Genomic DNA, 230,686 nt, shown 5'->3' on the forward strand with positions numbered 1-230,686 from the left:
TTCTGGTTATCGCTGTAGTAGTGCAATTTACTGAAATGGTGGTGCATAAAACCAGCCCGACGCTGTATCGGTTGCTGGGCATTTTTCTGCCCCTTATCACGACAAACTGTGCCGTATTGGGTGTTGCACTGTTGAACGTAAACGCCCGGCACAACTTTGTAAATTCGGTAGTGTATGGTTTTGGTGCTGCTGTTGGCTTCTCTTTGGTGCTGATCCTGTTTGCTGCCATGCGTGAAAGATTGGCGGCTGCTGATGTACCGGTACCTTTTAAAGGTGCGGCCATTGCCATGGTAACAGCTGGCCTGATGTCATTGGCCTTTATGGGCTTTACCGGATTGGTGAAAGCCTGATGACATTGCTTACTGCTCTCATTGCTATAGGTCTACTAGCACTGCTGTTTGGTGCTGTGCTCGGGTACGCGGCTATCCGCTTTAAAGTAGACAGCGATCCTTTGGTTGACCAGATAGATGACATACTGCCTCAGACACAGTGTGGCCAGTGCGGCTATCCGGGATGCAAACCCTATGCTCAGGCTATTGCTGACGGCGATGACATTAATAAGTGCCCGCCAGGTGGCGAAGCGACCATCCGTAAACTGGCCGATTTACTCGGCGTTGAAGCCAAACCACTTAACGCCGCCCAAACCGAAAACGTAAAGCGCGTAGCCTATATCCGCGAAGATGAATGTATAGGTTGCACTAAATGTATTCAGGCCTGTCCGGTCGATGCCATAGTGGGCGCATCCAAACTAATGCACACGGTATTGGTCGACGAATGCACCGGCTGCGATCTCTGTGTCGAGCCTTGCCCGGTAGATTGTATTGATATGATCCCACTCGCCAGTACACCAGAGCGTTGGAAATGGGATTTAGCAGCCATTCCGGTTCGGATGGTGGAGTAACGCCATGCCCAGTTTATTTAAGCAAATTCAGGCGGGTACCATCTGGGATTTCCACGGTGGCATACACCCGCCATCACGTAAGCAAAGCACCAGCCAAAAACCCGCTGCAGTGATGCCACTGCCCGACAGATTATATATTCCGTTACGCCAGCATATCGGCGTCGCCGGCCAGTTATTAGTAAAAACCGGTGAGCGGGTGTTAAAAGGTCAGCCATTAACCAGCGCTGATAACTCTATGACGGTGCCGGTACATGCCCCAACGTCGGGTACCGTACTGCAAATCACACCGCATACCAGCCCTCACCCATCCGCGTTACCTGAACTAACGTTGGTGCTTGAGCCAGACGGCCTGGATGAGTGGCGTGAGCGTGAGCCGCTGAACTTTGCCAGTAGCGACAAAATGCAATTGTTGAACCGGATCCAGGAAAGCGGTATCGCCGGTATGGGCGGCGCTGGCTTTCCTACCCACTTAAAAACCGGCGTTAACCAGCCGGTAGACTATCTGATCATCAATGCCGTTGAGTGCGAGCCCTATATTACCGCAGATGACTTACTGATCCAGGAAGCCGCTACCACTATCGTCAAAGGTATTGATATCCTGTGCCGCCTGCTCAATCCCAAAGCGGTGCTGATTGGTATTGAAGATGATAAGCCTATCGCAGCAGCGGCTATGATGGCCGCCTGCAGTCAGCGCGAACATTATTATGTTCGCGAGGTACCAACCAAATACCCGTCAGGCGGTGAGAAACAACTGATCCAGCTGCTGACCAATAAAGAAGTACCCAATGGCCGCCGTCCACTCGATATCGGTATTGTGATGCAAAACGTCGGCACGGCGTTTGCCATTGCGCAGGCGGTTCTGGATGACCATCCTCTGATTTCACGCATTGTTACAGTAACCGGAGACACGCTAAGCCAGCCGCAAAACGTTATAGCGTTGCTTGGCACGCCGGTATCAGATTTATTGCAGTACTGTGGCTTCCAGCCCGAGCCGGTGCAACGGGTTATCATGGGTGGCCCGATGATGGGTTTTACACTGCCGGATTTAAGTGTGCCGGTCGTTAAAACCACCAACTGTATACTGGCGCCAACGGCAAAAGAGATGCCAGCCCCCGCGCAAGAGATGGACTGCATACGCTGCAGTGCCTGCGCAGATGCCTGCCCTGCCAGCCTGCTACCACAGCAGTTACTCTGGTACAGCAAAGCCAAAGATACTGACAAGTTAAAAGAATATAATCTGGCAGACTGCATTGAATGTGGTGCCTGCGCCTACGTCTGCCCCAGTGAAATACCGCTGGTGCAATATTACCGTGTTGCCAAGGCCGAACTTCGCGAGCAGCAGCGCGAAGCGTTAAAAGCAGAACAAGCCAAAGCCAGATTTGAAGCGCGTAATGCCCGGCTGGAACGTGAAAAACAAGAGCGGTTAGAGCGTAACCAGCAACTTGCAGCAGCACGCCAGCAACAACAGCAAGCATCAGGCGCTAATACAGCTGTTGTGGATGCGCTGGCCCGTATTAAAGCAAAACAAACACAAGCAGCAGCGTCGGAAGACGAGCGAAGCAAAGCTCAGCTGCAAGCCGAGCGCGAGCTGAAAAAACAGCAAGCACGCGAGTACCAGCAACAAAAGGCAAAGGCAGCCCAGCAACAAGCTGATGCTGAGCCATCATCTGTACAACAGCCCTCTGCTACTGCAGCTGTATCGGATAAAGCCTCTGCTGTGGCAGCAGCCATAGCACGCGCTAAAGCGAAAAAGGCAGCGCAGCAGACTGAGCCAGCGGATACTGATAACACTGCTGCGAAAAGCACTGACAATGCGGATGCGCAACACCAGACCGATCCGCGTAAAGCGGCCATTGCAGCCGCCATCGCCCGGGCAAAAGCCAAACAGCAGACACAACAAGTGCAGGACGCCACTGCTGATAACAACGCTGAACCGGCTGGCGAGGTTGCTTCACCACCGCCGGCTACTGAATCCGACCCGCGTAAAGCGGCCGTTGCGGCAGCACTGGCCCGGGCCAAAGCTAAGAAAGCTCAGGATAGCGCAAAGGGTAATGAGCAGACTGAACAAGTTACCTCAGCGCAACCAGCCGAGCCCGATGAAGCTGGCAAGAGTATTACCGGTGCATCTGAGCCGACAGATAAAGATACAGATCCACGTAAAGCCGCGATAGCTGCGGCTATTGCACGGGCTAAAGCCCGTAAACAAGCCGACAGTGAGAAGTCATGAGTTTTAAAATAGCCAGTTCACCGCACCAGCACAGTCAGCGCAGCACATCGCAGCTTATGCGTTTGGTTGTACTGGCCTGCATACCGGGCATAGCCGTGCAGGCGGTGCTATTTGGTTACGGTGTGTTAATTCAGCTATTACTTGCGGTGATCACAGCCTGGCTCAGTGAAGCTTTAGTGTTAATGCTACGCCGTAAAGCCGTATTTATCAGGTTAAAGGACAACAGTGCCATGCTGACTGCGGTGCTGCTGGCTGTGGCTATTCCACCTTATGCGCCCTGGTGGATAATTGTCATCGGTACGGCTTTTGCCATCATTATGGTAAAGCAGCTATATGGCGGCCTGGGTAACAACCTGTTTAACCCGGCGATGGCGGCCTATGTGCTGCTATTGGTGTCTTTTCCGCTGCAAATGACGCAGTGGTTACCCCCGCTTTCATTACAGAGCGTGACGCTAACGCCACTTGATGCCGTGTGCAGTATTTTTACGCAGTACAGTTGCAGCGGTTTTAGCCTTGCACAACTGCAAGCCAACGTTGATGGCGTAACGATGGCGACACCACTGGATACTTTAAGAACCGGGCTCAGCCGAGGCCTGACACTGGACGAAAGCCTGCAAAACCCGGTGTTCTTCGCCTTTGCCGGTGCAGGCTGGCTGTGGGTGAATCTGGCCTATCTGGTCGGTGGTTTAGTCTTAATTCAGCAAAAAGCTATTGGTTGGCGTATTCCTGTCGCGGTTCTGGCCAGTTTGTTTGTGTTATCGGCTGTTGCAAGCCTTGCAGCCCCCGACAGCATCGCAGGGCCAATGTTTCACTTATTCAGTGGCGGCACCATGCTGGCGGCCTTTTTTATCGCGACCGATCCGGTATCCGCTTCAACCACTAACAAGGGCCGGCTGATATACGGCGCGCTGATTGGTTTATTAGTGTTTCTTATCCGCAGTTTTGGTGGTTATCCGGATGCGTATGCCTTTGCAGTATTGCTGGCCAACATGACGGTACCATTGATTGACTACTATACCCGGCCACGAACCTACGGCCATAGGCAAAGGAGCGAGCTGAAATGATAAAGGCAATCAGCAAAAACGCTCTGGCGCTGGCTGGTGCAGCAGCATTTTGTGTCGCGATACTGGGCATGGTAAACCAGCAAACCGCCCCGCGTATTGAAGAGCAGCGTCAGGCCAGCAAAATGGCAATACTGACTGAAGTGCTGCCAGGCATTAAAGTGACCTCTTCGCTGTTGCAGGACTGCGTGCTGGTGCAGGATGAACAGCTTTTAGGTCGGCCTGGTACGCAGCAGCTATATCGCTGGCGTGACGGTAACGAACTGCACGCCTACATTATTGAAACCACTGCGCCCGATGGCTACAGCGGCAATATCGATTTAATTGTCGCGCTTCAGCCTGATGGCACGGTATTGGGCACCCGGGTGCTAAACCATCAGGAAACACCGGGGCTGGGTGATAAAATTGAAGCGCGTCGCTCGCCATGGATTTTTAGTTTTAGCGGCAAAGTAGTAACAGCAGACAACGCCGGCAAATGGGCAGTACGCAAAGACGGCGGTGACTTTGACCAGTTCACCGGCGCCACCATTACCCCGCGAGCCGTTGTTAAAGCCGTGCGCAATGCCGTACTCTATGTGCAGCAACATGCCGAGCTGGCCACTCAGGCTGCCAACTGTTCGCAATAACAAGGTAGAGTAACAATATGAGTCAATTTAAAGAGCTGACAATACAAGGGCTGTGGAAAAACAACCCCGGCCTCGTTCAGCTACTGGGTCTGTGTCCTCTGCTGGCCGTAACGGCGACCGTAACCAATGCACTGGGTTTGGGCGTCGCAACCTTGCTGGTGCTGGTTGGCTCAAACGTCACGGTATCGCTGGTACGCAATCATGTTGCCAGCGAGATCCGCATTCCGGTGTTTGTACTGATTATCGCCAGCTTAGTGACGGTGGTACAGCTGTTGATGAATGCTTATACCTTTGGCTTGTATCAGTCGCTGGGCATTTTTATCCCATTAATCGTCACTAACTGCGCCATTATTGGACGGGCTGAAGCTTTTGCATCAAAAAATGCTCCGCTCCCCTCGGCGTTAGACGGTTTTATGATGGGTCTGGGCTTTATGCTGGTACTGCTGGTACTCGGAGCTATGCGCGAACTGCTTGGCCAGGGCACCTTATTCGATGGTGCCGATTTATTGCTTGGTGATTGGGCTAAAATGCTTCGCATCGAGGTTTTTGCAGTCGACAGTCATTTTCTATTAGCCATGCTGCCACCCGGTGCCTTTCTGGGCATGGGCTTATTAATCGCGCTGAAAAACGTTATTGATAATAAACTTAAGCAAAAACAAACCATTGAAAAAGGCAGCATTGCCCGCGCCCGTGTAACCGGCGCTGCGCAGTAAACTGCCGGATAAAAAATGAACAAACAAAAACGTATAGAAATATTAAGCCGGCTGCGCGAAGCAAACCCGGAGCCTACGACAGAGCTTGAATACAGCTCGCCTTTTGAATTGCTGATTGCGGTTTTACTGTCAGCACAAGCCACAGATGTCGGAGTCAATAAAGCCACCAGACACCTGTTTCCGGCAGCCAGAACGCCACAGGCTATGCTGGATTTAGGCGTGGACGGCGTTAAACATTATATTAAAACCATTGGCTTATTTAATACCAAAGCCGAAAACGTCATTAAAACCTGCCGTATTCTGGTAGAGCAGCATGGTGGTGAGGTTCCCGAGAACCGCGAAGCTTTAGAGGCCCTACCGGGCGTTGGCCGTAAAACGGCTAACGTGGTGCTCAATACCGCGTTTCGCTGGCCTACCATAGCAGTCGATACACACATTTTCCGTGTATCTAACCGCACCAAACTGGCACCGGGCAAAAACGTCGATGAAGTCGAGCAGAAGTTGCTTAAAGTGGTACCAAGTGAGTTTAAACTCGACGTTCACCACTGGCTTATACTGCACGGCCGCTATACCTGCGTGGCACGCAAGCCACGCTGCGGCAGCTGTATTATTGAAGACTTGTGTGAGTTTAAAGAAAAGACTGAAGACTAAAGACTAATGGCAGAAATGGACTTAAATGTTGCTGATGAAAGCTCATTACTAAAAGAAACGAAAAGCTTGTTACGCTCATTTCGATCCCCTTTATTTATATCCGGTGTGATTTTGGGCGCTGGATCCACATGGAGCATAACTCATTTAATTATGAACATACTCCATGAAGCTTCGCTTTCTGAATTCAGAACAAAATACGAGATTTCAATGTCAGAATTTAACGTAGAGGTCATGAGTAAAGACGAGGAGCTAAAAAGACAAAAATGGGAATACTCCAAACTCACATCAGATTTCGAAGGGTTGAATAAGTCTTTCAATGAGCTTAGCAACAAATACAAAAGCGCTCTGGATTTTCATTACAACTACTGTAAAGAACAAGTAAGAAGCGTTAAGCTTTCACACTCTGCATATCAGAGCATGAAGCAAGCTATTCAATTTGACACACCTCAATCGCCGATTGAACATGCTCTTTACAATGTTTATACCTTAGCTGAAAAATGTGTGAACCGATTCGAAAATTAATACTTTGATACTTGCCCACCAAAGTATTAATTTAACCACATTGTATGCATCCCTTATAAGATTCCTTAACCATCGTACGCTAATGAATTGGTCCTGCTAGAACATCAAACAGAGAGTGAACCACCGGTCTTACAAAGTCGGATACTGCATCATATGCACTGGCCGGAATAACATTAGTAATGTTCCTCTCGTTAAGTAAATGCTGGCAGAGTTTCTGTGTTTGTTCATCAAGTTTACCGGTAGATGCTAAATAGCGGGAGAAACTCGAAATCTCACTTTCAGTCGGGTTTGATGCTAAACACATTCTAATCAGATCGACAAAATCTCCGTCACTCCCGAGTCGAGATTTGAGGGCAAAGTTAATCCTATCCTGAAAATCCCACAACGAATGACTGGAACGATTTATCATTTTTCTAACAAGAACTTCTAACTCACTGCTATCAAAGCGCGATGCAGCTAGAATAATAGACGGAGCATAATTTTCCGATGTGTTCGCTTCGCTTAGAATCTGTTCGACGACTTTATCCAGACATGCATTTTGCGGATCATAGACTGCCATTGCCACAACACCATGTCGGAAATTACTATCCTTTAGCACCTTCTGAAGCTTATTTGATAACTCCACATCACCGCCGAATTGCTCGCTTAAAATATAAGATGCTTCAAAATAGCTTTGATAGGCTGATAATGAGCCACGGCTCCGTTGATCCTCAAAGTTAGTGACACCTAATAAGCAATGCTGTAAGAGCAAATCACTTTTTGGAAGTTCTTTGGCAAGTGCTTTCAACTCTTGCATTTCTAGGCATCTCGTAGTGCTTGCACAGTTTTCAATAAATCTGTTTCGTAATGAAGGACTAACGGAAATATATGGAGATACCTTGGCCCAGAAATTAGTGTCTGAATCCAAATGATTTAATCTGGAAATGAGTTGCCCATCAAAGTTTTTATCAAGCTCTTCCCAGTGCTCAACCACCAGCCTAAGCAGAGCTTGAGAAGTTCGATCATAACCTCCTAAGGAAATATTTAAAGGCTTATTATTCCATTCAAGAGGCACGAATTGTTTTGTAGCACCATAAGTTATCAACCCCGCAAAAGCTGCAGCTCGGCGTTCTTGATTATCATGCCCTACTGCATTTGCATCTAGAAGTAATTCATTTATCACTTTTTCACGTTCATTATCAGTAGGATATAGTGCCTGATAATTTTTTATAGCACCTTGAACTTTTAGTGGACCATCAACTTCATTATCATATCTTCCTAGAATTTCCTTCGCTGTATCATTTCGATCAAACTCATTTGATGCAGCATCAATGATTTGCTGCCGCATAGTTGCTGTTAGTGAACCAACTTGTTCAGCAATTTTGCTCAGGATATTTTGGTCATCGCGATATACAGAGGCTATTAAAGCAAGAGGTGGATTGCGTTTGGCGAGCTTAGACAAAGCATAATCTTTTATTAAAGGCTCATCAGGGCTTAGTGTAATCAGGCCATTCGAGCCAGAGAATCCACTCTCTGTTTCAGAAAGCACTTTATCTAGTAACACACCAACAATGCTTTTGTCTGCGATGATGTTCAACTGGGCGAATGCGGAGATCAGAAGATCGTTTCTGACTTTTATATTGTCTTTTATTATAGTCTGAAGTTCCTCAATACATTCTTCAGGGCCAAGCATTTTAGGGTACAGGCTAACTAAATGTTGCTTTCGTTCATTAGGCCATTTAAGAACCTCTTGAACTAGCTCGCTTACCTCTGGATCACCAGTCGTCCAACTGTTTAGCAATGGTGCTAAGCACCAGAAACTCGTAAAATCTTTGGAATTCCTCACTTTATCGAGAAGATGCTGTTTGATGCGAGGATCTTTGATTTTACTGTAGACAGATTGCAATAAATATTCATAGTGATCCATCTTACCCGATATCAAAGTGAGAATAATTTTCTCACGAACTTCTTTGTTAACTTCAGCAAATTTTAACAACCATTCCCAATGCATTCCAAACATCATGATGAATGGATAATCTGACTCGAACTCCCGTAAAATCCAATCAAAGAAAACAGGATTGTTAATATCACTATTTATCAAATAATTAATGGCGACTGCCTCTTCAATTTGGTCGTCATCAGCAACAGTTTTATTTAAAACATCAAGACATTTATTTATGATATAAGCATTATTCTTCCATCCCTGCACAAAGCACTCACTAAGCAAATCTCTCAGTTTGTAATTTACTCCGCTATGCCTACTCGCAAATCTGAGCAGAGTTTCCAGATCTGTATCTAAGTGAAGGCCTAGTTGTACCTTGCACCAAATACTGCTTAACTGAATTGCTTTGTCCTTTGAAGCTAAAGCACTGTTTATAAAATCTACTAATAAGGGATTATTCGACCAACCGACTGTCAGTGTCTCTAAAGTTATGCCAACAACAAGCAAATCCGAATCACCTCGAAGTAAAGATATCAACCATCTTTCAACTCCAGGATCTCCTTTGTACACAATCGCGAGAGTGCGAGCAGCAGCACGAGAGTTAAGAACATTATCATCCTTCATACCATGCTTTAAAATATTGAGCAGTATTTCTGAACGAGACCAATTCGATAACGCTCTATAAAAGTCCTGTAAGTATTCTGCACTTCTAATTCCCCAGCGACTGATATTATCGGACGTCTTATTTCTGAGGGTAGGATTATAAACCCCTTCCAGAGCCGCAGCTAAGTGTGCATTTCGTTCACCAATCCAGCCAGCACCGGCAATTATTTCAAAACTACGTTCAGCAAGTTTACTGGCTGTCGGTTTATTTATTTCAGCGCCACTAAACACCACATCCGCTAGAAGTAAACGCCTCTGCAGAGCTCCAACAGCGTCAGTTTCTGGCTCGTCAATAACTCTAACAATTTGTTCGGCTTCGGACCTTCTATTATTTCTAGCAATCAAATCTCCGAATACACTTCTCCAACGATGGTTGCTCGCATTTGTTCGCACAAACTCTAAAATACGCTCTAACGGCCAGCCATGAATATGAACCGAAGCCAAATATTCTTCCAGACTTGCATGCACAAACCCTATCTCTTCGCGTCCTTTCTCTACAAGTAACCCCATCGTCTCTGAATTAACGGCGAGAATTTCGTTAGCTACTTCAGCTGCTTCCCTAGGGGTGTAGCAGAACCCCTCCGGATCAGTGAGAAAAGACTTTATACATTTCCGGGCTGATTGGATGGGATATCCTGCATCAGCCCCTTTGGTGCGGATCTCATAAGCAAGCGCCGCCAGCGCTTCACGGCGAACATCAGTTGACGCTGCTGAAGAAAATCGAGGGACCACATCGCCAGCTGCAGTTGCCCTGCTAGAAGGATGAAGTTCTAACAAAAGCTCCGTTAATTGGCTCAGAGCTTGTACTTTATTTATTGGCAAAACTAGCTGACGGACAGCTAGTGCAATCAGCCCTAATAACAAAAGCGGCGTTTCCGCTAATGTTGCCAACCCCCTTCCTTTATTCAGCTCTTGAAAAAATCGATTTGTCTGCCAGAGCACAGAATCTTCATGAGCAGCCAGATCATTGTGTCGACCAACATTTCGCGAGAACCAAATGGTTGCTATTTCTCTTTGCTGCATTTTCGATAAAGGAGCTAATTGACCCACTACCCAATCGTCAGGGATACCTCCGATTTTCGCAAGTCCACCAGGGCGAGCACTAACAACAACTGGAATACTATGTGCAGATACTATAGTCAACATTGTCTGCAAAGTGGTTCGCGCCGCCTGTTCATTAGCCCACTCGTCAAGCCCATCAACAAACAGTACCACACGTGACTCATCAATAGCTTGATCTATCAAAGTTACCAAATCTGTAGTTAGCTGCTGCTGCCATGTCGCTCGAAGTAAATCTTTAATGCCTACCGCTTCTGCACTGGCCTCAGTAAGCCGTACCCATTTGGCAAATGAGATAAATAAAGGTAAGTGACGGCCCCATTTTTTGGCAACGTCAGTAAACCGCTGCTGTTGACCCAGTAGATCAAGCGCCAGGCACCTGAGTACGGTGCTTTTGCCAGTCCCAGCATGACCAATTACTGCAATTTGATCAGATTCAGCTAGCCAGTTTAAGATCGAGGTTCGGCGATACTGCTCAGTTTGGCGACTTTCTTCATTTTTAATCTGTGAGAGTATTTCGGCCCGTTGAGGTTCATGCGTAGATGCACTTAACCCAATTTCTTGTTTTTTCGTTAGATGATTTACTACGCTTTCTTTCAGCAAAACATCTGGAGCAGAAAAACGCTTTAACAGAGAAATAGGCTCATGACGCTGATCGGAAAATGGTGTTGGCGCGTTTACGGGCATTTTATCAAGAAGTTCAAATCCAGCTTGATAAACTCGTTGCAACTGCGCTCTAACCTTTTGGAACTCGGCTCCATCCAATTTTAGAAGAAGGTCTTTACTTACCGTATCCCCAAAAAACTGTTGCGCACATTCTCGTCCAAAAAATTCTAAAACAATGTCAGGATGACTGCGCAAGACAGTGCATAAATCATGGCCTCCAAGTACCCTTAGAACTAGGCCTTGGGCCCTAAAAACCTTTGCTTGCTCTTCAATTTCATTCTGTAAGTGGACATCATCTACAGGACATTGCACTACAATGAAAAACTCGTCTGTTTTATGTACCCACTCCCCTAATAGAAAAGTCGAGCAAGCTTTTTTCAGGTCAGTTTCGGAGTACTTTTTATAACACTTCGCTTGCCAAGTGTTGTACCTGCTGTTGCGCTTTCTAGCAAAAATATCTATTCCCTGTTGAGCTTGCCCGGATCTGCCATACAAACTATGGAATTCAACATCAGCATCTTTGCCAGCTATTCGATAACACAGTTTTTCAAAGTTCTCCCAGCGCAACTCATGGAAAGGCAATGACTGCAAAACTGTTTGAACCGGGACGAAAGGTGGTACATGATTTACTGGCGAAGTAATCGCTGTTTCTATCGTATTTACCGAATCCATAATTGGGTGTAGCTCCTGTTACAACGATTCATCATTCGAGTAGTCCAAGGGGGCAATGCCATTTTGTGATAATACAATAGCGAATTTGAATCGCCTCTGCTATTACAAACATATTTGGCAACATTTGGAGCAATTACAGGGTTGAATTATGAACGCCCGCTATAGTGGTTAAAAGCCGTCTTTCTGGCGCAACATATGTTAACACCTGCTACCGCACTGCGATATTTTGGGGCCCACTATTACTGTGGATACGCAGATCTTTAGCGTGTCAAACCGTACCAAACTGGCACCGGGTAAAAACGTTGATGAAGTCGAGCAAAAGCTGCTAAAAGTGGTCCCAAGCGAGTTTAAACTCGACGTACATCACTGGCTGATACTGCACGGCCGCTATACCTGCGTGGCACGTAAGCCCAAATGCGGCTCTTGTATTATTGAAGATCTGTGCGAGTTTAAAGACAAAACTGAATAGCCTGTCAACTTAGCGCCTTAAACAGGCGCTAAGTGCAGATAATAGCTAATGGTTGCGCCAGCGAAGCACCAACGCCGCTAATGCCACAATAATCATACCGGCAACCAAACCGGTAATACCGTCAACCAGCAACGATGTGATCACTGCAAAAGCCGGAGCCGCCTGTTGCACCATCAACGACAGATGATGAAGCACATCAATGTTGTGCGACAGTATACCGCCGCCAACCAAAAACATGGCAATGGTGCCGATAACCCCAAGCGCTTTCATTAATATAGGCGCCGCGATTAACAACCCGCGTCCCAAAGCACGTTGCAGATTATTCCACTTACCGCTGACTGCTTTTCTAAGCATATATAAGCCGGCGTCATCCATTTTTACGATTGCCGCCACCAGGCCATAAACCCCGATGGTAATAGCAATACAAACTACGCTTAACACACCCAGTTGCGTAATTAAATCAGCCGCTTTTACGCTACCAAGTACTATCACCACTATTTCTGCGGAAAGAATAAAGTCAGTTCGGATAGCGCCTTTTATTTTCTTTTTCTCTAATGCCACTATATCAACGCTGTCATCTGCCAACGCCTTTAGCCTGGCTTGCCGCTCAGCTGGCGGCGCGTGCAGAAAAAAGCGATGTACAACTTTCTCTGCGCCCTCATAACACAGATATAAACCGCCCAGAATAAGTAACAGTGTAATGAGCACCGGTATAAAAGCACTGATTAACAATGCGGCAGGAATTAAAATGAGTTTATTGACAAAGGAGCCTTTTGCTACCGCCCAAACCACCGGAATTTCCCGTTCTGGTTTAACACCCGTTACCTGATCAGCATTGAGTGCCAGATCATCACCCAGCACACCTGCTGTTTTCTTCACTGCGACCTTCGACAACACAGCAACATCATCAAGCAAGGTGGCGATATCATCAATAAGGGCCAGTAGATTAGCTGCAGCCACAAACCATCCTTTCGTTATTTATAAAAATCTCAGCATACTGGTGTCAGATAAATTTGTACATGCCGTGCATGCACTGTTGCAATTCCGCGCCTGCAACCCGGTTATCTTGTTTAAGCATGTCATATGTTAAGCGACAGAAAACGGCCTGATATGGTAACATCTGCCGCTGTACTGCCAATGCTGGCCAGGCAACAAAGCTATTAAGGCCGGCATTTTGGTATCTAATTGCTTTGCAAGTCCCGCAACAAAACTGACGAGGAGCACGTTATGAGAATGCTGCACACTATGCTGCGCGTAGGTGATCTGGACAAATCTATTGCTTTTTACACTGAAGTGCTGGGTATGAAACTACTGCGTCAGTCTGAAAACACTGAATACAAATATACGCTAGCTTTCGTAGGTTACGGCGACGAGAGCGAGAATACTGTACTGGAGCTGACGTACAACTGGGGCACCGACAGCTACGACTTAGGTAATGCTTTTGGCCATATTGCACTGGAAGTTGAAAACGTTTACGACGCTTGCGATAAGATACGTGCCAAAGGTGGTGTAATAAGCCGTGAACCTGGCCCGGTAAAAGGCGGTACTACAGAAATAGCCTTTGTGCGTGATCCTGATAACTATGCGATAGAGCTGATCCAGAAAAAAGACCGTTACGACACATTGTAATGTTAAATGAGCCTGCATATGCACTACAGCAGGCTCAGCTTTTATCGCTGCCTTTCAGCAAAACGTCAGCGCTTTACCGCAGCAGCAAATTGTTCTAAACGGCTAATCAGCGCATCGCTGTACACAGGCTGATATAAGCTACGCATAGTGCCATCAAGATAACTCTGCTCCAATGCCTGTTGCCAGCTGGCAATGCGCTCATCTTCAACATCTGTGCTAAATGCGAGGTATCGCTTACGTTTTGTTAAAACTTTAAGCTCTACCAGTTCGTAGCCCGCAGCCGCAACCCTTTGACGAAACTCGGGCAGTGCATACTCGGTAACTGCAATCAGATCGATCCGCTCAAACAGTAACATGTCCAGACAATCACCCGATTTGCTGGTAAGCAGCAAGTTCTTACCATCTTTAAAGCCAAGCTCGGCCAGGTTCTGCGCTGTTATCGAGTTGACATAGTTACAGGCGATATATTTTCCGGGTAACGCCCAGTCTGCAGGATCGTCACCTATCCTATGCTTTAAACCATACAACGAAATGTTGTACAGCATTACCGGACCAACCCACTTAAACCAGGCTTCACGTTCTGGCGTGCGCACTGTTTCAAACAGCATGATGCTATTGCCAGTACGTGCAATGTTAAGGGCCCGCCCCCAGGGCATCAGTTCAATATCGGCCGGCTCATTTAACCGTTTCTGCAACAACCTTACCAGCTCAACGGTTACGCCTGTCACCCTGCCAGTATCATCCACATATTCCGCTGGCGGATTGTGTTCTGTCAAAATACGCAGTGGTTCAACTGATTTTGCAGCTACCTGCAAACTGAACAAGACGACACCTAACACCAACCATTTTTGCAGCACAGGTGGCATAACTGCATTACCCATATAAAAAACTGTTCTTCATCCCAAGGTTAATAACATGGTAAAACAGAGAATAAAACAACAGTTTATATCTATGTTCAATCTAATGTAATTATCACTTTTTCATTAAGTGACATCGCCAGGTTGTTGTCATAATACGCCGCTTCGTTGATAAAGGTCGGGTACACCGTCACGTCGCCGTCATAATAAATTTCTGTACCGTCAAACAATGTGAAAATAGGATCGCCGGGATTGATCGGCTGATAGTCGTTATCCTGCACATTCTTATGCACCATGCCAATACGCTCGCCCTTGTCATTCATCGGCAGCTTAAGACTGTGCAAATAGCGAAAGGCTTCGGTTTGTTTAGGCAGCTCAGGTAATTTGTCGTTGTTGTATAACTCAACAAAATCGAGAATATGGCCGGTCATGGTATCCATCAGCTCCAGTACATCCTGACGTAGCACTGATTGAGGCTGCGGGCCAACCTCCACCAATACACCGTAACGGCCAAGGGTGCACATCAATGCATGGTCTTGCGCAGCGAAATGATCTTCATCACGCGAAATTATTGCTTCCGGCATCACCATTTTAACGTAAGCCGCAAGCTGGTTATAAAACGGCCCGGCCTGAGTCAGAATTAAACAAGCGCCCATATTGCTGGTGGTGTTATGTAAATCAATTAACAGATCAGTTCTGGCATTACCCTTGGGGCCCAGCTGAGCATTTAGCACCTTCGCCCTGCTTTGCTCGTAGTTGCTAAGTTCTGGGTTCGCCAGATCGGTATTTTTAAACTGTCGGTTCAGATCACTGTGTAAATAACGCTTATTAGCATAATGCGCTTCGGGGTTTGCCCACACCAGCTCAGTACTAAAGCTGGGGCGAGTTACCTGCTCTGGTTTGGCCTGATACTGTCTGACCAAATAAATACCGGAGAATTCGTTACCGTGTACACCGCCGACAATGGCGACTTGTTTAATGTGATCCATAAATACGCTCGTCAATGCTGTAATACAGGCTTAGCCTAATGCAAGAGCGATATTATGACCAGAACAGAAAGGAAAAAGAATAGATTAAGAATTTAAATTCTTTAAATATGAATATAAATTCAAATTACGCAGCTGGTTGTGCCAAATCCATTGCGCTATCAGAAATACGCACTAACTCATTATGCAATATTTGTTGTGCCTGGCAGGTGCATTTACCACACTGACTACCCACACCGGTACACATTTTCAGTTCACGCATCGTTGATACCCCTTCAGCCACTTTCTGCTTAATGGTTTTATCAGTCACTGCTTTACATAAACATACGTACATCTGGGCACCTCTGGGCTAAGACAAAGGCATTTTAATATTATTAAGAACTATTATCAATAGTATTTGCGCGCCAGCCAAACGAAAATACGCCAGCAGCTAGCCGGCGTATTGAGCGTTAAACATTGCCCCTGGGCTTAGCGGAATAACACCTTTTCCTGCTGGAACCAATGCACACAAAAGCCAATCGCAGCGGCGGCCAGCAGCAGTGTTGAGCCAAAAATCAGGGCTAACATCATATAATCGGCCGTGCCCTTTATCAGCTCTTTTATCGCCAGCGCCACATTCATTACCGGTACTAAAGCCGTTTTCGCATTTAGCTCAACACCCGGCATCATAGCAGCCACTAAGGGTACAAAGATCAACACTGATAACGGACTGATATAGTTTTGTGCCTCTTTGAAGGTTCTGGCATAAATAGATATTGCCAGCAGCAGTGCAGCAAAAACCGCGGATATTGGCAATAACAGCGAGAAAATCAGGATAAGCTCTGTGATAGCTATAGCTGACATCGCCTCTTGCACCACAGCCATACCGGCGAAAGAGCCGATAATAGCGCCCCAGATGCCAAAGCTGCCCACCGTAATCATCGCGCCCACAAGACCGGTCGTCAGCACAGTTAAAAATTTCCCCAGCACGATGCTGATGCGGCTGATTGGGCATATTAATAATGTCTCAAGTGTACCCCGTTCTTTCTCACCAGCTCCCATGTCAATGGCGGGATAAGAAGCGCCGAGCAGGCAAAGCGGCACCAGAATATAGGCAATCACTGCACCAAATTTTTCACCGATATTTTCACGTTTATCTGCGGTATCTACTTTTTTCGCATCCACTGGCTTGATAATGGCCGCCAGCTTTTGTGGGTCGACATTCAGCTGATTAAGTGTCTCGCGTTGCAGCTGTTCATTGTAGGTTGCCAGCATGTCGGTAAAGTAGCGATACATAAAATCAAATTGTGATGACTGGTTATAAATAATCTGCCATTGCACCTGCTCCACGGCCTGACGTTTTACTGAAAAATCTGCCGGGATAATAATTGCCACATCAAACTCATCATTACGAATAGCCGCTACAAGATCAGCTTCTGCGGTTTTCTCTGTTTGCACCTGTTTAAAGTTTTTATGGTAGAACATGGCATCACGAAACTCAGGCGCTTGTTCAGCATTGACAATCACGTAACGGTGCTCTTCCTGCATCGCTTTACTGGTGGTACTCGATAACACCAGCCCCATCACGCCAAAAATAACCGGAAAGATAAAAATCGGCAGCAAAATAACAAAAATCAGTGTCTTCCTGTCCCGCATCAGCTCAGTCAGCTCTTTAAAATAGACCTGCCACATTTATGCCACTCCTTGCTGTTGTGTACCGGCACTGCCCTGCAATACCGACAAAAATGCTTCACGTAAATCGCCCTCAGCCGATAGGGCTTTAAACTGGGTAATGTCACCGGAAAAAGCACTGACGCCCTTATCAATTACCACAACGCGGTCGCATAGCGTTGCTACTTCATCTAAATGGTGGGTAGAAAAAATAACCGGCGTACCGGCAGCTTTTAAGCTCTTAATAAAATCCAGTACTGTCTGTACGGTCATAATATCAAGCCCCGTTGTGGGTTCATCCAGAATAACGACCTTAGGGCTATGTACCACTGCACGTGCTATAGCGGTTTTCTGTTTCATACCGGTAGACATGTTATCAGCACGGCGGTTAGCAAAATCGTGCATATTCAGCAACGTAAATAACTCATCGATACGCTGCTTTAATGCCTTTTCATCCATACCATGTAAACGGCCGAAATAGGCAACGTTTTCATACGCTGTCAGCTTGCCGTACAGGCCCGTATCTGCCGACAAAAAGCCGATCTGCTGCCGGGCTTTTACCGGTTGTTTTAACACATCAACACCATTTAGCAGCACAGTACCACTGTCAGGCTTTAACGCCGTGGATAGCATGCGTAGGGTAGTTGTTTTACCGGCACCGTTTGGGCCAAGTAACCCCAATACTTCGCCACTGCCGCAGTTAAAACTGACCTTTCTTACTGAGTGAAACGCCTCTTTGCTGTATCGCACATCCTGCTTTTCAGTGTCAGATAGCTTGTTGTTTTTCCCAAGCGCAAACGCTTTTGCTAATTCCTGAATATCTATCATGCAACCATCCTGATTGTTGTACCGCTAACGCTGTCGCTGCGGTCGGAAATAGTCTGTGTTGTCGTAAAACCCGGGGTTATTATTTTCGTCGTGCCAACCGGGTACACCCAGCACAGGCAAAGGTGTTAGCTGTTGATTATCAAGAAGTACTGCGCCGTTAGCAATTTGTTCATGTAGTTTACGGTCAAGAAAACTGTAAGCAGCTGTTAAAGGCCATTGGCTAAACCCAACCGGCACCTCCACAAATAGCGTTTTTGCCGTTAAACCAATAAAAGGCGCTGTGGCCATTTCATAAATAGCATGGCCAAAAATGACCGGCCTCAGTTGTTGCCACCATTCAGCGCGCTGCTGCACGAAGCTATGCTGCCATTGATGGGCTCGCAGCCAGTCCAGATGATGTTGTGCAGCCGGCTCAACACAGAGTATTAGGCCGCACTCATCGAACAACGTCAGCTTGTTGCGCAGCTTACTGCGCTGTTTCTGTCCATGCAGATTAATTTCAGCGATGTGCAAACGGTTAAGTAGCTTTTTGGTATGAGGGAATAAACACCAAATCATCGCGCCAAATAAATCGTGCCAGTTTTCACCGCGCGTCGGGATCTGGGCTGTGGCATAAATAAACTCTTCATAGTATCTGCCATCCTGCTCCAGCACTGCATTGTCAACAAAGCTGAATGTCTTATCACTGCGACAGTTATTTAGTGCAGACACTGAAGGCCAGTCGCTGAATCGGCCTGGATCAAAGCGCTGGCACAGATCTGAGAATATCGGGTGAGCAGTCAGTATATGGCTCTGCCATTCTGCCGGTGCTGAGAAACGGTTTTTACCTGGGATTCTTTGCATAACATCAAATTCTGTTGCCGTAGCTGAAATTAGCCACCGTTAATTACTTTTTAAAAGCGATAAAAAGCGCTTGCTTTTTTGCCGTGGCATGGCACATTCAGGTAGTGCGTTTAGACGTACATACTGCCAAACAATGTGTTTAAACCTTAGGGTTTATCCGAAATTAATTAATAGAGGTTATCATGTGTTCGATATTCGGGGTGCTTGACATCAAAACTGATGTTAAAGCTTTGCGCCAGCAGGCGCTACAGTTATCCAAGTTATTACGTCATCGCGGGCCAGACTGGTCTGGCGTATGGAATAACGACAATGCCATTTTAGTGCACGAGCGCCTGGCGATTGTAGATACTGAAAACGGCGCCCAGCCCCTGATTAATGATAATCGAAATCACATTCTGGCAGTGAATGGTGAGATCTATAATCATAAACAGCTCGAAAAAGAGCTGGCGGCACCTTATCCATTCAAAACCAAGTCAGACTGTGAAGTGATATTACCGTTATATCTGGAGCATGGCACTGAATTTATTGACAAATTACAGGGCATGTTTGCCTTTATTTTGTACGATGCAGAGCAAAACCGTTACCTTATCGCCCGCGATCACATTGGCATTATTCCACTGTATTACGGTTACGATGAGCACGGCCAGTTGTTCGTCGCATCAGAGTTAAAAGCGCTGGTACCGGTGTGCAAGCAGATTAAAGAGTTCCCGCCGGGACACTACTTTGACAGTAAAATAGGTGAGCTGCGAAAGTACTACAAGCGTGACTGGATGAGCTACGATGCAGTGAAAGACAACCCGGCCAGCCTGACAGAACTTAAAGCGGCGCTGGAGCATAGCGTAAAAAGCCATTTAATGTCGGATGTGCCTTATGGCGTATTGTTATCTGGCGGTCTGGATTCATCACTAACATCGGTTATTGCGCAGCAGTTTGCCAAACGTCGGGTTGAAGATAATGACCAAAGCGAGGCCTGGTGGCCACGTCTGCACTCTTTCGCTGTCGGCCTTGCAGGTTCGCCGGATCTGGTTGCAGCACAGAAAGTCGCTGACGCTATTGGCACCGTGCACCATACCGTGCATTTTACCGTGCAAGAAGGCTTGGACTCGCTGCGCGATGTTATCTATTTTCTGGAAACCTATGATGTCACGACTATCAGGGCCTCAACACCAATGTACCTGATGGCGCGTAAAATTAAAGCCATGGGCATCAAGATGGTGCTGTCTGGTGAAGGCTCTGATGAGTTGTTCGGTGGCTACCTGTATTTCCACAAAGCGCCAAATGCGAAGGAGTTTCATGAAGAAACGCTGCGCAAACTTGACCGTCTGCATATGTTTGACTGTAACCGTGCCAACAAAGCGATGTCAGCCTGGGGTATTGAAGCGCGGGTGCCTTTCCTCGATAAAGAGTTTATGGATGTGGCGATGCGCTTAAACCCACAAGCTAAGATGTGTGGTGGCGGGAAAATGGAAAAGCATATTCTGCGTCAGGCGTTTGATGGCGTGTTGCCGGATGAGATCTTGTGGCGGCAGAAAGAGCAGTTCTCAGACGGTGTTGGCTACAGCTGGATTGACAGCTTAAAAGCCCATGCTGAAAAAGAAGTGACAGATCAACAAATGGCGACAGCCAGCTTCCGCTTTCCGGTCAACACCCCTGATAGCAAAGAAGCCTATTACTATCGGGTTATTTTTGAAGAGCACTTCCCACATGCCGGCGCCATCGCCTGTGTACCGGGTGGCAAATCTGTTGCCTGCTCTACACCTGAAGCCTTAGCCTGGGATGCCAAAATGGCACAGCTGACCGACCCGTCCGGCCGTGCCGTTCGCGATGTGCATACGCAAGGCTACTAAAACACACCGACAAAAAAAGGCCACGCATTTGCGTGGCCTTTTGCTTTAACAAAGTCTTACTCCGATACTACTTTACCGATCCGGGTATCCTGTTTGTTCTGCTTACTGCGGAACAGGTTTTTCACATCTTCCAGTATCACGTACAGCGCAGGTATCAGTACCAGCGTAATAATAGTGGCGAACAGGATACCAAATGCCAGTGATACCGCCATCGGCACGACAATTTTAGCCTGCAGGCTGCGCTCCAGCACGATAGGTGCAAGCCCTACGAAGGTCGTCAGAGAAGTCAGTAATATAGCCCTGAAGCGCTGTGCGCCGGCCTGAGATACGGCGTCACGTACTGATAAGCCCTCCTCCCGCGCCCGGTTAACAAAATCAACCATGACCAGTGAATCGTTTACCACTACCCCTGCCAGTGCGACCAGGCCAAATATCGACATAATACTCATACTCAGCCCCAGCACCATATGGCCCACGACGGCACCAACCAGACCAAACGGGATCACGCTCATGATAATCAGTGGCTGGCTGTACGAGCGCAGTGGAACAGCCATCAGCGCATAAATACAGAACAGCGCAAACACCCCGGCTTTCATCAGGTCTACCTGAGCATCCATTTCATCCTGGCTGGCTCCATCAAGCTCCCCGGTTACGCCTTCGTATTTATCGGTGATTTCTTTTATCACCGTATTTCTCATCTCCCCAACAACCTTGCCAGGTTCCACCGTGGCTTTATCAGCCGCAGCAGTAATGGTCACTGCCCGCTCACCATTCACACGGTTGATAGCACTGAAGCTTGGCTGCAGCGTATACGTAGCGACCTGAGCAAACGGAATTTCACCACCATCTGCGGTGCGGATACGCATATTCTCCAAACTGCCTATGGAGCTACGCTCGTCTCTGGGGTAACGTACCATCACTTTGACTTCTTCACCATCACGCTGCACCCGCTGCGCTTCTGCACCATAAAAGCCATAACGTACCTGGCGCGCAACATCAGCCAGTGTCAGTCCCAAAATATAGGCTTCTGGCTTAAGTTGCAGTACTATCTCATCATTACCACCAAGCAGGTTGTCTTCGATGTCGTAGACACCGGCATACTCTGCCAGACGGCTTTTCAGCTCTTCGGTTGCCAGTTTCAGGTTATCAAGGTTAGTCCCCCGCAGCTGCAGCGCGATGTCTGCACCGCCGCCACCGCCGGTCGAAGCATTAATTTTGAAGGCTTTTAAGCCCGGGATCTCTGGCATTTCTTCACGCCAGCGGTTAGCTATCTCAAAACCATCGATCTCACGGCCTTCACTTTTTTCCAGCTCTACCACCAATTGGCCGCCAGTATCGCTCTCAAGGAACATCAGCCGGTGTTTGACGATATCTTCATTGTATTCAGCATTGAGCTTGTCATTGGCACGCACCAGTGCAGCTTCAGCTTCGCGCAGTGCATTAACCGTGGCCTGATTAGATGAGCCTTCCTGCATGGTCAGATTGGCATTGATAAAGTCGCTTGGAATATTCGGAAAGAACACCCAGCGCACCAAACCACCACCTAACACACCAAACATCAGGATCAACATCGCCAAAAAGCCCGCCATAGTGACATAACGGTGTTTGATACAACGCTCAACGAAAGGCTGATAAGTGTTGTCAACAAAGCGGTTCATTGCAGACGCAACGCTCAGACGCACCGCTTTTAAAACGTTACTGCAAGCCCGGCCAATACCATAAAAAATACCTTTGCGATCAGGATCCCATGGCTTGGTGTCCATTTTGACGATATGTGCCGGCAGAATCATTTTTGATTCCACCAGCGAGAAGATCAGACATAACACTACAACCCAGGCGATAGAGCCCCAAATAGGCGCCTGGGCACCGCCTACCATCAGCATTGGCGCAAAGGCCGCAATAGTTGTCAGAACGCCGAACGTAGCTGGCATTGCGACTTTTTTCGCGCCGGCGATGACCGCTTCAGCAGATTTGCCCCGCTTTTCTATCTCGCTGTAGGCGCTTTCACCTATGATAATCGCATCATCTACCACTATGCCCAGCACCAGAATAAAACCAAATAAACTGATCATATTGATAGAAACATCAAACAGCGGCAGAGGTAACATTGCCATGGCGCCGAGGAAACACACCGGTATCCCCACCATAACCCAAAACGCAATGCGGAACTCCAGGAACAACGTCAATGCCAGCAGCACCAGAAAGGCCCCCATCACCAGGTTATTGCTCATCAGATCTAACCGGCCTTGCAGGTAATAACTGGAGTCGCCCCAGTGCGCTATCGATACGGACGATGGCAGCTCTCTTTGCTTACGCTCAACATAGTTTTTAACCGTTTCAGCGATTTTCAGCGTATTATCATCGCCCACCGCGCCAACACGGATAGATACCGAATTTTTGCCATCAAAGGTTGATAAGTCTTCTCGCTCAATAAAGCCATCATTAATGGTTGCGATATCTTTTAGTGCCAGGCGGGTACCGTCAGCAAACTTCAGCAATACGATATCTTCAAAATCCTGCGCGAAATAAGCCTGACCTTTGGTACGCAGTAAAATATTACCGCTTTCAGATTTTATCGAGCCGCCGGGTAAATCGACCGAACTACCACGAATAGCATTAACAACCTGCTCAAAGGTTAAGCCGTATTCTTTTAGTTTCAGCTCAGACAGCTCTATGGCGACTTCGTACTCACGATCACCGACAACATCAACCTTGCTGATACCTGGCAACTTTTTCAGCTCATCACGCACGTCTTTCGCCAGCTCTTTTAGCGTACGCTCAGTCGCATCACCGTATAAAGACAGCCACATCACGTCTGCCTGAAACCGAACCCGATACACTACCGGCTTTTCAGTTTGCTCAGGCAATGATGAAATAGCTGACACCTGAGTCTTTATTTCATCCATCACTTCCTGAATGTCGTAGTTGTTGGCAATCTCGGCGCGAACCGTAGCCAGCCCCTCTACGGCTGTAGAGCGGATGCGCTTAATGCCGTTAACACCACGCAGACTTTCTTCAATTTTTTCAATAACGCCACTTTCGACTTCTTGTGGCGCGGCGCCAAGATAAGGCACACGAATATTGACCTGCTCCAGTACAATTTCAGGAAAAATCTGCTTTTTTATGGTAAACAGTGAAAACACGCCAGCAACCAGAATAATTGCCATCAGTAGATTGGCCGCAACACTGTTGCGGGCGAACCAGGCTATTAACCCCTTGTTGGTATCCATTGGCTTACTCCTGCACCTGAGACGTCAGTGCCGATTTATCATCAGCGCCGCTCTTGTCGGCGACCTGCTCCGTTTGCTCTGATGCTACCCGCACTAAAGTACCTGCCAATGGGTTAGCAATCGCCGATGTTGCCAGACGATCCCCGTCAGCAAAACCGCTGCGGACATAAGCAAAGCGGTCATCTGTGCGCTCAAGTTGCACAGTACGAAATTGCAGCTGGTTATCTTTATCTACTACCAGAATTTGCTGCTGAGCCAGCAATAGATGCCGAGGTACAACAACCACCTGAGACGTTGCATCGCCCAGAACTTCAGCCTGAACGAAACGACCGAAGCGCAACGGAGCTTTATCGCTATTACCGTCGCGCTGATAGGGGTCAACAATCTGTGCCACGGCATAAATGACCCGGCTTCGCTCATCCAGCACACCTTCCGTACGTACCAGTTTTGCCGGCCATTGCATGACTTCACCACCTACAACCGCTGTCAGCACCACTTCAGGTTTGATGTCATCATCGGTAAAGTCAGGCAGCTGAACAAAAGCGGAATCGTTGTCTGTAATTGGCAGCCTGACCTCAGCGATATCGGTTCCATAGATCGTGCCAATTTGGTTACCACGGCTGATAAACTGCCCCAGATTAACTGAACGGCTTTTTACCATACCGGCAAAAGGCGCCCGAATTTCAGTCCTTTTCAGGTCTCTTTGTGCCCGTTCCAGCTCAGCCTCAGCTGAACGCACATTCGCCAGCGCACCTGCTAGCTGAGGACGGCGCAAACCAAGCTCCGGCGCTTTACCATCGGTAAAAGAGCGCCACTCTTCTTCTGCGACACGGCCACGGGCTTTTTCTTCTTCCAATGCTGACTGCGCATTTGCCAGACTGGCCTCAGCCGCTTTTACGTTAGTTTGATAATCAGCCTGCTCTACCCGAACCAACAGATCACCTTTATTGAAAAAACCGCCTTCAATAAAATTATCCGCCACTTCGACAATACGGCCATTAACTTCAGAGCTTAAATTCGTCTCCAACTTAGGTTTAACGGTGCCCTGAGAGCGGATACGATAAACCAGATCCTCTGCCTGCACCGGCTGAGCCGTAATGAGCACAGCAGGACGTTGTTCATCCTTTTTCTCAGGTGGCTTGCGCATACTCATTAACCCACCCGCCAGAACGACGGCCACGGCAATAACACCGACCGGAATCAAAACTTTTATAATTTTTGCTGCCATGTTGATTTCCACAATGCTGTTTTACTGACGCTATACTAAAACGCCACGCCGAGATTGTAACGCTGTGAATGTTACGCTTTGTATCAGTGTAGGTGTGGCAGACAATAATAGCGTTATTGGATAGCGAAAAAGGCAACATCAGGCCTTGCTAATAAACTGCGTATTTAACTGCTTGAGCACACTTTCGTGCTCAATGCTGATTACCACTAGTCGTCTTCAGCACCTGTATTAACAACTAATATTTGTAATATCCTGTTACAACTAAACTTTATCAGCCAGACAGCCAATCGTTGCTATTTTGTTATATCGACCTTGAAAACGGTTATTTGCGTAGCGAAATAAAATTTCTTAAGGTGTTGAAGACAGCGGTGTGTTCATAATTACATCATATAAAGGCCGCACTATATTTATGACAGGTATTTAATGACGTATTCGACTTAAATCAATGTATTGAGGGAACCGCTATGAGTATCAGTAAACAATATCTGAAAACAAAACCACTGTGTAAAGTTACCTTCACTTTGCCGGCAAACAGCCTGGACAGTATTGAACAGGCCGCACTGCTGGGCGAGTTTAATGATTGGGATCCGGTGGCGTTACCGATGAAAAAAAGCAAAAGTGGTGACTTTACTGCCACATTGAATCTGGAAAAAGACAAAGAATACCAGTTTCGCTATCTGGTTAACGGCGGTACCTGGCTAAATGATGAAGCCGCAGACAGCTATCAACCCTCGCCAGTGTCCTATGATCATAATTCAGTAATTAGGGTATAGCGTAAAAAAAACAGGGCTTAGTAGCCCTGTTTTTCGTTCCATTCCATCCTTTAGCATTTTTGCAGCACTAAACAACCCACTGAATAACCGGCTCCGAATGAGCATAAAATTGCATGGTCACCAGATTGCAACCCTTGCTTATATTTATGAAATGCAATGACGGAGCCTGCGGAGGCGGTATTCGCATAAGAATCCAGCACCAACGGTGCTTCTTCCGGTAAAGGGTCGCGGCCAAGTATTTTCTTCGCAGCAAAGATATTCATATTGATGTTTGCCTGATGCAGCCACAGCCGCTTCAGTTGCTCGGGCGCAACCTGCTGCACCGCCATCTCAGTTAAAATCACATCGGCAACGATCGGCAGCAGTTCCTTAAACACCTTGCGGCCCTGCTGTTTGAAAAACGGCACTAACGGGTCTGGTGTCAGGCAATGCTCGGTGTAGCCTACATCGCAGCGGATATTGTTAGAGAATTCCGTTTTCAACCGCATACCGTTAATACGCCAGGCATTGTCACTGCTACATGTATCTTCTGCCTCGATAATAGTTGCAGTACATACGTCGCCAAAAATAAAGTGGCTATCACGGCTACGATAATTCACTTGCGGCGACGCAAATTCAGGATTCACCACCAACACTACCCGGGCCGTACCACCTCTGATTGCATTCACTGCATTGCTGATAGCAAAAGTGGCAGATGAGCAGGCAACGTTCATGTCAAAAGCATAACCGTGGGCGCCCAATTGTTGCTGCAGTTCAATAGATAGTGCCGGGTAAGGCCGTTGCATATTCGACGCCGCGCAAATAATTAAGTCTATATCGGCTGCGGTTTTACCGGCCTGTGTCATTGCTTCGCGGGCGGCACTGAGCGCCATTTCAACCATTTCCGGCATCTGCTCTTCTGATCTGCGCTCAAACACCGGGCGCATAATGGCCGGGTCCAAAATGCCTTTTTTATACAGCACATGTCTGGATTTTATGCCCGATGCTTTTTCAATAAACTCACAGCTTGAATGTTCCAGCTTATCCACAGTACCTGCAGCTATCGCATCGGCATGCTCAGCATTGAAGTTGTCTACATACTGGTTATAGCTGGCCACCAGCTCTTCATTGCTGATTGTTTCTTCAGGCGTAAACAGACCTGAGCCGCTTATCACAACATTTTTCATTTCTATGCCTTGTCCTGCAATGGTTTTGCCACCACCTGTTTAGTGTGGCCAGTATAACTGAATTTCCTCCATGATATAAATGCGTATGCCTTGATTTGCATTGCTGTTCAGGGCCGATTTATGCTGGCCGGTGTACAGTAGCATGTGGTCTGAGCCATAATAGAGCCGTTTTCTAATTTCTTATTTCGTTTTGTCAGGACACCGCATTACTCATGTCTATCCCCCGGCTGCTCAACAGCTTGGCACTGTTTGCCATGTTAACAACCAGTTTTACGCTTTGTGCGCAATCAAAGCTAAAGTTACAGGTGACTGGGGTTAAAGGTGCCTTAAAAGACAACGTAGACATTTACCTGCAAAAGTTTCGTGAAGATGACGCCATACCAGGCCTGAGCTTTCATTCTGAGCTGGAGCGTGAAGTAAGGACTGCCCTTGAAGCCCTAGGCTACTACCACAGTGAAGTTCTGATAGAGGCCTCAGCCGACCAACCGCACACTATTACGCTGCATGTAAATGCGGGCGAACCGGTCAGAATTGACACCGCAGATATTCAGCTGCTGGGTGATGCCGCAAATGATGAAGAGTTCCTGGCACTGCGGCAACAGCAAGCACCCGCTGTCGGAAAAGTTCTGCATCAGGGCCAGTATGATGGCTTCAAACAGGCGCTGCGTCACCTTGCTCTGCGTAAAGGCTATTTTGACGCCCGCTTTACTGAAAGCCGTCTTGAAGTTGCTGCTGAATTAAATAAGGCGTTCGTTCATCTGCATTTTGATAGCGGCACACGTTATAAGTTTGGCGAGGTCAGTTTTCACGGTAATCAGATAGAAACTGAACGGCTTTACTCCATGCTGCCCTTTGCCCCAGAGGATCCCTATCATGTGAATAAACTGGGCGAGTTAAACCAGACGCTGGCCGCAAGTGGCTGGTTCAGTTCGATACTGGTAGAGGGCGACGTTGAAAACATCAACCAGTACCACTTACCGATAGAGGTAAACCTTGAGCCTGAACGACGCAATATTATTGAGACCGGTATCGGCTACTCAACGGATATCGGCCCACGGTTAAAATTGAATTGGCACAAACCGTGGCTGAATAAAGCAGGCCACAGTTTGCGCTCTGATATGGCAATATCCGAAATTGAGCAAAGTGTTGAAGCGGCATACAAGTTACCGCTGACGACTGCAGCGACTGATTTTTATCAGGTGCAGCTTGGTTTTCGTAACCGCGATAATGAAGACACTGCCAGCCGTGAATCTAACTTATTACTTGAGCGTTACTGGCTGTTAAGCGATGAATGGTACCGCACTGTCTCGGTGCGCTGGCTGTATGAGGACTTCGTGCAGGCAGATCAGCGCGACAACATCAGCCTGATTATGCCGGGGGTCAGCTACAACCGTACCAGACAAAAAGGCGGCACCATGCCCTACTGGGCTAACCGCCTATCGCTAAGAGTTGAAGTATCGGATGAAGCCTGGGGCTCTGATGCCAGTTTTGTCAGACTGCGCGGCAGAGCTGGCTGGATTGGCAGCGCCGGCGATAATCACCGTTTTGTGACCCGGGTAGACGGCGGCGCCATTTTGATGGAAACATTACGTAGCTTGCCGCCTTCTTTGCGGTTTTTTGCCGGAGGTGACAATAGTATCCGTGGTTACAGTTATGAAACCGTTGGCCCCCGTAACGATGACGGAGAACTCACCGGCGGGCGCTATATGCTAACCGGCAGCCTTGAATACCAATATCGTGTCAGTGGCAACTGGTGGCTGGCAACCTTTACTGACTACGGCAGCGCCTGGGACGATACACCCGACTGGGTACAGGGCGTTGGCGTGGGGGTGCGCTGGGCATCACCGGTAGGCCCGGTGCGGCTAGACTTTGCCTTTGGTTTGGATCAACCCGGCGGCGGCAGTGGCTTCCAGTTGCATTTTTCATTGGGGCCTGAACTATGAGCTGGCACCGCAGCAAACGTATCGCAAAACACAGCCTGAAATGGTTGAACCTGACAATACTATTGCCGTCAGTTTGCCTGATACTGGCAATAGTGATGTTACTGTACACAGCGCCGGGGCTGCATTTGTCGCTGTGGCTGGCACAGAAATCGTTACCTGGCTTACAGATAACACATAGCCAAGGTAGTGTGCTGGGCGGAAACTCTCTGCACGGTATTAGTTATCAACAGGGAAATGTGCAGCTCAGCGTTAAGCAGGCAGAGCTGCAAGTCAATAATAATTGTTTTTTTAACCTGAGTGTCTGTGCCGACAAGCTATTGTTACAGGGCGTAACGCTTGAACTGTCTCAATCGGATGCGGCCAGCGGTGACACAAATAATACCAGTGCGGCGCCAATCTGGCTGCCATTTCCCCTAACGGTCAGCCAGTTGGCAATTAACGATGCCACCGTGAGTGTCGCCGGTACAAAGCTGGAGTGGGAAAGTTTTAGCACCGGTGTTGAAGCCTGGGGCAGTAAAGTACAGCTGAACGAGCCAACCTGGCAGCAGGTTACCCTGCTGATGCCAGATAACAACGAGGCTGCTGCACCTGTAGCCGGGGCGGCCTTTAGCTATCAGCCCCCTGAGCTTACCGATTTCAGTTTCCCCCTTAGCCTGTTTGTTGACCGTTTTACACTGACTGATTTTACGCTGAAGCAACAAGACACCGAACAGCAGTTAAATGCATTGCATTTCTCACTGCAGTGGCAAAAGCAGCAACTTGAAATACTTCAACTTGAAGCCAACCATTCACAGCTTAGCGTGCAAGGCAGTGCTCAGCTCACCACCGGGCATGCATATCCGCTGCAGGCCGAATTGCAGATACAACTGACAGATGGCGAGTTTAGCGGACAACACCTGCAGCTAAACGTGTCAGGCGATTTGTCGGCTATACAGTTACAGGCCGATGCATCAGGCCAGGTAAACGCATCACTTAACGCGGCCGCAAATCTGTTACAGCCTGCTCTGCCACACCGGTTGCAACTACAAAGCGAACAGCTGCAGTGGCCAGCGACAACAGAGCAGCCGCGACTGCGGCTGTCCCGCACTAATTTGGTACTCGAAGGCGATCTGGCGCGCAGCCATTTCAACGGCCATACCAGTATCAAAGCCACCGATATGCCTGATACCGCCGCAGAGTTCAGTGGCACTGTTGGTCTGAGCGGTGCAGTACTGGAACGCTTGCTATTGGATACGCTGGGTGGTCAGCTGGCTCTTCATGCCGCGCTGGACTGGCAAGATACATTTAACTGGAGCGGACAGATAAAGCTGCGTGATATTCAGCCTGGTACTTTCTGGCCTGAATACAGCGGCAAACTAAACGGTGTGCTGCAACACCAAGGGCAGATGAGCGCAGAGCAAGGCTGGCTGGTTGATATAACTGACATAGCGCTACAGGGAAGCTTACGTGACTACGCGCTGGATATTAATGGCGCGCTAACCCTTGCGGACAAGACCGGTGATGGTGATTACCGGATCAGCACAGAAAACCTGAGCATCAAACATGCGGATAATTCGGTGTCAGTGAAAGGTTCGCTGCAGCAAGACTGGAACCTGACATTAGCGGCAGACATTCCTGCACTGGCACAATCGGTGCCGGGCGCTAAAGGCAGCATGAAAGGTGAATTTCGTATTACCGGCTCACAACAGCAACCTGAACTGAAAGGCGATATCAGCGCGACGAAGATTCGCTGGCAGGACCTGCGACTTGAACAGCTAACAGCCAAAACTGCGGCTTGGCTGGATAGCAAACAGGTACTCAATGCCAGTGTCGGAATTGAAGCCAGCAACATTATTTACCAGAAGCAGCAGCTGCAAAAAGTGCAGATTAATCTTGACGGTAATGAACAACAGCACCAACTGCGGCTAAGCCTCGACAGTAAGCAACATCAGGCTGAGCTGCAACTGAGTGGAGCTCTGTCGCAGCAGCGACAACTGTGGCAAGGAGAGATACAAAAAGCACAGCTAAGCAGTGTGCTCGGCAGCTGGCAATTGCGCCAGAGTGTTAATATGCAGTTTAAACCCGCTGCCAAACAATTTGACATGGCAGCACACTGCTGGCAACAACAGGCCAGTAGTATTTGCTTTAACAAACCACTACAGCTGAGCAATAACAAGCTTAGTGCCGCCCTGCAAATTGAGCAGTTTGATTTGGCAGCCCTTACACCGTTGATGCCAAATCAACTTGTCCTATCAGGCATGGCTAACGCCCAGTTAAACGCTGACTGGCAGAAAGGACAACTACCTCAGGCGAAGCTAAGTATTAGCAGCGATAACGGTGAGCTTACACAACAAACTGAACTGCCGCTCGCTGTGACCTGGCAGCAACTTAACCTCAACAGCACTCTTGCTGACGACACATTGCAAAGCAATTTGACCTTAGCACTGACTGATGAAACCCGCTTAGATGCGACTGCCAATATCCGTCAGCTGCAAAGTGATAACAGGTTACTTGAGGGTAATATCAAATTGACCCGCTTTGCTCTGAGCTTACTGCAGCCTTTACTGGGTGAGTTCAGTGAGTTGCAGGGAGAACTGTCAAGCGAGCTGGATCTCGCCGGCAGTCTTGATCAGCCATTGCTGAATGGCCAGATTGATATCAGCAATATCAGAGTAAAAGGTAAGCAAGCACCGGTTGATATAGACGACGCAGATATTAAGCTGAGCTTGTCTGGTCAGCAAGCCAGTTTACAAGGGCTGGTCACCACAACCCGGGGTGAGATAAAACTGTCCGGGGATGCCAGCTGGCAACAACTTTCTGACTGGCAGGCCCAGGTTAATATTACCGGCGATGAGCTGCGGCTGCAGGTACCGCAAGCACGCTTGCTGGTTGCTCCGGATCTGGTCCTTAAAGCCACGCCGGCACTTACCCGCTTAAGTGGCACTGTCACGATCCCACAGGCCAATATCAATATCGACAGCCTGCCGCAAAATGCGATCGAGCTATCTAACGATTTGATATTACTGGACGAGAAACTACAACCTATTCCGCAACAGGAAAAATCAGTATTTATTTTTGAAACAGATATCAATGTTCTATTGGGTAACCGGGTGCGGTTATCAGCCTTCGGCCTGAAAACGCTGCTGAATGGTAAACTGCGGGTACGTCAGCAACCGGGTCGTCCGCTGCTGTTGAATGGCGATGTCAGTCTGCGGGATGGGACTTTCCGCGCCTATGGCCAGGACTTACTGATCCGTAAAGGCAAAATGAACTTCAATGGCCCTGCCGATCAGCCATTTTTGAATATCGAAGCGATACGCAATCCGGACAATATGGAAGATGATGTTATTGCCGGGATCCGGGTAACCGGCCCGGCAGATGAGCCACAAGTCAGTATTTTCTCTGAACCGGCAAAAGCACAGGCCAATGCCTTGTCTTATCTGATTATGGGACGCGATTTAGACAGCGGCAGTGGCAACACCGGTAATGCGGTAACCACCAGCTTACTTGGCATGACATTGGCTTCCAGCAGTAAGGCTGTTGGTGAAATCGGCGAAGCCTTTGGTTTACAAGACCTGACACTGGATACCGCCGGCAGCGGTGATAACTCTCAGGTGACAGTCAGTGGCTACCTGTCACGTGATCTGCAGCTAAAATACGGCTACGGAATTTTCAATGCGGTTGGCGAATTTACGCTGCGTTACCGCCTGATGCGCCGTTTGTATCTGGAAGCCGTTTCCGGATTGGATAACGCGGTAGACCTGCTTTACAAATTTGAGTTTGATTAAGCATCAACCATAAGTAATAAGTGCTGATACCGTCCTAGCGATGCATAAGGCTCCATGCGGTTATATTGCAGCTCAAGCGCCAGTAACTGGTCAAAATGGCTTTGTTGCAACGCTCTGTCGCGCAGATAATCATGAAAACAACGAACGCCGGTTTTTTGCAACAGTCTAAAACTGGCCTGTTTACACCACTTTTCGACATCCGTCGGAACGAGTGGCTGTTGCGGATTCAGACTGACTTTCTTTTTAACCTGGAAATCGGCTGCGACATAATCAAAGTTACCAAACAAAATATTACCAAAGCGTTTGGCGTCTTTGTTATAGAACATCAGTGATAATATCCCACCAGGTGCCAGCAACCGTTTTAGTTGCAAAATGGCCTGCTCTGGCTCTGCCAGCCACTCCAACATGGCATGGCACAGTATCAGTGGATAACGCTTTTGGTGTGAGCTGGAAAGCTCAGCCAGGCCAATCTGCTCAAAACTAACATTAGCCAACTGTTGCTGCTGTGCTTGCTGCTGGGCTATCTGCAACATATCGGCGGAAATATCAGTCAGATGCACACTGTGGCCCTGTGCAGCCAGTGCCAGCGACAGCTGCCCCTGCCCCGCGCCGACATCCAGTATCTGTGTTGGTTGGCGTAAAATATCTAATTCAGCCAAATCACGCAGCAGTACGGCTTGCCTCACTTTACCTTTGGTACTGTTATAAATATTGTGCTGAAACTTTGCCGCTATGCCGTCGAAACTGCGATCTGATTTTGTTTTCATGCCGGGTTATCAATATCTATAAATTGGACATCTACATCAAAGTTGCTGGCGATATACTCGCCCAGCGCTTTCACGCCATAGCGCTCCGTCGCGTGATGGCCGGCTGCGATAAAATGAATACCAAGCTCGCGCGACAAATGGATAGTTTGCTCTGACACCTCACCACTGATAAACAGCTGAGCGCCGGCTTCAGCTGCCTGCTCAATGTACCCCTGACCGCCGCCGGTACACCAGGCCACAGTAGTAACATCGCCGACTGCTGCATCATGCACCAGCACATCACGACCCAGCGTCTGTTTTAATTTAACGGCAATATCGTCAAGTGAAATAGGCTGTTTAAACTGCCCCTGCATCAGTATCCCCAGCGGTTCGGCCGAGGGTACGGCAGAGATATTCTCAGCACCCAGCAAAGCGCCAAGGCGGGCGTTATTGCCTAGTCTGGGGTGTACATCCAAGGGTAAATGGTACGCCAGCAGGTTGATATCGTTGCGTAGCAAAGTTTGTAGCCGTGCTTTTTTAATCCCGGTTATCGATGCTGGTTCGTTTTTCCAGAAATAACCATGATGCACTAACACTGTGTCGGCGCCTGCTGCAACAGCGGCATCGAGCAAAGCCTGGCTGGCTGTTACCCCGGTAACGATTTTATGGACAGTGTTTGTTCCTTCGACCTGCAACCCGTTCGGGCAATAGTCACGAATTTTATCACTCTGGAGCTCTGCATTGAGAAAACTGACTAACTGCGAGCGTTCGATCATTCTTCTGTATTCCTGTTAGCGTTATTGCCGGTTATTGTACTGCAACAGACAAAAAAACAAGCATATTTGTCTAATCACGGCAAAATGTTGTATAAATAGCGAGCTACATGCACAAATAATGTCTGTTAAGGATCCGTATGACTAAATTGGATAAAGATCAGGTTGTTGCCGATTTTACAGCAGCCTACAAAGCCGCTTTTGGCAAGGCACCGCAACTGGAGCAAAAACCAGGCTGGTTCAGCGTAGACGGCGGTAAAAATATCCGCCTGGCGGAATTAGCAGAACTGGGCGCCAGTTACAGTACCGACAAAGCTAAACCTGCTGCTGAGAAGAAAGCTGCCGCCCCTAAAGCACCAGCCAAAACGGCAGAAAAGCCAGCTGCCAAACCGGCTAAGAAGACCAAAAAAGCCGCATCTGGCAGTGGTCAGTCAGCTGCAGCCCTTTGGAACCAGCGTATCGGTGCAGGCCAGCGCCCACCAAGAGGCACTCGCTGATAAAACGTCAGTCTGGCTGTGTTAACGCAGCCAGACGCGTTTTTGCCTCAATCCACTGCCCCATAAACTTGGTACTGCGAAAAGCATGATGTTTTAACATCAAGCCGGTGAAGTTATGCTGCCGGTGCTCAGCTAACCCCTGCTTAATACTGCTCAGCTGTTGCCATATTCTCGTTTCATGCGTTGTCAGACTAAACCTGGCATCAAGCGTAGTATAACCAAGCTGTTGCGCCAGCTGCCAGCATTCAGGCTGTTGGTATAGCGCTACCGCTGCCTCTGCGATGGCTTCACTGTTGTTGGCTATCATTCCCGGCCAACCATTCTGTGTCGCCATCCCTTCTGCACCAATATCAGTAGTCACACTGGGCGTGCCAAAGCGCATGGCATCCAAAAGCTTGCCTTTCAAGCCGGCACCAAAAGCCAATGGTGCCAAACACACTCTGGCCTGTTGCATCACATCAGCAACATCTGCCGCCCAGCCTTTAATCAAAAATCCTTGCCGGGTATTGTGCAATGCTGTTGCTTTGGGCGGCGGATAAGCACCATAAATATGCAGCTCAGCATCCGGTAGTTTGTGCCGGATCTTTGGCCAGATATCCTGTTGCAGCCACAATACTGCATGCCAGTTTGGCGCATGGCGAAAGTTGCCAATGGTAATAAAATGCTGACGCTGATTAAAATCCGGCGAAGTGCCAGGCTGGGTGTCTGACAATAAAAACGGGCAGTAGCAGAGCAACATGGCCGGTACGGCATAATGCTGTTGCAACAGCTGCATTTCATATTCAGAGATAACAAAAGTAAGATCGCAGCGGTAAATCGCGGCGACTTCCCGCACGGCCAGCGCTGAATTTAAGGCCTGAGCATCGACAGCAACACCGCGCTGAAAACTGCTTTGACGTGCCTCACGCAGCGCATGGCAATCCTCCATGTCCAAAATACGTAAGGCTGCAGGGCATGCCTGCTCTACCCGCCAACCAAACTGCTCTTCCAACATAAAGCGATCAAATATAACTGCGTCAGGGGCCTGCTCTGAAATCCACTGGTCAAAGCTACTGTCATTCAGACTGATAAGGTGTTCGCCCACCCCTATGGTACTTAGCATAAAACGGTGCGGACTAAGCTCTGCCGCGCTGGCAAAGATCACCTGCCAGCCCTTTGCAATAAAAAGCTGAATTAAACTCAACATACGATAACCGGCGGCAGATGAGTTTGGCTCAGGCCACACATAACCGACAATGATAAGCAGCGGTTGTTTGGATGACGACATATCAACTCCGGAAAAAAGTGCATTCTAACCACTAATTGCCTGTAGTGACAGCTTGGTAATTCAGCCTGCCATGCTAAGATAACCGCTACACAGACTCTGACGGAACGATAATGACTGCGACACCTTACTCACCGCTCGAAGAACTTTGTCATGCTTTAAGTCACGGTATCGGTGCCATTCTGAGTGTTGTCGGCCTTATCCTGATGTTACAGCTGGCGCTGCCCAGTGATGACAGCAGGTATTTCATCAGTAGTCTTGTTTACGGCTGTAGCCTGATCCTGCTCTATAGCAGCTCGACTCTTTATCATGCGGTTTCGCATCTTGGCGTCAAACATAAACTGCGACAGTTAGATCACGCGGCGATCTTCATTCTTATAGCAGGTACTTATACCCCTTTTACCTTGATTAACTTACGTGATAGCTGGGGTTTACCATTATTTATTCTGATTTGGACTATTGCTCTGACAGGGGTATTTATCGAACTGGCGACGAACCTGAAACATAAAAAGTTATCGCTGGCGTTATATCTGGGCATGGGCTGGCTGGTGATAGTCGCTATTCAACCTATGTTAAATAACGTGGCAACCGGTGGCTTATTATTGTTACTCGCAGGCGGGTTAAGCTACTCTTTCGGCGTGATTTTTTATATCTGGAAACGATTATTCCTGCATCATGCTATCTGGCATCTGTTTGTACTGGCAGGCAGTATATGCCATTTTCTTTCTGTGTATTTTTACGTGCTCAGTTAATAAAAAGGCCGGACAATGCCGGCCTTCTCAGTTAGTACTGATAACTGAACGTTACACCGCTGAACGCGGAATATGCACGGATACCAACATGCCAGGTTCCCGATTGCGGATTATTAATAGTACACACCTCGTTATTACCTTCCAGGTATGGCCGGCAATCATAAGCAGTGGTACTTGGCTGACTGCCATAGCGGACATATAAATCTGCGTCACCGGAGCCGCCTGAGATCTGGAATGTTACTGACGATACACCTGATGGGATCTGATAGCTGCCTCTTAACCACTGGCCAGTGCTTGCTGACAGATTAGGGAAAGATGCACCACCGTCTGGGGGAGTACCACCGTCCCCGCCAGAGCCATCGCAACCATTGTTGGTTAAATAATCATGAGCCGCTTTAGCTTTAACAATACCCCAGCCATATGACGTATCACGGCCTGCAGAACCACGATCTTCTGCCGTTGCATTTAATGCACTGCGGATTTGGGCAGCTGTACACTGTGGGTGATTACTCCATACCAAAGCTGCAACGCCCGCGACATGAGGTGATGCCATCGAGGTACCACTGATACTGTTATAGCCACCGTTATTCCAGGTAGAGTTGACACTGACACCCGGTCCTGCAATTTCAACCTGTGAGTTACGCTGCGAAAAGCTGGCTAAAGAGCCGCTTGAATTCACTGCTGCAACGGAAACCACCGAATTATATGACGCTGGATAGGAGAAGCTAGTGTTGCCGTCATTACCCGCGGCCGCAACCAACAGCATGCCACCATTATAAAAGTTAGTCATCGCATTGTTTTCTGTCTGGTTAGACGACCCACCACCGAGACTCATATTAACGACTTTAGCACCGGCATCTTTACATGACTGAATTGCCGTAATTAAATTAGATGCAGTGGTCCAGTTACCTGAGTTGTTGAAGATTTTAACAATATGCACGCCTGCCTGGCCTGAACCGATAACACCGACCACACCGGTATTATTGTTTAACGCCACCATAGTACCGGCAACATGAGTACCATGACCATTACCATCTGTATACCAGGTTCCATGGCCGGAGAATGCGTAGCCGGTGACACCTGAGCCTTGTAAATCCTCATGATCGGCATCAAAACCGGTATCAATTACACACACTTTTGTGTTGCCCGCACTGCTGTCACTAACCTGATCAGCCTGAACCATGCTAATACCATAAGGTGTTGTCTGAGCCATTGGCGTAATAACATCCATGATATAACGTTTAGAATCTTCTTCTACATAAGCAACCGTAGGGTCGCTTTCCAGCGCTTTGCGCTGTTTAGGTGTTAACTCCGCCACACTGGCGTTGATAAAGTCCAGATGAGACAAAGCGGTAACATTGGCTTTTTGTAATGCTTGCTGCGCCCGGGCAACTGAAAAAGCAGCGACAACAGCGCTATTACTGTCTGCAGACAAGGCAACCTGATCTTTATATTTAATGATGTAACGGTTGGTTGTATCGTCAGACAACGCAGATAAACTCTGCGCGGGTTCTGCTTTTTGTATTCCTGCCGCTACAGCAACTGAAGTAAGGCTTAACGTAAAACAACCCACAGACAGAGCTGTCAGCATCTTTGTAGTAGTGATTTTTTTCATCATAGTACCCTTGGTTAATTATTTAGGTCCCTGTTGTACATGACGCATCCTGGCGCCGAAAAAATAACCAACCGCAGAGCATACATCCATTACAAATATATTATAAATGCGTTACAAATGTATGAGATTGTCAAAAGCTGATAATTAAATATAACTATCAGAAACAAAATAGGTTTTTCAGGTACAAGGCAAAGTGAAGGTAACGAATAATTACTGGTGTTAATATGTGAAATGCTAACTGTCAGGCACGTTGCAGTTTGAACCAAAAAGTAGTGCCCTGTCCCACAGCTGAGGTAAAACCGATATCGCCATAATGATTTTCAATAATTTTTTTGCAGATTGCCAACCCCAACCCCGTCCCCTCCCGGGTTCTGCTATCTGAACTATCTGCCTGGGAAAATTTTTCGAAGATATGAGACTGAAACAACTCAGGAATACCACAACCATGATCTTCGACCTCAAGCAGCACGTCTTTATCTGTAGTGCTTAAACGGACAATCACCATAGCCCCTGCAGGTGAGAACTTGATTGCGTTAGAAACCAGATTATCGATAACCTGCCGTAAGCGTAACGCATCAGCGTTTACGCTATAACTTTCGGGGCTGACGGCATCCAGAGTCAATTCGACCTGAAACCGCTTGGCATAAGGCTGCATCACCTGAACTGCCTGATGTGCCAACTCCAATAAATCCAACTTATTCATGCTTAAAGTAAAAGTACCGGCAGCAAATTTCTGCAGATCGAGCAAATCATTAATCAGATGCGCCAATCTTTCACTGTTTGCCTGAGCAGTATGCAGCATTTCGCTATACACCGGATTACCCGGCGTCACTACGTTTTGTGCCAATAAGCCTACCGCACCCCGAATAGCCGTCAAAGGCGTTCTGAGTTCATGGCTTACCGTTGCAATGAATTCGTCTTTTAGTTTATCCAGACGCTTTAACTCTTTGTTAACCCGGGCTTGCTCTTCGAGACTACGCTCTAATTGCTTGGTGCGCAGAGACAATGTCACGGAGCTCTCCTCCAACGCCCGGGTGCGCTCGGCAACACGAGTTTCCAAAACCAGTTGAGCTTTAGCTTTGCTGTCGACCGCAGACTGCAGCAGGCGGTTAACCTGCCTGATATGCCTCAGCCGGTAGATATGCATCAACCACAAAAATAAACTGGCAATAGCAATAGCTGAGTACTGTACCCAACTCTGTTGCCACCAATGCGGCAATATCTGCAGTGTAGCAACAACCCGGGGCTCACTGAAAACACCATGATTGTTAGATGCCTTCAGCAATAGCGGATAACTGCCAACCGGTAAATTCGCATAGAATGCGCTGTTTCTGGCTCCAGCGAGCACCCATTCTGAGTTGATACCTTCCAATTTATAATGAAACTGATTGCGCTGCGGATCCTGATAATCCAAAGCACTGAATTCGAAATTAACAGTATGGTTCTCAGGTGACAACTTAATCACGCCCCAAGGCTGACCATGTGGTTTAAGTTGCTGTTCCTTATGATCAATAACAACTGCAGACAAGGTTGGTCCCGGTATATAAACGTTTGCTTTTAATAATTCAGGTTCAACAACAACCAGCCCCCCCATGGAGCCAAAGAGTATTTGATTGTCGTCTGCATAAACCGAATTGGTATTAAGTTCGGTGCTGACCATACCATCCCGGCTATTATAGTTAGAAAAGCGTTGCTGCTCAGATAGCCGGTGCGCCAGCCCTTTTGCCGTCATAACCCAGAGTTGCTGTTTTTGCTGCAAAACCCCCAGCACTATTTCAGAAGGCAACCCGTTTTCACGTCCCAGCAGTTTCTGTTCGGTAGTAATGCGATTATAGAGTATCAGGCCGTCTCTGCTGCAGATCGCAAGTATGCCAGCCTGTTCACTGACACATTGCACATTATTGTGTTGCAGCGTTATTGCCGAGTTTGCTGCTGTGCTGTATTGCTGTATTTTTCCGCTGGGTAGGTCAATTTGAAATAAACCGCTGTAACGGGTTGCAACCCATAGCTGGCGATCAGTGCCGACAAACACTTGCTGTACCGCATTACCGACCGACGTCTGTGACAACTCTGCTAACCAATGCTGCACCCGATGTTCTGTTGGCTGCCAGGCTATAACACCTTCGCCCCACATTCCCAGATATAAAGTGTCTGTTGCATCGATATATAAATCACGTACATTTCGGTTTGATACATTCGTCAGATCAAAAGGCATGTCTATTTTTTCTGTAGTGCCGTCGGTAAAACGATACAAGCCTGTATCTGTTGCAATATAAACCTGACCACTTTTATCGGCAGCTATAGCATTAACCCGGGTATTAAGGGCCTGCCGTGTAAATTGACCATCGCTGAGCTGTATACGATAAAGTGCATCAGTACTGCCCAGCCACACTGTATCTTGTCGCTTTAAAATTGCTGTTACGGAGAAAGGTTCTTGTTCAGACAGCCCGGGAGAGATACTGCCGATATCAGAAAAAGCCTCGCTGGAGACAACATTACGATACAGTCCGCTCTCGCGTGAACCGAGCCACAATACGCCTGACCGGTCCCGCATTATGCTTCTTACGTTAACATGTGACAGCTGTTGCTTGACATCAATCATATCCACAGAGGCAGGTATTAGCCTGTGTAAACCATTGTAACTGCCGATCAGTAACTGATGCTCACTGTTGTCGGCAAATAACACATTAACAAGCGGTTCAGCCTGAGCAAGCGGCTGGGCGATAAATTGCTGCTCTTCGGGTTCATAACGAAACAGACCTTGCCGGCTGCCGACCCAGAGCTTATTCTGCCAAACGGCCAAAGCCCTGATCTCATTCTTTCTGCTCAGGCTGTCTGCGTCGTTTACCAGCTCAATAACCGGGCCTAAACCACGATCTTCACGCCAACTGTGTAACCCGGCCGATGTTCCAATCCAAACGGTGCCATCGTCTGTCTGCGCCAGGCTCCAGATCCGCTGATCGGCAAGAGCAGTCTGTTCAGTGCCACTACCAACATTATCAATACTATCATCAGCATTAATCCGGCTTAAACCGGAAGTGGTTCCGACCCACAAACGATGCTGAGCGTCCAGCATCAAGGCCTGAATTTGATTACCGGCCAGGCCATGGGCTTCAGTATATCGATGCAAAGTTTGCGTTCCGGCATCGAGCCTTGATAGACCCAGCCCCCAGGTACCCGCCCAAATATTGTCATGCTTATCAATCAGCACCGCTCCGACATCAGGTGTCTGATTCTGCTGCAACTCTGCTGCGGTTAATACCGCAAATTCGTCAAAACGATAACCATCAAATCGCAACAAACCTGAGTTGGTTGACCCCAGCCATAAATACCCTGATTTGTCCTGCTGAACACTGTAAATGGTAGCGTTTGGCAGACCGTCGTCAACGCCAAGGCGGTTAAAACGTTCTTCAGCGCTAACACAGGTGCAAAACACCAGTAAAAGAATAAAGCGTACCGTGAAAACCATCCTTATCTTCAGGTAGAGCAAAACAACCTCGTCATAAAAAAGTCGTTGGAATTGAGTAATATCTGACTATGCCTAGCTGCCTAAACATAGCATAGCCATTATCGCTTTACAGCCGCTAAAGCATTAAATATACCGCGGTACTTTCGCTTAGGGTTGCATTCTTTTAGAATCGTCGCCATTACCCGGTTTAATTAAGTTGTTTTCGGAGAAATTCATGTCTGATGTCAAACACAGCCGCCTGCTTATTCTAGGTTCAGGTCCGGCTGGTTATACTGCGGCAGTTTATGCTGCACGCGCCAACCTGAATCCAGTACTTATTACTGGTATGCAACAAGGTGGTCAGTTGACAACCACAACTGAAGTCGAGAACTGGCCGGGTGATGCGCATGGATTAACCGGGCCAGCGTTGATGGATCGCATGCGTGAACATGCAGAAACATTTAATACCGAAATTGTATTTGACCATATCCATACGGTAGATCTTAAACAAAAACCCTTCACTCTAACAGGTGACAATGGCACCTATACCTGTGATGCGCTGATTATTTGTACCGGCGCGTCAGCAAAATATCTCGGTTTACCATCTGAGCAGGCATACAGCGGCCGCGGTGTATCTGCCTGTGCCACCTGTGACGGATTTTTTTACCGCAACCAGAAAGTCGCTGTTGTCGGTGGTGGTAATACCGCAGTAGAAGAAGCCTTGTACCTATCCAATATTGCTGCAGAGGTGCACCTGGTTCATCGCCGTGACAGCTTTAAAGCGGAAAAAATACTGGTTGATCGCCTGATGGCTAAAGTAACAAACGGCAACATCGTATTACATACGCACCGTGAGCTGGATGAAGTGTTTGGTGACGAAATGGGCGTTACCGGTGTCCGCCTTAAATCAACCAAAGGTGAAGCCGAAGAACAACTTGCGCTGCAAGGCGTATTCATCGCTATCGGTCATCAACCTAATACCGATATCTTTAAAGGCCAGCTGGATATGAACGGTGGTTACCTGAAAGTGCACAGTGGAACTGAAGGTAACGCAACCCAAACCAGCATACCGGGTGTGTTCGCTGCCGGGGATGTGTCAGACCATATATATCGCCAGGCTATTACGTCAGCAGGGACAGGCTGTATGGCCGCACTTGACGCTGAACGTTATCTGGACGCTTTAAACAAGTAACCATTTTGACCATATACCTGCCAGAGTTAGATGCGCATGATGTCAGCTTTCCTGAGTTGCATCATGCCCTGACTGAGCCGGATGGTTTATTGGCAATGGGCGGAGACTTATCAACCGCCCGTCTTATCAGCGCATATTCAAACGGTATTTTCCCCTGGTTTAGTGAAGGCGACCCCATGCTATGGTGGAGCCCATCTGTACGAGCTGTTTTTCCACCGGATACGCTAACTTTAAACCGTACACTTAGAAAGCAGATAAGACGCTACAAGCTGCACTTCAGCGTCAATACTGCTTTTGCGGAAGTGACAAGGCATTGTGCCGCACCCAGAGCCAGGCAACCGGGTACCTGGATACTGCCTCAGATGCAGCAGGCCTATTTGCAACTGCACCATCTTGGTTTTGCTCACAGTATTGAGGTCTGGCAGCATAACAAGCTGGTCGGCGGTTTATATGGTGTGATGATTGGCCAGCTGTTTTGTGGCGAGTCTATGTTTAATTTTTTACCGGATGCAGCAAAAATCGCCTTAGTCGTGCTGCAACAGCATTTAAAAGCAGTAGCTGAAGGCTGGATAGATTGTCAGCTGCCAAACCCATTTCTGCAGCAGATGGGCGTACAATCCATCCCCCGCGAAGAATATATCAGCTTGCTAAAACAGTTAAAGGATAAAACTGTTGTCAAATCACACTGGCAAGCAGGCACCATCGCGCAGGATATAGCTGATGCATGAACTGAAATTTGGTCTTACAGCTGCTTCCCAATGCAGTTATCTGCCAAAGCAACAGGAGCAATTGGTATTTTTATTGCCAGAACAACCTGTCGATGCCGTTTTATATCAGCAGTTGTTGCAACTGAATTTTCGCCGTAGCGGCGATCAGGTCTACACACCTTATTGTGCTGCATGCAAAGCTTGTCAGTCAGTTCGCATTAACCCTGCCGCAGTTAAATACAGCCGCAGCCAACGCCGTATACTTAACAGGGCCAACAACAAAGAGTGGCGTTATCAACTGACTGCGGCTCCATCCGTTGATTATTTTCCATTATTTTCTGATTACATTAATCACAAGCATCGTGATGGCAGTATGTACCCGCCTTCCCGGGATCAGTTAAATGCGATGATGCAGTGTTCGTGGTTAAAAGTTCACTTTCTGGAGCAGTATTACCAGCAACAGCTGGTTGCAGTGACAGTTGTAGATGAAACAAAAGATGCCTATTCGGCTGTTTACACATTTTTTCACCGCAGTGCAGGTAGCTTTTCTCCGGGGATCCTGGCAATTCTGTACCTTCTGCAATGTGCTGCACGCGACAACAAGCAATGGCTGTATCTGGGATATCAAATTGATCGCTGCCAGAAGATGGCTTATAAAGCCGGTTTTTTACCGCAACAACGTTTTATCAACGGAGAATGGTGCTCATTTGGCTAAAAAAGCGCTTGTCGCTTTACTTATGCCGGCGATTTCGGCACAATCTGCGCAGTTTTTTATGGTTCACCCAATTTTAAGAGGCAAGTACGCTGAATGGCGAAGGAAGACGTAATTGAAATGCAAGGTACCATTTTGGATACCCTGCCAAATACCATGTTCAAAGTTGAACTGGAAAACGGCCATGTCGTTATCGCTCATATTTCAGGTAAAATGCGTAAAAACTATATCCGTATTTTAACCGGCGACAAGGTAACCGTAGAGCTAACGCCATACGACTTAACAAAAGGTCGTATTGTGTTCCGTCAGCGCTAAGTAAAGATTTAGGATCTGACGCTAAACCCGGCTAAATTGCCGGGTTTAATGCTTTAATAGCGGCCTGTTAATCTGTCAGTGCAGCTTCAGCCTGAGTATGATAGTCAAATTGCAATTGGTCATTTACAAGTTCCACTTTGACATCGCCACCCTGTAGCAGGCGGCCAAACAATATTTCATTAGCCAGTGGTTTCTTCAGCTGCTCCTGGATCACCCGCGCCATTGGCCGAGCCCCCATTGCATGATCATACCCTTTTTGCGCCAGCCACTGCCGAGCAGCAGAACTTAGTTCCATAGATACCTGTTTCTTATCCAGCTGCACTTGCAGATCACAGATAAATTTGTCGACTATCTGCAGAATAATGTCAGATTCAAGGTGCTTGAACCATATAATACCATCAAGCCGGTTTCTGAATTCAGGGCTGAAGGTGCGATTTATTTCCGATAATGCATCATGGCTATGATCCTGCTGTTTGAAGCCGATTGACTTACGAATCGTCTCCTGTACACCAGCATTTGTGGTCATAACCAATACCACATTGCGAAAATCAATCTTGCGGCCATTATTATCGGTTAGAGTGCCGTGATCCATAACCTGCAACAGAATGTTATAGATGTCGCTGTGGGCTTTTTCTATTTCATCCAGTAATACCACTGAGTACGGATGTTTAGACACAGCATCGGTTAATAATCCGCCCTGCTCAAAACCAACATAACCCGGCGGCGCACCGATTAAACGGCTGATCGCATGGCGTTCCATATATTCAGACATATCAAAACGCAACAACTCTACACCCAGCGCTTTCGCCAGTTGCTTAGTTACTTCTGTTTTGCCCACGCCGGTCGGACCTGCAAACAAGAAATTACCTATCGGCTTTTCTTCATTCCCCAATCCTGAACGTGACAGACGGATAGCGGCAGTAAGCACTTCGATAGGTTCGTCCTGACCGAACACAACCAACTTCAGGTTACGGTCAAGGTTTGCTAATACATCTTTGTCGGACGCCGACACTGACTTTTCCGGGATCCGGGCCATTTTTGCAATCACATGTTCTATCTCTGGCACATTAATAACCTTGCGCCGCTTCGAAGATGGCAGCAATCGCTGACTGGCTCCGGCCTCATCGATGACATCTATTGCTTTGTCAGGCAAGTGTCGCTCATTAATATATTTGGCAGACAATTCAGCAGCGGCACGAATTGCCTTCTGGGTATAACGGACATTATGATGCTGTTCGTAGCGCTCCTTTAATCCCAGCAGTATGCGGGTAGTGTCATCTACGCTGGGCTCAGCAACATCGATTTTCTGAAAACGTCGCACAAGCGCAGTATCTTTTTCAAAAATGCTCTTAAATTCCTGGTAAGTGGTAGACCCCATACACCGTAAACGTCCACTGGATAGTAGCGGTTTTATCAGGTTGCTGGCATCCATCACGCCACCAGACGCTGCTCCGGCACCTATTACAGTGTGTATTTCATCGATAAATAAGATAGCGTCTTTTTCACGCTCTAATTCTTTAAGCAATGATTTCAGCCGCTTTTCAAAATCTCCACGATATTTCGTACCAGCCAGTAAAGCGCCCATGTCCAGAGAGTAAATGGTCGCATCGGCAATAACCTCAGGAACGGCTTTGTGCACGATACGATACGCTAAGCCTTCGGCAATAGCTGTTTTCCCTACGCCAGCTTCACCTACCAACAGAGGATTATTCTTTTTGCGCCGGCATAGTACCTGAATCGCCCTCTCAACCTCGTGCTCACGACCAATCAAAGGGTCAATCTGGCCATTTTTAGCCTGCACGTTAAGATTGGCAGTAAAATTCTCCAGGTATTTGCTGTCATCCGTTACCTGTTCAGCACCGTCCTCCTGCACATGCTCGTCATGCTGTTCCAGCTTTTCAGTTTTAGTGACGCCGTGAGAAATAAAATTAACAACATCCAGACGGGTAATATCGATTTTCTTCAACAAATAAACGGCCTGGGATTCCTGCTCGCTAAAAATAGCAACCAGCACATTTGCACCCGTTACTTCAGCTTTACCCGACGACTGCACATGAAATACGGCCCGTTGCAATACGCGCTGGAAACCAAGTGTTGGCTGAGTATCCCGCTCCATTTCACCGTCAGGTAATACGGGCGTAGTAGAATCAATAAAACTGGAAAGCTCCTGGCGCAACTTCTCGATATTAGCACCGCAAGAGCGCAAGGCCTCACCTGCTGCAGGATTATCCAGCAATGCTAACAACAAATGTTCCACCGTCATGTATTCGTGACGACGTTCACGCGCAAACCTGAAAGCCAAATTCAGAGTTAACTCAAGATCTTTATTCAACATATACCACTCCTAATCCACCTGAGTAACGACACCAGAATCATGCAAAGGCTTACCTTATGCGCGTTCCATAGTGCATAGCAGCGGGTGCTGGTGCTCTTTTGCATACTGCATCACCTGTTGCACCTTAGTTTCTGCTATTTCTGCTGTAAAAATTCCACAGATCCCCTTTCCTTCATAATGCACTTTTAACATTACTTCTGTCGCCTGCTCATACTGCATGTTAAAAAAACGGCTCAAAACATCGATGACAAAGTCCATTGGAGTGTAATCATCGTTATGCAGTACCACTTTATACATCGGAGGCGGAGCAACCCGTTGCCGGGTTAACTCTTCTAAATCACCGAACTGTTCGTTACTATCTTTATTGCCGCTCATAAACTATAGCCACGCCTGTGTATTCCATCAAAGGGTTAAAAGTTAATTTTTGGTAAATTTTTAGTTTAATTTTGCAAATAACTTGACTGTCTGCTCAAATTATCTACATTAGTTGTTGGGATCAACAACAATCCCGCTATTGAGACTAGAATACAGAATTTAGCTAACTTAGAGAAGGAAGTAAGTTGTATGGCTACCGGTAAAGTAAAATGGTTCAATAATGCCAAAGGATTTGGATTTATTCGTGAAGATGGCCGTGATGAAGATATCTTTGCTCATTATTCAACCATTAGCATGGATGGCTACCGTACGCTAAAAGCCGGACAAGATGTGGAATTTGACTTGTCTGAGGGCCCCAAAGGCTTACACGCTGTGAATATTAAAGTGCCAGGTGATTTGACAGAGTAAAATATTCGCTGAGCGTAATGCAGGCTTAGTGTTACCAGGAACGACGGCAAAAAAAGCAGGCTATAAGCCTGCTTTTTCTTTACGCTTTATTTCGCTATGCGTTAGCCAATGCCTGATTGAACGTTTGGCTAGGCCGCATCGCTTTGGAGGCAAGTTCAGGATTCGGACGGTAGTATCCGCCAATATCAACCGCCTTACCCTGAGCGCCATTCAGCTCAGAAACGATAGTGCTTTCCTGTTGCTGCAGCACAGCTGACAGTTTCGCAAAGCGGGCTTGTAATTCTGTATCACTCGTCTGAGCAGCTAATGCTTCGGCCCAATACAGAGCCAGGTAGAAATGGCTACCACGGTTATCCAGTTCGCCCAGCTTACGGCGCGGTGATTTATCGTTATCCAGGAACTTCGCTGTGGCTGCATCCAGCGCGTCAGCAAGCACTTTCGCTTTATCATTACCCGTTACCTGACTTAAATGCTCCAATGATGCAGCAAGAGCCAGGAATTCACCCAGCGAATCCCAGCGCAGGTAATTTTCTTCAATAAATTGTTCTACATGCTTTGGTGCAGAACCGCCGGCTCCGGTTTCAAATAAACCGCCGCCATTCATCAGTGGAACGATGGATAACATCTTCGCGCTGGTACCCAGCTCCAAAATTGGAAACAAATCTGTCAGGTAATCACGCAGTACGTTACCGGTGACCGATATAGTGTCCAGCCCGTCTTTCATACGTTGTAACGTCAGGCGTGTTGCTTCAACCGGGGCAAGAACCTGAATATCAAGCCCGTCAGTATCGTGTTCTTTTAAGTACGTTTGTACCTTAGCGATAAGCTGTGAATCATGCGCCCTGGCACTGTCCAGCCAGAAAACTGCTGGTGTGTTGCTTAAACGCGCACGGTTAACAGCCAGTTTTACCCAGTCACGGATTGGCGCATCTTTGACCTGACACATTCGCCAGATATCACCTTGCTCAACCACATGCTCAAATACAACCTCACCTTTGCTGTTCAGAACCTGAACCTTGCCATCAGCTGCAATTTCAAATGTCTTGTCGTGTGAACCATACTCTTCTGCTTTTTGTGCCATAAGGCCAACGTTAGGCACTGAGCCCATAGTGCGCGGGTCAAAAGCACCATTTTTCTTACAGAAGTCGATTGTTTCCTGATACACACCGGCATAGCAGCGATCAGGGATCATCGCCTTGGTATCTTTTAACTTGCCATCAGGTCCCCACATTTGGCCTGAACTTCTGATCATAGCCGGCATAGACGCATCAATAATAACGTCGCTTGGCACATGAAGGTTAGTGATACCTTTATCAGAATTGACCATCGCCAGAGCAGGCCGTGCCGCATAGCACGCTTTGATATCTGCCAGAACAGCATCCTGTTTAGCTTGCGGTAATGTCGCTACTTTGGCAAACATATCACCGGCGCCATTGTTAACGTCAACACCCAACTCAGCAAACAACGCTGCATGTTTTTCAAACACTGGTTGGAAAAACTCCAGCACAGCATGACCAAACATAATAGGGTCAGACACTTTCATCATTGTCGCTTTTAAATGTAAAGACAGTAATACATCTTGCTGATTAGCGTCGGCTATTTCATGCTGATAAAAGGCGCGCAATGCTTTTTTACTCATGGTGGCGGCATCAACAACTTCACCTTCGAGCACTGCCACCTTGTCTTTCAACACTTTTACCGAGCCATCAGTGTTCAAGTGTTGAATTTTCAGGCTATCTGCCGCGGCAAAGGTAGCTGACTGCTCACTGCCATAAAAGTCACCACTTTGCATATGCGCAACATGGGATTTAGAACTGGCAGACCAGGCTCCCATGCTGTGGGGATTCTTCTTCGCATATTGTTTAACAGACGCCGGTGCGCGGCGATCTGAGTTACCTTCACGCAGTACCGGGTTGACCGCACTGCCTTTAATTTTGTCGTAGCGAGCTTTGATATCGCGCTCTTTATCATCTTTTGGCTCAGCAGGATATTCTGGCAGTGCGTAACCCTGTTGCTGTAATTCTTTAATCGCCGCTTTTAACTGAGGAATAGATGCGCTGATATTAGGCAGCTTAATGATGTTTGCATCAGGACGACTGGCCATTTCACCCAGTTCAGCCAGTGCATCAGCGATACGCTGCTCGGCAGTTAAAAATTCAGGGAAAAGCGCAATAATCCGACCAGAGAGCGATATGTCACGCGTTTCAACTGCTATACCTGCGGCGGCTGAGAAAGCCTGAACGATAGGCAATAAAGAATATGTAGCCAGCGCTGGCGCTTCATCGGTTTCGGTGTAAATGATTTTTGCAATATCTTTTGACATGTTAGTTCCTGTAATGTGTTCGCGATCAGCTGGCTTAAACGGGCCAGTTCGCACCTTCATCCGGGCGATGTTGATGTTTTAAACGCATTTGTTGCAAAGCGGCGGTAGTATAGCAGCATGACATTCAATAAAATAGGCAGCTGCCTGCTCCAGCGTGTTGCATGCGTTACGGTAAATAACGTCTTTTCAGGCTGACCTTTTAACCTGGCTTAACAGCTCGAAATATGACCCGATGCTATGAATTTCAAAGACAAAAAGACAGTTAAACCTGCAAAGAGCAGACAGAAAGTGCAAAATAATCCATATGCGAAAAAACGCAATGCGACCAAGGTCGACAATCCAACATTAGTGTTGTTCAACAAACCCTACGATGTATTGTGTCAGTTTACTGATAACAGCACTCCCGCACGTGCTACCTTAGCCGATTACCTGCCTATAGCCGACGTCTACGCGGCAGGCAGACTTGACCGGGACAGCGAAGGTTTACTCCTACTGACCAACTGTGGCAAAACACAGCACCTGATAAGCGACCCTAAACATAAAATGAGCAAAACATACTGGGTTCAGGTGGAAGGGCTGATAAGCGACACAGCGCTTGCGCAATTGACGAAGGGGGTTGAATTAAAGGATGGCTTGACATTGCCAGCCCGGGCTGAACATCTTGCCGAGCCAGATATCTGGCCGCGTACCCCGCCTATCAGACAGCGTGTGGATATCCCGACCAGTTGGATCAGTCTAACCATAACAGAAGGCCGTAACCGTCAGGTAAGACGGATGACGGCCGCAGTTGGTTACCCTACGTTGCGGCTGATCAGGGTACAAATCGGTAATTGGGCACTGGGCGACCTGCGTCCCGGGCAATATCAGGTTCACCCACTGACATAAGGATGTACAGACAAATGAGCCGGGAGCAGTTGCACTTAACAGTGGCAGCAATAGTACACTTTGAGCAGAAATTTTTACTGGTTGAAGAAATTGATAAACAAACTGGTAGGCGGGTATTAAACCAGCCCGCCGGCCATGTAGAGCAGGATGAAGACTTACTCAGCGCAGTAAAAAGAGAGCTGTATGAAGAAACCGGATTGCAGCTTGAGCCCAGCGCGTGGTTAGGTATCTCGCAGTTAAAAGCCGCTAACGGTCATCGTTACGTGCGGCTGAACTTTATATTCGAGCCAGACAAACTTCCCTCTTACTATCAGCCACAGGATAGCGATATTCTGGCCCTGCACTGGTACGATAGCCATCAGTTATCTGCTACTACGCTACCACTTCGCAGCCAGCTTGTAAGTGATGCGATATCAGCTTACCGCCAGGGCGTGCGGATACCGCTAACGCTAATCCAACCAACGCGATAACATGCGCAGCAAACAAATTTGATGTATAATCCGCGCCTTGATTTTTTGCTCCTTCTAAAGCGCGGGTGTTATGCCAGATAATCTGTCTGCCAACAGCAGTAAAAAAGTCATCGTCGGTATGTCCGGTGGTGTTGATTCGTCAGTGTCAGCCTACCTGTTATTACAACAGGGATATCAGGTTGAAGGCCTTTTCATGAAAAACTGGGAAGAAGATGACAATGACGAATATTGTGCCGCAGCTGAAGACATGCGTGATGCCCAGGCAGTATGCGACAAACTAGGCATAGTGCTACACAAAGTAAATTTCGCCGCAGAATACTGGGATAATGTATTTGAATATTTTCTGGCAGAGTACAAAGCTGGCCGTACTCCAAACCCGGATATTATGTGCAATAAAGAAATTAAGTTTAAAGCATTTCTTGAGTTCGCAGCAGAAGCACTAGGTGCAGATTACATCGCGACCGGACATTATGTCCGCCGCCGTTACCAAGATGGCCACTGGCAGCTACTGCGTGGTTTGGACAACAATAAAGACCAAAGTTATTTTCTGTATACCATTGGCGAAGAACACGTTGCCCAAACACTGTTTCCCGTAGGTGAGCTGGAAAAACCGGCTGTACGCGCGATTGCCGAGCAGCAAGGCCTTATTACCCACGATAAGAAAGACAGTACCGGCATCTGTTTTATCGGCGAGCGCAAATTTAAAGACTTTTTACAGCAGTATCTGCCTGCTCAGCCAGGAGATATCGTCACAGTAGATGGCGATATTATTGGCCGCCATGAGGGCCTGATGTACCACACTCTTGGGCAGCGTAAAGGCCTTGGTATTGGCGGCTTACGTGATGGCGGTGACGAACCCTGGTACGTGGTAGGTAAAAATCTGACCGATAACCAGCTCATCGTAGCACAGGGCCATGACCATCCGAGTTTGCTATCGCGTGGGCTCATTGCCAATCAGTTACATTGGACTGACAGAGTTGGGCCTCAAACCACGCTGCGCTGCTCGGTTAAAACCCGCTACCGTCAGACAGACATACCCTGCACATTACATATTAACGCAGACAGTAGTGTTGAAGTTATTTTTGATACACCGCAAAAAGCCGTAACGCCGGGGCAATCTGCAGTATTTTATCTGGATGAAGTCTGCCTTGGTGGTGGAATTATCGATGTGGCACTGAACTGATTATGCAAGAATCTTTATCCACACAAATTATTGCGCTTGCAGGCTTGTGCCAGGCGTTAAAACTGGTACAACAGGTCGCCCGCAGCACCGAGCAGGACAAAGCAGCGTTGCAGGTCATGTTGAATAGTGTAGCGGTTATTGATGCTGAACAGCCGTTATCGATATATGGCGACGATACGGCAAACCTGGCCACAGGTTTAAAGCTAATAGTAGACCAACTTGGCGACAAACCACAGAAAGATGTTGAGCTTACCCGTTATATCGTGGGCGTTCTGGCACTTGAGCGGCGGCTGCATAAAAGCGCGGGCAATTTGAAACAGCTTGGCGACAAACTGCAACATCTGCAACGTCAGCTGCAACACTTTGCGGTTACCGACGACAATATGCTGGCAAGTCTGGCAGACATCTATTCGACCTGTATCAGCAGCCTTGGCGGTCGGATCCAGATATATGGTCAACCTGAATTATTAAAGCAACAGTCCGTACAACATAAAGTACGGGCGCTGTTGCTTGCTGCAATCCGCTCTGCTGTGCTATGGCGTCAGGCCGGAGGCAGTCGCCTTAACTTTATTTTTAAACGTCGTAAGTTGGTGGCACAGGCAAAACAAATGCTTGCGCAACTACCCTCATCAAGTTTATAGGAGCCTGTATGCAACTGAACGCCCTAACCGCTATATCCCCCGTTGACGGACGTTATGGCAGCAAAACTGTGGATTTACGGAATTATTTCAGTGAGTTCGGTTTAATTAAATACCGGGTGATGGTAGAAGTTCGCTGGTTGCAAACGCTGGCAGCAACCACAGGCATTGCTGAAGTGCCGCCATTATCAGTACAAGCTAACCAGATACTTGATGATATTGTCGACAATTTTAGTTTAGCTGACGCCGAGCGGGTTAAAGAAATTGAACGCACCACCAATCACGATGTTAAAGCCGTAGAATACCTGCTGAAAGAAAAGGTAGCAGCAAATAGCGAGCTATCTGCAATCAGCGAGTTTATTCACTTTGCCTGCACTTCAGAAGATATCAATAACCTTTCTCATGGCCTGATGCTATCGGAAGCGCGCGAAAAAGTATTACTGCCACAATGTGATGCGTTGCTAGATGCAATAAAACAGTTGGCCAACGAGCACCGCACTGTGCCAATGATGGCACGTACGCATGGCCAACCAGCCTCTCCTACCACTATGGGCAAGGAAATGGCTAACGTATATATTCGTTTAAAACGTCAGCGCGATCAGATCGCAGCGGTAAATATTCTGGGCAAATTAAACGGTGCCGTAGGTAACTACAATGCACATTTGTCAGCCTACCCACAACTTAACTGGCATCAGTTATCGGAGCAGTTTGTCACCAGTCTGGGGCTGAGTTGGAACGCTTTCACAACTCAAATTGAACCGCACGACTATATTGCTGAGCTGTTCGACGCTGTCGCCCGCTTCAACACAGTGCTGCTCGATTTTGACCGTGATATCTGGGGTTATATTGCGCTTGGCCATTTTAAACAACGCACTATCGCAGGTGAAATCGGCTCTTCAACAATGCCGCACAAAGTTAACCCGATAGATTTTGAAAACTCTGAAGGTAACCTGGGTATTGCTAACGCCTTGTTTAACCACTTATCCGCAAAGCTACCGGTTTCGCGTTGGCAGCGTGACTTAACAGATTCAACAGTACTGCGTAATTTAGGCATGGGCTTTGGTTATACACTTATCGCTTACCAAGCGACGCTCAAAGGTATCAGTAAACTGGAAGTAAATGAGGCTAACCTGCGCGCTGAACTGGATGCCAACTGGGAATTACTGGCAGAGCCGGTACAAACCGTTATGCGCAAATACGGTATAGAACAACCCTATGAAAAACTGAAAGAACTTACCCGCGGCAAGCGGATTAATCAGGCCGATTTACACCTGTTTATCGATAAACTGGAATTACCAGCCGACGTCAAAGTACAGCTTAAACAGCTGACACCAGCAAGCTACATTGGCGCGGCAATAGAAATTACTGACTCCTTACAGTAGCTGACAAAACATAAGGCGCTGACATCAGCGCCTTTTTTCTCAGGAAAGACATATGTATCAATTGAATCTGGCTGAACTTAGTGTATCTGACTTTCTTAACAACTATTGGCAGAAAGTACCGCTACTGATCAAAAACGGTTTTAAAAACTTCGCCGATCCGTTAAGTGCAGATGAACTGGCCGGGCTGGCACAGGACGAAGAAATTGAATCACGGATTGTCAGTTGCGAAGGGCAGCAATGGGACATGCAAACCGGCCCATTCGATGATTTTAGCCAGCTAGGAGAGAAAAACTGGACCCTGCTGGTGCAAGCCGTTGACCACTGGCACCCAATGGCAGCCAGGCTAATAGATCCGTTTCGATTTATTCCAAACTGGCGTATAGATGACCTGATGGTAAGCTTTTCTACCCCGGGCGGCGGCGTGGGGCCACATCTTGATCAATATGATGTTTTTATTATTCAGGGTGAAGGCAGGCGGCATTGGCGAGTCGGCATGCCAGATCCCTCTTTACAACAACTCTGCCCTCACCCGCGGCTGTTACAGGTTAGCCCTTTTAACGCCTGCATTGACGTTATTACCGAACCTGGTGACATACTGTATATTCCGCCGGGATGTCCGCATGACGGCATTAGCCTGGAAAACAGCCTGAATTATTCAGTGGGTTTCAGAGCGCCGGCACAGAAAGACTTGCTGACCGGTCTGGCAGACTATCTTATCGACCATGATGTCACCGGCAAACGTTTTACGGACCCGGCCCGTCAGGCGTCTGTCTCTGTAGGTGCAATAGAGAAAACAGATCTGCAGAAAGTACGTCAACTGATGCAAGAACTGGTTGAAGATGATTCCATGCTGCCAAACTGGTTTGGTAGCCTTATAACACGGGCTAAACATGAGTTGGATTTAAATGAACCCGACCCACATTACTCAGCAGAAGAGATAGCCGAATATATTGAAGAAGGTTCTGTGTTAAGCCGCACCGGAGGACTGCGTTGCTGTTATTTCCAGGACAATGCCGCCGCTAACATCGCACTTTTTATTAATGGCGATCAGATCACCTTACCGCCTGACGAACTGGCAACCGCAAAGCTATTGTGTGATTACACAGAATTGGCATCAGAGCACAACCTGCACTTTTGCCAAAGTGTAGAGCGGACTATGCTGCTTACTAATCTTATTAATCAAGGCTATTGGTATTTCAGCGAATAAAATGACCAAAAAAACCGCACTCTGTGCGGTTTTTTGTTTTATGTAAACGAAAAATTACACCTCACCGGCTGATTCCATCTGCCAAAGCTCATCTTTATTAAACATGTCGTACAAATTATGTGCCCGCTTTACCAGTAAATTAGCAAAGTCGTGCTGTGTTTTATCCTGCAAGCCGGAATCTGCGATCTGTTGTGCTTTTAATTGCCAATGCAGTGAAAATGCCCGTACGGCTTCGCGCGCATTACTCGCAGCAGAAACAGCAATATGATCTGTTGGCAAATCACCACTGATTACCCAATATGATTGTTTTTCTTTAGTATTTAATTTCCAGACAGCAAAGTAAGGCGGTAAATACCGGCTCTCAGACACGGCAACATTGTCCGGCAATATTCCTTTACCTGCCAAATACTGATTTGCTTTTTGAAACTGTTCGCGTACCCATTCTGTGCGTGCTTTTTCTGCCTGGGCAATTTGTTCCTGAGTCCACTGCTCACTCATGTCGTTATTTCCTGCGTAAATTTTCGCAATACTCTAGGGGACTCGTCGGCAACAATCAAGTGTTGCGCTAAATTGTCGACAATCCACTGGACAGACCAGGGTAATTTTATTCAGTCTTCTGGTGTAATGCAGTCTGAAATGCTACATTTCGCCGCGCAAAATTGCTGCCTTTTACTGGCAGTCAACCCGATCACCTGCTGCAATTACCAGCAGTATTTAAACGGAGAAATCAGTCGTGGCCGTATTTAATCATTCTGAGTTCGATAGTCATGAGCAAGTTGTGTTCTGCGCAGACGCTGAAACAGGCTTAAAAGCCATTATCGCAGTTCACAGCACTGCGCTTGGCCCTGCGGTAGGAGGTTGCAGATTATGGGATTATGCTTCAGATGAAGCCGCGCTAAACGATGTCCTTCGGCTGTCCCGCGGAATGACCTATAAAAATGCTATGGCAGGTTTACCTTTGGGTGGTGGTAAATCGGTTATTATCGGTGACGCCAAGAAAATAAAATCAGAAGCCTTATTCCGTGCTTTTGGCCGCATGGTTCATCGTTTGTCTGGCAGCTACTACAGCGCAGAAGATGTAAATATCACGACCGGCGACATTATGATTGTCAACAAAGAAACGTCTTTTGTAGCAGGTTTGGAAGGTAAAAGCGGCAACCCAGCCCCTTTCACAGCTCTTGGCACTTACCGGGGTATAAAAGCTGCGGCTAAGCATAAATTCGGTTCAGATAGTCTGGAAGGCAAAACTATTGCCGTTCAGGGCCTGGGGAGTGTTGGTTTCTATTTGTGTGAACACTTGCATAAAGAAGGCGCCAGACTGGTTGTAACCGACATTAATAAGGAAGCCGTACAACGAGCTGTAACACTATTTGGCGCCACAGCGGTAGAACTGGATGCCATTTATGCAGTAGATGCTGACGTATATGCACCATGCGCACTGGGCGCCACTTTAAGTGATGAAACGATTCCTCAGCTAAAAGCACGCATCGTCGCTGGTTGTGCTAATAACCAGTTACAGCAAGCACGACATGGTGAGATCCTGCGTCAGAAAGGCATTCTGTATGCCCCAGATTATGTTATCAATGCCGGTGGCATTATAAACGTTGCATTCGAAATGCGCCCTGAAGGCTACTCTGAACAAGAGTCTACAGCCAAGGTAATGGCTATCTATGACACTCTGATTAATATTTTTGAGCGTGCAGACGCGGATAATCAACCAACCAGTGTTGTAGCAGATCTGATGGCACAGGAAATAATCCGTCGCGGTAAAACACAATAGTTCAGCAGGACAAAGCCACTAGTTGCTGTGGCTTTGTCCGTTTTCTTTAAAAAACTCAGCTAGCTTCATTGGTACTATGGCTATGGCAGTTTCATAGCCTATATTGTATAGCTGCTGCTTCTGCAGCGTGCTCAACGCAAAATCGACTGATGACACCTCTCCGGTATTTACCACGACTGTATTGTGCCAGTATTCCGCGTGTACGTACTCTCGTGAAACAGCACTCATAAAGGTTCTAATCAACATATAAATGTATGAAAGTAAGGGAAAATAGCGCGCAGGCTGCAAGGGCTTTGCTTCGCTGTCGCTTTTTAAACGGAAACATATCAAAGGCAAGCCAAGCCCCGACCAGTCATGGTGCAGCGCATCCTCGGACAGAATAACGCCGTCTGTCATAATATGATTCTCAAACTCCTGGAATGAAAAAAACAATGGTATCGACATGGAAAAGCGCACAGCTTTTGATACTTTAAGCCGCGGGGTCAAAGTACGGTTAAACACGACAGGTCCCCCACCATTTATATCTGTTGCCAGCACATGTAAGTCATAATCCAATTGCGCAAAAGTAATACCTTTTAATTGCTTGTCTAACCAACTCTCTAGTTTATTGCCGTTGCACAATCCCCCGCTTCGCAACAAAGATGTCATCGAAAAACTCCAGAACTGCCTGAAGTCTGTGCTTAGTGCTATGGCTTTAATTTCAGCCAGGCTCCAGCCAGATGCATAGAGCGCAGCCACTATACTACCGCCGGAAACACCGACCAGATGACGAAAAGAAAACCCCATATCAATCAAAGCCTGCAAAATTCCTATGTAACAGCTGAGCCGGGTTCCGCCTCCGGAAAAGATGGGTACTATCGCGGTATTGCTTTTGGCTTGCATTCCAGCTTTATCCTTAAACTGATAAATTCTTTGTTAGTATGGGATAAATTCTGCCGTATACCAGACAAGTTAATGGCTAATTGACTACCCTTAGCTGTACGCTTCTATTAAACTATTCAGTTCGAAGTAGGATTGACAAGGATCGTTAGATGAAGACTATATTAATCATAGAAGATGATATCGGCATTCAGAAACAGCTTAAATGGAGCCTGTCTGATTACGAACTCGTCTTCGCACAAGACAGAGCGTCCGCGCTAACTCAGCTGCGCCGCTATGAACCAGAAGTTGTTACCCTTGATTTAGGGCTGCCGCCAGATCCGGCTAATGCCAGCGAAGGCCTCGCCTGCCTGAATGATATACTGGCGTTAAAACCCAACTGCAAAATCATTGTTATCACAGGCAATACTGATACAGAACATGCATTAAAGGCCATCGCACTTGGCGCATACGATTACTACCAAAAACCGGTAGATCCAGAAGTACTCAGTATCATTCTTGCCCGTGCATTTAAAATAAGCGAGCTTGAAACTGAAAACCGTGCGCTCAAAAGCGCCAATCTTGGCAACAATGATATTATCGGCAACAGTGAGGCGATTTTAAAAGCATGCCGTACCGTTGAGAAAATTGCCCCAACTGAAATCACCACCTTGTTGTTAGGCGAAAGTGGTACAGGTAAAGAAGTGTTTGCCCGCGCAATTCACCGCCAAAGTCCAAGAGTCAATAAACCATTTGTCGCTATAAACTGCGCATCTATTCCGGAAAACCTGCTGGAAAGCGAACTGTTCGGCTACGAAAAAGGGGCATTCACCGGAGCCAATAAAACTACGCTTGGTAAAATAGAATGTGCAAATGGTGGTACTTTACTGCTGGATGAAATTGGCGATATGCCGCTTAGCTTGCAAGCAAAAATGCTACGATTTTTACAAGAACGGGTAATAGAACGTGTCGGTGGCAGACAGGAAATCGAAGTAGATGTTCGGGTTATCTGTGCAACTCACCGTAACCTGGCCGAAATGGTAGCAGAACAGAGCTTCAGGGAAGATTTATACTACAGAATAAGCGAAATAACGCTGCTGATCCCACCGTTGCGCCAGCGTGGTCACGACATTGTTGTGATAGCTAAAGCGCTGTTGAATAAATTTAACCTGGAGTTTAATACTCAGGTGCAGGGCTTTACCGAGTCTGCGATGCAAGCGATGTTGCAATATGCCTGGCCTGGTAACATTCGCGAACTGCAAAACAAACTTAAATCGGCAGTGATCCTGGCAGACAGTAAATATATCACTGTAGAAGATCTGGCTCTTGCGGTACAACACACCAAAATTGATACCTTACGCAAGGTAAGAGAGCTGGCAGAGACGCAGGCTATTAGGCATGCTTACACATTGGCAGCGGGAAATTTATCTAAAACTGCAGACACTTTAGGTATAACACGACCCACGCTGTATGCGCTAATTGATAAATACCGCTTACACGACTTACGTAATACCGAGACTGAAAGCTAACTTTGCTTTGCTGTGCAAAAGCAGTTTTAAACTGGCAATATAAAAAAACCCACCGAAGTGGGTTTTTTTATTACAGGCTAACGCCTTTCTGCTTGGCTTTGTCTTTGATGTAAGACTCCCAACTACGCACCTGACGTGACATAGCAGGATCCTTTTTAGCATTCATCAACGCAGCATAGGCTTCTTTATACTTCTTCTGATAGAAATACGCATCTACCAGACTCATATAAACACCTGAAGGCTTATCAACATTCATTGACAATGCTTTATCAAATGCAGCAATGGCTTCGTTGTAACGCTGAATAGCGAGGTAAGAAGAACCCTGACGACGATAAGCATCAGCGTCGTTTGTCATCTTAGCTAACTCACCGTAGTACTCTGCAGCTTTTAAGAACTCACGCGCAGTTTGATAGTTAGAGGCAATGAAGTTCAGATTGTTTTTGTCTTTTTTGACCAATCCGCTCTTCATGTGCTTTTCCATCGTCGTCGCTGCTTTGTAAGGAATGTTATTATTGGCATACATCTGTGCCAACATCCTTACTTCAGAGTCTTTCTCCAGATAGCCTTGCGAGTATGCCAGCTGTAACGTAGACAATGACTTGGAATACTCTTCCGTCAGTGTATAGAAGTTACCCAGGTATACCCAGAACTGCTTATTCTCTGGGAATAACTGCACCATGGTTTCAACCACAGCAACCAGATCTTTGTAACGCTTCAGCTCATACAGTGCAGCCATTTTCAGCTGATAAGGCCCTTCCGTCGGCTTAGGCGAAAAACGAATTGCATCGTCAGCCGGCGCGATAACCTTATCATGCTGATTCATCAGGTAATACGCATTAGCTATACGCATATAGGCGTCTGAATTTTGTTCACCAGTGAACATAATCCAGTCTTCATACGCTTTAATGGCTTTTTGGTATTGTTTATCCTGCAGCAGCATATCTGCCAGCAACTTCATAGACAGCGCCTGATCATTAAATGTCAGCACGTCCGGCTTAACAGCCAGCGTCAGATATTTAATAGCCTGCTTTTCGTCTTTAGTTGCGTACAGGTTACCTAGAAAGCGGTTAAGCGTGGCTGTATCAAACTCGTTGTTTGAGTTTACATCCAGTAAAACTGCAATGGCTTCATCAAGCTTCTCTTCGTTGTACAAATCGAAAGCTTTAACCAGCGTTTTACCTACACGTTCACCCACTATCTGGGTTTTACGCGCTTTACGCTCTTCAACTTTAGCCATATTAGGTTGTACAGCTGCAGTCACAGAGGTTGCTGTCACAGTAAGCGCAGTTGCAATTACCAATGCCGAGGTAAGTTTTTTAAGCTTCAACATCTTAACCTCCAGCCATATCTAAAGTGAAATCAAGTTGAACCTGCTGGCCTGTCTGCTTCATTGGTTTGCCGTCAACCACTTTAGGGCTGTACTTCCAACGGCGCAGAGCACGAATAGCTTCACGGTCGAACACGCGACGAGGTTCAGCTTCAATCACCTCAACTTCGTCAACGCTACCATCTTCCATAATACTAAAACGCAGTTTAACCCAACCTTGTAAGCCATCACGTGCTGCCTGAACCGGATAGCGTGGCTCAATCCGAACGATTGGCGTTGCATCACCATCACGCATCATGCTTGATGGATCACCCAAACCAGCACCACTCGAACCTAAGTTCAACCCTGGCATATTAAAGCCAATGGCACCTGCAGCATTAGCTGTATCAGGTTCAGGCTGCGGCGCTTTAGGCGGCTGAGCCGGTGGCGGCGGTGGTGGCGGTGGTGGTGGCCGCCGCGTCTGTGTTTCTGAGTCTGGCGGCGTAGTGTTAATTTCAATAACAATACGCTCTTGCTCTTTTACCTCGCGCTTTCCACTGGATTGCAGCAAAGTAGCCATCATTAAAAACAACAGAAACGTTACCACCCCACCGATTATTAACGATGTCAGGAAACGTACCATAATTACTTAGTCTCCCCGGCTATACTAATCACCAGTGAAGGGTCAGCCGCTTTAATCTGATCCATTACTTCCATCACAATACCGTGCTTCGCTTCTTTATCAGCCTGCACAATAATGGTGTCCGTCGGTGACTCAGCTCTAAGCCGTTCAATGTTAGCCGAAACCCGCTCAACATCAACCGGGCGCTTGTCCATCCAAATCTCACCGTTAGCACGGATAGCGATAAAGATAGTGGCGCTTGGTTTCTTTTGAGCCTGAGCAGCTTCAGGTTTATTTACATCGATACCGGCTTCCTTTACGAAAGATGTGGTTACGATAAAGAAGATCAGCATGATGAATACGATATCCATCATTGGCGTGATATCAATCTCCGCCGTTTCAGCTTCGCGAATACGTTTGCGTGCCATAAAAAACTCTCTTTAATGATGCGGTAAACTATCGGCTAAAGCAGCTTTTTCCCGCTTAACCTGTACGTCTAACCGCGCACTGAAAAATACACCTGATATCGCTGCAACCAAACCTGACATTGTCGGGATAGTCGCCATAGAGATACCTGTTGCCATGGTTCTTGGGTTGCCGGTACCCTGTGTCGCCATAATGTCAAACACAGCTATCATACCGGTTACCGTTCCCAACAATCCAACCAGTGGACACAGTGCAACCAAGGTTTTAATAAGCAGCATACGCTGGTCTAATTTATCTGAAGCCTCGGAAATCCAGCAATCACGGATCTTATGTGCATACCATGATGTGGTATCAGCTCTGGCATCCCAACGGGCGATAATATCTCGTTTTAACTTTGGATATTCTGCCTTAAGAAACCAAAACCGCTCTATCATCAGAAACCACATGATGAAGAGTACCAGGGCGACAACGTAAAGTACGTTGCCACCGGTATGGATAAAATCCTGAACAGATTCCCACAGCTCTACTAGCTGGAGTATCATTAGGCTTTCTCCTGCTCCGCGTGCGCAGCGATAATGCCGGCAGCCTGTTCATCTAATACGTGTAAAATAGATTTCGCTTTTGATGAAACAATTGAGTGAACAAACAGTAATGGAATCGCCGCAACCAGACCCTGAGCAGTTGTTACCAACGCCAGAGAGATTGAGCCTGCCATCAGTTTCGGGTCACCTGTTCCGTATAAAGTAATTTGCTGGAATGTCAGGATCATACCGATAACAGTACCTAACAGACCCAGTAACGGAGCAACCGCTGAGAACAGTTTGATCAGGCCAACACCACGTTCAACTTTTGGCGTTTCACGCAGAATCGCTTCGTCCAGTTTCAGTTCAAGGTTTTCTGCATCAGCAGTTTTGTTCTCATGGTAAACGCGTAAGATACGGCCCAGTGGGTTGTTATCAGACGGGTTCGCCAGGTTTTTCAGCTGAGCACGGATCTTAGCACCAACAGCAGACAGAACGATGATACGCTCAAGTGCAATCAGCAAACCAATAAAGAACACCGCAGTGATGATATAACCTACTTCACCACCAGCCTGATAGTATTCAAACAGAGTTGAACGCTGCTGGTTCAGACGCAGTAAGCTGTTGCCTTTAGTCGGGTCAACATAAATACCGGTAATTTCACCTTTGCTGGCGTTATGGTATGCCGCTACAGAATCATGAATTTTAGACTGTGGCTGACGACCCAGAGGTTGGATCTGATCAGTATCACGGTTCAGAACCAGGTATTCAGTATCAGTTGTCAGGTGGAAAGAACCAAAACGTGTTACGCGTTTAGTTTCAACACCGCCATCCAGCTTAACGACTTCAGCGTCAAACTGAGCAACTTTGCCTGACTCAGTCATTTCAGTCAGCAACGCCATCCACAACTCTTCCATTTCTGCCAGAGTTGGTAATTCAGTTGCTGATGCAACTGAACGCAGTGGTACGTCACGGCCCGGATATTGAGCACTGATGATAGAACCAGTGATATCACCGATTGACTGGTTAGCTGCCTGGCGAACAACACCGAACAGCTCGCCCATAGTACCTAAAGCACTTTCCAGTTCCTGCTGCTTCTGACCGATCAGAATATCGTTATCAGCATATTCTTTCTGTAAACGCTTGCCACGGTTCTCTTCATCAGTGAACTGCTTCTTAGCGGTGTTTAACAGCGCTTGCTTGTCAGCACGCTCTGCCAGAAACGCACGCTCACGCTCTTGGTTAGCACGGCCTTCAATTGTACGTTCTTTTTTCAGTTGTTCTAACAACTGATCCAGCTTCTGAGTGTCAGCAGCTGCGTTAAAAGCAACACCAGCGGACAGAGTTACCGCTGCGGCAATTAACATTGTCTTAAATGTCTTTTTCATGTGTTCTTACTCCGCTGCGATAAGTGGTACGCGATCCATTTCAAGCGTGGCTTCACGACGAGCCATCTTGATAAACTGAGAGACTGATGTCAGGTATGAACCTGGCAACTCTTCCCAGCTTGAGGTCTCTTTGTTCCACACCCAGCCAGAGTTTCCATCCAGTGACAGTGCCATTAACGCCAGACGGCCAACATGTACGAAATCTACTGTGATTTCCTGACCGTTTAACTGCAGTGTGCCTTGGAATGCATCTACTACTGAGCCGTAATCGACTTCGATGCTGTAAGCTTCCAGGATTTGACGGTATTGCTCAGATAACTGAACATCTGAACGGCCCATCAGTTCACGCAGTTTTTCTACGCGTTCCAGACGACGCTCGGTACGCAAAGGAATATCAGCTTTTACAAACTGCTCCAGCGCGTCGATCATACGGAACATCAGTGGTACTGTACCTTTACGGGTATCTTCCAGACCATTGATTTGACGCTGAATTGAATTGATTTGACGCTGTTGATCAGCAACCAGAGTGGCTAAGAAATCATTATAAACTTTTAAGTTTTCAGTCTGGTCTACCACCTGACGATATTCGCCCAGCAGCTCCTGAGACTGTTCATAAATGTTGTTAATCTTCTCCTGAGACTGCACTGCTGCGCGTTGAATTTGACTGCCTTCCTGATGCAAAGCTTTTAAGTCTGTTGCCAGAACATTCGCCGACAGGGCGAAAGTACCGGCCAGAGCTGTTGCAACAAGACTCTTGCGAATTTTATTGTTAAACATAGTTCCCAACCAATTATTGCTGATTAACGTAACCTGAAGTTGTAAGGGCCAAGCTGTTCTTACAGACAGGAAAGGCCCTCGGTTAGAGGGTAAACCGTCCGCATCATTACAGGTAAAAACGCCCTTGTCAAGATAACGCAGGCGTCCAGAGGTCTGTTCTGATCCGGCTGTTAAACCGGCTTATCACCCAATTTATGCACTATTAAACAAATGAAAATTAATTTGTTATAGTTCATTAAATTTTCTGCTTATTTTATATTCGGCGTCAGTTTCCCGGCCGTATATAAAGCAACCATGTCATCAAGTGAAATGGCTTTGATTTTGCTACCGTGTCCGGCGGCATTAAAGGCTTCATAGCGGGCGATACAAATTTCTGTCATTGCCTTTACTGAAGCCTGTAAATATTTGCGAGGATCAAATTCTGCCGGATGCTGCGCCATGTAACGGCGGATAGCACCGGTAGACGCCAAACGCAAGTCGGTATCAATGTTAACTTTACGCACACCGTATTTAATGCCCTGCTGGATCTGCTCTACCGGAACACCATAGGTCTCAGGTATCTGGCCACCGTTCTCATTAATAATCTGCAGCCATTCCTGCGGTACCGAAGATGAGCCATGCATGACTAAATGTGTATCAGGAATACGTTCATGGATCGCTTTAATACGGTCAATCGCCAGAATATCACCTGTTGGTGGGCGGCTGAACTTATAGGCACCATGAGATGTGCCACAAGCAATCGCCAGCGCATCAACCTGTGTTTCACGGACGAACTGTGCAGCTTCTTCGGGGTCTGTCAGCATTTGATCATGGCTTAAGATGCAGTCTGCACCTATACCATCTTCTTCACCCGCAGCGCCGGTTTCCAGTGAGCCTAAACACCCTAACTCGCCCTCAACCGATACACCACAGGCATGCGCTATTTCAACAACTTTGCGCGTTACATCTGCATTGTATGCGTAGTCCATGGGTGTTTTGCCATCTTCACCCAGGGAGCCATCCATCATGACAGATGAAAACCCTAACTGAATTGAACGTTGACAAACAGCCAGCGAGGTACCGTGGTCCTGATGCATCACTACCGGGATATGCGGAAACTCTTCCGTCGCCGCCAGAATGAGATGACGCAGAAACGGCGCGCCGGCATATTTTCTGGCACCGGCTGATGCCTGAACTATTACCGGACTATCTGTTTTATCAGCAGCCAGCATAATAGCGCGCATTTGCTCCAGATTGTTTACGTTAAAGGCTGGTATGCCGTAACCGTATTCGGCGGCATGATCCAGCATTTGACGCAATGAAATAAGGGCCATGAAATCCTCTCTATAATCTTTTAGGGTACAGTTTTAATATGACACTTTTATTATTTTTATTTACGCTTTAGCGCGTTGTTCCAGTATAGCTACTGCTGGCAGAGTTTTACCTTCTAAAAACTCAAGGAAAGCGCCACCACCAGTAGATACATAGGATACTTTGTCTGCGATGTTATATTTATCGATTGCCGCCAGAGTGTCGCCACCACCAGCTATCGAAAACGCGTCGCTATCTGCAATCGCATGAGCAATTGCTTTAGTGCCGGCAGCAAACTGGTCAAACTCGAATACCCCTACAGGGCCGTTCCAGACAATGGTGCCTGCTGACTTCAGGATATCTACCAGCTCCGCCGTTGTATCAGGGCCGATGTCAAAAATCATATCTGCATCATCAACCGCAGCAACCGGCTTTAACGTTGCTACCGTCGTTTCACTGAATGCGCCGCCTACGACAACGTCTGTCGGCACCGGGATATTGCCGCCGCGCGCTGTAGCCTGGGCCATCAGCCGCTGAGCTTCAGGGATAAGATCAGCTTCGTATAATGATTTGCCGACATTATTACCATTTGCTGCGATAAAGGTATTGGCAATACCACCGCCAACTATCAACTGATCAACAATACCTGATAACGACTCAAGTACAGTCAGTTTGGTTGACACTTTAGAGCCGCCTACTATTGCTACTAAAGGCCGCTTTGGATTTTTCAGTGCAGCCGCTAACGCATCAAGCTCAGCAACCAGCAGTGGGCCGGCACAGGCAACAGGAGCAAATTTCGCCACACCATGCGTTGAAGCCTGGGCTCGGTGTGCAGTGCCAAACGCATCCATCACGAATACATCGCACAGCGCCGCCAGCTTCTGCGCCAGCGCATCATCATTTTTCCCTTCGCCTTTATTAAAACGCACGTTTTCAAATACCACCACTTCACCGGCGGCTACATCGATGCCGGCGAGGTAATCGGAAGCCAGACGAACTGGCGCCGATAATACCTGCGCCAGATAATCAACCACCGGCTGCATCGATGATTCCTGGTCAAACACGCCCTCTTCCGGCCGGCCAAGATGTGACATCACCATCACCTTCGCACCTTGTTTAAGGGCAAGTTCTATAGTGGGTATCGCCGCTTTTAAGCGTGCATCCGACGTCACTTTGCCGTTTTTAACCGGTACATTCAAATCCTCGCGGATCAGCACACGTTTGCCGTTAAGATCCAAATCGCTCATGCGAATAACAGACATTTCAAGCTCCTTGTTTTAAATTCGTTTGCATCATCGCCCATGCGGTATCCAGCATCCTGTTGGCAAAGCCCCATTCGTTGTCACACCATACCAGACATTTTACCAGCCGTTTGTGACTAACCCGGGTTTGCGAACCATCAACAATGCAGGAATGGGCATCATGATTAAAATCAACCGAAACCAGTGGTTCTTCGGTGTAATCCAAAATACCGTCTAACTCTCCGTAACGTGCCTGCGCCAGTACGTTGTTCACATCATTGATACTGGCATCCCGCAATAAACTGACACTTAAATCCATTGCAGTTACGTTTACAGTAGGCACCCGTACAGCTATCGCTTCAAAGCGGCCAGCGAATTTTGGTAAGATCCGCTCGATTCCCAGCGCCAACTTAGTGTCTACCGGAATAATAGACTGGCTGGCAGCACGGGTGCGGCGCAAATCCGGATGATAGGCGTCAATAACCTGCTGGTCATGCATAGACGCATGAATTGTCGTAATAGTGCCGCTCTCGACACCAAAATGCTGATCCAGTACCTGGATCACCGGCACGATACAGTTGGTCGTGCAGGAGCCGGCCGATACTATATTCATCGCGGCAGTTAAACTGTCATGGTTAATACCGTAAATAATAGTGGCATCAATATCTGCATCGGCAGGATGAGAAAACAACACTTTTTTAGCACCAGCGGTTAAGTGCCACTGTGCATGTTCGCGGCTATGAAATACGCCGGTACACTCTAAAACAACGTCGATATCCAGCTCACGCCACGGCAAAGCGAGGGGATCCGCTTCACAAAACAGCGCTATATCGTCCTCAGCTACACGGATACCGCCGTCAAACGAGCTGACGCTGTACCCGAAGCGGCCATGTGAGGTATCGTATTTCAATAAATGGGCAACGCCTTTGGCATCGGCCAGTTCGTTAATCGCGACCACTTGCAGCTCATGCTGCAAACCTTTTTCGTAAATAGCCCGCAGCATATTGCGGCCTATACGGCCAAAGCCGTTAATTGCCAATCTGATTGCCATAACACCACATAAAAAAATGGGACCAGAATTGATCCCATTGTATTAAATATTACGCCAGCAACTGCTGCGCCGCTTCGAGTACTTTTTCGGTGGTAATGCCGAAGTATTCAAATAACTGCTCGGCAGGTGCTGATTCGCCAAAACCGGTCATGCCGATAACTTTGCCGTTTAGCCCAACATACTTATACCAGCTGTCAGTAATGCCCGCTTCAACTGCGATGCGCTTTGTTACAGCAGCAGGTAATACAGCTTCACGGTATGTGGCATCTTGCATTTCAAACGCATCGGTTGACGGCATCGATACCACCCTTACAGCCTTGCCTTGTTCTGTCAGCGTTTTTGCGGCCTGTACAGCCAATTCCACCTCAGAACCGGTGGCAATAATAATCAGCTCTGGCGTACCTTTACAATCACACAGGATGTAACCGCCGCGTCGTACATCTGCAAGTTGCTGCGCGCTGCGCTCTTGCTGTACCAGATTTTGCCGGGTAAAAATTAACGTTGACGGGCCGTCGGTACGCTCAATGGCCGCCTGCCAGGCAACCGCAGACTCAACCTGATCACAAGGCCGCCAGTTCACCAGATTGGGCGTCGCACGTAATGCAGCCAGCTGTTCAACTGGTTGATGTGTCGGGCCATCTTCACCCAAGCCGATAGAATCGTGAGTGTAGACAAATATTACCCGCTGTTTCATCAATGCTGCCATACGCACAGCATTACGGGCATATTCCATAAACATTAAAAAGGTAGCGCCGTAAGGCACAAAACCGCCGTGCAGTGCGATGCCGTTCATAATGGCTGACATACCAAATTCACGCACGCCGTAATAAATGTAGTTTCCGCTGGCGTCTTCACCGGTCAGAGGTTTACTGCCACTCCAGATGGTCAGGTTAGAACCGGCCAAATCAGCAGAACCACCCATAAACTCTGGCAGCAAGGGGCCAAATGCGTTCAGTGCGTTCTGTGATGCTTTACGGGTAGCGATAGTGGCTGGGTTTGCCTGTAGTTTCTCAATATACGCTTTTGATTGCTGTGCCCAATCGGTGGGTAATTGCCCGGCAACACGACGGCTGAACTCAGCTGCCAGTTCAGGATGAGCCGCGCTGTAGCGGGCAAACAGCTGCTGCCAGCTTTGTTGCTCGGCAGCGCCTTTGGCTTTGGCGTCCCAATCTGCATAAATATCGGCTGGGATCTCAAAAGGTGCATGCGGCCATTGTAGAAAATCGCGTGCCGCTGCTATTTCGGCATCACCCAAAGGTGCGCCGTGGCAATCGTGGCTACCACCTTTATTAGGTGAACCGTAACCTATTACAGTGCGACAGCAGATTAAGGTCGGCTTTGACGTTTCGGCTTTGGCCTGCGTAATGGCCGCTTCTACTGCTGCTGAATCATGGCCATCAACATTACTGATCACATGCCAGCCATAAGCTTCAAACCGCGCAGGCGTGTTATCCGTGAACCAGCCTTCAACATGGCCATCGATAGAGATACCATTGTCATCCCAAAACGCAATCAATTTGCCCAGCCCCAGCGTACCCGCCAATGAACAGGCTTCGTGAGAAATACCCTCCATCAGGCAGCCATCACCTAAAAAGGTGTAGGTGTAGTGGTCAACAATGTCGAAACCAGGTTGGTTGAACTGCGCTGCCAGTGCTTTTTCCGCAATCGCCATGCCAACGGCATTAGTAATGCCCTGCCCCAAAGGACCAGTTGTTGTCTCGACACCTGGCGCATAGCCATATTCAGGGTGGCCAGGCGTGCGTGAATGTAACTGACGGAACTGTTTTAAATCTTCAATACCCAGATCATAACCAGTCAGGTGCAACAGCGAATACAACAACATAGAACCATGGCCGTTGGACAAAACGAAACGATCGCGGTTGGGCCAGCTAGGGTCTTGCGGATTATGTTTAAGAAAATCGCGCCATAACACTTCGGCAATGTCCGCCATACCCATGGGGGCACCCGGGTGGCCTGATTTAGCTTTTTGCACCGCATCCATGCTAAGCGCACGGATCGCATTGGCGAGTTGTTTACGAGATGGCATGTTCACTCCTGACATTGCGCGGCTTCTGTTTGACGAAGCAAGTTATTATTAAGCTGAAATGTTAAGGCGTTAAGTGGCACTATTTTCCCAGAGCCCCCGCCCGATGGCAAATTTAAATCAACCCGCATGCTGAAATTTCATGCTTACCGATCCAAATAACCAATGCTACGTATTTAGCTTCGTAAAATAGCATTAAAGACGTCTGGGTGGCAGATTTTTCTGGCAAACACTTTACAGTTTCTCTAGAATACCCGCCTATTTTTTGGGTTCGGCTATGCTGTTAACGATAACCGAAACTGACTGCATTAACTTATTTGTGGAATACAACCGATGGCACAACATATTTTTACGTCTGAATCAGTATCTGAAGGACATCCGGATAAAATTGCTGATCAGATATCCGACGCCGTTTTGGATGCAATCCTGGAACAAGATCCTAAAGCCCGTGTCGCCTGCGAAACATTCGTTAAAACCGGCATGGTGTTAGTTGGTGGTGAAATCACTACCAGCGCCTGGGTAGACATTGAAGAGCTGACGCGCAAAACAGTGCGTGAAATTGGTTACACTCACTCTGATATGGGCTTTGATGCCGACTCTTGTGCCGTATTAAACGCCATCGGTAAACAATCACCCGATATTAACCAGGGGGTTGACCGCGCCGATCCGAAAGAGCAAGGCGCTGGCGATCAGGGATTAATGTTTGGTTATGCCAGTAACGAAACCGATGTATTAATGCCTGCGCCTATTACTTACTCTCACCGCCTGGTGCAGCGTCAGGCTGAAGTGCGTAAAAACGGCACTCTGCCATGGTTACGTCCGGACGCAAAATCACAGCTGAGCTTTATTTATGAAGACGGTAAGCCGGTGGGCATTGACGCCGTGGTGTTGTCAACCCAGCACTGTGACAGCGTCAGCACATCCGATCTACGTGAAGCTGTGATGGAAACCATTATCAAGCCGGTGTTACCTGCTGAATGGTTAAACAGCAAAACTAAGTTCTTCATCAACCCAACGGGTCGCTTCGTGATTGGCGGCCCTATGGGCGACTGCGGCTTAACCGGCCGTAAAATTATTGTTGACTCATACGGCGGTATGGCCCGTCATGGTGGTGGTGCTTTCTCTGGTAAAGACCCATCCAAAGTTGACCGCTCTGCTGCCTACGCTGCACGCTATGTGGCAAAAAACATAGTGGCGGCAGGCTTAGCTGAACGTTGTGAGCTGCAAGTGTCTTATGCCATCGGTGTTGCTGAGCCAACATCTATCAGCCTGGAAACCTTTGGTACCAGCAAGCTGGACGAAGCAGAACTGATTAAGCTGGTACGTGAACATTTCGACCTGCGCCCATATGGCCTTATCGAAATGCTGAAACTGGAGCGCCCGATTTACCGGCCAACAGCCGCTTACGGTCACTTTGGCCGCGACGAGTTCCCGTGGGAGCAAACTGACAAAGCTGAGCTGCTGCGCCAATACGCGAAATAAATCTTCGCTAAAAAGCGTTAAAGTAAGTTAAAGGAGAGCCCTGCTCTCCTTTTTCATAACCGGTATTTAAGATACGATTTTTACATTCCCCCAACGCGCACTCTCAGCTTATCATCTGCAGCTTTTTGTGTATGATAAGTGCGCGATAACACAGGGTCCTCTGTTACCTCACAGAGCGAATACAAAACTATAAGAAAGGAACCACTATGTCTGAACAAACTGCCAATGCTGCCAAAAGTGGCTGGCTAAACCGCGCCCTCAATGCCATTGAGGTGATTGGCAACAAGCTGCCGGATCCGGCGGTACTGTTTGCCCTGTTAATGATTGTTGTCTGGCTAAGCTCATGGCTGTTATCAGGCATGACATTTGCCGAAGTTGACCCACGCACCGGCGATGCCATTAAAATTAATAACCTGCTGGAACCTACTTCGCTTACCGCCTTTATGGCTAAAATGGTCGCGACTTTCGTCAGTTTCCCACCACTTGGTGTCGTACTGGTTGCAATGATGGGGCTAGGCGTGGCCGAATATACCGGCTATATCAACGCCGGCCTGCGCTCTATTTTATCTGTTACGCCTAAAATGTTACTAACGCCGGTATTAATTGCTGTCGGTGTACTAAGCCACGTTGCGGTGGATGCAGGTTACGTGTTGGTTATTCCGCTGGGCGCGGTAATTTTTTACGCGGCTGGCCGCCACCCGCTGGCAGGTATTGCAGCCGCTTTTGCCGGTGTATCCGGTGGCTTTTCGGCCACTTTCTTTGTTCCGTCCAGCTTAGATCCGTTACTGGCCGGCTTAACCCAAGCCTCTGCCCGGCTGTCTGCCGACCCGGCGGCTGCACAACTGGTGATCAATCCGCTTAACAACTACTTCTTCACTACTGCGTCTACGTTTTTAATTGTCATCATCGGCTGGGTTCTGACAGATAAGTTTATTGAACCACGGCTGAAAAACACTGCTATAGACGGCGATCCGGCAGACCTGCCAAAAATGGATGCACTGCAACCACACGAGCGCAAAGGCCTGCGCTGGGCAACATTTGCCATGGTATTAAGCGGTGTGCTGCTGATGGTGTCGGCAATGCCTGAAACATCAGCCTGGCGTTCACCGCTAAATGGTGAACTGACCCACTCTTCTGCACCGTTAATGCAGTCTATTGTTGGCATTATTTTTGTGTTCTTTTTAATCCCGGGTGTCGTTTATGGCTATGTGGCCGGCACAGCCAATAACCACCGCGAGATCATTAAAGGCATGAGCAAAGCGATGAGCGGCATGGGCTACTATATCGTTATGGCATTTTTCTGTGCCCAATTTATTTATGCCTTTGGTCAGTCTAACCTGGGGGCGTTAATTGCCATTAAAGGCGCAAACTGGCTGCAGCAAATGTCATTCCCTATGGGGGTTACACTGGTTGGTATTGTATTTTTATCCGGCTTTATTAACCTGTTGGTGGGCTCTGCATCTGCGAAATGGGCATTGATTGGTGCAGTGATGGTACCTATGCTGATGGAGCTTGGCGTATCACCGGATTTAACACAGGCAGCATATCGCGTTGGCGACTCATCAACCAATATTATTACCCCGCTGATGCCTTACTTCCCGCTGATTGTGGTGTTTTGTCAGAAGTATGTTAAATCAACCGGTATCGGCACCCTGATAGCGCTGATGTTGCCGTTCTCAATCAGTATGTTACTGCTGTGGACCTGTTTCCTGCTCGGTTTCTGGGCACTGGATATCCCGCTTGGCGTAGGCGCAAGCTACACCTACCCTGTTGCTGGCTAAACTGCCGATTTAAAACCAACAAACCCTGCCAGTGCAGGGTTTGTTTTTACTGTTAACACTGGCGCCGGCCTGCTACCATTTCACTATATTTTTCTAAAGTGTATTTCTATGCGTATTCCCCGTATTTATCACAGCAGTGTTATAGCGCTGCACCACGAATTTGCCCTCGATGAAGATGCAGCCAATCACGTTGGCCGTGTATTGCGCATGCCGGTCGGCAGTGAACTGCTGCTATTTAACGGCGATGGTTTTAATTACCCCGCACACATCAGTAACGCCGATAAAAAACGGGTAATGGTAACGGCAACATCGCAACTGACTAACCCGGTTGAGTCGCCGATCAGTATTCATCTTGGTCAGGGTATATCACGCGGCGACAGAATGGATTTTGCTATTCAAAAGGCGGTTGAGCTGGGTGTTACCGAAATTACCCCACTGTTTACCGAGCGCTGCGGCGTTAAACTTGACGGTGAGCGCTTGCAAAAACGTAACGAGCAGTGGCAAAAAATCGCTATCAGCGCCTGCGAGCAAAGCGGGCGCAGCATAGTGCCAAAGGTATACCCGGCCATCAGTCTGCAGCAATGGCTGAGCCAACAAACAAAAGAATTGAAGCTGACCTTGCATCCACGCGCCACCGACACCATTAAGACCCTAACAGCCAGCTGTCATATCCGTCTGGTTATAGGGCCTGAAGGTGGCTTTACCGACCTGGAAATGGCACAAACCAGTGATGCCGGCTTTACCGGTATACAGCTAGGCCCGCGAGTACTTCGTACAGAAACAGCCGCATTAACCGCCATCAGTGCCTTGCAGCTGCAGTTTGGTGATTTAGCATAAGGAACTTAACATGAGCAACGCGATAAAGCTGGGTATCGTTATGGACCCAATCAGCGCCATTAACATAAAAAAAGACTCCAGTTTTGCCATGTTATTGCAGGCGCAGCAGCGCGGCTATGAAGTTCACTATATGGAAATGGCCGACTTATACCTGCTGGAAGGCGAGGCCCGTGCCAGCACGAAATTACTCAGTGTTGAACAAAACCCGGACAAATGGTTCAGTTTCTCCAGCCAGCAGGATATTGCCCTGAACGAGCTTGATGTCATCCTGATGCGCAAAGACCCACCGTTTGACACCGAGTATATTTACGCTACCTATATTCTGGAACGGGCAGAAGATAAAGGCACATTGATCGTAAACAAACCGCAAAGCCTGCGCGATGCCAATGAAAAGCTCTATACCAGCTGGTTTAGCCAGTTCACGCCTAAAACCCTGGTCAGCCGCGATGCGAAGCGCTTAAAAGCGTTTTACCAGAGTGAACAGGATATTATCTTAAAACCGCTGGATGGCATGGGTGGCGCTTCTATTTTCCGTTTAAAGCCTAATGATGCCAATGTCAGTGTGATCATCGAAACCCTGACCGAACATGGCCAGCGCTATGCGATGGCGCAGCGTTATATTCCGCAAATTACCGATGGTGACAAGCGGATTTTAGTCGTTAATGGCAAACCCGTGCCATACTGTCTGGCACGGATCCCTGCCAGCGGCGAAACCCGGGGTAATCTGGCAGCCGGTGGCCGCGGCGAAGCCAGGCCGCTATCAGAATCAGACTGGCAGATAGCCAATGCCATAGGCCCAACCCTGAAAGCTAAAGGGCTTATTTTTGTCGGACTGGACGTTATCGGCGATAAACTGACCGAAATCAACGTCACCAGCCCTACCTGTATCCGCGAAATTGAAGCGGCGTTTCCGGTTAGTATTACCGCGATGTTATTTGATGAAATTGAACAGCTGCTGGCCAGCCGCCAGTGACAACAAGTTGTAGTGAGGTCACGATGCAGAATTTTCAGAACCATTTTTTAATAGCGATGCCAGCTCTGGATGATCCGCTGTTTAAACGCAGCGTGACCTATATTTGTGAACACAATGACGAGGGCGCTATGGGCATCGTGATTAATCATCCGCTCGATGTCAAAGTCGCCGATTTGCTGCAACAGTTGCAAATTGAGTACGACAGCAAAAGCCCGGCAGCGACAGCACATGTCTGTGCCGGTGGCCCGGTACAGCACGACCGAGGCTTTGTGTTGCACACAGCTAAAGAAGGTTACGGTAGCAGTATGCGCCTTAGCGACGAGCTGATGGTCACTACCTCCAAAGATATTCTGTTCGATTTAACGACAGCACAGGCGCCGGATAAGTTTATTCTGGCATTGGGTTATGCGGGCTGGACAGCCGGCCAGCTGGAACAGGAAATTGCTGACAATGCCTGGCTGGTGATCCCGGCTGACAGCGCTATTATCTTCGACTTAACCCACGCCGAGAAATGGCAATCAGCGACTGCGAAAATAGGCATTAAACCTTGGCAGCTTACCAACGAAGCCGGGCATGCCTGATGAGCCGCACTGTACTTACTTTTGACTATGGCACTAAAAGTATTGGCGTTGCCGTAGGCCAGGAATTAACCGGCACAGCATCGCTGCTCAGCGCGTTAAAAGCGCAGGATGGCACCCCAGACTGGAACCTGCTGGAGAAACTGATCACAGACTGGCAACCGCAGTTACTGCTTGTAGGCTTACCGCTGAATATGGACGGTACAGAGCAGCCTTTTACCGCCAGAACACGTAAATTTGCTAACCGGCTGCACGGCCGTTTTGGTTTGCCGGTAGAGTTACATGACGAACGGCTAACCACCACAGAAGCGCGCAGCCAGCTGTTTGCCGAAGGCGGCTACAAGAAGCTAACCAAAGACAAAGTAGACAGCCTGTCAGCGAAAATCATCTTCGAGAGCTGGTATGAACAACAATATTGAACCGCCACTAAAACCCGGCTATTACCAGCACTACAAAGGGGCTTATTATCAGGTTATAGATGTAGCACGCCACAGTGAAACTGAAGAGTGGCTGGTTATTTACCGTGCCCTGTATGGCGACTTTGGCCTGTGGGCCAGGCCACTTAGCATGTTTACCGAAAACGTCGAAATCGCTGGCGAACTGCTGCCCCGCTTTCAGTATGTCGGTGACGAAAACCCGTTGACGGCCGTGGATTAAACCACCGGACAGGCTTAACCGGCCTTTTGTCAGTCTCTGGCGCCGTTTATCACTTAAGCCACCATTTGTATTTGCGCTCGCAGTAATCTTGTTATTGCCAACTAACAAGAGGACAGCAACATGTTTGAACAAACCGAATTTTTTCATCAGTTAGGCCAAATCAACCCAATACTGTGGGCCGTATTTATTCCGCTCTTTCTGGCAATTTACTTTTTGCCCACTGTTGTCGCAATGTTTCGCAACCGTCAGCATCTGGGTAAGATTTTTTTAGCCAATATCCCGGCAGGTTTTTCGTGGATAGCCTGGATGGCACTGATTATCTGGGCCTTTACCGGAAAACAGAAAAAACCAGCTGAACAGACAGCCTGATCAATAGTAGACTGTATTTACTCAGCTTTTTTGCGACCTGATATGGCCTTACTTGACAGCTTTAAACAACATATTCCAACCAGGCACTGCAGCCGCGCCTACCTGTGGGCGCAATTGGCTACTATAGGGGTATATACCAGCTATTTTATGGCGTATACCCTGCCTTTGCTGGATAACAAGCAGCTTAATCTGCACTTTCTGTTTTTGCTGAAATACATCATAGAAAGCGCAAGCTTTGCACTTTTTGCTCATTGTTTTCTGCGTCCGGTGCTTAAAACCCAATCGCAGCAGGCGGGACAACGGTGGCTGCTGGTTATCTTATTTTTGATCGTTGCAGCTGCGCTGCAAACCGCTGTCTCGTTCTTTTTATCGGAGCTAGAGCTGCTAAAAGCTACCGATATGAGCCAGGTAACCTTGTTATCGGAAAAGCACAACTCGCCGCTGCAAATGACCTTCAGCAAAGGCTTTATGCTGATGGCATTGATAACATCGTTTAGCATTATGTACGCTTTGTGGGTCGCAGCTTATGTTACCTGGCAAAACTGGCAACACCGTAAAACCTTACAACAGCAGATGCAGCAGGCACAGCTGCAACAACTGACTAATCAGCTTAGCCCGCATTTTTTATTTAACGCTTTTAACAGTATCAGAGCGCTGATTTTTGAAGATCAGCATAAAGCCGCAGATACAGTAACCCGGTTGTCTGAGCTGTTTCGCTTTCACCTGCAAGCGCATCTGCAACCTTCGGCAACACTGGAGCAAGAGTGGCAACTGTGTGAGCAATATCTGGCTATTGAACAGGTACGGCTGGAGCAACGGCTGCAATTTAGCTACGATATAGACGCCGGATTGTGGCAGCAGAAGCTGCCTACACTCAGCCTGCTCACTTTAGTTGAAAATGCCATTAAACACGGTATTGCACCTAACTCCGGCAACGGCCTGCTGCATATTGCCGCGTCAACGCTGCCCCAAGGCTGGCAGTTACAGGTTAGCAACAGCGTACAAAACGGCACCGAACAAGCCGGAACCGGCACCGGCCTGACTAATCTGCGCCATCGCTTACAACTGATGTATGCAGGTAAAGCCAAATTCAGCGTGACACCACAGCAAAACAGCTACTGCGTAAAACTGGAGTTTGCTGATGTATAACTGTTTACTGGTTGACGATGAGCGCCTGGCCCGCGCCGAGCTAAAGCGGCTACTGAGTGCCCATCCGGAATGCGTCATTGTTGCCGAAGCCGCAAACGCCAGCGAAGCTTTGACCTGCCTGACAACGCAAAGTATTGACCTGGTATTTCTTGATATTCAGATGCCGGGTATCACTGGCCTGCAGCTGGCACAGCAAATACAGGCATCAACCCAGTTTATTTTTTGCACTGCCTATAACAGCTTTGCGCTTAATGCTTTTGAATTAAATGCTGTCGATTACCTGCTCAAACCAATAGCGCCAGAGCGGCTGGCCAAAGCTTTACAAAAGCTGCGCCCCACCAGCAACAGCGCTGCAGCGCATTATCTGGCAGAGCAACACGGTATTTTGCTCAAATTCGGCGACAGCCAGCGGGTGGTAAAGCTAAGTGAAATCAGTCGGTTTGAAAGCATCGGCAACCATGCTGCGGTATATACCCCTTATGGTAAAAGCTTTATACACAGCTCGCTGTCGAAAATAGAGCAAAAGCTAGACCCGGCACTGTTTTTTAAAGCCAGCCGGGCAGACATAGTGCGGATAAGTGCAATCAGCCAGATAGAACCCGCTATTGCAGAAGGCAGCTTAATTGCGGTTTTGGATGACGGCCAGCGGGTCGATGTCAGCCGTCGCCAGGCGCAGCTGCTAAAACAGCAGTTCAGCGCCTTCTGATGTAAAGCAGCTTACAGCTGCTGCCGGTACCACTCCCCCAGGATCAGACTGGCTGCAACACTGACATTCAGTGATTCAACCTTACCCGAGCCCGGGATTTGCAGCGCAATGTCGGCGCTTTGCGCGACGTTTTTCGACACGCCAAACATCTCCTCACCAAACACAATAACCACTTTGGCAGGCAGTGTGCTCTGATACAGTGAGGTGCCACCGTGGCTGGAAGTGGTAATCAGCGTATAACCGGCTTCTTTGCATAATTTCAGCGCCAGTGGCAGGTTGTCACAGGCCAGGCCGTCGACAAACTCGCCTCCGCCTTCAGCGGTACGCAGTGCAGCGCCCGATTGCAGTAATTCAGGCTGTTTGATGATAATGCCGCCAACACCGAAATGCGCACAGCTGCGGGTAATTGCACCTAAATTGTGTGCATTGCCTACGCCGTCCAGTGCCAGCAGACAATCTTGCCGCTTACGGCTGTTGCTCTGTAAATACTGCGCCAAAGTGACGGTGGGCTTGCGTTTAACCAGCATCACAACACCACCATGGTGGCCACTGCCGGCCACTTTTTCCAGCTCGGCATCATCGACTATGTGATACGCCTTTTTCGTTGCTGCCAGATATTTCATCACATCAGCGAACTTCGGTGCTATTTTTTCCGATACATAAAGCCGGATCACAGATTCAGGCCGCTGCTGAAACAGTACCCGGCAAGCGTTAGCACTGTATACCTTGGTCTCGTTGTCCTGCACCGACTTTGTTACTTTTACAGTTTGTTGCCTGGCTGGCGAGCTATTGCGGTTAGGCTTGGCAGATGCTGATTTATCGGTTTTGGTCCAAGGCTTTTGTAATGGGTTGGCAACTTTGCCGTTTTTAGCTCGGTGTTGAGACATCAGTATTCCTGCGAAGGCCGGCGGCCGATAATCATTAATGCGGCGAATTTTACCAGCAGAATGCTAACAATACTTGTGTTTTCTGTGCTGCGCAGTATGCTGTCGGCCTTTATTTTCACCGGTTGGGCTTTAGTATGCTGAGTTATCGTCACAGTTATCATGCTGGCAATCACGCTGATGTGGTTAAACATCTGGTACAGGTTGCCATACTGCAGTACCTGCTGAAAAAAGATAAACCGTTCTGTTACCACGACAGCCATGCTGGTGCTGGTTTATACAGTTTGCTGGCAGAACAGGCGCAAAAAACCGGTGAATACCAGGGCGGCATTGGCAAGCTGTGGCAGTATCAGGCGAAAAGCCCGGCACTGGCGGGCTATATTGATGTGATTAAACAACTGAACCCGGACGGTGACCTGGCATTTTACCCGGGTTCACCGAAGATCGCAGCGATGCTGGCACGCAGTACCGACAGCATTCAGGCAACAGAGCTACACCCGACAGACTACCCGGTACTGGCCAGCCAGTTTGCCCGCCGCCGTCATAGCCGTATCGAAAACATGGACGCCTGGGCTGGCTTTAAAGCTATGCTACCCCCTTTACACAAGCGCGGGCTGATACTGATTGACCCACCGTACGAGTTGAAAACCGAGTATCAGGATGTTGTAACCGGTTTACAGCTGGCTTACAGCCGTTTCCCTCAGGCAACTTATGCAATCTGGTATCCGGTGATAGAGCGCGCAGCCGTAGAGGCCTTTATCGGCGCGATAGTGGCCACCGGAATAAAAGATCAGTTACGTATTGAGCTGTGCCCTCAAAGCGATAGCTGCGGCTTCGGTATGACTGGCAGTGGTATGCTGGTGATAAACCCGCCTTATACACTGGCAGACGATATGCGCCATGCCCTGGCGGAAGTATCACCTTTTATCAGCGAAGCATGCGAGTTTCAGGTTCATCAACTAGTTGCAGAGTAAATAATATGCGTTTTTTCTGGGCCGTCGTTTTACTGCTCATTAGCAGTCCGCTGTATGCTTTTAGCCAGATGGGGCATCAGCTGGTATGTGAAATAGCTTACCAACAGGTAAGCGACACTACCCGCCAGCAACTGGATATGATGATCAGCAAAAGCCCCTATTCCCATTTCACTAAAGGCTGTAGCTGGGCAGATGAAGTTCGTAACCAGCCTCAGTTTAGCTTCGCGTCAGCACTGCATTACGTTAATTTCCCGCGCTCACATACGCAGGTAACCCAGGCTGACTGCCCACAACAAGGTTGTATTTTGTCAGCCATCAGCCATATGCAGCTAAAGCTGAAGCAAAACCGTGATGACTGGCAGGCACTTTTGTTTCTGGTGCATTTTATTGGTGATTTGCATCAGCCGCTGCATGTAAGTTATGCCGATGATTTAGGTGGCAACCGCACCGCTGTGTATTTTTATGGTTTGCCAAATAACCTGCATGGGGTGTGGGACTTTGCGCTGTTAAAACAATTAGGCTACGAAACAAATAACGCTAAAGCCGATGCACTTAAAAGAGCGTTAAATCGCAGCGAAATACAACAGTGGCAGCAAGGCGATGTGCTCAGCTGGGCGAATGAATCTGCTGCTTTGACACAGCAGATTTATCAACAATATAAGCCAGGCATGTTGCTGGATGACGCTTATGTCAGCCAGTACAGCAGCACCGTCGAGCAAAGGCTGAAACAAGCAGGTGTGCGCCTGGCAATGGTATTAGATCAATTATTTTCCGCCAACTGAGTACGCAGCCACTTATACACCTGTTGCTGCTGCTCAGCGTTAAACTCATGCCCAAGTTCAGGATACACTGTGGTGCTGAGCTTATCTGCCGCACCATAAGCCTGCCACACCTGTTGCATCTTACGATAAGAAGCCTCTACGCCAGCCAGTGGCATTAGCGTGTCTTTACCGCCATTGATAAATAACATTGCTTTAGGCGCTGCCAGGCTGGCGATATCCGGAATATCCATTTTGTCTGCAATACCCGGATGTAACATATAAAACGCTGACTGGCCTCGTAAAATATTATTCCCCGGCTGCATTAAATGCTGATAGTCATTCATCCACGACACCGCTACGGCAGCCTTGATATCATCCGTCAGCGCCGCCAGCTGCCAGGCTTTATAAGCCCCCATCGAGAACCCCAGTACCGCCAGACGCGAGTTATCTGTGTCAGGTAGCTGCTTTGCAAACTGTACCAGACGTAAATCTTCATATGCTGCCATACCGGCAAGTGAGCGACCAAGCAAAAACATATTGCTGGCAAGGGCCTGTTGTGCAGAAAACTCTATCGGGCCACGCTCACTCCAGCCAAAGGTGTCGGCGGCGATAACCAGATAGCCCTGCTTTGCCAGAGCATCACCGACAAAATGACCACTGAAATACTTATCGGCCCATTGCTGAGCAGAGGGTAAACGGCTATCGCCGGCAAAAGGTTTAATCCATTTTTCTTTACCGATATCAAACCGGGCACCGTGATCATGCAGCAACAACACTGCAGGAGCAGGCTTAGTAGTATCAGGCTTTAACACCAGTATCGAAACACGGCTTTGCGCTGTCAGCTGAATTGACCAAAGCTGTGCAGTGTAACCATCACGCGCTTCTGTTTTCAGCAATTGCGGGGAAAATTCAACCGGCTCGTCCGGCCACAGCAACGCCTGACGCAATGTTTGCCTTGCATTACTGCGCCAGGTAGCGATATCGGTAAAGTTACCGCTTTGCCAGCTAAGCGGGTAAGTTTCCAGTTTAAGCTGCTGATAAAAATCAGGCAGTTGCTGATCAATCAGCGAATCGGCTTTAGCCGGCAAGGCTAACAAGAATAATAACAAGTACCAACGCATCAACGGATCCACCCCTTACTGATCTGACGAAAGGTATCAGTGCCACAGCACTGCAGCCATTCAAACGCCAGCATTTCCTTACTGATAATCTGTGCCCCGGCCTGCTGCATCCGGCTAAGGGCCAGTTGCTTGTTTTGCTCTGTACGCGACCCTACGGCCTCAATAACGACAAACACCTGATAGCCTAAATCCAATAAATCGAATACCGATTGCAGCACGCACACATGGGTTTCTGTGCCCAGCACCACGACTTGCTTACGCTCGGCGCAGGCTAAACTGCTGGCAATATGTGGCTCTTTAAGCGCACTAAAATGCATTTTTTGCAGCATTTGTGCCGGCTGAACCAGTTCAGCTAACGCAGGTACCGTCGTGCCAAGCCCTTGTGGGTATTGTTCAGTTGCCCATACCGGCACGTCCAGCTGTATTGCCACCTGCAACACCCAGGCGGCTGCCTGTTCCACTTCTTTATGCTCAAAAATTGCCGGTGATAGCTTCTGCTGCATATCAATCAGCAACACCAGTGAGTGTTCAGCCTTTAGCAACATAAAGGGTCCTGTTAATGAAAATCGCGGGAAGAGGTACTAAGTTCAGCCAAAAGTGCTGATAAGTCAACCAGCTTACCGGCGATAACATGGGTAACCTCGCCTTCGCGCTCTAAAATACCGTCTACCTGTAAAATGCGGGCGGTTAAAAAACTCTTTTGCTGGGCCTGCGCGGTGGCAAGCCACACCAGTACATTAGTAGTGCCGGTTTCATCCTCCAGTGACATAAAAGTTACCCCGGCTGCGGTACCGGGCCTTTGCCGCAATGTGACCAGCCCACTGACCCTTACCGGGCTTTTATGCCGCACCTTGCCAAGCTCTGCCGCCGGCACACTGCGTACCAGCTTACCGGCCTGGCGCAGCAGTGCTACCGGGTGTTGCAACAGGCTAAGTCCGGTGGCTGCATAATCTTCCAGTACATTCTGCACCGGCCCTGGGGGTAATAAATAGGCAGAAGTACTTTCAGCCACCTCTGATCCGGCGCTAAACAACGGCAAACTGTACTGGGTATCCTGCAGTTGCCAGCGGCTGTTATAGCGATCGCCACTGATACTGCTAAGAGCATTGGCACTGGCCAGCGCCTGTAAGTCAGAGCGGCTAAGCCCTAACTGGCGCAGTTGCTGAATATGCCGATAGCCAGCCGCTGGGCGTAGCTTAACCAGCTGCAAAGCACCGGCTTCACTTAAGCCTTTTACCTGCCTGAGCCCAAGCCGGATAGCCTTACCTTGCTGCTGTAGCGTAAAATCCCAGTCTGAGGCATTTATACATACCGGTAATACCGTCACGCCGTGGCGACGGATATCCTGCAGCAGCTGCGACGGGCTGTAAAACCCCATCGGGTAGCTATTAAGCAGTGCGGCACAAAATGCAGCCGGATAATAATACTTCAGCCAGGCTGACACATAAGCCAGCACCGCAAAACTGGCTGAATGCGACTCGGGAAAACCATACTCACCAAAACCGCAAATTTGCTGATAAATGCGCTCGGCATACTCTTTGGCGTAACCACGGCTTTGCATGCCATCGATCAGCTTGTGCTTAAACTGCAACAGCTCACCGGTCTTTTTCCAGCTCGCCATCGCCCGGCGTAACTGGTCAGCTTCGCCACCACTGAACCCGGCGGCGACCATCGCCAGCTGAATCACCTGCTCCTGAAAAATCGGTACCCCCAGTGTGCGGCTAAGTACACCCTTGACCTCTTCTGACGGATACTCAACCGCTTCCTCGCCATGTCTTCGTTTAAGGTACGGGTGCACCATGTCGCCCTGAATAGGCCCCGGCCGCACTATTGCGATCTGGATCACTAAATCATAGTAATTCCTCGGCCGTAACCTTGGCAGCATGCTCATTTGGGCCCGCGACTCAATCTGAAACAAACCAACGGTATCAGCATGCTGAATCATCTGATACACCGCCGGGTCATCACCCAAAACACTGATGCCGGCGATACTCAAGTCATGCTGAAAATGCTGCTTTACCAGCGCAAAACATTTACGGATAGCGGTCAACATGCCCAGTGCCAGCACATCTACTTTGAGCAGCTTCATCGTTTCCAGATCGTCTTTATCCCACTGGATCACGGTTCTGTCGGCCATAGCGGCATTTTCTACCGGCACTAGCTCATACAAAGGCCCCTGCGAAATCACGAAGCCGCCAACATGCTGCGACAAATGCCGCGGAAAGCCGCGCAACTGTTCAACCAGCTGTACCAATTGCTGTGTGGTCTCGCTGTCTGTATCAAGCCCCAGTGTGGTCAGCTGCTGCTGCCAACTCAGCGCTGGGTCACGCCGCTGAATATTTTTTACCAGAAAATCCAGCTGGCTAACCGGTAAGCCCAGGGCTTTACCAACGTCACGTAGCGCACTTTTAAAGCGGTAGCTGATGACTGTTGCGGCCAGTGCTGCCCGCTCACGGCCATACTTGCTGTAAAGATACTGAATAACCTCTTCGCGCCTTTCATGTTCAAAATCGACATCAATATCTGGCGGTTCATCACGCTCTTTTGACAAGAAACGCTCAAACAGCACCTGGATTTTTGCCGGGTCAACCGCGGTTATCTGCAAGCAATAACACACAACCGAGTTGGCCGCCGAGCCCCGGCCCTGATATAAAATGTGCTGCTTGCGGGCAAACTGCACCAGATCATAAATAGTTAAAAAGAAATACTCGTACTTAAGCTCAGTAATAAGTGCCATTTCTTTATCGATAATGGCCTGTATCCGTTCAGGCACCCCATCAGGGAATCTGAGCTTTGCCCCGCTACTGACCAGCTTTGCCAGATAACTGCTGGCGGTTTCGCCTTCAGGCACCAGTTCACTGGGGTACTGGTATTTCAGCTCATCGAGGGAAAAACTGCAGCGGTTGGCAATCAGGCAGCTTTGCTCCAGCCAGTCTGCAGCAAACAATTTTTGCAGCTTACTAATGCTTCGCAAGGCCCGTTCGGTATTACTGAGTAAATGCCGCCCCAGCTCAGCGATAGGCTTGCCGGCTTTAATCGCGCTTAGGCAGTGCTGCAATGCCAGCCGCTCTGGCGTATGCATCAGCACAGCACCGCAGCACATCTGTGGCAGCTGACATTGCTGCGCCAGTTGCTGGCAGTAAGCATGAAAGGCGGCTTCGTTGTGGTTAAGCTCACGCCGCATTGCCAGCCATAAACGCCCTGTATGATATTTCTGCAGCCAGTTGGCCCAGTGTGCATCGCTATCGGCATCGCCATCCGGCAACCACAGCAGTAAACAATGCCGGATTGACATTAAATCCCACTCGGTCAGCTGATAGTTGCCTTTGCTGCTGCGCCGGCGGGCATTAGTGATGACCCGGCACAATTCACTGTAGGCTTGTTTATCCGGGCACAGCAGTACCAGTTGCAGTTTATCCAGCCGCAAATAACTGCCAATAATCAGTTTAATCGCCAGTTGCTGCTCATTGATATGGCGATAAGCCCTCACCACACCGGCAACAGAACACTCGTCTGTCAGCGCCAGCGCGCTATAACCCAGTTCAGCTGCCTGCTGTACCAGCTCTTGCGGGCTGGACGCGCCTTGCAAAAAACTAAAGTGGCTCTGACAAAACAACTCCGCGTAGTTCATATTACCCCGTCAGGAAAACATGCCCTGCACAAACCAGCGCTGCTCTGCTGTGCGGTATAACCATAGCCATTGCCCCTGGCGGTTACGGCCAATAAAGTAATCCCGCTGTAGCTGTGGTTGCCAGCGATTGATGCAAAACCGCTCCGGGCCGCTGTTCAGTTCAACCTGTTCGGTCAATGCGATGGCAGACTGAAATAAAAACGCTGGCCTGACAGCCAGAGCGGGCACCTCATTGTTCACAGTGCTAAAAGGCAGGGGCCGGCCACTGGCCTGCTCGGGTAAATGCTGATTTTGCAACGACAAACCACTGACAGCAGCACGGCCCAGCCGGGCCTGCAGCACAGAGGTAAGCTGCAAGGCAGACATAGCGCCCTGTACCGGTTGAAACAAGGTATTACTATCCGGGCGCTGCGGTGCAAAGCGCGGTACGTCAAGCTTTATGCCGGACGCGGGCTCAGTCAGGCGCACAGTTTCCAGCTTAAGTTGGCACAACCGCAGCCACTGCGCAGCCCGGTATTCCCCCTGCACCGAGCTGATGATTACCGTCAACGCTTTCTGAGTACGAAAGCGTATTTCCAGCAGCAACTGATGGCATAGAGCATCAGCGCGCTTAAGCTGCTGCTCAAGCTGCTGCAGCAGTAACTTAAGCGGTGTAGTAAGCACAGCGGTGTCAATGATGTCATAAAGCAGCTCAAGTGTGCTGCTAAAGCCCTGCTGCGGCTGAATATAGTCTAAGGCATGATAAAACTCGCCGCGCAGCCGGCCAAGATAACTGAGCAAACCATGCTCAAAGCGCCGGGCAAGCTCTGCTTGTGACAACGCCATCACCTGCCCCAATTGCTGTAATCCCAAGCGCTGCAGTTGCTGTTGTATGTCAGGGCTTAAATCTGTAAATCTGAGCGGGCTGCGCTGTAATTGTGCCAGCAGAGCTTCGCCATCGCTGCTGATAAGATTCAGCTGTTGCCGGGCCAGACATTTAGCCGCCAAAGGTGTGTTGCCGGTTGCATAAAAGTAACGGTAAGGCATTGCAGACAACGCCGTCTGTATCCTTTGCCAGTAACTGTCCAGCCCTTGATACAGCCGGAGGATTTGGCATAACCTCAGGTACAGGCCATCAGGCGGATCCAGCGCAATATCAGGGCTTAGTTGATACAGTTGCTGTGCTACAGCGTCTAACAACTCCAGTTGCCGGGTATGCTGATACGGAATAAGCTGCAGATTATGGCACAGCGCCGCTGCGCTACCCAGAGTCATACCAAACTTAATACCCCGCTCGGCACAGAGGCTGTCAAGCTGGATGATACGGTGCTGTTCATCCACCACCGCCAGTGGCAAAGCCGAAGTTGCCGCTATGCTGACGTTATCCAGTTGTAACGCTGGAAACTGCAGGTACAAATATAGCGCCATCTCAGCCAGCCTTGCGCTGTGCCTGCTTTAGCCCGTCATAGCGATAACTGAGCGCCGGCCAGCGGCTTTGCATATCAACCAGAAAAGGGCCGGCAGGCCAGCCGCCTTTGCGTTTATTCACATTCAGTAATACGCCATATGGATGCGCAGCCAGTGTCAGGCTTAAATTCACCGGCAAGCTTAATGCTGCCTGGGGCCGGCGTAATAAGATCAGACTGGCATTGCCTTGCTCAGCTGCCAGTTGCAAGCGCCGGGCCTGTGCCAGCCGCAACAATACCTGCCACAGCAACACAGCGGCCACACAGCCGCTTTGTAAGCATTGCTCTGCCGCCCATAGCGCTTCCTTGTTGTTTTTAACACTAATAACCAACAACTGGGCCAGATTAATCCCCGCGCCCGCCAGCATATCGGCGCAGGGATCAGCCGGGGGAGAAATCATCACCAGCAAACGCCCATCCTGGTGTTGCTGCTGTAAATAGGGTAGCAACAACCGCAGTTCACCTATGCCCTGCTCGGTCTGAATTTCAATCAGGCCGTTTGCCGGTAAGCCACCCGCCAATTGCTTATCTAATTCCGCATAACCGGATGCTACCGCCTGATACGCGGCCTGCTGGCTGTTGCCATGCCACAGCAACTGGCGCCGGGTTAATTGCTCAAGTAATGCAGACATACCCACCTCAAATACTGTACATTGATACAGTATATAGCAACAATTTCCGGATGCAAGGCAAAGCCTGTCCGGCCAGTTAAGCTGCAGTTAAGCTGCAACTGTTACAACTTAGCTATGCACACAAAAAGGTAAACGATATGAACAAGATATTAGTAACCTGTAGCCTTGTTTTACTTATCAGTCAGCCGCTGATGGCCGCACCGGATAAAGACAAACCTTTACCGCCGGGGTTAGCAAAAAAAGTGGCACAGGGTAAGCCGCTGCCTCCGGGTTGGCAGAAAAAACTGGCACCCGGCCAGTTTTTACCGGATGACTACTATCGTCGTGGCGTTGTGTTGGGCAGACCCAATTCCGACGGTATTATCAGTATTCAGATAGAAGGCACTGTAGTGGAGCTGTTTGAACACAGCCGGGAAATTGTGCGTATTCTTGAAGGCAGGCGCTAAGCCTGTTTCGCCAACAGAGTCAGTACTTCATAGTGGCTACTGTGAGCAAACATATCAAATAGCTGTACTTTTATTAACCGGTATTGGGAAAGCCTGGCTAAATCCTGCGCCAGGCTGTCAGCGTTGCAGCTGGAATACAACAACCACTCAGGTGCCAGCCGCTGTATATCCTGGCACAATCCAAGCCCCAAACCGCGTCTTGGCGGGTTTACCACCAGTAAATCCGGCGGTGTTGCTGCCGCCTGCGCAAAAGCGGCAGAATCCAGAGCCTGAAATTTCACATCAGTAAACCCCAGTTCTGCTGCTGATCTGGTCGCACTGGCAATGGCAGCTGGTGCAATCTCAATACCCGTCAGCTGCTGTGCAGGATTTGCCACATGCAAACCAAAGCCACCGACGCCACAAAATAAATCCCAAATTGCGGCAAAGCGGCCATGCTGCAGCTGTAGTTTTGCTGCCCAGTCTGCCGCGGTTTGGTAAAGGCTGGCCGCCATCACCGGCTGGGTTTGAAAAAAGCTTTGTGGCTGTAAATACAATGGCACGGCGTTTAATTGCTCAGCCAGAACACTGTGCTCTGTCAGTACAAATTCTTCCTCCCCTTCCAGTATTGCTGCAGGTTTGGGTTGCAGATTAACGGAGCACACTTCCAGCTCTGGTAGCTGCTGTAATAACCAGGGTAAATGCTTTTGTATTGACGCCAGGCAATTTTTAGAACGCAGTACAAAACGCAGCATAAAGCGGCCACTGTGCAGGCTTTGGCTTAGCAAAATAAACTTCAGCTCACCACGGCGGCTTTCGATGTGATACGGCGTTAAACCAGCACGACTGATAAAGGCTTTACACAGGTTAAAAACCCGCTGAAAAGCTGCCGGATACAGCGGACAGTCAGATAAATCAACGGTTTCGCCCTGACTGTTGATAATTCCCAGCACGGGTTTTGCTAATGAACCAAGCGCAACCATTTTGGCTTTATGGCGAAAGCCCTGCTCACTGCTTGCCACTGCCGGTAACACCTCAAGCGGGGCAAAAGGTGCAAGTAGAGCCGTCAGTTGCTGCTGTTTTAACAGCAACTGCTCAGGGTAAGGTCTATCCAACCAGTGACAGGAAACACAGCGCTTAGCATCAAAATGGGTGCAGTACATAGATTACTCTGTTTATAAACAGAGGCCATTATACTGCATCCGGCTATTTACTAAATGTGCTGCGTTATTACTTTTTCAGATGCTGCTGTAAAAATGCCAGCAGCTGGCGATAGTATAGCTCGCGGTTCTGCGGTGAATAAAAACCATGTGTTTCATCATCAAACTCCAACCACTGGTACGGTTTACCCGCTTCATCCATCGCTTTTTTTAACCGCAGTGCATGCTCAATCGGCGCCCTGTCATCAAGCTTACCGTGAGCAATCAGCACAGCAGCTTTGAGCTTGCCCACCTGGTTCACCGGCGAATATAAATCAAGCTGCGCGTTATCAGTGCCAAGCACATGATCAAGAAAAGCAATACCAAAAGACTTCAGCGGCACATCGCCTTCAGACTTCATAATATTCAAATCATATACCCCGGCTACGCCAACAGCACAGCGGAATAAGTCTGGCGCCAGCGTGGCCGATTGCAGCGCTGAGTAGCCGCCAAAGCTTGTGCCGATAATGCAAATATTGTCAGCGTCAGCCATACCAGATGAAATGGCCCACTCTGTGCCAGCGATAATATCGCGTTGTATTGCATCTCCCCATTGTTGGTAACCAGCCTGTAAAAAAACCTCACCATAACCAGGAGAGCCACGGTAGTTTATCTGTAAAACAGAATAACCCGCATTAGCTAATAACTGGACTTCCGGATCAAATCCCCAGGTGTCCCGGATAATATGAGGGCCGCCATGCACGTTGACCACCAGCGGTTTTTTGCTGCCTGACGTTTTAGCTGGCGTAAAGTAACCGTGAATCATCTGCTTATCAAAAGACGGGAAAGAGACAGGCTGGGTCGATGCCAGCTTTACATCAGCTAAATCCGGCATCTGCTCGAACAAACGGGTAATGGCTTTTTTATTAGCATCATATAAATAGTAAGCACCCGGATTGATATCTGAGTAACTGAGTACTACCCAAAAAGCACTGTCAGCTGTTTTACTGGTGATATGCAACGCGTCACCGGCGAACGTTTGTAACAATTGCTTGAACAGCTTGGCTTCAGCATATTGGTCAGAAAAAAGCGCATAACCGGGCCGGCCATCATCAAGTTTAAACGCAAAAACTTCATTGCCATCTTTGGTTACTTCAACGCTACTAATATCTACTTTACTGTCGGTGAATACCGGACGGTAAGAAAAGTCTGCCAGCTTCAGTTCAAATAGGCCGGTTTTATCCTGCTGATAATTATCAAGCACCAGTACACCATCACCGGTATCATTCACCGCAACCGGATGAAAGCGGTTGCCAAACTTTTCTTTGGGTACCTCAGACCAGTCTTTTGTCTTAGTGTTATAGCGATAAACTGCCCTTTGGCTTTTATTGTCTACACTAAAAGCTAAAACTAAATCACCGTTGGCATCGGTCAGAAAGTTACTGTGTGGTGCAGGCGCGTGCGCGACTTTGCGGGTTTTTCCGCTATACACATCGAGTGACAACAGCTCGGGCACAATATTGCCATCACTGCCCCAGCGTGTGCTGGAGATCAGAATCTTCCTTTTATCATCACGCAGCACATCCACAATCTCAGCCCAACCTTGTGTTGCTTCGCGTGCTTTAATATTGCTGCCGGTCTGGCGTTCTGCCGCTGAATAACCATAAATCATGTCACCTTTTCTGCCATTCCAGTTAACCGCAAATAACTCACCGTAATATTTTGGTTCCTTACTCCAACGGTTCGACTTAACCATCTTAATGACCAGGCGCTCATTATTTACCCAAAGGTACTGCCCCACTTCGTAATCATCGTCAAAGCGGATAACGTTTACCATCTTGTGCCCGGCACGGTCGACTATACCCAGCGCTTTTTTCTTTTCAACATTAATAACCACCGCCAGAAACTTACCGTCGGGTGAGATTTTTACATCACTAAAAGCTGCTGCTTTACTGAATTCAACCACCATGTCCTTTTCTGCAGCCAGACAACTGCCGGTGATTGTCAGACAAAATACGACCAACAACCGAATAAATTGCACATACATCCTTATTTCCACCTTCCATCAACCTTAAACAACAAGAGATTACATTTACAGAAATACAATAACAACAAAGACATAATACAAATTAACAATTATCTGTTTATCTATGCTTATTTTTTTACTGCCACAACATAAAACTGTCATCCGGCACTGCCACTCTTTCACTGCTAGACTGATATGACCGGACTACATCAGGGAGTAAAATGACGTCATCAGCTGAAAAGTGGTATCAACAGGTTCGCCAGCAAACACTGGCACTGACAGAAGACCTGTCAGCTGAGGATATGGTGGTGCAGTCGATGCCGGATGCCAGCCCGGCGAAGTGGCACCTGGCGCATACCAGCTGGTTTTTTGAACACTTTATTCTGCAGCCCTATTTCCAGAATTATCAATGCTTTAACCATCATTACCAATATCTGTTTAATTCCTATTACGACACAGTAGGCAGCCGTCATGCCAGGCCACAACGCGGCTTACTAAGCCGCCCGCCACTGTCAGATATCATGCAGTATCGACAACATGTAGATAGTCATATCAGCATATTACTGCGCCAGCAGCATCCTGCGATAACCGACTTACTCACGATAGGCTTGCACCATGAAATGCAACATCAGGAGTTACTGCTAACCGATATTCTGCACCTGCTATCTCATAATCCGCTGGCTCCGGCGCTATTAGCTGCTCAAAGTCAGCCAAGCCTCAATGCTGCCGCTGCTGTCAGCATGATCTGTTTTGATGGCGGTATGGCTGAGATCGGTGCCGAAGCAGGGAGTTTTAGCTATGACTGTGAAAACCCCAGACACAGCGTGTATCTGGCACCTTTTAAGCTGGCACACCGGCCGGTGACTAACGCAGAGTGGCAGGATTTTATCAGTGATGGTGGTTATCAAAACCCTTTGCTTTGGCTTTCTGACGGCTGGCATTACTGCCAGAGTGCCAACTGGCAAGCCCCCTTGTACTGGCGCAACCTTGATCAGCAATGGCACAGCTTTGGTTTCAGTGGTAATCAGCCGTTGCTGCCGTCTGCACCGGTTTGCCATATCAGCTACTACGAAGCAGATGCCTATGCCCGCTGGGCCGGCAAGCGGCTGCCGCGCGAACAGGAGTGGGAATATGCCACCAACTTAACTCAACCCCCTCTGCAGCAGGCTAACTTTCTCGAACAGCATATCTGGCAACCTACGGCCTGCAGCTCTCAGCCGAACATGGAGAAACTGTTTGGCGATGTGTGGGAGTGGTGTCAAAGCCCTTATAGCGCTTACCCCGGTTTTAAACCGGCACAAGGTGCTTTGGCTGAGTACAACGGCAAATTTATGGCCAATCAATTTGTATTACGTGGTGGTTCATGCGTCTCAGCACGGCAACAGCTGCGTAGCAGCTACCGTAATTTCTTTCACCCTCAACAGCGCTGGCAGTTTAGCGGCATCCGATTAGCGGAGGATCAATAATGCAAAATGCCTTACCTTTAACCGCCACTGAGCACAGCCTGCCAGTATTTGACTATCTGGTAGACCGGGACTTTGCCAGCGATGTTCTGGCGGGTTTATCGCAGCAGCAGAAACAGCTGCAGCCAAAATACTTTTACGATCAGCAAGGTTCACGTTATTTCGACCAGATCTGCGCGTTAAAAGAATATTACCCGTATCAGACCGAGCTGGCTTTACTGCCCAAAGTTGCGCAGGATCTGGCACAACGTTTTACCGGTGATAGCCTGATCGTCGAGTTTGGTGCCGGCTCGCTTGTCAAAGTTAAGCCACTGCTACAGGCTCTGCCGGGTATCCGTCAGTTTGTGCCAATCGATATCAGCGGAGAGCATCTGGCACTGGCATGTCAGCAATTACAACGCGATTTTCCGGCGGTGGCTGTCTCCCCTGTGGTTGGCGATTTTTGCACCACACTCACGCTACCGGTCATGCCGTTGCAACACTGTATAGGCTTTTTCCCGGGTTCAACTATTGGTAACTTCACCCCGGCACAGGCCCGGCAATTTTTATGCAACGCCCGCCAGACACTGGGGCCAGACGGCTGGTTACTGATTGGTGTGGATACAAAAAAATCGCCGGTATATCTGCACCAGGCCTATAACGATGCTGCCGGGATTACCGCCAGGTTTAACCGCAATATTCTGACCCGCATTAACCGGGAGCTGGACGCCGCTTTTCGGCCCGAAACCTTTGAACATTACGCCTTTTATAACGCCGGACAAAGCCGGGTAGAAATGCATCTTGTCAGCACTGAAGAACAGGTTGTTGATGTATTTGGCACTGCGGTGGCCTTCAGTGTCGGTGAGAGCATTCATACTGAAAACTCATACAAATACAGCCCGGATGAATTTATGCAACTGGCGGCGACTGCCGGCTGGCACACCGAGCAACACTGGCTGGCAGATAAGAAATTGTTTGCGACCTACCTGCTGCGAAGCAGTTAAGCCGATTTAACCGGGCCTCAGAGGCTGTCCCGAAGCTGCAGCGATATACTGGCAACCCCACCCAGATCGTCAACGACACGAAGCTGGAAAGTGCCAGCTTCGCCTAGCCAGAACAGGGTTTCGCCCGGCGTCACAGCACCAAGATAGCGGTTATCAATAAACCAGTGCGCCTTGGTCACAGCGCCATCAAAACTGGCCTGTAATGCTATTTGCCGCTGTTGTGCCGTTTGACCAAGCTGATAAATCAAAGACGGTTGCGGCGAACGGATTTGTGGCGGTTGAACGGACAGCATCGGTACACCGCTGCACGCTTGCTGATATCGCGGCGCAGTACTTAATACAATACCCGCCTGCGAGAAGGCAGAGGCAATATCCGACGGCCAAAACTCATACACCTTAAGCTCAGTTTGCGGCGGCTGATGCTGGCAGGCTCGCAGGCCGGTTGCTTTATATACCGGTACAGCGCGATGGACATCAGACATACGGATAGGCGACACACCAGGAATAAACCAGCCTTCACGCGTATGCGGACAGTATTTATTCGGCAAGTCGCCACTGCGGCTGCACAAAGCGACTTTTTTTAAATTAAGATCGGCTGCCGGCGTAAATAACGCCGTCTCAGTGTCTGCTTGTTGCGGCAATAACGCGAGCAGTTCAAACAATAATGGCCCGGCGGCGCTGCGACCGATTAAATTCGGATTACTGCTGCCATCGAAATTACCCAGCCATACTGCCAGTACATAATCGCCGCGCAAAGCAATAGCCCAGGCATCCCGAAACGCATAGGAAGTACCGGTTTTCCACGCCACTGGTGCAGTGTCGGTAAGCTGTTGCAGCAACACCGATTGTGGTTTTGGGTGCTGGCGCAGCATATCCAGCGTTAAAAAAGCCGCTTCCGGTGTCAGCGCCGGTTTAGCGGGTTGTGGTTCGCTATCGGCAAGCCACTGCAGCGCCTGCCAGTTACCACCATTGCCCAGCATGGCGTACAGCTGTACCAATTGCTGCATACTCAGCTCCATGCCACCAAGTACCAGTGCCAGGCCGTAATACTCGGCACTGTGTGGTAAGGGTACGCCCGCTGAAGCAAGCCACTGATAGAAATCCGGCGCCGTTAAACCCGCCTGCAGTTGCACTGCCGGTAAATTACGGCTGTTGATTAACGCTTCGGTTGCACTGACCGGACCGGCAAACTGACGGTCAAAGTTTTCCGGATTAAAGCTGCCAAAACGCCTGGGCAAGTCGTTAACTAAACTTAGCGGATGAATAAGCCCCTGTTGCAGTGCCAGTGCGTACACAAAAGGTTTCAGTGCAGAGCCCGGCGAGCGCGGCGCTGTCACACCATCAACCTGGCCGGCAATAGCAACGTCATTGAAATCCGCCGAACCAAGCCAGCCGATAATTTGCATCGTGCTACGTTTAATCAGCAATGCACTGGCATTATTGAACCCTTTGTCGCTATTACGGCGTAAATAGCGGCTAAGCTGGTGCTGCATCGCCTGCTGAGTATCTGCCTGCAGACTGGTGTAAAACCGGCCCTGTAGCTCGCCCTGTGCCTGAAGCTGATTAATAAAATGCGCTGCAGCAAAAGGCAGGTCTGTGCGGTGTAAAAACGTCAGCGGCAGTGCCAGCCGTGCTGCGCTGACTTGCTGCTGAGGATAATGCTGTAACCACAATGACAGCAAACGCTGACGGGCCAGCTCAAGCTGCTGCTCGCCTTTTTTTGTCAGTGGGCTTCGCAGATTCGGATTTTGCGGAATGACACTTAATGCCAGCGCCTGCTGCACAGTCAGATCTTTGGCTTCTTTTCCGAAGTAAATCAGGCTGGCAGCCGCTACACCTTCAATATTGCCGCCATAAGGTGCGTAATTAAAATAAGCTTCTAAAATCTCTTCTTTGCTGTAGTGCCACTCCAGATACAGCGCCAGTAACAACTGCTGCAACTTACCCGCGAAGTGGCTGGTATCAAGTGCAAAGCGCAGCCGGGCCAGCTGCATACTTAACGTAGATGCACCCTGGCGTCTGCCGCCTTTTAGCACACTTTGCCAAAACGCCCGGCCTATAGCTGGCAAATCAACGCCTGGATGCTGGTAAAAGCGGCGGTCTTCATACAACAGTGTGGCCTGTTGCATAGAGGGTGCGATGTCTGACAGCGGCACCTTTAAGCGATAACGCTGATCAGCAGCCAGCCGCAGGCTAAGCAAGGAGCCATCGGCAGCAAAATAGGCACCGGACTGCTGATATTGCGGATATAACGCCGGTGCTGGCAGCAAAGACAGCAGCAAAAATGCAACCGTCAGCATCAGTAACAGCGCCAGAGCGGCATACTTCAGCATTTTCTTTAGCGCTTTAGCGTTGAACATCATATTTCTGCCGCTACGTTTTAACACTGCTTGCTTTATCCATTACGGCGAAGCGGGCTCAACCACAAAGCGCCCGGCCGCAGTACTGGTAAATACAGTACGATCATACATAGACTCTGCTGACGCGGTTGGCAGCATAAAATCACCGGCAGCCGTTACTTTTACCTTGTACTGTAGTTCCGTCAGCTGTGGGCCAAAGCCAGCATAGTAAACAATACGGTCTTCACGGATATCCACATAATCAGCCCGCCAACGTCCCTGCTGGCGTGGCACTGAGCTGCGTACCACCGAAAAGCCTGCCGGTAACAAATCAACTACTGCGATATTGTTATGCCAGCTGTCGGTTAAACTGCGAAGACGCAGCCGTACTGTCAGCTCATCGCCCTGTCTGGCCTGAGTTACCACCTTGCCTTCTGCATTGAGATAATCACGCACTATTTCCAGCTGGTTCGCTACCGCTTGAGTAGCAGGTTGTTTGGCAAAACCCGCTTCGCTTAACGCATAAAACAGTTGCTCATTGCTTTCAATTAAGATTTTCTCAGCAGCTGCGGTAAAGTGAGCAACAGGCGTTGCACTGCTATTATCGGCCGGTGCCAGCTCTGAGCGGTTGCCCTGCCCGTCCAGTTGATAAAACGTCACCTGTCCTTCGCTGCTACCGTTTTGCAGCTGGCCGTAGGCTGACAACGCCAGTACAGAGTAAGCTGCGGCTATAGTGTTGTACTGGCCGCTGAATACCGGCTGCAACAACTGTAAGATCTGTTCACCATCCAATGCTTTAGCGCGCTGTGGAAAATGCTGCGATAACAGATAAACATATTGTGCATCCAAGCTCAGTTGCGACTGAAACGACGGGTTGGCAAATGCAGGTAGCGGTGCGCTGCTGCGCGCCAGATAGCCTGATTGCAGCACCGACACCTTACCCAGCCGGTAACCGGATAACAGCCCCTGAGCCAGTTCAGGCTTTTGCAGCAACTGATAGCTGGCGGCCATATAAATAGCAGCCAGATCATTTTGCCACGCTTGTTTATGTTGTTTTTCTAACCGCTCATGCAGCTCGGTCAGATAATTGGTAGTCACTTCACCGCTACGGGTCAGCAGGTAAATAGCATTGGCCCTTAGCCGCGCCTGATAAAGGTTAGCACCACTTAATCTCGCCACCCCGCGCAAATACTCCAGCCCCTGCTGATACAGATAATCCGGCACGGCTAAGCCCTGCTCACGTGCGGCCAGTAAAAAGTGCATCACATAAATGCTCGGGAAATCAGCGCTACTGTAACCGCCGGGCCAAAAACTGAAGCCGCCGTCACTTTGCTGCCGCTGCGCCAGTTTCTGAATTAACACGGCAAATTTGTCGTTAAGTGCAGGCCACTGCGCCTGATAGCTTTTTTGCTGCACCAGGCCAATCCACGGGAATACCTGAGACACAACCTGCTCGGTACAGCCATGCGGATATTGCTCCAGATAGCGGGTAAAGCTCTCTGCCAATACCAGCGGGTTGGCAGATGCACTGACAGATAGCTCAGCAAATTGCGGATATAGCGGATAACGGGTATTGAGCCGCACAGGGCCTTTGTCGGCAAAACCGGCCTGTAACGTACTCTCATAACTGCTGGCCGGGCGGATGCTCAGGCTTACACTGCGGTTGGCGACTTCCTGCAGGTTGCCCTGCTGATAACTTGCCGTAAAACTCATGCTGGCCTCGCCCGGTACTTCACCCGCTTTTACTCTGAAGCGGGCAATCTGCTCACTGTTTTCACTGATAGACAATTGCTGCTGTAACGGGCTGACAGCGGTTATGGTATCCGGCAGCGCAAGTGATACCTTGATGCTGGCATTGTTACCTGAGCCCTTTAAACCATTGGCCACTGCCACGCTGACATCAAATTCATCACCCGGCGCTGCACTTTGCAGCACATCCGGTGTGAGCACAAAGGGCCCGCGCACACGCAAGTCTTTACTGGTCGCGCCCAAGGCATCATCGCCAACTGCGATAGCCATCACTTTCACGTTACCGCTGAAGCTGGCAGGCAGAGTTACCTCGGTTGTGGCAAGCTCGGCGGAAGCGCTGAGTTTACCCAGCCAGAATACGCCAGGTTGATCAGCACGGCGGGCAAAGGGGTTAAGGTTTTTATTCAGCATCATGGCTGCTGCCAGCGCACGACGTTCAGTATCGCCACCGACACCGGCTAACTGGCGCTGCAGCGCACTGAACTCTGGCAGCAGTAAATCAAGCATTTGCATACTACGTACCTGCAGCGCACGTTTTTGTAAGTAATGTGACAATGGGTCCGGTAAGTCATAAGCTGCTACCTGTAAAATGCCCTCGTCAACGCCGTACAATAATAAGTCTGCCGCGTGATTTGTTTTATACCCTAGTGTAAAGGCTTTACCCGGCCGTACTTCTTGCGGCACGACCAGGCTTATATCCAATTGACGTTTACTGCGGTCGATATTAAACGGCACCACCGCATAGCTAAGCGGGCTGACAAACAAAGCGTCTGAGTCACTGCCGCGCACAAAGCTGACATTGATATAAGCATTGCCTTCAATACCTTCTGGCAGCTTAATGCGCTGAATACTGCTGGTTGTACTGGCGGTGAACCAGCTAAAAGCATGTACCTTATTGCTTTCGATACTGATTAAACCGCTACCGGTGTATGGCGCGGTAATATTCAGCTCTATCCAGTCTCCGGCTTTATAATCGGCCTTATCCAGCTTTACGCTTAACGCGGCGTCTTTTTCCAGCATGGCGCTGATGTTACCGGCACCGGCGACGCTAAAGGCCACTTTACCCAGTAACTGATCGGCCTGGCTAAGCTGCAGTTCAAAATCACCGGCGTCTGTGGTTGGCACTGTATACCGGCTTCCGGTGGCATCAATAGCAAAAGGTGCTTCGTTTAATACCACTTCCTGCACGATACTCTGATACTGATAAGTGCCATCCTTTTGTTTTACCAGGCTTGACACCGGCCGTTTTTCTACCAGTTTCAGTGTCAGCTGCGAAAGCCCGATTTGCTGCAAGCTGTTGTCAATGGCAATAAATTCCAGCTCACGGCTTTGTTGCTTTTTCAGATAATTCAGGCTGCCGTCCGCTTTTACCCCGACTAAAGCACTAAGCGGCGACAACAAGGCACTGCTGACGCTTTTCACGCTGCGACCGCCGCCGCTGTCAAAACCTTCAGTGTGCAACAATAAACGGTAAGTACCGCCACTGTATTGCTCAAGCGGCAATGCAAAACTGGCTTTGCCATCTGCATCGGTCTGCTGCTCAGGCAGCGTCTGTTTTACAGCGGCAGTTTTTATCTGCTCATCCTGCGGCGCTAAAAAACGATACTGCGGGTACTCGTCAAAACCGAAGCTTACCGGCATCAGTTCAAAACGGGCCGTTACCCGCCGCTGCTGCGCCGGTGTGCCGAACAGATTGTCCAACTGCACCCATGCCTGAAGGTTCACCGGTGACAACCAGCCTGGTGCCGTGCCGCCACTCGTCTGGTTAAAACGGCTGCTTATTTTCAGCGTATCAGGCTGAAACTCTTCAACTGAAAAGCTGACCGATCCCAAATAACGTGCAGTATTACCCTTGTTATCCAATAAACTAATGCTGGCATTGTAATCGCCGGTATCGCTGCTTGGCTGCGTATCTAACGTAAAGGTATGCAGACCGCGGCCAGTTAAACTGAAGTTTTGCTGATAAAAAGTGGTGCCCCGCGGGCCCTGCACCTGAATTTTCAGCGGCAGCTTCTGTGGCGCTGCGGCTAAATCATTCTGGCGGATAATAGCCGCCAGTTGCACCTGCTCTCCCGGGCGATAGATACCACGGTCACTGAACATATAAGCACTGAGTGCGCTGCTGCTTTGTTCATCCTGATAGCGACCACTGGTGTTAAATTTAGAGTAATCGAGTTGACGGCTGTACCTATCATACGGAATGAAACTGCTGTCTGTTTTACCATCACGGCTATGGCTAACCAGATACACGGTTGGCTGACGCTCACGCTGCATACCACGTGTTTTCGCAAGCTCTACAGTGCCTTGGTTGTTTGTTGTGCCCTCAAGCACAGCGACACCGTTTTTACCCAGTAGCTGTACTTTCGCACCTGCCACCGGTTTACCAGTTGCCAGTGACATTACAAATACCTGCTGGCTGCTGTCGCTGTTATGTTTAACTAACAACCCCAAATCACTGACCAATACAACGCGCTTATCCAGCTGTTCGCCTTCATCCTTTGGCCGCGCCGGATTAAACTCAGATAACTGAATAAAAAACATGCCCATACCGGCTTTTTCCAGATAGGGCTTTAAATCCAGCGCCAGATAATTCGCCTGTTTGGCGTGGCTGTTGGCCAGCGTGAAGGTTTTCTCGTATACGCTACTGATGTTGCTTTCATCAAAGTTATAGTTCTGAAAATATGGCTGGCTGATATCGCCACCGGTTTGGCTGATAAAATGATTCAGCTGATCGGGTAACAGCTTAAACAATCTGGCTCTGACACCCTTTACTCCGCGGCTTAACAGCTGCAGCTTTTGCTCACCGCTTAGTGTCAACAGCGCGCCTTCACCGCTTAACCTGGCTTCTTTCGGATATTGCGGCGCTTGCACGACAGCACGATATTCGCGGCCAAGCACAAAATCACCAGCCGATTTCAAGCCCTCAGGCACACTGACAAACAGGCTGTGGCCCGGCGGTAAATCCAGTTTAATACTAAAGCTGTTATCTGCCGGTTCAGGAGTCGGCATCAGCTCAAATTGCAGCAGGTTACTACGTTGTAATGTATCGCTGGTTACTTCGCCAACTGACCAGTAATAAGAATTACGCCACGAGTGTTTTGGCAGTGCATAGAGTTTCAGCTTATTTTGCAGCTCAGTGCGGCTGATGCGGTCAGTAAGGCTTAGCAGCAACATCTGCTCAGGCTCTAGCTCGGGCGAGCGGACAATATCGGCACGCAGCTCATCTACCTTTAAAAAGCTGCGTTTATCCGGCACCAGCAGTTGTTCGGTTAACGTATTATCCGTCAGCCCGTTGCCATGCTGTGCTTTTACACCTTTTTTCAGCTCAAGCGTCAAATACTGCTCATGCTCGGGTAAGGTTAACGCCTCTGACTGCGCATACAGTTCGCGGCCGGTTTTATCGGCGGTAAGCGTAAATTCAAGCTGAGCAGGTTTAGTGTCGTGGTCACTGCCATCTTCACGCATCACTATAGACAACTTTTGCTTAGCCTGCGCTAAATCAACCGGATGGCTGAAGTTAATTGTGGCCACCACTTGCCGGGTGCCGGGTTCAGCCGGGTGCTGATAAAACCGCAAGCGGTTTACTTCTGCCGTCAACGGCTGACTGATGAACTGATACTGCTGCTGTGCCAGCAGAATATCGCGGGCAAAAATGTCTTTACTGAACGTCACTTCATAGTGCTGGCCAGCCGGCCACGCTTGCTCTGGCATAAATACCAGACTGTTTTCATCCTGCCACAGCCATTTACCTTCGACCTGTGGTTTAAGGCTTACCCCCTCTGTTAACACTTCACCGATAAGATCCAGCCGGGCAGCTGAAAGCTGGGGCGCCGGCATTATTTGTTGGTTATGCCGGCTAAAATCATAACTAAAGCGCAGCGTTACCGGCGTGGGCTGCTCAATATTATCCTGATAGTAACCCAGCTCTGGCCCTTCAATATTGGCTAGCACTTTTAATGGCTTTGGTAATTGCTGGTAGTAATACACGCCCCCTGCTACACCCGCCAGTATTAAAAGCAGCAACAGTGTTATCCCGCTGAATTTTGCCGGTTCCGACCTGGCATAATTGCGTAATTGGCGCAGCCAGTGCGGCGCAGTCCAGTTTACCGAGCCGAACACGGCGTTTAGCAGTTTGCTAAAAGATGATGCAGAGGCAGACATAACCAGTCCTTGTTAACGGGGGTTCCGCCGGCGAGTATAACCGGCGAAAATTAATCACTGATGAACTATAGCATTTTGATCTGGCACACTAAATCATCTGCTGTCGCCGCTTAGCGGATGACGACTACGGCTTTATAAAAGATAAAAAAATGATAAAAATGTTATCTGCATTTATCATTTGACCGCTTCTTCTTTCCAATGTTGACTGGGTGTGCTGTACGCAAAACAACCAAGGTTCACATAATATAAAAGGAAATACCATGAAGAAGATTATTGCTGCAGGCTTATTATTGTTATCCGGTTCGGCTTTTTCTGCACAAATGGAGTGCATGGTTGATACCGCGGCCTATGATGAATGGTCTGTCGGCCAGTGCATGTCGTTTGAGTACACTATGGACTACGCGCCTAATGACGCTATCTGGCGTATCACCAATCTGACTAAACCTGTATCGTCAGTCATCTGGTCAGAAAAAACAACTGGCTGCGATTCAACAGCTACCTATTGTACCAAAGCAATAAAGCCTTATATTTTCCATTTAGGTAAGGCTACTATTTTGTATACAGATGGTACCTATGAAGTTGTTCAGGCAACAGCACAGTTTGAAACCGGTTTCTAACTAAATACTGGCAGCCCCCGGTTACAAGCGGGTGCTGTCATCCCTCCCTGCAGTTAAAGGTATGCAGCGGTAGATACCGCACAGCACCTTCAATATTCAAAGACTGATAAAGCGCAAACTCGCTGACAACGATGCTTAGCGGCAGCACCTGCTGCGGAAACCCCTCCGGTACCGATACGTGACGCAGCAGTGTGACATGAGGCCGGTAACCATCGTGGATCTCGTTAAACCCCATCGCTTTACAGATATCCGCTACCTGCCGCTGTAACACCAGCAGTTCGCGCGCTACTACAGACGGCGCCAGATACAGTATTTTCGGTTTGCTAAAGCTGGCCACTGTATCTAATGTCAGCGCAAACGATGGCATTGCTATGCTTTTGGCAGCCGTAAGTAAAGGTTGCTTTTGCTCTGCAGTGACCTGGCCTAAAAAAAACAGTGTTAAGTGCAGGTTATCAACAGATACTGGCTTAGCTTGAGGAAATTGCTTACTCAGAATCTGTTGATATGACAACAATAACTGCTGTTGTGCAGTGGTAAATTTAAGGCTGAAAAACAGCCGCTGCATCAGCCGTTAGACCGCTTAGGCTGCCTGGCAGCAGGTTTTACGGTACCGCTTTTGTTTGGCTTTGCATTGAAAGGCTTTTTGTCGCTTTGGCCACGATTGGCAATGGCTTTCGCTGCCGGGTTTAAGCCGGTGTGACGGCTCAGTGCGGGCTTGCCACCTTTAAGTGGTTTTTTAAACTGTTCGTCTTTACCTTCTTCCGGCACTAAACAACCTTTACTGCGGCCAATTAAGTGTTTTAAGCCCATTTTAATCAGCGCTTCGCGGATCATCGGCCAGCCTTTAGGGTCATGATAGCGCAGTATGGCTTTATGTAAGCGGCGCTGGCGCTCGCCTTTAGGCACTGCTACCACTTCGTCATTAGCTTTGTTGATGTTCTTTAGCGAGTTCATTTCGGTATGGTAAATAGTCGTCGCGTTGGCCATTGGGCTGGGGTAAAAGTTTTGTACCTGATCCAGTTTAAAATCACGCTCTTTTAACCACAGCGCCAGGTTAACCATATCCAGATCCGTGGTGCCTGGGTGCGCAGCGATAAAGTACGGAATTAAATACTGCTGTTTGCCGGCTTCTTTACTAAAGCGGTCGAACATTTCTTTAAACTTGTCATAAGCCCCCATGCCCGGCTTCATCATTTTCGACAGTGGGCCGCTTTCGGTATGCTCCGGCGCGATTTTTAAATAGCCGCCAACGTGATGCTGCACCAGTTCGCGCACATAGTTCGGATCTTCCACCGCTAAGTCGTAACGCACGCCTGAGGCCACCAGCACCTTTTTAATGCCGGGTAGATTACGCGCTTCGCGGTACAACTCTACCGTCGGGCTTTGATCAGTATCCATATGCTCACAAATGGTCGGATACACGCAGCTTGGCCGACGACAGGTTTGCTCGGCTTTCGGATTTTTACAGTTTAAGCGGTACATATTGGCCGTCGGGCCGCCAAGATCGGATATCACGCCGGTAAAACCCGGCACTTTGTCGCGAATATCCTTAATCTCCTGCATGATCGACTCTTTCGACCGGCTTTGAATAATGCGGCCTTCATGCTCGGTAATAGAACAGAACGAGCAGCCACCAAAGCAGCCACGCATAATATTAACCGACGTTTTAATCATCTCGTAGGCCGGAATTTTCTCCTTGCCATAGACCGGATGCGGCACGCGCTGATACGGCAGGCCAAACACTAAATCCATCTCTTCGGTGCTAAGCGGAAAGGCCGGCGGGTTAACCCAGATATGCCTGTCGCCATGGCGCTGCATTATCGCGCGCGCACAGCCGGGGTTGGTTTCCTGGTGCAAAATGCGCGAGGCATGCGCATACAGCGGTTTATTCACGCTCACCTGCTCAAAGGCTGGCAGCTTAACGTAGGTTTGTTCCCACGGCTTTTGCCGTGGCGCCTGCACCATAATCGGTTTGGCTTCAACCTCTGTTGGCTTGGTTAAATCGATACCGGCTTTGGCAAATTCAGAATAGCTACTACAACCGACATCATCGGCGCCATAGGGGTTTGGAATAGGGTCGATTTTACCGATTTTATCAATGGCGGTAGAGTCTACCCCGCGCCAGCCTGGCAGCGGCTCTTTGCGAATAACTGCTGTGCCGCGCACGTCTTGTATTTCGCTTACCGGCACGCCAGAGGCAATACGGTGCGCCACTTCCACCAAAGGCCGCTCGGCATTGCCGTAAATAAGAATATCGGCTTTGGCATCGAAAATCACCGAGCGGCGCACTTTTTCTGACCAGTAATCATAGTGTGCGATACGGCGTAAACTGGCTTCAATACCGCCGATAATCACCGGTACGTCTTTAAAGGCTTCTTTACAGCGCTGGGTGTACACCGTAACAGCGCGGTCCGGCCGTTTACCGCCAATATCACCGGCAGTATAGGCATCGTCATGGCGCAGCTTTTTATCAGCGGTGTAACGGTTAATCATCGAGTCCATGTTGCCGGCGGAGACGCCAAAAAACAGGTTCGGCTTACCCAGGCGCATAAAGTCGTCTTTGCTGTGCCAATCCGGCTGACAAATAAGGCCAACGCGGTAGCCCTGGGCTTCTAACATGCGCCCTACTACTGCCATACCAAAGCTGGGGTGGTCAACATAAGCATCGCCGACGACCAGAATAACATCGCAGCTGTCCCAGCCCAGTTTGTCCATCTCTGCGCGTGACATAGGTAAAAACGGCGCCGTGCCATAGCACTCGGCCCAGTATTTCGGGTAAGAGAATAAATCGCGCTCAGGCGCCATCCGTGCTACAGGGGCAGACTTGCGGGAAACGGTAGTAGCAACAGTGGACATAAATTAAGCACCTGAGTGTAACAAGGGCGCGTATTATACAAGGAGTATTGGGGAAAGGCGAATGGTGGGTTGGCAGTATCATTCCGCGTCAAAATGGTAAATATGATCTGCATAGCGTTTACCGCCAATGCTATGTGCATCGGGCACTTTTTCGACCAGTTGAAAGCCTATTTTTTGCAGTACCCGCTCTTATGCCACATTACCTTCGGTAACCGCTGCTTTGAAAGACACAATGCCCTGCGTACTTACAGCCCAATTGATTAGCGCTTGTAATGACTCTGTGCCATAGCCCTGACCATAAAAATCTGGCAGCAGTAAATAGCCCACCTCAGCCCTGCCCTGCGATAAACACATACCAGTAACACCTATAGCTTCGCCAGTATCATGCTGCCGTATCACCAGACATTGCCAGTGCTCAGCCTCTTTATGCCAGGGCACTAAACGTTGCTGAAACTTTTGCTGCAAAACGGCATCATCAACAGGGTCAAAACACTGCGCTATTACTTCGGGTGTGTTGTGTAATGTGTAAAACAATGGCCAGTCGTCTACAGTGAGTGGCGTCATTTCAAGTCGTTCAGAGCGAATGTTCATTGAGCAAATTCTTGCCTGATTAGGTTACATACAAATATTGCTGTCACAGTTATCTATAAACCTAAACTGGTCAAGGATTTGTTTTGCTGCAAAGCCGCAGGCTTAACGCCAAATTGCAACCAAGGGGCTTTGGCAACCATACCTCGGAGTGGTAGCCAGTTTTTCAGTTAAGCGTTGTATCAATTCCCTGCTGCAGGGTGGCTTGGGATAGCTCGCCAAAATGCACACTACTAAGTGAGCCGTCGGCACGGAAAAACAACGTTGCCGGTAAGCCCAGCGCGCCGTAGTAGCGGGCAACGTCACCCTGTTTGTCCAGTAATACCTGTTGAAAATTCAGCTGATGGTTACGCAGATATTTCGCTACCGTCGTGCGGCTTTCCTGCAGATTTAGCATTATTACGCTGATATCAGCCGCTTGCTGCTGGGTGTTAAGCAGCAACGGCATTTCCCGGCGGCATGGCGGGCACCAGCTTGCCCAGATATTGAGTACTACAGGCTTGCCCTGCGCCATGTCGGCTAGCACGGCCTGATCACCCGACAAAGTTTCTAGCTGAATATCGGCCAGCACCTGCTGTTGCTGTTGGCTATAAAGCCAGGCCGAGCCGGCTGCATAACAAATCAGGGTACAGGCAGCACCACTTACCAGGGCAGTTTTTAGTTCAGGTAAGCGTTTTACCTGAGTAAACAATAACACCATCGCAGCCATTATGGTTGTGCTGATATCAATCCCACGATCCCGAATATCCAACATCTGCCACATGGTCTGATAGCTGTCAGCAAAGCGCAGTATGAATACCAGCCTGCCAAACAGTAGCGCAACCACCAATATTATTAACAGTACATCGCTGGCGCTTTGCTGTTGCCCGCGACTGACAAAACGCGCAACGCCCAGCCCCAACACCACAGCAACAAACAACAGTAGCATTGGTACGGGTAAAGATAACGGACCGATAGAAATACTTAGCATGAACATTCCGAATAAGCAGACAGCAGCTTGGCTCTATACTGTAATGTTGTCACCAAATAGCAAGGTAATTCAGCATATTGCAACAAAATAGCAGATAGTACCGGTTATCTTGCATTTAACCATGTAGAATGCGCGGTTTACAGCACACAGACAGTGTGCAGCTAAACGTATATTTGTAGGACTGTTGATGAAAAAGACAATAGCGTTAACCCACCCCAAGCATAAAACCGAGCGCTGGGTTGAACTTGTTAAGCATGATATTAAGAAGTATCTGGGCCGTGAGCGACGTAAAGCGCTGCCACCAGGCATGGACTATTGGAGCTTTGATTGCCGCTTTGGCGCGACGGAAGAAACAGCAGAGAAAGTATTCACCTCTGAAATTAATAAGCGCATTGATGCCGCAGCGGCAGCACAACAAGAAGCTGTGTATGTCGAAATTCTGGCCCGTGCCTGTAAGCACAAGCCACGCCCGGACGCTATGCAGGATGACGGTGAAGAGTAATTCTGCCATAGCTTTTACTGGTAGCACGGCTACAAAGGACACTTTATGCAATTTTCATCATTAGATTTAGCTGCCGACCTGCAGCGCGCACTGGACGCCTGTGGCTACAGTAGCATGACACCGGTACAACAGCAGGCGATAGCGCCGGCCCGCCGCGGTAAAGACTTGCAGGTTACTGCGCAAACCGGTACCGGTAAAACCGCGGCCTTTGCTATTCCACTGCTGCAACGCATGCTGGATAAGCCTAAAGCCGCCGTGGCCAGCCGGCCGAGGGCACTAGTGCTAACCCCAACCCGTGAACTGGCTGAGCAAATTGCCGATGCTTTTGCAGACTATGCACAGTTTCTGCCACTTAGCTGCACAGCTTTGTACGGCGGCGTAAAAATGGGCCTGCAGGCGAACAAACTGAAGGCTGGCGTTGACACTGTTATCAGCACCCCAGGCCGGTTGCTGGAGCATATGGCACTGGGTAACGTGATTTTATCCGATGTAGAGTTTGTCGTGCTGGATGAAGCCGACCGCATGCTGGATATGGGTTTTGTCACTGACGTACTGAAAATTGTCGCCATGACAGCAAACTCACGCCAAACCCTGCTGTTTTCCGCTACTACCTCACCGGCGGTGAATGAGCTTTCACATAAAATACTGAAAAATCATCAACATATTCGTGTGGCAAAAGTAAACAGCACTGCAGATACCGTGCAGCATGTGGTGTATCCGGTAGAGGAAAGCCGCAAGATAGAACTGTTTGAGCAGCTGCTGAGCGAGCAAAACTGGTTTCAGGTGCTGGTATTTACCAGTACTAAAGAGCAGGCCGATCAGTTGTTAGCCGGTTTGCAACAGCGCAAAATTGACGCTGCAGTATGTCATGGCGATAAAAGCCAGGGTGCCCGCCGGCGCGCGATTGCCGATTTTAAATCAGCCAAGTTGCAGGTGCTGATCGCTACCGAAGTGGCCGCGCGTGGTTTGGATATTCAGGGGCTGGATCATGTGGTTAACTTTAACTTGCCCTACCTGCCGGAAGACTATGTGCACCGTATAGGCCGTACCGGCCGTGCCGGTGCTAAAGGCAATGCAATATCTTTTGTCAGCCGCGAAGAAGAGCAAACCTTAAAGCGCATTCAAAAGCTGATTGGCAGCGATATCAAACGTGTAGTGAAACCGGGCTTTGAAGTCAGCAACCGCGAGTCACTACTAAAGAGTATTTCGCGCAAAGTATTAACGGGCCGCGCTAATAAAGCCAGCGAAACGCAGATTGAGCTAAAACGCAGTAACAAAGCAGCGCCGAAGGCCAAACCGCGTCGGGCGAAATAGGCGCTTAAAGCTTATCCGGATACGGCGTTGGCAACAGCGCCGTTGTCTTACTTAGCCCTCAGCAGTTGCTTCCAATCGAATAAATATCACCTTCGCACTGCTGCCGGCACTCAGCTGCAAAGTGCCTTTTTCATTGTGCAGCAGCAGGCTGTGCTCCGTGTCTAAAGTAAAACGCTGGCCGTTAACAGCAGCTTCTACGCCGCCTTTTGCTACAAAAATTATTGTTTGCTCACCAAGTGGCAATAGTTGCGCTTCGCTGTTTAACGTTAGCACTTCAAGCAATGCTGTTAACGCACCGCGCCTTGTCATCAGGTTAAAATCGCGCACAGCACCATTTATCAAACTGCAATGAATGGGCGTTTCACCTGCAAACGAGAATGGTGCAAGAGGCGTAGCAAGCAGTTGCGGATTATCACCGACGCCCATAAGGCTAAAGCCTGCACCTGCCAGCAACATAATAACTCTGTCTATATTATCAAAGCGGGAAAAGGGCCCGTCGCTGGCCACCTCCGCTACCGATACCCTCCATAGCAGGCCATGCTCATCATCCTGCTGGCATAGCTGATGGGTAATGCCACCACCATTTTGCCAGCGCTGGGTTTGCCACTGTTGTGGACCGATAATTTGAATACTCAAGTCGTTATCCTTAGCTTGCTTCACTGCCCCATAACGACAAATGAAAAAGTAAATGCTAGTGCGGTTTACGTAAACTAAACGCCTGCGCAATAAGCATCATGTTGGCGACAAACCACAGATCTTTAATCAGAAATATACCAGAGCCGCTTAGCGCGGCAAATGACTGCCACGCCGGTTCAAAGCTGATTAAAAAACTTTGCGTAGTGGCGAATACAGCGAAACAGCCAGCAAAGCCAATATAAAACGCCGGGCGCCAAAAATAGCCTGCGGCCAGAAGCAGTAATGCCAGCCAGTCAAATACACCAATAATGTTTGATACCGTTTTCACCGACCACAGCTGATACATCCAGCTCATCAGCGGTGAACTTTCAACCAGAGGCACTATAGCCTGCGCTTCAAACTGCAGGAACTTCATACCACCAATCCATAACAACACCAACCCAACCGGCAGGTAGTTCAACCAGAAACGCTCTGCTGACCCGGCCTTTTGCCAACGCCATAAGCTAACAGCCAATGTCAGCAATGCAACAAACTTGATCACCCCCTGCCCCGAGCCAATGATGGGAAAGCCGCCCAGCTCTGGTACATATTGATGGACACCAAGCAAAGATGTTATCGCCAGTACTGACGGTATAAACAACATTAGCGCGGCCAGCTTTAGCGCACGCTGGTATCGCCAGGCGGCAATACACGCAGCGCTACTAAGTAATAAATAAACTCCGATGACCTGAGCCAACGCTGGCAACGGCGCTGTATCAGTGTAAAAAAAGCTAATTGCTTTTATAGAACCCGTTTCACCGGCAAGCAAAGCTACCGCCATCAGCGTCAGTGGGACTATCAACAGCAGCAAGACAAAAGGTTTCATATAGCTCTCTTTGTTACACATCAAAAGTGGTCAATAGGAACGCTAAAGCCAACATTTTATTTCAACAGCAACGTACTTCGGTAGGCGTGCTATAGCGCTTGTCCTGTTAACAACGGTAAAATTGCAGCCTTCAGTGTGTCGTAGCGCGCAGCCAACTGGCGATGGCGTGACTGCACAAAGTACAAGGGTTCAGCGACAGGCTGAGGCGCCCGATACATGGCAATATGGGTCTGCTCTGTAAACTTGGGTAAGGTACTGCTGGGTAGCACCGTAAATCCCAAACCCAAGCTCACCGGCAGCAATATTTGCGATAACTGATTAACACGGCCGGAGCGTTTAAATCTGGCCGGATCACATGATGCCAGGGCACTGTCACCGCAATGACTAAAATACAAATTCAGGTAATGCAGTACATCAGGATGATAAATTAGCCCCAGCGAGTTCAGTGTTTCTGCTATATCGGTACTGTCTGCATGTTCTGAGGGCAGCATTAAAGCCAGTGGCTCAATGCCACAACTTTGAAAGCTAAAGTGTTCGTTATCATCCCGCTGCGTACTGATGCCTAAATCAATATCGGATTGCGTAATACCCTGCAAAATACTGCGCTGAGGGGCGACCTCCAGCTCAATCGTTAACCCGGGGTACTGAACCTGCACGGCCAACATCACGGGATAAATACGCTGAGCTAGCGCGCCTGAGCAAGCAACAATGCAGCGCCCTTCGAAAGGTTCATCAAATTTCAGGCTATCGAGCAGTGCATCTTCACTTTGCTGAAGTGACAGCGCATATTGATATACCTTGCGGCCTTGCTCTGTAAGCTCAATACCTTTACCTAAGCGAATTAACAACTCTGCGTTACAAGCTTGTTCCAGTTTTTTTAAGTGTTGGCTAACGCCGGGCTGTGTCATAAAGCGCAGTTGTGCGGTACGGGTGAAGCTGCCAGTTTCTACCAGGCAGATAAAGGTTTGTAGCCACAAAGGATTTAACATCTATAATAATATATTATTAATTTAATAATTAATCATAATTTTTTATTTTCAATCTGTCTAGCTACCATACACCTGTCATTAAAACAGGAGTTTAGCTATGCAAAATAACGTAAAGGTATATCCCCGAACCTTCTCACACATTGGGATATCGGTGCCGGATTTAAAGGCAGCAGTTAAGTTTTACACCGAGGTTCTGGGCTGGTATGTCATTATGCAACCCACAGAAATTATTGAAGATGATTCAGCCATCGGCCAGATGTGTACCGACGTCTTTGGCGCTGGCTGGCAAAAATTCCGTATCGCGCATTTATCCACCGGTGATCGGGTCGGAGTTGAGTTGTTTCAGTTTAATAATCAACAGAACCCGGAAAACAATTTTGAATACTGGAAAACCGGCGTTTTCCACTTCTGTGTGCAGGACCCGGATGTTGAAGGTCTCGCAGAGCGCATAGTTGCAGCAGGCGGTAAAAAACGCATGCCGGCGCCACGATATTACTACCCGGGTGAAAAACCTTACCGCATGATTTATATGGAAGACCCGTTTGGCAATATTCTGGAGATATACAGCCACAGCTATGAACTGCATTACGCGGCAGGGGCCTACAACGCGTAGTACAACCGCAGGGCTTAATTAGAAGGCCTGGGAACGGGCTTTCTACGCATTTACGGCATCAACCTGCTCTGGTGCCATTCGGTACTGTGTGCTCCGGGCTGGCTAAACAAGGTGTCAGTTTATCTTCATAGCCAATATCAAACAGCATGCCCTGCGATAGCTCGCCAGCCATTTTACGCTCCGGTAAATTCACCACAAACAGTGCTTGCTTACCTGCAATTTCTTGCGGGTTGGCGCGCTCTTGTTTAATTCCAGCCAAAATGCTTCGCTGATGATCGCCAAAATCGACAATCAGCTTCATCAGTTTGTCTGATTTCGCTACTTCCAGCACCTCGATTATGGTACCAACACGGATATCTACTTTGGTTAAATCATCAAAACTGATAGCGGGTTTAATTGCTGCTGGTGTCATTTTGGCTCCACTTTATTGCAGGTTATTTTCATCTGGTGCCTTCAGGCTGCCATGCTGAGCGGCTGACGTTAAAAAATCCACTTGCTGGCGGACAAAGCGTTGACGCTTTTCAACATATTCATCTCGGCTAATTTCAGCGAAGTTATTTGCTGCCATATAAAGCTCTGGGGTTAGCTCGGCAATGGCTTCCTGCGCTGGCACACTGCCGTTTTCGGCAGCTCGCTCCAGATAGTGATAAAAACGGTTACGTTCGGACCTGGTTACACCTTCGCAGTAGTCATAACTCTGCTGAATATCAGCAAGCGCCTCGCCATTATCTTTAAACTCAGAGGCTTGTAGCAGCTTGTCTGCTAAAGCGGCGTTATCATCCGGCACGTAATAGCAATGACGCAGGTTCATGCCCAGCACATAGGAGGCTACCAGATCACCACGTTGGGCTTGTTCATTAAGCGCATCAAAAGATTGCAGCAAAGTATCGTCTTGCCGCCACCGTGGCCTTGCTATCTGAACTAAAGCGTTAGGGTGTTCGACCGCGTACCCGCTGGACGTAGTATTAAGCTCATGATGACTACTGGGCACTTTTGTAGTTGTAGCCCGCGCTGTATCAGCCACTTTTTCAGACGCTTTGTGTTCAGTAGTTTCAGCCGGTATATAAGGTTCACTGATACTACATTTTGATATATACCAAACACTTACGAATACAAAACCCAAAAGAAGAAACCTTTTTGTCATTCGCTACTTTTTTTAATCAGAATTTGAAAAATACCCGCTACGCACATTCCCATAATTAAGGCTGGACCAGATACTTAGCTGCAACCTTAAGTGCATGCTGCCTGAGCGCTTTTAACTGTGGGCTTTCGGTTTGCCAGTAGTGCCAGTAAAGTGGTGTATCCAGCGCATAACCGGGTTTAAACAGCGCCAGCTCACCTTTGGCTATAGCATCACCCAGTTGTATTTCCGGTACAAGGCCATAGCCGAGGCCGGCGATCATCGCTTGTTTAAAGCCCTGCGGGCAAGGGCAGTAATGCACAAACTCTGGCTCACACTGTGCCACATCGCGTAAAAACTGATGCTGCAATCTGTCATGTTCATCAAATATCAGGCATGGCACTTTTGCCAGTTCAATTCCCCGGTGCGCGCCATAGCGCTGTACAAAGGCCGGACTTGCCATGGCCAGATAACGCAAAGCGCCCAGCGGGCTTACCAACCCACCATTTACCGGTTCGGCACTGGCAGAAATACACACCATCACTTCGCCCGCTTTCATCCGTTTTAAAATAACCGACTGGTCTTCCACCACCAGTTCAAACCGCAGTGTGCCGTTAATATCAGCGTGTGGCAGTGCCAAAGCTTCTGGCAGCCAGGTCGCGAGTGAGTCGGCATTGGTTGCCAGTCGCACGGTCAGCGGCGCATCATCACTATAATGTGCGTTTAACGCATTGATCCCCAGGGCGACTTCTAACTGCATGACCTGCTGCAAGTGGTTTAGCAAACGCTGCCCTGCAGCAGTGGCTTTGGGCGGTTGGCTGCGCACCAATACCGGTTCACCCAGCAATAATTCCAGCTGCTGAATACGACGACTAACTGCTGATTGGGTAATAAATAATTTTGCCGCCGCTTTTTCAAAACCGGCTTCGCTGATAACGGCATGCAGCGCTTCCAGTTGCTGATAGTTAATCATGATTTTTTCGCATGATGCCAATTTATTATTCATTAGATTAATGCAAACACTGCACTAAAATGCAAGACGTTCATCACAGCAGCGGAGCAACAGTGGAGTCATTCGTCAGTGGGTTACTGCTAGGGCTAAGCCTGATTATCGCCATAGGCGCGCAGAATATCTGGGTGCTCAGCCAAAGCATGGCCGGCGCTAACCGTCTGGCAATAGCGTTGTCCTGCATGCTGTGCGATGCATTGCTTATTATGCTGGGTGTCTATGCCGCTACCGAAGTTGCCCAGCTACTGCCAGATTTAATGCCTTATCTGACGTATGGTGGTGTTGCCATGCTGCTATATCTGGCTTTTGCTGCCGTAAAACGTGCGGTAAATGGTAGCTCGGGGCTGAATACGCAGCAGGTCATCAAACGCAGCTGGCAAGCAACCGCTTTGCAGGCTGTTGCGATAAGCTTGTTAAATCCGCATGTGTATCTGGATACTGTGGTGCTGTTGGGCAGCATAGGCGCGGTACAAAAAACGCCTGTGATGTTTGCTTTAGGGGCCTGCCTTGGCTCAGTTTTGTGGTTTGGCAGTTTAACTGCTTTTGCCCCCGGGCTCAGACGCTTACTCAGCTCGGCCCGCCGCTGGCGCGCTTTTGATGCCACTATAGCAGCGATACTGGCACTGATGGCCTGGCAGTTAATTACGCTGGCCTGAATCCGTTTTATTAGTCGCTTAGAATAATCACCAGCAAAACAAACACTATGCCAGCCCCTAACTGAAACAGGGTTAGCAAAGAAATCAACCCGTTGTGCTGGCTGATTTGAGCGTTGTATACCAGTGTCAACGCCAGTGCCGTAACACCAGCACCGGTTAACACCAGGCTTCTTCGATGCCGGCCCAGCCATAATGTTATTTTTTGCCGCAATGTTAGTTTCAGCATCAGATATCACTCCTGTTCAGCATGTTGCGGGCCTGCATCATATAGGTTTTAACGCTGCCAAGCGGGATCTGCAGTTTATCGGCAATTTCACTTTGTGAATAACCATAAAACTCTGTATAAACAAACACCTGCTGTTGAATTGTTGAAAGTTGTGCAATAAGTGATTCAGCATCAATGTGCGCCGCCGTATTGTCGCGGTGCGACAGTGAGTCAGGTTCTGTAGCCAACCAGCGCTCTTTAAAGCGGGCAAAAAAATTACCCGAGCGTTTAGCTTGCAGCATTTCATTGATGGCAATGCGTAATAACCAGGTGGCAAACTGCGATTGCTGCTGAAACTGGCGAATATTCAGAAACGCTTTAACATAGGTTTCCTGCACCATATCATCAACGTCCTGGCGTTGCCCGGCCGATTTAAATGCCAAAAAAGCGCGCAATTTACTGTCAAAACGACCAAAGAGCTCGTTAAAAGCCGCCGTATCAGCTGACACCTGAACAATGGCAACCAACTGCTCAACCGACGCCTGTTTTAATGACACTGTATCGTCTTAGCGATTCTGCTGCCGGTCAAGCCGGGCCAGCAGTATAAATGCCAGCCCCAATAAGCCGGGCAGAAAAGCAATACCAGTTAGCGCATCATTCAGATCCAGATTGCCACTTCTCTTAAAGTCAGCGAAGTATGAAAATGCCAGGACGCTGGCACTGAGCACCAGCAAAAAAATGCCTTTACGTAAATCACGGTTAGCAGAGAAAAAATGCAATCCTATCTCGCGTATGGTTTCCGGCGGCAGCACGGCCTGGCGTTGCAGTGAACGTTCAATCATCTGCAGAAACAGGCGCTTTTTCTTATACTTATACAGCAGTATTAACGCCATAAGCGCTACCAGGGCGCTGAAGACGATAAGCGGCACCAAAATTTCTGCCCATTCTTGTCCGTTCATGCTTATCTACTTAATTTCGTTGCCACAATTCTGCACCAAGGTACAGCTGGGGCAGCAGTTGTTCAAGTACTGCCGAGGCATTATCACCATTCATAAAAATAACATAGCCATTCTGGCTTTGCGGCGAAAACGCCGCCAAAGTAGACACCCCAGGGTCGCGGCCACTATGCAGCAATAGCGACTGCAGGTTGGAAAAACCACTGAAAATCTCCCAGCCCAGGCCAAAATAATGCTCTGGCCCGATACTGACATGATGCGCTTGCATATCCTGATACACTGCTGGCATTGCCTGCTGCTGTGCCATGACAAACACGATAAATTTGCTGTAATCCTCTATCGTGCTTATCAGGTTAGCGGCAGCGTTTGCCTTGTAGTATTTCTCTGTTTCAAGCGCCTTACTATTGCTGTCGTGGTTGCGCGCATAGCGTGCTTCATCAACCTCTTGTGACCACCAGAAATAGGTGTCGCTCATACCTGCCGGTTCAAACACATACTGCTGTGCAAGAGCTTCAAGCGATTGGACAAACTTATGTTCCAGCGTACGGCGCAAATATTCAAACCCCTCCCCGGAATACTGATGTTGCGTACCAGGCTTAAATTGGAACCGCAAGGTGTCATCGTCTTCCAGATAACGCCAGTTGGCAAAGCCGGTTTGGTGCGTCAGTACAATACGCGGTGTCAGTAATAAATGATTCGGATCAGCTTTGATATCCGGGTCGACCCAATAAGTCGCCAGAGGTTCGTCAAGCTGCAACTTGCCTGCTGCGACCAACCGTAATGTCAGCATGGTTACAACAGGTTTGGTTAACGAGGCAACTTTAAATAACGTATTTTGTGGCGCTACCGTACCCGGTGTCAGCTCGCCGTACACCTGCGCTGATACCAGTTTGCCATGCTCAATAATACCAAGGCCCAGGGCCGGCACTTTATGTTGTTTTAACAGTTCCGTTATCAATGCTGACTGCTTCTGGGCTGCCTGTTGCCGCTTTGTTGTAGCAGGCTGATGGTCATAACTAAGCACGTCACTTAGCTGCCAGGCATCCCCCTGCTTTAACCAGACCGAGGTAAAACGCGCAGTGCCCGTCAGCTGGTCCGGCTTGCCGGGTTCACGCAAGTAAAACTGATGCTCTCCGTGTTGCACAGCGCCATACAGCACTCCATCATTGTATAGCGGAAATGCGGTTAAACTGCCTTCAGTCAGGGCCCGGATTGGTTTATGCGCCGGATCGCCACAAATGTATTTTTTGGTGTTTTGCATAAAAGCGGTTTTGTCCTGAAAACCGCCCTTATCATGATAAAACTTCAGCTGCGGGCTGATAGTGGCATCCAGATAAGCCATATCGCACTCGTTAAATCCGCGCTGAAAAAACTCAGCGTCCTTTATCTTAAGTTCATCTTGCAATGAAAGCTGCCCAGAAGCAGCAGCCCGTTCAGCAGCACACAGACTTGCTGAAACAAGTACGCTGCAACACAGCAGCGAAAAGTATTGTAAAGCAGATAGTTTAAGCATCATCTTGGTTCCAGTGAGTTAATCTGAAACTTAGATGCCTGGCGGTATTCGTTTGGATTTAACACCGGCAATTATTTTTTCAGGTAAATCAGAACCTCTGCATTTTGTATACTTAGCGCCATTATTAACACCGTACTCTCTTTATCGTCAGAATAGTTAACATCAAACGCCGTTCTAGTTTGGCAAAAAAGAAGAATGCACAGCAAAAACAAATACTTATTTAAAATGGAATGTTTAATGCTAAGCAGATGACTGAGCGCAGCAGTGAAGGTGCTTCTCGTTATCAACTCAAAGGGAAGAAAAAAATGAAAAAACTATTGTGTATTTTTGCACTATTCATCACCAGCTTTAGCCAGGCAGATGTCATTGTATTAGACTTCGAGGGCTTAGATGATCTGGAGTCTATTGGAGGGTTTTATAATGGTGGCACCAGTGAAAATGGTAACACAGGCCCTAACTATGGCATTGAATTTTCTGGTAATACCTTAGCTATACAAGATATAGATGCCGGCGGAAGCGGTAACTTTGGTGGCGAACCCAGCCCGGATACCGTTATGTTTTTTCTTAGCGGCGCCGAAGCTATTATGAATGTTGCGGCCGGCTTTGATACTGGCTTTTCTTTTTTTTACAGTGCGGTCAATAATGCCGGTTCTGTCAGTGTGTGGGATGATATAGGCGGTACCGGTAACTTGCTTGCGACATTATTTATTGCCATCACGCCGTCTGATGGCGGTGATCCGAATGGTGATTTCAGCCCTTTCTTTGCAATAGGTGTAGGCTTTGAGGGAATAGCTAAATCTGTTTCATTTGCTGGCGTTGCAGATCAGATAGCTTTTGATGATATTACCTTTGGCTCAGTGACTCCCGGCACAACGCCAGTGCCAGAGCCTGCCAGTATAGCTATTCTGGTGCTAGGTCTTGCCGGTTGTGCCGGATTTAGAAAACGCACCTGATACAAGGTGCCAATATATGTACCTTAGCGCGGATTATTTCGCGCTTTTTTATGCCTGAAAACAGTGAACATCTGGCCACATTAGAGAGGCCACCATGATATCTGCAGAAATAAGCCTTAGCTTATTGCTGCGCTATTGCCATTAAACGGCCTGCCTGCTGCTTTAACGCCTGCTTCAGCTCTGGCGGTTCGATAATGCTGAAATCAAACGGTAACTGACTAAGCCACTGCGCCAGATGCAGGCAGCTGTCGGTGCGGCTATTTAGCAGTAAACCATCAGCATGGGGTATTAGCATAGACGCGGTAAGGCCTATTGCCCGTGCGGCGGTCTGCTTGTCAGTATGAAATACTATCTGCACCTCAAGATTACCCGGCATGTCAAACAAGCTGCGGTTAAAATGCTCGGCAGAGTCAAAACCTGCCGGGCGCTGGAACGGGTGCGGGTGCAGTTCAATATGTTGTAACCGGTCTAGCCTGAACGTACGCAGCTCTAGGCGCAGATGACAGTAGCCGCACAAATACCAGCGACCAAGACGAAACAGTAAACCGTAAGGGTCAACCTGCCGTGCGACAACGGGTTGCTGATAAGCCGCGTACTGGATAATGACTGAACATTGCCGCTCTATTGCCTCTAACAACGGAGCCAAATGCTGGCCTGATGTTTCTGCTTCTGCCGCCGGTATTATCACCTTGATATTGTCAGCAATGGCCCTGGTGCGTGATTTTAGTTTTGCCGGCATTACCCGTTCAAGTTTGGCCTGAATACTGCTGATCGCGGTATCGGTATCAGGCAATTGCAAATTTTTAGCCGCCAGCAAGCCCAATGACAACGCCAGCGTTTCATCATTGGTAAACATCATCGGTGGTAACTTAAAGCCCGCGACCAGCATATAGCCACCATCACGCCCTTGCTCTGTTGTTACCGGGATACCCAGATCTTCCAACGCACGGATATAACGGCGCACTGTGCGCTTATCAACGCCCAGCCGTGCCGCTATTTCGCTGCCACTTAAACGCCCATGCGATTGCAACAGCTCCAGCAAGCTAAGTACACGAATGGTTGGGCCGCTCATACTGATCTCCGGTTAAACACAGGCTGCTACGGCTAAAACAATAAAGTGAACACTATAACTGATAATTAGGACGCATTCTGTCCTATTTAGGTTTTATGCTGTCTCTGCAGCACAAAAAACACTATTGATACTCACCTCTACCTGTAAGGATCAGCTGAATGAAACCATTAACTTTTTATACCAACCCTAACTCGCGCGGCCGCATCATCCGCTGGATGCTGGAAGAGTTGAACCTGCCTTACGATGTTGAACTGATGCATTTTGGCGGCAATATCAAATCGGCTGAATTCCTCGCGCTTAACCCTATGGGTAAAGTTCCGGCTATCAAGCATGGCAACACTGTAGTAACTGAAGGCGCTGCTATTTGTGCCTACCTGGCCGACCAGTTTGCAGATAAAGGCCTGGCGCCGGCGCCTGACAGCCCGGAACGTGGCACTTACTACCGTTGGTTATTTTTTGCTGCCGGCCCGCTGGAAATGGCTACTACCGCCAAGGCATATAACTGGCGCCTCGACAGCGACAACTGTACTTCGGTCGGCTGCGGTCTATACAACGATACCCTTAATACACTGGAAACAGCACTGGCTAACGGGCCCTATTTGTGTGGTGAGCAATTTACCGCCGCTGATGTTTATGTTGGCAGCCATATAAGCTGGGGCATGCTGTTTGGCACTTTAGAGAGGCGACCCGCTTTTACTGATTATGTACAGCGATTACAAGCGCGCAAGGCATACAGCCGTGCTACAGAGCTGGATGATGCGTTGGCCAAAACGATGGAGCACCAATAAGCCGATACGTTGAAGCTCCCGGCAGCAGCAAAGCTGTCGGGACTATATGGGTATGCCTACTTTGGTAATAGCAGGGGCTCTTCGACAGCAATAAAACGGCTGGCTGCATTGCTCAGCGCCTGCGCTGTTAAGCCTGCTACGCCGTATATCTCAACTTCAGTGTGGTACTTAGTAATGAGGGTTTCGGCCAACAACGCAAAATCGCCATCGCCGGACGCCAGCACCAATATATCGCTATGCTGGCCATATTCAATCGCATCAAGTGTTATACCAACATCCCAGTCCCCTTTAGCGGAGCCATCAGCGCGCTGAATAAAAGGCTTTAGTTTTACTTCAAAACCAATGGCACGCAGAATATTCTGAAACTGGCGCTGTTTTTCATCCCCCCGATCTATCGCGTAAGCAATCGCTTTTACCACAGTACGTTCAGCGCTAACCTGACGCCAAAATGCATTGTAATCAAAATTACGCTGATACGCTTCGCGGCAGGTGTAGTAGATATTTTGGACATCGACCAGAATAGTCACGCTGTGCATGGTAAGCCTTAGGTTAACAAGATACCGCTAAGCTAACCGGCAAAGCCCACAGAGGCAACCTTTTATTCCGTATGTATTCCGCTATACGGTTTCCCTTAAGACAAGCGCTAAGGCTATAAATTTTAATCACAAAAAGCGATTAGCACGATAGTCAAAACTGGCTTTCGCACTGTTCTCTGCCGGTCTATAGTCTATGCATTAACAAAAGCGGGTACATGCAATGGGCCCAGTGAAAACCAAGGTTGCAAGGAGTAATATATGGACAATAACAACAGCTCGGCCGGTAAATGCCCGGTTATGCATGGCGGTAACACCAAAGTGGGAGGCCGGGGTACCAGGAATATCGACTGGTGGCCAAATCAGCTGAATATCAAAATACTGCATCAGAATGACAAGAAGTCTAACCCTTTGGGAGATGACTTTAACTATGCAGAAGCGTTTAAAAAGCTGGATTTAGCCGCCGTCAAACAAGATTTAGCTACGTTGATGACCGACTCACAGGACTGGTGGCCGGCAGACTATGGCCACTATGGTCCTTTTATGATCCGCATGGCCTGGCACGCAGCCGGCACCTACCGCACCGCTGATGGCCGTGGTGGCGCCTCTACCGGCAATCAGCGTTTCGCGCCTCTGAACAGCTGGCCAGATAACGGTAATCTGGACAAAGCCCGGCGCTTGTTATGGCCGGTTAAACAAAAATACGGCAGCAGTTTATCCTGGGCCGATCTGTTCGTTCTTGCCGGTAATGTAGCACTGGAAACCATGGGTTTTAAAACCTTCGGTTTTGGTGGTGGCCGGGCCGATATCTGGGAGCCGGAAGAAGACGTATACTGGGGCGCTGAAAAAGAGTGGCTGGCTACCAGCGACCGTGAAAACAGCCGTTACTCCGGTGACAGAGAGTTGGAAAACCCATTAGCCGCGGTACAAATGGGGCTGATTTATGTCAACCCGGAAGGGCCGGACGGTAAGCCTGACCCTATTGCATCAGGGCGCGATATACGCGATACATTTGAGCGTATGGCCATGAATGACTATGAAACCGTGGCGCTAACAGCTGGCGGCCACACTTTTGGCAAAGCACATGGGGCCGGCGATGCCAGCCATGTGGGCGTTGAGCCAGAAGGCGGAGCCTTGCACGATATGGGCTTTGGCTGGTTAAGCAGCTTTAACAGCGGTAAAGGCCGTGACACTATTACCAGCGGTATCGAAGGCGCCTGGACCCCCACACCAACACAATGGGATAACAGCTATTTTGACGTGCTGTTTGGTTATGAGTGGGAGCTGACCAAGAGCCCTGCCGGAGCCCATCAGTGGGCGGCAAAAAACCTGGCAGAAAAAGACCACGCGCCGGATGCAGAAATCGCCGGCAAAAAAGTCGGCATCATGATGACCACGGCTGACATGGCGATGCGTGAAGACCCGGCCTATCGCAAAATATCACAGCACTTTCACCAGAACCCGGACGAGTTTGCAGATGCCTTCGCCCGTGCCTGGTTTAAGTTAACGCACCGTGATATGGGGCCAAAATCCCGTTATCTGGGGCCGGAAGTACCGGCGGAAGATTTAATCTGGCAAGACCCGGTGCCTGCGGTTGATCATGAACTGGTAAATACCGCTGACATTGCCAGTTTGAAACACGCTATACTGGCATCGGGTTTAACGGTGCCTGAATTGGTCTATACCGCCTGGTCGTCAGCATCAACCTTTCGCGGCTCGGATTGTCGTGGTGGAGCTAACGGCGCCAGGATCCGGCTGGCACCGCAAAAAGATTGGCAAGTTAACCAGCCTGAGCAGCTGAAAAAGGTGTTGCACGTGCTTACTGACATTCAGCACAAGTTTAATGGCAGCCAAAGTGGTAACAAGAAAATCTCGCTGGCAGACCTGATTGTGCTTGGCGGCAGTGCAGCGATAGAAAAAGCGGCAGCCGACGCCGGTACCACCATAACAGTGCCGTTTGCTCCGGGCCGCACAGATGCAACCGACGAACAGACTGATGCAGATTCATTCGATGTGCTTGAGCCGATAGCTGATGGTTTTCGCAACTACAGTAAAAATGCCTACAGCTTTTCGGCAGAAGAGTTGCTGCTAGATAAAGCCCAGCTATTGACACTGACCGCACCGGAGATGACAGTGCTGGTGGGCGGTATGCGGGCATTGAATGCGAACTACGATAACTCATCACATGGCGTGTTTACGCATAGGCCAGGTACGCTGAGCAATGACTTTTTCGTTAATCTGGTCGATATGAGTACGCAGTGGCAGCCTACCTCTGCAGCTGCCGAGCTGTTTGAAGGCCGCGATCGCAAAACCGGTAAACTTAAATGGACCGCAACCCGGGTCGACCTGGTGTTTGGTTCTAACTCGCAGCTGCGGGCACTGGCTGAAGTCTATGCCGCTAACGACGCTAAAGAGAAGTTTGTGCGCGACTTTGTCAAAGCCTGGACTAAAGTGATGAATGCTGACCGCTTTGATTTGAAATAATCGGCATACCCGTTAAAAGCCCGCCCGCAGTGCGGGCTTTTATTTTTCTATATCATAGTATTAGCAACAGATAGCGGTTGTATCCATTGAGTTTATTGATTAGCATGAAAAGGCTTTAACAGGGAGTTAAAATTGTGTGCCGGTGTTTTATTCAGGCACAGTAAGGATGTCGTATTTATCTTTACCATGGAAGTGCCATGCTTAGCCGTATCAAGCAGCTGCTGCTATTAACCGAAACCGATCTTAACTCCAGCTCTGTGACGCTGTTGCAACAAAGTGTGTTAAGAATCATCCTCAGCTCAGGGTTATTACTGGTGCTGGGTATAGTGCTGCACAGCTCATGGCAGGCTTATCAAATACATGCCTGGTATATCATTACCATTACATCCGCTTTTTATATCGCACTGTTACTGGCGCTGTACTTTTCCAGCCGTCTGCTGTCCGTCAGTAAAACCCTGCTGCTGGTTATCATCTTTGGCGCTGGCCTTTGCATGTTGTTTTTTATTGATAACTTTGAATTATCAAAGCTCGGGTTATTGTTTGTTTATACGGCGCCGCTGATTGCTTTATTGTTTTTCAATGCCCGCGTAACGCTGGCAGTCATGCTGCTGAATTTTATCCCCTATTTGTTTTTACTCTACAGTAAAGCACCTATCAACCTGTTTAATTTTTCCATTACGTTACCTGCAACCCCGGTTTATCTGCATAGCCTGCTGTTCTTATTTTTTAACCTGTGTATTCCGCTGGCGGTGATGCGGGTATTCAGTACGTTAAAACGCAATGCTCTCACACTGGGGCAACAAAATCAGCTTATCAGCCAAAGTAATCAGCTATATCAGGATATTTTTAATCAGCGCAGTAAAGCCTCTCTGCTGCTTACCGCTGACGGCGATATTGTAAAAGCGAATAATAAAGCCCGCCAGGTACTGCGCAGCATCACTGCCGAGCAGCGCCATATTACCGATCTGCTGCATACTACCGCTTCAACCCAAGCCGCGTTCTGGCAAGGCCATGATATTGAATGCATGCTAATCGCGGATCCGAACATACATGTGCTGTTAAACCATATGTGTACTATTGAACAGCAACATCATCTGGTGCAACTGGACGATATTACACCGCTAAAACAGCTGCACCAAAAACTGGCCAATAACCATCAGAAAGAAGATTTATGGCGCAATTACGATGATTTAACCAACCTGCCCAACCCCAGCTTCTTCCTGCAACTGGTAAAGCAACATTCAGCTGACAGCGGCGGTTTGATGGTCATTATCCGCTTGTGTCATATCAAAGCCTTTAACCAACAACATGGTTATCATACCGGTGACGAACTGCTGGCGGCGTTTGCGTCGCAGCTAAAAGCCGCATTGCCGGAAGACGTTATCGCAGCGAGGCTGCGCGGCGTTAAATTCGCGCTATGGCGGCCTCTATCCGGCGGTAGTACATCGCTGACAACAGAAGCCAGTCGCTTAGTTAGCATGCTGCCGCAACAGCTGGCACTGTCTGTCGGCGCAATTAACCCGGTGTTTGAGGCTGGTATCAGCATCAGTGGCCGCCAACATGCTTCGGCTGAGCAAACGCTGGAGCAGTGTGAGTCGGCGCTGGAGCAGGCCGATGCCTACAACTGTCCGTTGTCATTTTTTCAACCTGATACGCTGCAGCAACGTAACGCCGAATTACAACTGCTGAGCGAATTTAAAACTGCGTTGCAACATAACACCCCCGAGCTTTGGTTACAGCCCAAAGTGAAGCCGGACGGCGTTATTGAGAGCTTTGAAGCACTGCTACGCTGGCAGCAATCAGATGGCAGTTATGCTGCACCAGAAAAAGTGGTGGCACTGGCTGAGCAATATGGTCTGATCGCGCAGTTGTCATCACATGTGCTTAATAAAGCTATAGCGATCATTAAGCGGTTTCATCAGCACAAATTGCATTATGCCATTGCCATCAATCTGACCGGCAGTGATCTGCTAGCCGCACCGTTTTACAACGAGTTGGTACATATCGCCACACACCAGCCAGCATTATTGCAACAACTGACGCTTGAACTGACCGAAAACAGCATAGCCAAACATCAGCAACCCTTGTTTGATAAACTGCATGCATTAAAGCGGCTGGGGTATACACTGGCACTGGATGATTTCGGTACCGGCCAGGCGTCGCTGAGCATGCTGAATAAACTGCCGGTCGATACGGTAAAACTCGATCGCAGCTTTTTGCTGAATGTGCCGGGCGACCCGCGCCAGACACAGCTGGTGCAATCGGTGATGTTAATGACAAAAGCACTGAAATTACGGCTGGTTATTGAAGGCGTAGAAACCGAGGTACAGCAGCGTTTTTTGTCCAGCCTCGGTGCAGAGCAGTTGCAAGGTTACTGGTTCTCTAAACCCAAGCCGGTTGCGTACTGGCTGGTACATTTCAGCCAGCAGAAAAGTGAAGAAAGTGCCGCCGAAAACGCGACTTAACAACTTACCCACTGCAACAATCTAATGCCCGATTAGCGCAAAACTGCCGCCAAGTAACTGACATAAATCGCTGGCTTTTAGTTCTATCTCCAGACCGCGCCGTCCGGCGCTGACATAAATACTGCGAAATTGCTGTGCTGAACTGTCAATAACCGTAGGCAAACGTTTTTTCTGTCCAAGTGGGCTTACGCCCCCCAGCACATAGCCGGTGGAGCGCATCACATCATTGGCATTGGCCATTTCCGCTTTTTTGGCCCCCAACGCTTTGGCCATCAGCTTCATATTCAGCTGCTGATTCACGGGCAATACCGCCACCGCTAACTGTTTGGTATCAAGCTGCACGACCAGGGTTTTAAATACCTGCTCCGGTGCCAATGCCAGTTTTTCAGCAGCTTCCAGGCCATAAGATGCAGCAGCCGCATCATGCTGATACTGATGCACCTGATACTGAATTCCCTGCTGTTTAGCCAAATCAATTGCTGGTGTCATCAGTTACCCTGCTATCCATAAAATATAACTATAAAGCCAGACGAATTCTGCCGTCAAAATAAAATACCGGCGCCTCTCTAAACGGCCCGGCGCCGGCACAGCACCGCAGCGTTACAACACGGCCCCACCCGGTTCACCTTCTGTCGGCGGTGGCGGAGGTGGCAGCATGTCTTCGCGACTAATACCAAGTATTTCCGCGATACTACTGGCTACATACACTGAGGAATAGGTACCGACAGCAATACCAAACAACAGTGCAGTAGCAAAGCCATGAATAAGCGCACCGCCCATGTAAAATAACACTATCAGCACCAACACCGTTGTCAGGGAAGTGATAACGGTACGGTTTAATGTCGAGGTTATGGCGAAATTAATCACGTCAGCCGCTGGCGTATCACGCAGTTTACGAAAGCTTTCGCGGATACGGTCAAATACCACTATGGTATCGTTAATCGAGTAACCAATCAGCGCCAGTATCGCGGCAAGTACTGTCAGGTCAAACTCAATTTGCAGCCAGGAAAACAGCCCCAATGTTAAAATAACATCGTGTATCAGCGCTGCTACCGCCCCCACCGATAACCGCCATTCAAAACGCATCGCCACATACAATAAGATACCAAGCAACGCGACCAGCATCGCCATACCGCCGTCCTGTTTCAGCTCTTCACCAACACTTGGGCCAACAAACTCTGCCCGGCGCAGCGTGATCTGTTGCTCTGCCGCAGTGTTTAACACTGAAACGACGGTTTCGCCCACGGCGGCCTGCGCCATGTCATCGCGCAGCGGAATACGCACCAACACATCGCGGCTGGTGCCAAACAGCTGCACAACGGCATCGCTAAAGCCCGCTTTGCTTAATGTGCGGCGAATATCGGCCAAATCAGCTGCCTGACTAAAACCCAGCTCGATAACAGTACCACCGGTAAAATCCAGCCCCCAGTTAATACCCCTGCTGGCAAAACCAACAACCGACGCTACCATCAGCAGCACTGACAACCCTACCGCCAGCCATTTCAGCCGCATAAAATTAATGGCCGAAGTAAATTGAAAAATCTGCATTTTATTCTCCTTAAACCGGCAGTGACTGCAAACGGCGACCGCCCCAACACAGGTTCACCAACAAACGGGTACCCACTACAGCGGTGAATATCGATGTGATAATGCCGATAGCCAGCGTGACGGCGAAACCTTTTACCGGCCCGGTACCGACAGAAAACAGAATAAGCGCCACCAGCAAGGTGGTGATATTTGAATCGGCTATAGTGGCAAAAGCCCGGTCATACCCCAGATGAATCGCCTGCTGCACAGACCTTCCCTCAGCGAGCTCTTCGCGGATGCGTTCGAAAATAAGCACGTTTGCATCTACAGCCATGCCGACGGTCAGCACTATGCCTGCCATTCCCGGCAGGGTCAGGGTGGCGCCCGGTATCATCGACAGCACGCCGACGATAAGCACCAGATTGGCAACCAGCGCAATGTTCGCTACCAGACCAAAGGCCTTGTAATACACCAGCATAAACAGCAGCACAGCTGCCATGCCCCAGACAATAGCGGTCATGCCAAGCGAAATATTTTCCTGGCCCAGGCTTGGGCCTATAGTGCGCTCCTCTATGATTTGTACCGGTGCAATCAAGGCTCCGGCGCGTAATAACGTTGCCAGGTTTTGCGCTTCAGAGGGTGAGCTCAGGCCTGTAATGACAAAGTCGCGGCCAAGCCGCTGTGAAATAGTGGCATCGTTAATCACTTCCTGCTGTTTAACCAGTACAGGGTTGCCGTCTGCTCCTGTCTCAGTGCCGGGTTTGTATTCAATAAACACCGATGCCATGCGCCGGCCTACCGCGTCTTTCGTGCGCGCCGATAGCATCTCGCCGCCCTGAGTATCGAGCTTAATATTCACCTGCGGCCGGCCGTATTCGTCATAACCGCTGCTGGCGCCGGTAATATGCTCCCCGGTCAGCATAATCGTTTTCTCAAGTAACAAAGCTCTGCCATCGCGGCTGTGATAAAGCCCGGCCTGTGCAGCTGCAACATCGCTTTGCTCATCCACCAGACGAAACTCCAGTGTTGCGGTTGCCCCCAGTATTTCTTTGGCTTTAGCGGTATCCTGCACACCAGGTAGCTGTACCACAATACGATCAGCGCCTTGCCGCTGCACCAAAGGTTCGGCCACACCAAGCTCGTTAACACGGTTACGGATAATAGTAATGTTCTGCGCCAGGGCGTATTCACGAATTTGTTTTAGCTGCTGCTCACTTAAGGCTACCTGCACAGCTAAGCCATCGCTTTGCACGCTTAACAGTAAATTGTGGTCATACTGCTTAAGTGCAGCCTGCACCGCCGACAGATCTTCTGTACTGCGCAAGTTTACGACAACCTGCTGCCGGGCTAAATCCAGCTGCACACTGCGATAACGCAGTTTATTGTCACGCAGCTCACTGCGTAGCGTTTGCGCCAGATCTGTCAGGTTTTTATCGATAGCAGCTTTCATATCTACTGCCATTAAAAAATGCACACCACCACGTAAATCCAGGCCGAGCTTCATCGGCTCAGCGCCGATAGCATGTAGCCAGGCCGGTGTGGCCGGTGCCAAATCCAGCGCCACGACAAACTTGTCACCAAGCACCTGGCCGGCGATTTCTCGCGCCTTTAGCTGTGCATCTGTGCTGGCAAAGCGTATCAGTAATTTATGGTCAGTTAAGGTTTGTGCTTTGACAGTCAGGTTAGCAGCTGCAAACTGCTGATTTAATGCGCTACTGGCCTCAGCGCTGATGGTACCGCCACGGGTCGCACTGATATTCAGTGCCGGATCTTCAGGGTATAAATTGGGTAAGGCATACAGCAGCGCGAGCAGCAGCATGCCAAGCACGGCGACATAGCGCCATGCAGGGTTTTTGTTCAACATGGATAATCGTCCTCACTGCCAGTGCCTGAAGAGCGGCTGGCTTAGCAAAATAACTCAGGCCAGCACAGTGGCTGGCAGCAAATATTCAGCGTGAGAAAACATCGGCGGCGCGCGCGGCTGATGACATACCAGCACGACAGCGCTGTAGCAGAGGCCCGCGGCAGGCAAAACATGATGGCAATATAAACAACGAACTTTAACGGTCAACGTTGTTGGTAATACGGGCGGGTCGTTATCGTCGGTCTGGCTGTTGTCGGCAAGATGCACTGGCAGTGCTGGCAATACTGCCTGTAGCTGAGTGTCAGCCAGAGGCGACAGGCGTAAATCGTGCACGGCAAAAGCTTGCGGTGTACACAATAAACTTAAATAAAACAGTATGGCAAAACGGCTAAGCCAGCGCATAACACCCCAAAACACACCGCAGCCCCGACGGCTGCAGTAAAACTGAGCGTTATAATGCGGCCTGTGGCCAATAAAAACAATATGGAGTGTTGGTTTATCTTGTTGCCACCCGACCATTGAATCTATTTTTTAGATAGGTTAACGCCGAAAATATCAACCTTATCTTAGTTGTGTAGAAAGGTTTTACTCTTTAAGCTGAGCTCTTGCCCGCACTGAAGGATATGACTATGCAAACTGCTCTGGCCCCTGTGTTGTTCTTACCTCATGGCGGTGGCCCGCTGCCGTTACTCGGTGATCCTGGCCATGCCGGGCTGACCCGCTTTATCAGTAACCTTGGAACACAGCTGCAGCAGGAGCTTAGTAAACCTACGGCAATTGTGGTAATAAGCGCCCACTGGGAAGAAACGATACCGGCATTGACAGCGAATAATTCAACACATTTGCTGTATGACTATTCCGGCTTTCCCGCTGAGAGTTATCAGCTGACCTACCCGGCCCCGGGCGCTGCGCAGCTGGCCGCAAACATAGCAGAGAAGCTTACCGAAGCAGGTTTTACGCCACAGCTTGATAAAAACCGTGGCCTTGACCACGGCGTCTTTGTGCCGCTATTAATGTTGCGCCCTGCAGCCGATATTCCGGTTTTACAGATATCCTTACTCAAGGGGCTGGACCCGGCGCAACATATTGCGCTGGGTGAAGCACTGGCCTTTTTACGCCGGCAAAATATCTGGATTATAGGTTCAGGCATGAGCTTTCATAATATGCAGGCATTCTTTCGCCCGGATCTGGTTAGCAAAACGCAGGTTGACGAGTTTAATCAGTATCTGATTCAGAGCTTATCGCCAGAGCGGGATTATCCGGAGCAAGCCGAAAAACTGAAGCGCTGGTTGGATGCGCCTTATGCCCGTTTAATGCATCCGCGGGAAGAGCATTTACTGCCGCTGCATGTTTGTTTTGGCGCTGCCAAAGGCAGCAGCGCCGAGCTGTTATTTCATGATGACGTGCTAAACAAAGCTGTACTGGCATTTGGCTGGTTCTGACTGCTGACAATGCACAAAAGCAGCACCATTAAATGGCGCTGCTAATGCTGCTTTTATGCATTATGCCGTTTATTTAGCCATGATCAGCCGTGGCAGCTTTCACACTGATCCTTTCCATCTCAGGCGGCACAACATCCAGTTCGAAATCTAATTGCACCAGCAGCGCTTTATGCTCCTGTCCGGTTGCATTGTATTGCCACTCTTTCAGTGCCCTAATGGCTTCTTTATCAAAAATATCAGACGGGCTCGACTTTATCACACTGACATTACTGACTTTACCCTCAGCACTGACATCAAACTTCAGCTGTACAAAGCCGGCTATGCCCTCTTTCGCTGCCTTCACCGGGTAGCGCGGCTCTATGCGCATAACTGGGGACAACTGTGTCGTATCTTTCGCACCAGCTAAGGCAGGTTGTTGCAGTAACAACGTTGAGCCTAGTACCAACGCCATGGCAGTCATAACCAGGGTTTTACTCAGTCCTTTTTGTTGCTGTAATTGCATAATGCGTTGTTTCATAGAATTAAAATCTCCGTAGTAATGAGAAAGCGGCCACCATATACTGGCAGGCTGCTGCGTACTGCTTAGTAAAGCATGACCATAAGCAATTCTTTCTGCCTTGCCCGCGTGTTCAGTCACAACTGCGTCACAAGACAATTCCTGCGCCTGACGATATTTGCGATATGCCAGCCAGCAAAGAGGGTTAAACCAGTACAAACACAGTAATAGCAATGCCAGATAGTTCAGGTGTAAATCGCCGCGGCGCCAGTGCGTCAATTCATGCTGTAGGATTAGCCGTTGCTGTGTTGGGTCAAAGCGGGTAAAAAAATCATTTGGTAATAAAATGCGCGGTGCCAGCAAGCCGCTTACGCAGGGGCCGCTGCTGTCTTCAGCCTGGCGGTATGCAGGCCCAATGTTTACTGTGTTTAGCGGCGTAGCGCGGCGATATTGCGCCCTGCAGCTTAAATAACTTAATACCAGATATGCAGCACATAAAGCACTGCCCACAAGCCACACGCTAAATATGGTACTCACATCACTGACGCTGGCAGAAAGTTGCTGTACACCAACCTGATAACGTTTTATTGGCTCTGCGTGAAACGTTACCGGCAGTAACGGAATAAGCAGCGGCGCAGAGAAAAATAGCGGAACAGCAGACCAAAGCGCATAAACCGTGCGGGCGCCTAAACGCTTTAACAGCAATTTCTGTATTGATACCAGCACTAACAGCAATGCTGAAAACGGCACCAAAAGCTGCAACAGAAGCTCAGTCATGCTTTTGCTCCCATTCCGCGATCAACTGTTTTAGCTGCTCTACATCATCAGCATTGAGTTTATTCTGGCTGGCAAATCCCGCCACTAAAGGCGCAACCCTACCAGCAAATAAGCGCTCAACAAAAGACCGGCTTTGCTGCAGCTGATAGTCCTGCTCGGCGATAAGTGGATAATACAGGTAAGCGCGGCCATCTTTATCAAAGCCCAGCGCACCTTTGCCAACCAGACGGTTTAACAACGTTTTGACGGTCTTTTCATGCCAGTCTTTATCATCGGCCAGCGCTGCAACAACATCGTTCGCCGACAACGGCTGACGTTGCCAGAGGATTTGCATCACTTTTAATTCGGCATTGCTGATTTCAATCATAGTTACACCATTGATTACATCTGTAATACATTTAATATTACAAGCGTAATCAATAAGCGCAAGCTATTTTTAAAATTATTTATCCAGCCTTATCTAAGCTTGTTGCCGGGCAACAGTCAGGGTTGTCCTGTAGCATAAACTTCTGCCGGTACTGGCTTGGGCTTAACTCGGTGTAGTTCAGAAACAATTTGCGAAATGAGCTCATATCTTCATAGCCTACCTGCAGCACTATCTGTTCTACCGGCAGATTGGTGGTTTCCAGCAGGCGCTTGGCCTGCTCTACCCTAAGCCGCTGCAGATAATTTAGCGGTGTATCGTTCAGGGCGGCTTTAAAGCGGCGCAGCAATGTGCGCTTGGTTAAATGAAATTGTGCCGCCAGAGCTTCCAGCGCAAAAGGCTCTGCCAGCGATTTGAGCAGGTGTTTTTGCACCTGAGCAATCAGTAAGTCGGTATGCGGCTGCCCGACGGATAAATCCATATAAGGTATTTGCGAGCTGCGGTTAGGATCTGTCAGCATGATTTTGCCAATCTGCCGGGCAAACTGTTCGCCAACCAAACGCTCTGTTAAAGCCAGGCATAAATTCATAAAAGCAGTCGTCGCACCGGCCGTTAGCAGATTGCCATCCTGCACCAGCAGTTTATTCAACTGTAAATGCACATTGGGGTATAGGCTTTGAAATACGTCTTTGAAAAACCAGCTCGATGTCGCGCTTTTATGCTCAAGCAAGCCGCTGCCCGCCAGGATGAAGGTACCGGTGCAATGTGCAGCTATCAGGCTACCCTGCGCCTGAGCCTGCGCTAAACCAGCAAAGTAAACCGAAGATTGCTGAGCCAAAGTGCTCAGCTGCGCCCGGCTATAGGCATAGGCCGCAGGCAGAATAAGCACGTCAGCGCTTTGCCAGTTATGTGGTTGCACATCAAGCGTAACGCCCTGCTTCAATATCAGCGGTTTACCGTCAGGCGATACCAGATAACAGTGAAATAACGGCGCGGCCTGCTCACCTTGCTGATAACGCCACAGCACGTTGCAATACTCAAAAAAATCCAGCAAGCCGAACAGATCACTGCTGATACTGCTGTTTGTCGCCAGGACGGCTATTTGTTTCATGGTTTTTCCTGTTTACGCTGACTACAACAGCTTTGTCACTATCCACCTTATTTTTATCAATAGTGACACTGCTATCAGGGTTTAGCAAGTTTTACACTGCAACCGTAGCATCAACATAACGCAGGAGGCAGTATGAGTAAGTTAAACAAAAAATGGCCGGCAATCGCTGTCTGGCTGAGCAGTTGGCTGGTGATTTTCTGGATAAACTTTGCGGCAGAATTGTCATTAATGATGCATTTATTTGCCGTACCGGTGCTACTGATTTGCACGGCAATAGGTGCCGGGCAAATACTGGAAGGCTCAGATCCCCGCCACAGCGGTGACTGAACAGCAATACACCGTTATACTGGCGCCAAACTGACGGCATAAGATGAACACCATCATGACAAGCTGGCAAATCTGCGGAGCGCTTATCACGCTGGCGCTGCTGTGGTATTACTTTCCGCGTGAGTTTATTCCTAAATTGCTGGCCGAGCCGGGCTATCAGCATCTGGTGCTGGCATCCGCTGTCGCGCTCAGTTTATTCTGGAGTGTGCAGGCAGGTATAAAAGAAGGCCTTAACCTGCATTTTCTGCTGGTTACTACGGTAGTGTTGTGCCACGGCTGGCGTATTGCTATCTGGCTCTGTTTGCTGCCTATGTTGCTGCTGATTGGTTTTGGCAAGCTGGCATGGCAGGACAGTGGTTTATATGCACTGTGCAGTTTTATCTTGCCGGGCCTGTTTAGCTATACGCTGTTTCTGGCCAGTTACCGCTACCTGAGCCGGCATTTATTCATCTATATTTTTGTCGCGGGCTTTATTACTGCGGCGCTTACTATCGTATTGCAAATCAGCCTGACATCGCTCTGGTTTGGTCTGGAGGGTCGCTACAGCTGGCAAATTATTATTGATAACTACTGGCAGCTGGCACTGCTGATCTGGTTTCCCGAGGCGCTGCTTAACGGCAGTGCTATCACCTTGATGGCTATTTACCGCCCGCACTGGTTGCGCACTTTCTATGACAGGGAATACTTATCTCCCGACAGATAAATGCGTAACGGGCAGCACGCATGCTGCCCGTACACTGTGCTTATTTTAAACCGAGCACCTCTTTACCCTGGTTAAACACCACATCAACCGGTATATCGGCAGCCGCCAAACGAGCCAGATCTGCAGAGAGTTGCGGTTTAATCACACCTTTATCCGCTACCAGTGCGGCAACGCCGTCGTAATTACCATCGCCTTGCAGTGTTAGGATCAGCTCAGATAACGACGCCATAGCCGCCTGCATTTTCGGATAATCCACCTGATAGGTGCCATCGTCGTTACGGACAAAAGCGCCCTGTTCGGCAAAATAATTAAAGCGAATCATATTGGCTTTACCATGCGCGCTGGAGGCACCAAAACGCACCGAACGGAAAATACCTGCCATAAAGGTGGTGTAATAATCTTCCAGCTCACCCTCATCCAGCATACCCTGCTGTTTTAGCTGGGTAATCATATACAGGCCTAGAATATCGGCTTTGCCTTCTTCCAACGCTGAAGCATGTTCTTTTAACGCCTGACGTACAGAGCCTTTATCATTAATGGTATTTTTGATGCCCAGCCCATGTGCTACTTCATGGAACATAGTGTTGTTAAAAAATGCATTAAAGGTGACATGCTTGCGCTGCTCAGGTGCGATCAGTAAATCTGCAATAGGCAGCATAATATGGTCAAATTTGGCCTGCATAGCGTTTTTAAGCTGTAAACGGCGGGTGCCTTTTTCCAACTGTACCTGCTCATCATTTGGCAGGTTTATCGCAATGGTTTTAGAGCCGGCATTCGAGTGGCCCGCGTAGTAAATGACATCATAAGCATTTAAGTCGGCGTCTGACCCCGGTGTTTCAGCTTTATACGCGTCGGCTACCGGTAACCCCTTTTGCAGCGCCGGTAAAGTGGCTGCATACTTCGCCAGTTTTTCGCTCCAGCTTAAATCTTTTACCAGTACATAGGCTTCAAACGCGGCACGGTAACCAAACAGCTGATCTTCGTAGGTTTCTATCGGGCCAATCACCAATTCAATCGGGTTATTTTTCATCGCCATCCAGGCAAAATCTGATGGCTGATAGTTGTCTGTCAGTAACGCCTGCGCCCGCAGTTTAAGATATTCGGCAAACTCTTTGTCTTCGGCCAGTACTGAGGCTTCTGTCAGCAGTTTCGCAGCGGCTTCCAGCTCTGTTTTGTATTGCACGGAATAAGGTATGGTATGCAGCTTACCTTCGCTGTCGCGGCGTATTACCGAATACAGCCCGGTTTTGTCGCTAAGCTCTGCTGTTTCAAACTCCTGTTTGGTCATATCAGCAGGATAAAACTGTGCCCCGGCAGGTTTTTCAGCATAGCCGCTAAGAAACGGCTCATCGCCTTTTAATCTGTCCCACGGCCCATAGTTGATATCAGCAAAAGTGCGTACTTTACCTTCTGGCAGTTTCGCCAGAAATGCCGCTTTCTCTTCTCCAAAAGCCTGCTGCCAGAACAGATCGTCCATAATCTTACTGGCATCGATCAGTTTACTCAGCATAGTACGCTGATTATCGTTAAGCACGGATAAATCCGCCGTTAAATCAACACTGCGGTAAATATCCAGCCGCTTTTCAAATGCTGGCAACAAGCTTACCGTTGCCATTGTTTCAGCTGCTTTAGCGTCAGAATTTGCTGATGTTGTAGAAGACGTGTTGTCTGCCGGAGAGCAGGCGCTTAGCACACCGGCAAAAGCCAGTGCCAGATAAAGGGCGTTATAACGCATAGTAGGATCCTGTTTTAGTTGTGCAACATGTTGCTGAACGGATACAGGGTAGAAAAAGCACGCCGGCAGTTCAATAGCACTGTGACGGAAATACCTAAGAAAGCTGCCATAAACAAAAAAGCGAAGCCTGAGCTTCGCTTTTTTATAAAAAACAGTTTAGAACATCCAGGTTTTTTCGTCCTGCACGGGCTGTTGCAGTTCAAGCTGCTTCAGGCCTTTTACGCAGCGGATAATCAACCAGACGATCCAGAACAGATAGACCAGCCAGCCAATCATGACGACCAGTAAAATACCGCCAACGATCATGAACAGCAGCCCCATCCAGAACGTGCGGATCTGAAAGCGATAATGGCTTTGCAGCCACTCCGGGCCATCGTCTTTATTCACATAAGCGACAATAACACCAATAATACCGGTGATACCAAACACCAAACCAACCAAGTACAGAATATACACCAACTTCGCGGTAGAGCTGTTTACTACCGGTGCCGCATTAATGTCATTCATGACGCATTCTCCTTTACTACTATTATTGTTTTATTAAAACTGCTGCCGATTCAATGTTACGCTGACACAACAGTTTCATAAAGCAACATAACTGCAAAGTAAATAACAATCAATGGCTTCGGATACTAGTCTTGCAATTTAGCTCAGTGCAGCAAGCTGGTCAGAGCAGATTATGTAAATTCCTAACACAATAAACAGCGTACAAGCTGACCATCTGGCCCACTTAAGTGAGATTTTTTGCATCAGCCAGCTACCCGCATAAACCACAGGGACATTCGCGGCCAACATGCCCAGTGTCGTGCCAACGATGACCCACCACACAGCCTGTTCAAAACTGGCGGCAAGAATAACGGTAGCGATCTGAGTCTTGTCACCAATCTCAGCCAGAAAAAACAACATGCAGCTGGCAGCAAAAGCACCATAACGCAGCATACCATTGTCTTCACTGTCATCTTTGTCCGGGATCAGTAACCAAAGCGCTACCGCGATAAAACTGCCACCAAGCAACATGTTGTGCCAACCGTGGGGAATAAACTGCGCAACCCAGACACCTAGCCAGGCTGATGCCGCATGATTGAGCAAGGTAGCAACCAAAATGCCAGCAACGATAGCGCCTCTGGCACGAAAACGGGCGGCCAGAAACAACGACAACAACTGGGTTTTGTCGCCAATTTCGGCAACCGCAACAGCAGTAAAAGAAGAGATAAACGCGTCCATAATACAACCTTAGCGGGAATAAACATAAGACATAAACCAGCTCCCGCTATGGACCGGTATTATGTCTTAAGTCTCATCAATTCAGCGGGCGCTGAACGATACGGCCATGTGCAATGCGGCACAAGTATGTTGACCGTAGCGCGGCTGCATCAAACAGCCGCAGATTACTCCCTTAAGGACGGCGGGCAGTCTAGCGTAAAACCTTGCGCAGCTCAAGGACGCCTTAAATAGAATGCTGCAGGATTAAACAGATACAGTACAGCGTCAGCAAACTCGCGCCGCCAGAACGCTTCGTTATGCTCACCCGCAACAACCTTAATTGCAAGCTGTTGTGGCTCCAGGCCTTGCTGTTGCAGCAGATGAGCCATTTTCAGCATATTGCCAACCATCTCACTGCCTTCCTGCCGCCCCATCAGCAACATAATTCGGCTGTCTGCAGGCAGAGTGCTGCTGTTAGTTTGCTCAAACACTTGTTCGGCATACCAGTATGACGGCGAGAGGATACCCGCCCGGCCAAAAGTACCGGGCTGATTAAACACCGCATAGTGGCTGATTAAACCGCCCATACTGCTACCCATAATGCCAGTGAAGGCTGGCCCTGGCAGGGTACGGTAGTGTGAGTCAATATAAGGCTTTACCACGCTACGGATAAAACCGGTGTACTCGTGTCCCTCTGCACGGCCAAAGCGGGGATGATCCCAGCCGCTGTATTCCGTCATCCGGTGGCGGCCATCGTTATCTATTGCTACCACTATCAGGTCCAGCCAACCTTGCTCTGATAGCAAATTAAGGGTTTCATCTACCCCCCACTCGCCGGCATAGGCAGTAGCATCATCAAAGATGTTCTGGCCATCATGCATATACAGCACAGGATAATGCTTGGTACTGTGCTGATAATGTGGTGGCAGGTACAGCCATATTTGGCGGTCCCGGTTAAGCCCGGCTATCGTGAAGTGCTGAGGCAGTACACTTACATTAGCCTGCGCAGTGGATACTTTTTCCGGCTCAAGTAATACTGCCCAGGCAGAACAACTGCTTAGCAATGCCAGTAATAATCCCAGCAGGCGGCAGTTCATACTGAGTCACCCCGTGTTTTTAGCACTTTGTCAGCATAGCGCACCGACTGCTGGCGCCAGTTGGTCCAGCCACTAATCAGGTTAACCAGACCCCAGTAAGTCAGCGGCACCAGTACCAGACTAGTCAGGGTAGAAAACAACAGGCCACCGATAATAGCAATGGCCATAGGTGCATAGCTTGGGCCGTCACCGCCAATTTGCGTACCGCCTAATGCCAAAGGCAGCAGCCCCAGCACGGTTGTCGCAACCGTCATCAGTATGGGCCGCAGCCGCGACTCACTGGCATGGATAATCAATTCACGCAGTGACGCATCAGGTTGCTCCTGCCGGTCCTGATTGATCCGGTCAACCAGCACTATGCCGTTGTTTACCACTATGCCCATCAACACCAGCATGCCTATCATGCCCATAATGCCCATGCTGGTGCCGGTGAACATAAAGGTCCAGAACACCCCGACCAGCGAGAACAACAGTGAACCTATAACTGCTGTCGGCAGCAATAATGATTCAAACAACGCCGCCATCACGATATAAATCATGGCCACAGCAAGCAGCATATTTACCATCATCACCTGCTGAGACTCGTCCTGACGCTGAAAACTACCCTGAAATGACCAGCGATAACCAGACGGTAACGCCAACTGGTCCATCACTTTTTTAATGTCTTCCCGCGCACTGTCCATGGTGTAATCTTTTGCCAGATTCATGCGTATCGCGATACCAGTCTGACGGTCAAAACGGCGGATCTGATCCAGCCTTGGCGCTGTTTTTATGTCGGCCAGCTGCTGCAGGCTGATCACTACGCCATCTTTATTCAGGATCGGCAGGGCTGACAACTCTGCCAGCGAATGACTGACTTTTTCATCGTACAGTACCCGCATTAACAGCTCGCCCTGCTCTAAGGTTCTGAAAGTGCGTAAGTTGGTGCCACGCAATGCCAGTGATACAGCGCCGGCAACCTGCTGTGCAGATAACCCCTGCCGCTGCAGTTGATCCAGTTTTAATGTGATTTGGATCTCCTGCTGACCATGAGCAATTTCTGAGCTGACATCCTCTAGCCCTTTAATGGCTGACAGCATAGGTTCAATTTCCGTGGCCAAATCCAGCAACACCTCGGTAGAGCTGCCGAGTAAATGCACCTGTAAACCGCCGTTGTTTCCCCAGCCAAAAGACGGTTTTGAACGCACCAGCGCCGGCCAGTCCTTACGGATAGCTTCTTTCAGCTGCAGCATCGGCTGGCTAAGCTGCTCTTTTAAAATAATGATAGAAATAGCATGACCGGAGCGGTAATAACTGTATACCGACTCTATGTCGAACTTATCTTTGTTCGCGTACAGATAGTGCTCCATTGCACTGACTTCTTCTTCAACTTCGGCAATAGCATAGTTACCCTGCACATTGTAATTAAGAAAAATCCGGTCCCGGTCTTCATTGTCTTCGTCACCGCCCGACACAGCGCCCATCGGAATGACAATACTGCCAAGCAGCAGTACTGCAACAAAAGCTGACCAACGCGGGTGATACATCACCCAACCTAAAACACGGCGATAATTAGCTTCAAACACGCCTGATTTCTGCTCTTTGACCGGCTGCACCTTCAAACCGGTAGTTAACAAAGGGATAAGCGTCAGCGCCATTAACAGACTGACCGCCAGGCACAGACAAATTGCGATCGCGACGTGCTCAAGAAAAATAGTCAACTCCATCTTCTGACCAACTATATTAGGTAAAAACACGATCGCTGTAGTCGCAGTACCTGCAACAACCGCCAGACTGACGCGGCGTACACCACGGGCTGTAGCGGCCTTTACATCACCACCCAGCGCACGCTCACGGAAAATACTTTCCGTCACCACCACAGCGTTATCCACCAGCATACCGATGGCCAGCATCAGCCCCATCATGCTGAGGATATTCAGGCTGTAATTCATAAAATACATAAGCCCCAGAGCTATGCAGATAGACACAGGCACAGCCAGCACCACTACCATAGTGGTGCCAAAATGGCGTAAGAACAGATACAACACGGCAAAAGACAATAACGCGCCTATACCACCGGCACTTAACAAGTCGGCCAGTGAGGTGGTAACGCCTTTGGCAGTGTCGTCCATGATGTACAGGCTGATCCCGTTAAACGCCGGATCATTGTCGGCAGCCTCAACTACCGCCAGTGCAGCACGGGCAACTTCAACCAGGTTCGCGCCTGATTCTTTAAATACGTTCATGCCCACTGCGTAGCTTTGATCCAGATGACGGCCATCTTCACGTTTGGGCAGTTCAAGCTGCACGGTTGCAACTTCACGCAAGCTTAATCCAGGCCGGATAGGCAGCGATGCTATCTCTTCCAGCTCTCGATACTCACCAACCGGTTTTACCAGTATGCTGTTCTGACTATTACGCAGCTCCCCCGCTGTCATAGCAAAATTATTACTTTGCAACATACTGACTATAGTGGTGGCATCAATGTTAAGCGCGCGCATTTTATCCGGGTCCAACCGGATCACAACCTGGCGCTTTTCAACACCATACAGCTCAACTTTTGATACACCTGCTACTCGTTCCAGCGGCCGTTTAATCTGCCGCTCCAGCAAGTCGTACGCCATCGCTAAATCGCGCTCGCTTGAGATCCTAAGCTGAAAGATCGGCATATCATTGGTGTTGAACTGAAACACCAGCACGCGTTCCACATCTTTAGGTAACAGATGGCGGATGCTGTCCAGCCGCTCACGCACTTCGATACTCTTGCTGTTAATGTTCTCTTCCCAGTTAAACTCCAGCGAGATTTCCGCACTGTTCTCATTTGACCAGGAGCGCATTTCCTTCACACCGGTGACGGTTGCCAGCGCCTCTTCTACCGGACGGGTGATCAAGCGCTCAATTTCAGTCGGTGTCGCGTTATTATAGGGCACATTAATGAAAATCTGCGGTATATCAATGCCGGGGAATTTCTCCAGTGGCAGCATACGGCTGGCAATAATGCCAAACACCAGCATCGATAAAAACATCATGCAAATAGTCACAGGCCGCGTTAATGCAAACCGGGTAAGTGCCAAAGGTTGCTGACTCATACACCTACCTCCTGTGTGCTGTCTGCGACAGGCTGTACTTTGCTATCACGGCTAAACAGCGCATATAACACCGGAATAAACAGCAAGGTCAGCATAGTAGCCAGCGCCAGACCGAAGATCACGGTAATGGCCATTGGCGCACGGATTTCGCTACCATCACCGCCTCCGATTGCCATAGGTAACAAGCCAAGAATGGTGGTCAGTGTCGTCATCAGAACCGGCCGCAAGCGGCTGCTACCGGCATCCAACACGGCCTGTGTTAATGCAACACCTTCGCCACGCAACTGGTTTATACGGTCGATAAGCACTATCGCATTGTTTACCACTATACCGGCCAGCATGATAAGACCAATAAATACTATGACAGACAAGCGGGTATGGGTTAGCCACAACCCCAGCACAGCACCGGCACCGGCCAGAGGCACAGTAAACAGGATCAAAAGCGGCTGCAGCAGGTTTTCAAATTGCGACGCCATCACTAAGTACACCAGAAAAACCGCCAGTAACAGTGCCATCGTCAGCGAGGTGTAAGCACGCTCCATTTCCTCACTTTGCCCCATCACCGCCGCACTGACGCCATAAGGTAAACGCTGCGCTGATAATATCGCCTGGGCGCTTTGAGTTGCCTGCTCTAAATCACCGTAAGCCAGGTTAGCACTGACCACGGCCACGCGCTGTTGACCAATACGGGTAATTTCACTCGGGCCGGTTTCACGTTTTATCTCTGCCACAGCAGACAAGGGTAACGGCTTATCGCTGCCCGGATTAATGATCAGCTGTGCCAGTTGCTGCTCAGACTGACGGTACTGCTCTTCCAGCCTGACACGGATATCTACTTTACGGTCATTCACTGAATATTGCCCCGCCAGCTCGCCACCGACATAAGCGGCAACCCTTTTGGCCACATCATGTGATGTCATACCCAGTTGCGATAACAAACCATGATTAAAATACAATGTAATTTCCGGCTGGCCGCGGCGCAGACTAGTTTTAACATCAGTAAAACGATCGTCGGCTTCCAGTGCTGCAACCAGGTTATCTGCCGCCGTTTTTAGTTGTGGTAGCTCATAACCGGACAGCTCCACTTCCAGAGGCGTACTGAAGCTAAACAGCTGCGGCCGGTCAATTTTCACCATAATATCAGGCTGCCGGGCCAGATAATCACGCAATGTCGTGATAACCTGCTGCTCCTGCTCAGCGTTGGTACCCGGCTCTAACACTATGCTCAGCCGTCCCCAGTGGCTACCGCCTATACTGGGATCAACCGTCATCTGGGCACCGGTACCGGCCTGCGCATAGCTACGCTTAACCACGGCTTGCTCAGCGGCAATAGCTGCCAGGCTGGTGAGTACTTTATCGGTCTGTTCAATAGCACTGCCTACCGGCAACTGTACTTCAACAAAAAATTCGCCCTGGCTCATCGCCGGTATGACATCGGCGCCTAAGCGCGGCAATAACGCAAAACAGCCTGCGGCTACCGCTAAAGTAATCGCTATAGTTAACGCTTTGAAATTAAGCGCAGCCTGTAACGCACGGCGATAAACCCTCTCCAGCTGTACCAGCAACCACTGCACTACCGCCAGCAGCGGTTTAAAGGCGAATGCCAGCGCCCGGCCAACCAGACGAAATATCAGCGTTAGCAACGTCATCACCAACAGCATCAGGCCACGCAGAGCCTTGCCCAGCATCCGCAGCGGCCAGGTTGGCCAGTAGTACCAGCGCCGCACCGGCTCAGCGCTTGTTACGTCGGCAACAGCTGCAACAGCATTGTTATTACGGCTACGCTCACGCGCGGCCATGGTAGGGATCAGTGTCAGCGCCACCACCAGCGATGCCAGCAGCGCAAAAGTAACCGTCAGAGCCTGATCCCGGAATAACTGCCCGGCGATACCTTCAACAAATACCAGCGGGAAAAACACCGCAACTGTCGTTAGCGTAGATGCGGTTATCGCCATCGCCACTTCGCGGGTACCGGTTCTGGCGGCGGTAAAGGCATCTTTACCCTGTTCTTTATGCCGGGCAATGTTCTCCAGCACAACAATAGCGTTATCAACCAGTAAGCCAACCGCGAGCGCTATACCGCCCAGGCTCATCATGTTCAGCGTAATACCCTGACCGTACATCAGATTAAAGGTAGCGATTACCGATACCGGTATCGAAACCGAAATAATCAGTGTTGCCCAAACATTGCGTAAAAACAGATACAGCACCAGCATCGCCAGCAGGCCGCCGACGATGGCTGAAGATTTAACCTCTTCAATCGCCTGTTTAATAAATTCAGACTGGTCATACACCAGGGTTAGCCGGTAACCGGCTGGCAAAGATTTTTCTAACTGTGGTAACTGCGCCAGCAGTGTTTCTGCGACTTGTACGGTATTAGCATCACCCTCTTTGTATACGGCCACTTCAATGGCTTCTTTGCCATTAATATAAGTAATACTCTGACGGTCAACAAAGCTGTCCCGCACTTGGGCAATATCTTTTAAGCGGATCTGGCTGCCTGCCACTTCGGCTACGTACAGATCTTCAATCTGGCTTAGGTTTGCAAACTGGTTGATGGTACGCACCAGATAGTCGTAGCTTGGCGTTTCCAGCCTGCCACCTGCCTGGTTCAGGTTTTCTTCACGTAACCGCTCACTGATTTGACTGATATCCAGCTGCAGCTGACTGAGCTTTTCCGGATCGACCAGAATTTGAATTTCCTGGCTCAGACCACCGTCAGGCCTTACGGCGGCAACACCGGGCAACGACTCCAGTGCACGGCGCAAATCTTCTTCAGCAAAGGTGCGTAAACTAACCAGCTGCGCCGGGCTTAGCGCTTCCGCTTCGGTATCCCGGCTCAGGGCAAGGCGCACTATCGGGTCTAAGTTCGGGTTAAACCGCAGCAGCAAAGGTTTTTCAATTTCCAAAGGCAGGAATAATACATCCAGCTTTTCGCGTACTTCCAGTGCCGCCAGGTCCATATCAGTACCCCAGTCAAACTCCATCACCACATCAGAGCGGCCAGAGCGTGACACCGACTGCACCTTGCGCACCCCTTTAACAATGCCGACGGCTTCTTCAATAGGTTTACTGACCAGCTGCTCGACTTCAGCCGGCGCAGCGCCGACAAATTCGGTGCGCACTGTCAGTGACGGGTAAGATAAATCAGGCAATAAATTCACCGCCAGGCGGCCTGCAGCAACCAGACCGAAAAGTAAAATACCTAGTGTGAACATCCAGATAGTGACGGGGCGGCTTACCGCGGTATCAACCAGCTTCATAGCATCATGTCCTGTGAGCTTAAATTATTGTTGTATTTATTCAATGAAAGGCGGTACTTCTAGTTAATCTGCAAAACCGGCTTACCTACGCCAACACGCCGTGAACCCATCCCTGGGGGCTCGTTTCCGCCCGTCCAGGGCTCCAACGGTTGGCTTAAGATAACCCGGTTTTTACTCCATTTGAGCTGTCTTAAAACTCGCGTACCGTTACCACATTTACCAGGGCTTCGTCTTTTAATGCTGACTGACCGGCAATCACCACCTGATCGCCCAGCGCCAGACCTGATAACACCTCAACAGTATTGTCGGCCTGATAGCCCAGATGCACCTGTTTACGACTGACTTTATTCTCACTGTCGATAACAAACACGGTCTGCGTATTGTCAGTGCTCATCAGTGCGCGTTTAGGCAGCAGTAAAGCATCGGCTTTTACATCAAACTGCAATTGTACCTGCGCAAACATGCCTGGTTTTAATATCTGCTGCTCATTGGCTACTTTCAGCACAGCACGAACAGTACCCGATTGCGCATCAACTACCGGTGAAATACGCACCAGCTCGGCTTTTACCGGCTGCATACCGGCAAACTGCAACACCGCATTCTGGCCAACATGGGCCTGCGCTAATTGCTGCTCCGGTAAATGCACCACGGCCTCCAACTGCTGATTCGATACGATATGAAACAGCGACTGAGTCGCATGTTGATTCACCAGTTGCCCAACTTTGGCATAACGCCGGGATACCACACCCGCGATAGGAGCACGAATTTCGGTTTCTTTCAGCGCCAACTCTGCCAGGTTGACAGAAGCTTGCAGTGCATCAAACTGCCACTGCAGTTTTTCAAATACATCGGCACTTATCAGCTTGCGCTGATACATCTCTTCCATCCGCTTTAATTCGCTACCCAGACGGTTTAATTCGGCTTTCTCTTTGTTCAGGCTGTACTGCTGGCGCTCGTTATCCAGCTGCGCCAGTAATTGGCCGGCAACCACTTTATCACCCTCTTCCACCAGGATTTGCTGTACTATGCCGGTGGCTTTGCTGATCACTTCCGCTTCACCGCGCGCTTCTAAGGTAGCAGTTGTACGATAGCTGCTGCTGATTTCGCCCTGACGGGTCAGTGCAGACTCTACCGGAATAGCAACTACAGCCTCTGCTGTAGTAGTCGCGGTAGTACTGTTCGCCTGGTTACAGCCAGTCAGTAGTACACTGGCCAATACAGCAGCGGCAGCAGTAAGTTTAAAAGTGTTTGACGTTTTCATGATTCATCCTTTGGAAAACAAAATACTGAACAAGTTAATACCAACAATGCAGCTGCTGTGCCAGCGCCATAAAAAATAAATTCGTTAATATTTTCAATAAGATAAAATATACTCATCGCAATTAACTACTCATCACGTTCGTTTGTGTTAGTTAAAAACACTAACTATTAGTCATAAATGCCACACGGCTGCAGCACAGAACGCCAACTTCAACGACCAAGCCACAACTTTTTGCGGGCTGATGCCTGTACTCTATGGTCTGACCTCTTTATACTGCCGGTTTTTACATTCAACCGGGTATGTATATGATTAGAAAAACCGCCGTTTCTGTTGCCGTTCTCTCCGCCCTTTTCAGCCTGTCGGCGCAGTCTGAAGGCTATAAACTGTTTGAACAGTCTGTCAGCAGTATGGGTAATGCCTACGCTGGCCGTGGCGCGCAAATTACTGATGCCAGCCTGGTGTACTCAAACCCTGCAGCATTAACCCAACTTGATGGCGCCCAGTTAAGTGGTGGCCTGAACCTTATTACTGCCAAAACCCGTTACCGTAATGCACAAGCACAAAGTGCTAACGGTCAGTCAGTTGTTGGTCGTACTGAAGGCTCAAATAGTTTGAATGAGTTGGTACCTTTTGTGTTTTACAGCGATAAAGTGTCAGATTCATTAAGCTGGGGTATTGGGTTTTATGTGCCGTTTGGTTTGTCGTCAGACTACGACAACGATTTTGTCGGCCGTTACTTTGCTGATGAAACGAAAATTGAAGTGCTGAGCTTGCAGCCGAGTGTTGGCTATAAGTTAAACGAGCAATGGTCTGTCGGTATGGGTATTTCAGTTAACCGCGCAGAAGGCACGCTGTCTAAGTATAAAGACCACAGTGGCCTGTGTGAGCTCGGTGAGCAAACCACCAATGCAATGTTTGGCGTGCCGGTGTATAACGCCGCCTATTGCGACAGCCACTATGAAGTTGAAGGCGATGACGTGGCCTTCGGTTATACGCTGGGTATCCATGGAGAGCCGGTTCAGGGTACGCGGTTAGCTCTGACGTACCACTCTGCTATTCATTTCCGACTGTCCGGTGACTCCGTCATTACCAATACGCCAATAACCGGCGCCAATGTGGTAGGCAATCCTAATTATCTGGTTGTCGCGCCTAACCTGCCAGCAATTGATTTATCTACCGGCAAACTGGCCGCAAACAGCCAGCTGACCGAAGCCAGTAAAGTGGCGTTAACTACTCCTGCCACCGCGGCATTCAGCCTTGACCAACAGTTGAGCAAAGCTCTGTCTGTGCAATTTAGTGCAGCCTGGACTGAGTGGAGTGCTTTTGAAAGTATTGATATTTTAAGTGCCGACGCTAACCCTAGTATTTCACTTAGCACCCAGATCCCATCGAATCTGAATAATCCGGGGCAGATTGGTTACATTCCGGAATACTGGCACAACAGCTGGTCGTTCGCAGTAGGTGCAACCTACGTGCTGCAAAGCGATGTTACGTTAAAAGCCGGCGTAGCTTACGATGAGAACCCTATCGGACAATCACACAAAACCGCGCGTATTCCAACCGACGATCGGGTTTGGGCTTCGGTGGGCGCCAACTGGCAGTTAACGGACAAGCTGAGCCTGGATTTCGCTTACGGCTACCTGTTTACCGGCGATGTCTCTGTAAATGAGCGTGAATATAACGTGCAGGACGTACCACTGTATAACAGCGGTTATCAGGGTGATTACAGCAATAAGAGTCAGTTATTTGCTGTGGGTGCGAACTACAGCTTCTGATAAAACATGCTGATCATTATCACAGCTCACTGGCGGTAGTGATAAACAGACAACAAAAAAGGCGATCTTACGATCGCCTTTTTTATGCCGCCAGAACCTTCACCCGGCGTTAACTAAGCTGTTAGTGCACCAGCTTTAACTTGTAACCAGAAGGTGCTGCATCGTCTTTTTCTGCCAGCAGAGTGTAGTGCTTGCCACTTTCCAGCATCATACTGGCAGTTTTATCCAGCAAAGTGGTACTGCCATTATCGGCCACCTGCACCAGCGAAATGGCGTAGTAGTCTTTTGGCAGGTTGATAGCTTGCTGCTTTTTAAACTCCAGGTTTTTCACGTTATAGCGTGCGTTGCTGATGGTTTCGTTCTGGCGAACAAAGTAAAACTGCAGTTTTTCAAAGTCCGGTACCAGATTTGCTACGACCACATCATGCGCCTGCAGCTGCGGTGTGTCTTTTTCGACTACTGTCAAAGCTTCTGCCTGTTCATCATCATTATTGTAAAGCAATACCGCCTTACTCTCGCCAGCTGCCAGGCTCAGCAGCGCGCTGTTCAGTAGCAAATTACCGCTTGCGTCACGTACCGACAGACTAAAGTCGCCTTTAGCTCCTGCAACATAGCTACTCATGCTGCCTGCAGGTACCGTAGCAACCTCAGTATTATCCAACGCCAGCGTTACCGGCTGCGCCAGGCTGTTGTACATACGGAACTGCGCACTGGCATCAACATTGTTATACGCGGTAACTGAGGATGAGTTCAGCACTAAATCAAGCGATAGCTGGTTTTCCAGTGCACCATGTTTGTCACGGATAATCATGACATAGGTATTTTCATAAGCAAAGTTCACGCCCTGAGCAGTGAACACTGGCGTGTTTTGGCCAGCCTGAGTCAGGTAAAGGTTATACTTGCCCAGCTCCTGGGTTTTTACCTCTGTGGTTACCTCAAGCAGGCTCAGGCTATCCAACAACTCTGCATCGGTAAAGCCTTTGCCTTCTGGCGCAATATGCACGTCAAGCTGTGGATATTGCTCAGATAAATTCACCATATGTAAATTAAACTTATCGTCAAGCTCAGGCTCACGGACAAAACTCAGGCTCAGCTGATCATACTGGCCGTCCTGCTGGGTCAAAATGTACAGGGTCTTGTTGTCCTTCGTTAACGTAATATCGTCGTTCAGCAAATTGGCTGACGATGCTACATCAATCAGTTCCAGCTCATAAGCATCAGCTTTTAATGCCACAACAGAGCTAACATCACCGTAGGCTGCAGAACCAATGCTGGTATCACCGGCTTTTAATTGAGTATTACCTGCGACAGAGGCGCCGTTATAAAATTGCAGATAGCTGTCTGCCGTGGTTTCATCACCACCGCTGCTGCCACCACACCCGGCAAGTGCCGCCGATAACAAGAGCATTGAAGATAAATAAACTGATTTCATGAAGTCCTTCCGAAGGGTAATTATAACCGGCTCAGAGTAAGGACTTCATGCTGATAACACCATGTGAATTAACCAAAATAAACAGTTGGTTACGTTTGATTACAAACAGGAAGAATTAATTACATCCGTTGCGGTAAAAGCAAATTTGCCAGGCTGAAAATACAGATGCCAGCAGGTGGAGCTACTGGCATCTGGCAATGACAAGGCAGCCGACCGGCTTATTTGGCGATAAGGCCGTACTGCTGATCTAATACCGCGATAATTTCTGCCTTCGGATCGGCTGACAAGCTAATTTTGTGACCCACTACGCGCTCGGCAATTCCCAGGTAGGTGCGGGAAATATCCATCATCACCTCTGTTGGCAAGGCGTTGTCGCGGGCCAATGCGGCGCGCTCTGGCATCCGATCTTTGTTCAGCAGAATATCCGGCTCAGGGAAATGATTCAGCAGCCACTGACGAAAGCCTTCTTTAGACTGCTCAACAATTTTGCCATCGCGCCAGCTGGCGCCATCCCAAATTCTGGAACTATCAGGTGTTCCCACCTCATCCATATAAATCAGTTTGCTGTTGCCTTGTGCATCTTTGACGTAACCAAATTCAAACTTGGTGTCGACAAACATTTGATCCAACGCAGACAGCGCGTCACTGATCACACTAAAGCCCTGTTTCAGCAAAGTTTCATACAGGTCAATATCTGCTACCTGTTCAAAGCCAAACGCCTGACTGTGCCGCTCGATATCAGCACGCGAAATATTGACGTCATCTGCCTCTGGCACACCGTCCAGTCCGGTCAATATCCCTTTGGTAGAAGGCGTGATCAGAATGTCAGGCAATTTCTGATCCTTTTGCAGCCCTTCCGGCAGCGTTATGCCGCAGAATTCGCGTTCACCTTTACTGTAAGCGCGCCACATAGAGCCGGTGATGTACTGGCGGGCTATGGCCTCGATTTTAACCGGCCGGGCTTTTTGTACTATCCACACCAGCGGGTGCGGAATATCCAGAATATGGCTGTCGGCCAGGCCATGCTGTTTAAACAGCGAAAACCAGTGATTGGATATCGCATTTAATGCCGCGCCTTTACCCGGCACCCCGTTCAGGCCATTTTCACCATGCCATATGCAGTCAAAAGCCGATATACGGTCGCTGATTACCATAATTGCAAGCGGCGTATCTAACGCTACAGGATAATTTTTCTCACGGATAAGCCGAGCACTGTCTTCGGCTGTCAGCCAGTAAACACTGCGCACTTTGCCGGAGTGCACCGGTAAATCTGTACGAATTGGCAGATCGTCATTGACCGCCAGAACCTGAGTTGCAAGAGTCATCTTCACTTCTTCTGAGGCTGGTAAAAGGCGCGCAGAGTTTAGCAGATTAACGCGCTTAACTGAATCGCTGCAGCAAGCTCGTCAGCTCACTGCAGCGCATTTTACAAAAACTGGCGCTCAGCCCCAGATGACATAAGCTGCCAGTAATATCAGACCAGCGAAGGCAAAAGCTGCCAACCAACCCGGAAAAGAACCCGGCGTGACAGCTTTATTGTACTTTTGACCATAAATCAGGTCGCTGAATACTGTGCCCTTTTCTGAGTCATACCGGGTTACAGCCAGAACCAGGGTGACCAAAGGACCAAACAACATCGACCCCAGCAGGTAGAGCAGTGGGCTACGCCCATCTATATTTGCCAGCGCGGCATTAATCAGTGCTAACGTTCCCCACCCCAGATACATCCCTTCCATTTAGCCTCCTCAATGTTATTTTAGTCCCCGGTTTCTGCCATACAGACAATTGCAGTCAGGCAGACAAATCTTGTACCATTTTTTGCCAGAAACAACAAAGGCCGCTGCAGCGGCCTTTGTTGTCATAGGACTTTTGTCAATCTCAGCGTTACAGCTTATCCAGCTCGATATCACCGCTGACAGTACTCAGTTCGACACTGCCATCACCACTACCTGTACTAAATTGCAGGCTGCGTGCCGGGCCATATTTAGCTTTACTGGCTTTGTCGCTGGTGAGCTTATTGTCGATATCACCACCGGCTGATGCTTTGATATCAAAACGGGCACTGACATTTGTTTCCAGCTTCAGCTCGATATCACCGCTGACACTGCTGCCGCTGACACGGGGCTGAGCCACACCACGTAGTTTGGCGTCGATCTCGCCATTAACAGTGCTCAATTTCAGCTGTTTGGTACCATTGAGTTCCAGTTCGGCATCACCATTGACGGTACTGACACTGATTTCATCGGCTTTGCTTTTAGCTTTTACTTTGCCATTTACCACATCGTAGCTTATACGGCCGCTTGAACCTTCATCATCTATTTTGCCATTGACTGAACTCAACTCGACTTTACCGCTACCTCCTTTTAGTTTGATTTCACCGTTTACCGTGTTCAGCGCAACTTCATTACGCAAATCGGTAGCTGTTATATCACCATTTACCGTGCCAATCTGGCTACTGCCATGAATACCTACCACAGTAACGTTGCCATTTACGCCTTTAAACTCTACCGAGCTGCCAACTGGCACCTCAAAGCTCAGCTCAGCGGCGTTAATTTTATCTTTCCAGTTGTAATTAACCTGGCGTGGCATGGTCATTTCAAAGCGGGTAAAACCATCTTTGCTATCTAAGGTATAACCGGTAGCCTTCTCATCCAGCTTACCCACAACGCTGAATTTGCCGCTACTGACCGCATTAATTTTGATTTCACCACTCATCACTTCAATATAGATTTTTTCATTGGCACTGACGCTGCGGTTTTCATTGACGCTTTGTCTATCGTCAGCCAACGCAAGCTGGCTGATACCTAAGAACAATACTGCGGCCAGGCCGCTAACCCAGGTTTTGCTTACTGTTTGCATAATACTCTCCTAACTCATGACTAAAGGTTGTTGCAAAGTGGCGCGCTGAATGTACGCCAGTTGCTGTTGATATAAGCTTTGCAATTGCGCTAACAACTGCGGTTCATCCGGATAAAACTGTAAGGCGTGACGAACCTGAGCAATTGCCTGATCCCACACCTGTAACTGTTGCTGCCAGTTATCAAACCCTTCTGCAATAGCAACGGTCTGACTAAGTTGATTGGCCTTTTGCGTTTCATATACCTGCAGCAGCATCAACTCAGCAGTCGGCATACTGGCCTGGGTACTGCCTGATGTACCCGGCAACAGTGCCAGCTGCCAGCTAACCAGACATGCCAGGCCGAGCATGGCAGCCGTGGCCCAATGCCACAACACCGGTTTAGCTTTCGGCGACCGCTCAGCCAGTTGCTGTTCAATACCTGCCCACAGGTCACGCTCTGGCATTATGTCTGGTGCTAAGGCGCTGATTGCTTTGTCTAATTGTTGCTCATTCATCTGCTAGCCACTCCTGTAACAGTTGTCTGGCACGAAAATACTGTGCTTTGGATGTCCCCTCGGCAATACCGAGCATGGTAGCAATCTCCTGATGCTGATAGCCTTCCAGCGCGAATAACACAAATACGGCTCTGGCCTGGGCGGGCAATCGCTGTATTGCCTGCTCCAGCGGCGCAGCGCTGCTGCTGCACTCTGTTGCCACGTCGGCCAGCTCCGGCTGCTCGTCGCTACTGTCGGTTAGCCGCAAGTGCTTATCCTGACGCCATAAATCTATTGCGGTACGCGTCGCTATGGTATGTAACCAGGTGCCAAAACTGCTGTCGCCGCGAAACGCCGGTAATTGCTGCCACACTTTGATAAAAATCTCCTGGCTGGCATCTTCGGCTTTTTGCTTATTCCCCAGCAATCGCCAACATATGGCATACACCCTGCCGACAAACTGCTGATAAAGCTGATAAAACGCTTTTTTATCACCTTCTTTTGCCGCCGCGACTGCCTGTGCAATCTCCATTGCCATAAACGCCCTTAAATCGTTTAATAACTATCTGATTTGTGTGGTTAGTCGACAGGGTAAAACGAAAGGTTTAAATGCGCTGTGAATTTTTTTGCGGGAAAATAAAGCGGGAGCGAACTCCCGCGCCACTAAATAGTGTCAATAATCCAGGAAGGAAGGTATAACGCGGAGCATTGTGCCGGCTTTTTGCGTCATTTGTATGACAGCAAAACGATACTTTTATGAATGCATCTGTATAAAAAGAAATAAAAAAAACCGGGCACCAGGGCCCGGTATAAACAAAGAACGAGGAGGAACAGATTTGCCTTAGCAGGCACAAACATCATGCCGCAGTTGTGTTACAAGCTGATGATTATTCTGCGCCTTATCGGTTATTATTGGCGTTTTAACGAAACAGACCTCTAAGTATGTCATCAGATACTCCCCGACACCGTTTAGCTAAATGGATTGCACAAAGCGGCTACTGCTCTCGCCGCGCAGCAGAGCGCCTGATCAGCGCCGGGCAAGTACACTGCAATGGCAAAGCCGCGCTACATACTGACATGGTCAACCAGAGCGATGACATTCTGATAAATGACCTGCCTTTACCGGCGCTGCCACCACGCCAATATTGGCTGTACCACAAACCTGTCGGCATAGATTGCAATAATCGCCCGCAGGATCCGGCCAGTCTGTATCAGCTGCTGAAAACCCTGCCAGAGCGCGTATTTGCGGTAGGACGGTTAGACAAAGACTCCAGCGGCTTATTGCTGTTAACTAACGATGGCGGGCTTAGCCAGCAGCTGATGCACCCCGACTTTTATCACGAAAAAACCTATCTGGTAGATACTGATAAGCCTATCAGCGAAGCCTTTATTAAGGCGTTGGCGTCAGGTGTCAGTTGGCAACTGGGCACTACACAATATCATTCGCGTCCATGTAGGGTCAGCCGCAACAGCCAGCAGCAGTTTACCATCACCCTGACACAGGGCCTGCACCGGCAGATACGCTATATGTGTAAAACTCAAGGCTACCGCGTCGTAGCACTAAAGCGTATCCGCCTGCATAACCTAAGCCTTGGCCAGCTTGCGCCAGGACAGCTACGCCAGCTAACCGCAATTGAACTAACACAACTGCAGACGCTTAGCGCGTCGCCACAACCAAAAACACAGACCCAATGTCAGGCTGTACATCAGTAAGGCCCCTATCACCACACCAGACCATTGCAGCCACTGCCAGAATGGCTGCAAATAAATACCGCCGGTACTGGCGCCAACATAATAAAACACCAGATAAAGTGCGCTGGCACTGGCTTTAGCCCGGGTCGCGCACTGGTTAACCCAGCTACTGGCCAGTGAATGGGTCAGAAAAAAACCAAAGGCGTTGACAAAGAAACCTGCCACTATCAGCCATAACTGGTTGCTGAGGGTAAGCAAGGTACCCAGCATCACAATCAGCACGCCCAGCCCCATCGCCAAAGGCGCGGCCAGTTTTGTTGCCACTTTTCCGGAAATGGCAGAGCCGACAGTACCAGTGAAATAGGTTACAAATAGCAACCCAATCCAGAAACTGGATAAATGATAAGGCGCATCGGATAACACAAAGGCAATGTAGGTATATTGATTGAGGAAAATGAAAAAGCTGAGTCCGCCAATCAGGTAAGTCAGCAATAATAAAGGCTGACGTAAATGATACAGGTTGTCTGCCAGCGCCTGACGCAGCACAAAAGGTTTAGCGACAAACTGCTTTGCCGGCGGTAAATGGCGCCAGACTAACACACAACTTATTACACCAAGCAGCGCAACCGGCCAGAATACCCATTGCCAGTGACCAAGATCTGCCAGCGCTCCCGCCATTAGTCTTCCGCTGATGCCACCTAAGGAGTTCGCACTGATATAAAACCCTACCGCTGCGACGAGCGCCGGTTTACTGAACTCCTCCCCCATATACGCTATCGCCACAGCGGGCAGGCCGCCGAGAAAAATACCCTGCACTGCCCGCCAGAACAATAAAGTGCTAAAACTTTCAACCTGAGTCAGTGCCAGGGTGCTCAATGTCATACCAAATAGCGTAACTAGCAGCAGCTTTTTGCGCCCCCAAGCATCTGACAACGCAGCATATACCAGTAATGATAAGCCCAGACACAAAGTGCCGATGGCATAAGCCCAGCTGGTTTGCAGCGGGCTTAACATAAACTGCCGGCTTAATACCGGCAGCAATGGCTGCAGCAAATGCAAATTAGCAAATACCACAACGGCAGCCAGACAAAGCGCAAAGGTTGCCCGGTAAAAAGCAGCACTTTTATATTCAATCACCCGGCGGCTTCCGCTAAACACAATTGCGATTATTATACCGGCGCCGCGTTATACAAACGAGGTCGCAGCACATTAATACAGCGTGTATTATCAGCGTTTTAGCGGTAACGGATTAAATATATGCTCAAACGCAGCGCCCTTTGGCAAAAACAGCGACAAATAGCGTTAATCGCGCTGCCTATGGTGCTGTCAAACTTATGTGTGCCTTTGCTGGGTTTAGTTGATACCGCTGTGGTTGGTCACTTACCTGAGCCACATTATCTGGGCGGTGTCGCATTGGGTGGCAGCATTATCAGCCTGCTGTACTTTTTACTGGGCTTTTTGCGTATGAGTACCACAGGACTAACAGCACAAGCCTACGGCCGGGGCGGCGATGCAGCTACAGTGCCGGGCCTGCAACAGGGCATACTGCTGGCACTGCTGTTAAGTGCGTTGCTGCTGTTGCTGCAATGGCCGGTGATTACACTCAGTTTTTATTTCAGTGATGCCAGCACGGCAGTACTACAGCAAACTGAGCTCTACTTCAGTGTCCGGATTTGGAGCGCCCCGGCAACGCTGGTCAATTTAGTGTTGATGGGCTGGTTTCTGGGCCGGCAAAATGCCCGTGCACCTATGTGGCTGCTGCTGTTTGGTAACGCGGTAAATATCATTCTCGATTTGTTATTTGTGCTGGTTTTGGGCTGGTATACCGCCGGTGTTGCGGCCGCATCAGTCATTGCCGACTATGCAACATTAGCGCTGGGGCTTTATTTGTTACGACAAAGTGCCGGCTACGACATTTTTAAGCAACTACGGCAGCTAAAGTTAAATCTGAGCAGCGCCCTGCCACTGCTGTCTCTTAACCGCGATATCTTCCTGCGTAGCCTGTGCCTGCAGGCGGTCTTTGTATTTATTGCGTTTCAGGGAGCTGCTTTTGGCGATGATACTCTTGCCGCCAATGCGGTATTGCTTGGCTTTCTGATGCTGGTTTCCTATGCGCTTGATGGTCTGGCTTATGCCGCAGAAAGTCTGGTGGGCAATGCCATCGGCAGCAGAAATAATGCTGATCTGAACATCTTCCTGAGCCTGCTGTCATGCTGGTGTCTGCTGCTGTCAGTGCTTTTCAGTCTGGGTTATGCGAATTTTGGCGTCCAGTTAGTGGCATTACTTACCAGCATAGATACGGTGCAGCAAGAAGCGGCGCGCTATCTGCCATGGATGATAGTTATTCCCTTGATTGCCAGCTGGGCCTTTTTGCTCGATGGTATTTTTATCGGTGCGACTCAAGGCGCATTGCTACGTAACAGCATGTTTATTGCTCTCTTGGGGTTCGCTGGCTGCTTTTGGTTGCTGCAACAACATGAAAACCATGCGCTTTGGGCTGCAATGACGCTGTTTATGGCGTTGCGTGCCGGAACGCTGGCGTACCATTTATACCGGGGTAAATTAAAACAGGCTATTCATGCTGAAAAATGATTAAAGTTTAAGCAGAAGCGGCCGATAACCGGCTACGGGTTATACTAAATATACTGATATTTAAACAGGAGCGGCATTATGTCTATTACCTCCGGCAGCAATTCGCCACTGGGTGGCGTAGCAAAACAACCGGCCAGCAATACTAAAGCGTCTGAGCAATTGACTGGAAAAGATCGTGCAGAGCAGGCCCGCCAGGCACAGAACACGGCGATACTGCGTGCTAACGAGCAGGTGTCGCTGCGCAGTAACAATGATTCGTTAAGTTTATTGTATAAAACGGCACTGGAAGGCATTAACGCAGAGCTGGAGCCGGTGCTGGGCGAAAATGCCGCCCAAAAAATTTATGACTCCGGTATTGATACATCGCCGGAAGCGACCGCTGAACGCATAGTAGCCTTCGCTACCGGTTTTTACAGCCGTTACAAAGAGCTGAACCCGGGTAAATCAGAAGAGGAAACCCTCGATAGTTTTCTAAAGGTCATAGGTGGCGGCATCGAAAAAGGCTTTACCGATGCCAAGGACATTTTAAAGGGCCTGAAAGTCTACGAAGGTGAAGTAGAAAGCGGCGTCGACAAAACCTATGGACTGGTGATGCAGGGACTGAACAGCTTTCGCGATAAAATGCTTGAGCTTGCCACCACCCCGGTACAATCTGACAACGACGATAGCCAGCAGCCTTAAGCTGCTGGCGGTTCTCATGCCTTTTCTATGCTCTCCGGCGCTGCTACGCGGGTAACGAGCAACTGGTCAATTTTGTAACTGTCGATATCAACTACTTCAAACTTATAGCCGCCATGCAACACAAAGTCGGTACGTTTGGGGATCTTGCGCAGTGTATACATCATAAAGCCGGCAATGGTTTCGTAGTTTTCCGGGTTGGGGAAACTGTCTATATCCAGCACCCGCATCACATCCTGCAACGGGGTCAGGCCTTCAACCAGCCAGGAGTTCGTATCGCGGGCGACAATTTGCTCTTCCTCTGAGCTAACCAACTCGCCCATTACAATACTCATCACATCTTTTAGCGTAATGATACCAACCACCAGCGCGTACTCATTCATGATAATGGCAAAATCGACACCGGCAGACTTAAAATGCTCCAGCACTTCGTACAATGACAATGTATCCGGAATAATCAGTGGCGAGCGCACTATGCCCTCTTTTTTCAGTGATATCGGCTGCTCATGTAACACCTGCATTAAAATATCGCGCGTATCCACATAGCCCACGACTCTGTCCAGCACACCGTCAACCACTATAAACTTTGCATGCGGATGCTCGGCTATCTTGGCTTTAATATTGTCTTGAGACTCATCGGTGGTAAAAAAAATCAGGCTTTCGCGCGCAGTCATTGCCGAAGTAACAGTACGGGACTCCATATCAAACACGTTTTCCAGCAGCTGGTGCTCATGCTCCTGCAGCACGCCAGCCTGGGCACCGGCTTCCATCATCGCAATAATGTCATCCGGCGTGATGTCATCTTTACGCATCGTCGGTACATTAAACAGGCTGAAGCAAGCATTGGCCAGGCTGTTAAACAGCCAGACAAAGGGTTTAAGCAGTGTGATAAGCCACAGCATTGGATTCACCACGCGGATGGCAATCTGCTCAGGTGAAATCATCGCCAGCCTTTTGGGCATTAAATCAGCAAACAGGATAAACAGTGATGTTACAAAAAACACTGATAGCGCAAAGGCCGCATTTGCCACCCAATGCCCGCTGAAAAACATGGCCAGCACAGAGCTGAAATAAGGTGTAAACGCAGATTCGCCCAGAATACCGCCCAAAATAGCAACTGCATTCAGGCCAATCTGTACTATGGTGAAGAAGTTACCCGGATGTTCCTGCAAAGCCAGCACTTTTTCCGCGTTAATGTTGCCCTCTGTTGCCATCAGCCGCAGACGCATTTTGCGTGAAGCCGCCAACGCTATCTCTGAAATTGAAAAAAAAGCACTGCTCGCCACCAGCAATAACATTAACAACATATATTCCAGCGTAGACATCTTATCTCCTGCTACCCGCGCCCGGCACACCGGGCTACCGCTTTGCGTAGTATAACGCTGTTATATGACTAAACCTGCTAAGCAACTGAAAATATTCAGCCATAATCTTACAGCTAAGTTAACCCTGTGATGAAAGCCGCACTATACTTGTGCAGATCTTAATCCATACCCTGGGAGGGGTTATGAAAAAATTGTTAGTTTCTTTTATAGCATTAACGCTAAGCCATACTGTTTGTGCAAACGATGACCAACTGGCTGCCAGTATGTGTGGCTACCTGAAAGAAGATAACCGCAACCAGTTACGCAAAATGCTGACCGATAACAAAATAAACGTTCGCAATATTTATGACGGCGTCAAATGCAATAACGAGAATATGTTGCAGTTTGCTATCCGCAACGACGCTTATGAGTCTGGTACTTTTATCGTGAAACAAATGCCATCGAAAACCCTGGCTGAATTTGACTATGTGGGTTGGGCCAAGTCAAATGGCTTTGAAGCCTCCCCGTTGGTTAATGAAATACGTACCCGCATCGGTGAGTAATAGCCCTGATAGCGCCTGCTAAGGCGCTTTTACCCGATATCATAATTTCGTTTGATACATATCAAGCTTGCTTTTTTATCATGCTGTACATTTTATGTTCAAACCTAGATTGCAGGTAACGAACATGTGCAGAGTACTCAGCATCGTTCTGGCCGGCGGTGCCGGTAAACGGTTGCAACCGCTGACGTTAAAGCAGGCCAAGCCGGCCCTGCCCTTCGTGCGTCGTCGGCGTATTATCGACTTTGTTTTAAGCAATCTGTACCACTCTGGTTTTAATCAGTTATTGGTACTGACACAATATCAGCCTGCAAGCTTACACCGGCATCTGCAGCAATACTGGCAACCTTTATTTGCCAGCTCAGGCGCTTTGCAGCTGTGCAGGGCTCCAGCTGATGCCGATCAGGGTACGGCGGGTGCAGTAGCGCATCAGCTGAGTGTCATTCGTGACTACCGCCCGGATGTGATTGCGATATTAAGTGCAGATCATGTGTACAAAATGGATTACCGGCAGATGCTGGCGTTTCATCTTAACCAGCAGGCTGCTGTCACCGTTAGTGCTGTAGCGGTGCCACTTAGCCTGGCACGGCAATTTGGTATTTTCAGTACTGATGCAAAGCACCACATCGTTAAGTTTTGTGAAAAGCCGCAAGCTGACATTCCAACTATACCGGAGCGCCCTGGCTACGCACTGGCATCAATGGGTAACTATCTGTTTGACGCCAGCTACCTGTGCCAGCAGTTAGAACAGCTTGACCTATCTTGCCATCACGACTTTGGCCATCATCTACTGCCCCAAATATGCGGGCAACAGCTGGCGTGTGTATACGATTTCAGCACGAACCAGTTGCCCGGCGAGCAAAGCCTGCCGCATTACTGGCGGGATGTCGGCACGCTGTCAGCGTATTTTCACAGCAAGCTGGATATGATGCAGCACCCTGACTGGTTAGATGGCCCCAAACAGCACTGGCCTATACTGGCAGCGAACAAACAACCTTTACGCTATCGCATAGCATCTGCGGCATTCAGGCGTTTACCATTACAGGCACACCAGCCGCTCTACAGTTAAGGTGCGTTTAAAGCAATGCAAACGCCAGCGCCAGGCTTCTGCCACTTAGCAGCAAACTGACCAGCAGCACCACTAAACCCAAGCCGTTTTGCCAGCGGTTATTACGATATTGTCCGAGCACGCTATGGTTCATCGCCAGCAATAAACACAGGCAAATCAGCGGCAGTAAAATGCCGTTGGCTACCTGGGCAAACCAGATAACATTGACTGGCCGGATACCCAGCGATGATAACACTACCCCACACAGCACAATAAAGATCCAGGTGGCACGAAACACCGACTGCTTTAAATCAAGCGGTTTATTCAGCACGCCGGCCAGCGCATAAGCTGCCGCCAGCGGTGCCGTAATGGCTGATGACAAGCCGGCCGCCATCAGCCCCAATGCCAGACACCAGGTCGCGGCGCTGCCAAACATTGGTGTTAGTGCCTGAGCCAGCTGGGCCACATTATCCAGCTGCTGTTCACGGCCAAAAAAAGCCGTCGCCGCGGTTGACACAATAGCAATGGAGATAAGGCCGCCCAGCGGTATCGCAACAGCAATATCCTGCCTTGCTGCCCGGATAGCCACCTGCGGCGCTACATTGTTGTGCGGCCATTTTTGTGCTGCTGCCGCTGCATGTAAAAACAGCGAATACGGCACCACCGTAGTGCCGATTAATGCCACAACACTGAGTACAGCACCTGTTGGAATAGCCGGCCAAAACGCGCCTTTAAGCAGCGCCGCCAGATCCGGGCGGGTAAGCAGCATAGTACCGATAAAGGCCAAACTCATCAGAATAACCAGCGCGATAAGGCAGCGCTCTATCAGCTTGTATTGGCCAAACCACAACACCACTGCCGCCACTAAGCCGAGTAATAACGCCCAGGGGTTGACCGAGCTGTAATTTTTCCATTGCATTACAGCGGCACTATCAGCAAACAGCGCATCAGCACCCAGGGCTGCACCGCTGATATTACCGCCCTGATAGGCGCTGTTGCCAATCACAATAGCCACGACAACCAATAACAACAACGGCCAGCGTAGCAGCGGGTTCTGCACCAGCTGACGCAGGTTCTCTCCCAGGCCACGGCCGGTAACAATACCGAGGCGTGCTGCCATCTCCTGTAGGATCATGGTGGCCGCAACAGAAAATACCAGCGCCCAGATCAGCGCATAACCAAAGTTGGCCCCCGCCAGAGAGGCGGTCACCACAGTGCCAGGACCAATAAAGGCAGCAGTAACTAAGGTTGCCGGGCCAAACAGGGATTTTTTATTATTGTCAGAGGTTTGCATAAACAGGCAACGACAGAAAAAACAATGGCGCTACCTTAGCATAAGGCAGCGCCATTTGGTCAAACAAAGTACACCGTGCTGCTGGAGCAAGTGGTTAGAGTAACCCCTCTTTGGTATCCAGATGTTCCTGCCTGTGATGCTCAGCAATCTCGGCTGCCAGCTCCTGCTTAGAGCGTGACTCCCGGATACGCCGCTCTGATAGCCAGAAGAAAAACAGCGGTACAAAAAATACCGCCAGGAAGGTAGCAGCCATCATACCACCCATAACACCGGTACCTACACTGTGACGGGCACCAGCGCCAGCGCCGCTGCTAAATGCCAGCGGCACTACGCCCAGAATAAACGCCAGTGACGTCATAATAATCGGCCTGAACCTCAGCCGCGCGGCTTCCAAAGCAGCTGTGCCGGTAGACCAGCCCTGCTGCGATTTCATCAGCGCATACTCAACAATCAAAATGGCATTCTTCGCTGCCAGGCCGAGCAACGTTACCAGACCAATCTGGAAGTAAACGTCGTTAGTTAAACCGGCTATCCACACCGCCACCAGCGCACCGAAAATACCAAAAGGCATTGCCAGCAGTACCGACAGTGGCAGCGACCATTTTTCATACAGCGCCGCCAGAATTAAAAACACCATCACAACCGCCATCCCCAGCGCAATGCCGGTGGTACCACCACTACGTTTCTCCTGAAAGGCACTGCCGGTCCAGTCGTAACTGATATCAGGCGGCAGCATGGTATTGGCAATACGTTCAACTTCGGCAATTGCCTGGCCGGAACTGTAGCCAGGTGCGGCATTACCCAACAGTTTTACCGCTGGCAGGTTGTTGTAGCGTTCCATGTTATCCGGGCCTGAACTGTACTGAATATTCGCCAGCGCGGACATCGGGATCATTTCGCCACTGCTGCTTTTAACGTAAATGTGGTTAATGTCTTCCGGCTTCATCCGAAACTGTGCATCCGCCGACATCAGTACCTGCCAGGCACGGCCGTACTTATTAAAGTCATTGACGTAGTAAGTACCTAAAGTGCCTGCCAGTGTATTAAAGGCATCGTTTACCGGCACGCCCAGCGCTTTGGCGCGTTCACGATCTAAATCGACCTTCAGCTGAGGTGTATTAGGCCGCCACAGTGTTTGTACGCCAGCTAAAACCGGACTTTGTCCTGCAGCACCCTGCATAATGCCCATCGCCTGTGCCAGCTTTTCCGGGCCACCGTCACCGCGGTTTTGCAGATAAAACTCAAAACCCCCGGTATTACCCAGGCCAAAGATCGGTGGCGGGTTAAACGCCAGTACTAAAGCTTCATTAATGCCGGCGGTTTTCATAAACAGCTCGTTGACCAGGTCGCTGGCGCTGATATCGCGCTCGCTCCAGTCTTTTTGCGTGACGAAAATCGTTGCCGCACTGTTCTTATAGCCGCCACCGATAAAGTCAAAGCCGGCAAAGCTGATAATGTCTTTATTCGCGCTGTTTGAACGGATAGCCGCCACCACTTCATCAGTAACCTTCTGGGTTCTTTCCAGCGAGGCACCATCGGGCAGGAAAATGGCGGCAATGTAAAAGCCCTGATCTTCATCCGGCACCAGTGAACCCGGTGTCGCTTTCCAAAGCCCGGCAGTGATAAAAATCATGCCGCCGACCAGCACTAACGCCAGCAAGCCACGACGCAGGAAAAAGCCTACTGTCGACACATAACGGCCGGTAATACGCTGAAAGAAATCATTAAACCAGAGGAAGAACTTCGCTGTTTGCTTGTGCTCATGGCGTAAAATCGCCACACACAGCGCTGGCGTCATCACCAAGGCCACTACGCCGGACAAACTGACGGCAATCGAGATTGTGACCGCAAACTGACGGAACAGCTCGCCGGTTAAGCCGCCTAAGAACGCAATCGGCACAAACACCGCACACAACACCATCACAATAGCGACTACCGGGCCGGATACTTCCTGCATGGCTTTAATGGCGGCATCACGTGCTGATACATGCTCTTCGTGCATGATACGCTCTACGTTTTCCAGTACCACGATGGCATCATCCACCACGATACCAATCGACAGCACCATACCAAACAGCGTCAGCGTGTTGATGGAATAGCCCAGCATGTACAAACCGGCAAAGGTACCAAGCAGTGAAATAGGTACCGCCAGAATAGGAATAAGCGTCGCACGCCAGTTCTGTAAGAACAGATACACCACCAGAAACACCAGCAGCATTGCTTCGGCCAGCGTTTTGATAACCTCACGAATTGACACTTCAACAAAGCGCGTGGTGTCGTAAGGCGTGGCCTGCGCCAAGCCGCTGGGGAAGCGTTGTTTCAGCTCGGCGATAGTGGCGTTAACCTCTGCCGCAACGTCCAGTGCATTGGCACCCGGCTGCAGAAAAATACCCACCAGCGTAGCAGACTGGCCGTTGTACTGGCCAAGGAAGTCGTAATCGCGAGACCCCAGCTCAACCCGGGCAATGTCTTTAACTCTTAGCGTACTGCCATCAGGGTTAGCGCGGACGATAACATTCTCAAACTCTTCTACCGTGGAAAAACGCCCCTGCGCTGTTACCGTGTACACCATTTCCTGCGCATCAGCCGCGGTTGGTGTCGCACCAATTTTACCGGCCGCAAACTGGGCATTCTGCTCGCTTAACGCGGCGGCAATTTCTGGCACTGTGACTTTAAGCTGGCTCATCTGATCCGGGCGCAGCCAAATCCGCATCGCGTAATCTTTGGCGCCGAAAATCTGTACGTTAGTGGTGCCCGGTATCCGTTTTAACCTATCCAGTACGTTTAACGTCACATAGTTAGAGGTCCACAAATCATCGCGGCTGCCATCAGGTGAGTAAAACGCCAGTACCTGTAAAAAGCTCGAAGAGCCCTTTTCTACCGTAATACCCTGCCGGCGTACTTCTTCCGGCAAGCGGGCCTCTACTTTACTGACGCGGTTATTAACGTTTACCGCCGCCTGATCTACGTCAGTGCCAATCTCAAAGGTAATAAAGATAGTGGTAACACCAGAGCTGGTAGAGGTAGATGACATATACATCATACCTTCCACACCGGTAATGGCATTTTCCAGTGGCGCTGCCACGGTTTGCTCTAACACTTCAGATGACGCACCGGGGTATACCGCCATAACCTGAACCACCGGCGGGGCAATTTCCGGGTACTGCGCAACCGGTAAGCTGCGCATAGCAGCAAGCCCGGCCAGACAGATAAAAATACCGATAACAAAAGCAAAGATCGGCCTGTCGATAAAATAGCGTGAAAACATAAACTTATCCTTGCCTGTTAGCCTTTAGTTGCTGACTCTTGTGCCAGCTGCACCGGCATGCCAGGGAAGAAAATACGCGCCATGCCTTCAACAATGACCACATCGCCGTCTTTCAAGCCGCTTTTGATCACCCAGCCATTTTCACCATTTAATTTTACCCACTCGCCCACTTCAACCGGCGCCGGCATAGCCACCTTGCCGCCATGCTCGCCATCGGCCATTACATAAACAAACTTGCCGGTACCGCCATCCAGCACGGCTTTTTGCGGTACCACTATCGCGTTGTGGCGCACTGCGCCTTCTAACTGAATACGGACAAACTGGCCCGGGCGCAGCAGCGCGTCAGGGTTGGCAATTTCGGCTTTCATTTCGCTGGTGCCGGTTTGGGTGTTAATACGTACATCAGAAAAGTCGACAATACCGGTTTGGTTATACACATCACCATTGGCCAGCAGCACTTTAACCTGCCACTGCTTAGGCAAATCTACCTTACCGCTTTGTGCCTCAGCCCTCAGCCGCAGCTGATCGCGCTCGGCCACAGAAAAACGCACATACATCGGGTCCAGCTGGGTAACATAAGTCAGCAACACCTCTGGCCCGGATACCAGACTGCCCTCAGACACCAGTTCACGGCTTACCACGCCACTAATCGGCGAGCGCACTTCAGTGTAATTTAGCTGCACCTGTGCCTGCTGTAAGATGGCCTCAGCGGTTTTGACATCGGCTTTGGCCACATCAACTGCAGACAACGCATCATCTAAGCTTTGTTGTGACACTGCACCGTCTTTACGCAGCTTATCCAGCCGCTTTAAGGTGCGCTCAGCCTGTGCCTGACGCGCCTGTGCCGCAGCCAGTTCGGCTTTATTGCGGTTAACAGTCGCCTCGAAAGTGGCCGCATCCAGGCTGAATAATGATTGTTCGGCCTCAACTTTTGCGCCTTCATTAAAGTTACGCTTCTCAACAATGCCCGACACCCGCGCCCGTATTTCCACTTCACGCGAGCCGGCCAGTAATGCTGGCGTTTCAATCAGTAAAGGTACGCTTTGCTGTTTAACCGTCAGCACATTAACCGACGCTGGCGGCATGCCACCGGCAGCTGCCCCTTCGGCGCTTGCAGACGGATCTGAACAGGCGGTTAATACTGATACTGACAATAGCAAGGCAGAGGTTAATGCTGCGCGGGAATAAAATGACGTTCTTGTCATAAAAGCACCTTTAGCTGACCGGCGATCTCTGCATCAGCCAGGCTGACGCACAATTGCGCGGCAAATTGAGCAATAAAATGAGCGATATAAGTAGCGGATTTACGATGTAACCGCAGTAAAATAGCACATTTTTTACCAATCGGAATAAAACTTAGATAAAACTTATATGAAGATTTGTAAAAAAGTATTGCAAGCCGTGACACACAGATAACTATACGGAGCATGTGTAAAAACGGATTATTGGTTGTCAACGGTGGTGTTTTGTAGCGATTGCTGCAGGCAACCTGCCAGCACAGGGTACTGGCAGCTGCGCTGGCTTATTGTTTCAGTTACTCGCTGTAGCGGCGGATAACAGACACTTTGCCGTTTTCAAGCTCAAGCACATCCAGCGCGACTTTGCTGTAGCTAAAATCCGAGCCGTCTGAACGCTTACCTTTTGCTGAGAACTTATGCTTAATAGCTACTGCATTGTAACCATGCTGGTAATCAATAAGCTCCGCCTTATATTCACTGTGAATACCAAGGTAGCGGCTCATCCCTTTACGCATCAGGGCTTTACCGTCCGGCTCGCGCGAATCATCGGGCGCATTGGGGAAATGCTGATTACCGACATCGTCGGTAAGAAAAGATAAATAATGCTCCAGGTCTTCTGCAGTCGCATCCGGTTGCTGTGTCTTTACCTCTGCCTCGTAATACGCTTTAACGAATGCATCGTAGTCAAAATTATCAGCTAACATAGTAGGGCTAAAAAATACCAGCCCCATCAAAGTAATAATCAACTTTTTCATTCAAACTCCTTTTTTTAATATTCAGCCGGCAGCTCGTGCAAAAGGCGAGCAAGGTGTTGCAATGTAGTGGACTTCCTCTAACACACTAAAACAGGGGCAAGCACGTTTAGCGAAATAGCGAAAAGGTCCAGCGTGTTTGCACCCGAGTGAGAAACGCGAGTTAGTTAATTGGCTTTTTAGCTATTTTTCCCATATTTTCGCCACCACCCATTATTAGCCTTTTTCACTTCATCTAGTTCAATATTCTTCAACATATCTTCTGTCCATTGATTGGTCGGTGATTTTCTTAGAATCCATTTTTTTGGAAAAGCAGCGTTTGCTATTTGGTATAAACTCGGAACATCTGGAAATTTCACAAACTTTCTTTTCTCACAATGAGGAGGTTCGATTGTTAACTGCTCAGAGTTTTCAACTTGAACAATATGCTCATCCTCCAACATCAGAACTGAACTTTTGGGTAAAAACTCCCAATATTTAATAGTTGCAAGCGGAATCCCAAATTCGATCCTGTTAGGGTGATTATTAAAATCCACAATCCGTGGATATTTTCTTGACTTCCTTCTGAGCCAAAGCATGTCTCTCTCGTAATCGACTCTTAGAAAGTCAACATACCCTAACAAAAGGTCAAAAGATTTTCTTTTAAAAACAGGCACAGCAACTATAGGAGCAGTAACATTTGGGTCTATAGTATTTGTAATTTCAAAAGAAGTGGAATCTCTAATTTTTTGACTTTCATTTATTTCTAAACTTTTAGTAACACCTTGTTTCAACTTTTCAGATAGCTCTGATTTTATTTTTCCAGAGATGGAGTTTTCTTTATTAAATCCTATTTTTAAAGCTAATTCTGAAGCGAACGTAGCGGTTGACTCACTCTCAAAGAGAAATTTTTCGATTGAGCTAATTTGCTTAACTTCCTCTAACTCAAAACTAGAAGATATTACATGTTGAGCGCCAACGCCTTTTGGGGACTTGTACACCGCTAATGCTTCTCCAACTTGGTGTGGCTCGTTAAGCAACCTTTCATTTAATTGAAAATGACATCTAACAATTCCGAATGAGGTACCACTACTATTTAAATTTTCCCAAGAACTCTCTTTTGTAAGATCAACTGAAAATGGTACTGATAATTGAATTCTTTTCATTTTAACATCCTTATTCTAAGTGCATAAGAACATGGGAATTAAACTATATACCTCACTACTTACTCATAGGTTCAATACCCGTATATTGCGTTCAAAGAAACGAAAATTACAAAATCAACACCAGTTTATGCCGCTAGTTAAATGTAAATCAACAATTTTTATTCTGTAGCGAAATTGATACTTGAGAATTGCGGGTATTGCACCCGCAAGTTGTTGTGGAAAAACTCAGGCCTAAACGCTGTCTGTTTAAACAGCGGCTAAGCCTGTTGTTAACGTGATAAGGACGGGTAAAAGCACAGGCCTCGGTGGGCCGGGTGTTTCTTTTTATCAAACGGCTGCCGCCTGTTTGGCCTGCTGCTCCAGCTCGGCTTTTAACGCCGGGTCCAGCTTTAACTGCCGCGCCAGTTCAGTGAGGTAACTGCGCTCCATAAAGTTCTCTTCATCCACTACCAGCACACTGGCCAGATACATCTCTGCTGCCATTTCAGGCGTGGCCGCGCTGCTGGCTATCTCTGCCGGATCCAGTGGCTTTTTCAGTTCAGCATCAAACCAGTGTTGCAACGCATCGTCACTGGTCAGGCGGGCAACTTCGCTGTCTATCAGTTGCCGCTCTTTATCATCAATATGGCCATCGGCTTTAGCGGCACCAATAATGGCGCGTAATATTGCATGGCTGTGCTGCTCCGCCTCGGGTGCCGGCAGTTGGTCTATAGTTTGCGGCTCACGCTGCGGCTCACGCTGCACTGCAGCACTGCTCTGTTGCTGCTGCCAGTTACTGTAGGCCTTATACGCCACTACGCCTAATGCCGCTAAGCCACCATAGGTCAGTACTTTGCCACCGATTTTACGGCCTTTTTTACTGCCCAGCAGCAGCCCCAGCGCACCACCGGCCAGTGCGGCACCACCTTTGCCGGATAAAAAGCCTTTGGCTGCGCCAGTGTTGCTGCCCTGACCGGACAGCAACTCAGAACCTTGCTTAAACAACTGATCTAATAAACCTTTAGTATTCATTATTATCTCCGGTATTTTATATCTGGCTTTGAGACCCCTGGTGCAAAGAAAAATTCCACACTGACACGCTCTGTTACAACATCGCATTTTCCCCCGCTATAGCAATGTGCTTTACTTGTTGTCGATTCAGAACCATAACAACAGGGATCTTTTATGTTTAAACCACGTTACCTTGCCCTATTCTGTGCGCTGGCGACAGCGCCATTAATGGCAGCTGAGGGCACAGCCCTGCTGCGCCAGCCTGATTTATCGGCCAGCCATTTAACCTTTGTATACGGCGGTGATATCTGGATAGCAGATAAAGACGGTAAAAACCCACGCCAGCTCACCAGCCACCCGGCCAGCGAGTTTGCGCCGCATTTCTCACCCGATGGCAAATGGATTGCTTACTCTGCCAGCTATGACAACAATACCGATGTCTATGTGATGCCCACTGCCGGCGGAGCAGCCACGCGGCTGACATTCCACCCCGGTGCCGACACTGTTAACGGCTGGAGCCCGGATGGTAAAAGCGTCATTTTTGCCTCTAACCGTGAAGTAGCTAACAGCCGAAGTAATCAGCTGTTCAGTGTGCCGGTAACGGGCGGTTTTGCTGAAAAACTGATGGAAGCCGTCGCCTTCGAAGGCGAGCTTAACAATGGCGGTAACAAACTGGCGTACCGGCCGAATAATATGGCCTACAGCGGCCCAAGTGGCTGGCGTTTGCACCGCGGCGGCAGTACACCACCGGTGTGGATTATCGACCTGGAAAAACAGCAACTGGAGAAGATCCCGCACCCTAATGCCAATGAATTTAACCCGTTCTGGCTGGATGACACGGTGTACTTTTTATCTGACCGCGATAACCAGGCGGTTAATTTATTTCGCTACCGTAACAAACAGGTAGAACAACTGACACAAAGTAAAGACTGGGACTTACGCAGCGCCGCAGGCTATGGCGACAGCATAGTGTACGAAGCTGGCGGCTATTTACACCGTTATGATGTTAGCAGTGGTAAAAGCACACCTATTGTTGTCGACATAAAAATGCAATCAGCGCAAAAGCGGCCACAGTGGAAAGATGCCAGTAAAACTCTAACCCGCGCCGGTTTGTCAGCCACCGGCCAACGCATTGTCGTCAGTGCCCGCGGCGATATTTTCACCGTACCGGTAAAAGATGGCAGCAGCCGCAATCTGACACAGAGCAGTGGCGTGCGTGAGTTCGACGGCTTATGGAGCCCGGATGGCAGCAAAGTAGCTTATATATCCGATGCCGGCAATAAACACCAACTGGTGCTGGAGGCTCAAGACGGCTTAAGCAAACCACAAAGCTATGACTTGTCTGACAGTGGCTATTTTAATCTGCTGAGTTTCTCGCCGGACGGCAACCTGATTGCCTACCACGACAACCACCTGAACCTGTATGTGTTTAATTTAAGCACTAAACGTAGCCAGAAACTAGACAGCTCACAGCGCCGTGATGGCTTTAGCGTGTCATTTTCACCTGACAGCCGCTATCTGGCTTATACCGTAGCAGGCGCCAATTATTTTAGCCAAATCCGCTTATTCGACTTTACCAGCAATAAAGCCGTTAGTATTACCGATGGCATGAGCCACGCAGGTGACCCGGTGTTCACCCAGGACTACCTGTATTTTACCGCCTCGGTGAATACCGGCCCGTCTCAGGTTGGTCTGGATTTATCTACCCGCGAACGGCCGGTGCGTAAAGCGATTTATGCCTATGTACTGTCAAGCGAGGGAAAGTCGCCGCTGTTGCCAAAAACCGGTGACGAGCCGGTAAAAAAAGCCGACAGCAAAGACAAAAAAGACAGTAAAGAAAAAGATGCCGACAAAACCGTTAAAGCAGTCGATATTGACCTTGCTGGTTTGCAGCAGCGTATTATTGCCCTGCCCGTTGCCGAGCGTAACTACGACAGTTTGGCGGTAGCTGAAGATGGCGCACTGTTTTATCTGGAACATCCGCAGCCGGGCAGCAGCAATGAGCCACCAGGCAGTGATGAAGATAACAGCAGCACCTTGTATCGCTTTGACTTTGAAGAAAAAGAAGCTGAAGTGGTAAAACAGGGTATTGCCAACTACAACCTCAGCAGCGACGGTAAAAAACTGCTGTTGGTAAGTATGCCGAATAAACTCGAAGTGGGTGACGCTAAAACCAAGCCAGAAGCCAAAGCCGTATCGCTGGCAGAGGTGCGTAGCTTTATCGACCCGGCGCATGAATGGCAACAGATATTTAATGATGCCTGGCGTATGCAGAAAGAATATTTCTACGATGCCAATATGCACGGCATTGACTGGCAAGCAATATACGATAAGTACCAGCCGCTGCTGAAACACGTGCAACGGCGCGAAGATTTAAACGATGTGCTGGTAGACATGATTGCCGAGCTGCAGGTTGGCCACAACCGCATTGGCGGTGGCGATGTGCATCAGGAAGGCTCAAGTAAAGCGGGTCTGCTGGGTGCCGATTTTACCATCAGCAATGGTAAGTATCAGTTTAAAACCGTGTATCAGGGTGATCGCTGGAGCCCGTTTTTACAGGCACCGTTAAATGTACCCGGTGCCAGTGCAAAATCCGGCGACTACCTGCTGGCAGTGAACGGCAAGCCGCTTAGCTGCAACGATAACGTTTATGCGCTGCTGGATAATACGCTGGGTAAACAGGTTGTGCTGACTATCGCCGATGATGCACGCGGTAAAAACCAGCGCAATATTGTGGTTGAGCCGGTAGCTAACGAGCGTGAACTGCGGCTGTGGCACTGGGTTGAACATAACCGTAAGCTGGTAAACGAAAAGACCGATGGCAAAGTCGCTTACGTCTATTTGCCGAACACCGCAGATGGCGGCTTTTACTTCTTCAACCGCATGTTCTTCGCCCAAACTGATAAACCGGCCGTCATCCTGGACGAGCGCAAAAACGGCGGCGGCCAGGCAGCAAATTACATCACCGAAATTCTTGGCCGGCAGTTCCTGTCAAGCTGGAAAGACCGTGACGGTTTAGTCTTTACCACACCGGGTGGTGGTATTTACGGTCCGAAAACTATGCTGATCGACCAGGATGCCGGCTCAGGCGGCGACTTCCTGCCGTGGGCGTTTAAACGTTTGAAATTGGGTAAAACCATAGGTACCCGTACCTGGGGCGGCTTAATTGGTATTTCAGCCAACCCGCCGATGATTGACGGTGGTTTCCATGTTGTGCCGTTCTTCCGCTTCTATACACCGGATGGTGAATGGCGGGTAGAAAACGAAGGCGTAGCGCCGGATATCGAGGTAGAACTGGATCCGATAGCGGTCAATAAAGGCATAGATGTGCAGTTAGAGCGTGCCATTACCCATACGCTGAACGAGCTTAAAGCCAACCCACCAGCTGACCACAGTAAAGCACCGGCCATGCCGACTAAACTGGGGTTGTAAGCAGGTAACGAAGGACAAAACCGCTGCCATGCAGTAATGCTGTTCATTTAAGCAGAATCGGTTTGCCCTAAGCCAACCCTCTCAGCCCTGGACGGGCTGAGAGGAGCCCCCAGGGATTGGGTTTACGGCGTGTTGGCGTGGGCAAACCGATGGCAGCAAGAAGCTTAACTGACTGCCATTATGTCATGCAGCGGTTTTTATTTGTCCTCTGGCGGGCGGATCAAACTTTTCGCCGGCGTCATAATTCTGAGCGTGAAAAACGTTAACATACTTAAGATTAGCGCTATCTCAAGCCGCCCTGTCGCGACAGACATACCGATAGCACCGGTTAACCATAATGCCGCCGCAGTTGCCGTACCAGAGACAAAACTTTCGCCTTTGACCATATTTTTTAAAATCGCCCCGCCACCGATAAAGCCAATACCGGTAATGATCCCTTCCATTACCCGGGCTTCAGCATCGGTTGACGTTAATACCTGCAGCCCTACCAGCATGTAACCACAGGCCGCAACAGCAACCAGCGGAAAGGTACGCAAACCTGCTGTGCGCTCGTGCTTTTCGCGGTCCCAGCCAATCGGCAACGCCAGAACAAAAGCAATAATTAAATCGCGGATATGCAGCACGACGATGTTCCAGTCCAGATCGGGTATCAGTTCCATTTATACAGGCTACCGGTTTTCAATTGTCAATAACGCCAGCCTAACTGCCAACAGCAACATTTTCAATTACTGCCAGTGACCCGTGCGCTACCAGTCAAGCTGAACATCAAAGGTCATCTGCAGCGGCTGTTCAGTGCCTTCCGGCACGGCACTGATAATAAGCTGAAATACCCGTTGTGAACTGGTATCTAAAGTACCGACATAAGAGATATAGCCATCGGTTTCAATTGGTTTCATGGTAATGTCTTCGGTATGACCAAGCAGATTCTCATGTTTAGCACTCACCTGTGCCTGTACCGTCGCCTCTGCCGGTTTGGCATTATTTTTCAGAATAACCAGATTAAGCACTGCCAAATCTGGTCTGACAGCGATATCGTACTTTTGAGCCATAGCATCGTTCAGTACCGACGCACGACTGACGTTCGCCCGCAACGTAAAATCGTTAAACTCGACAACATGGCCAAGCGGCTGATCAACCTCTGCCGGCTCACCTGTATTGACCGGCTCTTTTGCCGAATCAACGGTTTGCTGCAACTTATCACAGGCACTGAGTGCGACAATCATGCTTAACACTGTGGTGAAAAAACCAAAGCGGGACTTAGGGTGGAGGTTCATTGTCAGCTCCTTTGTTTAGCGGATAAATGGCGGGTGTGTCTCCTTAAAAATAACAACAACGCGCTACTGATATTTACACCCAGCTTATCAGCTGGTCAGTAAAGCATAGCTTATCAGCAGCATAACGCCTTTGATCTGCAAAGATTTAGCAAGCTGATACAGATTAAAAGCCGCTGTTAAGCGGCTTTGGCCTGTAAAATCTGTTGCTGTAAATTCAGCGCTGCGGTTTGCAGCTGGATAAACAGCGTCGCGTCTTTCAGCTGTTGATACTGCGAATCAAACACCTGATGAAAATTCGCCACCGACACAGCGCCGCTAAGCTCTGCGCCCATAAAAGGCGCGGCTTTTACAGCTGCCTGCAGCACACTTTGCGCACCACCCGGACCCGGTGCTGCCGCCAGAAACAGCGTTGGTTTATGCTGAAAAATACGTTTTTGGCTGCGCGAGGCCCAGTCATACAGGTTCTTAAAAGCCGCAGTAAAGGTACCGTTATGTTCGGCAAAAGAGACGATAAGGCCATCTGCCGCAGCGATTTGCTGTAAAAAAGCCTGAACCTGGGGCGGCGAGCCAAGCTCAATTTCACGCCTTTCGCTGTAAATTGGCAGCTCGTAGTCATCAATATTGAGGGTTGTCACCTCTGCTTGCGGCAGTAACTGCGCAACGCTAACGGCCAACTGCTGATTTATTGACTGCGGGTTATTACTGGCGGCAAAAGCAAGAATTCTCATAGTACCTCCTGACGGGCTTTTTCCTGATTTAAATTACGCTGGGCGGGGATATCACTTAAATACTCAACAAACTCCACTTCGAAACCGGCCGGGTCGACAAAATAAATATTCTTCCGAAAAGGGTCATCAGCACCATTTTTGGCAATGCTAAAACCGGCGGCCTGCAAGCGGCTGATAACCGCATCCAGATTATTTGTCACATAGGCAAAGTGCGCAAAACCAACGCTGTGCCCGGCGAGATCGCGGTTTGCGCCCTCACCATGATCGCTTAGCGCTATGTAGTGATAGTCATCGCCAAAATGCAGCCAGTTCCTCGGCTTGCCGTACCACTCGCCTTTGCCTTCGTCGCGAATGCGCCAGTGCGGAAAAGCGGCGCGGTAAAATTTGAGCATGGCATCAAGATCGGACACCACCAGGTTTACATGCTCCAAATACATAAAAGTCTCCTCAGGCTTGCTTGAATTAGTTCGACAGGCAGGGTAAAACCTTAACCTAAGTTAAGGTAAAGTGTTTTTTTACTAAAAAATTCAAAATACTGTGGAGAGCTTATGTCGGAAGCAACCTGGAGCGTCGGTCGGGTGGCCGAGCGTTGTGGCGTAAATGTCAGTACGCTGCATTTTTATGAGCAAAAAGGCTTAATAAAAAGCTGGCGCAATGCCGGTAACCAGCGCCGTTATAAACCTGATGTCTTGCGCCGTATCGCCGTAATCAAAGCGGCACAAAAAGTCGGCATCAGTCTGGAAGAAGTCAAACAGGCTTTTCTGTCGTTACCCGATAGCCGCACACCAACAGTGGAAGACTGGCAGCAGCTGTCGCAAAACTGGCACACGATGCTTGATGCCCGTATTGCCTATATGCAAAAACTGCGCGACTACCTGACCGGCTGCATTGGCTGCGGTTGCCTTAGTATGAGCAAGTGTCCGTTGTATAACCCGGATGACAAACTGGCCGCTGAAGGCACTGGTGCAGTGGTGCTGGATAACGAAGAAAAGCGGGTACTGGCGCAGGCCTTAAGCCCACCCAGCCAGAATAAAAAAACAACTGTTCGCTTAACCAAAGAATAACCACAACCGAGATCAATAATTTAACTATATTATTCAAATAGATAAATAATTCTAATTGAGCGGCATATTAATTTAACTGGCCATACCAGATATTTTAGTGTACAACTGTACGCTGAAATTAACCAAGCGGATTAATATGTAGTGAAAGCGTTATTAGCACGGTCATGGCGTGCGTTTTGTCTGATGCTGGGTAATCAACCCAGCCTGACACGGTATTTGCTCCCCCTAGTACAATGGTTAAAACCGGGCTTTTTGCCCGGTCAATACCGTGCACAGCTTGTCGCAACCGCATGGCAAACGGCTGACATGATTGAGCTGACGCTGCAGCTGTCAAAGCGCTGGCCGGGTTTTGTGCCGGGGCAGCATATTAATGTCACCTTAAAGCATAATGGCCGCTACCTGACCCGCCCTTTCAGTATTTGCTCAAGCTTCTCTTTGTGGCAAAGTCAGGGCCAAATCAGCTTGTGTTGCAAGCTAAACCGGGAGGGAGAATTTACGCCACTACTGCCAAGGTTGACGAAAGGCCAGTGGCTCAGTATCAGCGCAGCACAAGGTGACTTTGTCTGGCAACACCCGGCACTTAGTACGGTTTTTATTGCTGCGGGTTCTGGCATTACGCCTGTCGCCGCTATGCTGCTTAGTCAGCGTCACTGGTTGTCCGAAGCGACACTGCACTACAGGGTGCGCGGCAATGAAAATGCAGCCTTACTTGCCCCGCTGCAACAACTGGCACAGCGTAACCCGCTGTTTAACCTGCAGCTATCAGACAGCCGGGTTGAAACAGCAATTGAATTCAGTGCCAGGCTGATGCGACAGCCGTTACAACGCGAATTTTATCTGTGCGGCCCGGCCATGTTTATGCAGCACATTACTACCAACCTGACTGCGCATGGCGTAAGCAGAGCACAGATCCACTGCGAACAGTTTGCGCCCTTATTACAAAACACCGCCCATAGCTGTGCAGAGGATGAAATTAACAGCACCTTTATTGTCGCAGGCCTACCTAAGATGATGGCACTGCCCCGTATGTTCAGCCTGTTACAAAGCGCTGAGCAGCAAGGACTAGCCCCTGCTTTTGGCTGCCGCATGGGAGTGTGTTTCCAATGTGTGTGCGAAAAGGTCTCCGGCCAGGTGCGTGACATGCGCAGCGGCCAGTTAAGCGGCCATGGCCGTGAACAAATCCAGTTATGTATCAGCCAGCCCGTTACTGAGCTGGTCATTAAGCTTTAGCAGGACCCAAAATGAAACTGACAACCGAACAATTTGATGCACTAGCACTTGAGCTGGATACGCTGAAATTGCAGGTAAAACAGCAAATAGGCGAAGCCGATGCGTGCTACATCCGCCGCGTCTTGCTGTGCCAGCGCTTAGCTGCCATCTGTGGCCGCGTATTAATGGTGCTGGGCTTTATCACGCCATGGTTCTGGCTGGCGGGGGTTCTGGCGTTGGCACTGGCGAAAATTCTCGACAATATGGAAATTGGCCACAATGTGCTGCACGGCCAATATGACTGGATGAACGATCCGGTTTTACACTCTAAACGCTTTGAATGGGACATAGCCTGCGACGCTGGCTCGTGGCAACGTACCCATAACTTTGAGCACCACACCTACACCAATATCATCGGCAAAGACCGTGATTTTGGTTACGGCTTATTGCGCCTGAGTAACGACTTTCGCTGGCGGCTGCGTAACCTGTGGCAAGGTGGCACTTATCTATTGCTAAGCATGCTGTTTCAATGGGGCGTGTCCTACCATGAGCTGGCGGCACAGCGGGTGTTTTTCGGCAAGAAAAAAGCCGACCGCCACAGCCAGGTCACCGATAGCGAGCTAAAAAAAGCTTTTTTCGGTAAAGGCGCACGTCAGCTGATTAAAGACTACCTGTTTTTTCCGCTTATTGCTGGCCCGATGTGGCTATGGGTACTGGGCGGCAACGCTCTGGCTAACCTGATAAGAAACCTGTGGACATCGACCGTCATTTTCTGTGGCCACTTTACCCGCGATATCCATACCTTTAGCGCAGAAGCATGCGAGAACGAAAGCCGTGGCCAGTGGTATTACCGCCAGATGCTGGGTTCATCCAACTTTACCGGCCCAACCTGGCTGCATATATTAACCGGTCATTTAAGCTGCCAGATTGAACATCACCTGTTTCCGGATATTCCGGCAAGGCATTATCCGGCTATGGCTACGCAGGTGCAGGCGATTGCTTCGCGCTTTAACATTCCTTACAACACCGGCAGTTTTTTGCGTCAGTACGGCACAGTGTTCTGGCGTATCCTGCGCTACTCACTGCCAGGGGGCAAAGCCAGTACCCGCCCGGCTTATTTATAACAACACTTTACCTGCAAACATGGCCGGGGCTTACCCGGCTGTGATATAAAAGCCCACTACCTATAACCCAGTGGGACCTTACTATGACAGTAAAGCTTAGTCTTAGCGCCGCCGCGATGTTTTTGGCACTTAATAACGGCAACGCTTATGCCGTAACGGCTACTGAGCAACTAGACACCTTGCTCAGTGAGCATTGGCAAAAAGCCAATAAAGAACAAATCTTCTTTCGCAAAGACCCTGATACCTTTCGCATGAACGGCAAACTGCCGGATGTGTCGGCCAAAGGCCGCGAGCGGCGGGAACAATATAATGCCCAGTTGCTAAAACGGCTCGACAGTATTGATGAGCGCGAACTGTCTGAAGCGGATAAAGTCACGCTGCGGTTATTCCGCTATGAGCGGCAAACCGAAGCACAAAGCTATAAGCAATTTGATCATCTGTTTCCTATGCAGGCGTACGCTGGCTATCACAGCTATTTTGCCGCTGCACCGGATAATATGTCGTTTTTAACCCAGGCAGATTATGACAATTACCTGATCAGCCTGGCCGACTTTCCACGCTACAACCAGCAGCATATTGATAATCTTAAACAAGCCATCGCTAAAGGCTACACCCACTACTGTGAAAGCTTTAAAAGCTACGATAAAACCATTAGCCAGCACATCGTCGACAACGTCAGCGACAGCGTGTTTTATGCACCACTGTCACGCCAACCGGCGCAGTTTAGCCCACAGCAACAAAACTATTACACCGAGCAAGGCAGCAAACTGATTGAAGACACCGTGATCCCTGAATACAAAAAGCTGTATCAGTTTTTTACCCAGCAATACATGCCGGCTTGCCGTAAGCAGGTTGGTATTGCCCAACTGGAAGATGGCGCGCCGTACTATCAGTACCTGATTAACTTTTATACCACTACCAGTATGACGCCGGAGCAAATTCATCAGCTGGGGCTGAATGAAGTAAAACGCATCCGCAGCGAAATGGACACCATTATTAAGCAGGTTGGTTTTGACGGCAGCTTTGCCGACTTTGTCCATTTTTTGCGCACAGACCCGCAATTTTACGCCAGCTCAGGCCAGCAGCTGATGGAAAAAGCCGCCTTTATCACGCGCAAAATGGCCGGCCAGCTACCCAAATGGTTTAACACCCTGCCCCGCAACACCTTTGACATTAAAGCCAGCCCCAGCGGCGGTGCTTACTACGTGGCATCTGATGGCAGTGGCACCACCTCAGGCACCTATTTTATCGGCGCCAATGATGTCAGAAGCGAGCCGCTGTACAATTTAGAAGCGCTGACCTTTCATGAAGCCGAACCCGGGCACCATCTGCAAAGCGCATTGGCACAGGAGATGGACATACCGGAGTTTCGAAAAACCCTGTATCACAGCGCCTACGGAGAAGGCTGGGGCCTGTATGCCGAAAGTCTGGGCAAAGAAATGGGCTTTTATCAGGACCCTTACAGCGATTTCGGCCGCTTAACCTATGAAGCCTGGCGCGCCTGCCGTTTAGTGGTAGACACCGGTATGCATGCACTGGGCTGGAGCCGCCAGCAGGCGATAGATTATCTGGCAGCCAATACGGCGTTAACCATGGTTGAGGTTGAAGCCCAGATAGACCGCTACATTACCTGGCCGGCACAGGCGTTATCGTACAAGATTGGTGAGATAAAAATCCGTCAGCTACGCACCCAAGCCGAGCAGCAGTTAGGCGATAAATTTGATATCCGCGCCTTTCATGATCAGATGCTGAAAAACGGCAGCCTGCCACTGGACTTACTGGAGCAGCTAACGCTGGAATGGATTAACACGCAAAAATAAGTAGCGCCAAAAGCAAGGCTTGCTCAGTTCCCCAAGGTTAATGGTTGGTTCAGAGCAAGCTGCGGTGCGTTTTTTGCTGTGTTATGCCTTATGCTGCCACACCAGATATAAACCACTTAACATAATGACAGCCGCGCCGGCCAACGTAGAAAATTCCGGGTAAAGCTGCCACAACACTATGTCAAAACCAATCCCCCATAACAGCGCCAGATACTCGAACGGCGCAACGATGGCAGCAGGGGCCACTTTAAACGCTTCGGTCACTGCCAGTTGGCCACCAAAGCCGGTAACACCAATCAGCACGAAACTCAACCACAGCTCACTGCGTAGTGGTTGCCAGTCAGGCCAGGCTAATAGCCCGGCGCCAACGGATAACAACGTCATCAGCCAGAACACCATATTGCCGGTACCTTCGCGCCGGCCGAGAATACGCACAGTAATCGCTGACACCGCATAACAAAATGCCGCCAGTAATGCCATCAGTGCGCCGAAACTTAGCAGCTTGTCGCCGTCAGGTTTTAACATGTAGCCTACCGTCAACAGCCCCAGCGCAATAGCCACCCAATGTCTGGGCGCAACATACTCTTTCAGCCAGAAGGCAGACATCGCTGTAATTAGCAGCGGAGCGGTAAAAAAGATAGTGTAGGCTTCTGCCAGCGCCAGGCTTTGCAGGCTGAACACGAAGGCCCATAACATGGTAACCCCCAGCACAGCGCGCAATAAATGTAAGCTCCAGCGCGTATTGAGCAGGGTTTTATGCCGCCCGGTGCTCAGCAGCCACGACACCACTAAAGGCCAGGCCAAAGCGCCGCGCAAGCAGGCTATTTGCATGGCGCTGTAATAAGGGGTTAACGATTTCATCGCCGCATCCATGGCAGCAAACAGCGCCACGGCCAGCACCATGCACAAAATACCGCGTAGCGGCCTATCAACCGAAGAGACAGAAGGTAAAGACATTGAGCGAAAGCACCAGCGATAACGGTGCGCTATTGTACAGCCGGCAATAGCATCCGGCAGCAGCAAAATGCATCTTGTGCTGCAAAATAGCCTGCACTGGTAACGGTGCTACTCAAGAAAACTTTTTTCAGATATCACTTTGTAAATAATTACGGTAATAACACAGACTAAAGCCGGGTGCGTCACAAAAGCCACTGCGCTCAGCGCATCGGCTTCGCATTGGCTTTTTAATACTGAGCAGAAAATGAAATCAACTATAAATGTTGAACACACGGCCAGTATCACAATCAGCAAATAGTTATAGGGGGATTTCAGCTTAACTGCAAAGGCGACCATCAGTATAACCACCACTGGTATACCAAGAGTTACTAATAACATCATCCGGCTGCCTGGCTTTTAGTTCGCAGAAAAAATGCCACTATCACAGAAGTCAGAATGCCCATAATGGCGGCGCCAATCATACTTTGCAGGATATAGTTACCTAAGCTGAAGTATTCCGCTGCTTGCTCTGCTGTCATTATGTTTTGGGAAACAGCATAAGCCTGCACGTTCAGAAAATACTCCGGCGTAATCACCTTATGGGTAAGCCACTGTGCCGGCGGGCTTAGCAATACTACCACCAGAGTGATCAGCAAGCCCGCACGCATACCCTGTTTCCAGTCCATGTTGCCCTTGTAATCGCGCTGCTTTTTTTGCCTCAGTGCCAGCACATAAATAAGTATTGCCGGTATCGCAAACAGATTGGTATAAGTGGCGTGCTGCGCAATCAGGCGGCCATGTAAACCTGCTAATTGCTCGCCCCACATCCACAGCAGCATTACGGCAGTAAAAATAATACCCCAGCGTATTTCGGTCAGATATTTATTCATAAGGTGTTGATGTTATTAGCACAGATAACGAAATACTATAGCCGGTTTATCCGGCTTTGCCAGCCCTTCTACCCGGATGATAACTGCCCTTACGGCAGCGTCAGCCCATCGTTAACTGTCTTGCAATTGCTGGTGCAATTTGGCCAGGATCTTAATATCTTCGCTGTAAACCATAGCATGTTCTGCTCTGGCCAGAGCCGCCGCAGAGTGGCGCTGGCAATGTGGTTTAAAATCAGTATTTATCTGGCTAAGGGCAATAAAGCTTTTTTGCAGCCGGATTTGAATTTCCAGCACTGCAGCCCCGTCACGTGCTATCGGTGTGTAAAAGTCATCAAATAAATCTGTCAGGCTTAGGCCAAGCTGCCAGACATAAGGATAATCTATCTGGGCTTTATCATCTTGCGGGCTTTGCCAGTTGGTTAGCACCCGGGTGCCACGGCCGATAATTTCAATAGCCGTACCGGGGTCATTCACTGCCGGTGACAGGGCTTTTGACGCTATTTCGGCTAACACCAGTAAACCAAAGCGCGGATCCTGATCGAAGGTGCGAAAGTCTTCAATGGTAAAAGCGGCTAGCAGCTCATTGTAACCAAGGTTAGCATATGCGCCGTCAACCCATAACAGCGGCCGGTGCGGGTCAATAAACACCCCTGCCCGCACCACCACATACACCTTGCAGCTGTGTTGCCCAGCCCATTTATTAATCGCTTTTATATCAATATGCTGAATATAACCAATACGTTCTGTTTGTACCGCTTTGGCGCCATCGGGGATCTGGCTCAGGCTTGTCAACGGGTTAGCATTTAACCACGGGCATTTAGTAAAAGCGGTTAATGCCGCGTAGGCTTCATCTTCTACTTTACGTGCAGTCTCCCCCACCCGGCCAAGCCCGGATAAATGATTGATCCACACTAATATGGTAACGACTATCAGTACAATCACCAGAATAGTGGTCAAAAACAGTACGACTTTGCCTTGCTTGGTATAAAGCTCAGTGTTAAGCAAAATGATACTGACAATGCTGAATAAAAATGAGCCGACAAAGGTCGCCAGAGCATTGTGGGTGGTGGTGTCTTCCATCAGCAGCCGGGTGGCCCGTGGCGACACGCTGTTGGTAGAGGCACTGAACGCGGCGATCATTACGCTGAGCGAAAAGGTAGTCACCGTCAGCATACTGGAGGCCAGTATGGTCAGAATTTTTTCTGCCGCGCCGGCGCCGATAATATCGGACAGCGATTCCGGGATAAACGGCTGTACAGCGATAGCCACCATCGCCGAAATCAGCGCCAGCACGGCAAATGAAACCGTCCGCACCCACAACTTACGGCTCAGTTTTAACAATTGCCAGCCCCACTTCGATACCATCAGTCTATCCTTTTATTGTTGCTGTACCACCAGTCTGCCAGCGCCGGTGCACTGCCCTGCATCAATACCGGCAAAGCCCTTTTTTGCAGTTGATAGCGGTACATAGGGTCATAGTAATCCGTTAGCAAAGCGCTGATCCAGACCCGGTGCAGGCTGATGTCGCCACTGCACTGTTGCTCAGCCAATGCCTGCAGCAACAGTGCCCGTAATTCACTGTACAAAGCCCCGCCAAGGCGTTTACTGATCCGCGCCAGCCCCTGTTGCAGCATAGCACTTAGCACGCTGAATGCCGTTTCAGCATGGTGCTTGCTGGCTTTTGCCAAAATATCAGTGATGTAATCATGCAGTATAACTTCGATGCGTTTTTCCAACGGTTCTTCAAGTAATAATGCCGGGCTTTGTTGCATGGCCTGATATAAGCGATGCGGAATACTGCGCTGACCGATCAGCAGGCTTTCATCTTCCAGTAACAGATAATCTGCCTTCAGCTCACGCACCTGTATAATAGCCGCTGCTAAATCATTCTCAAACTGCACCTGCGGCGGCTGTGGTGTCAATTGCTGGCCAAAAGCAGAACCGCGATGATTCGCCAAGCCTTCCAGATCAAGCATCTTCAGCTGCTGCAACAAGCGGGTTTTACCACTGCCTGCCGGCCCCGCCAGCAATAGCAACGGCTGTGACGCTGCCTGGTCAATGACCTGCAGCGCAGCATGGCGTAGTGCTTTAAAGCCGCCCTTAACACGCGGATATACCACACCTTGCTCTGCCAGCCATTGCTGCACAATTTGTGAACGCAGGCCGCCACGGGCGCAGTACAAGATGCCATCAGGGTACTTCTGTGTAAAATCCAGCCAGGCTTCGATACGTTGCTGCTTTAGCGCGCCGCTGACCAGCTGATGCCCCAGCGCAATAGCAGACTGCTGCCCGTGTTGTTTGTAACAGGTGCCGACAGCTGCGCGCTCGGCGTCGTTCATCAAGGGCAAATTGTAGCTGTGATTAAATGTGCCCTTGGTAAACTCCACCGGCGCACGCACATCCATTAGCGGCAACCGCAGGCGCAGAATGTGCAGATAATCATCAGTTACCGGAAAATGCTCTGCCATAACGTGCGTTAGCGCACCCTGACCAGATGGCCTTTACGTGCAGCTTTCAGCTCGCCGATCGGCGCCAAGGTTAAATCGTGCGCTACGGCCAGATGAATAAGTGCGGCCTCAGCTTTAGCATTAACTGCAATCAGCAAACCACCGCTGGTTTGCGGATCGCATAATAATGCCTGCTGCTGCTCGGTTAATGGCGATACTTTGCCACCATAACTGGCAAAATTACGCGCACTGCCGCCCGGCACACAGCCCTTGGCAATATAGTCGCTGACATGTGGCAGCACCGGTACCGTCTGGCTGTCCAGATCAGCACTCAGCCCACTGCCTTCACACATTTCAATCAAATGCCCCAGTAAGCCAAAACCGGTAACATCCGTCATGGCGTTTACACCATCCAGCCCGGCGATATCGGCGCCAATACGGTTAAGCTGTACCATGGTGTCACGCGCTATGTCGCTGTGGTTGTGCTGTAACTTCTTCTGTTTTTGCGCGGTTGTTAAAATACCAATGCCGAGCGGTTTAGTCAGATACAGTCTGTCTCCGGCTTTGGCCGTGTTATTACGTTTTAAATAGTTGATATCTACCCGCCCGGTAACCGCCAGGCCAAATATCGGTTCAGGGGTATCAATGCTGTGGCCACCGGCCAGCACAATGCCAGCGTCTTTACAGGTGTGGCGCGCACCTTCGAGCACCTGTTGTGCCAATTCAGCCGGCAACTTACTGACCGGCCAGCCCAAAATAGCGATCGCCAGCAAAGGCTTGCCGCCCATAGCATAAATATCGCTAATGGCATTGGTGGCCGCAATACGGCCAAAATCGAAGGCATCATCAACGATAGGCATAAAGAAATCGGTGGTACTGAGAATGGCTGTGCCATCGCCTAAATCATAAGCTGCAGCATCATCTTTGCTGCTATTACCTACCAGCAAACCGGGGTCTGAAAATGTCAGGCTGGATTGCAGAATTTTATCCAGCACCTGAGGTGATATTTTACAGCCACAGCCTGCGCCGTGACTGTACTCAGTTAACTTAATGGCAGAAAGATCAATCATAGTCACGCTTAGCGAACACCCAATAGCGCCAACATAACCAAAGCACTGCCAGATAACAAGTGTTGTTCAGATAAGCCAAACCAGACGCCACGGCACAACCGTGGCGTAAAACGCAATTAAGGTTGTGAGCTCAGCGACTTATCGCGCACAGCCTTAAATTCTTTACCTTCAAGCCAGTTTGGCCAGCTATTGCTGTTTGCCAGTTCATTACCTACCTGAAAATACAAAAACAGATCCTGCTGGGCACCGCGCAAATCCCACTCCGGGTCAAACTCATCCGTCACTTTATGGTAATAGTCACTGACATAGCGCTGGCGCTGCTTCAAACCCCAGTCTTTACCATGCTCAAAGCTATCAATGCCGCCGCGGGCATACAGCATAGGCACACCTTTTTTCGCCAGGTTAAAGTGATCAGAGCGGTAATAAAAACCGTCCTGCGGTGTGGGTTCCGGTGCTATGTAACGGTTTTGTGCTTTGGCGTAACGGCTAAGTACAGGTTCAAGCTCTGAGCTGCCGTAGCCAAATACCATCACATCGCGCATCGGGCCATAGACGTTAATCACATCCATATTAATGCCGGCTACGGTTTTATTTAAATCAAACAGTGGGTTATTAGCATACCAGGCAGAACCTAACAAACCACGCTCTTCCACCGTTACCGCTAAAAACGCTACCGAGCGTTTTGGTGCCGGGCCGGCTTTAAACTGCTCTGCCAATGCTAACAGGGCGGCAACCCCGCCGGCGTTATCCTGGGCTCCGTTAAAAATTTTGTCATCAGGCCGGCTGAAATCCAGGCCGAAATGATCCCAGTGCGCCATATAGATCACGGCCTCATCAGGCTGCTCAGTGCCTTCGATATAGCCAATGACGTTGTTCGACGTCAGCTGACGCAGGTTATTGCTAATGCTGATAGAAGCGCGTTGTTTAAACCTGACCGGTTTAAAATCTTTGCTCAGCGCCTGCTGCCGCAGCTTCGCCAACGAAGTGCCGTTTTGTGCAAACAGTTGCTCTGCCGCCTGCAGCGACAACCAGCCTTCTACCTGGGCTTTGTGCATATTTTTGTGCTCGGCAGCCAGTTCAAACCGGATAGGCGATGTACCGGCGACTACATTCCAGCCGTAGCTGGCCGCATCGGTTTCGTGCACGATAAGCGCCATAGCTGCACCCTGACGCGCGGCTTCTTCGTATTTGTAGGTCCAGCGGCCGTAGTACGTCATGGCATTGCCGGTAAACAGGGCCGGGTCCTGTGTGGCATACCCCGGATCGTTCACCAGGATCACCACCGTTTTACCTTTTACGTCCAGGCCGGCGTAGTCGTTCCAGTTATACTCTGGCGCGACAATACCGTAACCGACAAACACCACCTCACTGTCTGTCACATCAATTTGCTTTTGCATGCGGGTAGACCAAGCCATCATATCGGTTTTGTATGTCAGGCTGCGCTTAACACCAGCATCGGTGCTGAGCGTTAACGCCGACACCTTAACCGGGTCAATTTGCATCACCGGCACTGGCTGGCGGTAACTGCCGTCTTTATACGGCGTTAAGCCGATGCGGGCAAACTGCTGCTCCAGATAGCGTACGGTGTTTTCTTCCCCCTGAGTCGCAGGTGCCCGCCCCTGCATCTCATCTGAGGCAATCCGCTGAAAGTACGCGGAGAAATTGCGGTTAAATTCGGTTTGTACCAGGCCTGTTTGCGCAGCAGGTTGATTAGCATTGCTATCTGCCGGCACTGCGGCTTGGTGATTAACACAAGATGCCAGCAGCAGGCAGGCGGCAACTGAAGCCGTCGCTGCTGCCAAGCGGTAAGTAAATTGTCGTCTCATCAGGTTTCCTTGCTACAACAGGGTAGTATTTACCTTACCTGATATAGCCTGCGCAAACGACAGGCTTGAGACAGATAACCGGGATCAGGGTTTAATTTTATAAATCACATTAACTGATTTTTGCAGCGTAATGTGTCTTGGCAGTACCAGGTTAGCCCCGCTGTCGGCCATCTCTGCTTTGCCACGCATAGCACCAAAACTAACGGCATTGCCGCTAAAACCAAAGTCACCAGCCAGCTGACCCCAACCGCCGGCTTCGGTTATTGCAAATACCGTGGAAATTTTTACGCCCTGTGCACCGGCCAGCCGATCCGCCCGACGACGGGCATCTTCACCGGCTTGCTGGCTTAATTTCGTTTCCAGCTCTTCACGCTGGCTGCTGTCGAAACTGCCATTGATAGAAAATACATTCTCCTGCTTAAACAGATAATCCATCACATCGATATAATGCGTCAGCTGATTTAGTGTTACGGTTATCGGCTGGCTGGCTTCGTAGCCAGTAATGGCTCTGTCGTTGTAATCTTTGTACAGCGCTTCTTTATTAATCTGCGCGGCATCAATATCGGCCTCGCTCACGCCCACAGAGGCCAGAAACTGCATTAAATCACGGCCTTGTTTATACACGGCTTCGGTGGCGGCATCTGCACGTTCGGCAGTATGGCGGATCATAAACTGAATACGGGCTTTGTCCGGCGCGACGTCCAGTTTGGCTTCACCTGTAACATTAATAAACGGAAAGTCCGGTAACGGGCTGGCGGCAACACTGCTACTGATAAGTAAAACTGCACTGCTGATACGGGTTGCTAATTTCATACATACCTCACTGTTAAATTTATTCTGCACCTGGCGTAATACCTTTATTACAACAGAGCCGGCCTGGCGGAATTGTCAATATTTGTAGCCTTGTGTTCGCGCGGCCTTTGCCTTTACACTGCGCTTTCGCTTGTTTTTAGGAAAAACTCTGATGTCTGTACGTATGTTTCCCCTTGCCGCCAGCCTGCTGTGCAGCAGCTATGTTATGGCTGCAACCGACAGCTATACCTATGCCAATACTGACGATGTGGTTGTTAAGCATTTACACCTCGACCTTAGTGTCGACTTTGCCGAAAAAGCCTTGTCTGGCTTTGCCGATTTACAACTGAATTGGCTGGATGCAAACAGCACTACCGTATTTCTTGATACCCGCGATCTGCAAATTGAGCGCATTTACGCCAAACGTGCTGATGGCAGCTGGCAAAAAGTCGCTTTTACGCTGGGCCAGCGTGACGATGTACTGGGTAGCAAGCTTACCGTCAACCCTAAATTTCAGGCACAAACCTTACGTATTTACTACCGCTCTACTGATAAAGCGTCTGGCTTACAATGGCTGACACCTGAGCAAACTGCCGGTAAAACCACGCCCTTTATGTTTAGCCAGAATCAGGCGATCCATGCCCGTAGCTGGATCCCAATTCAGGATACGCCTTCAGTACGGCTCACCTACACTGCACGCATTCATACCAGCGACGATGTTCTGGCCATTATGAGTGCCAATAATGAACCGGGCATGATTCGTGACGGCGACTATCAGTTCACTATGCCAAAAGCCATTCCGGCTTATTTAATCGCCATCGCCGCAGGCGATTTGCAATTCAAAGCCATGAGTGAGCAAACCGGCGTTTATGCAGAGCCTTATATTTTAAATGCCGCAGCAGAAGAGTTCGCCAGCACCCAGGCGATGATTGACGCTACAGAAAAGCTTTATGGCGACTACCGCTGGGGCCGGTACGACCTGTTGATGTTACCGCCAAGCTTTCCGTTTGGCGGCATGGAAAACCCTGAACTGTCGTTTATCACACCAACAGTAGTAGCAGGTGATCGCAGCCTGGTCAGCCTGATCGCGCACGAGCTGGCACACTCCTGGTCTGGCAACCTGGTAACTAACGCCAGCTGGCGCGATCTGTGGCTAAACGAAGGCTTCACCTCTTATGTTGAAAACCGCATTATGGAGCAGGTATTTGGTGTTGATCGCGCCGTGATGGAACAGGCCTTGTCGGTACAGGGCTTAAAAGAAGAGCTGCAAAATTTAAGCGCTAACGACAGCGTGCTGCACATTGACCTGCAGGGACGTGACCCGGACGATGCCTTCAGCGGTGTGCCATACACCAAGGGTCAGTTATTCTTAATGTTTTTAGAGCAGAAGTTTGGCCGCGACAAATTTGACCCTTTTGTACGCCAGTACTTTGACGACCACGCTTTTGAAAGCATCACCACCGCCGACTTTGAGCAATACCTGCAGCAGAATTTGCTAAGCAAATACCCGGGCATAGTGTCAAGCGACGAAGCCAAAACCTGGATTTACGGTACCGGCTTACCAGAGGGTACGCCACAGCCACAATCTGATGCGTTTAATAAGGTACAGCAGCAGCTTGATAGCTGGCTGACAGGTGCAGCAAGTTTAGACTCGCTGCCAACGGCTGACTGGACAGTGCATGAGTGGCTGTATTTTATTAATAACCTGCCGCTGTCTATCAGCGCCGAGCAAATGGTGCAGCTTGATGCCGCCTTTGAGCTGACACAGTCAACCAATGCGGAGATCGCGCACGCCTGGTACTTGCTGGCGCTGAAAACCGGCTATCAGGAGATCGCCGCACCACTTGAGCGCTACCTGATCAATATCGGCCGGCGCAAACTGATCATTCCTTTGTATAAGCAACTGGCCACAACACCGGAAGGTCTGGCTTTTGCCCGTGCCGTATACGAAAAAGCCCGGCCGGGTTATCACCCGCTGTCTCAGGGCTCGGTAGACGAACTACTGAAATAAGCCGCTTTTGCTAACTGTGGCACCGACAACGGCAGCGCTGGTTAACACGCTGCCGTTTTTACACTGGATAAAGCCACTGCGCTAATGCAGAATGTCAGCCAACATACTGCTGGCTGCAACCAGTGATGATATTCAGATGGCGGAAATAGCTGTGAAACGACTCCTGACTGTATTGCTTTGCTGCCTGTCACTGATGCTCAGTGCAGAGCCGCAACACCAGCACGATTATAACGGTAGCCATGGCATGGTATTGTTTGCGGCCAATGACACCTTATTAGTATCGCATTTACCGCTTTACCGCCCGCCCCATGATTATCAGCTGGTGTATGAAGTTATATTGCCAGAGCAGGCCAGTAAAGCCGTGTTAGCTGAACTGAGCCAAACCAGACAGCTAACATTGCTGCCGGAAAATTTTGATTTACGTCAGATGATTGATGCCGGCCAGTTTACGCTGAACGCCGATATTTATCAGGGGCACTTTGAGCGTGAAGGCACGCTATGGCTAAGCAATCTGCCGGTCAGGTTTGTGCGTCAGGTATACAAGCGCCGGTTAAATAACACTGATGTAATAGCGGGTACCATTAAATATGCAACGTTTACCAGTGCCGGCCAGCAATTTATGCTGCATCAGATCGGTACAGCCCCAAGCTTTGATCAGATCCTGCGCGTGTCTGAATGGCCGCAAACGCTGCAATTTGACAATGCCGATGCCCAGTCAGCCACTGTGCAATTGCAACAACAAGGCATAGAGGTGCAGCAACTTTACCTGGAAAGCCGTGATTTCAGCTTGTAGTGTGTCGTTATGCAATACAAAAGACGCCGCAACAGCACCGCCAACAGCACCGCCAACAGCACCGCCAACAGCGCGGCAGATAACCAGATTTGGCTGATACACCAGGCCATCGTAGAGAAACTGCTGGCTGAGCCCTGGCGTATTGCCGACGTTCGCCAAACACTGGAACAGCGCTACCAGGCCGGACAAATAAGGCACAGTGGCTATATTCACTGGCACAGTATTCTGGACTGCATTGATGACCCGGCGTTATTTCGCCGTGAGTTACTGGATAGTGGCGAGCGCATGACAAAGCTGCGCCGGCGCACTGTGCTGGTGGGGATCCTGACCGAAGCAGAACGCAGCGCCGCTTTGCAGGCGGCCACTGCCAGCTAAATACGCTGCCCCTTTAGTAAGCGATGCTAAAGCGCTTGTTCTGATGCTGCGGTTGCTCTGCTTCATTGAGCATCGCAACAGCATAATCGCCGGTAGAAATACGGCTGCGGCCATCCTGGTCAGCCAGCAGATAATCCTGCCCTAAGCGGTACTGCCCCGTTTTATCACCGGGGAAAATCTCTGCCGCTGGTGATAAAAAGCTCCAGCTGATATCGCTTTGCTGCTGCAGTTGTTGCAGTACCTCTGCTGCGCCCTCTGCTGTAGCACGATACTCCGCCGGAAAATCCGGGCTGTCGAGCAAACGGCTTTCATCAGGCAGTTTTAATGTTGCCGCACCGCCTACCACCAGCAAACGTGGCGTGTTAGCTGCAACTGCAGCTTTATACACAGAGTTAAACGCAGCGACATAATAGCCTTTAACATCCTGCTGGGCATGGCCGCTAAAAGCGCTGATCACAACCGCTTTATTACTCAGCACTTTGGTTAATGCTGCGGTGTCGTTAATATCCAGCCCTAATACTGTTAAACCGGCCTGCGGCGTAACACGCTCGGGGCGGCTGACAACAGCCGTCACTTTATGACCACGGCTTAATGCCTCTGCCGTAATGGCCGAACCGATAAAACCTGACGCGCCTAAGATAACCAATTCCATCATGTATTCCTCAATTGAAAACCTGCGCCATTATCACTGCTCGATTAACAACGAAAAATAACCTAATATAAAAATCACTGTTTTAAAAAATAAAACAATCATGCAAAACCAACTTGATCTGAATAGCTTACAACTGGTGCAACGTTTACAGCAGGCCGGCAGCTTTACCGCCGCAGCCGAGCAGCTTGGCTGCAGTAAAACCACGCTTAGCCTGCAGCTAAAAGCGCTGGAGCAGCAACTGGGCACAGCGCTGTTTCGCCGCACCACACGCCAGCTCAGTTTAACCAGTGCCGGTGAGCACCTGTTGCAAAGTTGCATGCCGCTACTGGAGCAGTTACAGCAGGCGCTGCAAAGTGTGCAAAGCGGCGACAAAGTGCTGCAGGGTAAACTGGTTGTCAGCGCGCCGGAAGATTACACCAACCGTAAACTGGCACCGGCCGCTGTCGCCTTTCGCCGCCAGCACCCGGCGCTGGAGTTTGAGTTTCGTAGCAGTGATCAGGTAAAAGACGCGGTAAAAGAAAACATCGATTTATCAATACGCATCGGCTGGCTGCGCGACTCCAGCCAGACAGCACGCAAACTGGCTGACTTTGAGCAGTGGCTGCTGGCAGCACCGGCCTATCTGCAGCAGGCAGGCATCCCCACAGCCCCTTCGCAGCTACGCCAGCACGAATTTATCGCCTTTACCGCCCTGCGCCAGCCCCTAACCTGGCAACTTCAGCAGAATACGCAACAAGTTGAAGTGCAGCTAACCGCCGCTTATAAAAGCAGCTCAACACAAACGACTACCGCGTTAATGCTGGCCGGTGCCGGTATTGGTGTGTTACCCGATTACAGCGCTAAGGATCTGGTGCAGCAAGGTGCGCTGGTAAAGGTATTGCCCGATTGGTCGTTAAGCAGCGGCGGTATTTATGCAGTGTATCCCCCAGGGCGCTTCCGCCCGGCCCGGGTAACCGCTTTTGTAGATTTTTTGCAGCAGTATCAGCAGGTGATTTAGCCAGTAACCTGTGACATTGTAAGCCAGGCGATTAGCTCTGACTTTAGCGCTAATCATCACCTTCAGTAACAGCGGTGTTTTATGTTGTTATATACAGTGTTATCTGAAAGATGAGACATTTCAGGTCAGATATCCCGTTAACATTGCTCATAAGCTAATTGCTGATTTTATTTACATGCTATAAATTAGGTACTTACGTAGCTGGGTTTAGAAATATAACGCACGGCTTTAGAAATAAAACGCATGCTCGTTTTCCCAGAATGCGAATGTGAAGCTGTTGAAATTATTTTTACTTTACAAAGGCATACTGAAGGTTGTTTCCTCTATTGGAAATGAGAAAACGAGCATGCACAATAATAAAATGTTATGCAGCATAGAGAGAATCATGGAAATGTTGGATGAATTGAAGGCATTACAAAGATCCAGAAAAGACGGGATGCCATTCTCTTCTTTGATTGAATTTGAAGATTGGGCAGATTCTGTTTTGCCTTTCTTGTCTTACCATCAACCATATGAAACAGAGTTTAATCAAGCTGTAACAGGTGCAACTGTCACTTATAGGATGGAAGACTATCAGGATTCAAGCACCTGCATGAATAATGCGATTGGAATATTAAATAAAGCAGTCAAGAAAATGGAACTTGATTCTAGGCTGCAAGAAATTCCTCAAGTGGGCTTCGAGGATTTACTTCATCCAGCTATTGTTGCCAGTTCTTTAAATCTATATGTCAATGGGCATTTGCGAGAGTCTGTACTTAACTCAATAACAGCAATATTCGATTTAATAAGGCAAAGGACTGGGGTAATGGAAGATGGTGATCGCCTGATCGGACAGGTGTTCTCTATCAATGATCCAGTTCTAATTCTCTCTGAACTCAAATCTGAATCAGGTCAAAATGACCAAAAAGGATTCATGCAAATATACAAAGGTGCTTATCAAGGTATTCGTAACCCAAAAGCACATACCCTCAATCATGATTTAAACGAAATGAAAGCAGCACAATATCTGGTTTTTGCGAGCATGCTAGCCCGCAGAATTGATGAGGCAAGCAATGCATAACAATGCGCTGCTGCCTGACAAATTTTCCTCTGCGCTCCAAATTTGCCGCAGAACGCGGTGTTATGTTGGCAATAAGTGAAAGATATGATTCACGAATCTAGTTATTGGAAAAATGATCTTATTAAGCTCGCAAACAAGCTTGAACTTAGGCTTGTTCAGGTGCGATGGGGAGAGAAAAGTTTATATACTCTAGAGAAAGAAATATTTATTGGGTTTTACTCCATCAGAAAATTAATAGAGTCAAAAAAAATATCAGACTCACTTAAAGAAAAGGTTTTTGAGGTAAAGCAATTCTCGTATAAGGGAAGTCCAAATTCTATATTCATGCACTTTGAAGAGTCTGATTATGATCTGAGCAAGGCAAATAGCGCTAAATTTACAATTGCTCAGTTATGTAATCAGTTTATCCATAGCCACCATTTTTTGCCGTTCTTTGTTAATGGTAAAAATTTAATAGGCTTCTTTTTCTGTTCTGATTACAAAAGAACCTCTGGTATATACTTGATCACATTATTTGACATAGTTGAAATATATCGGAATATAGGCAGTAATTATCCAGCTACCATGAATATTCAGCGGTTACCAAATGGAAAGTCGGTCACAATAATAGAGTAGACATAACAAGTCGCTGCAGCTCGCACACTTCGTGTGCTGGACAGTTTTTAAGTCGCGGCTTTATGGTTTTGCTGCGCAAAAGTATTCCATAAAACCACAACTTAAAAACTGCCGCTGAACTCGGCGTTAGCGGGCGTGACTTACTGCAATAAAGGGATTCCAATTATGCGTATCTATTTGATAACAGGGTTGTTGCTTTCTTCTATAACGGTTCAAGCAGCGCCTTCGTGCTCTTTTCTAGAATGGGATAAATATCAAGATAGCCAACTGCTTAGGCAGGCCGTAAAAGGGCCTTATATATTTGCTACGAGCGACGTTAAAGTTGACGCAGATGGTGCGCCTAACGCATATCATCCAGATGATGTGGGGCTTCACTGTACTAAAGGAGTTGGATTTAAAGGACTAGACTGTCCCGCAAACGGTGGCTACCCCAATCAAAGTTGGTGGCGCTCCGCCATAGTTCCCGACCCAAAAAACAACAGCAAGGGCTACATCCAACCGGATGGGCGATTCAAAGGCTATTTTGTTTCGCAGACGTCTTTAAAAGATAAATCCAAATCGAACTTAGACCCTGCAAAATATGTTGATTCTACAGCTGTTCCATATCTTGTCTTTCCCGGCCAATTTTATTCCAAAACCGGTACCGGTTTCGTCGGTGATTATGGATTCGCTCTAAATCTGGATAACGGAAAATCGTCGTCTTTTATAGTTGCAGAAGTGGGGCCACCGAAAGCACATTTAGGTGAAATGTCAATTTACTTAGGCAGTGCATTGGGAGGCTCAGATCCGAACCCTCGAACCGGTGCTGGAACTCCAAAAGGAAAGATTCTATATGTAGTGTTTCCGTATACTAAAGCCGCCTCAGGATGGCCAATCGCAAATGAAACTATTGAGTCAACGGTCTCGGAACTCCTCAAATCCATTGGTGGTGTCGAGATGTTAAAAAGTTGTGCCAGTGCCCTCTAATAAGGCCAGCCAAGGGGCAGAGTTAGCTATAAAAAAGGAGGATATATGAAGGAAGTATTTTACGCAGTTTTACTTGTTGTAGGTTTGGCAATAGGTTGGTTCGTGAATGATTGGCTAAAACCCGAACCTACTGAAAAGATTCACTTAACCTTGGAGCAAGCTACCAAACAGTCAAAATTCAATTTAGCCAGAGATGACATGGCCGAATATTTCTACATTTGCCAAGAAAAAGGGTTAGGAATAAACCATTGGAAGGCATTGTTTTTAACGGGATATAGCTTTCAATACGGAGTCGACTCTTCTAGCATAGCTTTGAAAAAGGCCAGTCCCGAAGGAGAAACTCCAGAAAAATGGAATGTGGAGGTCTCAAGTCTAGATGTATTGTCATCAGAAATAAAGATGATGAAAGCATTCACCCTGGACAGAGCTTGGTTCAAGAACCATGAAAAGCTGATTTCAAAAAGCAAGGATGAACTGATATCAAGAAAAAATTCACTTGCTATTCAAAGGCTTTATGGTGATCCAAACCAGAAAATTGCTGGGTTACTTGAGGACTCAATTAGAGATACTATTGTGAATCTTTCAAAAGCCTTAGGAAAAAACGTAGAAATAAATAGTATTAAACTTCCAGATCCACCAGAAAACTGGGATGAGAACTTGAATCTGTCCATGAAGTACCAATGTGGAGATATCAATCCAGTATTTGAAGGAAAGAAAGGTATCAATAAATCACTTGAAACATTAACCCCATCTATAGATGGTTTGGAAGTGATTGTGTTGCCAACCAAATAGCTAACAAAGCCAGGCAGAGGGACTGCAAAACCGCCGCTTCGCTCTGGTTTTTCAGCCCCTGCTGGCGACGTTATACGCCTCTAGGAATTCATCAATGATTAGAAAAGCTTTGCCAAGCGATTGTTTAAATCTGGCAGCTTTGTCACTGCAGGTTTGGTTACACACCTACGCCCCGCAAGGTATTCGCTCTTCACTATCACAATACGCTTTGTCTACGTTTACTGAAGAATATTTCATTAAGTTACTCGAAACAGAATCGGTTGATATCAGGGTATTCGAACAGGACTCGCACCTTATCGGTTTTATCGTCGCTGACTTGAACTCAACATTTGAAGGATGTTCAGGCTACGAAATTGTCACGCTGTATGTGTCTCAACATTTTCATGGTAAAGGTGTGGGCCGCCAGCTGCTAAAAGAAATTGAACATGCACATGGCTGCCCTTTCTGGTTATCTGCTTGGGTGAATAACCATGATGCCATTGGCTTTTACCATAAATTAGGCTTTAACATTGTTGGTGAGCTTACTTTCAACCTCGAAGGTGAGCAACACCGAAACCATGTGTTTGCTTACACCGGCACGTCATACGGCTGAGAAAAGCATAAGTAACCAGCCAATTAGAGGGTTTAACTAAAAAACAGGGGTGTAACTAATAATGCAGAAACAGACTTACCAAAGCGTTGATGAATACATTGCCGACCAGCCAAAAGAGGTAGCCGCTGCGCTGGAACAAGTTAGAACGTTGATCCTTAAGGCGCTGCCAGACACCGAACAACTGCTGAACTACAACATACCGGCTTTTACGCTGATTGCTGGCGGTAAGCGCGAGCAACAAATTATGATTGCAGGTTACGCCAAGCATATTGGGTTTTATCCCCACCCCACTACCATAGAGGCCTTTGCTGATGAATTAGTCGATTATAAATATGCGAAGGGCTCGGTGCAGTTTCCGCTTAATAAAGCCATGCCAAAAGATTTAATAGTAAAGATGGTACTGTGGCGAAAACAGCATCTTAACGGATAAAAACAGGCACCCACTGACGGATGCCTGTTACTGTTTTGTGCTGAGGCATGTGTTAATTAGGTTTCATTTTTCAGCAAGCACTTAAGCGCAACGTACTGCCATATAAAATACGAAACCAGCATTAGCCTTCCGAAAAGCGCCGTTATGCTGCCTGGGCCAAAGTCGCCTTCGGACCAGGCAGCAGTAATGACAAAACCCAAGGTAAAACTGAGTACAACAACAGAAATAGTTAGCATGCGTCGCCATAAGGGTTTTACGGCATCAACGTGGCGAACGCCGAACGTAACTAACAGTGCTACAAATGGCGTCAGATTTAACTGACCGCCAATGTTGTGCAGCATCCCGATTGTAGTAGGTGAAGCTCGCATAATATCTGCGGAGTCTGTATTGAACAGCGCCCCCAGCAGCATTCCGATTGCACTGATACAGGCCAGTACAACGCCTGTACGCAAAAGCCGGGAGGGCGAAAGGCTTCTGTAACTCATCGCAAAACTGGCCAAACTGATGGCAAAGCTAAGGAACGCAACGTTCATCAGAATTCCGAACTTCCCTACTGCGTATTGGCTGATAAAACCTGACAGTGGGCTTAAGTTTGGTTGAATAAAATGCAGCAGAAGCAAAAGCCCCAAGCCCAGAGCCGATGAAACAACAGATATTCGTGCAAAGATTGCTGTATTTCTGCTGTAGGCAACCTCAATATAATCGGCGCTCATGTTAGTCTCCTGATGAGGTTTGCAACGTCATGGTCGACTCGTAGCCATAGCCTCCCGGGTATACCCACGCGCCTTGGTTTGACTTACCATCTTCGCTGAAAACGCCTCTGAAATATGCGTCGGAGCCCTTGCCGCCAGCCCAAATGGTTAATTGATTGCCTTCAAGTTCATACTCATAATCGAAAGTATTGCCATGATTGTCGTAGAACCGGGATACGATATTCTCGCTTGCTGGCTGCTCAAAAGGGCGAAGATGCCCGATCACTTCAATGCCCTTTATCTGCATGTCATTTTGTATCAGATCCACCTCTTGCAGCAGAAAAAATCCGCCGTCCATCCAACGATAAGTGACCGTACCGGTAGCACCGCCGGTGACAATCCAGCTTCCCAATAGCTTGCTCAAAGCCTGCAGTTTATTACTGGGCGAGTAATTAATCGCCGTTGACTCGGTTTGTGTAGACATTGAAGCTCCTATAACATTGTTGATTCAATCTATATGTCAGCGGCCTTAAGTAACCTCTGCAGGGAATAAAATAGAGAACAAAATGGAAGAGATATTTCACAAACCCGCAAAAAATGATTGGCAGACTCAACTTCTGCGCTCGGGTGTTGTTAGCGCTGAAGAGTTTAGTGAAGTAACAGAACTGCGCGCTTTCTTGCCTCATCCGGAGTTGAGAAACAAAATATCGCATTATTGGATCCTGCGTTGGGATCTGCCGGATGGCGTGGTATTTAAACCAAGAGAAGTGCTGAGTGATCCTGTAGTTACACTCTTTGTTACGCGCAGCGGAAGTTTTGTCTACGGCATAACGCCTGATTGGTTGCAATACCAGGCACAGGGCTGCGACGTAATAGCCGGAGTAACCTTTCTGCCTGCGGGGTTTTCGCCCTACTGGAAAAGACCGATGCATCAGATGCCAACCGGTAAGCTCAGCCTCGCTGATGTCTTGCCTGAAGCCGCACCGCACCTGGGGCCAAACATGCTGAATTATGCCGATGATGTGGCCATCAGCCGTATTTTTGATGATTACTTCAGGTCGATTCCGGTTAAATGCAACCGGCATATCACAGCCATTCATGACATCGTCAGAAAAATCACTGCCGAACCCCAACGCCACTCGGTGGCTGCACTTTCCAGGGAATTTGGCATACCTGAGCGCACACTGCAGCATATTTTTCGTGAAGAAGTAGGTACCAGCCTCAAATGGATCATCAAGCGAAGCCAGCTGCTTGATGCACTCACCGGCTCATTTTTGCAAGAAGCACCCGATTGGAGCGAGATAGCCTATGCCTATAACTTCAGCAGCCAGGCACATTTTATCCGTGATTTTAAAAAAGTATTTGGCATGCCCCCAGACCGTTTTCATAAAGCCGCCAGAATCAATACTGAATGAAAAAGCCACCCGGAGGTGGCCCCTGTCAACCGGACAACATGGCATATTGCTACTACAAGCCTATGTCTTGCATACGAACCTGGCAGAGCTTAAACGGCAGCGTGTTTCTGTCGGTGTCTAACTTCAGCACCGTTAACTGCCCCAGTGAATTGCTGTTTAGAAGATCGTAAGTCCACAGATAGTCAAACCCATGCGCTTTTGCTTCATGCCTGTTAGCTAAGATAACCAGCCGGCTTATTTTCGCCAGCAAAATGGCCATATAGCACAGTGCGCAAGGTTCGCCTGATGCAATCAACGTTGCGCCCTGCAACGAAATGCTTTGCTCGTGTTGTGACGCATGCCGTATTGCCTGAATTTCAGCATGTGCAGTGCAATCAAGCTGTGCGGCTACCTGATTTACGCCTTCGCCGATAACCTGCCCCTGCTGATTAATAATCACAGCGGAAAACGGCAAACCACCGGCTTTTACATTATTGGTTGCCAAATCAATGGCCCGCTCTGCCCACTTAATATCCGCTTGCGTCAGCTTAGCGTTACCCATTAGCAGCCTCCGGTTGCAGCGCTGTTGCTGCGGCAGTATCTGCCAGTTCTGCGGCCAGCTTTTCTGCCCGGCTTAGCGCGTTGCTAACCGATGTTTTATGCCGTTCATCGCCAAACTCCTGATATTCAGCGGCAATTTCATAGATTGTCTCTACCCCCAGGTATTTACTCAGCGTGCGCAGGTGCGGTTGTAAATGGCTGGCACTCTCGCGTATGCCGCCTTTTTCAAAACCGAATTCGCCACTTGAGGTAATGGTTACCAGAGTTTTACCTGACAACAGCGGTTGTAGCGGAAAGTCGCCGCGGGCCAGGTCAAAATCAAAGGTTTTGTTAATACGCACCACTTGGTCGAACCAGGATTTTAACTGCGCCGGCATACCGTAGTTATACATCGGCGTAGAAATAACAATAATATCCGCCTTGGCGACTTCGGCAATTAACCTGTCTGACAGCGCTAAAATATCGTGCTGAGCCGGGGTTCTTTTTTGTTCAGGTGTAAACACGGCGCCTATCCAGTCCTGGGTAATAAATGCCGGCGGGTTCATACCAACATCACGATATATATACTCATCTGTACGGCGCTTCTGCCGGCAGGTATTGATAAACCTCAGCGCGATATTTTTCGAAATAGAATTATGGTTTGGGTTCGGGTTAGTAATAGCTCTTACGCTGGAATCTATGTGCAATATAGTACTCATTTGTAATACCTCTGTTAGTTGATAACGAGCGCTATCTTGGCGCTGCAGGTAAAAATTCACAAACGAGAAAAACACATTAACAGATGAGTTTAAATCATCTATAGTGACACCAAACCGCACAGATCAGGAGAGCACAATTGCAGGTATCGTTGCAGGCACTGAAAGCCTTTGAGGCGGCTGCACGCCGGGGGAGCTTTAAACTGGCGGCAGAAGAGCTGTCGCTGACCCCAACAGCGGTGTCGCATCACATCAGCAATCTGGAAAGCCGGTTAAATGTTAATCTGTTTCATCGGCAAACCAGACAAATAATACTGACCGAATCAGGCAAAATTCTGGCCCAGGCCACCTCTGACGGTTTTCGAAAAATTGAGCACGCCTTGGCAGAGCTACAAACTGTCGGTAGCACGCTGAAGGTAACCACCACATCATCGTTCGCCGCTATGTTGCTGATCCCGGCCCTGCAGGAGTTCTCGCAAGCTTATCCGGGTATTGCAGTTGAAGTAACAACAGGTGAAGCCGTAGATAACCACCCTTTTATCATCCCTATTCGTTACGGTGATGCCACAACCGCAGCGCCCGGCGATATCATTCGCCATGAGCAGTTTGATGTATTTGGCCGCCACGGCATGAAGCCACCTTGCTGGTCGGCTGAACCTGTCACCCTCTATACCACGGCATGGAAAAATACCGCCTTGCCGCAGGCCCCTTTGACGGCATGGCTGGCAGCAAACGAAATAGATAGTGCGAACATTATTGTGAAAAAATTTGACCAGGAGCTGTTCGGTATACAGCAGGCGATGGCAGAAAACGCTTTGGTATTTTGCTCTACTACCCTGACCAGGCGGCTGTTAAAAATGAATCTTCTACAGCAGTTTGGCACCCTGCCAGTTGCGTCGGACTTATGTTACTACGTGCCTGATAAACCAAGTTTTGATAGCAGAAATGCCGATACTTTTTTAAACTGGATTGGCACGGTTCTGAGTGGCTAAAGTCATTATTATGCACCGGAATTATTCATACGCTGCACTACCTATAGCACTGGCAATAAGGCCTGACACACTCTCAATCAGGAAGCATTAATGGACGTAAATATTTATCAGGTAGACGCCTTTACCAATGAAGCATTTAAAGGTAACCCGGCCGGTGTGTGTATTACCGAGCATGGCCTTGACGAGTGCATGATGCTGGCGATTGCCGCTGAAATGGCGGTGTCTGAAACCGCTTTTCTGGCGCTGGATACCATGCAGTTACGCTGGTTCACGCCGGAGGTAGAAGTACGGTTGTGCGGCCACGGCACCTTAGCTACAGCGCATATTTTACAGCAGTTAGGTCATTATAGCCGCGGCGACAGCATTGCCTTTCATACCTTGTCCGGCGTACTAACGGCAGAGTTAGACTATTACTGCATCCATATAACCCTGCCTGCGCCTGAGCTGAATATGAGCGCTGAAGCAAACCCTGAGCTGCTGCGACTATTAGGCATAGCACAACAGCATATCGTCGATTACGCCAGCTTTGATAATAAACAACTGATCGTCATTGACAGTGAAGCTTTGCTGACTGCGCTTAAGCCGGATTTTAGCGGCATGGCAAAACTTGCTGGCCGTGGCGTGCTGGTAACAGCAAAAGCGGAAACGGTAGATGTAGTATCGCGCTATTTTGCACCCTGGGTGGGCGTAAATGAAGACCCGGTAACCGGGTCTGCGCATTGTGCTTTGGCAGTGTACTGGGCAGAAAAGCTGAACAAACCCCGGCTGCAAGCGTTTCAATGCTCGCGCCGGGGTGGCTTTGTTGACGTTGAGCTGATGCAAAGCGGTGCAGTTAAACTATCAGGCCAGGCCGTTACGGTGTTGCAAGGCAAAATGACCATTGCCTGTGAGAACACTAAGCGATATTAGCCCGTTGTGGTCACCGATGCGCCACAGCTGCGGCAATTTGTCACAGCGGCTTAAGGCTATGTATTTATTACAATAGCATCCTGATGTTATGTTTAGGATGCCGTTATGCAAACCCAGTCTGTTTTCTTTTTAGACCAAAGTGGCCGCTGCTTTCGTTATTCAGCCTTAAGCGCAATGATTTTGTCCTGTTGTTCGGCTTACGCCGGTGCGCCACTTGAAATTATTGAAGTGAAAGGCCTGAGCTGGTCAAAAACAGTCGATCAGGATACTTACCAGCAACTGCAAAGTGCAGGGGTGGATTTTTCTGCCGCAGGCGGTATGTCGGCATTACCGGTATTAAATGGCATGATGGGCGGGCGCATTAAAGTACTGATTGATGGCAGTGATATCAGCGCTGCTTGCGCCAATGAAATGAACCCGCCACTGTCTTATATTTCTGCTAATCAAATAAACCAGGTTAATGTGGTAGCCGGCATATCACCGGTGAGTATGGGCGGCGACAATATTGCCGGAGTTATCAGCATTAACAGTATTAATCCGACATTTTCAGATACATCAGCGCTGTCGCATCACAAAAGCTACATTGGCACTGACTATCGCAGCAATGGCGACATTTTTAAAACCAGTGCCGGTACAGAGTTTTCAGCAAAAAATGTCAGCCTGAAATACGATGGCGCCTTTGAAGACGCCAACAGTTACAATGATGGTAATGGTGCAAAAGTCCCGGACACGTTATATCGGGCGCAAAACCACCAACTGACCGCTGCCTGGAAAGATAGTACACAACAACTGGCGGTTAAATTAAGCCATCAGCACATTCCGTTTCAGGGTTTTGCCAACCAGTATATGGATATGACCGACAACACCAGCTACGGCATCACGTTACAATACCAGCGCACATTAGCAGAGGGTGATTTACTGGCCAGACTGAACTGGCATGGTATTAAACATGAAATGGGATTTTTTACTGACGATAAGTCCGGCACCATGCCAATGCTGACAGATAGCGATGACTACAGTTACCAGCTGCATTGGAGCAACCCCCTGACCAAACACAGTACGCTTAAGTTGGGACACGAGTTTTATCAGCTTACGCTGGATGACATCTGGCCTGCGGTAGCGGATTCAATGATGATGGGGCCAAATGACTACATCAATATTAATGACGGCAAGCGCCGCCGCATTGCTGCTTTTACTGAGCTTAGCCAACAAGTTACAGAGCAGTTGGAGCTTAATTATGGTATCCGGCTGGAACAGGTTACTACCAATACCGGCGATGTGCAGGCATACAACAATATGACGATGGGCATGATGGCGGCAGATACAATTGCCGCGCAAGCGTTTAACCTGCGCGATCGCAAACAGCAAGATACCCTGACTGACATCACCTTTGTCGCCAGTTATCAGCCAAGCAGCAACCAGCTATTACAATTTGGTCTGGCGCAGAAAAACCGTGCGCCAAACCTATACGAGCGTTACAGCTGGGGCCAGGGGACTATGGCCATCACCATGATAGGCTGGTTTGGTGATGCTAACGGCTACATAGGCGATATAGCATTAAAACCAGAAACAGCCCGTACCTTGAGCGTTGGCTATCAGTACAGTAATGATAACTGGCAATTTCAGCTTCGGCCGTTTTACACCCGTGTCAGCGATTATATCGACGTTGAATTAGCAGGCAGTTTTAACAGCGCAGAGATGAGCCGCAACCGGCTGCAATTTACTAACCTTGACGCCACTCTGTACGGTGCAGAAGCCAGCGCATTGTGGCTGTTAAGTGACACGCAGTCAGCCGGGCAATGGCGATTACTGGGCGGGTTAAACCTGAACCGCGGTAAACGGGATGACAGTAACGAGCCGTTGTACCAGCAACGCCCTCTGCATAGCTCTGTTAGCGTCCAGCATCAGCAAGGGGCCTGGCAAACACAGCTGACGTGGCAATGGCAGGACAGCAAACACCGGGTCGATCCGCGCCGGCTGGAAAATACAACCGGCAGTTATGCTGTGCTCGATATCAGCACCCAGTGGCAACATAGCAACCTTAAGTTAAACCTTGGTGTCAGTAACCTGCTGGATAAAGATTATGAGCTGCCACTGGGCGGCGTTAATATTGCTCAGTACCGGCTGGATAACGGCAACGGTTTTATGCCCATTAAAGCTGCAGGCCGCTCTGTTAACGCCGGGCTGCGCTATAACTTCTGATACCGGTGAGTAGCTACAGCCTTCACCTGACAACGAAGGCTGTATCGCCGCTAACTGCTGCTTCTTTTTCTGAACTGCGCAGCTTTATAGCGGTTGCCACATAGCGCCATACTGCACCAGCGGCGTTTATGCGCTTTGGTGCGATCATAAAACCATAAGATACAGTCCGGGTGTTCACATTGTTTCACCAGTGTCGCATCTCCTTCAACCAGCAACTGCGCTACGGCTTCAGCCACAGGCCCAAGCAAGGATGCGATGGTTCCGCCACTGGCGACCCGGTTAAGTGCCAGCGTGTTGGTTTCTTTGTTGTACTGCATGTGCAACACACTGTGATAGGCATGCAGATATTCATTCAGGCCGCTGATGTCCTGCACTGTACCCGACCTGAACTCGCTGATCAGACGCTGCGCCAGCAAGCGCAGCGCTTTGGCCTGCGTCAGCAACTCCCCTGCTTTGAAAGCCCCGCCACCGGCCGCAGGTGTAATATCGTATCTGGCTAGCCAGTGCAGTACATCGTTGTCACTGTGCCAGTATTCCACCGTATTGCCATTATCAACAGCCTGGGTATTTAGCAAATCCATTGCCAGGTGATCTCCCAGCATAGGTGCATCACTCAGGTTGTTATCGCTTTTAATTGCACTGATCTGCATAAGTAACCCTTAAAAATATATTTGACAGGTTACTGAAGATCAGTAACACTGCAAGTAAGTAACCAGTTAAAATAAATTATACAGGTTACACACTGAAATTCCAATCACTGTATACGGAGTAACCATGAACACGACAAAACTACTTGCAGCTTCTGCCCTGGCTGCTTCTTTATCAGTACAGAGTGCGGATTATCCGCCAGCTGTGCATCATCACACGCTGGATATTCAGGATGTTAAACTGTTTTACCGCGAAGCAGGCCCCGCCGATGCGCCAACCGTATTACTGTTGCACGGCTTTGCGGCCTCCTCGTATATGTTCAGGGATCTGATGCCACAGCTGGCAACTAAGTTCCATGTCATTGCACCTGATTTGCCGGGTTTTGGCCAGACAACAGTACAAAATACAGAGTTCCGCTACACTTTTGATAACCTGTCAGCCATTATCGACGCCTTTACTGTGGCCAAAGGCCTGAACCAGTACGCTATCTACGTATTTGACTACGGTGCTCCCGTTGGCTGGCGCTTAGCAGTAAACAACCCGCAAAAGATAACGGCTATCGTCAGCCAGAACGGCAATGCTTACGAAGAAGGCCTAAGCGATGGCTGGGCTGACATGCGTAAAGCCTGGGCTGAGCCAACTGCAGAGAACCGGGCAGCGCTGCGCCACTTTAACACTGCCGATATGATCAAATGGCAGTACCTTGAAGGCGTTTCAGACACATCGCTGATAGCTCCCGAAACTTACCAGCTGGCTTTTGCGGCGATAGAGCGCATCGGTGTTGAGCCACAAGTCGATCTGCTGGTTGATTATGGTCAGAACATTAAGCAATATAGTCAGTTGCACGACTATTTCCGCCGCTATCAGCCACCGACATTAGCGATCTGGGGCGATAAAGACCCCTTCTTTTTACCGGCCGGCGCCCAGGCTTTTAAACGTGATAACCCCAAAGCCGAAGTACGTTTTGTCGACAGTGGCCACTTTGCTATCGAAACGCATGGTAATGATATAGCGCAGGCAATGCTGGCATTTTTACAGCAAAACCTGAAACAGTAGTTTTCCCTTCAGTTAACTGGTTGTCTGCTGTTGCAGATACTGACGGATCCAGTGTTCAGTATCTGCGGCAGGCGCGGGTTTCGCATATAAATAGCCCTGATAACAACGGCAGCCACTCTGGCGCAGCAACGCCTGTTGCGCCGCTGTTTCTACGCCCTCTGCTACCAGTTTCATACCATAGGTATTGGCAATACCGACTATAGCGTCGACGATTACCCAGTCACGCGGCTGACCGGAGCTGCCACTTCGGACAAAGTACTGGTCAATTTTTACTTCATCAAACGGCAACCGGGACAGATAAGATAACGATGAGTAGCCGGTGCCAAAGTCATCCATAGAAAACTTAACCCCCAGCTGTTTGATTTGCTGCATCCGCGCGACGGCATCTTCCAGATCGGCCAGGATCAGGCTCTCGGTCAGTTCAAGCATCAGATGCTGAGGTGCAAACTGATACTGTTCAATGCATTGCTGCACGATGCTGACAAACTCCGGCAAATAGAACTGTCGGGCGCTGATATTAACCGACATCGTTACCGCCGCCAGTAACGGGTCAGCTTGCCACTGCTGCAGCTGCTGACAAGCCTGGTGCAGTACCCAAAAACCTATATCTTCAATCAGCCCGGTTTCCTCGGCCAGCGGGATAAACTCGGCCGGCGACACCATACCCAGCTCCGGACAATGCCAACGCAGTAAGGCCTCAACCCCCACCACTCTGCCAGTGTCGGTCAACTGCGGCTGATAATGCAGGCTTAGCTGATTAAGCGCTACCGCTTTTGCCAGCGCGTTCTCCATTGCAAAGCGCTGCTGAATTTGCTGGTACATTTCGTCTTCAAACATCACCTGGCAATTGCCACCGGCGGCTTTGGCATGCGACACCGCTATGTCGGCCCGCTTCAATAGTTCATCGGCGCTGACTGACGTATCGTTGAACACACAATATCCCAGGCTGACGCTGCTACTGTAATAATGGCCGCTTATCGCATAAGGCTGCGCCAGGGCTTTGAGCAACTCATCTGCAAACTGCTGCAGCTGATACTGGGTTAACGGCAGCTGTGCCGGCAGATCAATCACCAGTAACGCAAATTCATCACTGCTAAGACGGCCACAGATGCTGCCAGGTGGTGCAAACTGCTCCAGCCGCAGTGCAACCTGCTTTAACAGCTCGTCCCCTGCTTTATGGCCCTGGGTATCATTTATTCGTTTAAAATTATCCACATCAACCAGTATGACGGCGCCACTTTGCTTTCTGGCGTCAAACTGGGCGCATAAGTCCTGCAGGCTTTGCTGCACTTTGCGTCTGTTATAAAGCCCGGTAAGGCTGTCAAAAAAAGCCAGTTGATGAATATGCTGCTCAGTCGCTTTACGCTGGGAAATATCAGTAATAAAACCGCTCCAGCGCACACCGCTGGCATCGCGCTCTGGCATGGCATTGCCAAACAACCAACGTACTTCGTTTTGCTCGGTCAGTACCCGGTATTCCAGCTGCCACGGAGATAAATGCTGTGCAGAGTGGTAAATTGACTGGCGCATGCTGTCTCTGTCATCGGGGTGCAGTACCAGCATCACCGGCATTGCATCAATACTTGCCTGCTCAGGACTGATGCGGTAAATATCGCGGATAGCATCGCTGGCATAGGGAAAGGTAAAACTGCCATCGTCACCAAGACGAAATTCATACACCAGGCCTGGCACGCGCGAGGCGATGCGCTCTAACCGCGTTGACAGTATTCTGGCCTGTTCGTTTGCCACATCACTGCTGCGCTCTGCCGCCGTGATGCGCTGACGCATCATAACCGCGACGGTTGCCAGCATCAGAATGCCTACCGCCACAACCACTGCAAGTGTACCCAGCGTGTGTTTACTCATGACTACTGTATCGGGCGATGACAGACGGGCAGGCAAAAATACCGTCGCATGCATAGCAACATAATGCATGCTGGCAATGGCCATTCCCATCACTATCGAGCTAATACATTCAAGCAGTGGTTTACTGACAACTTTATTGGTCAGCCAGGGTCGGATCCCCAGTGCCAGAGTGGCCATCACTACCGCAACCACGATAGACAGCCCGAACATAGCCGGGTTATACAGCCGCTCGGCTTGCAGCACCATGGCCGCCATGCCGATGTAATGCATGCAGCCAATGCCAGCGCCCATTAACACGCCGCCGGCGACAATACGCTTAACACTCTGGCCGGTAGAAGCGACAACCCGAAGCGTTACATAAGCCGCAGCAATGGCAGGCAACACTGACAGCAGCGTCACATCCAGCCGGTAGCCCACTTCAACGGGCAACTGCAGTGACATCATGCCAGTAAAGTGCATGGCCCATACGCCCAGCCCCATCGCCACTGCACCACTGGCATGCCACAGCCGGGCAGATCGCGGTTTTTCTGCGCCCCGCATCAGGTGGCGGTGACTAAAGCTGGTGTAAGCTGCCAGTATGGCGATTAACAGTGACAGGATCACCAGAGCCATTGCATGATGTCCGTGATAAGCCACAGACAAATCAGTAGTCGGATCGGTAAAAGCTAACAACGACATAACAAGGCTCTTAAAGGTAACTGCAAGTTAGTATTGCGCAGCCTTGAGCACACCACAAGCAGGAAACTGCTAACAGTGCGCAAACTGAGACCAGCATCAATTCAGGGCCCGTCTTGTTGTTGTAAAGCAGTAAGCGCCAGCCTCAGGTTGACGCTTTGGTTGCCTGGAAACCGGTCAGCAATCGCGCCAGCTTGTTCCAGATAATGTGCAGCCTGCATCGGTTCAGCCAACTGCAAATACACCCGTGCGACACCTGCCAGCGCATCAATAGTATCGGGATGCTCGGCACTTTTATCTTGCCGTATGCTCAGTATATGTTGATAAAGCGTGAGTGCTGCCTGGCTTTTTTGCTGCGCCAGATAGGTATCAGCCAACAGCTGTGCAGACGTCAACACCGATGGATGGCTCTGCCCAAGCTGAAGCTTCATCTGCTGATAGGCATCGGTCAGTAGCATTTCTGCCTCAGCGTGTTGATGCTGTAACAGCAGCACCCTGCCAAGTTTCATCCGGCTTTGCAGCGTCTCGATATTATCACGCCCTAACACCTCAGCACGCTGCTGCAGTACCTGTCGGAACAGCATTTCGGCCTCAGCATATCGTTGCTGTCCGCGATAAGTATCTGCCAGGTTATGCTGTGAGCGCAGCGTATCAGGATGTGTCGGCCCCAGCACTTTTGTCGCAAGTTCAATATGCCGGATAATAACGGGTTCAGCCTCGTTGTAACGGCCGGAAGATTCATAAACTGAACCCAGCGTGCTCATACACTGCAACGTATCCGGATGATGTTCACCCAAGAGTTTTCTGGCCTGCTGCAGGCAGCGCTGATAGTAGTCTGCGGCCAGCTCATATTTACCCAGCCATTGATTGATAATCCCCAGATGCACCAGAGACTGAACAATGTGCGGGTGATCGTTACCAAGCAGCTGCAGTCGCTGCTGATACAGCCTGAACCACATCGCTTCAGCTTTTGTCAGCTCTCCGGCGGTATGATACGCGCTGGCAAGGTCGCTCAGTGCAGCAAGTGTCTCAATACTATTGACCCCATACAACTGCTCTGTCAGATCAAGCGCATGATATGCCAGTGTCAACACATCAGCAGTTTTATACTGGTCTTTATATACGCCAGCCAGCGTGCGGATAATTGATAAGAATAAAGCCGTATCTGTAAAGCGGTTTTGTTCTGCCAGCCACCTGGCCCGCTCGAGGTGGCGCTGGGCTTCAGGCAGCTGGCCAAGAGAAAAATAAGTTTGCCCAATTACCTGACGTACCGCGGCTTCAACCTCTGGTTGTTGTACCAATGCATGCTGCGCATTCTGCTGCAACTGCATGCTGGTTTGGTCAAGCACTTGCTGTACTGTCGGCTTTTGTCCCTGTGCCACAAAGGGATCTACCGCAGCTAGCATGTCACTGACAAACAGACTGACCGCCTGAGCTTTGTCGCGTTGCAGCCTGGCCTGATCCCGTTCACGGGCGACATGCAGTGACTGCAACCAGATGGTGATACTAAAACTAATAACGGCAAGCATTACAGTGGCAAAAAGCAGGCTACTGATCTGATTACGCCGCACCAGCATGCTGCTGCGATACCACCAACTGTCCTGCCGGGCTTGCACAGGATGACGGCCTAAAAAGCGCTTTACATCGTCCGTAAATGCCGCAACGGAGCTATAACGTTTATCCGGTGCGCTTTGTAAAGCTTTACTGAGGATACAACGCAAATCTTCAGGCAAAGCAGCGGATACAGCGCCGTTAGTTGCTGGCAATTGTCCGCTTAATAACTGATGTAACGTCACCCCGAGTGAGTACACATCACTTAACGCAGTCGGTGTTTTTCCCAGTTGTTGCTCTGGGCTGGCATAGCTGATGGTCAGGCGTTTATTGTTAGCTTCCGCACCATACTGACTGGCTTTCGTTAACAGATGAGCAATACCAAAATCCAGCAGCTTGGGCTCACTGTCAGCGGTTACCAGAATATTTGCCGGTTTGATATCGCAATGCACAATCATGTTCTGATGTGCATACGTCACAGCATTGGCGACTTTGACAAACAACTGCAACCTGGCAGTTTGTGACAGTTCACGCGCGGCACAGTAGCGGTCAACAGGTTCACCTTTGATGTACTCCATGACCAGATAAGGTAAGCCCTGCTCTGTAGTACCACCATCGAGTAAACGGGATATGGCAGGATGCTCTAAATCGGCCAGAATTTGTCTTTCCGTTTTAAAGGCGTGCAAAAGCACAGGGTTAGCCAAACGGGTATGGCTGATTTTAATGGCAACCTGTTTGGTAAATTGCTTGTCGGCACGCTCTGCCAGATAGACGGCGCCCATACCACCGTGCCCGAGCGCACGGACAATTTTATATTGTCCGATCACAGTGCCGGTTAAATCTGCCGATTGCAGCAACTGAGCGGCTTCCTGTTGTAACAACCCGGTGATATTCAGCGTTGCGTTATCAGACGCCAGTAATGCTAACACTGAATCAACCAGCTCCGGCTCTGCTGCACATTCAGCCTGCAAGAAACGGCGCCGTTCGGGTTCTGCTAACTCTGCAGCCAGGAAAAATAACCTTTCGATCTGCTGCCAGCGATCCTTATCCATAGGGTATTTGGTCCGTGTCTGGTCTTGCGGCAGTGTTAAAAACCTGCCAATGCGGTAAATAGCAGGGAAGAAACTATACTGTTGCAACTAAAAGTTAGCAGAAAAAGCCAGTATGTCTAAAAATCCAGACTCACAGCGGTTCACAGTCTTGCTTCAACGCTGGCACAGGGGTGACGGTGCTGCACTTAATGACCTGAGTAAACAAATTCAGAATGAATTACACCGCTTAGCGCTGAAACTGATGCACAACGAAAGTGCTGGCCATACGCTACAGCCTACGGCTCTGGTCAACGAAGCCTATCTGAACTTGCTTAATTGTGATGTCAGTTACCATAACCGTGTGCACTTTTTTAACCTGGCCGGGCGTATGATGCGCCGGATCCTGGTTGATCACGCCCGCGCCCGCGGCAGTGCTAAACGTGGCGATGGCATAAAATGTATTACGCTGGAAGAACAGCATCTTGGTGCAATAGAGAATATCGATATCCTGGCGTTGAACGATGCTATGGATGCGCTGGCAGAATTTGACCAGCCCAAAGCTGAAATGCTTGAACTGCATTTTTTCGCTGGTTTAACCACCGCTGAAATAGCAGAGTTGTATCAGGTATCGGCCAAAACGATTGAACGCAATACCCGGCTGGCAAAAGCCTGGCTGCGGCAAACTTTGCAACCGGCTTAAATAATTCCGACCCGCCTGAAAAAATGTCGCATTTCTACACGCTTTTACGCTTATAGCAATATCAGACTGGCAACCGCCTGGCTGAACTACAGCGCAGTTAATGTCGTCGCGCTTTTCTCACATTAAAAGCGGAATACTATTATGCATAGCGCCTTTTATCATTTACTTGTTATTCAGCAACAGCAGAGCAACGATGAGCTGGCATTACACCGGGCTATCGCTCTGGCGGAGCAATATGGCAGCCGGGTTACCGTGTTTCAGTCGTTTTATAAGCGTTTGCAGCCGATACATCATAATTCGGTCAGTGCTGATAACGAACTGGCCGGTTTTATCGGGCAGTTCCGCCAGGATATTCTGCAACGTGCTGGCCGCCTGACGGCGAAAGAGCTGCAGCTAGATGTTGTTGTGTCCTGGCGTGAAAGCGAGAAACACGCCATCAGCCAACTGATAGAACAACGTGACATCAGTATGGTTATAACGCCGCAGCACTGTAAACGGAACCTGTTGCCGTTATTAGCCAACAGCCTGGAGCATTATCTTATCAGTGATTGTGAGTTACCGGTCTGGCTGGTAAAACCCGGCCAGATAAATGCTGAGATCAATGTGCTGGCCTGCCTGGATCTGGAAGACAATCCCGGCAATAACAGCCAGATGAATGAGGTTATTTTAGATATTAGCGGCGAGCTGAGCCATAACGAGCAGCAACTGCACGTGATAAATTGCTACAGTGCACAGCACTGCACCATGAGCCTGCCCTACTCTAGTCAATCGGGTTTTGAGCCTTTGCCAGACATAGCAAAACAGCATAGTGATAAACTACAGCATGTTACCCGTCGCTGTGGCATACCGGCTGATTGCCTGCACTTGCAAGATGGCTTACCCGATGATGAAATTCCTAAGACAGTACAGTCGCTGCACAGTCAGCTGGCGATAATAGGTAACAATCATATGCATGACATCAGCTCAGCGTTACTGGGCGATACCGCCCATTACCTTAGCCAGCATATGCCATGTGATGTCTTAGTGATCAAGCCAACACCCGGTTTCGCTGCAGCCGGCAGATAAACAGCCGGCTGAGCTTTTCGCTAAAATGGCGCAGGAAATTGTCTTAAAAAGGCAGCGATGTCATCCAGCATCGCTGATGGCAGTGGTTCAGAGAATGCCGCTATATTCTGCTGCAGCTGCTCCATGCTGGTCGCCCCGATAATAGTCGACGTCACCCCTTCTACCTGAGCCACCCAGCCCAGCGCAGCCGTTACAGGCGAAACGCCATGGCTGCGTGCCAGTTCAGTAAAAACAGCAATGGCTTGATTTGACTCAGGTGTATCACGAAACAGACCATTACGTTGCAACATGCTCCAGCGTGTTCCGGCCGGGCGCGCACCAGCCAGATATTTGCCAGTCAACGCTCCGCCAGCCAGCGGTGACCAGGGCAGATATGCCACCTGTTCATGTACACATTGCTCTATCAGATAGGGCCAGTCTTTGCTATGCAACACGCTGAATTCGTTTTGAATAGAAACGATGCGAGGTACTGTGTGCTCACGGCTTAACTGTAAATACTGACTGATACCCCAGGGTGTTTCATTCGACAAACCGCAATAGCGGATTTTACCCGCATCCACACAACGCTGCAGAGCCTCCAGCAAGCCCAGGATCTGCGCCGTTTGCTGTTCGCTATCCACGGCAGAAAAGCCGATATGCCCGACCGCGTGCTTACCAAAATGCGGTGACACCCGGTTTGGCCAATGCAACTGATACAGATCGATATAATCGGTTTGTAAGCGGCTAAGCGAGTCATCTACTGCCTGCAACAACGCTTCGGGCGTCATTTCAGTGCCATTACGCACATGCGCAAGACCAGGGCCGGCCATTTTGGTGGCCAGCACAATATCCTGTCGCTTAGCACTGTGCCGGCTAAGCCAATTGCCGATAATTCGCTCGGTTGCGCCGTACGTCTGTGCAGAGGGCGGCACGGCGTACATTTCAGCGGTATCAATAAAGTTCACGCCCTGGGCCAATGCGTAGTCAAGCTGTGCATCAGCATCTGCCTGTGTATTCTGACAGCCCCAGGTCATAGTACCCAGACATACCTTTGATACTTTAACAGGTGAAGATCCTAAACGGGCATACTGCATAACCATCTCCAGACAAACAATTTGTGTGCACCATAGCGAAATCAGTTACGTCAGGCAACACAGCGGTAAAAATTACAGACATGTAAATGAAAATATGAAGTTACTGCAGTGTGCATTGGCAGCAAAGCACTGTACTTATCTGGCAACACCGCATAAATAAAACATACAAAAACCTTTAAAATCAAAAATATAAAAATAAAATCTCAAGACCAACTCAGGCTGGCCCGTAAGCTGCAAACACTGCTAGTGTTCTGTCATGTAGTAAAGCACGCATGACCTCTCATAGCGCCAATGCGCTATAGCTTTTAAAACGGAGACCGACATTATGGCAAATCTACATACCCAAGAAGTAAAGCATGTTACCGATATTGTTCAGGTATTAAACAGCGGCATTGATTTTTACACTGACGCTAAAGAAAAAGTGGATGACAAACGTCTGGCTCAGTTTTTTGACCGCATGCTTAATGCCCGTCGTATGGTAAAAGAGCGGTTACAACCTTTTGCTGTGCAGGAAGAGGGAAAACGCGAGGAAGGCTCTGCCTTTACCGTTGAAGCACGAAAAGTGTATACCAAAGTAATGGGCGCAATGAGTTCAGATAAAGACGCTACCTATATTGCGCAGCTTGAAGAAGTGGAAGACAAAACGCTGGAAGAGCTCCGTATTGCACTGAAAGAAAAGCAGCCACCGCAGTATGAATCAGCACTACTGCAGTCTTTAGCGACAATGCAGGAGTGCCATGACGAAATGCGGGCGCTGAAAAAGGCAACCAAACACTAACAGATAACGGCCCCCAAACCGTTATGTTGCCACCAGCGTTGCCCCAAGGCTGGTGGCCTTTTTCTGCCTGCTATTCAATATTATGTTGCTGCAACCACAGCTCCAATAATGTTGCCTGCCACAATTTAGAGCCGAACCGTCCGCTGAATTTATCCGGAGCGGCCAGCATTGTATCAATGTAATCCAGGTTAAACAGTTGTCGCTGACGGGCTGCATTCTGACTGAACACCTCTTTGGCCAGCTGCAGATACTCACCCTGCATTTTTCTCAGTGCCGGCACCGGAAAATAACCTTTGGGCCGGTCAATAACACTGGCAGGAATAACCTCTCTGGCCACCTGTTTTAACAGATATTTACCGCCATCACGTAGTTTCAGCTGATGCGGGATCTTAAACGCCAGCTCAACCAATTCATGGTCCAGAAACGGTACCCTGGCTTCAAGCCCGAAGGCCATTGTCATGTTATCAACCCGTTTTAACGGGTCATCTACCAGCATGACGGCAGTATCAAGATGCAAGGCTTTATCGACAGGCAACTGCGCACCACAATTAGCAAAGTACTGCTGGATATAGCTGAAAGAATAGTTACGCAAACAGTATTGCGGCGCCAGCACCTGTGTCAGCTGCGATTCATCCCAGGAGAAATAAGCTTGCGCATAACGCTGGGCGGCTTCACGTTCAGTTGCTTCTGTCATCGGCGGGTACCAGTGGTAACCGGCGAATACCTCATCGGCGCCCTGGCCACTTTGCACCACTTTGACGTGTTGACTTACTGCCTGCGCTAACAGATAAAAGCCGATAACATCGTGGCTGACCATAGGCTCCGACATAGCGTCAATACAAGGCCGTAAGTGGCTTAGCAGGGTGTCGTGTCTGGCAAAAATTTTGTTGTGCTGTGTATCGTAGTGCCGGGCAATGATATCTGAATATTTAAACTCATTGCCCTCCTCATCTGCCACATCGTCAAAGCCAATCGAAAAAGTATGTAATTGTTTCTGCCCAAGCTCGCTTAACATACCAACTAATAAAGACGAGTCGAGCCCGCCGGACAATAGCACCCCCACCGGTACATCAGCCTCAAGCCGTCGTTTAGCACTGTCAAATAAGGCGGCTTTCAGCGCTTGCTGCCAATCAGCCTCGGTGCGTTTGTCACTGTAATCGGTATCGGTATGCAGCTGCCAGTAACAGCCTTGTTTAACGTCCCCGTCAGCACTAACACGCATCCAGTGGCCGGGCTGCAGTTTGTAGACATTGGAAAACAACGTATCAGTGCCAACAATAGCGCGAAACGCCATGTACTGATGTACGCCCGCCGGGTTCAGCTCACGCGGCACCTCTGCACAGCGCAGCAAAGAAGGTAACGTAGAAGAAAACCACAGGCCGTTGCGGTTCTGGTGATAGTACAGTGGCTTGATCCCCAGGCGGTCGCGGGCAAAGAAAGTACTGTTACTGTCACGGTGCCAGATAGCAAAAGCGAACATACCATTCAAACGCGCCATGCACTGCTCTTGCCACTGCGCATAAGCTTTTAAAATCACCTCAGTATCACTGGTAGAAAAAAAACGGTGGCCTAACTGTTCCAACTCAGCGCGCAGCGCTTTGTAATTATAAATACAGCCGTTAAATACGATACTGAGCCCCAGAGCTGAGTCATGCATAGGCTGAGCGCCGGCAGCCGTTAAATCAATGACTTTCAGCCGCTGATGACCAAAACAGACATTGCCCTGTGCTGAAACACCCCAGCCATCGGGCCCGCGCGGCGCCAACTTCTCCAACATTTTTTCAACATAAAGCGTTGACGCCTTACCGGCAAAACTGATTTCTCCTGCTATTCCACACATACCGTTCCTCTTGTCTTCATTTCGCCAGCCGGTATTACTAACCGCTCTGGCGAGCACGATTTTCCGGCACTTCAGACACCTCCACCAGAGAAGATTACTTATTTACGACCAGACGGTGAGCCTTTAGTTTAGCCCGAATTTGCTTTTCTCACTGAGCTGCTACTATTAGACCCTATGCTAGACTTAACGTATTTTCAACAAATGACAAGGTTAGACCAGTATGAATATTTGTATTTTATCTACTGACCAGGTCAAGGACGATCACCGCCTGCTGGAAGCAGCAAAAGCCAGAGGCCATACCGCAGAGTTGTATAACATCCGGGATATCAGTATGGTGCTATCGACTGAAAAGCCAATGATTTACTGGCGTGACAAAAACATCACTAAAGCCTTTGATGCCATTATTCCGCGGCTGAATGTCAACTTTACTGACTACGGCACCAATGTATTGCAGCAGTTTATCTGCAGCCAGACCTATGTCAGCGAATCGCCAGCCGCCCTGCGTCTTGGGCGGGATAAATTAAAGTGTCTGCAGTATCTACTGGCCCGAGGTCTGCCTTTCCCTGCTACCGGCATCGCGTACAACCCACAGGGTTTTCAGGAACTGGCAAATGTCATAGGTTTGCCAATGATCATTAAACTGATTGAGAGCACTGAAGGCACCGGCATATTTCTGGTGCACAGCCTAAAAGAAATGGACAATATTGTTAAAACATTCAGCCAATTAGGCGCTTCGTACATTATTCAGCGTTTTGTTAAAGAAGCATCAGGTACAGACATCCGCGCTTTTGTGGTCGGCGGTAAAGTGGTGGCCAGTATGTGTCGCCGCTCGCAAGATGGCGACTTCAGATCAAATGTATCCCTTGGCGGACATTCTGAACCTTATCAGCTTAGCGCTGACGAAGAAGAGATGGTGTTATCTGCTACGGCCTCTATCGGTATGAATGTGGCGGGTGTGGACTTTGTGTGCTCAGATCAGGGGCCTCTGCTACTGGAAATTAATGTGTCGCCCGATTTTACCGGCGAGCAGGGTATCGAAAGTATCACCGGCGTCGATATCGCAGGGGCAATTATTGATTATGCCGTATCCCAGGTACATCGTTTTTATGAGCAGCGCTACAGTAGCGCAAAGGTATTAGAATCTCAGCGGGGTATTTTATGTGCCGATGGATAGCCTATACCGGTAAACCCATATACCTGGATACACTGGTCACAAAACCGGATCACTCTCTGGTAGTACAAAGCCGCCACAGTCAAATGAACTACACCAAAAACGGGCAGCTGTTAAGTACTAACGGTGACGGCTTCGGCATTGGCTGGTACGACAAACGCAAAGAGCCCGGATTATTCAAAGATGATCTGCCAGCCTGGCACAACACTAACCTGAATAATTTATGCCATCAGGTTAAAGCCCATACTTTTATGGCACATATCCGTGCAACGACAACCGGTGATATTCAGCGTGCGAACTGTCATCCTTTTCGCTACAAAAACTGGCTGTTTCAGCATAACGGCCATGTCAGCCACTTTCCTCAAATCAGGCGAGAGCTGCAACTGAGCATTGCGCCTGATTTGTATCCGCTGCTGCAGGGCACCACAGACAGCGAAACCTTTTTTTATCTGGCTATTACACTGGGGCTGTTGGACGAGCCCAAAGCCGCAATGCAAAAGATGGTAGAAAAGGTGCTGCAGGCACTGCTGAAGATCGATCAGGACGGTGTATTAAATTTGTCCTGCGCTATCTCTGACGGTGAAAAGCTGTATACCATCCGCTACTCCCATAACGAAGCCCCGATGACACAGTTTGTGTCAACCGACACCACCTGCATGGATGAATTTGCACAGGCCAGACCGCGCATTCCGTCAGGCAGCACGGTCGTGGTCTCTGAACCGCTGGATAATATCAGCAGCAAATGGCGTAAAATTGCTAATCACTCCTTTACGACAATCAATAACAACAGCGTGCAAAGTGAAACCTTTTTGCCGTAATCCATACAGCACACTGGCACGGCAGCAGTATTTTGTATCATAATCGCAGGCCAGATTTTCTACTGACAAAGAGTACTGTATGACGATGTTGCGTTTATTGGTTATCGCCCTGATGGTGTTTACTGTAACAGCTTGTTCGGACAAGCCGGGAGATACCAGACTGAAGCAGTTATTGCAGCAGCAATTTGACGCCAAATATGAAGGACTGGTTGATATTAGTAATGTAAAAAAGCTGAATGGTTGGTCAGATAACGATAGCCATTATGCTGCAGACGTCTCTTATGACGTCGAATTTAAACAATCGTTTAAAGAGTACATGGACAAACAAACCGCAAAACCTGGCAACCCATTGGAGAAAATGGCCAGTGGTATGGCAGCCGGCATGTTGAAACTACAGTATGGCGATTTCAAAGCCGGTGATCAGTATCAGGTAAAACAACAGACACTGACACTGCGCAAAACAGACAACGGCTGGGTACTGACTGACTAAGTTAACACAATCAAAGAACCGGTTACCAAAGTGACCGGTTCTTTAGCTGTATCAATATCAAAACGCCAGCACAAGCTCCACCCGACGGTTTGCTGCTCTGCCCTGCGCAGTTTTATTATCCGCCACCGGCTCTGCCGGGCCCCGTCCTTCTGCCGTTACCCGCTCAGCTGTTAAACCCTGCTGCAGTAAAAATGCTTTTACCTGTTCAGCCCGCTGCTGTGACAAGGTGTTGTTATACGCCAACTTGCCTGAACTATCGGTATGGCCGACTACCGTCAACTTCTGGTATTCAATATGTTCCAGAGATTCAACCACGCTACTGAGCACACTTTGTTGCTCGTCGCTTATTCTGGCGCCATCGTGCGAGAACGCGGTAATGCCGGGAAAAGCAACCTTTATGCTGCCATCAGCCAGTTCAGACGTCTGTGCAGTGGTGCGCTGCTGTAGCCGGGCCAGAAATAAAGACTGCGGCCTGGCAACGTCTGCTTTCACCATGTCGGCTTTATTGCCTGAGGTGCTGGCACAACCGGTATATAAAAATGTTAATAATGCAACTGACAGAAACAATACTGCGCGCAAATCGAATACTCCCAAAGTTAGTAGTAAATATTGGCGCACACTTTAATCTTTTCGCAGTAGCAAATAAACACCAAAATTTAACAGTAAGTAAATATATTTAATCAAATTTAAACCGAAGCAATAACACTGCCATGTAGTGTGCATTCATTATCAGTAGTATCCGCACAGTTTTATAGGATTGCACTTTGGCGTCAGATACTCTATGGTGCAGCCATGCCAAACCAAAAATTCTTTGCGCTCACCACCACGGTGACCGGCCAGCATTACACCGCTATCGCCTTCCATTCCTAGGCCGGTTTTGCCCTGCGCGAAACCGGCCTGACACTTTTTCGTTAAACCATTTTGTTCATTTTTGCTTCTGTAATGCGGAGCCATAATGTATTTCTGTTATCCCAGAGCGTCACATAACACTATCGCCAGCGTCGTTGCAGCGTTGGCCTGTCAGCAATTTTTGCCGTTTACAGCTTTGCAACTGAACCACATTGTGCATTCACTGGCGGACTATCGTCGTCAGAGCAAATTCAACTGCGACAGCAGTGCAATCCGGTTAGGCAGCTCAGTTGAACTGAAAAATCTGGATACTAACGAGCGGGGCTGGCTGCAGCTGGTGACACCGTCGCAAGCGAGCTATCGTCGAAACCGCATTTCAATACTCTCGCCGCTTGGCGCCGACCTGCTGGGTAAAACGATTGATCATGATGTTCAGTTAAGGCTGTTACGTCATCAACTTAACCTGCGTGTACTTACTGTGATGAGTATTACGCCAAATAAGATAAGGAGCACTAATGAAAACCCCTGACATCACGCTTTCCACCACTGATTTTGACAGGCTGGATAATTTGCTGGCCAGTCTGGGCCAGGACACTGTTGGCTACGACACATTAAGCCAGGAGTTGCAGCGCGCAACTATTGTACCGCCGCAACAGCTACCGGCAGACGTCGTTAGTATGAATTCGACTGTACGCTTTAGCCTTGCTAATGGTAAGTCCAGTACCCTGACACTGGTATACCCCAAAGATGCAGCCCCAAGTGGCGACAAAATCTCGATACTGGCGCCGGTAGGCAGTGCTTTGCTCGGGCTGAAATGCGGTGACAGCATCAATTGGCCACTACCTGGCGGCGAAATGTCGGTGATAACCGTTGACGAAGTTATCTACCAGCCTGAACGTGCAGGTGCCTACCACCGCTGAGCGTTCTTAACAGCCCTGCCCGGCCACTCTCTGAGCCGGGCATAGCCGGTTTATGTTCGACAAAAATGCTGCTTCGCGAAATGCTTATTCTGCTATAGAATGCGCCACCGAAATCCAGCCTGAAGTGCTGTTAGTTATGCAGTCTTCCAATGCGTTATACACTGATCTCTCCACTTATTACGACCTGATGTGCTGTGATATCGACTATTACGCGCAAAGCCAGGCTGTGCACCGGCTGCACCAACTGCTGGGCAACGCTGGCCGGAATAATCTGGATCTGGCGTGCGGAACGGGCCCGCATATCTATCATTTTCTAAGCTTGGGCTACCAATGCACAGGAATTGACCTGAACCAGCCAATGCTGACACTGGCTCAGGCCCGCTGCCCGCAAGCGCGTTTTGTGCTGCAGAACATGTGCAATTTCACACTGGACCAACCAGCGGATCTTATTACCTGCTTTTTGTATTCCATTCATTATAATTCCGGCATAACGCAGCTACAGCAGTGCATCAGCAGCGTATTTAATGCGTTAACAGCTGGCGGCATGTTCTGCTTTAATGCGGTGGATAAAGATAAAATCTGTAACAACAGTATGGTGCGCCACAGCACTCATCACCTGGACAGCCAGTTTGTGTTTGAGTCGGGCTGGCACTATGCAGGTACTGGTGAGCAGCAATCTTTAAAACTACGCATTGCTAAAATCAACAACGCCGCCACTGAACTGTGGCACGACGAACATCCAATGGTAGCTGTCAGTTTTGCAGAATTACAAGCGTTACTAAGCCCGTTGTTTGAAGTGCATATTCTGGCACATCAGTACGACAACATAGTGCCATGGGATCAGGTATCAGGTAACGCACTGTTCGTTTGTATTAAACGCTGATAATACCGGCACCGCCGCAGCGGTGCCGGTATTCGTTACAAGCGGAATTTACTAATCAGACTATTCAGTTGCTCAGCCAACCTTGCCAGCTCTGCACTTGATGCCTGCGTTTCATTGGCACCGGCCGCGGTTTGCACAGCCAGGTCGCGAATATTTACCAGGTTGCGGTCAACGTCTCTCGCCACGGTAGCCTGCTGCTCTGCCGCACTGGCGATAGTCAGGTTCTGGTTATTTATCTGCGATATCGCCTCTGCAATCAGTTGCAAGGCCTCGCCGGCCTGATGCGCCACCTGCAAGGTTTCTGCGGCTCTTGCACTGCTGCTGCTCATAGCACTTACTGTGGTGGCCGTTTCAGCGTCAATCGCCCCCATCATACGTTCTATTTCTTTAGTAGATTCCTGGGTCCGGTGCGCCAGCGCCCTGACCTCATCCGCTACTACCGCAAAGCCACGGCCGCTGTCTCCGGCTCTGGCGGCTTCGATAGCGGCATTTAAAGCCAGCAGGTTAGTCTGATCAGCAATAGCGCGGATAACATCCAGCACCGAGGCAATATCACGGATCCGCGTTGCCAGATTACCGACGCTGTTACCGGTATGCTGCAGCTCAGTTTCCAAATCACGGATATTCTTAATGGTATGTTCTACCTGGTTCTTACCCAGACGGGTTTTCTCATCAGCCAGCTCAGAGTCGCGTGATGTGGTAACGGCGCTCCGGGCAACCTCTTCAATCGCTGTTGTTAGCTCAGTCACAGCGGTAGCGGCCTGGTCCAGCTCGTCACTTTGCTGATGCATGGTCTGAGTAGACTGCTCGGTTACCACGCTCAGCTCTTCTGACGTGGCTGCCAATTGCGATGATGATTTATTAATTTCATCAAGTGTCTGGCGCAGCTGCTGCTGCATCTGTGCCATAGCTCTGACCAGATCACCGGCTTCATCCGGCTCATCATCATGAATAGCTGCGGTTAAATCAGCTGACGCAATACGCTGCGAAACCGTAACCGCATTGCGCATTGGAACAATCAAACTGCGGCTGAATAACCAGGCCAAAACGGCACCAAACAAGGTGGCGATAACAATCACCACTGTGGTAACCATTTTACCTTGCTTCACACTGTGATGAGCGGCATCTGCCGCAGTATCTGCAGTGCTTTTTTGGTATTCGAACATCTGCGTCAGTGCATTATTAAATTCAACCGACGCCTGGCTAAAGCTTTGCCGGGCAAAAGCTTCAGCTTCATCCTGCTTGCCACTGTCAATCAGCTGCAGTAACTGCTTATGCAACTGGTCATAATGCTTACGCGCCCGGTCTACATTTTCAAACACCGCCCGGCCTTGCGGCGTTTTATGAAACTCAGCCAGCTTACGCTCGGTTTCATCATAACTGCTTAACAGGTTATTCATTTGCGTGCGGTTATTTTCCCGCGCCTCTGCGGTATGCGCATTTAGCATACCCAGGGTATAAATACGTATCAGCAGAAAATCCCGGTTTAGCTCGCCTGCCAGTATTGATGCCGGTAAACGCCGCTCTGCAATGTTGTCAAAATGCCGCTCTGTCTCGTTAAGGCTCAGTATGGCCATTACCCCAACAAACAGCGTAGCTAGGCCCATCAGCACGAAAGCGATGGATAATCGTTTGGTAATACGTATTTTTCTTAGCATGGTATGACATCTCAATACGGCTGATGTGGCAGGTTTAGCTGTCTTTGTCAGTAAAAGCGACCTGACATGGCTACAGCTGAATATTTATACCAGCTCATATTAGAGTAATATTTCGCAAACTGCCAACTGCATGACTTTTAACGTAAACTGACAACCTTTAGTTTCAGGCGGGCATACCAGTATGGATTCAGTAACACAGTTAACCCTTGGCGCAGCTGTTGCCGTTGCAGCACTAGGCCAAAAGCCGGGTAGTAAAGTAAAAGTGGCATTGGCCGGCGCAGTGCTGGGTACCCTGCCCGATTTAGATGTACTTATTGATTATGGCGATGTCGTCAGCAATATGGTGCTGCACCGCACTGAGAGTCACGCCTTATTTTATCAAACGCTGATATCGCCAGTGCTGGCCTGGCTGGCAGCCTTATGCTGCAACCAGCGTAGCTATTACCGCCATTGGCTACTCGCAACCTGGCTTATCCTGATCACCCACACGGGTATTGATGCCATGACGGTATACGGCACCCAGTTTGGTTTACCTTTTACCAATACGCCCTTTGCTGTCGGCAGCATGTTTATCATCGACCCGCTGTATACCCTGCCACTGCTGGCCGGGGTTTTGTGGTATTTATTCTCCCGCCGTGGCAAGGGCTACCGGGCCAATTCTGCCGGTATTGTATTATCGTCTGCCTACCTGGTTTGGAGTTTTGCGGCTCAGCAATATGTAACCGGCATAGCGATACACAATGCCCAGCAGCAACTGCGTGACCAGCAACAGATACTGGTCACGCCTGCCCCTTTGAACACCATATTGTGGCGCATAGTGGTGATGACAGAACAAGGCTATGCCGAAGGGTTTTATTCGCTGTTTGACAGCAGCGACCAGATTGAATTTACGCTGATAGCACAGGATACCAGCCTGAAACAACGCTATGCCGATGTTAAAGCTGTGCAGCAGCTTAGCTGGTTCAGCCGCGGTTTTTACACGCTTGCGCAGCAAGGCGATATACTGCTGCTGACAGATTTACGTATGGGACAGGAAGGCAGCTATGCCTTTCAATTTGAAGTAGATCCAAGCAACCACAGGGCGGTGATACAGCAGCCGATGCGCCGTGATGCAGCTACAGCCCTGCCGTGGCTATGGCAGCGCATGTGGGGCGTACAACTGCCCTCACCTTATTTGGCTGCGTCGCGCTAGGGCAGTCAATACTGTACGGTCTTGCTGACGCTGATACCCAGCCGTTTGGCTAAGCGGGCCAGGTTTGCCCTGTCCTGCCCAAGCTGACGGGCGGCCAGGCTCCAGTTACCTTGCGAATGCTGCAGTGCCTGCAAAATCAGCTGGCGCTGAAAAAGCTCTGTTGCGGCTTTTAAATCCGTTACATTTTGCTCAGTGATAACCTGCGGCGTGTGCTGATTAACCACTGGCGCAGTTGCGCTCAGCTCCAGCAAAGCGCTACCGATACTGACAATGCCACTGCGGCCGGTTTGGCCGGCAGCTTTTAACGCCGCGCGGCTGATAACATGCTCCAGCTCGCGCACATTGCCAGGCCAGTGATACTGCAGTAGTACCGGAGCGGCATCAGCAGCAAGTTTTAGTTGGCGGATACCAAGCTTGCGGGCCGTTTGCTCAAGAAAGTACCCTGCCAGCAATAACGCATCATCCTGACGCTGACGCAGCGGCGGTACGGTCAGCGGATACACCGTCAACCTGTGATACAAATCAGCTCTGAAGCGGCCTTGCTGCACTTCGTGCTGCAAATCGCGATTGGTTGCCGCAATAATACGCACATCAACGCGTTGCACTTCATCTTTACCCACCGGCTGTATCTCACCGCTTTGCAGCACACGCAGTAGCTTGCTTTGCATACTTAGCGGCAGCTCACCTATTTCATCGAGAAAAATAGTGCCACCATCAGACAGCAAAAATTTACCCGGCCGCTCGCGGTCCGCGCCGGTAAAAGCACCTTTGGCATGGCCGAATAACTCCGCTTCGGCCAGGCTTTCCGGCAAAGACGCGCAATTTAAATACACCAAAGGTGCACTGTTACGGCCGGACAACTGATGTAGCGTGCGGGCCACCAATTCTTTACCCACGCCGGTTTCGCCCTGAATAAGCACAGTGTAATCTGACCCGGCGACCAGCTGAATATCGCTACGCAGTGCCTGCATTGCGCTGCTTTGGCCTATCAGCTCTCCACCATCGCGCAGCAATGCTTCCTGTGTCAGCTCCTGTACCAGTTGCTGCGCATGGCGCGCACTCATCGTCAGCTGTGTCATGGCAAAGGCGGTTTTAAGCGTTGCGGCAGACAACGCCGCCATTAACTCAAGCGTTTTATCGGCTATCTGGGTAAAAGCATCCGGTTCCAGGCTGTCTATCGTCAACAACCCCAATAACTGATTATCAGAATACAGCGGCAATCCCATACAGGAATGCACCGGCAAGTCGCCACTGCGGGCCAACAGCAGGCCGTCGTACGGGTCGGGCAACGGGCAGTCAGACGGAAAACGGTGCGGCCCGCTACTTAAACATAACTGCTGTAGCCGGGGGTGCTCGGCCAACGCAAAACGCCGGCCCATGGTATCGGCTGACAAGCCCTGCGCAGCAAGTGGTGTCAATACATCCTGATGCAACCCCATCAGCACTACCGCATCACAGCGGATAGCCTTTCGTACCGACGTTAGCAAGCGGTCAAACCGGTCTTCATTGTTCAGGCTGTTGGCTAAATCCAGCGCAACTTCCAGCAACAATCTGTTGTTTTGTTCAGACATAACCCAACCAGGTCAAAATGACTCAAACGAATCCAAATAACTACCGAACAAGATAAGTCATAATGACTCAAAAATAAAACAACAAAACATAAACCATTGTTAATAATGAAAATAAATTTATGGCATAGCTTCTGCTTTAGTAAAGCGAGACTACTTTCACTACCCCGGCAAGCCAACTATGAAAGATTACTGTACTGGGCAAACGGCTTTTTAGCAGCATCTGCTGCGGTTTTGCTGGCAACAGTATTGATGTGTTACCCGTTCGAGCAATGGTTTTCACTGCCACAGCTGATTGTTGGCCACCTGAGTATGCTGGCCAGCGCGACCATGGTGAAAATAAGCTACGTCGGGCGCTGTATTGCGCTGTATGCGTTAAAGCGCGAGGTGCGTTAACGTGGCGCTACAACCCATAAACCTTACGCCGCCGGCCAGTACTGATACGCCTGCTGTACTGGCACTGGCATTTCGGCCATTTTTTCTGCTGGCAGCTATCTGGGCGCTGCTCTCAGTTGCACTTTGGCTCGGTCAGCTAAACGGCTGGTGGAGCGCCCAGCAACTGCTGCCCGCGACGCTGTGGCACGCCCATGAAATGCTATTTGGCTTCGGCGCTTTAGTCGCCGCAGGCTTTTTGCTCACTGCGGCTCAGAACTGGACTAATGTACCGGCACTGCGAGGCACTAAGCTGGCGTTGTTATCTCTGTGCTGGCTGGCCGCACGTTTTGTGCCGCTGCTTACCTCTGAGCTAACCGCTATAACGCTACTTGCCGTTTTGCAAAGCCTGTGGTGGCTTGGCGTCATCGCCGCTTTTTCCCGCCAGCTGTGGTTGGCCAAAAGCCGGCGCAACTACCCGTTTATTGCCATTTTGACGGTAATGATGCTGCTCAATCTGAGCTTTCTGCTGCTGGCGCACGCTGGCATGCCTGATTATGCCGCGCATTTAAGCCACAGCATGATCCTGATGTTTTGCCTGTTAATGGGTATTGTCGGCGCGCGGGTTATTCCGTTTTTTACCGCCAGAGCGACGGCAACGGTGCAGATCAGTACACCCGGCTTGGACAAAGCCATACTGTTTGTTTCGCTGCCCGCGACAGCTCTTTTTGTCAGCAGCGGCTTTTACCCGCCCCTGTTTTCTCCCGGCTATCTGATGCTGCTAAGCGCAGTGCTGCACCTGCTGCGCCTTGGCCTTTGGTTTACCCCCAAGCTACTAAAGCATCCGCTTTTATGGTCACTGCACCTGTCTTATCTGGCAATGGCGCTCGGCTTGCTGCTGATGGCACTGAGCCTGCTGACTGAGCTGCTGTACTTCAAAGATATGCTGCATCTGGTGGCGATAAGCGCGATGGCCGCGATGATGCTATCGATGATGGCCCGGGTGTCGCTTGGTCATACCGGCCGGCCACTACTGGTTGGCAACTTGCTGGCGCTAAGCTTTGCAGCGCTGCTGCTGTCAGGTGTAGCCCGCACGCTGGCTGTACTGCTGGCCAAACCCTTATTGCTGTGGCAGCTGAGCGGTGCGCTCTGGCTGGTCGCATTTCTGATTTTTATCCGGGTGTACTTACCCATTCTTACATCACCACGGCTGGATGGCCGGCCAGGCTGATGTGTTTACCATCAATGAGGTTGTTATGTTATCTGCAAAAACCATCAGTTTAGTCAAAAGTACCGTACCACTGCTTGAGAACGCCGGCGTGGCGGTAACCAACTACTTTTATAACCGCATGTTTACCGCAAAACCGGAACTGAAAAACATTTTCAATATGAGTAACCAGCTAAACGGCAAGCAACAGTTCGCGCTGTTCAGTGCGGTAGCGTCATACGCCAAGCATATTGATAACCCAAGCGTGCTGGGCGCTGTAGTAGAACGGGTAGCCAATAAACACACCAGTTTCTTTATACTGCCTGAGCACTATGACATTGTCGGCCATCACCTGATTTGTACTTTAAAGGAGCTGGCACCAGAGCAGTTTACCGATGAAGTTGCCACTGCCTGGACAGAAGCGTATCAGCTACTGGCGAATATTCTGATCGGCCGAGAAAAGCAGTTATATCAGCATAGCGCCCAGGCTACAGGTGGCTGGACCGGCGCGCGCCGCTTCGTGGTTGCCGCCAAAACAGAGGAGTCTGAGCTGGTCACCAGTTTTACCCTGGTGCCGGAAGATGGCGGCGCCGTGGTGTCTTACCAGAGTGGCCAGTATCTGGGCGTAAAAGTAAAACCACCCCATGCCGGTTATGTTGAGATCCGCCAGTACTCTTTGTCAGATAAACCTAATGGTAAAAGTTACCGTATCAGCGTCAAACGCGAAGACTTACCCCAGCCCGGCCTGGTGTCAAACTACCTGCATCAGCAGGTTAAGGTCGGCGATGTGATTGAAGCCATGCCACCGGCCGGCGATTTTTACCTGAAATCAGTGTACGTGCCAACGGTGCTGATTTCTGCCGGTGTCGGCCTGACGCCGATGATGTCAATGCTGGAAACCTTAGCCGCGCGGGCAGAACCCACACCAATTTGGTACCTGCATGCTTGTGAAAACCCACAACAGCATTCATTCAAGGCCCGCCTGGCGCAGTTAAAGCAACAGCTACCACTGCTGCGTAGCTACACCTGGTACAACCAAACACAGCCGCCAAAAAGTAACCAGTTTAACGGTCTGATGCAACTGGCATCGCTCGCCGACGAGCTGCCGCTGCAAACCGGCCAGTTCTATATCTGCGGCCCGACCGGCTTTATGAAGTTTGCTAAAGACCAGTTACTGGCCCTTGGTGTCGCGCCAGAATGCGTTCACTACGAAGTGTTTGGCCCGCACAGCGATTTGTAACAGCAATAACCGGAGGTGCGTTAACACCTCCGGTTTTCTTTAATTGTCAGCCTTAAACCACCTCCTATGGAGGTGGTTTTTTACCCGGGGTTAATTCAGGCCGGCTTTGGTAAGGCCAAAAGCAGTGTCCTGAGAACCTGGCTCTACCTGTGCAAGAATTTGCATACGGTTCCAGAAGTTGATCAGGCCAATGCTGTAAGTCAGCTCAGAGATCTCCACATCAGTAAAATGCTCTTTAGTCGCCTGATACAGCTCGTTGCTGACGCCGGTATCCGGCAGCTTAGTCAGCGCTTCAGTCAATGCTAATGCAGCTTTTTCTTTAGCATTAAACAGCGGTGACTCGCGCCAGATAGCGACATGATAGATACGCAATTCACGCTCGCCTTTAATTTTGGCTTGCTTGATATGCATGTCCAGACAAAAGGCACA

The 230,686-nt window shown here is 49.2% G+C and carries 206 protein-coding genes and 1 pseudogene (2 of these 207 only partly in view); 95 read left to right on the top strand and 112 right to left on the bottom strand.

All coding sequences use genetic code 11. The features are described 5' to 3' along the window. The 8 genes in view from rsxA to LHL18_RS02370 are tightly spaced (at most 17 nt apart) and all read left to right on the top strand, a layout consistent with a single transcriptional unit that may run on beyond the window. On the top strand, positions 1–350 hold the 3' portion of the coding sequence (rsxA, locus tag LHL18_RS02335; RefSeq protein ID WP_134054377.1) for an electron transport complex subunit RsxA. Its footprint begins 232 nt before the window's first position; only the last 350 of its 582 coding nucleotides appear in the window; the start codon falls outside the window, past its left edge; it ends in the stop codon at positions 348–350. After that, the gene (gene rsxB, locus LHL18_RS02340) at positions 350–901 is read left to right on the top strand and encodes an electron transport complex subunit RsxB (protein WP_134054375.1); all 552 of its coding nucleotides are present in this window, start codon (positions 350–352) and stop codon (positions 899–901) included. Before rsxA ends, rsxB begins: the two co-directional genes overlap by 1 nt. A 4-nt stretch (positions 902–905) precedes the next feature. Next, positions 906–3,128, top strand: a complete 2,223-nt coding sequence (rsxC, locus tag LHL18_RS02345) for an electron transport complex subunit RsxC (RefSeq protein ID WP_226765606.1) — start codon at positions 906–908, stop codon at positions 3,126–3,128. Beyond that, positions 3,125–4,192: an electron transport complex subunit RsxD gene (rsxD, locus tag LHL18_RS02350; RefSeq protein WP_226765607.1), complete on the top strand. Its 1,068-nt coding sequence runs from the start codon at positions 3,125–3,127 to the stop codon at positions 4,190–4,192. The genes rsxC and rsxD overlap by 4 nt, the downstream gene beginning before the upstream one ends. Further along, positions 4,189–4,815 carry an electron transport complex subunit RsxG gene (gene rsxG, locus LHL18_RS02355; protein ID WP_226765608.1) on the top strand — a complete coding sequence of 209 codons (627 nt, stop codon included), beginning with the start codon at positions 4,189–4,191 and terminating at the stop codon, positions 4,813–4,815. The genes rsxD and rsxG overlap by 4 nt, the downstream gene beginning before the upstream one ends. A 17-nt stretch (positions 4,816–4,832) precedes the next feature. After that, on the top strand, positions 4,833–5,528 hold the full coding sequence (locus tag LHL18_RS02360; protein ID WP_226765609.1) for an electron transport complex subunit E: 696 nt from the start codon (positions 4,833–4,835) through the stop codon (positions 5,526–5,528). A gap of 15 nt (positions 5,529–5,543) precedes the next feature. Beyond that, complete coding sequence (nth, locus tag LHL18_RS02365; RefSeq protein ID WP_226765610.1) at positions 5,544–6,179, top strand: endonuclease III; 636 nt, start codon at positions 5,544–5,546, stop codon at positions 6,177–6,179. A 6-nt stretch (positions 6,180–6,185) separates the two neighbouring features. Then, positions 6,186–6,701, top strand: a complete 516-nt coding sequence (locus LHL18_RS02370) for a hypothetical protein (protein ID WP_226765611.1) — start codon at positions 6,186–6,188, stop codon at positions 6,699–6,701. Between the two features lie 79 nt (positions 6,702–6,780). Here the strand turns inward: LHL18_RS02370 and LHL18_RS02375 are convergent, their stop codons facing one another. Then, the gene (locus tag LHL18_RS02375; protein WP_226765612.1) at positions 6,781–11,682 is read right to left on the bottom strand and encodes an NACHT domain-containing protein; all 4,902 of its coding nucleotides are present in this window, start codon (positions 11,680–11,682) and stop codon (positions 6,781–6,783) included. Between the two features lie 232 nt (positions 11,683–11,914). Between LHL18_RS02375 and LHL18_RS02380 the strand changes: the two are divergent. After that, positions 11,915–12,151, top strand: a pseudogene (locus tag LHL18_RS02380) (endonuclease III); the annotation flags it as partial. 45 nt (positions 12,152–12,196) lie between these two features. Here the strand turns inward: LHL18_RS02380 and LHL18_RS02385 are convergent. Further along, positions 12,197–13,111 (bottom strand): DUF808 domain-containing protein, encoded by a 915-nt coding sequence (locus LHL18_RS02385; RefSeq protein ID WP_134054362.1) that lies wholly within the window; start codon positions 13,109–13,111, stop codon positions 12,197–12,199. Positions 13,112–13,378: 267 nt separating this feature from the next. Between LHL18_RS02385 and gloA the strand changes: the two genes are divergently transcribed. After that, positions 13,379–13,780 (top strand): lactoylglutathione lyase, encoded by a 402-nt coding sequence (gene gloA, locus LHL18_RS02390; RefSeq protein ID WP_134054360.1) that lies wholly within the window; start codon positions 13,379–13,381, stop codon positions 13,778–13,780. A 65-nt stretch (positions 13,781–13,845) separates the two neighbouring features. Here gloA and LHL18_RS02395 read toward each other — a convergent pair whose 3' ends face one another. The 6 genes from LHL18_RS02395 to LHL18_RS02420 form a co-directional block, all read right to left on the bottom strand. After that, positions 13,846–14,661: a substrate-binding periplasmic protein gene (locus LHL18_RS02395; RefSeq protein ID WP_226765613.1), complete on the bottom strand. Its 816-nt coding sequence runs from the start codon at positions 14,659–14,661 to the stop codon at positions 13,846–13,848. Between the two features lie 74 nt (positions 14,662–14,735). Further along, positions 14,736–15,626, bottom strand: a complete 891-nt coding sequence (locus LHL18_RS02400; RefSeq protein ID WP_226765614.1) for an aspartoacylase — start codon at positions 15,624–15,626, stop codon at positions 14,736–14,738. Positions 15,627–15,750: 124 nt separating this feature from the next. Further along, positions 15,751–15,957: a bacterioferritin-associated ferredoxin gene (locus LHL18_RS02405; RefSeq protein ID WP_134054353.1), complete on the bottom strand. Its 207-nt coding sequence runs from the start codon at positions 15,955–15,957 to the stop codon at positions 15,751–15,753. Between the two features lie 134 nt (positions 15,958–16,091). After that, positions 16,092–17,294, bottom strand: a complete 1,203-nt coding sequence (locus tag LHL18_RS02410) for an ABC transporter permease (RefSeq protein WP_226765615.1) — start codon at positions 17,292–17,294, stop codon at positions 16,092–16,094. Continuing rightward, positions 17,295–18,101: an ABC transporter ATP-binding protein gene (locus LHL18_RS02415; RefSeq protein ID WP_226765616.1), complete on the bottom strand. Its 807-nt coding sequence runs from the start codon at positions 18,099–18,101 to the stop codon at positions 17,295–17,297. 24 nt (positions 18,102–18,125) lie between these two features. Then, the gene (locus tag LHL18_RS02420; RefSeq protein WP_226765617.1) at positions 18,126–18,944 is read right to left on the bottom strand and encodes a DUF3025 domain-containing protein; all 819 of its coding nucleotides are present in this window, start codon (positions 18,942–18,944) and stop codon (positions 18,126–18,128) included. A gap of 182 nt (positions 18,945–19,126) precedes the next feature. On the opposite strand from LHL18_RS02420, the gene asnB reads away from it, so the two are divergent. Further along, positions 19,127–20,791 (top strand): asparagine synthase B, encoded by a 1,665-nt coding sequence (gene asnB / locus LHL18_RS02425; RefSeq protein WP_226765618.1) that lies wholly within the window; start codon positions 19,127–19,129, stop codon positions 20,789–20,791. A gap of 56 nt (positions 20,792–20,847) precedes the next feature. Here asnB and LHL18_RS02430 read toward each other — a convergent pair whose 3' ends face one another. Continuing rightward, the gene (locus LHL18_RS02430) at positions 20,848–24,021 is read right to left on the bottom strand and encodes an efflux RND transporter permease subunit (protein WP_226765619.1); all 3,174 of its coding nucleotides are present in this window, start codon (positions 24,019–24,021) and stop codon (positions 20,848–20,850) included. A gap of 4 nt (positions 24,022–24,025) precedes the next feature. After that, positions 24,026–25,249 carry an efflux RND transporter periplasmic adaptor subunit gene (locus LHL18_RS02435; RefSeq protein WP_226765620.1) on the bottom strand — a complete coding sequence of 408 codons (1,224 nt, stop codon included), beginning with the start codon at positions 25,247–25,249 and terminating at the stop codon, positions 24,026–24,028. A 464-nt stretch (positions 25,250–25,713) separates the two neighbouring features. Between LHL18_RS02435 and LHL18_RS02440 the strand changes: the two genes are divergently transcribed. Beyond that, on the top strand, positions 25,714–26,022 hold the full coding sequence (locus LHL18_RS02440; RefSeq protein ID WP_134054339.1) for an isoamylase early set domain-containing protein: 309 nt from the start codon (positions 25,714–25,716) through the stop codon (positions 26,020–26,022). 50 nt (positions 26,023–26,072) lie between these two features. On the opposite strand, the gene LHL18_RS02445 is transcribed toward LHL18_RS02440, so the two are convergent. Beyond that, entirely contained in the window at positions 26,073–27,188 is a 1,116-nt protein-coding gene (locus tag LHL18_RS02445; protein WP_134054337.1) for a beta-ketoacyl-ACP synthase III, read from the bottom strand. Positions 27,189–27,400: 212 nt separating this feature from the next. Between LHL18_RS02445 and tamA the strand changes: the two genes are divergently transcribed. After that, on the top strand, positions 27,401–29,131 hold the full coding sequence (gene tamA, locus LHL18_RS02450; protein WP_134054335.1) for an autotransporter assembly complex protein TamA: 1,731 nt from the start codon (positions 27,401–27,403) through the stop codon (positions 29,129–29,131). Then, positions 29,128–32,898: an autotransporter assembly complex protein TamB gene (gene tamB / locus LHL18_RS02455; RefSeq protein ID WP_226765621.1), complete on the top strand. Its 3,771-nt coding sequence runs from the start codon at positions 29,128–29,130 to the stop codon at positions 32,896–32,898. The genes tamA and tamB overlap by 4 nt, the downstream gene beginning before the upstream one ends. Here the strand turns inward: tamB and LHL18_RS02460 are convergent. Beyond that, a complete protein-coding gene (locus LHL18_RS02460; protein ID WP_226765622.1) occupies positions 32,895–33,665 on the bottom strand; it encodes a methyltransferase domain-containing protein in 771 nt (256 codons plus the stop codon). The genes tamB and LHL18_RS02460 overlap by 4 nt on opposite strands. Next, on the bottom strand, positions 33,662–34,420 hold the full coding sequence (locus tag LHL18_RS02465; RefSeq protein WP_264190050.1) for a Nif3-like dinuclear metal center hexameric protein: 759 nt from the start codon (positions 34,418–34,420) through the stop codon (positions 33,662–33,664). The genes LHL18_RS02460 and LHL18_RS02465 overlap by 4 nt, the downstream gene beginning before the upstream one ends. 137 nt (positions 34,421–34,557) lie before the next feature. Between LHL18_RS02465 and LHL18_RS02470 the strand changes: the two genes are divergently transcribed. Continuing rightward, entirely contained in the window at positions 34,558–34,914 is a 357-nt protein-coding gene (locus tag LHL18_RS02470; RefSeq protein WP_226765623.1) for a hypothetical protein, read from the top strand. A 7-nt stretch (positions 34,915–34,921) separates the two neighbouring features. Here the strand turns inward: LHL18_RS02470 and LHL18_RS02475 are convergent, their stop codons facing one another. After that, positions 34,922–36,181 carry a glycosyltransferase gene (locus tag LHL18_RS02475; RefSeq protein ID WP_226765624.1) on the bottom strand — a complete coding sequence of 420 codons (1,260 nt, stop codon included), beginning with the start codon at positions 36,179–36,181 and terminating at the stop codon, positions 34,922–34,924. Positions 36,182–36,291: 110 nt separating this feature from the next. On the opposite strand from LHL18_RS02475, the gene trhA reads away from it, so the two are divergent. Then, entirely contained in the window at positions 36,292–36,930 is a 639-nt protein-coding gene (gene trhA / locus LHL18_RS02480) for a PAQR family membrane homeostasis protein TrhA (protein ID WP_226765625.1), read from the top strand. 31 nt (positions 36,931–36,961) lie between these two features. Here trhA and LHL18_RS02485 read toward each other — a convergent pair whose 3' ends face one another. Both LHL18_RS02485 and LHL18_RS02490 read right to left on the bottom strand, forming a co-directional pair. Then, positions 36,962–38,548: a S8 family serine peptidase gene (locus tag LHL18_RS02485; RefSeq protein ID WP_226765626.1), complete on the bottom strand. Its 1,587-nt coding sequence runs from the start codon at positions 38,546–38,548 to the stop codon at positions 36,962–36,964. A 238-nt stretch (positions 38,549–38,786) separates the two neighbouring features. Then, positions 38,787–42,014 carry a sensor histidine kinase gene (locus tag LHL18_RS02490; RefSeq protein ID WP_226765627.1) on the bottom strand — a complete coding sequence of 1,076 codons (3,228 nt, stop codon included), beginning with the start codon at positions 42,012–42,014 and terminating at the stop codon, positions 38,787–38,789. A gap of 214 nt (positions 42,015–42,228) precedes the next feature. On the opposite strand from LHL18_RS02490, the gene trxB reads away from it, so the two are divergent. The 4 genes from trxB to infA all read left to right on the top strand — a co-directional run bounded on the left by trxB (position 42,229) and on the right by infA (position 44,919). Then, complete coding sequence (gene trxB / locus LHL18_RS02495; protein WP_226765628.1) at positions 42,229–43,185, top strand: thioredoxin-disulfide reductase; 957 nt, start codon at positions 42,229–42,231, stop codon at positions 43,183–43,185. A gap of 5 nt (positions 43,186–43,190) precedes the next feature. Beyond that, a complete protein-coding gene (gene aat / locus LHL18_RS02500) occupies positions 43,191–43,913 on the top strand; it encodes a leucyl/phenylalanyl-tRNA--protein transferase (RefSeq protein ID WP_226765629.1) in 723 nt (240 codons plus the stop codon). Beyond that, positions 43,906–44,607 (top strand): arginyltransferase, encoded by a 702-nt coding sequence (locus LHL18_RS02505; RefSeq protein WP_226765630.1) that lies wholly within the window; start codon positions 43,906–43,908, stop codon positions 44,605–44,607. Before aat ends, LHL18_RS02505 begins: the two co-directional genes overlap by 8 nt. Before the next feature lie 93 nt (positions 44,608–44,700). Beyond that, positions 44,701–44,919, top strand: coding sequence for a translation initiation factor IF-1 (gene infA / locus LHL18_RS02510; RefSeq protein ID WP_008610216.1), 219 nt, complete (start codon positions 44,701–44,703; stop codon positions 44,917–44,919). A gap of 67 nt (positions 44,920–44,986) precedes the next feature. Here the strand turns inward: infA and clpA are convergent, their stop codons facing one another. Together clpA and clpS are read right to left on the bottom strand one after the other, a co-directional pair. Next, entirely contained in the window at positions 44,987–47,254 is a 2,268-nt protein-coding gene (gene clpA, locus LHL18_RS02515) for an ATP-dependent Clp protease ATP-binding subunit ClpA (RefSeq protein ID WP_226765631.1), read from the bottom strand. A 54-nt stretch (positions 47,255–47,308) separates the two neighbouring features. Beyond that, complete coding sequence (clpS, locus tag LHL18_RS02520) at positions 47,309–47,629, bottom strand: ATP-dependent Clp protease adapter ClpS (RefSeq protein ID WP_134054309.1); 321 nt, start codon at positions 47,627–47,629, stop codon at positions 47,309–47,311. Between the two features lie 189 nt (positions 47,630–47,818). On the opposite strand from clpS, the gene cspD reads away from it, so the two are divergent. Further along, a complete protein-coding gene (cspD, locus tag LHL18_RS02525; protein ID WP_008218396.1) occupies positions 47,819–48,037 on the top strand; it encodes a cold shock domain-containing protein CspD in 219 nt (72 codons plus the stop codon). Between the two features lie 94 nt (positions 48,038–48,131). Here cspD and LHL18_RS02530 read toward each other — a convergent pair whose 3' ends face one another. Then, entirely contained in the window at positions 48,132–50,360 is a 2,229-nt protein-coding gene (locus LHL18_RS02530) for an NADP-dependent isocitrate dehydrogenase (protein ID WP_226765632.1), read from the bottom strand. Positions 50,361–50,648: 288 nt separating this feature from the next. Between LHL18_RS02530 and LHL18_RS02535 the strand changes: the two genes are divergently transcribed. From LHL18_RS02535 to LHL18_RS02560, 6 genes are all read left to right on the top strand, one after another. Next, entirely contained in the window at positions 50,649–51,245 is a 597-nt protein-coding gene (locus tag LHL18_RS02535) for a pseudouridine synthase (protein ID WP_226765633.1), read from the top strand. A 14-nt stretch (positions 51,246–51,259) separates the two neighbouring features. Then, on the top strand, positions 51,260–51,715 hold the full coding sequence (locus LHL18_RS02540) for an NUDIX domain-containing protein (RefSeq protein WP_226765634.1): 456 nt from the start codon (positions 51,260–51,262) through the stop codon (positions 51,713–51,715). Between the two features lie 70 nt (positions 51,716–51,785). Continuing rightward, positions 51,786–52,898, top strand: a complete 1,113-nt coding sequence (gene mnmA, locus LHL18_RS02545; RefSeq protein ID WP_226765635.1) for a tRNA 2-thiouridine(34) synthase MnmA — start codon at positions 51,786–51,788, stop codon at positions 52,896–52,898. Between the two features lie 2 nt (positions 52,899–52,900). Further along, a complete protein-coding gene (hflD, locus tag LHL18_RS02550; RefSeq protein WP_226765636.1) occupies positions 52,901–53,539 on the top strand; it encodes a high frequency lysogenization protein HflD in 639 nt (212 codons plus the stop codon). A gap of 8 nt (positions 53,540–53,547) precedes the next feature. Further along, positions 53,548–54,918, top strand: coding sequence for an adenylosuccinate lyase (purB, locus tag LHL18_RS02555; RefSeq protein WP_226765637.1), 1,371 nt, complete (start codon positions 53,548–53,550; stop codon positions 54,916–54,918). A 52-nt stretch (positions 54,919–54,970) separates the two neighbouring features. Continuing rightward, a complete protein-coding gene (locus tag LHL18_RS02560) occupies positions 54,971–56,125 on the top strand; it encodes a cupin domain-containing protein (RefSeq protein ID WP_226765638.1) in 1,155 nt (384 codons plus the stop codon). A gap of 54 nt (positions 56,126–56,179) precedes the next feature. On the opposite strand, the gene LHL18_RS02565 is transcribed toward LHL18_RS02560, so the two are convergent. Then, a complete protein-coding gene (locus LHL18_RS02565) occupies positions 56,180–56,623 on the bottom strand; it encodes a DUF4826 family protein (protein WP_226765639.1) in 444 nt (147 codons plus the stop codon). Between the two features lie 235 nt (positions 56,624–56,858). Here LHL18_RS02565 and LHL18_RS02570 point away from each other — a divergent pair, with 235 nt between their 5' ends. After that, a complete protein-coding gene (locus tag LHL18_RS02570; RefSeq protein WP_226765640.1) occupies positions 56,859–57,905 on the top strand; it encodes a Leu/Phe/Val dehydrogenase in 1,047 nt (348 codons plus the stop codon). An 18-nt stretch (positions 57,906–57,923) separates the two neighbouring features. On the opposite strand, the gene LHL18_RS02575 is transcribed toward LHL18_RS02570, so the two are convergent. Continuing rightward, the gene (locus LHL18_RS02575; RefSeq protein ID WP_226765641.1) at positions 57,924–58,787 is read right to left on the bottom strand and encodes a patatin-like phospholipase family protein; all 864 of its coding nucleotides are present in this window, start codon (positions 58,785–58,787) and stop codon (positions 57,924–57,926) included. 149 nt (positions 58,788–58,936) lie between these two features. On the opposite strand from LHL18_RS02575, the gene prsR reads away from it, so the two are divergent. Further along, entirely contained in the window at positions 58,937–60,292 is a 1,356-nt protein-coding gene (prsR, locus tag LHL18_RS02580) for a PEP-CTERM-box response regulator transcription factor (RefSeq protein ID WP_226765642.1), read from the top strand. 70 nt (positions 60,293–60,362) lie between these two features. Here the strand turns inward: prsR and LHL18_RS02585 are convergent, their stop codons facing one another. From LHL18_RS02585 to tkt, 10 genes are all read right to left on the bottom strand, one after another. Beyond that, a complete protein-coding gene (locus tag LHL18_RS02585; protein WP_134054289.1) occupies positions 60,363–61,622 on the bottom strand; it encodes a tetratricopeptide repeat protein in 1,260 nt (419 codons plus the stop codon). A gap of 1 nt (position 61,623) precedes the next feature. After that, entirely contained in the window at positions 61,624–62,241 is a 618-nt protein-coding gene (locus LHL18_RS02590) for an energy transducer TonB (RefSeq protein ID WP_134054287.1), read from the bottom strand. 2 nt (positions 62,242–62,243) lie between these two features. After that, entirely contained in the window at positions 62,244–62,648 is a 405-nt protein-coding gene (locus LHL18_RS02595) for an ExbD/TolR family protein (RefSeq protein WP_134054285.1), read from the bottom strand. Between the two features lie 12 nt (positions 62,649–62,660). After that, complete coding sequence (locus LHL18_RS02600; protein ID WP_134054283.1) at positions 62,661–63,188, bottom strand: MotA/TolQ/ExbB proton channel family protein; 528 nt, start codon at positions 63,186–63,188, stop codon at positions 62,661–62,663. Continuing rightward, on the bottom strand, positions 63,188–64,555 hold the full coding sequence (locus LHL18_RS02605) for a MotA/TolQ/ExbB proton channel family protein (protein ID WP_134054281.1): 1,368 nt from the start codon (positions 64,553–64,555) through the stop codon (positions 63,188–63,190). The genes LHL18_RS02600 and LHL18_RS02605 overlap by 1 nt, the downstream gene beginning before the upstream one ends. A 6-nt stretch (positions 64,556–64,561) precedes the next feature. Further along, positions 64,562–65,332, bottom strand: coding sequence for a DUF3450 domain-containing protein (locus LHL18_RS02610; RefSeq protein ID WP_134054279.1), 771 nt, complete (start codon positions 65,330–65,332; stop codon positions 64,562–64,564). Positions 65,333–65,580: 248 nt separating this feature from the next. Next, the gene (gene fba, locus LHL18_RS02615; protein ID WP_134054277.1) at positions 65,581–66,645 is read right to left on the bottom strand and encodes a class II fructose-bisphosphate aldolase; all 1,065 of its coding nucleotides are present in this window, start codon (positions 66,643–66,645) and stop codon (positions 65,581–65,583) included. A 60-nt stretch (positions 66,646–66,705) separates the two neighbouring features. Beyond that, positions 66,706–67,884, bottom strand: a complete 1,179-nt coding sequence (locus tag LHL18_RS02620) for a phosphoglycerate kinase (RefSeq protein WP_226765643.1) — start codon at positions 67,882–67,884, stop codon at positions 66,706–66,708. Position 67,885: 1 nt separating this feature from the next. Next, the gene (gene epd, locus LHL18_RS02625; RefSeq protein WP_226765644.1) at positions 67,886–68,914 is read right to left on the bottom strand and encodes an erythrose-4-phosphate dehydrogenase; all 1,029 of its coding nucleotides are present in this window, start codon (positions 68,912–68,914) and stop codon (positions 67,886–67,888) included. Positions 68,915–68,963: 49 nt separating this feature from the next. After that, a complete protein-coding gene (gene tkt, locus LHL18_RS02630; RefSeq protein WP_134054271.1) occupies positions 68,964–70,961 on the bottom strand; it encodes a transketolase in 1,998 nt (665 codons plus the stop codon). 330 nt (positions 70,962–71,291) lie between these two features. Here tkt and metK point away from each other — a divergent pair, with 330 nt between their 5' ends. From metK to LHL18_RS02680, 10 genes are all read left to right on the top strand, one after another. Further along, positions 71,292–72,440, top strand: a complete 1,149-nt coding sequence (gene metK, locus LHL18_RS02635) for a methionine adenosyltransferase (RefSeq protein ID WP_134054269.1) — start codon at positions 71,292–71,294, stop codon at positions 72,438–72,440. A gap of 206 nt (positions 72,441–72,646) precedes the next feature. Further along, positions 72,647–74,221: an AbgT family transporter gene (locus LHL18_RS02640; protein WP_134054267.1), complete on the top strand. Its 1,575-nt coding sequence runs from the start codon at positions 72,647–72,649 to the stop codon at positions 74,219–74,221. A gap of 108 nt (positions 74,222–74,329) precedes the next feature. Next, positions 74,330–75,058, top strand: a complete 729-nt coding sequence (gene rsmE / locus LHL18_RS02645; protein WP_226765645.1) for a 16S rRNA (uracil(1498)-N(3))-methyltransferase — start codon at positions 74,330–74,332, stop codon at positions 75,056–75,058. A 10-nt stretch (positions 75,059–75,068) separates the two neighbouring features. Next, a complete protein-coding gene (gene gshB, locus LHL18_RS02650) occupies positions 75,069–76,031 on the top strand; it encodes a glutathione synthase (protein WP_226765646.1) in 963 nt (320 codons plus the stop codon). A 23-nt stretch (positions 76,032–76,054) separates the two neighbouring features. Then, on the top strand, positions 76,055–76,612 hold the full coding sequence (locus LHL18_RS02655) for a YqgE/AlgH family protein (protein WP_226765647.1): 558 nt from the start codon (positions 76,055–76,057) through the stop codon (positions 76,610–76,612). Then, positions 76,612–77,028: a Holliday junction resolvase RuvX gene (ruvX, locus tag LHL18_RS02660; RefSeq protein WP_226765648.1), complete on the top strand. Its 417-nt coding sequence runs from the start codon at positions 76,612–76,614 to the stop codon at positions 77,026–77,028. Before LHL18_RS02655 ends, ruvX begins: the two co-directional genes overlap by 1 nt. Further along, on the top strand, positions 77,012–77,266 hold the full coding sequence (locus LHL18_RS02665) for a DUF1653 domain-containing protein (protein WP_134054259.1): 255 nt from the start codon (positions 77,012–77,014) through the stop codon (positions 77,264–77,266). Before ruvX ends, LHL18_RS02665 begins: the two co-directional genes overlap by 17 nt. A gap of 120 nt (positions 77,267–77,386) precedes the next feature. Then, positions 77,387–77,635: a superinfection immunity protein gene (locus LHL18_RS02670; RefSeq protein ID WP_226765649.1), complete on the top strand. Its 249-nt coding sequence runs from the start codon at positions 77,387–77,389 to the stop codon at positions 77,633–77,635. Positions 77,636–77,677: 42 nt separating this feature from the next. Beyond that, positions 77,678–78,784: a sensor histidine kinase gene (locus LHL18_RS02675; RefSeq protein WP_226765650.1), complete on the top strand. Its 1,107-nt coding sequence runs from the start codon at positions 77,678–77,680 to the stop codon at positions 78,782–78,784. After that, complete coding sequence (locus tag LHL18_RS02680; protein WP_226765651.1) at positions 78,777–79,490, top strand: LytR/AlgR family response regulator transcription factor; 714 nt, start codon at positions 78,777–78,779, stop codon at positions 79,488–79,490. The genes LHL18_RS02675 and LHL18_RS02680 overlap by 8 nt, the downstream gene beginning before the upstream one ends. An 11-nt stretch (positions 79,491–79,501) precedes the next feature. Here LHL18_RS02680 and LHL18_RS02685 read toward each other — a convergent pair whose 3' ends face one another. Then, positions 79,502–80,377 carry a tRNA/rRNA methyltransferase gene (locus LHL18_RS02685; RefSeq protein WP_134054251.1) on the bottom strand — a complete coding sequence of 292 codons (876 nt, stop codon included), beginning with the start codon at positions 80,375–80,377 and terminating at the stop codon, positions 79,502–79,504. A 134-nt stretch (positions 80,378–80,511) separates the two neighbouring features. Here LHL18_RS02685 and LHL18_RS02690 point away from each other — a divergent pair, with 134 nt between their 5' ends. Both LHL18_RS02690 and LHL18_RS02695 read left to right on the top strand, forming a co-directional pair. Beyond that, entirely contained in the window at positions 80,512–81,348 is an 837-nt protein-coding gene (locus LHL18_RS02690) for a 23S rRNA (adenine(2030)-N(6))-methyltransferase RlmJ (protein ID WP_226765652.1), read from the top strand. Between the two features lie 5 nt (positions 81,349–81,353). Next, positions 81,354–82,130, top strand: coding sequence for a S1/P1 nuclease (locus LHL18_RS02695; protein ID WP_226765653.1), 777 nt, complete (start codon positions 81,354–81,356; stop codon positions 82,128–82,130). Here LHL18_RS02695 and LHL18_RS02700 read toward each other — a convergent pair. Genes LHL18_RS02700 through imuA form a run of 5 tightly spaced genes read right to left on the bottom strand, consistent with a single transcriptional unit; the run spans position 82,109 to position 88,938 of the window. Then, a complete protein-coding gene (locus tag LHL18_RS02700; RefSeq protein ID WP_226765654.1) occupies positions 82,109–83,230 on the bottom strand; it encodes a dienelactone hydrolase family protein in 1,122 nt (373 codons plus the stop codon). The two genes, LHL18_RS02695 and LHL18_RS02700, sit on opposite strands and share 22 nt — an antisense overlap. After that, positions 83,230–83,775 (bottom strand): isochorismatase family protein, encoded by a 546-nt coding sequence (locus LHL18_RS02705; RefSeq protein WP_226765655.1) that lies wholly within the window; start codon positions 83,773–83,775, stop codon positions 83,230–83,232. Before LHL18_RS02705 ends, LHL18_RS02700 begins: the two co-directional genes overlap by 1 nt. 11 nt (positions 83,776–83,786) lie before the next feature. After that, on the bottom strand, positions 83,787–86,861 hold the full coding sequence (locus LHL18_RS02710) for an error-prone DNA polymerase (RefSeq protein WP_226765656.1): 3,075 nt from the start codon (positions 86,859–86,861) through the stop codon (positions 83,787–83,789). A gap of 9 nt (positions 86,862–86,870) precedes the next feature. Beyond that, positions 86,871–88,268, bottom strand: a complete 1,398-nt coding sequence (locus LHL18_RS02715) for a Y-family DNA polymerase (protein WP_226765657.1) — start codon at positions 88,266–88,268, stop codon at positions 86,871–86,873. Between the two features lies 1 nt (position 88,269). After that, complete coding sequence (gene imuA, locus LHL18_RS02720; protein ID WP_226765658.1) at positions 88,270–88,938, bottom strand: translesion DNA synthesis-associated protein ImuA; 669 nt, start codon at positions 88,936–88,938, stop codon at positions 88,270–88,272. A 137-nt stretch (positions 88,939–89,075) separates the two neighbouring features. On the opposite strand from imuA, the gene LHL18_RS02725 reads away from it, so the two are divergent. Then, complete coding sequence (locus LHL18_RS02725) at positions 89,076–89,384, top strand: hypothetical protein (RefSeq protein ID WP_226765659.1); 309 nt, start codon at positions 89,076–89,078, stop codon at positions 89,382–89,384. On the opposite strand, the gene rlmC is transcribed toward LHL18_RS02725, so the two are convergent. Together rlmC and LHL18_RS19750 are read right to left on the bottom strand one after the other, a co-directional pair. After that, the gene (gene rlmC, locus LHL18_RS02730; RefSeq protein ID WP_226765660.1) at positions 89,381–90,526 is read right to left on the bottom strand and encodes a 23S rRNA (uracil(747)-C(5))-methyltransferase RlmC; all 1,146 of its coding nucleotides are present in this window, start codon (positions 90,524–90,526) and stop codon (positions 89,381–89,383) included. The two genes, LHL18_RS02725 and rlmC, sit on opposite strands and share 4 nt — an antisense overlap. Before the next feature lie 67 nt (positions 90,527–90,593). Continuing rightward, positions 90,594–92,543, bottom strand: a complete 1,950-nt coding sequence (locus tag LHL18_RS19750; RefSeq protein WP_226765661.1) for an alpha/beta hydrolase family protein — start codon at positions 92,541–92,543, stop codon at positions 90,594–90,596. 206 nt (positions 92,544–92,749) lie between these two features. Here LHL18_RS19750 and egtB point away from each other — a divergent pair, with 206 nt between their 5' ends. Both egtB and egtD read left to right on the top strand, forming a co-directional pair. After that, complete coding sequence (gene egtB, locus LHL18_RS02740; protein WP_226765662.1) at positions 92,750–93,994, top strand: ergothioneine biosynthesis protein EgtB; 1,245 nt, start codon at positions 92,750–92,752, stop codon at positions 93,992–93,994. Next, complete coding sequence (gene egtD / locus LHL18_RS02745) at positions 93,994–94,974, top strand: L-histidine N(alpha)-methyltransferase (protein ID WP_226765663.1); 981 nt, start codon at positions 93,994–93,996, stop codon at positions 94,972–94,974. The genes egtB and egtD overlap by 1 nt, the downstream gene beginning before the upstream one ends. 17 nt (positions 94,975–94,991) lie before the next feature. Here egtD and pbpC read toward each other — a convergent pair whose 3' ends face one another. Together pbpC and LHL18_RS02755 are read right to left on the bottom strand one after the other, a co-directional pair. Then, entirely contained in the window at positions 94,992–97,337 is a 2,346-nt protein-coding gene (pbpC, locus tag LHL18_RS02750; protein WP_226765664.1) for a penicillin-binding protein 1C, read from the bottom strand. 39 nt (positions 97,338–97,376) lie between these two features. Next, a complete protein-coding gene (locus LHL18_RS02755) occupies positions 97,377–103,223 on the bottom strand; it encodes an alpha-2-macroglobulin (RefSeq protein WP_226765665.1) in 5,847 nt (1,948 codons plus the stop codon). A gap of 260 nt (positions 103,224–103,483) precedes the next feature. Here LHL18_RS02755 and LHL18_RS02760 point away from each other — a divergent pair, with 260 nt between their 5' ends. Beyond that, positions 103,484–103,840 carry a hypothetical protein gene (locus LHL18_RS02760; protein WP_134054222.1) on the top strand — a complete coding sequence of 119 codons (357 nt, stop codon included), beginning with the start codon at positions 103,484–103,486 and terminating at the stop codon, positions 103,838–103,840. Between the two features lie 37 nt (positions 103,841–103,877). Here the strand turns inward: LHL18_RS02760 and thpR are convergent, their stop codons facing one another. The 4 genes from thpR to LHL18_RS02780 form a co-directional block, all read right to left on the bottom strand. Further along, positions 103,878–104,405: an RNA 2',3'-cyclic phosphodiesterase gene (thpR, locus tag LHL18_RS02765; protein ID WP_226765666.1), complete on the bottom strand. Its 528-nt coding sequence runs from the start codon at positions 104,403–104,405 to the stop codon at positions 103,878–103,880. Next, a complete protein-coding gene (locus tag LHL18_RS02770; RefSeq protein ID WP_226766000.1) occupies positions 104,405–106,645 on the bottom strand; it encodes a YgiQ family radical SAM protein in 2,241 nt (746 codons plus the stop codon). The genes thpR and LHL18_RS02770 overlap by 1 nt, the downstream gene beginning before the upstream one ends. A 240-nt stretch (positions 106,646–106,885) precedes the next feature. Then, the gene (locus tag LHL18_RS02775; RefSeq protein ID WP_226765667.1) at positions 106,886–107,287 is read right to left on the bottom strand and encodes a GNAT family N-acetyltransferase; all 402 of its coding nucleotides are present in this window, start codon (positions 107,285–107,287) and stop codon (positions 106,886–106,888) included. A 163-nt stretch (positions 107,288–107,450) separates the two neighbouring features. Further along, on the bottom strand, positions 107,451–108,254 hold the full coding sequence (locus LHL18_RS02780) for a TlpA family protein disulfide reductase (RefSeq protein ID WP_226765668.1): 804 nt from the start codon (positions 108,252–108,254) through the stop codon (positions 107,451–107,453). A gap of 187 nt (positions 108,255–108,441) precedes the next feature. Here LHL18_RS02780 and LHL18_RS02785 point away from each other — a divergent pair, with 187 nt between their 5' ends. Together LHL18_RS02785 and LHL18_RS02790 are read left to right on the top strand one after the other, a co-directional pair. Continuing rightward, entirely contained in the window at positions 108,442–108,756 is a 315-nt protein-coding gene (locus tag LHL18_RS02785; RefSeq protein WP_226765669.1) for a DUF6172 family protein, read from the top strand. 45 nt (positions 108,757–108,801) lie between these two features. Beyond that, entirely contained in the window at positions 108,802–110,070 is a 1,269-nt protein-coding gene (locus tag LHL18_RS02790) for a DEAD/DEAH box helicase (protein ID WP_226765670.1), read from the top strand. 51 nt (positions 110,071–110,121) lie between these two features. On the opposite strand, the gene LHL18_RS02795 is transcribed toward LHL18_RS02790, so the two are convergent. From LHL18_RS02795 to LHL18_RS02805, 3 genes are all read right to left on the bottom strand, one after another. Next, positions 110,122–110,706 (bottom strand): HutD/Ves family protein, encoded by a 585-nt coding sequence (locus LHL18_RS02795; RefSeq protein WP_226765671.1) that lies wholly within the window; start codon positions 110,704–110,706, stop codon positions 110,122–110,124. A gap of 55 nt (positions 110,707–110,761) precedes the next feature. After that, complete coding sequence (locus LHL18_RS02800) at positions 110,762–111,571, bottom strand: DUF417 family protein (RefSeq protein WP_226765672.1); 810 nt, start codon at positions 111,569–111,571, stop codon at positions 110,762–110,764. 89 nt (positions 111,572–111,660) lie between these two features. Further along, entirely contained in the window at positions 111,661–112,560 is a 900-nt protein-coding gene (locus LHL18_RS02805) for a LysR family transcriptional regulator (RefSeq protein ID WP_226765673.1), read from the bottom strand. 97 nt (positions 112,561–112,657) lie between these two features. Here LHL18_RS02805 and LHL18_RS02810 point away from each other — a divergent pair, with 97 nt between their 5' ends. Continuing rightward, the gene (locus tag LHL18_RS02810) at positions 112,658–113,173 is read left to right on the top strand and encodes a lactoylglutathione lyase family protein (protein WP_226765674.1); all 516 of its coding nucleotides are present in this window, start codon (positions 112,658–112,660) and stop codon (positions 113,171–113,173) included. A gap of 58 nt (positions 113,174–113,231) precedes the next feature. Here the strand turns inward: LHL18_RS02810 and LHL18_RS02815 are convergent, their stop codons facing one another. From LHL18_RS02815 to LHL18_RS02825, 3 genes are all read right to left on the bottom strand, one after another. Beyond that, on the bottom strand, positions 113,232–113,585 hold the full coding sequence (locus LHL18_RS02815) for a hypothetical protein (protein ID WP_226765675.1): 354 nt from the start codon (positions 113,583–113,585) through the stop codon (positions 113,232–113,234). Between the two features lie 12 nt (positions 113,586–113,597). Beyond that, positions 113,598–114,056: a hypothetical protein gene (locus tag LHL18_RS02820; RefSeq protein ID WP_226765676.1), complete on the bottom strand. Its 459-nt coding sequence runs from the start codon at positions 114,054–114,056 to the stop codon at positions 113,598–113,600. Between the two features lie 316 nt (positions 114,057–114,372). After that, positions 114,373–115,266, bottom strand: coding sequence for a LysR family transcriptional regulator ArgP (locus tag LHL18_RS02825; RefSeq protein WP_226765677.1), 894 nt, complete (start codon positions 115,264–115,266; stop codon positions 114,373–114,375). A 92-nt stretch (positions 115,267–115,358) separates the two neighbouring features. Here LHL18_RS02825 and LHL18_RS02830 point away from each other — a divergent pair, with 92 nt between their 5' ends. Beyond that, positions 115,359–115,958, top strand: a complete 600-nt coding sequence (locus LHL18_RS02830; RefSeq protein WP_226765678.1) for a LysE/ArgO family amino acid transporter — start codon at positions 115,359–115,361, stop codon at positions 115,956–115,958. Between the two features lie 10 nt (positions 115,959–115,968). Here LHL18_RS02830 and LHL18_RS02835 read toward each other — a convergent pair whose 3' ends face one another. Genes LHL18_RS02835 through LHL18_RS02850 form a run of 4 tightly spaced genes read right to left on the bottom strand, consistent with a single transcriptional unit; the run spans position 115,969 to position 118,524 of the window. After that, positions 115,969–116,184 (bottom strand): hypothetical protein, encoded by a 216-nt coding sequence (locus LHL18_RS02835; RefSeq protein WP_134054183.1) that lies wholly within the window; start codon positions 116,182–116,184, stop codon positions 115,969–115,971. Further along, positions 116,184–116,720 carry an RNA polymerase sigma factor gene (locus tag LHL18_RS02840; RefSeq protein WP_134054181.1) on the bottom strand — a complete coding sequence of 179 codons (537 nt, stop codon included), beginning with the start codon at positions 116,718–116,720 and terminating at the stop codon, positions 116,184–116,186. The genes LHL18_RS02835 and LHL18_RS02840 overlap by 1 nt, the downstream gene beginning before the upstream one ends. Positions 116,721–116,729: 9 nt before the next feature. Beyond that, positions 116,730–117,122, bottom strand: a complete 393-nt coding sequence (locus LHL18_RS02845; protein ID WP_226765679.1) for a DUF6249 domain-containing protein — start codon at positions 117,120–117,122, stop codon at positions 116,730–116,732. A gap of 10 nt (positions 117,123–117,132) precedes the next feature. Further along, positions 117,133–118,524 (bottom strand): class A beta-lactamase-related serine hydrolase, encoded by a 1,392-nt coding sequence (locus LHL18_RS02850; RefSeq protein ID WP_226765680.1) that lies wholly within the window; start codon positions 118,522–118,524, stop codon positions 117,133–117,135. A gap of 413 nt (positions 118,525–118,937) precedes the next feature. Between LHL18_RS02850 and LHL18_RS02855 the strand changes: the two genes are divergently transcribed. Further along, a complete protein-coding gene (locus LHL18_RS02855) occupies positions 118,938–119,585 on the top strand; it encodes a PEP-CTERM sorting domain-containing protein (RefSeq protein WP_166670418.1) in 648 nt (215 codons plus the stop codon). Positions 119,586–119,706: 121 nt separating this feature from the next. On the opposite strand, the gene LHL18_RS02860 is transcribed toward LHL18_RS02855, so the two are convergent. Then, positions 119,707–120,657 (bottom strand): helix-turn-helix transcriptional regulator, encoded by a 951-nt coding sequence (locus LHL18_RS02860; RefSeq protein ID WP_226765681.1) that lies wholly within the window; start codon positions 120,655–120,657, stop codon positions 119,707–119,709. A gap of 158 nt (positions 120,658–120,815) precedes the next feature. Here LHL18_RS02860 and LHL18_RS02865 point away from each other — a divergent pair, with 158 nt between their 5' ends. Next, the gene (locus LHL18_RS02865) at positions 120,816–121,445 is read left to right on the top strand and encodes a glutathione S-transferase family protein (RefSeq protein ID WP_226765682.1); all 630 of its coding nucleotides are present in this window, start codon (positions 120,816–120,818) and stop codon (positions 121,443–121,445) included. Between the two features lie 56 nt (positions 121,446–121,501). Here the strand turns inward: LHL18_RS02865 and LHL18_RS02870 are convergent, their stop codons facing one another. Continuing rightward, the gene (locus LHL18_RS02870; RefSeq protein WP_226765683.1) at positions 121,502–121,981 is read right to left on the bottom strand and encodes a LabA-like NYN domain-containing protein; all 480 of its coding nucleotides are present in this window, start codon (positions 121,979–121,981) and stop codon (positions 121,502–121,504) included. 258 nt (positions 121,982–122,239) lie between these two features. Between LHL18_RS02870 and katG the strand changes: the two genes are divergently transcribed. Both katG and LHL18_RS02880 read left to right on the top strand, forming a co-directional pair. Continuing rightward, positions 122,240–124,462, top strand: a complete 2,223-nt coding sequence (katG, locus tag LHL18_RS02875; protein WP_226765684.1) for a catalase/peroxidase HPI — start codon at positions 122,240–122,242, stop codon at positions 124,460–124,462. A gap of 197 nt (positions 124,463–124,659) precedes the next feature. Continuing rightward, complete coding sequence (locus LHL18_RS02880) at positions 124,660–126,927, top strand: GGDEF domain-containing phosphodiesterase (RefSeq protein ID WP_226765685.1); 2,268 nt, start codon at positions 124,660–124,662, stop codon at positions 126,925–126,927. 21 nt (positions 126,928–126,948) lie between these two features. Here LHL18_RS02880 and ybaK read toward each other — a convergent pair whose 3' ends face one another. From ybaK to LHL18_RS02900, 4 genes are all read right to left on the bottom strand, one after another. Then, on the bottom strand, positions 126,949–127,416 hold the full coding sequence (ybaK, locus tag LHL18_RS02885) for a Cys-tRNA(Pro) deacylase (protein WP_134054167.1): 468 nt from the start codon (positions 127,414–127,416) through the stop codon (positions 126,949–126,951). A gap of 111 nt (positions 127,417–127,527) precedes the next feature. Further along, the gene (gene secF / locus LHL18_RS02890; protein WP_226765686.1) at positions 127,528–128,475 is read right to left on the bottom strand and encodes a protein translocase subunit SecF; all 948 of its coding nucleotides are present in this window, start codon (positions 128,473–128,475) and stop codon (positions 127,528–127,530) included. A gap of 10 nt (positions 128,476–128,485) precedes the next feature. Continuing rightward, positions 128,486–130,318, bottom strand: coding sequence for a protein translocase subunit SecD (secD, locus tag LHL18_RS02895; protein WP_226765687.1), 1,833 nt, complete (start codon positions 130,316–130,318; stop codon positions 128,486–128,488). 54 nt (positions 130,319–130,372) lie between these two features. After that, positions 130,373–130,735 carry a hypothetical protein gene (locus LHL18_RS02900; protein ID WP_226765688.1) on the bottom strand — a complete coding sequence of 121 codons (363 nt, stop codon included), beginning with the start codon at positions 130,733–130,735 and terminating at the stop codon, positions 130,373–130,375. Positions 130,736–130,947: 212 nt separating this feature from the next. On the opposite strand from LHL18_RS02900, the gene LHL18_RS02905 reads away from it, so the two are divergent. Then, the gene (locus LHL18_RS02905; protein ID WP_226765689.1) at positions 130,948–131,760 is read left to right on the top strand and encodes a DODA-type extradiol aromatic ring-opening family dioxygenase; all 813 of its coding nucleotides are present in this window, start codon (positions 130,948–130,950) and stop codon (positions 131,758–131,760) included. A gap of 73 nt (positions 131,761–131,833) precedes the next feature. Here the strand turns inward: LHL18_RS02905 and LHL18_RS02910 are convergent, their stop codons facing one another. The 3 genes from LHL18_RS02910 to LHL18_RS02920 form a co-directional block, all read right to left on the bottom strand. Then, entirely contained in the window at positions 131,834–133,033 is a 1,200-nt protein-coding gene (locus LHL18_RS02910) for a M56 family metallopeptidase (protein WP_134054157.1), read from the bottom strand. After that, complete coding sequence (locus tag LHL18_RS02915) at positions 133,026–133,400, bottom strand: BlaI/MecI/CopY family transcriptional regulator (RefSeq protein WP_134054155.1); 375 nt, start codon at positions 133,398–133,400, stop codon at positions 133,026–133,028. Before LHL18_RS02915 ends, LHL18_RS02910 begins: the two co-directional genes overlap by 8 nt. 79 nt (positions 133,401–133,479) lie before the next feature. Further along, on the bottom strand, positions 133,480–134,508 hold the full coding sequence (locus LHL18_RS02920) for a GlxA family transcriptional regulator (protein WP_226765690.1): 1,029 nt from the start codon (positions 134,506–134,508) through the stop codon (positions 133,480–133,482). Positions 134,509–134,640: 132 nt separating this feature from the next. On the opposite strand from LHL18_RS02920, the gene LHL18_RS02925 reads away from it, so the two are divergent. Both LHL18_RS02925 and LHL18_RS02930 read left to right on the top strand, forming a co-directional pair. Beyond that, a complete protein-coding gene (locus LHL18_RS02925) occupies positions 134,641–134,835 on the top strand; it encodes a hypothetical protein (RefSeq protein WP_134054151.1) in 195 nt (64 codons plus the stop codon). A gap of 55 nt (positions 134,836–134,890) precedes the next feature. Continuing rightward, positions 134,891–135,538 (top strand): energy-coupling factor ABC transporter permease, encoded by a 648-nt coding sequence (locus LHL18_RS02930; protein WP_134054149.1) that lies wholly within the window; start codon positions 134,891–134,893, stop codon positions 135,536–135,538. A 40-nt stretch (positions 135,539–135,578) separates the two neighbouring features. On the opposite strand, the gene LHL18_RS02935 is transcribed toward LHL18_RS02930, so the two are convergent. The 7 genes from LHL18_RS02935 to LHL18_RS02965 all read right to left on the bottom strand — a co-directional run bounded on the left by LHL18_RS02935 (position 135,579) and on the right by LHL18_RS02965 (position 147,165). After that, on the bottom strand, positions 135,579–137,273 hold the full coding sequence (locus LHL18_RS02935; protein WP_226765691.1) for a dipeptidyl-peptidase 3 family protein: 1,695 nt from the start codon (positions 137,271–137,273) through the stop codon (positions 135,579–135,581). Positions 137,274–137,429: 156 nt separating this feature from the next. Next, positions 137,430–137,780, bottom strand: coding sequence for a DUF4870 family protein (locus LHL18_RS02940; protein ID WP_226765692.1), 351 nt, complete (start codon positions 137,778–137,780; stop codon positions 137,430–137,432). 138 nt (positions 137,781–137,918) lie between these two features. Next, the gene (locus tag LHL18_RS02945; RefSeq protein ID WP_226765693.1) at positions 137,919–138,497 is read right to left on the bottom strand and encodes a TMEM165/GDT1 family protein; all 579 of its coding nucleotides are present in this window, start codon (positions 138,495–138,497) and stop codon (positions 137,919–137,921) included. 212 nt (positions 138,498–138,709) lie between these two features. Then, positions 138,710–139,573 (bottom strand): alpha/beta hydrolase, encoded by an 864-nt coding sequence (locus LHL18_RS02950; protein ID WP_226765694.1) that lies wholly within the window; start codon positions 139,571–139,573, stop codon positions 138,710–138,712. Further along, a complete protein-coding gene (locus LHL18_RS02955; RefSeq protein WP_226765695.1) occupies positions 139,570–142,641 on the bottom strand; it encodes an efflux RND transporter permease subunit in 3,072 nt (1,023 codons plus the stop codon). Before LHL18_RS02955 ends, LHL18_RS02950 begins: the two co-directional genes overlap by 4 nt. After that, positions 142,638–145,904, bottom strand: coding sequence for an efflux RND transporter permease subunit (locus LHL18_RS02960; RefSeq protein ID WP_226765696.1), 3,267 nt, complete (start codon positions 145,902–145,904; stop codon positions 142,638–142,640). Before LHL18_RS02960 ends, LHL18_RS02955 begins: the two co-directional genes overlap by 4 nt. 190 nt (positions 145,905–146,094) lie before the next feature. Then, positions 146,095–147,165: an efflux RND transporter periplasmic adaptor subunit gene (locus LHL18_RS02965; RefSeq protein WP_134054137.1), complete on the bottom strand. Its 1,071-nt coding sequence runs from the start codon at positions 147,163–147,165 to the stop codon at positions 146,095–146,097. Positions 147,166–147,470: 305 nt separating this feature from the next. Between LHL18_RS02965 and LHL18_RS02970 the strand changes: the two genes are divergently transcribed. Then, a complete protein-coding gene (locus tag LHL18_RS02970; RefSeq protein ID WP_226765697.1) occupies positions 147,471–148,940 on the top strand; it encodes an OmpP1/FadL family transporter in 1,470 nt (489 codons plus the stop codon). Positions 148,941–149,061: 121 nt separating this feature from the next. On the opposite strand, the gene LHL18_RS02975 is transcribed toward LHL18_RS02970, so the two are convergent. The 6 genes from LHL18_RS02975 to LHL18_RS03000 all read right to left on the bottom strand — a co-directional run bounded on the left by LHL18_RS02975 (position 149,062) and on the right by LHL18_RS03000 (position 154,243). Further along, a complete protein-coding gene (locus LHL18_RS02975) occupies positions 149,062–150,372 on the bottom strand; it encodes a hypothetical protein (protein ID WP_226765698.1) in 1,311 nt (436 codons plus the stop codon). Between the two features lie 218 nt (positions 150,373–150,590). Then, a complete protein-coding gene (locus LHL18_RS02980) occupies positions 150,591–151,697 on the bottom strand; it encodes a phosphoribosylaminoimidazolesuccinocarboxamide synthase (protein WP_134054131.1) in 1,107 nt (368 codons plus the stop codon). A gap of 117 nt (positions 151,698–151,814) precedes the next feature. After that, positions 151,815–152,108: a hypothetical protein gene (locus LHL18_RS02985; RefSeq protein WP_226765699.1), complete on the bottom strand. Its 294-nt coding sequence runs from the start codon at positions 152,106–152,108 to the stop codon at positions 151,815–151,817. A gap of 148 nt (positions 152,109–152,256) precedes the next feature. After that, the gene (locus tag LHL18_RS02990; protein WP_226765700.1) at positions 152,257–153,231 is read right to left on the bottom strand and encodes a DUF4097 family beta strand repeat-containing protein; all 975 of its coding nucleotides are present in this window, start codon (positions 153,229–153,231) and stop codon (positions 152,257–152,259) included. 9 nt (positions 153,232–153,240) lie between these two features. Beyond that, the gene (locus tag LHL18_RS02995) at positions 153,241–153,726 is read right to left on the bottom strand and encodes a hypothetical protein (RefSeq protein WP_134054127.1); all 486 of its coding nucleotides are present in this window, start codon (positions 153,724–153,726) and stop codon (positions 153,241–153,243) included. Continuing rightward, positions 153,719–154,243 (bottom strand): RNA polymerase sigma factor, encoded by a 525-nt coding sequence (locus LHL18_RS03000; RefSeq protein ID WP_226765701.1) that lies wholly within the window; start codon positions 154,241–154,243, stop codon positions 153,719–153,721. The genes LHL18_RS02995 and LHL18_RS03000 overlap by 8 nt, the downstream gene beginning before the upstream one ends. A gap of 404 nt (positions 154,244–154,647) precedes the next feature. On the opposite strand from LHL18_RS03000, the gene LHL18_RS03005 reads away from it, so the two are divergent. Next, positions 154,648–155,418, top strand: a complete 771-nt coding sequence (locus LHL18_RS03005) for a pseudouridine synthase (RefSeq protein WP_226765702.1) — start codon at positions 154,648–154,650, stop codon at positions 155,416–155,418. Here the strand turns inward: LHL18_RS03005 and LHL18_RS03010 are convergent. Further along, positions 155,344–156,534 carry an MFS transporter gene (locus LHL18_RS03010; RefSeq protein WP_134054121.1) on the bottom strand — a complete coding sequence of 397 codons (1,191 nt, stop codon included), beginning with the start codon at positions 156,532–156,534 and terminating at the stop codon, positions 155,344–155,346. The genes LHL18_RS03005 and LHL18_RS03010 overlap by 75 nt on opposite strands. Before the next feature lie 120 nt (positions 156,535–156,654). Here LHL18_RS03010 and LHL18_RS03015 point away from each other — a divergent pair, with 120 nt between their 5' ends. Beyond that, complete coding sequence (locus LHL18_RS03015; RefSeq protein WP_226765703.1) at positions 156,655–157,989, top strand: MATE family efflux transporter; 1,335 nt, start codon at positions 156,655–156,657, stop codon at positions 157,987–157,989. 78 nt (positions 157,990–158,067) lie between these two features. Continuing rightward, on the top strand, positions 158,068–158,670 hold the full coding sequence (locus LHL18_RS03020) for a DUF5610 domain-containing protein (protein ID WP_226765704.1): 603 nt from the start codon (positions 158,068–158,070) through the stop codon (positions 158,668–158,670). A gap of 14 nt (positions 158,671–158,684) precedes the next feature. Here LHL18_RS03020 and LHL18_RS03025 read toward each other — a convergent pair whose 3' ends face one another. Next, complete coding sequence (locus LHL18_RS03025) at positions 158,685–159,992, bottom strand: hemolysin family protein (RefSeq protein ID WP_134054114.1); 1,308 nt, start codon at positions 159,990–159,992, stop codon at positions 158,685–158,687. Between the two features lie 182 nt (positions 159,993–160,174). Between LHL18_RS03025 and LHL18_RS03030 the strand changes: the two genes are divergently transcribed. Next, positions 160,175–160,534, top strand: a complete 360-nt coding sequence (locus LHL18_RS03030; protein ID WP_134054112.1) for a DUF3718 domain-containing protein — start codon at positions 160,175–160,177, stop codon at positions 160,532–160,534. A 124-nt stretch (positions 160,535–160,658) separates the two neighbouring features. Beyond that, positions 160,659–161,600, top strand: a complete 942-nt coding sequence (locus LHL18_RS03035) for a sugar phosphate nucleotidyltransferase (protein WP_226765705.1) — start codon at positions 160,659–160,661, stop codon at positions 161,598–161,600. Positions 161,601–161,607: 7 nt separating this feature from the next. Here LHL18_RS03035 and LHL18_RS03040 read toward each other — a convergent pair whose 3' ends face one another. The 6 genes from LHL18_RS03040 to LHL18_RS03065 form a co-directional block, all read right to left on the bottom strand. Continuing rightward, entirely contained in the window at positions 161,608–162,873 is a 1,266-nt protein-coding gene (locus tag LHL18_RS03040; RefSeq protein ID WP_226765706.1) for an Nramp family divalent metal transporter, read from the bottom strand. Positions 162,874–162,967: 94 nt separating this feature from the next. Further along, positions 162,968–166,141, bottom strand: coding sequence for an efflux RND transporter permease subunit (locus LHL18_RS03045; RefSeq protein WP_226765707.1), 3,174 nt, complete (start codon positions 166,139–166,141; stop codon positions 162,968–162,970). A 17-nt stretch (positions 166,142–166,158) separates the two neighbouring features. After that, positions 166,159–167,346 carry an efflux RND transporter periplasmic adaptor subunit gene (locus LHL18_RS03050; protein WP_226765708.1) on the bottom strand — a complete coding sequence of 396 codons (1,188 nt, stop codon included), beginning with the start codon at positions 167,344–167,346 and terminating at the stop codon, positions 166,159–166,161. Between the two features lie 329 nt (positions 167,347–167,675). After that, complete coding sequence (locus tag LHL18_RS03055; protein WP_226765709.1) at positions 167,676–168,134, bottom strand: nuclear transport factor 2-like protein; 459 nt, start codon at positions 168,132–168,134, stop codon at positions 167,676–167,678. 176 nt (positions 168,135–168,310) lie between these two features. After that, positions 168,311–169,276 carry a hypothetical protein gene (locus LHL18_RS03060; RefSeq protein ID WP_226765710.1) on the bottom strand — a complete coding sequence of 322 codons (966 nt, stop codon included), beginning with the start codon at positions 169,274–169,276 and terminating at the stop codon, positions 168,311–168,313. A 327-nt stretch (positions 169,277–169,603) separates the two neighbouring features. Beyond that, positions 169,604–170,287 (bottom strand): tellurite resistance TerB family protein, encoded by a 684-nt coding sequence (locus LHL18_RS03065; protein ID WP_226765711.1) that lies wholly within the window; start codon positions 170,285–170,287, stop codon positions 169,604–169,606. A 153-nt stretch (positions 170,288–170,440) separates the two neighbouring features. On the opposite strand from LHL18_RS03065, the gene LHL18_RS03070 reads away from it, so the two are divergent. Continuing rightward, positions 170,441–173,698 carry a S41 family peptidase gene (locus tag LHL18_RS03070; RefSeq protein WP_226765712.1) on the top strand — a complete coding sequence of 1,086 codons (3,258 nt, stop codon included), beginning with the start codon at positions 170,441–170,443 and terminating at the stop codon, positions 173,696–173,698. A gap of 197 nt (positions 173,699–173,895) precedes the next feature. On the opposite strand, the gene LHL18_RS03075 is transcribed toward LHL18_RS03070, so the two are convergent. The 4 genes from LHL18_RS03075 to LHL18_RS03090 all read right to left on the bottom strand — a co-directional run bounded on the left by LHL18_RS03075 (position 173,896) and on the right by LHL18_RS03090 (position 176,137). After that, positions 173,896–174,357, bottom strand: coding sequence for an MgtC/SapB family protein (locus LHL18_RS03075; RefSeq protein ID WP_226765713.1), 462 nt, complete (start codon positions 174,355–174,357; stop codon positions 173,896–173,898). Positions 174,358–174,444: 87 nt separating this feature from the next. Beyond that, positions 174,445–174,972: a DUF4426 domain-containing protein gene (locus tag LHL18_RS03080; RefSeq protein WP_226765714.1), complete on the bottom strand. Its 528-nt coding sequence runs from the start codon at positions 174,970–174,972 to the stop codon at positions 174,445–174,447. Positions 174,973–175,148: 176 nt separating this feature from the next. Beyond that, on the bottom strand, positions 175,149–175,700 hold the full coding sequence (locus LHL18_RS03085; protein ID WP_226765715.1) for an NADPH-dependent FMN reductase: 552 nt from the start codon (positions 175,698–175,700) through the stop codon (positions 175,149–175,151). Next, a complete protein-coding gene (locus LHL18_RS03090) occupies positions 175,697–176,137 on the bottom strand; it encodes a VOC family protein (protein WP_134054090.1) in 441 nt (146 codons plus the stop codon). Before LHL18_RS03090 ends, LHL18_RS03085 begins: the two co-directional genes overlap by 4 nt. Before the next feature lie 111 nt (positions 176,138–176,248). On the opposite strand from LHL18_RS03090, the gene soxR reads away from it, so the two are divergent. The 4 genes from soxR (at position 176,249) to LHL18_RS03110 (ending at position 180,917) form a co-directional block, all read left to right on the top strand. After that, entirely contained in the window at positions 176,249–176,764 is a 516-nt protein-coding gene (soxR, locus tag LHL18_RS03095) for a redox-sensitive transcriptional activator SoxR (protein WP_226765716.1), read from the top strand. 141 nt (positions 176,765–176,905) lie between these two features. Next, positions 176,906–177,994: a flavin reductase family protein gene (locus tag LHL18_RS03100; RefSeq protein WP_226765717.1), complete on the top strand. Its 1,089-nt coding sequence runs from the start codon at positions 176,906–176,908 to the stop codon at positions 177,992–177,994. 11 nt (positions 177,995–178,005) lie between these two features. Then, positions 178,006–179,097 (top strand): fatty acid desaturase family protein, encoded by a 1,092-nt coding sequence (locus LHL18_RS03105; RefSeq protein WP_226765718.1) that lies wholly within the window; start codon positions 178,006–178,008, stop codon positions 179,095–179,097. 83 nt (positions 179,098–179,180) lie between these two features. Further along, positions 179,181–180,917 carry a DUF885 domain-containing protein gene (locus LHL18_RS03110; protein ID WP_226765719.1) on the top strand — a complete coding sequence of 579 codons (1,737 nt, stop codon included), beginning with the start codon at positions 179,181–179,183 and terminating at the stop codon, positions 180,915–180,917. Between the two features lie 81 nt (positions 180,918–180,998). Here LHL18_RS03110 and LHL18_RS03115 read toward each other — a convergent pair whose 3' ends face one another. From LHL18_RS03115 to LHL18_RS03150, 8 genes are all read right to left on the bottom strand, one after another. Continuing rightward, positions 180,999–181,874 (bottom strand): DMT family transporter, encoded by an 876-nt coding sequence (locus LHL18_RS03115; RefSeq protein ID WP_226765720.1) that lies wholly within the window; start codon positions 181,872–181,874, stop codon positions 180,999–181,001. A gap of 108 nt (positions 181,875–181,982) precedes the next feature. Beyond that, positions 181,983–182,255, bottom strand: a complete 273-nt coding sequence (locus LHL18_RS03120) for a hypothetical protein (protein WP_226765721.1) — start codon at positions 182,253–182,255, stop codon at positions 181,983–181,985. Beyond that, positions 182,252–182,743, bottom strand: coding sequence for a DUF4199 domain-containing protein (locus LHL18_RS03125; RefSeq protein WP_226765722.1), 492 nt, complete (start codon positions 182,741–182,743; stop codon positions 182,252–182,254). Before LHL18_RS03125 ends, LHL18_RS03120 begins: the two co-directional genes overlap by 4 nt. Positions 182,744–182,854: 111 nt before the next feature. Beyond that, positions 182,855–184,108 (bottom strand): DUF2254 domain-containing protein, encoded by a 1,254-nt coding sequence (locus LHL18_RS03130; protein ID WP_226765723.1) that lies wholly within the window; start codon positions 184,106–184,108, stop codon positions 182,855–182,857. Then, positions 184,108–185,211 carry a tRNA 2-selenouridine(34) synthase MnmH gene (mnmH, locus tag LHL18_RS03135; RefSeq protein WP_226765724.1) on the bottom strand — a complete coding sequence of 368 codons (1,104 nt, stop codon included), beginning with the start codon at positions 185,209–185,211 and terminating at the stop codon, positions 184,108–184,110. The genes LHL18_RS03130 and mnmH overlap by 1 nt, the downstream gene beginning before the upstream one ends. Before the next feature lie 8 nt (positions 185,212–185,219). Continuing rightward, positions 185,220–186,260, bottom strand: a complete 1,041-nt coding sequence (gene selD / locus LHL18_RS03140; protein WP_226765725.1) for a selenide, water dikinase SelD — start codon at positions 186,258–186,260, stop codon at positions 185,220–185,222. Between the two features lie 116 nt (positions 186,261–186,376). Further along, complete coding sequence (locus tag LHL18_RS03145) at positions 186,377–188,086, bottom strand: M28 family metallopeptidase (RefSeq protein ID WP_226765726.1); 1,710 nt, start codon at positions 188,084–188,086, stop codon at positions 186,377–186,379. An 84-nt stretch (positions 188,087–188,170) separates the two neighbouring features. Then, positions 188,171–188,899, bottom strand: a complete 729-nt coding sequence (locus tag LHL18_RS03150; protein WP_226765727.1) for an SIMPL domain-containing protein — start codon at positions 188,897–188,899, stop codon at positions 188,171–188,173. A 151-nt stretch (positions 188,900–189,050) separates the two neighbouring features. On the opposite strand from LHL18_RS03150, the gene LHL18_RS03155 reads away from it, so the two are divergent. From LHL18_RS03155 to LHL18_RS03165, 3 genes are all read left to right on the top strand, one after another. Further along, positions 189,051–190,889: a M1 family metallopeptidase gene (locus tag LHL18_RS03155; RefSeq protein WP_226765728.1), complete on the top strand. Its 1,839-nt coding sequence runs from the start codon at positions 189,051–189,053 to the stop codon at positions 190,887–190,889. A gap of 151 nt (positions 190,890–191,040) precedes the next feature. After that, positions 191,041–191,682, top strand: a complete 642-nt coding sequence (locus LHL18_RS03160; RefSeq protein WP_226765729.1) for a hypothetical protein — start codon at positions 191,041–191,043, stop codon at positions 191,680–191,682. Between the two features lie 9 nt (positions 191,683–191,691). After that, the gene (locus tag LHL18_RS03165; RefSeq protein ID WP_226765730.1) at positions 191,692–192,057 is read left to right on the top strand and encodes a hypothetical protein; all 366 of its coding nucleotides are present in this window, start codon (positions 191,692–191,694) and stop codon (positions 192,055–192,057) included. Positions 192,058–192,070: 13 nt separating this feature from the next. Here the strand turns inward: LHL18_RS03165 and LHL18_RS03170 are convergent, their stop codons facing one another. Next, entirely contained in the window at positions 192,071–192,709 is a 639-nt protein-coding gene (locus tag LHL18_RS03170) for an NAD(P)-dependent oxidoreductase (RefSeq protein ID WP_226765731.1), read from the bottom strand. Between the two features lie 100 nt (positions 192,710–192,809). Between LHL18_RS03170 and LHL18_RS03175 the strand changes: the two genes are divergently transcribed. From LHL18_RS03175 to LHL18_RS03205, 7 genes are all read left to right on the top strand, one after another. Then, positions 192,810–193,706: a LysR family transcriptional regulator gene (locus LHL18_RS03175; protein WP_226765732.1), complete on the top strand. Its 897-nt coding sequence runs from the start codon at positions 192,810–192,812 to the stop codon at positions 193,704–193,706. A gap of 268 nt (positions 193,707–193,974) precedes the next feature. After that, a complete protein-coding gene (locus LHL18_RS03180; RefSeq protein WP_226765733.1) occupies positions 193,975–194,766 on the top strand; it encodes a TIGR02391 family protein in 792 nt (263 codons plus the stop codon). 84 nt (positions 194,767–194,850) lie between these two features. After that, entirely contained in the window at positions 194,851–195,381 is a 531-nt protein-coding gene (locus LHL18_RS03185) for a hypothetical protein (RefSeq protein WP_226765734.1), read from the top strand. A gap of 165 nt (positions 195,382–195,546) precedes the next feature. Further along, positions 195,547–196,347, top strand: coding sequence for a glycoside hydrolase family 75 protein (locus tag LHL18_RS03190; protein ID WP_226765735.1), 801 nt, complete (start codon positions 195,547–195,549; stop codon positions 196,345–196,347). A gap of 45 nt (positions 196,348–196,392) precedes the next feature. Further along, the gene (locus LHL18_RS03195) at positions 196,393–197,139 is read left to right on the top strand and encodes a hypothetical protein (protein WP_226765736.1); all 747 of its coding nucleotides are present in this window, start codon (positions 196,393–196,395) and stop codon (positions 197,137–197,139) included. 94 nt (positions 197,140–197,233) lie between these two features. Beyond that, positions 197,234–197,731, top strand: a complete 498-nt coding sequence (locus LHL18_RS03200) for a GNAT family N-acetyltransferase (RefSeq protein WP_226765737.1) — start codon at positions 197,234–197,236, stop codon at positions 197,729–197,731. A 61-nt stretch (positions 197,732–197,792) separates the two neighbouring features. Then, positions 197,793–198,161 (top strand): iron chaperone, encoded by a 369-nt coding sequence (locus LHL18_RS03205; RefSeq protein ID WP_226765738.1) that lies wholly within the window; start codon positions 197,793–197,795, stop codon positions 198,159–198,161. Between the two features lie 56 nt (positions 198,162–198,217). Here LHL18_RS03205 and LHL18_RS03210 read toward each other — a convergent pair whose 3' ends face one another. Then, positions 198,218–198,874 (bottom strand): DUF998 domain-containing protein, encoded by a 657-nt coding sequence (locus LHL18_RS03210; protein WP_226765739.1) that lies wholly within the window; start codon positions 198,872–198,874, stop codon positions 198,218–198,220. Position 198,875: 1 nt separating this feature from the next. After that, the gene (locus tag LHL18_RS03215) at positions 198,876–199,337 is read right to left on the bottom strand and encodes a hypothetical protein (RefSeq protein ID WP_134054046.1); all 462 of its coding nucleotides are present in this window, start codon (positions 199,335–199,337) and stop codon (positions 198,876–198,878) included. Between the two features lie 82 nt (positions 199,338–199,419). Between LHL18_RS03215 and LHL18_RS03220 the strand changes: the two genes are divergently transcribed. After that, positions 199,420–200,268: an AraC family transcriptional regulator gene (locus LHL18_RS03220; protein ID WP_134054044.1), complete on the top strand. Its 849-nt coding sequence runs from the start codon at positions 199,420–199,422 to the stop codon at positions 200,266–200,268. Between the two features lie 52 nt (positions 200,269–200,320). On the opposite strand, the gene LHL18_RS03225 is transcribed toward LHL18_RS03220, so the two are convergent. Together LHL18_RS03225 and LHL18_RS03230 are read right to left on the bottom strand one after the other, a co-directional pair. Continuing rightward, positions 200,321–200,809: a nucleoside deaminase gene (locus tag LHL18_RS03225; protein ID WP_226765740.1), complete on the bottom strand. Its 489-nt coding sequence runs from the start codon at positions 200,807–200,809 to the stop codon at positions 200,321–200,323. Continuing rightward, the gene (locus LHL18_RS03230; protein WP_226765741.1) at positions 200,802–201,506 is read right to left on the bottom strand and encodes an FMN-dependent NADH-azoreductase; all 705 of its coding nucleotides are present in this window, start codon (positions 201,504–201,506) and stop codon (positions 200,802–200,804) included. Before LHL18_RS03230 ends, LHL18_RS03225 begins: the two co-directional genes overlap by 8 nt. Before the next feature lie 137 nt (positions 201,507–201,643). Between LHL18_RS03230 and LHL18_RS03235 the strand changes: the two genes are divergently transcribed. The 3 genes from LHL18_RS03235 to LHL18_RS03245 all read left to right on the top strand — a co-directional run bounded on the left by LHL18_RS03235 (position 201,644) and on the right by LHL18_RS03245 (position 205,606). After that, positions 201,644–202,495, top strand: coding sequence for a LysR family transcriptional regulator (locus LHL18_RS03235; RefSeq protein WP_226765742.1), 852 nt, complete (start codon positions 201,644–201,646; stop codon positions 202,493–202,495). 90 nt (positions 202,496–202,585) lie between these two features. After that, positions 202,586–203,404: a PhzF family phenazine biosynthesis protein gene (locus tag LHL18_RS03240; RefSeq protein WP_226765743.1), complete on the top strand. Its 819-nt coding sequence runs from the start codon at positions 202,586–202,588 to the stop codon at positions 203,402–203,404. 105 nt (positions 203,405–203,509) lie between these two features. Next, positions 203,510–205,606, top strand: coding sequence for a TonB-dependent receptor plug domain-containing protein (locus LHL18_RS03245; RefSeq protein ID WP_226765744.1), 2,097 nt, complete (start codon positions 203,510–203,512; stop codon positions 205,604–205,606). A 50-nt stretch (positions 205,607–205,656) separates the two neighbouring features. Here LHL18_RS03245 and LHL18_RS03250 read toward each other — a convergent pair whose 3' ends face one another. Beyond that, positions 205,657–206,256 carry a CGNR zinc finger domain-containing protein gene (locus LHL18_RS03250; RefSeq protein WP_226765745.1) on the bottom strand — a complete coding sequence of 200 codons (600 nt, stop codon included), beginning with the start codon at positions 206,254–206,256 and terminating at the stop codon, positions 205,657–205,659. 124 nt (positions 206,257–206,380) lie between these two features. Here LHL18_RS03250 and LHL18_RS03255 point away from each other — a divergent pair, with 124 nt between their 5' ends. Beyond that, on the top strand, positions 206,381–207,310 hold the full coding sequence (locus tag LHL18_RS03255) for an alpha/beta fold hydrolase (RefSeq protein ID WP_226765746.1): 930 nt from the start codon (positions 206,381–206,383) through the stop codon (positions 207,308–207,310). A 12-nt stretch (positions 207,311–207,322) separates the two neighbouring features. On the opposite strand, the gene LHL18_RS03260 is transcribed toward LHL18_RS03255, so the two are convergent. Both LHL18_RS03260 and LHL18_RS03265 read right to left on the bottom strand, forming a co-directional pair. After that, on the bottom strand, positions 207,323–209,854 hold the full coding sequence (locus tag LHL18_RS03260; RefSeq protein WP_226765747.1) for a bifunctional diguanylate cyclase/phosphodiesterase: 2,532 nt from the start codon (positions 209,852–209,854) through the stop codon (positions 207,323–207,325). A gap of 101 nt (positions 209,855–209,955) precedes the next feature. After that, positions 209,956–212,454, bottom strand: coding sequence for a serine/threonine-protein kinase (locus tag LHL18_RS03265; RefSeq protein WP_226765748.1), 2,499 nt, complete (start codon positions 212,452–212,454; stop codon positions 209,956–209,958). A gap of 112 nt (positions 212,455–212,566) precedes the next feature. On the opposite strand from LHL18_RS03265, the gene LHL18_RS03270 reads away from it, so the two are divergent. Both LHL18_RS03270 and LHL18_RS03275 read left to right on the top strand, forming a co-directional pair. Further along, entirely contained in the window at positions 212,567–213,133 is a 567-nt protein-coding gene (locus LHL18_RS03270; protein ID WP_226765749.1) for an ECF-type sigma factor, read from the top strand. Positions 213,134–213,274: 141 nt separating this feature from the next. Beyond that, complete coding sequence (locus tag LHL18_RS03275; RefSeq protein ID WP_226765750.1) at positions 213,275–214,198, top strand: universal stress protein; 924 nt, start codon at positions 213,275–213,277, stop codon at positions 214,196–214,198. A 20-nt stretch (positions 214,199–214,218) separates the two neighbouring features. On the opposite strand, the gene LHL18_RS03280 is transcribed toward LHL18_RS03275, so the two are convergent. Continuing rightward, on the bottom strand, positions 214,219–215,271 hold the full coding sequence (locus tag LHL18_RS03280) for an aldo/keto reductase (RefSeq protein WP_226765751.1): 1,053 nt from the start codon (positions 215,269–215,271) through the stop codon (positions 214,219–214,221). A 325-nt stretch (positions 215,272–215,596) separates the two neighbouring features. Between LHL18_RS03280 and LHL18_RS03285 the strand changes: the two genes are divergently transcribed. Further along, the gene (locus LHL18_RS03285) at positions 215,597–216,049 is read left to right on the top strand and encodes a PA2169 family four-helix-bundle protein (protein WP_226765752.1); all 453 of its coding nucleotides are present in this window, start codon (positions 215,597–215,599) and stop codon (positions 216,047–216,049) included. Between the two features lie 70 nt (positions 216,050–216,119). Here the strand turns inward: LHL18_RS03285 and LHL18_RS03290 are convergent, their stop codons facing one another. Beyond that, positions 216,120–217,889, bottom strand: coding sequence for an N-acetylglutaminylglutamine amidotransferase (locus tag LHL18_RS03290; RefSeq protein ID WP_226765753.1), 1,770 nt, complete (start codon positions 217,887–217,889; stop codon positions 216,120–216,122). A gap of 220 nt (positions 217,890–218,109) precedes the next feature. On the opposite strand from LHL18_RS03290, the gene LHL18_RS03295 reads away from it, so the two are divergent. The 3 genes from LHL18_RS03295 to LHL18_RS03305 all read left to right on the top strand — a co-directional run bounded on the left by LHL18_RS03295 (position 218,110) and on the right by LHL18_RS03305 (position 220,368). Continuing rightward, on the top strand, positions 218,110–219,063 hold the full coding sequence (locus tag LHL18_RS03295) for an ATP-grasp domain-containing protein (RefSeq protein WP_226765754.1): 954 nt from the start codon (positions 218,110–218,112) through the stop codon (positions 219,061–219,063). Further along, positions 219,048–219,878: a class II glutamine amidotransferase gene (locus LHL18_RS03300; protein WP_226765755.1), complete on the top strand. Its 831-nt coding sequence runs from the start codon at positions 219,048–219,050 to the stop codon at positions 219,876–219,878. Before LHL18_RS03295 ends, LHL18_RS03300 begins: the two co-directional genes overlap by 16 nt. A 79-nt stretch (positions 219,879–219,957) precedes the next feature. Then, a complete protein-coding gene (locus tag LHL18_RS03305; protein ID WP_134054020.1) occupies positions 219,958–220,368 on the top strand; it encodes a hypothetical protein in 411 nt (136 codons plus the stop codon). Positions 220,369–220,425: 57 nt separating this feature from the next. Here LHL18_RS03305 and LHL18_RS03310 read toward each other — a convergent pair whose 3' ends face one another. Together LHL18_RS03310 and LHL18_RS03315 are read right to left on the bottom strand one after the other, a co-directional pair. Continuing rightward, entirely contained in the window at positions 220,426–220,986 is a 561-nt protein-coding gene (locus tag LHL18_RS03310; RefSeq protein ID WP_226765756.1) for an OmpA family protein, read from the bottom strand. A gap of 111 nt (positions 220,987–221,097) precedes the next feature. Beyond that, positions 221,098–221,322, bottom strand: a complete 225-nt coding sequence (locus LHL18_RS03315; RefSeq protein WP_226765757.1) for a hypothetical protein — start codon at positions 221,320–221,322, stop codon at positions 221,098–221,100. A 1-nt stretch (position 221,323) separates the two neighbouring features. Between LHL18_RS03315 and LHL18_RS03320 the strand changes: the two genes are divergently transcribed. The 3 genes from LHL18_RS03320 to LHL18_RS03330 all read left to right on the top strand — a co-directional run bounded on the left by LHL18_RS03320 (position 221,324) and on the right by LHL18_RS03330 (position 223,020). Then, the gene (locus tag LHL18_RS03320) at positions 221,324–221,746 is read left to right on the top strand and encodes a GreA/GreB family elongation factor (RefSeq protein ID WP_226765758.1); all 423 of its coding nucleotides are present in this window, start codon (positions 221,324–221,326) and stop codon (positions 221,744–221,746) included. Beyond that, positions 221,733–222,137, top strand: a complete 405-nt coding sequence (gene rnk / locus LHL18_RS03325) for a nucleoside diphosphate kinase regulator (RefSeq protein ID WP_134054016.1) — start codon at positions 221,733–221,735, stop codon at positions 222,135–222,137. Before LHL18_RS03320 ends, rnk begins: the two co-directional genes overlap by 14 nt. Positions 222,138–222,273: 136 nt before the next feature. Then, complete coding sequence (locus LHL18_RS03330) at positions 222,274–223,020, top strand: class I SAM-dependent DNA methyltransferase (protein ID WP_226765759.1); 747 nt, start codon at positions 222,274–222,276, stop codon at positions 223,018–223,020. Between the two features lie 35 nt (positions 223,021–223,055). Here LHL18_RS03330 and LHL18_RS03335 read toward each other — a convergent pair whose 3' ends face one another. Then, entirely contained in the window at positions 223,056–224,678 is a 1,623-nt protein-coding gene (locus LHL18_RS03335; RefSeq protein WP_226765760.1) for a methyl-accepting chemotaxis protein, read from the bottom strand. A 181-nt stretch (positions 224,679–224,859) separates the two neighbouring features. Here LHL18_RS03335 and LHL18_RS03340 point away from each other — a divergent pair, with 181 nt between their 5' ends. Then, positions 224,860–225,870, top strand: coding sequence for a metal-dependent hydrolase (locus LHL18_RS03340; RefSeq protein ID WP_226765761.1), 1,011 nt, complete (start codon positions 224,860–224,862; stop codon positions 225,868–225,870). A 5-nt stretch (positions 225,871–225,875) separates the two neighbouring features. Here LHL18_RS03340 and norR read toward each other — a convergent pair whose 3' ends face one another. Continuing rightward, a complete protein-coding gene (gene norR / locus LHL18_RS03345; protein ID WP_226765762.1) occupies positions 225,876–227,441 on the bottom strand; it encodes a nitric oxide reductase transcriptional regulator NorR in 1,566 nt (521 codons plus the stop codon). Between the two features lie 105 nt (positions 227,442–227,546). Here norR and LHL18_RS03350 point away from each other — a divergent pair, with 105 nt between their 5' ends. Genes LHL18_RS03350 through hmpA form a run of 3 tightly spaced genes read left to right on the top strand, consistent with a single transcriptional unit; the run spans position 227,547 to position 230,257 of the window. Further along, positions 227,547–227,834, top strand: a complete 288-nt coding sequence (locus LHL18_RS03350) for a hypothetical protein (protein WP_226765763.1) — start codon at positions 227,547–227,549, stop codon at positions 227,832–227,834. 1 nt (position 227,835) lies between these two features. Next, positions 227,836–229,041, top strand: a complete 1,206-nt coding sequence (locus tag LHL18_RS03355; RefSeq protein ID WP_226765764.1) for an NnrS family protein — start codon at positions 227,836–227,838, stop codon at positions 229,039–229,041. 25 nt (positions 229,042–229,066) lie between these two features. Continuing rightward, positions 229,067–230,257 (top strand): NO-inducible flavohemoprotein, encoded by a 1,191-nt coding sequence (gene hmpA / locus LHL18_RS03360; protein ID WP_226765765.1) that lies wholly within the window; start codon positions 229,067–229,069, stop codon positions 230,255–230,257. A 90-nt stretch (positions 230,258–230,347) separates the two neighbouring features. On the opposite strand, the gene LHL18_RS03365 is transcribed toward hmpA, so the two are convergent. Further along, positions 230,348–230,686, bottom strand: partial view of a carboxymuconolactone decarboxylase family protein gene (locus tag LHL18_RS03365; RefSeq protein WP_226765766.1) — the 3' portion only. It continues 141 nt past the right edge of the window; 339 of the gene's 480 nt are visible here — the last part of the coding sequence; its start codon lies beyond the right edge, outside the window; the stop codon is at positions 230,348–230,350.

Origin of the sequence: Rheinheimera aquimaris, assembly GCF_020531985.1 — a bacterium.
Taxonomy (GTDB): Bacteria; Pseudomonadota; Gammaproteobacteria; order Enterobacterales; family Alteromonadaceae; genus Alishewanella; species Alishewanella aquimaris.

What these genes read in the sequence shown, in the direction of transcription:
- rsxB (WP_134054375.1), top strand. Translation starts at nt 350, where the DNA reads ATGACATTGCTTACTGCTCTCATTGCTATAGGTCTACTAGCACTGCTG.
- rsxC (WP_226765606.1), top strand. Translation starts at nt 906, where the DNA reads ATGCCCAGTTTATTTAAGCAAATTCAGGCGGGTACCATCTGGGATTTC.
- rsxD (WP_226765607.1), top strand. Translation starts at nt 3,125, where the DNA reads ATGAGTTTTAAAATAGCCAGTTCACCGCACCAGCACAGTCAGCGCAGC.
- rsxG (WP_226765608.1), top strand. Translation starts at nt 4,189, where the DNA reads ATGATAAAGGCAATCAGCAAAAACGCTCTGGCGCTGGCTGGTGCAGCA.
- LHL18_RS02360 (WP_226765609.1), top strand. Translation starts at nt 4,833, where the DNA reads ATGAGTCAATTTAAAGAGCTGACAATACAAGGGCTGTGGAAAAACAAC.
- nth (WP_226765610.1), top strand. Translation starts at nt 5,544, where the DNA reads ATGAACAAACAAAAACGTATAGAAATATTAAGCCGGCTGCGCGAAGCA.
- LHL18_RS02370 (WP_226765611.1), top strand. Translation starts at nt 6,186, where the DNA reads ATGGCAGAAATGGACTTAAATGTTGCTGATGAAAGCTCATTACTAAAA.
- LHL18_RS02375 (WP_226765612.1), bottom strand. Translation starts at nt 11,682, where the DNA reads ATGGATTCGGTAAATACGATAGAAACAGCGATTACTTCGCCAGTAAAT.
- gloA (WP_134054360.1), top strand. Translation starts at nt 13,379, where the DNA reads ATGAGAATGCTGCACACTATGCTGCGCGTAGGTGATCTGGACAAATCT.
- LHL18_RS02395 (WP_226765613.1), bottom strand. Translation starts at nt 14,661, where the DNA reads ATGGGTAATGCAGTTATGCCACCTGTGCTGCAAAAATGGTTGGTGTTA.
- LHL18_RS02400 (WP_226765614.1), bottom strand. Translation starts at nt 15,626, where the DNA reads ATGGATCACATTAAACAAGTCGCCATTGTCGGCGGTGTACACGGTAAC.
- LHL18_RS02405 (WP_134054353.1), bottom strand. Translation starts at nt 15,957, where the DNA reads ATGTACGTATGTTTATGTAAAGCAGTGACTGATAAAACCATTAAGCAG.
- LHL18_RS02410 (WP_226765615.1), bottom strand. Translation starts at nt 17,294, where the DNA reads ATGTGGCAGGTCTATTTTAAAGAGCTGACTGAGCTGATGCGGGACAGG.
- LHL18_RS02415 (WP_226765616.1), bottom strand. Translation starts at nt 18,101, where the DNA reads ATGATAGATATTCAGGAATTAGCAAAAGCGTTTGCGCTTGGGAAAAAC.
- LHL18_RS02420 (WP_226765617.1), bottom strand. Translation starts at nt 18,944, where the DNA reads ATGCAAAGAATCCCAGGTAAAAACCGTTTCTCAGCACCGGCAGAATGG.
- asnB (WP_226765618.1), top strand. Translation starts at nt 19,127, where the DNA reads ATGTGTTCGATATTCGGGGTGCTTGACATCAAAACTGATGTTAAAGCT.
- LHL18_RS02430 (WP_226765619.1), bottom strand. Translation starts at nt 24,021, where the DNA reads ATGGATACCAACAAGGGGTTAATAGCCTGGTTCGCCCGCAACAGTGTT.
- LHL18_RS02435 (WP_226765620.1), bottom strand. Translation starts at nt 25,249, where the DNA reads ATGGCAGCAAAAATTATAAAAGTTTTGATTCCGGTCGGTGTTATTGCC.
- LHL18_RS02440 (WP_134054339.1), top strand. Translation starts at nt 25,714, where the DNA reads ATGAGTATCAGTAAACAATATCTGAAAACAAAACCACTGTGTAAAGTT.
- LHL18_RS02445 (WP_134054337.1), bottom strand. Translation starts at nt 27,188, where the DNA reads ATGAAAAATGTTGTGATAAGCGGCTCAGGTCTGTTTACGCCTGAAGAA.
- tamA (WP_134054335.1), top strand. Translation starts at nt 27,401, where the DNA reads ATGTCTATCCCCCGGCTGCTCAACAGCTTGGCACTGTTTGCCATGTTA.
- tamB (WP_226765621.1), top strand. Translation starts at nt 29,128, where the DNA reads ATGAGCTGGCACCGCAGCAAACGTATCGCAAAACACAGCCTGAAATGG.
- LHL18_RS02460 (WP_226765622.1), bottom strand. Translation starts at nt 33,665, where the DNA reads ATGAAAACAAAATCAGATCGCAGTTTCGACGGCATAGCGGCAAAGTTT.
- LHL18_RS02465 (WP_264190050.1), bottom strand. Translation starts at nt 34,420, where the DNA reads ATGATCGAACGCTCGCAGTTAGTCAGTTTTCTCAATGCAGAGCTCCAG.
- LHL18_RS02470 (WP_226765623.1), top strand. Translation starts at nt 34,558, where the DNA reads ATGACTAAATTGGATAAAGATCAGGTTGTTGCCGATTTTACAGCAGCC.
- LHL18_RS02475 (WP_226765624.1), bottom strand. Translation starts at nt 36,181, where the DNA reads ATGTCGTCATCCAAACAACCGCTGCTTATCATTGTCGGTTATGTGTGG.
- trhA (WP_226765625.1), top strand. Translation starts at nt 36,292, where the DNA reads ATGACTGCGACACCTTACTCACCGCTCGAAGAACTTTGTCATGCTTTA.
- LHL18_RS02485 (WP_226765626.1), bottom strand. Translation starts at nt 38,548, where the DNA reads ATGATGAAAAAAATCACTACTACAAAGATGCTGACAGCTCTGTCTGTG.
- LHL18_RS02490 (WP_226765627.1), bottom strand. Translation starts at nt 42,014, where the DNA reads ATGGTTTTCACGGTACGCTTTATTCTTTTACTGGTGTTTTGCACCTGT.
- trxB (WP_226765628.1), top strand. Translation starts at nt 42,229, where the DNA reads ATGTCTGATGTCAAACACAGCCGCCTGCTTATTCTAGGTTCAGGTCCG.
- LHL18_RS02505 (WP_226765630.1), top strand. Translation starts at nt 43,906, where the DNA reads ATGCATGAACTGAAATTTGGTCTTACAGCTGCTTCCCAATGCAGTTAT.
- infA (WP_008610216.1), top strand. Translation starts at nt 44,701, where the DNA reads ATGGCGAAGGAAGACGTAATTGAAATGCAAGGTACCATTTTGGATACC.
- clpA (WP_226765631.1), bottom strand. Translation starts at nt 47,254, where the DNA reads ATGTTGAATAAAGATCTTGAGTTAACTCTGAATTTGGCTTTCAGGTTT.
- clpS (WP_134054309.1), bottom strand. Translation starts at nt 47,629, where the DNA reads ATGAGCGGCAATAAAGATAGTAACGAACAGTTCGGTGATTTAGAAGAG.
- cspD (WP_008218396.1), top strand. Translation starts at nt 47,819, where the DNA reads ATGGCTACCGGTAAAGTAAAATGGTTCAATAATGCCAAAGGATTTGGA.
- LHL18_RS02530 (WP_226765632.1), bottom strand. Translation starts at nt 50,360, where the DNA reads ATGTCAAAAGATATTGCAAAAATCATTTACACCGAAACCGATGAAGCG.
- LHL18_RS02540 (WP_226765634.1), top strand. Translation starts at nt 51,260, where the DNA reads ATGAGCCGGGAGCAGTTGCACTTAACAGTGGCAGCAATAGTACACTTT.
- mnmA (WP_226765635.1), top strand. Translation starts at nt 51,786, where the DNA reads ATGCCAGATAATCTGTCTGCCAACAGCAGTAAAAAAGTCATCGTCGGT.
- hflD (WP_226765636.1), top strand. Translation starts at nt 52,901, where the DNA reads ATGCAAGAATCTTTATCCACACAAATTATTGCGCTTGCAGGCTTGTGC.
- purB (WP_226765637.1), top strand. Translation starts at nt 53,548, where the DNA reads ATGCAACTGAACGCCCTAACCGCTATATCCCCCGTTGACGGACGTTAT.
- LHL18_RS02560 (WP_226765638.1), top strand. Translation starts at nt 54,971, where the DNA reads ATGTATCAATTGAATCTGGCTGAACTTAGTGTATCTGACTTTCTTAAC.
- LHL18_RS02565 (WP_226765639.1), bottom strand. Translation starts at nt 56,623, where the DNA reads ATGAGTGAGCAGTGGACTCAGGAACAAATTGCCCAGGCAGAAAAAGCA.
- LHL18_RS02575 (WP_226765641.1), bottom strand. Translation starts at nt 58,787, where the DNA reads ATGCAAGCCAAAAGCAATACCGCGATAGTACCCATCTTTTCCGGAGGC.
- prsR (WP_226765642.1), top strand. Translation starts at nt 58,937, where the DNA reads ATGAAGACTATATTAATCATAGAAGATGATATCGGCATTCAGAAACAG.
- LHL18_RS02585 (WP_134054289.1), bottom strand. Translation starts at nt 61,622, where the DNA reads ATGTTGAAGCTTAAAAAACTTACCTCGGCATTGGTAATTGCAACTGCG.
- LHL18_RS02590 (WP_134054287.1), bottom strand. Translation starts at nt 62,241, where the DNA reads ATGGTACGTTTCCTGACATCGTTAATAATCGGTGGGGTGGTAACGTTT.
- LHL18_RS02595 (WP_134054285.1), bottom strand. Translation starts at nt 62,648, where the DNA reads ATGGCACGCAAACGTATTCGCGAAGCTGAAACGGCGGAGATTGATATC.
- LHL18_RS02600 (WP_134054283.1), bottom strand. Translation starts at nt 63,188, where the DNA reads ATGATACTCCAGCTAGTAGAGCTGTGGGAATCTGTTCAGGATTTTATC.
- LHL18_RS02605 (WP_134054281.1), bottom strand. Translation starts at nt 64,555, where the DNA reads ATGAAAAAGACATTTAAGACAATGTTAATTGCCGCAGCGGTAACTCTG.
- LHL18_RS02610 (WP_134054279.1), bottom strand. Translation starts at nt 65,332, where the DNA reads ATGTTTAACAATAAAATTCGCAAGAGTCTTGTTGCAACAGCTCTGGCC.
- fba (WP_134054277.1), bottom strand. Translation starts at nt 66,645, where the DNA reads ATGGCCCTTATTTCATTGCGTCAAATGCTGGATCATGCCGCCGAATAC.
- LHL18_RS02620 (WP_226765643.1), bottom strand. Translation starts at nt 67,884, where the DNA reads ATGTCTGTTATTCGCATGAGCGATTTGGATCTTAACGGCAAACGTGTG.
- epd (WP_226765644.1), bottom strand. Translation starts at nt 68,914, where the DNA reads ATGGCAATCAGATTGGCAATTAACGGCTTTGGCCGTATAGGCCGCAAT.
- tkt (WP_134054271.1), bottom strand. Translation starts at nt 70,961, where the DNA reads ATGCCATCTCGTAAACAACTCGCCAATGCGATCCGTGCGCTTAGCATG.
- metK (WP_134054269.1), top strand. Translation starts at nt 71,292, where the DNA reads ATGGCACAACATATTTTTACGTCTGAATCAGTATCTGAAGGACATCCG.
- LHL18_RS02640 (WP_134054267.1), top strand. Translation starts at nt 72,647, where the DNA reads ATGTCTGAACAAACTGCCAATGCTGCCAAAAGTGGCTGGCTAAACCGC.
- rsmE (WP_226765645.1), top strand. Translation starts at nt 74,330, where the DNA reads ATGCGTATTCCCCGTATTTATCACAGCAGTGTTATAGCGCTGCACCAC.
- gshB (WP_226765646.1), top strand. Translation starts at nt 75,069, where the DNA reads ATGAGCAACGCGATAAAGCTGGGTATCGTTATGGACCCAATCAGCGCC.
- LHL18_RS02655 (WP_226765647.1), top strand. Translation starts at nt 76,055, where the DNA reads ATGCAGAATTTTCAGAACCATTTTTTAATAGCGATGCCAGCTCTGGAT.
- ruvX (WP_226765648.1), top strand. Translation starts at nt 76,612, where the DNA reads ATGAGCCGCACTGTACTTACTTTTGACTATGGCACTAAAAGTATTGGC.
- LHL18_RS02665 (WP_134054259.1), top strand. Translation starts at nt 77,012, where the DNA reads ATGAACAACAATATTGAACCGCCACTAAAACCCGGCTATTACCAGCAC.
- LHL18_RS02670 (WP_226765649.1), top strand. Translation starts at nt 77,387, where the DNA reads ATGTTTGAACAAACCGAATTTTTTCATCAGTTAGGCCAAATCAACCCA.
- LHL18_RS02675 (WP_226765650.1), top strand. Translation starts at nt 77,678, where the DNA reads ATGGCCTTACTTGACAGCTTTAAACAACATATTCCAACCAGGCACTGC.
- LHL18_RS02680 (WP_226765651.1), top strand. Translation starts at nt 78,777, where the DNA reads ATGTATAACTGTTTACTGGTTGACGATGAGCGCCTGGCCCGCGCCGAG.
- LHL18_RS02685 (WP_134054251.1), bottom strand. Translation starts at nt 80,377, where the DNA reads ATGTCTCAACACCGAGCTAAAAACGGCAAAGTTGCCAACCCATTACAA.
- LHL18_RS02690 (WP_226765652.1), top strand. Translation starts at nt 80,512, where the DNA reads ATGCTGAGTTATCGTCACAGTTATCATGCTGGCAATCACGCTGATGTG.
- LHL18_RS02695 (WP_226765653.1), top strand. Translation starts at nt 81,354, where the DNA reads ATGCGTTTTTTCTGGGCCGTCGTTTTACTGCTCATTAGCAGTCCGCTG.
- LHL18_RS02700 (WP_226765654.1), bottom strand. Translation starts at nt 83,230, where the DNA reads ATGCGTTGGTACTTGTTATTATTCTTGTTAGCCTTGCCGGCTAAAGCC.
- LHL18_RS02705 (WP_226765655.1), bottom strand. Translation starts at nt 83,775, where the DNA reads ATGTTGCTAAAGGCTGAACACTCACTGGTGTTGCTGATTGATATGCAG.
- LHL18_RS02710 (WP_226765656.1), bottom strand. Translation starts at nt 86,861, where the DNA reads ATGAACTACGCGGAGTTGTTTTGTCAGAGCCACTTTAGTTTTTTGCAA.
- LHL18_RS02715 (WP_226765657.1), bottom strand. Translation starts at nt 88,268, where the DNA reads ATGGCGCTATATTTGTACCTGCAGTTTCCAGCGTTACAACTGGATAAC.
- imuA (WP_226765658.1), bottom strand. Translation starts at nt 88,938, where the DNA reads ATGTCTGCATTACTTGAGCAATTAACCCGGCGCCAGTTGCTGTGGCAT.
- LHL18_RS02725 (WP_226765659.1), top strand. Translation starts at nt 89,076, where the DNA reads ATGAACAAGATATTAGTAACCTGTAGCCTTGTTTTACTTATCAGTCAG.
- rlmC (WP_226765660.1), bottom strand. Translation starts at nt 90,526, where the DNA reads ATGTACTGCACCCATTTTGATGCTAAGCGCTGTGTTTCCTGTCACTGG.
- egtB (WP_226765662.1), top strand. Translation starts at nt 92,750, where the DNA reads ATGACGTCATCAGCTGAAAAGTGGTATCAACAGGTTCGCCAGCAAACA.
- egtD (WP_226765663.1), top strand. Translation starts at nt 93,994, where the DNA reads ATGCAAAATGCCTTACCTTTAACCGCCACTGAGCACAGCCTGCCAGTA.
- pbpC (WP_226765664.1), bottom strand. Translation starts at nt 97,337, where the DNA reads ATGATGTTCAACGCTAAAGCGCTAAAGAAAATGCTGAAGTATGCCGCT.
- LHL18_RS02755 (WP_226765665.1), bottom strand. Translation starts at nt 103,223, where the DNA reads ATGTCTGCCTCTGCATCATCTTTTAGCAAACTGCTAAACGCCGTGTTC.
- LHL18_RS02760 (WP_134054222.1), top strand. Translation starts at nt 103,484, where the DNA reads ATGAAGAAGATTATTGCTGCAGGCTTATTATTGTTATCCGGTTCGGCT.
- thpR (WP_226765666.1), bottom strand. Translation starts at nt 104,405, where the DNA reads ATGCAGCGGCTGTTTTTCAGCCTTAAATTTACCACTGCACAACAGCAG.
- LHL18_RS02770 (WP_226766000.1), bottom strand. Translation starts at nt 106,645, where the DNA reads ATGGCGCCTGAGCGCGATTTATTCTCTTACCCGAAATACTGGGCCGAG.
- LHL18_RS02775 (WP_226765667.1), bottom strand. Translation starts at nt 107,287, where the DNA reads ATGAACATTCGCTCTGAACGACTTGAAATGACGCCACTCACTGTAGAC.
- LHL18_RS02780 (WP_226765668.1), bottom strand. Translation starts at nt 108,254, where the DNA reads ATGCTAAGTATTTCTATCGGTCCGTTATCTTTACCCGTACCAATGCTA.
- LHL18_RS02785 (WP_226765669.1), top strand. Translation starts at nt 108,442, where the DNA reads ATGAAAAAGACAATAGCGTTAACCCACCCCAAGCATAAAACCGAGCGC.
- LHL18_RS02790 (WP_226765670.1), top strand. Translation starts at nt 108,802, where the DNA reads ATGCAATTTTCATCATTAGATTTAGCTGCCGACCTGCAGCGCGCACTG.
- LHL18_RS02800 (WP_226765672.1), bottom strand. Translation starts at nt 111,571, where the DNA reads ATGAAACCTTTTGTCTTGCTGCTGTTGATAGTCCCACTGACGCTGATG.
- LHL18_RS02805 (WP_226765673.1), bottom strand. Translation starts at nt 112,560, where the DNA reads ATGTTAAATCCTTTGTGGCTACAAACCTTTATCTGCCTGGTAGAAACT.
- LHL18_RS02810 (WP_226765674.1), top strand. Translation starts at nt 112,658, where the DNA reads ATGCAAAATAACGTAAAGGTATATCCCCGAACCTTCTCACACATTGGG.
- LHL18_RS02815 (WP_226765675.1), bottom strand. Translation starts at nt 113,585, where the DNA reads ATGACACCAGCAGCAATTAAACCCGCTATCAGTTTTGATGATTTAACC.
- LHL18_RS02825 (WP_226765677.1), bottom strand. Translation starts at nt 115,266, where the DNA reads ATGATTAACTATCAGCAACTGGAAGCGCTGCATGCCGTTATCAGCGAA.
- LHL18_RS02835 (WP_134054183.1), bottom strand. Translation starts at nt 116,184, where the DNA reads ATGCTGAAACTAACATTGCGGCAAAAAATAACATTATGGCTGGGCCGG.
- LHL18_RS02845 (WP_226765679.1), bottom strand. Translation starts at nt 117,122, where the DNA reads ATGAACGGACAAGAATGGGCAGAAATTTTGGTGCCGCTTATCGTCTTC.
- LHL18_RS02855 (WP_166670418.1), top strand. Translation starts at nt 118,938, where the DNA reads ATGAAAAAACTATTGTGTATTTTTGCACTATTCATCACCAGCTTTAGC.
- LHL18_RS02860 (WP_226765681.1), bottom strand. Translation starts at nt 120,657, where the DNA reads ATGAGCGGCCCAACCATTCGTGTACTTAGCTTGCTGGAGCTGTTGCAA.
- LHL18_RS02865 (WP_226765682.1), top strand. Translation starts at nt 120,816, where the DNA reads ATGAAACCATTAACTTTTTATACCAACCCTAACTCGCGCGGCCGCATC.
- LHL18_RS02870 (WP_226765683.1), bottom strand. Translation starts at nt 121,981, where the DNA reads ATGCACAGCGTGACTATTCTGGTCGATGTCCAAAATATCTACTACACC.
- katG (WP_226765684.1), top strand. Translation starts at nt 122,240, where the DNA reads ATGGACAATAACAACAGCTCGGCCGGTAAATGCCCGGTTATGCATGGC.
- LHL18_RS02880 (WP_226765685.1), top strand. Translation starts at nt 124,660, where the DNA reads ATGCTTAGCCGTATCAAGCAGCTGCTGCTATTAACCGAAACCGATCTT.
- ybaK (WP_134054167.1), bottom strand. Translation starts at nt 127,416, where the DNA reads ATGACACCAGCAATTGATTTGGCTAAACAGCAGGGAATTCAGTATCAG.
- secF (WP_226765686.1), bottom strand. Translation starts at nt 128,475, where the DNA reads ATGCAGATTTTTCAATTTACTTCGGCCATTAATTTTATGCGGCTGAAA.
- secD (WP_226765687.1), bottom strand. Translation starts at nt 130,318, where the DNA reads ATGTTGAACAAAAACCCTGCATGGCGCTATGTCGCCGTGCTTGGCATG.
- LHL18_RS02905 (WP_226765689.1), top strand. Translation starts at nt 130,948, where the DNA reads ATGCAAACTGCTCTGGCCCCTGTGTTGTTCTTACCTCATGGCGGTGGC.
- LHL18_RS02910 (WP_134054157.1), bottom strand. Translation starts at nt 133,033, where the DNA reads ATGACTGAGCTTCTGTTGCAGCTTTTGGTGCCGTTTTCAGCATTGCTG.
- LHL18_RS02915 (WP_134054155.1), bottom strand. Translation starts at nt 133,400, where the DNA reads ATGATTGAAATCAGCAATGCCGAATTAAAAGTGATGCAAATCCTCTGG.
- LHL18_RS02920 (WP_226765690.1), bottom strand. Translation starts at nt 134,508, where the DNA reads ATGAAACAAATAGCCGTCCTGGCGACAAACAGCAGTATCAGCAGTGAT.
- LHL18_RS02925 (WP_134054151.1), top strand. Translation starts at nt 134,641, where the DNA reads ATGAGTAAGTTAAACAAAAAATGGCCGGCAATCGCTGTCTGGCTGAGC.
- LHL18_RS02930 (WP_134054149.1), top strand. Translation starts at nt 134,891, where the DNA reads ATGACAAGCTGGCAAATCTGCGGAGCGCTTATCACGCTGGCGCTGCTG.
- LHL18_RS02935 (WP_226765691.1), bottom strand. Translation starts at nt 137,273, where the DNA reads ATGCGTTATAACGCCCTTTATCTGGCACTGGCTTTTGCCGGTGTGCTA.
- LHL18_RS02940 (WP_226765692.1), bottom strand. Translation starts at nt 137,780, where the DNA reads ATGAATGACATTAATGCGGCACCGGTAGTAAACAGCTCTACCGCGAAG.
- LHL18_RS02945 (WP_226765693.1), bottom strand. Translation starts at nt 138,497, where the DNA reads ATGGACGCGTTTATCTCTTCTTTTACTGCTGTTGCGGTTGCCGAAATT.
- LHL18_RS02950 (WP_226765694.1), bottom strand. Translation starts at nt 139,573, where the DNA reads ATGAACTGCCGCCTGCTGGGATTATTACTGGCATTGCTAAGCAGTTGT.
- LHL18_RS02955 (WP_226765695.1), bottom strand. Translation starts at nt 142,641, where the DNA reads ATGAGTCAGCAACCTTTGGCACTTACCCGGTTTGCATTAACGCGGCCT.
- LHL18_RS02960 (WP_226765696.1), bottom strand. Translation starts at nt 145,904, where the DNA reads ATGAAGCTGGTTGATACCGCGGTAAGCCGCCCCGTCACTATCTGGATG.
- LHL18_RS02965 (WP_134054137.1), bottom strand. Translation starts at nt 147,165, where the DNA reads ATGAAAACGTCAAACACTTTTAAACTTACTGCTGCCGCTGCTGTATTG.
- LHL18_RS02970 (WP_226765697.1), top strand. Translation starts at nt 147,471, where the DNA reads ATGATTAGAAAAACCGCCGTTTCTGTTGCCGTTCTCTCCGCCCTTTTC.
- LHL18_RS02975 (WP_226765698.1), bottom strand. Translation starts at nt 150,372, where the DNA reads ATGAAATCAGTTTATTTATCTTCAATGCTCTTGTTATCGGCGGCACTT.
- LHL18_RS02980 (WP_134054131.1), bottom strand. Translation starts at nt 151,697, where the DNA reads ATGACTCTTGCAACTCAGGTTCTGGCGGTCAATGACGATCTGCCAATT.
- LHL18_RS02985 (WP_226765699.1), bottom strand. Translation starts at nt 152,108, where the DNA reads ATGGAAGGGATGTATCTGGGGTGGGGAACGTTAGCACTGATTAATGCC.
- LHL18_RS02990 (WP_226765700.1), bottom strand. Translation starts at nt 153,231, where the DNA reads ATGCAAACAGTAAGCAAAACCTGGGTTAGCGGCCTGGCCGCAGTATTG.
- LHL18_RS02995 (WP_134054127.1), bottom strand. Translation starts at nt 153,726, where the DNA reads ATGAATGAGCAACAATTAGACAAAGCAATCAGCGCCTTAGCACCAGAC.
- LHL18_RS03000 (WP_226765701.1), bottom strand. Translation starts at nt 154,243, where the DNA reads ATGGCAATGGAGATTGCACAGGCAGTCGCGGCGGCAAAAGAAGGTGAT.
- LHL18_RS03005 (WP_226765702.1), top strand. Translation starts at nt 154,648, where the DNA reads ATGTCATCAGATACTCCCCGACACCGTTTAGCTAAATGGATTGCACAA.
- LHL18_RS03015 (WP_226765703.1), top strand. Translation starts at nt 156,655, where the DNA reads ATGCTCAAACGCAGCGCCCTTTGGCAAAAACAGCGACAAATAGCGTTA.
- LHL18_RS03020 (WP_226765704.1), top strand. Translation starts at nt 158,068, where the DNA reads ATGTCTATTACCTCCGGCAGCAATTCGCCACTGGGTGGCGTAGCAAAA.
- LHL18_RS03025 (WP_134054114.1), bottom strand. Translation starts at nt 159,992, where the DNA reads ATGTCTACGCTGGAATATATGTTGTTAATGTTATTGCTGGTGGCGAGC.
- LHL18_RS03030 (WP_134054112.1), top strand. Translation starts at nt 160,175, where the DNA reads ATGAAAAAATTGTTAGTTTCTTTTATAGCATTAACGCTAAGCCATACT.
- LHL18_RS03035 (WP_226765705.1), top strand. Translation starts at nt 160,659, where the DNA reads ATGTGCAGAGTACTCAGCATCGTTCTGGCCGGCGGTGCCGGTAAACGG.
- LHL18_RS03040 (WP_226765706.1), bottom strand. Translation starts at nt 162,873, where the DNA reads ATGCAAACCTCTGACAATAATAAAAAATCCCTGTTTGGCCCGGCAACC.
- LHL18_RS03045 (WP_226765707.1), bottom strand. Translation starts at nt 166,141, where the DNA reads ATGTTTTCACGCTATTTTATCGACAGGCCGATCTTTGCTTTTGTTATC.
- LHL18_RS03050 (WP_226765708.1), bottom strand. Translation starts at nt 167,346, where the DNA reads ATGACAAGAACGTCATTTTATTCCCGCGCAGCATTAACCTCTGCCTTG.
- LHL18_RS03055 (WP_226765709.1), bottom strand. Translation starts at nt 168,134, where the DNA reads ATGAAAAAGTTGATTATTACTTTGATGGGGCTGGTATTTTTTAGCCCT.
- LHL18_RS03060 (WP_226765710.1), bottom strand. Translation starts at nt 169,276, where the DNA reads ATGAAAAGAATTCAATTATCAGTACCATTTTCAGTTGATCTTACAAAA.
- LHL18_RS03065 (WP_226765711.1), bottom strand. Translation starts at nt 170,287, where the DNA reads ATGAATACTAAAGGTTTATTAGATCAGTTGTTTAAGCAAGGTTCTGAG.
- LHL18_RS03070 (WP_226765712.1), top strand. Translation starts at nt 170,441, where the DNA reads ATGTTTAAACCACGTTACCTTGCCCTATTCTGTGCGCTGGCGACAGCG.
- LHL18_RS03075 (WP_226765713.1), bottom strand. Translation starts at nt 174,357, where the DNA reads ATGGAACTGATACCCGATCTGGACTGGAACATCGTCGTGCTGCATATC.
- LHL18_RS03080 (WP_226765714.1), bottom strand. Translation starts at nt 174,972, where the DNA reads ATGAACCTCCACCCTAAGTCCCGCTTTGGTTTTTTCACCACAGTGTTA.
- LHL18_RS03085 (WP_226765715.1), bottom strand. Translation starts at nt 175,700, where the DNA reads ATGAGAATTCTTGCTTTTGCCGCCAGTAATAACCCGCAGTCAATAAAT.
- LHL18_RS03090 (WP_134054090.1), bottom strand. Translation starts at nt 176,137, where the DNA reads ATGTATTTGGAGCATGTAAACCTGGTGGTGTCCGATCTTGATGCCATG.
- soxR (WP_226765716.1), top strand. Translation starts at nt 176,249, where the DNA reads ATGTCGGAAGCAACCTGGAGCGTCGGTCGGGTGGCCGAGCGTTGTGGC.
- LHL18_RS03105 (WP_226765718.1), top strand. Translation starts at nt 178,006, where the DNA reads ATGAAACTGACAACCGAACAATTTGATGCACTAGCACTTGAGCTGGAT.
- LHL18_RS03110 (WP_226765719.1), top strand. Translation starts at nt 179,181, where the DNA reads ATGACAGTAAAGCTTAGTCTTAGCGCCGCCGCGATGTTTTTGGCACTT.
- LHL18_RS03115 (WP_226765720.1), bottom strand. Translation starts at nt 181,874, where the DNA reads ATGTCTTTACCTTCTGTCTCTTCGGTTGATAGGCCGCTACGCGGTATT.
- LHL18_RS03120 (WP_226765721.1), bottom strand. Translation starts at nt 182,255, where the DNA reads ATGATGTTATTAGTAACTCTTGGTATACCAGTGGTGGTTATACTGATG.
- LHL18_RS03125 (WP_226765722.1), bottom strand. Translation starts at nt 182,743, where the DNA reads ATGAATAAATATCTGACCGAAATACGCTGGGGTATTATTTTTACTGCC.
- LHL18_RS03130 (WP_226765723.1), bottom strand. Translation starts at nt 184,108, where the DNA reads ATGGTATCGAAGTGGGGCTGGCAATTGTTAAAACTGAGCCGTAAGTTG.
- mnmH (WP_226765724.1), bottom strand. Translation starts at nt 185,211, where the DNA reads ATGGCAGAGCATTTTCCGGTAACTGATGATTATCTGCACATTCTGCGC.
- selD (WP_226765725.1), bottom strand. Translation starts at nt 186,260, where the DNA reads ATGATTGATCTTTCTGCCATTAAGTTAACTGAGTACAGTCACGGCGCA.
- LHL18_RS03145 (WP_226765726.1), bottom strand. Translation starts at nt 188,086, where the DNA reads ATGAGACGACAATTTACTTACCGCTTGGCAGCAGCGACGGCTTCAGTT.
- LHL18_RS03150 (WP_226765727.1), bottom strand. Translation starts at nt 188,899, where the DNA reads ATGAAATTAGCAACCCGTATCAGCAGTGCAGTTTTACTTATCAGTAGC.
- LHL18_RS03155 (WP_226765728.1), top strand. Translation starts at nt 189,051, where the DNA reads ATGTCTGTACGTATGTTTCCCCTTGCCGCCAGCCTGCTGTGCAGCAGC.
- LHL18_RS03165 (WP_226765730.1), top strand. Translation starts at nt 191,692, where the DNA reads ATGCAATACAAAAGACGCCGCAACAGCACCGCCAACAGCACCGCCAAC.
- LHL18_RS03170 (WP_226765731.1), bottom strand. Translation starts at nt 192,709, where the DNA reads ATGGAATTGGTTATCTTAGGCGCGTCAGGTTTTATCGGTTCGGCCATT.
- LHL18_RS03175 (WP_226765732.1), top strand. Translation starts at nt 192,810, where the DNA reads ATGCAAAACCAACTTGATCTGAATAGCTTACAACTGGTGCAACGTTTA.
- LHL18_RS03185 (WP_226765734.1), top strand. Translation starts at nt 194,851, where the DNA reads ATGATTCACGAATCTAGTTATTGGAAAAATGATCTTATTAAGCTCGCA.
- LHL18_RS03190 (WP_226765735.1), top strand. Translation starts at nt 195,547, where the DNA reads ATGCGTATCTATTTGATAACAGGGTTGTTGCTTTCTTCTATAACGGTT.
- LHL18_RS03195 (WP_226765736.1), top strand. Translation starts at nt 196,393, where the DNA reads ATGAAGGAAGTATTTTACGCAGTTTTACTTGTTGTAGGTTTGGCAATA.
- LHL18_RS03200 (WP_226765737.1), top strand. Translation starts at nt 197,234, where the DNA reads ATGATTAGAAAAGCTTTGCCAAGCGATTGTTTAAATCTGGCAGCTTTG.
- LHL18_RS03205 (WP_226765738.1), top strand. Translation starts at nt 197,793, where the DNA reads ATGCAGAAACAGACTTACCAAAGCGTTGATGAATACATTGCCGACCAG.
- LHL18_RS03210 (WP_226765739.1), bottom strand. Translation starts at nt 198,874, where the DNA reads ATGAGCGCCGATTATATTGAGGTTGCCTACAGCAGAAATACAGCAATC.
- LHL18_RS03215 (WP_134054046.1), bottom strand. Translation starts at nt 199,337, where the DNA reads ATGTCTACACAAACCGAGTCAACGGCGATTAATTACTCGCCCAGTAAT.
- LHL18_RS03220 (WP_134054044.1), top strand. Translation starts at nt 199,420, where the DNA reads ATGGAAGAGATATTTCACAAACCCGCAAAAAATGATTGGCAGACTCAA.
- LHL18_RS03225 (WP_226765740.1), bottom strand. Translation starts at nt 200,809, where the DNA reads ATGGGTAACGCTAAGCTGACGCAAGCGGATATTAAGTGGGCAGAGCGG.
- LHL18_RS03230 (WP_226765741.1), bottom strand. Translation starts at nt 201,506, where the DNA reads ATGAGTACTATATTGCACATAGATTCCAGCGTAAGAGCTATTACTAAC.
- LHL18_RS03240 (WP_226765743.1), top strand. Translation starts at nt 202,586, where the DNA reads ATGGACGTAAATATTTATCAGGTAGACGCCTTTACCAATGAAGCATTT.
- LHL18_RS03245 (WP_226765744.1), top strand. Translation starts at nt 203,510, where the DNA reads ATGCAAACCCAGTCTGTTTTCTTTTTAGACCAAAGTGGCCGCTGCTTT.
- LHL18_RS03250 (WP_226765745.1), bottom strand. Translation starts at nt 206,256, where the DNA reads ATGCAGATCAGTGCAATTAAAAGCGATAACAACCTGAGTGATGCACCT.
- LHL18_RS03255 (WP_226765746.1), top strand. Translation starts at nt 206,381, where the DNA reads ATGAACACGACAAAACTACTTGCAGCTTCTGCCCTGGCTGCTTCTTTA.
- LHL18_RS03260 (WP_226765747.1), bottom strand. Translation starts at nt 209,854, where the DNA reads ATGTCGTTGTTAGCTTTTACCGATCCGACTACTGATTTGTCTGTGGCT.
- LHL18_RS03265 (WP_226765748.1), bottom strand. Translation starts at nt 212,454, where the DNA reads ATGGATAAGGATCGCTGGCAGCAGATCGAAAGGTTATTTTTCCTGGCT.
- LHL18_RS03270 (WP_226765749.1), top strand. Translation starts at nt 212,567, where the DNA reads ATGTCTAAAAATCCAGACTCACAGCGGTTCACAGTCTTGCTTCAACGC.
- LHL18_RS03275 (WP_226765750.1), top strand. Translation starts at nt 213,275, where the DNA reads ATGCATAGCGCCTTTTATCATTTACTTGTTATTCAGCAACAGCAGAGC.
- LHL18_RS03280 (WP_226765751.1), bottom strand. Translation starts at nt 215,271, where the DNA reads ATGCAGTATGCCCGTTTAGGATCTTCACCTGTTAAAGTATCAAAGGTA.
- LHL18_RS03285 (WP_226765752.1), top strand. Translation starts at nt 215,597, where the DNA reads ATGGCAAATCTACATACCCAAGAAGTAAAGCATGTTACCGATATTGTT.
- LHL18_RS03290 (WP_226765753.1), bottom strand. Translation starts at nt 217,889, where the DNA reads ATGTGTGGAATAGCAGGAGAAATCAGTTTTGCCGGTAAGGCGTCAACG.
- LHL18_RS03295 (WP_226765754.1), top strand. Translation starts at nt 218,110, where the DNA reads ATGAATATTTGTATTTTATCTACTGACCAGGTCAAGGACGATCACCGC.
- LHL18_RS03300 (WP_226765755.1), top strand. Translation starts at nt 219,048, where the DNA reads ATGTGCCGATGGATAGCCTATACCGGTAAACCCATATACCTGGATACA.
- LHL18_RS03305 (WP_134054020.1), top strand. Translation starts at nt 219,958, where the DNA reads ATGACGATGTTGCGTTTATTGGTTATCGCCCTGATGGTGTTTACTGTA.
- LHL18_RS03315 (WP_226765757.1), bottom strand. Translation starts at nt 221,322, where the DNA reads ATGGCTCCGCATTACAGAAGCAAAAATGAACAAAATGGTTTAACGAAA.
- LHL18_RS03320 (WP_226765758.1), top strand. Translation starts at nt 221,324, where the DNA reads ATGTATTTCTGTTATCCCAGAGCGTCACATAACACTATCGCCAGCGTC.
- rnk (WP_134054016.1), top strand. Translation starts at nt 221,733, where the DNA reads ATGAAAACCCCTGACATCACGCTTTCCACCACTGATTTTGACAGGCTG.
- LHL18_RS03330 (WP_226765759.1), top strand. Translation starts at nt 222,274, where the DNA reads ATGCAGTCTTCCAATGCGTTATACACTGATCTCTCCACTTATTACGAC.
- LHL18_RS03335 (WP_226765760.1), bottom strand. Translation starts at nt 224,678, where the DNA reads ATGCTAAGAAAAATACGTATTACCAAACGATTATCCATCGCTTTCGTG.
- LHL18_RS03340 (WP_226765761.1), top strand. Translation starts at nt 224,860, where the DNA reads ATGGATTCAGTAACACAGTTAACCCTTGGCGCAGCTGTTGCCGTTGCA.
- norR (WP_226765762.1), bottom strand. Translation starts at nt 227,441, where the DNA reads ATGTCTGAACAAAACAACAGATTGTTGCTGGAAGTTGCGCTGGATTTA.
- LHL18_RS03350 (WP_226765763.1), top strand. Translation starts at nt 227,547, where the DNA reads ATGAAAATAAATTTATGGCATAGCTTCTGCTTTAGTAAAGCGAGACTA.
- hmpA (WP_226765765.1), top strand. Translation starts at nt 229,067, where the DNA reads ATGTTATCTGCAAAAACCATCAGTTTAGTCAAAAGTACCGTACCACTG.